At 38.4% G+C, this 211,952-nt stretch carries 175 protein-coding genes, 1 other RNA gene, 4 pseudogenes and 3 riboswitches (1 of these 183 cut by a window edge); of the genes and pseudogenes, 24 read left to right on the forward strand and 156 right to left on the reverse strand.

Translation table 11 applies throughout. The annotated features are described in order from the left end of the window. Both BW724_RS17335 and BW724_RS17340 read right to left on the reverse strand, forming a co-directional pair. Window positions 1-1,343: the 5' portion of a DUF5906 domain-containing protein gene (locus BW724_RS17335; RefSeq protein WP_088076404.1), read on the reverse strand. Its footprint begins 520 nt before the window's first position; 1,343 of the gene's 1,863 nt are visible here — the first part of the coding sequence; its start codon is at window positions 1,341-1,343; its stop codon lies beyond the left edge, outside the window. Between the two features lie 31 nt (window positions 1,344-1,374). Next, entirely contained in the window at window positions 1,375-1,665 is a 291-nt protein-coding gene (locus BW724_RS17340) for a helix-turn-helix domain-containing protein (protein WP_088076405.1), read from the reverse strand. 244 nt (window positions 1,666-1,909) lie between these two features. On the opposite strand from BW724_RS17340, the gene BW724_RS17345 reads away from it, so the two are divergent. Both BW724_RS17345 and BW724_RS17350 read left to right on the forward strand, forming a co-directional pair. Further along, complete coding sequence (locus BW724_RS17345) at window positions 1,910-2,338, forward strand: helix-turn-helix domain-containing protein (RefSeq protein WP_088076406.1); 429 nt, start codon at window positions 1,910-1,912, stop codon at window positions 2,336-2,338. A 16-nt stretch (window positions 2,339-2,354) separates the two neighbouring features. After that, window positions 2,355-3,512 (forward strand): tyrosine-type recombinase/integrase, encoded by a 1,158-nt coding sequence (locus tag BW724_RS17350; RefSeq protein WP_088076407.1) that lies wholly within the window; start codon window positions 2,355-2,357, stop codon window positions 3,510-3,512. A gap of 75 nt (window positions 3,513-3,587) precedes the next feature. Here BW724_RS17350 and sufB read toward each other — a convergent pair whose 3' ends face one another. The 19 genes from sufB to BW724_RS17435 all read right to left on the reverse strand — a co-directional run bounded on the left by sufB (window position 3,588) and on the right by BW724_RS17435 (window position 23,018). Beyond that, window positions 3,588-4,985, reverse strand: a complete 1,398-nt coding sequence (gene sufB / locus BW724_RS17355; protein WP_088076408.1) for a Fe-S cluster assembly protein SufB — start codon at window positions 4,983-4,985, stop codon at window positions 3,588-3,590. A 203-nt stretch (window positions 4,986-5,188) separates the two neighbouring features. After that, window positions 5,189-5,629 (reverse strand): Fe-S cluster assembly sulfur transfer protein SufU, encoded by a 441-nt coding sequence (gene sufU / locus BW724_RS17360; RefSeq protein WP_088076409.1) that lies wholly within the window; start codon window positions 5,627-5,629, stop codon window positions 5,189-5,191. Next, the gene (locus BW724_RS17365; RefSeq protein ID WP_088076410.1) at window positions 5,616-6,839 is read right to left on the reverse strand and encodes a cysteine desulfurase; all 1,224 of its coding nucleotides are present in this window, start codon (window positions 6,837-6,839) and stop codon (window positions 5,616-5,618) included. Before BW724_RS17365 ends, sufU begins: the two co-directional genes overlap by 14 nt. Next, window positions 6,839-8,131 carry a Fe-S cluster assembly protein SufD gene (gene sufD, locus BW724_RS17370; protein ID WP_088076411.1) on the reverse strand — a complete coding sequence of 431 codons (1,293 nt, stop codon included), beginning with the start codon at window positions 8,129-8,131 and terminating at the stop codon, window positions 6,839-6,841. The genes BW724_RS17365 and sufD overlap by 1 nt, the downstream gene beginning before the upstream one ends. A gap of 28 nt (window positions 8,132-8,159) precedes the next feature. Beyond that, window positions 8,160-8,942: a Fe-S cluster assembly ATPase SufC gene (gene sufC / locus BW724_RS17375; protein ID WP_088076412.1), complete on the reverse strand. Its 783-nt coding sequence runs from the start codon at window positions 8,940-8,942 to the stop codon at window positions 8,160-8,162. Between the two features lie 603 nt (window positions 8,943-9,545). Further along, window positions 9,546-9,686: a YuzK family famiily protein gene (locus BW724_RS23710; RefSeq protein WP_176371234.1), complete on the reverse strand. Its 141-nt coding sequence runs from the start codon at window positions 9,684-9,686 to the stop codon at window positions 9,546-9,548. A gap of 335 nt (window positions 9,687-10,021) precedes the next feature. Continuing rightward, window positions 10,022-10,390, reverse strand: coding sequence for a carboxymuconolactone decarboxylase family protein (locus BW724_RS17380; RefSeq protein ID WP_088076413.1), 369 nt, complete (start codon window positions 10,388-10,390; stop codon window positions 10,022-10,024). A gap of 259 nt (window positions 10,391-10,649) precedes the next feature. Further along, window positions 10,650-11,540 carry a MetQ/NlpA family ABC transporter substrate-binding protein gene (locus BW724_RS17385; protein WP_088076414.1) on the reverse strand — a complete coding sequence of 297 codons (891 nt, stop codon included), beginning with the start codon at window positions 11,538-11,540 and terminating at the stop codon, window positions 10,650-10,652. 24 nt (window positions 11,541-11,564) lie between these two features. Beyond that, window positions 11,565-12,251, reverse strand: coding sequence for a methionine ABC transporter permease (locus tag BW724_RS17390; RefSeq protein WP_328588723.1), 687 nt, complete (start codon window positions 12,249-12,251; stop codon window positions 11,565-11,567). Next, a complete protein-coding gene (locus tag BW724_RS17395) occupies window positions 12,244-13,269 on the reverse strand; it encodes a methionine ABC transporter ATP-binding protein (RefSeq protein ID WP_088076415.1) in 1,026 nt (341 codons plus the stop codon). The genes BW724_RS17390 and BW724_RS17395 overlap by 8 nt, the downstream gene beginning before the upstream one ends. A 255-nt stretch (window positions 13,270-13,524) precedes the next feature. Next, window positions 13,525-13,632: riboswitch (SAM riboswitch) on the reverse strand. Between the two features lie 156 nt (window positions 13,633-13,788). Then, a complete protein-coding gene (locus BW724_RS17400; protein ID WP_088076416.1) occupies window positions 13,789-14,142 on the reverse strand; it encodes a hypothetical protein in 354 nt (117 codons plus the stop codon). A gap of 43 nt (window positions 14,143-14,185) precedes the next feature. Beyond that, complete coding sequence (locus tag BW724_RS17405) at window positions 14,186-15,469, reverse strand: MFS transporter (protein WP_088076417.1); 1,284 nt, start codon at window positions 15,467-15,469, stop codon at window positions 14,186-14,188. 223 nt (window positions 15,470-15,692) lie between these two features. Beyond that, complete coding sequence (locus BW724_RS17410) at window positions 15,693-16,022, reverse strand: DUF2553 family protein (RefSeq protein ID WP_088076418.1); 330 nt, start codon at window positions 16,020-16,022, stop codon at window positions 15,693-15,695. Window positions 16,023-16,159: 137 nt separating this feature from the next. Beyond that, window positions 16,160-16,546 carry a glycine cleavage system protein GcvH gene (gcvH, locus tag BW724_RS17415; RefSeq protein WP_088076419.1) on the reverse strand — a complete coding sequence of 129 codons (387 nt, stop codon included), beginning with the start codon at window positions 16,544-16,546 and terminating at the stop codon, window positions 16,160-16,162. A gap of 157 nt (window positions 16,547-16,703) precedes the next feature. Next, window positions 16,704-17,060, reverse strand: a complete 357-nt coding sequence (locus BW724_RS17420; protein ID WP_088076420.1) for an arsenate reductase family protein — start codon at window positions 17,058-17,060, stop codon at window positions 16,704-16,706. A 98-nt stretch (window positions 17,061-17,158) separates the two neighbouring features. Beyond that, window positions 17,159-17,308, reverse strand: coding sequence for a hypothetical protein (locus BW724_RS23715; RefSeq protein WP_176371453.1), 150 nt, complete (start codon window positions 17,306-17,308; stop codon window positions 17,159-17,161). 283 nt (window positions 17,309-17,591) lie between these two features. Then, on the reverse strand, window positions 17,592-19,376 hold the full coding sequence (locus tag BW724_RS17425) for an acyl-CoA dehydrogenase family protein (RefSeq protein ID WP_417891439.1): 1,785 nt from the start codon (window positions 19,374-19,376) through the stop codon (window positions 17,592-17,594). A gap of 57 nt (window positions 19,377-19,433) precedes the next feature. Then, a complete protein-coding gene (locus tag BW724_RS17430) occupies window positions 19,434-20,612 on the reverse strand; it encodes an acetyl-CoA C-acetyltransferase (protein ID WP_088076422.1) in 1,179 nt (392 codons plus the stop codon). A 15-nt stretch (window positions 20,613-20,627) separates the two neighbouring features. Next, a complete protein-coding gene (locus BW724_RS17435; RefSeq protein ID WP_088076423.1) occupies window positions 20,628-23,018 on the reverse strand; it encodes a 3-hydroxyacyl-CoA dehydrogenase/enoyl-CoA hydratase family protein in 2,391 nt (796 codons plus the stop codon). A gap of 277 nt (window positions 23,019-23,295) precedes the next feature. Here BW724_RS17435 and BW724_RS17440 point away from each other — a divergent pair, with 277 nt between their 5' ends. From BW724_RS17440 to BW724_RS17450, 3 genes are all read left to right on the forward strand, one after another. Further along, window positions 23,296-23,622: a hypothetical protein gene (locus BW724_RS17440; protein ID WP_088076424.1), complete on the forward strand. Its 327-nt coding sequence runs from the start codon at window positions 23,296-23,298 to the stop codon at window positions 23,620-23,622. Between the two features lie 20 nt (window positions 23,623-23,642). Next, window positions 23,643-23,981, forward strand: a complete 339-nt coding sequence (locus BW724_RS17445; protein ID WP_088076425.1) for a spore coat protein — start codon at window positions 23,643-23,645, stop codon at window positions 23,979-23,981. Window positions 23,982-24,967: 986 nt separating this feature from the next. Further along, entirely contained in the window at window positions 24,968-25,567 is a 600-nt protein-coding gene (locus BW724_RS17450) for a methyltransferase family protein (RefSeq protein WP_088076426.1), read from the forward strand. A 122-nt stretch (window positions 25,568-25,689) separates the two neighbouring features. On the opposite strand, the gene BW724_RS17455 is transcribed toward BW724_RS17450, so the two are convergent. The 10 genes and pseudogenes from BW724_RS17455 to BW724_RS17500 all read right to left on the reverse strand — a co-directional run bounded on the left by BW724_RS17455 (window position 25,690) and on the right by BW724_RS17500 (window position 35,430). After that, window positions 25,690-27,036 (reverse strand): hypothetical protein, encoded by a 1,347-nt coding sequence (locus tag BW724_RS17455; protein WP_088076427.1) that lies wholly within the window; start codon window positions 27,034-27,036, stop codon window positions 25,690-25,692. Further along, window positions 27,017-27,553 carry an RNA polymerase sigma factor gene (locus BW724_RS17460; protein ID WP_088076428.1) on the reverse strand — a complete coding sequence of 179 codons (537 nt, stop codon included), beginning with the start codon at window positions 27,551-27,553 and terminating at the stop codon, window positions 27,017-27,019. The genes BW724_RS17455 and BW724_RS17460 overlap by 20 nt, the downstream gene beginning before the upstream one ends. A gap of 241 nt (window positions 27,554-27,794) precedes the next feature. Beyond that, window positions 27,795-29,096, reverse strand: a complete 1,302-nt coding sequence (gene secY, locus BW724_RS17465) for a preprotein translocase subunit SecY (protein ID WP_088076429.1) — start codon at window positions 29,094-29,096, stop codon at window positions 27,795-27,797. Between the two features lie 270 nt (window positions 29,097-29,366). Then, window positions 29,367-30,665 carry a homoserine dehydrogenase gene (locus BW724_RS17470; protein ID WP_088076430.1) on the reverse strand — a complete coding sequence of 433 codons (1,299 nt, stop codon included), beginning with the start codon at window positions 30,663-30,665 and terminating at the stop codon, window positions 29,367-29,369. Between the two features lie 137 nt (window positions 30,666-30,802). Beyond that, window positions 30,803-32,095, reverse strand: a pseudogene (locus BW724_RS17475) (O-acetylhomoserine aminocarboxypropyltransferase/cysteine synthase family protein); the annotation flags it as partial. A 38-nt stretch (window positions 32,096-32,133) separates the two neighbouring features. After that, complete coding sequence (gene metX / locus BW724_RS17480; RefSeq protein WP_088078021.1) at window positions 32,134-33,207, reverse strand: homoserine O-acetyltransferase MetX; 1,074 nt, start codon at window positions 33,205-33,207, stop codon at window positions 32,134-32,136. A gap of 76 nt (window positions 33,208-33,283) precedes the next feature. Next, window positions 33,284-33,418, reverse strand: a riboswitch (SAM riboswitch). A 195-nt stretch (window positions 33,419-33,613) separates the two neighbouring features. Then, window positions 33,614-33,731: riboswitch (SAM riboswitch) on the reverse strand. A gap of 107 nt (window positions 33,732-33,838) precedes the next feature. Then, entirely contained in the window at window positions 33,839-34,093 is a 255-nt protein-coding gene (locus BW724_RS17485; RefSeq protein ID WP_088076432.1) for an alpha/beta-type small acid-soluble spore protein, read from the reverse strand. Between the two features lie 27 nt (window positions 34,094-34,120). Next, window positions 34,121-34,381 (reverse strand): YozQ family protein, encoded by a 261-nt coding sequence (locus BW724_RS17490; RefSeq protein WP_088076433.1) that lies wholly within the window; start codon window positions 34,379-34,381, stop codon window positions 34,121-34,123. 65 nt (window positions 34,382-34,446) lie between these two features. Further along, on the reverse strand, window positions 34,447-34,713 hold the full coding sequence (locus BW724_RS17495; RefSeq protein ID WP_088076434.1) for a hypothetical protein: 267 nt from the start codon (window positions 34,711-34,713) through the stop codon (window positions 34,447-34,449). 111 nt (window positions 34,714-34,824) lie between these two features. Continuing rightward, entirely contained in the window at window positions 34,825-35,430 is a 606-nt protein-coding gene (locus BW724_RS17500) for a DUF1836 domain-containing protein (protein WP_088076435.1), read from the reverse strand. A gap of 197 nt (window positions 35,431-35,627) precedes the next feature. Between BW724_RS17500 and trhA the strand changes: the two genes are divergently transcribed. Beyond that, window positions 35,628-36,275: a PAQR family membrane homeostasis protein TrhA gene (gene trhA, locus BW724_RS17505; RefSeq protein WP_088076436.1), complete on the forward strand. Its 648-nt coding sequence runs from the start codon at window positions 35,628-35,630 to the stop codon at window positions 36,273-36,275. A 194-nt stretch (window positions 36,276-36,469) separates the two neighbouring features. Here trhA and BW724_RS17510 read toward each other — a convergent pair whose 3' ends face one another. Together BW724_RS17510 and BW724_RS17515 are read right to left on the reverse strand one after the other, a co-directional pair. Then, complete coding sequence (locus BW724_RS17510; protein WP_088076437.1) at window positions 36,470-36,883, reverse strand: hypothetical protein; 414 nt, start codon at window positions 36,881-36,883, stop codon at window positions 36,470-36,472. Window positions 36,884-37,220: 337 nt separating this feature from the next. Continuing rightward, window positions 37,221-38,501, reverse strand: a complete 1,281-nt coding sequence (locus tag BW724_RS17515) for a C40 family peptidase (protein WP_235849003.1) — start codon at window positions 38,499-38,501, stop codon at window positions 37,221-37,223. Window positions 38,502-39,100: 599 nt separating this feature from the next. Here BW724_RS17515 and BW724_RS17520 point away from each other — a divergent pair. After that, window positions 39,101-40,492 carry an MATE family efflux transporter gene (locus tag BW724_RS17520; protein WP_088076439.1) on the forward strand — a complete coding sequence of 464 codons (1,392 nt, stop codon included), beginning with the start codon at window positions 39,101-39,103 and terminating at the stop codon, window positions 40,490-40,492. A gap of 97 nt (window positions 40,493-40,589) precedes the next feature. Here the strand turns inward: BW724_RS17520 and BW724_RS17525 are convergent, their stop codons facing one another. From BW724_RS17525 to BW724_RS17535, 3 genes are all read right to left on the reverse strand, one after another. Next, the gene (locus BW724_RS17525; RefSeq protein WP_088076440.1) at window positions 40,590-41,450 is read right to left on the reverse strand and encodes a hypothetical protein; all 861 of its coding nucleotides are present in this window, start codon (window positions 41,448-41,450) and stop codon (window positions 40,590-40,592) included. Next, a complete protein-coding gene (locus tag BW724_RS17530; RefSeq protein WP_176371454.1) occupies window positions 41,437-41,982 on the reverse strand; it encodes an RNA polymerase sigma factor in 546 nt (181 codons plus the stop codon). The genes BW724_RS17525 and BW724_RS17530 overlap by 14 nt, the downstream gene beginning before the upstream one ends. A gap of 69 nt (window positions 41,983-42,051) precedes the next feature. After that, window positions 42,052-42,900, reverse strand: a complete 849-nt coding sequence (locus BW724_RS17535; RefSeq protein WP_088076442.1) for a hypothetical protein — start codon at window positions 42,898-42,900, stop codon at window positions 42,052-42,054. A 304-nt stretch (window positions 42,901-43,204) separates the two neighbouring features. On the opposite strand from BW724_RS17535, the gene BW724_RS17540 reads away from it, so the two are divergent. After that, complete coding sequence (locus BW724_RS17540; protein ID WP_088076443.1) at window positions 43,205-43,909, forward strand: class I SAM-dependent methyltransferase; 705 nt, start codon at window positions 43,205-43,207, stop codon at window positions 43,907-43,909. Window positions 43,910-44,057: 148 nt separating this feature from the next. Here the strand turns inward: BW724_RS17540 and BW724_RS17545 are convergent, their stop codons facing one another. The 4 genes from BW724_RS17545 to BW724_RS17555 form a co-directional block, all read right to left on the reverse strand. Next, the gene (locus BW724_RS17545) at window positions 44,058-44,705 is read right to left on the reverse strand and encodes an HD domain-containing protein (protein WP_088076444.1); all 648 of its coding nucleotides are present in this window, start codon (window positions 44,703-44,705) and stop codon (window positions 44,058-44,060) included. A 1,336-nt stretch (window positions 44,706-46,041) separates the two neighbouring features. Next, window positions 46,042-46,275: a hypothetical protein gene (locus tag BW724_RS23295; protein WP_140354994.1), complete on the reverse strand. Its 234-nt coding sequence runs from the start codon at window positions 46,273-46,275 to the stop codon at window positions 46,042-46,044. Between the two features lie 131 nt (window positions 46,276-46,406). Next, window positions 46,407-46,619, reverse strand: coding sequence for a hypothetical protein (locus tag BW724_RS17550; RefSeq protein WP_088076445.1), 213 nt, complete (start codon window positions 46,617-46,619; stop codon window positions 46,407-46,409). A 156-nt stretch (window positions 46,620-46,775) separates the two neighbouring features. Continuing rightward, a complete protein-coding gene (locus BW724_RS17555; RefSeq protein ID WP_088076446.1) occupies window positions 46,776-48,638 on the reverse strand; it encodes a sialate O-acetylesterase in 1,863 nt (620 codons plus the stop codon). Between the two features lie 202 nt (window positions 48,639-48,840). Between BW724_RS17555 and BW724_RS17560 the strand changes: the two genes are divergently transcribed. Then, complete coding sequence (locus BW724_RS17560; protein ID WP_088076447.1) at window positions 48,841-51,018, forward strand: glycoside hydrolase family 3 C-terminal domain-containing protein; 2,178 nt, start codon at window positions 48,841-48,843, stop codon at window positions 51,016-51,018. 75 nt (window positions 51,019-51,093) lie between these two features. Here the strand turns inward: BW724_RS17560 and BW724_RS17565 are convergent, their stop codons facing one another. From BW724_RS17565 to rpoN, 16 genes are all read right to left on the reverse strand, one after another. After that, window positions 51,094-51,867 carry a hypothetical protein gene (locus BW724_RS17565; RefSeq protein ID WP_088076448.1) on the reverse strand — a complete coding sequence of 258 codons (774 nt, stop codon included), beginning with the start codon at window positions 51,865-51,867 and terminating at the stop codon, window positions 51,094-51,096. After that, entirely contained in the window at window positions 51,854-52,381 is a 528-nt protein-coding gene (locus BW724_RS17570) for an RNA polymerase sigma factor (protein WP_235849004.1), read from the reverse strand. The genes BW724_RS17565 and BW724_RS17570 overlap by 14 nt, the downstream gene beginning before the upstream one ends. A gap of 569 nt (window positions 52,382-52,950) precedes the next feature. Continuing rightward, window positions 52,951-53,316: a transfer-messenger RNA gene (ssrA, locus tag BW724_RS17575) on the reverse strand. 193 nt (window positions 53,317-53,509) lie between these two features. After that, a complete protein-coding gene (gene smpB / locus BW724_RS17580; protein ID WP_088076449.1) occupies window positions 53,510-53,977 on the reverse strand; it encodes an SsrA-binding protein SmpB in 468 nt (155 codons plus the stop codon). Window positions 53,978-54,255: 278 nt separating this feature from the next. After that, window positions 54,256-56,643, reverse strand: a complete 2,388-nt coding sequence (rnr, locus tag BW724_RS17585) for a ribonuclease R (protein ID WP_088076450.1) — start codon at window positions 56,641-56,643, stop codon at window positions 54,256-54,258. 26 nt (window positions 56,644-56,669) lie between these two features. Then, on the reverse strand, window positions 56,670-57,416 hold the full coding sequence (locus BW724_RS17590; protein WP_088078025.1) for an alpha/beta hydrolase: 747 nt from the start codon (window positions 57,414-57,416) through the stop codon (window positions 56,670-56,672). A gap of 4 nt (window positions 57,417-57,420) precedes the next feature. After that, the gene (locus tag BW724_RS17595) at window positions 57,421-58,143 is read right to left on the reverse strand and encodes an alpha/beta hydrolase (RefSeq protein WP_088076451.1); all 723 of its coding nucleotides are present in this window, start codon (window positions 58,141-58,143) and stop codon (window positions 57,421-57,423) included. Window positions 58,144-58,502: 359 nt separating this feature from the next. After that, window positions 58,503-58,733 carry a preprotein translocase subunit SecG gene (secG, locus tag BW724_RS17600; protein ID WP_088076452.1) on the reverse strand — a complete coding sequence of 77 codons (231 nt, stop codon included), beginning with the start codon at window positions 58,731-58,733 and terminating at the stop codon, window positions 58,503-58,505. A gap of 320 nt (window positions 58,734-59,053) precedes the next feature. Beyond that, complete coding sequence (gene eno / locus BW724_RS17605; protein WP_088076453.1) at window positions 59,054-60,340, reverse strand: phosphopyruvate hydratase; 1,287 nt, start codon at window positions 60,338-60,340, stop codon at window positions 59,054-59,056. A gap of 219 nt (window positions 60,341-60,559) precedes the next feature. Next, window positions 60,560-62,098 (reverse strand): 2,3-bisphosphoglycerate-independent phosphoglycerate mutase, encoded by a 1,539-nt coding sequence (gene gpmI, locus BW724_RS17610; RefSeq protein ID WP_088076454.1) that lies wholly within the window; start codon window positions 62,096-62,098, stop codon window positions 60,560-60,562. Then, a complete protein-coding gene (gene tpiA, locus BW724_RS17615) occupies window positions 62,091-62,849 on the reverse strand; it encodes a triose-phosphate isomerase (protein ID WP_088076455.1) in 759 nt (252 codons plus the stop codon). The genes gpmI and tpiA overlap by 8 nt, the downstream gene beginning before the upstream one ends. Window positions 62,850-62,876: 27 nt before the next feature. Further along, window positions 62,877-64,061, reverse strand: coding sequence for a phosphoglycerate kinase (locus tag BW724_RS17620; RefSeq protein ID WP_088076456.1), 1,185 nt, complete (start codon window positions 64,059-64,061; stop codon window positions 62,877-62,879). A 213-nt stretch (window positions 64,062-64,274) separates the two neighbouring features. Then, window positions 64,275-65,282 carry a type I glyceraldehyde-3-phosphate dehydrogenase gene (gene gap, locus BW724_RS17625; protein ID WP_088076457.1) on the reverse strand — a complete coding sequence of 336 codons (1,008 nt, stop codon included), beginning with the start codon at window positions 65,280-65,282 and terminating at the stop codon, window positions 64,275-64,277. A gap of 150 nt (window positions 65,283-65,432) precedes the next feature. Beyond that, window positions 65,433-66,458, reverse strand: coding sequence for a sugar-binding transcriptional regulator (locus BW724_RS17630; protein WP_088076458.1), 1,026 nt, complete (start codon window positions 66,456-66,458; stop codon window positions 65,433-65,435). A 170-nt stretch (window positions 66,459-66,628) separates the two neighbouring features. Next, window positions 66,629-66,886: a glutaredoxin family protein gene (locus BW724_RS17635; protein WP_328588725.1), complete on the reverse strand. Its 258-nt coding sequence runs from the start codon at window positions 66,884-66,886 to the stop codon at window positions 66,629-66,631. 91 nt (window positions 66,887-66,977) lie between these two features. Then, the gene (gene rpoN, locus BW724_RS17640) at window positions 66,978-68,339 is read right to left on the reverse strand and encodes an RNA polymerase factor sigma-54 (protein WP_176371455.1); all 1,362 of its coding nucleotides are present in this window, start codon (window positions 68,337-68,339) and stop codon (window positions 66,978-66,980) included. A 424-nt stretch (window positions 68,340-68,763) separates the two neighbouring features. Here rpoN and clpP point away from each other — a divergent pair, with 424 nt between their 5' ends. Further along, complete coding sequence (gene clpP / locus BW724_RS17645) at window positions 68,764-69,378, forward strand: ATP-dependent Clp endopeptidase proteolytic subunit ClpP (RefSeq protein WP_088076461.1); 615 nt, start codon at window positions 68,764-68,766, stop codon at window positions 69,376-69,378. A 474-nt stretch (window positions 69,379-69,852) separates the two neighbouring features. Here clpP and BW724_RS17655 read toward each other — a convergent pair whose 3' ends face one another. From BW724_RS17655 to cspD, 40 genes are all read right to left on the reverse strand, one after another. Further along, the gene (locus tag BW724_RS17655) at window positions 69,853-70,110 is read right to left on the reverse strand and encodes an HPr family phosphocarrier protein (RefSeq protein WP_088076463.1); all 258 of its coding nucleotides are present in this window, start codon (window positions 70,108-70,110) and stop codon (window positions 69,853-69,855) included. 70 nt (window positions 70,111-70,180) lie between these two features. After that, window positions 70,181-71,122 carry a DNA-binding protein WhiA gene (gene whiA / locus BW724_RS17660; RefSeq protein WP_088076464.1) on the reverse strand — a complete coding sequence of 314 codons (942 nt, stop codon included), beginning with the start codon at window positions 71,120-71,122 and terminating at the stop codon, window positions 70,181-70,183. 57 nt (window positions 71,123-71,179) lie between these two features. Continuing rightward, a complete protein-coding gene (locus BW724_RS17665; RefSeq protein WP_088076465.1) occupies window positions 71,180-72,124 on the reverse strand; it encodes a gluconeogenesis factor YvcK family protein in 945 nt (314 codons plus the stop codon). Further along, on the reverse strand, window positions 72,121-73,020 hold the full coding sequence (gene rapZ, locus BW724_RS17670; protein ID WP_268876157.1) for an RNase adapter RapZ: 900 nt from the start codon (window positions 73,018-73,020) through the stop codon (window positions 72,121-72,123). Before rapZ ends, BW724_RS17665 begins: the two co-directional genes overlap by 4 nt. 23 nt (window positions 73,021-73,043) lie before the next feature. Beyond that, the gene (locus BW724_RS17675) at window positions 73,044-73,541 is read right to left on the reverse strand and encodes an 8-oxo-dGTP diphosphatase (protein WP_088076466.1); all 498 of its coding nucleotides are present in this window, start codon (window positions 73,539-73,541) and stop codon (window positions 73,044-73,046) included. 491 nt (window positions 73,542-74,032) lie between these two features. Further along, complete coding sequence (gene trxB, locus BW724_RS17680) at window positions 74,033-74,983, reverse strand: thioredoxin-disulfide reductase (RefSeq protein WP_088076467.1); 951 nt, start codon at window positions 74,981-74,983, stop codon at window positions 74,033-74,035. Window positions 74,984-75,347: 364 nt separating this feature from the next. After that, window positions 75,348-76,412, reverse strand: coding sequence for a tetratricopeptide repeat protein (locus BW724_RS17685; RefSeq protein ID WP_088076468.1), 1,065 nt, complete (start codon window positions 76,410-76,412; stop codon window positions 75,348-75,350). 267 nt (window positions 76,413-76,679) lie between these two features. Next, a complete protein-coding gene (gene hisIE, locus BW724_RS17690; RefSeq protein ID WP_088078029.1) occupies window positions 76,680-77,402 on the reverse strand; it encodes a bifunctional phosphoribosyl-AMP cyclohydrolase/phosphoribosyl-ATP diphosphatase HisIE in 723 nt (240 codons plus the stop codon). Window positions 77,403-77,404: 2 nt separating this feature from the next. Beyond that, the gene (gene hisF, locus BW724_RS17695) at window positions 77,405-78,163 is read right to left on the reverse strand and encodes an imidazole glycerol phosphate synthase subunit HisF (RefSeq protein WP_088076469.1); all 759 of its coding nucleotides are present in this window, start codon (window positions 78,161-78,163) and stop codon (window positions 77,405-77,407) included. After that, window positions 78,163-78,918: a 1-(5-phosphoribosyl)-5-[(5-phosphoribosylamino)methylideneamino]imidazole-4-carboxamide isomerase gene (gene hisA / locus BW724_RS17700; RefSeq protein ID WP_088076470.1), complete on the reverse strand. Its 756-nt coding sequence runs from the start codon at window positions 78,916-78,918 to the stop codon at window positions 78,163-78,165. The genes hisF and hisA overlap by 1 nt, the downstream gene beginning before the upstream one ends. Further along, the gene (gene hisH, locus BW724_RS17705) at window positions 78,875-79,531 is read right to left on the reverse strand and encodes an imidazole glycerol phosphate synthase subunit HisH (protein ID WP_088076471.1); all 657 of its coding nucleotides are present in this window, start codon (window positions 79,529-79,531) and stop codon (window positions 78,875-78,877) included. Before hisH ends, hisA begins: the two co-directional genes overlap by 44 nt. Continuing rightward, the gene (gene hisB / locus BW724_RS17710; RefSeq protein WP_088076472.1) at window positions 79,528-80,121 is read right to left on the reverse strand and encodes an imidazoleglycerol-phosphate dehydratase HisB; all 594 of its coding nucleotides are present in this window, start codon (window positions 80,119-80,121) and stop codon (window positions 79,528-79,530) included. Before hisB ends, hisH begins: the two co-directional genes overlap by 4 nt. Further along, on the reverse strand, window positions 80,114-81,403 hold the full coding sequence (gene hisD, locus BW724_RS17715) for a histidinol dehydrogenase (protein ID WP_088076473.1): 1,290 nt from the start codon (window positions 81,401-81,403) through the stop codon (window positions 80,114-80,116). The genes hisB and hisD overlap by 8 nt, the downstream gene beginning before the upstream one ends. After that, complete coding sequence (hisG, locus tag BW724_RS17720; protein WP_088078031.1) at window positions 81,403-82,020, reverse strand: ATP phosphoribosyltransferase; 618 nt, start codon at window positions 82,018-82,020, stop codon at window positions 81,403-81,405. The genes hisD and hisG overlap by 1 nt, the downstream gene beginning before the upstream one ends. 98 nt (window positions 82,021-82,118) lie before the next feature. Further along, entirely contained in the window at window positions 82,119-83,309 is a 1,191-nt protein-coding gene (locus tag BW724_RS17725) for an ATP phosphoribosyltransferase regulatory subunit (protein WP_088076474.1), read from the reverse strand. A gap of 682 nt (window positions 83,310-83,991) precedes the next feature. Then, window positions 83,992-84,531 (reverse strand): DUF1572 family protein, encoded by a 540-nt coding sequence (locus BW724_RS17730; protein ID WP_088076475.1) that lies wholly within the window; start codon window positions 84,529-84,531, stop codon window positions 83,992-83,994. A gap of 84 nt (window positions 84,532-84,615) precedes the next feature. Continuing rightward, a complete protein-coding gene (locus tag BW724_RS17735) occupies window positions 84,616-85,326 on the reverse strand; it encodes a class I SAM-dependent methyltransferase (RefSeq protein WP_088076476.1) in 711 nt (236 codons plus the stop codon). A 598-nt stretch (window positions 85,327-85,924) separates the two neighbouring features. Beyond that, window positions 85,925-86,488 carry an acyltransferase gene (locus BW724_RS17740; protein WP_088076477.1) on the reverse strand — a complete coding sequence of 188 codons (564 nt, stop codon included), beginning with the start codon at window positions 86,486-86,488 and terminating at the stop codon, window positions 85,925-85,927. A gap of 92 nt (window positions 86,489-86,580) precedes the next feature. Further along, on the reverse strand, window positions 86,581-87,264 hold the full coding sequence (ppaX, locus tag BW724_RS17745) for a pyrophosphatase PpaX (protein WP_088076478.1): 684 nt from the start codon (window positions 87,262-87,264) through the stop codon (window positions 86,581-86,583). Window positions 87,265-87,335: 71 nt separating this feature from the next. Continuing rightward, on the reverse strand, window positions 87,336-88,325 hold the full coding sequence (locus BW724_RS17750; RefSeq protein ID WP_088076479.1) for a nucleoside recognition domain-containing protein: 990 nt from the start codon (window positions 88,323-88,325) through the stop codon (window positions 87,336-87,338). A 211-nt stretch (window positions 88,326-88,536) separates the two neighbouring features. After that, window positions 88,537-89,430 carry a prolipoprotein diacylglyceryl transferase gene (gene lgt, locus BW724_RS17755; RefSeq protein ID WP_088076480.1) on the reverse strand — a complete coding sequence of 298 codons (894 nt, stop codon included), beginning with the start codon at window positions 89,428-89,430 and terminating at the stop codon, window positions 88,537-88,539. A 190-nt stretch (window positions 89,431-89,620) separates the two neighbouring features. Next, window positions 89,621-90,559, reverse strand: coding sequence for an HPr(Ser) kinase/phosphatase (gene hprK, locus BW724_RS17760; protein WP_088076481.1), 939 nt, complete (start codon window positions 90,557-90,559; stop codon window positions 89,621-89,623). 1,360 nt (window positions 90,560-91,919) lie between these two features. Then, a complete protein-coding gene (locus tag BW724_RS17765; protein ID WP_088076482.1) occupies window positions 91,920-92,276 on the reverse strand; it encodes a phage holin family protein in 357 nt (118 codons plus the stop codon). After that, the gene (locus tag BW724_RS17770) at window positions 92,276-92,470 is read right to left on the reverse strand and encodes a PspC domain-containing protein (protein ID WP_088076483.1); all 195 of its coding nucleotides are present in this window, start codon (window positions 92,468-92,470) and stop codon (window positions 92,276-92,278) included. The genes BW724_RS17765 and BW724_RS17770 overlap by 1 nt, the downstream gene beginning before the upstream one ends. A gap of 120 nt (window positions 92,471-92,590) precedes the next feature. After that, complete coding sequence (locus tag BW724_RS17775; protein WP_088076484.1) at window positions 92,591-93,706, reverse strand: DUF4097 family beta strand repeat-containing protein; 1,116 nt, start codon at window positions 93,704-93,706, stop codon at window positions 92,591-92,593. Between the two features lie 496 nt (window positions 93,707-94,202). Continuing rightward, window positions 94,203-97,082: an excinuclease ABC subunit UvrA gene (gene uvrA, locus BW724_RS17780; RefSeq protein WP_088076485.1), complete on the reverse strand. Its 2,880-nt coding sequence runs from the start codon at window positions 97,080-97,082 to the stop codon at window positions 94,203-94,205. A gap of 7 nt (window positions 97,083-97,089) precedes the next feature. Beyond that, on the reverse strand, window positions 97,090-99,108 hold the full coding sequence (gene uvrB, locus BW724_RS17785; protein WP_328588726.1) for an excinuclease ABC subunit UvrB: 2,019 nt from the start codon (window positions 99,106-99,108) through the stop codon (window positions 97,090-97,092). Between the two features lie 666 nt (window positions 99,109-99,774). After that, window positions 99,775-101,703, reverse strand: a complete 1,929-nt coding sequence (locus tag BW724_RS17790; protein ID WP_088076487.1) for a S1C family serine protease — start codon at window positions 101,701-101,703, stop codon at window positions 99,775-99,777. A 224-nt stretch (window positions 101,704-101,927) separates the two neighbouring features. Continuing rightward, on the reverse strand, window positions 101,928-103,430 hold the full coding sequence (locus tag BW724_RS17795) for a S41 family peptidase (protein ID WP_088076488.1): 1,503 nt from the start codon (window positions 103,428-103,430) through the stop codon (window positions 101,928-101,930). 463 nt (window positions 103,431-103,893) lie between these two features. Further along, a complete protein-coding gene (locus BW724_RS17800; RefSeq protein ID WP_088076489.1) occupies window positions 103,894-105,336 on the reverse strand; it encodes a murein hydrolase activator EnvC family protein in 1,443 nt (480 codons plus the stop codon). A 105-nt stretch (window positions 105,337-105,441) separates the two neighbouring features. Continuing rightward, window positions 105,442-106,335 (reverse strand): permease-like cell division protein FtsX, encoded by an 894-nt coding sequence (ftsX, locus tag BW724_RS17805; protein ID WP_088076490.1) that lies wholly within the window; start codon window positions 106,333-106,335, stop codon window positions 105,442-105,444. Further along, a complete protein-coding gene (ftsE, locus tag BW724_RS17810; protein WP_088076491.1) occupies window positions 106,325-107,011 on the reverse strand; it encodes a cell division ATP-binding protein FtsE in 687 nt (228 codons plus the stop codon). Before ftsE ends, ftsX begins: the two co-directional genes overlap by 11 nt. Before the next feature lie 574 nt (window positions 107,012-107,585). Further along, complete coding sequence (locus tag BW724_RS17815; protein WP_088076492.1) at window positions 107,586-107,942, reverse strand: hypothetical protein; 357 nt, start codon at window positions 107,940-107,942, stop codon at window positions 107,586-107,588. Next, the gene (locus BW724_RS17820) at window positions 107,942-108,169 is read right to left on the reverse strand and encodes a hypothetical protein (RefSeq protein ID WP_088076493.1); all 228 of its coding nucleotides are present in this window, start codon (window positions 108,167-108,169) and stop codon (window positions 107,942-107,944) included. Before BW724_RS17820 ends, BW724_RS17815 begins: the two co-directional genes overlap by 1 nt. 212 nt (window positions 108,170-108,381) lie before the next feature. Next, a complete protein-coding gene (locus tag BW724_RS17825; RefSeq protein WP_088076494.1) occupies window positions 108,382-108,744 on the reverse strand; it encodes a c-type cytochrome in 363 nt (120 codons plus the stop codon). Between the two features lie 77 nt (window positions 108,745-108,821). Further along, window positions 108,822-109,706, reverse strand: coding sequence for a YitT family protein (locus tag BW724_RS17830; protein WP_235849088.1), 885 nt, complete (start codon window positions 109,704-109,706; stop codon window positions 108,822-108,824). A gap of 268 nt (window positions 109,707-109,974) precedes the next feature. Beyond that, window positions 109,975-111,076 (reverse strand): peptide chain release factor 2 gene (gene prfB, locus BW724_RS17835; protein WP_140354996.1). Its coding sequence is split into 2 segments (ribosomal slippage): window positions 109,975-111,003 and window positions 111,005-111,076, totalling 1,101 coding nucleotides; the frame shifts between segments, so codons are not numbered across the junction. A 144-nt stretch (window positions 111,077-111,220) separates the two neighbouring features. Beyond that, window positions 111,221-113,737 carry a preprotein translocase subunit SecA gene (secA, locus tag BW724_RS17840; protein ID WP_088076497.1) on the reverse strand — a complete coding sequence of 839 codons (2,517 nt, stop codon included), beginning with the start codon at window positions 113,735-113,737 and terminating at the stop codon, window positions 111,221-111,223. Window positions 113,738-114,062: 325 nt separating this feature from the next. After that, complete coding sequence (gene hpf, locus BW724_RS17845) at window positions 114,063-114,611, reverse strand: ribosome hibernation-promoting factor, HPF/YfiA family (RefSeq protein WP_088076498.1); 549 nt, start codon at window positions 114,609-114,611, stop codon at window positions 114,063-114,065. Between the two features lie 436 nt (window positions 114,612-115,047). Next, window positions 115,048-115,245: a cold-shock protein CspD gene (gene cspD, locus BW724_RS17850; RefSeq protein ID WP_088076499.1), complete on the reverse strand. Its 198-nt coding sequence runs from the start codon at window positions 115,243-115,245 to the stop codon at window positions 115,048-115,050. A 974-nt stretch (window positions 115,246-116,219) separates the two neighbouring features. Between cspD and BW724_RS17855 the strand changes: the two genes are divergently transcribed. The 3 genes from BW724_RS17855 (at window position 116,220) to BW724_RS17865 (ending at window position 117,834) form a co-directional block, all read left to right on the forward strand. Continuing rightward, window positions 116,220-116,918 carry a transposase gene (locus BW724_RS17855; protein ID WP_088076500.1) on the forward strand — a complete coding sequence of 233 codons (699 nt, stop codon included), beginning with the start codon at window positions 116,220-116,222 and terminating at the stop codon, window positions 116,916-116,918. Window positions 116,919-116,940: 22 nt separating this feature from the next. Then, on the forward strand, window positions 116,941-117,525 hold the full coding sequence (locus tag BW724_RS17860; protein ID WP_088076501.1) for a single-stranded DNA-binding protein: 585 nt from the start codon (window positions 116,941-116,943) through the stop codon (window positions 117,523-117,525). 75 nt (window positions 117,526-117,600) lie between these two features. Then, window positions 117,601-117,834 carry a hypothetical protein gene (locus tag BW724_RS17865; RefSeq protein WP_088076502.1) on the forward strand — a complete coding sequence of 78 codons (234 nt, stop codon included), beginning with the start codon at window positions 117,601-117,603 and terminating at the stop codon, window positions 117,832-117,834. A 212-nt stretch (window positions 117,835-118,046) separates the two neighbouring features. Here the strand turns inward: BW724_RS17865 and BW724_RS17870 are convergent, their stop codons facing one another. The 8 genes and pseudogenes from BW724_RS17870 to BW724_RS17905 form a co-directional block, all read right to left on the reverse strand. Beyond that, window positions 118,047-119,255 carry an AGE family epimerase/isomerase gene (locus tag BW724_RS17870; RefSeq protein ID WP_088076503.1) on the reverse strand — a complete coding sequence of 403 codons (1,209 nt, stop codon included), beginning with the start codon at window positions 119,253-119,255 and terminating at the stop codon, window positions 118,047-118,049. A gap of 116 nt (window positions 119,256-119,371) precedes the next feature. Further along, window positions 119,372-119,755, reverse strand: a complete 384-nt coding sequence (locus BW724_RS17875; protein WP_088076504.1) for a DUF8042 domain-containing protein — start codon at window positions 119,753-119,755, stop codon at window positions 119,372-119,374. Window positions 119,756-120,211: 456 nt separating this feature from the next. Continuing rightward, window positions 120,212-120,613: a flagellar export chaperone FliS gene (gene fliS / locus BW724_RS17880; RefSeq protein ID WP_088076505.1), complete on the reverse strand. Its 402-nt coding sequence runs from the start codon at window positions 120,611-120,613 to the stop codon at window positions 120,212-120,214. A gap of 187 nt (window positions 120,614-120,800) precedes the next feature. Continuing rightward, window positions 120,801-121,184: a flagellar protein FlaG gene (locus BW724_RS17885; RefSeq protein ID WP_088076506.1), complete on the reverse strand. Its 384-nt coding sequence runs from the start codon at window positions 121,182-121,184 to the stop codon at window positions 120,801-120,803. Between the two features lie 219 nt (window positions 121,185-121,403). Continuing rightward, window positions 121,404-122,294, reverse strand: a pseudogene (locus BW724_RS17890) (Rpn family recombination-promoting nuclease/putative transposase). 323 nt (window positions 122,295-122,617) lie between these two features. Next, entirely contained in the window at window positions 122,618-122,974 is a 357-nt protein-coding gene (locus BW724_RS17895) for a flagellar protein FliT (protein WP_088076507.1), read from the reverse strand. A 77-nt stretch (window positions 122,975-123,051) separates the two neighbouring features. After that, window positions 123,052-125,073, reverse strand: coding sequence for a flagellar filament capping protein FliD (gene fliD, locus BW724_RS17900; RefSeq protein WP_088076508.1), 2,022 nt, complete (start codon window positions 125,071-125,073; stop codon window positions 123,052-123,054). A gap of 1,051 nt (window positions 125,074-126,124) precedes the next feature. Then, entirely contained in the window at window positions 126,125-127,720 is a 1,596-nt protein-coding gene (locus BW724_RS17905; protein WP_235849006.1) for a flagellar hook-associated protein 2, read from the reverse strand. 560 nt (window positions 127,721-128,280) lie between these two features. On the opposite strand from BW724_RS17905, the gene BW724_RS17910 reads away from it, so the two are divergent. The 3 genes from BW724_RS17910 (at window position 128,281) to BW724_RS17920 (ending at window position 131,150) form a co-directional block, all read left to right on the forward strand. Beyond that, window positions 128,281-129,273, forward strand: coding sequence for an ABC transporter substrate-binding protein (locus BW724_RS17910; RefSeq protein ID WP_088076509.1), 993 nt, complete (start codon window positions 128,281-128,283; stop codon window positions 129,271-129,273). Window positions 129,274-129,361: 88 nt separating this feature from the next. After that, window positions 129,362-130,351: an ABC transporter permease gene (locus BW724_RS17915; RefSeq protein ID WP_088076510.1), complete on the forward strand. Its 990-nt coding sequence runs from the start codon at window positions 129,362-129,364 to the stop codon at window positions 130,349-130,351. 1 nt (window position 130,352) lies between these two features. After that, the gene (locus BW724_RS17920) at window positions 130,353-131,150 is read left to right on the forward strand and encodes an ABC transporter ATP-binding protein (RefSeq protein ID WP_088076511.1); all 798 of its coding nucleotides are present in this window, start codon (window positions 130,353-130,355) and stop codon (window positions 131,148-131,150) included. An 844-nt stretch (window positions 131,151-131,994) separates the two neighbouring features. Here the strand turns inward: BW724_RS17920 and guaC are convergent. The 7 genes from guaC to BW724_RS17955 all read right to left on the reverse strand — a co-directional run bounded on the left by guaC (window position 131,995) and on the right by BW724_RS17955 (window position 139,741). Beyond that, a complete protein-coding gene (gene guaC, locus BW724_RS17925) occupies window positions 131,995-132,978 on the reverse strand; it encodes a GMP reductase (RefSeq protein WP_088076512.1) in 984 nt (327 codons plus the stop codon). Window positions 132,979-133,242: 264 nt separating this feature from the next. After that, window positions 133,243-133,611, reverse strand: coding sequence for a DUF8042 domain-containing protein (locus BW724_RS17930; RefSeq protein ID WP_088076513.1), 369 nt, complete (start codon window positions 133,609-133,611; stop codon window positions 133,243-133,245). 237 nt (window positions 133,612-133,848) lie between these two features. Further along, window positions 133,849-137,259 carry a flagellin gene (locus tag BW724_RS17935; RefSeq protein WP_088076514.1) on the reverse strand — a complete coding sequence of 1,137 codons (3,411 nt, stop codon included), beginning with the start codon at window positions 137,257-137,259 and terminating at the stop codon, window positions 133,849-133,851. Between the two features lie 256 nt (window positions 137,260-137,515). Continuing rightward, entirely contained in the window at window positions 137,516-137,728 is a 213-nt protein-coding gene (locus BW724_RS17940) for a hypothetical protein (RefSeq protein ID WP_088076515.1), read from the reverse strand. Between the two features lie 403 nt (window positions 137,729-138,131). Next, window positions 138,132-138,959, reverse strand: coding sequence for a flagellin N-terminal helical domain-containing protein (locus BW724_RS17945; protein ID WP_088076516.1), 828 nt, complete (start codon window positions 138,957-138,959; stop codon window positions 138,132-138,134). A gap of 225 nt (window positions 138,960-139,184) precedes the next feature. Then, window positions 139,185-139,403: a carbon storage regulator gene (locus tag BW724_RS17950; protein WP_088076517.1), complete on the reverse strand. Its 219-nt coding sequence runs from the start codon at window positions 139,401-139,403 to the stop codon at window positions 139,185-139,187. 161 nt (window positions 139,404-139,564) lie between these two features. Beyond that, on the reverse strand, window positions 139,565-139,741 hold the full coding sequence (locus BW724_RS17955; protein WP_088076518.1) for a carbon storage regulator: 177 nt from the start codon (window positions 139,739-139,741) through the stop codon (window positions 139,565-139,567). A 749-nt stretch (window positions 139,742-140,490) separates the two neighbouring features. On the opposite strand from BW724_RS17955, the pseudogene BW724_RS17960 reads away from it, so the two are divergent. Beyond that, a pseudogene (locus BW724_RS17960) lies at window positions 140,491-141,954 on the forward strand (IS1182 family transposase); the annotation flags it as partial. A 688-nt stretch (window positions 141,955-142,642) separates the two neighbouring features. Here BW724_RS17960 and BW724_RS17965 read toward each other — a convergent pair. The 17 genes and pseudogenes from BW724_RS17965 to BW724_RS23985 all read right to left on the reverse strand — a co-directional run. After that, a pseudogene (locus BW724_RS17965) lies at window positions 142,643-142,770 on the reverse strand (flagellin); the annotation flags it as partial. 109 nt (window positions 142,771-142,879) lie between these two features. Next, window positions 142,880-143,179: a hypothetical protein gene (locus BW724_RS17970; protein ID WP_088076520.1), complete on the reverse strand. Its 300-nt coding sequence runs from the start codon at window positions 143,177-143,179 to the stop codon at window positions 142,880-142,882. 519 nt (window positions 143,180-143,698) lie between these two features. Continuing rightward, window positions 143,699-145,159, reverse strand: a complete 1,461-nt coding sequence (locus BW724_RS17975) for a sugar-transfer associated ATP-grasp domain-containing protein (RefSeq protein ID WP_088076521.1) — start codon at window positions 145,157-145,159, stop codon at window positions 143,699-143,701. A 128-nt stretch (window positions 145,160-145,287) separates the two neighbouring features. Beyond that, window positions 145,288-146,178 (reverse strand): flagellin Hag, encoded by an 891-nt coding sequence (hag, locus tag BW724_RS17980; protein ID WP_088076522.1) that lies wholly within the window; start codon window positions 146,176-146,178, stop codon window positions 145,288-145,290. Window positions 146,179-146,428: 250 nt separating this feature from the next. Further along, on the reverse strand, window positions 146,429-147,136 hold the full coding sequence (locus tag BW724_RS17985) for a response regulator transcription factor (RefSeq protein ID WP_088076523.1): 708 nt from the start codon (window positions 147,134-147,136) through the stop codon (window positions 146,429-146,431). Window positions 147,137-147,318: 182 nt separating this feature from the next. Beyond that, window positions 147,319-147,549 (reverse strand): carbon storage regulator CsrA, encoded by a 231-nt coding sequence (csrA, locus tag BW724_RS17990; protein WP_088076524.1) that lies wholly within the window; start codon window positions 147,547-147,549, stop codon window positions 147,319-147,321. 2 nt (window positions 147,550-147,551) lie between these two features. Then, the gene (gene fliW, locus BW724_RS17995; RefSeq protein ID WP_088076525.1) at window positions 147,552-148,004 is read right to left on the reverse strand and encodes a flagellar assembly protein FliW; all 453 of its coding nucleotides are present in this window, start codon (window positions 148,002-148,004) and stop codon (window positions 147,552-147,554) included. Between the two features lie 252 nt (window positions 148,005-148,256). Then, window positions 148,257-148,838, reverse strand: coding sequence for a DUF6470 family protein (locus tag BW724_RS18000; RefSeq protein WP_088076526.1), 582 nt, complete (start codon window positions 148,836-148,838; stop codon window positions 148,257-148,259). Window positions 148,839-149,265: 427 nt separating this feature from the next. Further along, window positions 149,266-150,435, reverse strand: coding sequence for a flagellar hook-associated protein FlgL (flgL, locus tag BW724_RS18005; RefSeq protein ID WP_088076527.1), 1,170 nt, complete (start codon window positions 150,433-150,435; stop codon window positions 149,266-149,268). 1,673 nt (window positions 150,436-152,108) lie between these two features. After that, complete coding sequence (flgK, locus tag BW724_RS18010) at window positions 152,109-153,761, reverse strand: flagellar hook-associated protein FlgK (protein WP_088076528.1); 1,653 nt, start codon at window positions 153,759-153,761, stop codon at window positions 152,109-152,111. 388 nt (window positions 153,762-154,149) lie between these two features. Then, a complete protein-coding gene (locus BW724_RS18015) occupies window positions 154,150-154,656 on the reverse strand; it encodes a flagellar protein FlgN (protein WP_088076529.1) in 507 nt (168 codons plus the stop codon). A 94-nt stretch (window positions 154,657-154,750) separates the two neighbouring features. Further along, window positions 154,751-155,005 carry a flagellar biosynthesis anti-sigma factor FlgM gene (flgM, locus tag BW724_RS18020; protein ID WP_088076530.1) on the reverse strand — a complete coding sequence of 85 codons (255 nt, stop codon included), beginning with the start codon at window positions 155,003-155,005 and terminating at the stop codon, window positions 154,751-154,753. 118 nt (window positions 155,006-155,123) lie between these two features. Next, a complete protein-coding gene (locus BW724_RS18025; RefSeq protein WP_088076531.1) occupies window positions 155,124-155,561 on the reverse strand; it encodes a TIGR03826 family flagellar region protein in 438 nt (145 codons plus the stop codon). 113 nt (window positions 155,562-155,674) lie between these two features. Next, entirely contained in the window at window positions 155,675-156,553 is an 879-nt protein-coding gene (locus BW724_RS18030) for a ComF family protein (RefSeq protein WP_088076532.1), read from the reverse strand. Window positions 156,554-156,556: 3 nt separating this feature from the next. Beyond that, on the reverse strand, window positions 156,557-158,287 hold the full coding sequence (locus tag BW724_RS18035) for an ATP-dependent helicase ComFA (RefSeq protein WP_088076533.1): 1,731 nt from the start codon (window positions 158,285-158,287) through the stop codon (window positions 156,557-156,559). A gap of 166 nt (window positions 158,288-158,453) precedes the next feature. Next, window positions 158,454-159,299 carry a DegV family protein gene (locus BW724_RS18040; protein ID WP_088076534.1) on the reverse strand — a complete coding sequence of 282 codons (846 nt, stop codon included), beginning with the start codon at window positions 159,297-159,299 and terminating at the stop codon, window positions 158,454-158,456. Window positions 159,300-159,320: 21 nt separating this feature from the next. Further along, window positions 159,321-159,512: a hypothetical protein gene (locus BW724_RS23985; protein ID WP_088076535.1), complete on the reverse strand. Its 192-nt coding sequence runs from the start codon at window positions 159,510-159,512 to the stop codon at window positions 159,321-159,323. A 290-nt stretch (window positions 159,513-159,802) separates the two neighbouring features. Here BW724_RS23985 and BW724_RS18050 point away from each other — a divergent pair, with 290 nt between their 5' ends. Next, window positions 159,803-160,582 (forward strand): NEL-type E3 ubiquitin ligase domain-containing protein, encoded by a 780-nt coding sequence (locus BW724_RS18050; protein WP_088076536.1) that lies wholly within the window; start codon window positions 159,803-159,805, stop codon window positions 160,580-160,582. Window positions 160,583-161,286: 704 nt separating this feature from the next. Here BW724_RS18050 and BW724_RS18055 read toward each other — a convergent pair. The 3 genes from BW724_RS18055 to BW724_RS18060 all read right to left on the reverse strand — a co-directional run bounded on the left by BW724_RS18055 (window position 161,287) and on the right by BW724_RS18060 (window position 163,400). Then, window positions 161,287-161,988: a response regulator gene (locus tag BW724_RS18055; protein WP_088076537.1), complete on the reverse strand. Its 702-nt coding sequence runs from the start codon at window positions 161,986-161,988 to the stop codon at window positions 161,287-161,289. A gap of 159 nt (window positions 161,989-162,147) precedes the next feature. Further along, complete coding sequence (locus BW724_RS24315) at window positions 162,148-162,270, reverse strand: hypothetical protein (protein WP_268876158.1); 123 nt, start codon at window positions 162,268-162,270, stop codon at window positions 162,148-162,150. Further along, window positions 162,267-163,400: a sensor histidine kinase gene (locus BW724_RS18060; protein ID WP_088076538.1), complete on the reverse strand. Its 1,134-nt coding sequence runs from the start codon at window positions 163,398-163,400 to the stop codon at window positions 162,267-162,269. Before BW724_RS18060 ends, BW724_RS24315 begins: the two co-directional genes overlap by 4 nt. Window positions 163,401-163,790: 390 nt before the next feature. Here BW724_RS18060 and BW724_RS18065 point away from each other — a divergent pair, with 390 nt between their 5' ends. After that, a complete protein-coding gene (locus BW724_RS18065) occupies window positions 163,791-164,444 on the forward strand; it encodes a YigZ family protein (protein ID WP_088076539.1) in 654 nt (217 codons plus the stop codon). A 113-nt stretch (window positions 164,445-164,557) separates the two neighbouring features. Here BW724_RS18065 and BW724_RS18070 read toward each other — a convergent pair whose 3' ends face one another. Beyond that, window positions 164,558-165,532 (reverse strand): sensor histidine kinase, encoded by a 975-nt coding sequence (locus BW724_RS18070; RefSeq protein WP_088076540.1) that lies wholly within the window; start codon window positions 165,530-165,532, stop codon window positions 164,558-164,560. A gap of 347 nt (window positions 165,533-165,879) precedes the next feature. Between BW724_RS18070 and BW724_RS18075 the strand changes: the two genes are divergently transcribed. Continuing rightward, window positions 165,880-166,866: an LCP family glycopolymer transferase gene (locus BW724_RS18075; protein WP_088076541.1), complete on the forward strand. Its 987-nt coding sequence runs from the start codon at window positions 165,880-165,882 to the stop codon at window positions 166,864-166,866. Between the two features lie 91 nt (window positions 166,867-166,957). Here the strand turns inward: BW724_RS18075 and BW724_RS18080 are convergent, their stop codons facing one another. Then, window positions 166,958-168,781 carry an N-acetylmuramoyl-L-alanine amidase family protein gene (locus tag BW724_RS18080; protein ID WP_088076542.1) on the reverse strand — a complete coding sequence of 608 codons (1,824 nt, stop codon included), beginning with the start codon at window positions 168,779-168,781 and terminating at the stop codon, window positions 166,958-166,960. A gap of 549 nt (window positions 168,782-169,330) precedes the next feature. Between BW724_RS18080 and BW724_RS18085 the strand changes: the two genes are divergently transcribed. Continuing rightward, the gene (locus tag BW724_RS18085; RefSeq protein WP_088076543.1) at window positions 169,331-170,359 is read left to right on the forward strand and encodes an LCP family glycopolymer transferase; all 1,029 of its coding nucleotides are present in this window, start codon (window positions 169,331-169,333) and stop codon (window positions 170,357-170,359) included. 102 nt (window positions 170,360-170,461) lie between these two features. Here the strand turns inward: BW724_RS18085 and BW724_RS18090 are convergent, their stop codons facing one another. The 5 genes from BW724_RS18090 to BW724_RS18110 form a co-directional block, all read right to left on the reverse strand. Next, window positions 170,462-171,541 carry an LCP family protein gene (locus tag BW724_RS18090; protein ID WP_088076544.1) on the reverse strand — a complete coding sequence of 360 codons (1,080 nt, stop codon included), beginning with the start codon at window positions 171,539-171,541 and terminating at the stop codon, window positions 170,462-170,464. A gap of 258 nt (window positions 171,542-171,799) precedes the next feature. Further along, the gene (locus tag BW724_RS18095) at window positions 171,800-173,179 is read right to left on the reverse strand and encodes a sugar transferase (RefSeq protein ID WP_088076545.1); all 1,380 of its coding nucleotides are present in this window, start codon (window positions 173,177-173,179) and stop codon (window positions 171,800-171,802) included. A gap of 240 nt (window positions 173,180-173,419) precedes the next feature. Beyond that, complete coding sequence (locus BW724_RS18100) at window positions 173,420-175,312, reverse strand: peptidoglycan-binding protein (protein WP_088076546.1); 1,893 nt, start codon at window positions 175,310-175,312, stop codon at window positions 173,420-173,422. A 402-nt stretch (window positions 175,313-175,714) separates the two neighbouring features. Beyond that, window positions 175,715-176,998: an IS110 family RNA-guided transposase gene (locus BW724_RS18105; protein WP_088074732.1), complete on the reverse strand. Its 1,284-nt coding sequence runs from the start codon at window positions 176,996-176,998 to the stop codon at window positions 175,715-175,717. A gap of 328 nt (window positions 176,999-177,326) precedes the next feature. After that, window positions 177,327-180,149 (reverse strand): peptidoglycan-binding protein, encoded by a 2,823-nt coding sequence (locus BW724_RS18110; protein ID WP_088076547.1) that lies wholly within the window; start codon window positions 180,147-180,149, stop codon window positions 177,327-177,329. 296 nt (window positions 180,150-180,445) lie between these two features. On the opposite strand from BW724_RS18110, the gene BW724_RS18115 reads away from it, so the two are divergent. Next, entirely contained in the window at window positions 180,446-181,687 is a 1,242-nt protein-coding gene (locus BW724_RS18115; protein WP_088076548.1) for an ISL3 family transposase, read from the forward strand. Between the two features lie 283 nt (window positions 181,688-181,970). Further along, the gene (locus BW724_RS18120; RefSeq protein WP_088076549.1) at window positions 181,971-183,011 is read left to right on the forward strand and encodes a sugar-transfer associated ATP-grasp domain-containing protein; all 1,041 of its coding nucleotides are present in this window, start codon (window positions 181,971-181,973) and stop codon (window positions 183,009-183,011) included. Between the two features lie 607 nt (window positions 183,012-183,618). Here BW724_RS18120 and BW724_RS18130 read toward each other — a convergent pair. The 14 genes from BW724_RS18130 to BW724_RS18195 all read right to left on the reverse strand — a co-directional run bounded on the left by BW724_RS18130 (window position 183,619) and on the right by BW724_RS18195 (window position 203,250). Next, window positions 183,619-183,894, reverse strand: a complete 276-nt coding sequence (locus BW724_RS18130) for an acylphosphatase (RefSeq protein ID WP_088076551.1) — start codon at window positions 183,892-183,894, stop codon at window positions 183,619-183,621. A 114-nt stretch (window positions 183,895-184,008) separates the two neighbouring features. Then, window positions 184,009-185,043 (reverse strand): ATP-grasp domain-containing protein, encoded by a 1,035-nt coding sequence (locus BW724_RS18135; RefSeq protein ID WP_088076552.1) that lies wholly within the window; start codon window positions 185,041-185,043, stop codon window positions 184,009-184,011. 38 nt (window positions 185,044-185,081) lie between these two features. Then, complete coding sequence (locus tag BW724_RS18140) at window positions 185,082-186,788, reverse strand: ATP-grasp domain-containing protein (protein WP_088076553.1); 1,707 nt, start codon at window positions 186,786-186,788, stop codon at window positions 185,082-185,084. 74 nt (window positions 186,789-186,862) lie between these two features. Beyond that, on the reverse strand, window positions 186,863-188,446 hold the full coding sequence (locus BW724_RS18145) for an acylphosphatase (RefSeq protein WP_088076554.1): 1,584 nt from the start codon (window positions 188,444-188,446) through the stop codon (window positions 186,863-186,865). 75 nt (window positions 188,447-188,521) lie between these two features. Beyond that, window positions 188,522-190,111 carry an ATP-binding protein gene (locus tag BW724_RS18150; protein WP_088076555.1) on the reverse strand — a complete coding sequence of 530 codons (1,590 nt, stop codon included), beginning with the start codon at window positions 190,109-190,111 and terminating at the stop codon, window positions 188,522-188,524. 35 nt (window positions 190,112-190,146) lie between these two features. Beyond that, window positions 190,147-191,028 (reverse strand): hypothetical protein, encoded by an 882-nt coding sequence (locus BW724_RS18155; protein WP_088076556.1) that lies wholly within the window; start codon window positions 191,026-191,028, stop codon window positions 190,147-190,149. 15 nt (window positions 191,029-191,043) lie between these two features. Further along, window positions 191,044-192,462: an ATP-grasp fold amidoligase family protein gene (locus BW724_RS18160; RefSeq protein ID WP_235849089.1), complete on the reverse strand. Its 1,419-nt coding sequence runs from the start codon at window positions 192,460-192,462 to the stop codon at window positions 191,044-191,046. 27 nt (window positions 192,463-192,489) lie between these two features. Next, a complete protein-coding gene (locus tag BW724_RS18165; RefSeq protein WP_235849007.1) occupies window positions 192,490-195,156 on the reverse strand; it encodes a glycosyltransferase in 2,667 nt (888 codons plus the stop codon). After that, window positions 195,143-197,665 (reverse strand): glycosyltransferase, encoded by a 2,523-nt coding sequence (locus BW724_RS18170; protein ID WP_088076558.1) that lies wholly within the window; start codon window positions 197,663-197,665, stop codon window positions 195,143-195,145. Before BW724_RS18170 ends, BW724_RS18165 begins: the two co-directional genes overlap by 14 nt. A gap of 35 nt (window positions 197,666-197,700) precedes the next feature. Beyond that, complete coding sequence (locus BW724_RS18175) at window positions 197,701-199,254, reverse strand: ABC transporter ATP-binding protein (RefSeq protein ID WP_088076559.1); 1,554 nt, start codon at window positions 199,252-199,254, stop codon at window positions 197,701-197,703. Between the two features lie 15 nt (window positions 199,255-199,269). Further along, on the reverse strand, window positions 199,270-200,064 hold the full coding sequence (locus BW724_RS18180) for an ABC transporter permease (protein WP_088076560.1): 795 nt from the start codon (window positions 200,062-200,064) through the stop codon (window positions 199,270-199,272). 88 nt (window positions 200,065-200,152) lie between these two features. Continuing rightward, window positions 200,153-200,929, reverse strand: a complete 777-nt coding sequence (locus BW724_RS18185; protein ID WP_088076561.1) for a glycosyltransferase family 2 protein — start codon at window positions 200,927-200,929, stop codon at window positions 200,153-200,155. Between the two features lie 31 nt (window positions 200,930-200,960). Next, complete coding sequence (locus tag BW724_RS18190; RefSeq protein WP_088076562.1) at window positions 200,961-202,091, reverse strand: glycosyltransferase; 1,131 nt, start codon at window positions 202,089-202,091, stop codon at window positions 200,961-200,963. A 40-nt stretch (window positions 202,092-202,131) separates the two neighbouring features. Continuing rightward, the gene (locus BW724_RS18195; protein ID WP_088076563.1) at window positions 202,132-203,250 is read right to left on the reverse strand and encodes a glycosyltransferase; all 1,119 of its coding nucleotides are present in this window, start codon (window positions 203,248-203,250) and stop codon (window positions 202,132-202,134) included. A gap of 216 nt (window positions 203,251-203,466) precedes the next feature. On the opposite strand from BW724_RS18195, the gene BW724_RS18200 reads away from it, so the two are divergent. Further along, window positions 203,467-205,986, forward strand: coding sequence for a CotH kinase family protein (locus tag BW724_RS18200; RefSeq protein WP_088076564.1), 2,520 nt, complete (start codon window positions 203,467-203,469; stop codon window positions 205,984-205,986). A gap of 178 nt (window positions 205,987-206,164) precedes the next feature. On the opposite strand, the gene BW724_RS18205 is transcribed toward BW724_RS18200, so the two are convergent. From BW724_RS18205 to BW724_RS18220, 4 genes are all read right to left on the reverse strand, one after another. Continuing rightward, window positions 206,165-208,207 carry a peptidoglycan D,D-transpeptidase FtsI family protein gene (locus BW724_RS18205; protein WP_088076565.1) on the reverse strand — a complete coding sequence of 681 codons (2,043 nt, stop codon included), beginning with the start codon at window positions 208,205-208,207 and terminating at the stop codon, window positions 206,165-206,167. A gap of 173 nt (window positions 208,208-208,380) precedes the next feature. After that, window positions 208,381-208,674 carry a hypothetical protein gene (locus tag BW724_RS18210; protein WP_088076566.1) on the reverse strand — a complete coding sequence of 98 codons (294 nt, stop codon included), beginning with the start codon at window positions 208,672-208,674 and terminating at the stop codon, window positions 208,381-208,383. A 134-nt stretch (window positions 208,675-208,808) separates the two neighbouring features. Further along, on the reverse strand, window positions 208,809-209,675 hold the full coding sequence (locus BW724_RS18215) for an SGNH/GDSL hydrolase family protein (protein WP_088076567.1): 867 nt from the start codon (window positions 209,673-209,675) through the stop codon (window positions 208,809-208,811). Window positions 209,676-209,825: 150 nt separating this feature from the next. Continuing rightward, on the reverse strand, window positions 209,826-211,319 hold the full coding sequence (locus tag BW724_RS18220; protein ID WP_088078037.1) for an amidohydrolase family protein: 1,494 nt from the start codon (window positions 211,317-211,319) through the stop codon (window positions 209,826-209,828). Window positions 211,320-211,952 lie beyond the last annotated feature (633 nt).

The raw sequence follows: 211,952 nt of genomic DNA on the forward strand, positions 1-211,952 counted from the left end.
GTCATAACGACATCTGATGACTGTTTGAATAACTTCCTTATAGCTAAAAAATCGCAAGTGCTAATATTCTTTAATTGCTTCATTTGTTTATGATTAATTGGTGTATCATGAATATCATCTCCGAGGTTAACAAGTTTACCTTGCATAGAGTAAAAGTATTGTTCCTTTGTCATATCCTCGATAGAAAGAGATGAACAATTTTCCGTACCAACAATTTTTCTAATAATGGTCAATAATGTTCCTTTTCCGTTTCCTCCACCACCTACAAAAATAAAAAATTTTGCTAAACTGCGTTTGAAATCTGGATCTGTAATCAGAATATGAGCTAATGTTTCAAGAATATAATTTTTATAAGAATTATCCCCTTCTGTTAGAAAATCAAGGTATTCTTCTACAATAGGCACAGGTTCTGCGTCTTCATTATATTTAAGGTTAATAAAATAAGGTGTAAACTCTTGGTATTCAATTGGTATAAACCTACCTTGTCTTAGAATGCCGTTTTGCAATTTTATATCCCACCCGTTTTCAGGGTCTTTTATATTAAACAACTGATATTCCATTTGTTTAATAATTTCATCAATAAACCTAGTCGGCTTCCCTAAAACTTCACGTGTAACAATAGGAATAAAATCACCATCATTAGTCGATAGAAATTTTTGACCATCGTAAGTATATAAAATCCCTCCATACTTATGAACCTTCAATCGCTGAATTAAATATTGAGCAATTTCAAAGGGGTCATCGCTTCTTCCCATATTGACCTTATCACGAATGATATTTTGAAACTCTTTTTCATCTAAAGGAGTTGCAAAAATATGATTATTAATAAATCGCATTATACTTTGCCATTGCTCTAAATGGTGAATTTTCATTCTGTGCTGAAATAGTGCTTGATTCCGTCCTTCACCTTCATCCATTCCAATTAGGGAGTCCAATTTCCTATAATTGAAGAAGATATCAGGTAAGTCTTCACGGAATCCCTCATTTTGAATTTTTCGCATTTCCCCATCTTGTTTAATGCAAATCCCATTCGGTGTATTTTTTATATGCTTATATTCCACTTCAAAACCAAGAGGACAAACTTTTTTGCTACCTTTAAAACCATTTGGTTTTTTGAAATAGAAATGTGCCCCTCTCTTAGTCCATACAATTTGCGTTTTAATATTAAACATGCTGATAATTTTTTCAATCACACTTTTTTCAATATTGTCAACGTCAATAACTAAATCATTTTCTGTCAAAAGATAACCTGCGTCATTAAAAGCGTCAGGAGTATCAGCTATGTCAGCATTTTTTACTGCATGTTTGTCACCTTCATTAAACTCGATATACTTTGCTTGCATTCGTGAAATTCTCCTTTTCATACTATCAGGTTTAATCGATATCCACATTTCCACCTTTTTTTCTTACATCTATTGACCAACGAGTGATATATTCCTTAACCTCTTGACGATTAAATACCCACTTCTTACCCACTCGCATTGAAGGAAAATCCGGATTGTAAATAAATAATTTTTCTACCGTTGGTCTGCTTAACGAGAGCAATTTACACAATTCCTTTGTATCTATAAGGAACATATCTTCTTCAATTTCTTCAACTCGTTTACGGACTTCTTCTAAAGCCAACTTCTTTAATTCATTTTCATCTAAAGAAATATTAAGCATTTGCTTTTCCCTCCTAGTTTTACACGTTAAATTAACTTTAAACAATTGTTTATAAAAATATTTTGCAACATGTTACAATAATCATTATTTACAATTTCTACGGTTAAAATAATGTACTCTTTCGGACAAAAATGAGACAAAAATAGGACAAAAAACTGACATTTAGTGGTTCTTACATTTCATAAGCATTTGTTTATAATTAAGAGGAAATGTTGTATAATGTAAATAAAAGGGAGTGATATAAATGGATTTTAAAGATTACCTTAAGACAAAAAGAAAAGAAAAGAACTTATCAATGAACAAACTCGGGCAAATATCTGGAGTTTCAGCTATGTACATTTCACAAATTGAAAGAGGGAGACGCGTTACCCCAACGCCCAAAATAATTGCTAAACTGGCAGAAGGATTAAAGGAACCCTATGATGAGCTAATGAAGGTGGCAGGATATATGCCTGTGGAGGAGTTTATAGAAGATTTAAGTGAAACTATTCAAGGAAACAGCGTTCCAACTCACAAAGTAGTGCCACAAGAAGCCTCAGAAGATGGAGAAGAACAATTTGACCTTGATTATATACTAGACTCCCGTCATAAGATATTTTTTCAGGACAGGCTCCTTACAAAAGAAGAAATCTCAAAGGTTAAAAGCCTTATCGAAATCGTCCTAAAGGACTGAAAGGGGAAAAGTTAAGATGGCAAACATCAGGAAATTAGCTAGCGGGAAATGGCAAGCACGTGTTCACAAAGACGGAAAATTAGTAAGTATCGGTACATTCAGAACATCAAAAGAAGCAAAAATTGAAGCAGCAAAAGTTGAAGAACGTATTTATTACGGTCAAACCTTGAATGATAGAAATATGTTGTTTAAGGAGGTTCTAAACGATTGGTTGGAACATAAAAAAGCCAATGTTAAAGAGTCAACCTTTGTTCAACTTGAAGTGATTATCAGAAATCACATCTTACCCACATTTGGGGATAAAAAAATAATGACGATAAAAAGAACTGAAATTAAAAGATGGATTGCTACATTTGGAGAACTAAACGAAAACGGTAAAGAAAAATATTCATTTGGTTCGAGGTTGAAATACCTTTCAGTTATGAAAAGTATCTTACATTATGCGGTTTATGAACTTGAGGTACTTGAAAAGAATCCTGCTGATAAATTAAAGGTTCCTGTTAAAGACTCTGTTGCATTAAAAAAGGAAAAAGTGAAATATTTCACCCTTAAAGAATTAGATCAGTTACTGGATTTCATGAAAACATATAAACATCAACGCTTCCCTGATTATCAACTTTATTATACGCTCATGCTCTTTTTAAGCAGAACTGGTTTGAGGATAAGTGAAGCATTAGCCTTAAGATGGGAAGATATTAATGGAGATAAAATAACGATAGACAAACAAACTAGTCGTGATGATAATAACAATGTAAAATTGACAACATTAAAGAACTCCTCATCATATCGTACCATTAAAATTGATAACGTTTTAGTGCGAGAATTGAAGAAGTTCAAAATGAAGCAAAATGAATTGCTTTCAGGAAATCCAAGTTTCCGTAAAAATGAAGACAGCATTATCTTTCAAAATTTTAACGGGCATTATTTAACACCTTCTACTATACGAGAAACCATGCAAGATTACTGCAAAAAAGCTGGTGTTGATTATAAAGGCACCCACGGCTTTAGACATACTCATGCAGTTCTGGCACTTGAATCAGGTTCAAACCTTATATATGTATCAAATCGTTTAGGGCATAAAACCATCAAAACAACAGCGGACACTTACCTTGATATTACTGAAAAAATAGAAGAAGACGAACTTCATAAGTTCGCCTCCTACACTAAAAGGTAATTTCACTTGGCACAAACTTGGCACGCCACCAAGTTGGCACGGTGTAAAACCCCTCAACCCTTTGATATATAAAGGTTACCCAATAGAACCTTCCATCTCGAACTTGATTAGGCGGTTCATCTCTACTGCATACTCCATTGGAAGCTCCTTAGTAAATGGTTCAATGAAGCCCATTACGATCATTTCAGTTGCTTCTTGCTCAGAGATACCACGGCTCATAAGATAGAACAATTGCTCTTCAGATACTTTAGATACCGTTGCTTCATGCTCAAGTGTGATGTTATTATTTAAGATTTCATTGTATGGAATTGTATCAGAAGTAGACTGATTATCCATAATTAGTGTATCACACTCAATATTTGCTTTAGATCCTTCAGATCTGCGACCAAAGTGGCAAATACCACGATAAGTTACTTTACCACCGTGCTTGGAAATGGACTTAGAAACGATTGTTGAAGAACAATCAGGAGCTAAGTGAGTCATTTTTGCTCCAGCATCTTGGTGTTGACCTTTACCTGCGATTGCAATGGAAAGAACGTTACCGCGTGCACCACGGCCCTTCATCACTACTGCTGGATATTTCATTGTTAGTTTAGAACCGATGTTTCCATCAACCCATTCCATCGTTGCATTTTCTTCAGCAACAGCACGCTTTGTAACAAGGTTAAATACGTTAGGTGCCCAGTTTTGGATTGTTGTATAACGGCAATAAGCATCCTTTTTAACAATGATCTCAACAACAGCACTGTGAAGAGAGTTTGTTGTATAAACAGGTGCTGTACATCCTTCTACATAGTGTATAGAGCTATCTTCATCAGCAATGATTAACGTACGCTCGAATTGCCCCATATTCTCTGAGTTAATTCGGAAGTATGCCTGTAATGGCTGATCTGTCTTTACTCCCTTTGGTACATAGATGAAGGAACCACCAGACCATACAGCTGAATTCAATGCTGCGAATTTGTTATCTGTTGGAGGAATAACTTTTCCAAAGTGCTCTCTGAAAATTTCCTCGTCTTCTTTCAAAGCAGTATCAGTATCTTTAAATATGATACCTTTCGCTTCAAAGTCTTCCTGCATGTTGTGGTATACTACCTCAGATTCATACTGCGCAGATACTCCAGCCAAGTATTTTTGCTCCGCTTCAGGGATACCTAGCTTATCAAACGTATTTTTAATTTCCTCTGGAACTTCATCCCACGAACGCTCAGATTTTTCAGATGGCTTAACATAGTAAGTGATGTCATCAAAATTAAGCTCCGCTAAGTTTCCACCCCATTGAGGCATAGGCATTTTATAAAACTGTTCAAGTGATTTTAATCGAAAATCAAGCATCCATTGCGGTTCATCTTTCATACGGGAAATCTCTTCAACGATCTCCTTCGTCAAACCTTTCTTTGAACGGAAAATCGAGACGTCTTTATCAGAAAACCCATATTTATATTCACCGATTTCAGGCATTTTTTTAGCCATGGATCATACCCTCCTTTAAAGTTCTAAGCGACCAACACTGTATTTTTCAACAGTCAGCTCAGCCTTTCCTTCGTTTCTATCAATGTCTATGTCACGTCACAGCTAATCGACTACTATATCTTATATAACCATTTTACATCACATAGGTGTTGGAAACCAAGGATATCACAGTAATTTGTTCAAACTGGAAGAAGATTTTACTCTTATTCCTTCTCCTTTAGCCCCTTCTCCATTGCTTTCCAGGCTAAAGTCGCACATTTAATTCTTGCTGGGAATTTCGCAACCCCTTGAAGGGCTTCAATATCACCTAAATCAAAATCCCCTTCATCAAACTCTTTTCCTAACATCATGGAAGAAAATATTTCAGAAAGCTTTAGGGCATCATCAATCTCTAAGCCTTTCACAGCTTGAGTCATCATTGATGCAGAGGACAAGCTGATGGAGCAACCTTCCCCATTAAACTTTGCATCCGTCACTTTCCCATCTTCCACTTTCATCTGAAGTTCAATACGATCCCCACATGTTGGATTGTTCATGTTAACGGATAGTGTGTCTCCGTCCAATGTTCCGCGATTGCGGGGATTCTTATAATGATCCATGATAACTTGACGGTACAATGTATCTAACTGATTACCCAAAGACATTTCCGAAATACTCCTTTGTTTTTATTAATGCTTTAACAAACGCATCAACATCTTCTTCCGTATTATATAAATAGAAGCTTGCACGAGCTGTTGCAGTTACATCGAGCCATTTCATTAATGGCTGTGCACAATGGTGACCTGCTCTCACAGCAACTCCCTCTGCATCAAGAACAGTTGCTACGTCATGAGGGTGAACATCGTCACAGTTAAAGGTTACAAGTCCTGCACGCTTTTGAGGACCGTAAACCTCCACTCCCTCTACTTCCGATAACCGACTTAGTGCGTATTGCCCTAATTTATGTTCGTGCGCTTCGATGTTTTCCAAACCTATTTCTTGTAAAAAATCAATTGCTGCCCCTAATCCGATGGCACCAGCGATAATTGGAGTACCACCTTCAAATTTCCAAGGTAGCTCCTTCCAAGTTGATTCCTGTAAACCAACAAAGTCGATCATTTCGCCACCAAATTCGATAGGCTCCATCTTCTCCAACAATGCTTTTTTACCATAGAGGACACCTATACCTGTAGGCCCGCACATTTTATGACCAGAGAAGGCAAAGAAGTCACAATCTAGATCCTTCACATCAACCTTCATATGAGGTGTACTCTGAGCACCGTCAACAACCATAACTGCACCATGCTTATGAGCAATTTCTGTTATCTCTTTAATTGGATTAATGGCACCTAATACGTTAGAGACTTGCATGATAGAAACGATTTTTGTTTTATCAGTAACTGTATTTTCCACATCTTCTAAATTAATGGAGCCATCTTTTTGCAGTGGAAGGTATTTTAATGTTGCTCCTGTTGTCCGTGCAACCTGTTGCCAAGGGATAATGTTACTATGGTGTTCCATTGGTGTGATGACGATTTCGTCACCAGGTCCAACATTCTCCCGTCCATAACTAGAAGCAACAAGGTTAATCGCAGTAGTTGTTCCCCGTGTAAAAATGACTTCCTCCGTGCTGCTTGCGTTTATGAATGCGCGAACCTTCTCACGTGCACCTTCGTACCCATCTGTCGCCCATGTTCCTAATGTATGCACCCCACGGTGTACATTAGAATTATAACGACGATAATAATCATTAATTGCCTCGATTACTTGTACTGGCTTTTGAGAAGTTGCTGCACTATCTAAATAAACTAAAGGATGTCCATTGACTTCTTGGTCTAAAATTGGGAACATTTTACGGACTTCTTGAACATTCATTACAATACTTTCCTTTCTATTACCTCAATCAGCTGATCTTTTACAGATTCAATTGGAATTTCATTAACTACAGGAGCTAAGAATCCATGTATGATAAGGCGCTCTGCTTCTTTCTTTGAAATTCCACGGCTCATTAAGTAGAACATTTGAAGAGGATCAATCTTACCAACCGATGCAGCATGACCTGCAGTAACATCATCTTCATCAATTAGTAAAATTGGGTTAGCGTCCCCACGTGCTTTTTCACTAAGCATTAGTACACGCTCTGTTTGCTCCCCATTAGACTTCGTTGCACCATGTTCAATCTTTGATGTTCCGTTAAAAATGGAAGTTGCTTCATCTTTCATAACACCATGTTTCAAAATTTGTCCATCTGAATGCTTACCGAAGTGAACAACGTTCGTTGTGAAGTTCTGCGTTTGCTTTCCACGCCCGATAGCAACAGTTTTTGTGTCTGCATACGAGCCTTCCCCTACAAGGTAGGTTGTATTTTCAGAAACAGTATCTCCGTAATTCATTTGTCCAAGAGCCCAGTATACTTTCGCATCTTTCCCAGTCACTTGGCCTCGGCGATTGACATAAGTTGTAACTTCTTTAGCTAGGTTATCCACTGCTCCGAAATGTACTGTCGCATTGTCAGCTGCATACACTTCTGCAACGATATTCGCAATCGCACCTTCAGCAGCATCTTCTGAAATATAGTTTTCTATATAAGTAACAGAACTATTAGCTTCAGCAACAACTAACACATGATTATACAATCCGAAATTACCTGCTTGTGTATAAACAGCTTGAATTGGGATTTCCACTTCTACATTTTTTGGCACATAGATGAATGTACCACCATTTAAAAGTGCAGCATGTTCTGCTGTTAATTTATTTTCATCAGGTGTAACTGCTTCTTGCATAAAATACTTTTGTACAAGATCACTGTGCTCTTTTACAGCTGTTTGAATATCTGTAAAAATAACACCTTTTTCTTCTAATTCAGGTGATAGTTTTTGAAATAAAGTCACACCATTTTTTTGTGCCATTAACATTTGGGCTTTATCTGCTTCACCAATCAAGCCCTTCACTGCCTCTGACATATCATCTTGAACATTTGCTTCAAAGTTCTTAGTACTGAAATCCCACTTGGAGATGTTCGTTTTATCAGGTTTTGGTAATTCTAAAACTTCAGCTTTCTCTAAAGATGAAACTCGTAAGTCAGTTAGCCATTGCGGCTCTTCGCGATCTTTAGAGAAGCTTGTAATTTCATTTTGATTCACTGGAAATTTAGTTTCCGCTGTCATCTTCATTCCTCCTCTTTAAAGCCGCAAATTATTCTTGACCTACAGTTTCGTCTTCGATTCCTAGCTCTTCCTTAATCCAATCATAACCTTCTGCTTCAAGGCGCTCTGCTAATTCAGGTCCACCTGATTTTACAATGCGTCCTTGCATCATCACATGTACGAAGTCTGGCTTAATGTAGTTTAATAGACGTTGGTAGTGAGTAATGATTAAGCAACCGAAGTCATCTGAACGCATTTCGTTAATCCCTTTAGATACAACTTTTAATGCGTCAATATCTAGACCAGAGTCAATCTCATCTAAAATTGCAATTCTAGGTTGTAGCATCATTAATTGAAGAATTTCGTTACGCTTCTTTTCTCCACCAGAGAAACCTTCATTTAAATAACGGTGTTGGAAAGAATCATCCATCTCCAAAGTTCCCATTTTCTCATCCATTTTACGGATAAACTTCATTAGAGAGATTTCGTCTCCCTCTTCTCTATTAGCATTAATTGCTGAACGAATAAAATCTGCATTCGTTACACCACTAATTTCACTTGGATACTGCATAGCAAGGAATAGTCCAGCACGTGCGCGCTCATCAACTTCCATTTCAAATAAATCTTCACCATCAATGGATGCTTTCCCTTCCGTCACTTCAAATTTAGGATGCCCCATAAGTGCTGAAGCTAAAGTTGATTTACCAGTCCCGTTAGGACCCATTATCGCGTGGATTTCTCCACCCTTTACTTCAATCCCAAATCCTTTTAGTATTTCTTTCCCTTCAATTGAAACTCGAAGATCTTCTACTTTCAAGCTTGGTCTTGTCATTGCATATACCTCCATTTATTTTTTTGCATGTTTGAAAGCAAACGTGGTAAGATTGATCTTGTTGAAACTATAACTCCCTCTTCATTCTCAATCTATTCTCATTACAATCTTATACTAAATGAAAAACGAGTTCAAGAAAAAGACACATTTATATTTCATTCAATTTCCTTCCACATGTTTACCCTTCATCCGTCAAACTAAGAAAAATATGTAGATTTTCTCTTACTTTCCCTATGGTATCATACTTTTTCAGATAGAAAAAATAATATGCGTTTAATAAAAGACTTGTAAAAATTCCTTACAAATTATATTTTCTATTCTCAATAAAACATAAACATACACCTCTAATTGAGAATGAATATCGTTAAAGATTAAAAAATAGAACAATTATCAACAAGATGTGGAGTAATTTCAGCAGTTATAGTTTCCCTTAATCAAATATCTCTATACTAATTGCATACATACATAATGGGGATGCACCAATCGATAAGTAAAGATTGATGCATCCCCATTAAACTATTCTTATTAATCTTTAAATAATTCTTATGCTACAACATTTTACGCTTCTATACTAACGAATTCTACTTCTTAACCAAATTGTAATTACGTGTGCATTAATCGCTGATGTTCATTCAAAATGGCAATAGATTTTTGATGATCCTGTTCCCGCTCACGCTCAACCTTTAACCTCTTCTCAAGATCTTGGTTGTATTCCTCATATCCAATGCCGTGAGTTTGATGCATTGCTTTTTCCATCTCAGTTGTGTAATTATTCTGAATCTGATGGATAATAAATCACATTCCTTTCAGTTTTTTGCCTGTTCTTCAGGCAGTATTTTTAATACGTGATTTATCATAACATCAGTACTCTTCCATGCCAAAAGCCATTCAAAGTTATATTTTATAACATCAACTTGTTAGAAAACCTCTCACGACTTCAACATAACATCTTCTAAAATTCCTACGTATTACTGTCAGATACTCTCCCTTATAAATTTCCAGTTAAATGTAAGGGTTTTCATTTAATTCGCCTTTGGACGTAATTAATAGTACATAAATAGACGTAATTTAATAAGCCATTAGTGAGCCTGTGCATTGAACTCTTCTAGGCATTGTTCCACTAAAGTAACACCTTGACTCATTGCTGCACCGCCACCAAATGCACCTGTGACTCCAACCGCTTCAAGAATTTCTTCCTGGGTACACCCTTGATCAATACAGCCTTTCATATGATAGATAATACAATATTCATCTTGAGAGTATAAGCTAATTCCTAATGCGATTAATTGCTTTTCTTTTTGGGAAAGCTTTCCTTCTGAAAAACAAGCTCCTGTAAATTCATTGTATTTTCCGGCTATTTCAGGCATTTGTTTTGTAAATTGACCTAAACCTGCTTTATATTCCTTTAAAGCTTGCTGTATTGGTGATGATTCCATATGATTTTCCATTGGCATTTACCCCTTTTTTAGTTTCTATATCTACCATGCATTAATAGTATGAATGAAACCTGAAAAATTTATGAGGTATCTTTATCGTTGGTAAATAAATTGTAACTTGAAGTAAATATCAATGTAAGCGGAACTTGTATGAAATATAAGTATTCCACATGTTATACCAGATCGACACTTAAAAACAGCACCCCTGACCGAAAACTTCGAGCAGGGGTGCTGCTGTTATAAAACCAACCTTTTAAATTTTTCCCAAAAATTACTCAGCAGGAACTACAGCTCCACTGTATGTTTCTAAGATGAAATCACGAACAGCTTCGGATTGAAGTACTTCAATTAACTTAACGATACGCTCATCCGATTCATCACCACTGTTAACTGCAATGACGTTAACATATGGATTATCTTGGTCACCAGACTCTAAAGCAATTGCATCTTCAACAGGATTTAAGTCAGCATCTAATGCAAAGTTAGAGTTAATTAGTACCGCGTCCCCTTCACCACGTTGATATGCAGTCGGTAGTAATGCTGCTTCAACGTTAGCTCTGAAATCAAAGTCACGTGGGTTATCAATGATATCTTCTACGAATGCGCCACCTTCAGCTAAAGTAATTAACCCGTAGTCTTCCAGCATCGATAAGATACGCTTATGGTCAGCAGTAGAATCACTCATGATGATGACTGCACCTTCTGGTAAATCATCTAAACTATCATATTCTTGAGAGTAAACACCGATTGGCTCAATGTGAATTCCACCTGCGTTTACAAAATCATAACCGTGATCAGCAATTTGTGCCTCTAAATAAGGAATGTGTTGGAAGTAGTTTGCATCCAATTCCCCTTCATCTAATGCAATGTTAGGTAAAATATAATCAGTAAACTCAACGATATCTAAGTCAATTCCTTCTTCTTCAAGTAATGGTTGAGCAAATTCTAGAATTTCAGCGTGTGGTACATTGGAAGCACCTACAACTAAAGTTTCTAATTCAACAACAGCATCGTCTTCTTCAGCTGCTTCTTCATTTACCTCTACATTTTCTTCTGCTCCAGCTACGTTTTCTTCAGCAGCATCGTCTGTTCCTTCGCCACATGCAGCTAGTAAACCAAAAGATAAACCAACAATACTTAAAACCTTCACTAATTTCTTCATGTACAATTACCCCCTAAGTAATTCTTACCTTTTATCTATTTTATTTGTTAAACGATCGCCTGCAAATTGGAGAATGAAGACGATCACTAAAACCACTAGTGTTGCCATTAACGTGACATCATCCCTTCCACGCTGGAAGCCATGACTATATGCTAAATGGCCAAGTCCACCTGCACCAATTACCCCTGCCATCGCTGTATAACTTACCAATGCTATAGCTGTAACAGTTAGCCCTGAAATAAGAGCTGGTAATGATTCAGGTAATAATACTTTAAAAATAATTTGTGTGTTCGTTGCTCCCATGGATTTCGCAGCCTCAATCACACCTTTATCAATTTCCCTAAGTCCAATCTCCACCATCCTTGCATAAAATGGAGAAGCCCCTATTACTAAAGCAGGCAAAGCTGCAGATGGTCCAAGGAACGAACCTACAATAAAGGCAGTCACTGGAATTAACAGGACAATAAGAATAATGAACGGAATAGATCTAAATATATTTACATAAGCTGCAACTACAGCTTGAATCACCTTGTTTTCCCAAAGATTACCCTTATCTGTAAGGAACAACAGTAATCCTAAGATGATACCAAATATAAATGTGAGAGCCAGTGATATGGCTGTCATATATAAAGTTTCCTGTGTTGCGTTCCACAATGTAGACCAATCCACGTTTGGGAAAAACCACGTTTGAGTGAGGACAATATTACTCACCGTGGATCACCTCCACTTCCACCTGTTGGTCTCGAATATAATCTAGTACTTTTTGCACTTCTACAGCATCACCTTCTAGGCTAATAAACAAGGAACCATATGGACCATTTTGTGTCTGACTAATCTTCCCTTGCAAGATATTTACGGTAACTTCAAAGCGCCTAATAATATTTGTAATAAGTGGTTTTTCAGCATCCCCACCAACGAATGTCAGTTGAAGGACGTGACCAATATTGTTTTCTTGTAATAAATGCTGTAATGCTTCCTCAGTCTCTTCCGGCTCTGTAACCTGCTTAACAAATTCCTTTGTCATCTCTTCTTTTGGACGCTTAAACACTTCAAGTACGTCACCTTGCTCAACGATTTTCCCTTGCTCCATCACAGCCACGCGATGACATATTTTTCTTATGACATGCATTTCATGTGTGATTAAAACAATGGTTAGTCCTAGCTTTTTATTGATATCAACAAGAAGTTCTAGGATTGAATCTGTTGTTTTAGGATCGAGTGCTGATGTCGCCTCATCACAAAGTAAAACCTTAGGATTGTTAGCTAGTGCCCTTGCAATCCCTACCCTTTGTTTTTGACCGCCGCTCAGCTGTGAAGGATAAGATCCTCCTCTTCCTTCTAGACCAACTAATCTAATCAATTCATTTACTCGTTGATCCCGTTCTTCCTTGGGAACCCCTTTAATCTCCAATGGAAAAGAAATATTATCCTTTACTGTCCTTGACCAAAGTAAATTAAAATGCTGAAATATCATACCAATTTCTTGTCGCGCTTCACGCAGTTTTTTCTTTGAAAGCTGGTTCATGTTTTTCCCAGCGATAGTTACATCACCAGAAGTCGGTTCCTCAAGCATGTTCAGCAACCTGATTAATGTACTTTTCCCAGCACCACTGTAACCAATGATCCCAAATATTTCCCCTTCATTAATCTTTAAGTCTATATGATCAACAGCAGTTACTTGACCATCTCTTGTTTGGTAGGTCTTCACTAGCCTTGATAATGAAATCACGTCTATCCCCTCTTTTCCACTTACATTTCCGCCACTTGTTAAAACTTAGTATGTGACGAATGAAATAAAACTTGCTTTTCTCCTGATAAGTATTTGAGATACATAATATCTATTATTCTTATAGATTTAGTCAGTTTAATTGAAATAATGTTGACGTATCGTCTCCCCATTTTTCAGTTAGCAAATTTTATAGGTACAAAAAAACCTTTCGGCTCACTAAAGATAAGCAGAAAGGTTTCATTATAAATAGCCTCACTCTTATCTTTCAAAGTAATAGAATACTTTGTGGAATTGGCACCTTCCAATTATATTGGTGGTTGCCGGGCTTCATCGGGCCAGTCCCTCCGCCTCTCTGGATAAGAAAATCTATTAAATTTTAATTGTGTTTTAATTAACTAATTTGGATCTTATCATGAAGACTTTGAGTCTGTCAAACACTTTATCTTAAATATATATTATATTTATATAGGTAAATGATGGTACTTCCCGCACAAAATGAACAATATATATTCATAAATATTATCCTATAACAGATCCTTTGCTTAAATAGAGTAATGATTCTAGTAAGAGGAGGTCCTTTAGGCTACCCGTTACTGAAATATCTCCCCTGTTTTTCATTGCCAATAAAAAATCGTCTCCTTGAAGGAGTTCACTCAATTGTTTGCTTTCTCCTTCAATACGAATATCATAACTTTCCTCGTCATCAATTAAATTTTTCAAAATAACTTCTGACTCGCGAAAGTGTAACATCCAGGTGCCATGATCACCACTATTAATACATATATTAAAATTGGCTTTTTCCAATAATCCTTCCAAATGTCTTGCTTTTCGTAAACGGTCAACAGCATTCGCAACAATTTGATTCAAGTTCATATTATCCCGCCTTCAGAGATGAGTTACTTGATATATTCTATCACTAGCCTATAGAATCCTTTAATTGTCCTTGATCAGGTTGCTGTTTCAACGGTTTTCGGAAGACAATAAAGAAATATAAAGTCCCAATAACATATAAAGTAGCTGTGATTGAAAATACAATTGCATATCCTGAATATGCGCCATAAACCATTACAATCGTTGTCGAAACTGGTCCCATTACAGCCCATCCGAGTTGAAAGACTGCCTGACCCACTGAATTTGCTAACCCTTTTATGGAGTTATCAACACTTCGCATCATTAAAGACATTTGGATTGGATTCCCGGCATTCATTAACGCTTGGCGGAATAAGAAGCCGAAGACTGCCCAATATATATTTTGCGTATAAGCAGTGATTAATAGAAACGGTATAGATAATAGTTGTAATACAACAACGGCCCTAACCTCTCCAAGTCTAGCTACTACTAAAGGACCAATTAATAGGGCCACCGCGGTCATCGCTTGCCCTCCTGAGATAATTAATCCGACTAGACTATGTGAAACCTCGAAACGATCCACGAAATAAAGGTTTAGATAAGGTATGACTAGTCCAGATCCAAAGCCAATAATTATTTGTGCTACTGCAAATAGAAGGATAATTTTTATTCCTTGTCGATGCGTTTTAAACAATTTTTTAAAGGAACGGTCTTGTTTCGTTTCGACTGATAATTTTCTATCTTCCCTAATTTTACGTATAGGAATGAGAGCAGAAAAAAAGAATACAGCTCCAACAAGTAAGCTTATTCGGATACTCCATAATGGAGTAAGACCAACTATATAATTAAAGAAGTCACTTAATGTTCCACCTAATGTATTCCCGATAACATTAGCGACCATAATAATCGCAAAATTAAAACTAAACAAATGAACTCGCTGTTTTTCTGTTGAGTTTTCCGCAAGAAGTGGAATGGAAGACACTTGAATAAAGGCCATAAACATCCCAGTCATAAAAGCGGATCCCAATAATAGTATTTCAATGGATAAGGTTGCTCGTAATAACAAGCTAAATGCAGCAAAAACGGCTCCAACATAAATCACTTTTTTTCTACCAATACGGTCGCTCAGAATTCCTGCCGGTAAAAGGAGTAATGCTGTAGCAATGGACTGCATGGCAATCACAGAACCATTCATCTGATCATCGTAGCCTAGCTCTCGTATATAATAATTGTAAATGATCATAAAAATACCCATACCTATATGGGCGAGGATGGAGCTTAAGAGGAATAATCTAACGTTTTTGTTATAACCTTTGAATTGGGTAGACCAATCCCCAACAAACTTCCCCATACTTTCTTACCCCTTCCTGCCTTTAAAAATTAAATTTCTTCAAATTAATATTTCGTCACCCTAAGTAATAATAGCTTACTGGAAGTCTTTTGAAAAGGATTATTTTTGGTTGAGTTACATCGTTTTTTAGGAAAGGGAATAAAAAAAACCACCCATCCAAAGCGAGGATGAGTGATCTTCAATGGCAAGGGTGCATTCAAAGCCTAGCAATTCCTAACAATCATTAGCACCAGCCCATGTCGCAACCTTCAACGTAAGATTTAGGTTGTTCTGGCTGCTTCGCCTTTCCTTTTTGTCCTAAGTTCTTGTATATTTTATTATTATCAATTTCGAAGCCCTCTGCCATCTCATATTCATATTTATGGCCGTGATGTTTGAATTTTCCTATCTTCTCGTTATTATGATACAACACCGTTTCCCCGCTGTTTTCTTCCTTCTGAGCAACCTGATCAGTAATATCGATATGGGATTTAGGTTCATGCTCACTAGCAAGATTCATTGCTGCTGGATCAACAATTGATTGCTCATCGTAATACCCATTCGTTTTATCCATGCTAATCCCTCCCTTGATATATGATTATGGTTTGCATTTTTCACTTAACGAAAACAATGAAATTCACACCAACTTCACCTTTTATAACCAAAAAAAGACCTGGAATAACCAGATCTTCTTCAATCATAGTAATTAAATTAATCTTCCTTAATCATTTCTTCGTATTTTTCAGGTGACATTAACTTATCGATTTCACTTTTATCAGTCGGCTCAATCACAATCATCCAAGCTTTTTCATACGGAGATTCATTAACAAATTCAGGAGAATCCTCTAATTCTTCATTTATTTCAACCACTTTACCGCTCAATGGGGCATATAATTCTGAAACTGTTTTTACTGATTCAACACTACCAAATGGCTCATCAGCTTCAATATCATCTCCAACCTCAGGTAGCTCAACAAATACAATATCTCCAAGTTCTGACTGTGCAAAATCAGTAATACCAATCCTCACCTTGTCGCCTTCGGTTTTTACCCATTCATGTTCTTGTGAAAACTTTAAATCCTTTGGTAAGTTACTCATGATTCGATCCCTCCATCATCTTTTTTATACATAAAAACGAGCTCGACTTCAAATAAAACACAGGTTATGTAACTTTGAGCCCATCACGAAATATCTTCCATTTTCCACTATAGTACATATAATGAAATGGAATCAACTATTAGTCGTAAAATATTTACTATTTCCATACTTCCTCAAATGTATCTTCTTTAAACCCTACCGTCACTTTTTCTCCGTCCGTTACGATTGGTCGTTTAATGAGCATACCATCTGATGCCAAGATATCTAAAAGATCATCTTCCGTACTTGTCTTAACTTTATCCTTTAACCCAAGCTCACGATACTTCTTACCACTAGTGTTAAAAAACTTTTTTAAGTCTAGCCCACTGTTGTCGAATAACTCCTTAAGTTTTTCTTTACTTGGTGGTTCCTTCACTATATGAATAGCATCATAAGCAATACCATTTTCATCTAACCACTTCAATGCTTTTTTACATGTCCCACAAGCTGGATATTGGTAAACCGTTAAACTCATTTGTTTCTCTCCTCCATTTCATGTGCTCACGTTCTTACTTTAGTTGAGCAGCAAATACTATCATATATTATATTCAAATAACTAGACGAATTTCCTGCTTAGTTTTGCTGATTTTTTGCTTCTGTATCTTCTGTTGATAGAACTTCGTAAGTCTCTTTGAGTGAATTAACTACCCCATTCTCTGTTGAAAATTCCTCAATCGCAGTGATAATTGTACCTTTTATAAATTCGTTACTTGGTTTATTCATGGTGGTACACTCCTTATTATATTTTTAGTGTATTATTGATTCCCTTAAGAAAAGTTGGAAGAAAAACATGTCAAATTACACAGTACTTTTCAAATTAGTGTTTACAAAGGCCTTCTAAGAACACTTAGCAATATATAGAAACATGGTGATAGATGGCAAAAGAGCCCCACATTCGTGGGACCCTTCCGCTTCAATCAGAGAGGAGAATGCCTTCCTTTTAGAAAGGAGGAATTATTTAATTGGAGCACGATGCCCCAAAGTTGAAATCTAAATTAAAGTTTTATTACACTACATATTTTTCAGCATCGATAATTAATGCTGCTACTTCACGCTTTTTAGCTACTACATTAACTGGCGTATGGCGAGTTAGTTTTTTCAGGATAGACAGCATTGTTCTTAAGCTGTCACCATCCTCTAGTGCTACTAATGATTCTTTCGCAATTGCTTCAATTTTGTTGAATGATTCTTGCGTAAATACTTCTGTTAACAATAACTTCGTAGACGCTTTATCTAGACCGTCCTTAGCAATTGCTTTCTCAGTACGTAATACACAAGATTCAATATTGAAGATTTCAGATACAATGTCAGCCACATTTGCAAGCATCTCTTGTTCCTTCTGTAAACCTTCACCATATTTCTGAACTGCAGTACCAGCAATCATCATAAAGATCTTTTTAGCATTTTCTAACAAGTATTTCTCTTGCTCTAATGGCTCATCACCAACTTCTTGAGGCATCATCATCATGAGCTCTTCTTGAAGGGAACCTGCCTGCTCTAATAAAGGAAGCTCACCTTTCATTGCCTTTCTCATGATTGTCCCAGGTACAAGCATTCTGTTAATTTCATTTGTACCTTCAAATATGCGGTTAATTCTAGAGTTTCGGTACATGGATTCTACTTCGTACTCACTCATGAAGCCATATCCACCATGAATTTGAACTGCTTCATCAACTACAAAATCAAGTACTTCAGAAGCAAAGAATTTATTTAATGAACATTCAATTGCATATTCACCAATTGCTTTACCTACAACCTTGCCATCCTTCTGCTCTTCGTCGGTTAATGCAGAAAAAGCGTCGTCAATCAATCCAGCTGTACGGTAAATTGTACTTTCTGCTGCATAAGTTTTTGCAGCCATTTCCGCTAGCTTCTTCTGAATTAAAGTAAACTTAGAGATCGGTAATTTAAATTGCTTTCGTTGATTTGCATATTTTGTTGCAACTTCAATAGCATATTTTGAACCACCGACACAACCTACTCCAAGCTTCCAACGACCAATGTTTAAGATGTTAAAGGCAATAACGTGACCTTTTCCAATTTCACCTAATACGTTTTCAACAGGTACTAGTGTATCTTCAAGAATTAAAGTTCGCGTTGAGGAGCCTTTAATACCCATTTTCTTTTCTTCTGGTCCTGTTGAAACTCCTTCAAAGTCTTTTTCTACAATAAATGCTGTAAATTTGTCCCCATCGATTTTAGCATAAACAACAAATACATCAGCAAATCCAGCGTTAGTAATCCATTGCTTTTCACCGTTTAAAACATAGTGAGTTCCCGCTTCATTTAGCTTTGCAGTTGTTTTTGCACTAAGTGCATCAGAACCAGAACTTGGCTCCGTTAATGCATAGGCGGCTAGTTTTTCACCAGTAGCAAGCTCTGGAAGGTATTTTTGCTTTTGCTCCTCTGATCCAAAGAATACAATCGGTAATGAACCAATCCCAACGTGTGCCCCATGAGAGAGCGAGAAAGAACCTGCACGGGAAAACTTCTCTGTAATAAGAGAGGAACTGATTTTATCAAGACCAATTCCACCGTACTCTTCAGGAACATCAGCACCTAATAGACCAAGTTCACCAGCTTGCTTTAATAGTCTTACAGAAATATCAAATTGATGTTCTTCAATTTTTTCGATTTCTGGAACAACTTGCTCAACAACAAAATCCTCCGTTGTTTTTGCAATCATTTCATGCTCATCTGTTAAATCTTCTGGTGTGAAAACTCGATCTGGTGTAAGCTCCTCTAGTAAGAAGCCACCACCTTTTACTGTTTTATCAGCTGTCGCCATTATTCATTCCCCCTATATTTGGTATCCGTACATACAACAATCTATGACACTAGTAAATTACTAAATTAGCTCAAACACTCCTGCTGCGCCCATTCCGCCACCAATACACATCGTTACTACGCCAAATTGTTCTCCACGACGCTTCATTTCATGAACAAGACTTAAAGTCAGCTTTGTTCCAGTACAGCCAAGTGGATGTCCGAGTGCGATAGCACCACCATTTACGTTCACTTTATCTTGATCGAGACCGAGATGACGGATAACTTGAAGAGATTGAGATGCAAATGCTTCATTTAGTTCAAATAATCCTATATCAGCTAATTCTAGCCCAGCCATTTTCACAGCTCTTGGAATTGCTTCAACTGGACCGATACCCATTACTTCTGGAGCTACCCCAGCAACAGTAAAGGAACGGAATTTAACAAGTGGTGTTAAACCATCTGCTTCTGCCACTTCACGGTCCATTACTAGAACAGAGGCTGCACCATCACTCATTTGTGACGCGTTTCCTGCTGTTACAGAACCTTTCACATGGAATGCAGGTCTTAGTTTTGCTAACGTTTCAAGACTAGTTTCAGGACGTACTCCCTCGTCTTGCTCTAAAAGTACTTCTTTTTCAACGAGCTTATGTTTTGCATCAACGGAACGAAGTGTAACTGGAACTGGAACAATTTCGTCTTTAAATTTTCCATTAGCTAGGGCTTGTGCTGCTCTTTTATGACTTTCAACTGCAAAAGCGTCCTGGTCCTCACGGCTAATTTCATATCTTCTAGCTACTTCTTCAGCTGTGTGACCCATGCCCATGTAATACTCTGGTGCATTTTCTACAAGCGTTGGGTTCGGTGCAATCACATGTCCCCCCATTGGAATTAAACTCATAGATTCAGCTCCACCAGCTATAATCGCTTTTGAATTACCTAACATAATTCGCTCTGCAGCATAAGCAATACTTTGAAGTCCAGAAGAACAATAGCGATTGATTGTAATCGCAGGAACAGTTTCAGGAAGTCCAGCTATGGCAGATATGTTTCGCGCCATATTCATTCCTTGTTCTGCTTCTGGCATCGCACACCCAATGATGACGTCCTCAATTCTTGATGCATCAAAATCATTGGCCCGTTTTAACGTTTCCTTTATTGTTAATGCTCCTAAATCGTCAGGTCTAACATTGGCTAATGTTCCTTTTTTTGCTTTTCCTACAGGTGTTCTCGCACCTGAAACGATGACAGCTTCTCTCAAGTAATTCCCCTCCTTCTAGTTACGTAATGGTTTCCCTTTTTGAAGCATGTGAGCCATTCGTTGCTGCGTTTTCGGCTCCCCTACAAGACTTAAGAATGCTTCCCGTTCAATATCTAGTAAATATTGCTCATCAACTTCCGTACCCTTAGCAACGCGACCACCAGCAATAGTAAATGCAAGCTTCTCTGCAATTTTCATATCATGATCTGAAATATAACCACTTAATTGCATCTGTTTCGCTCCAAGTAGCATTGTTGCATAACCTGTTTCACCAACAACTGGAATTTTCTTTCTTTCCGGTGGCTGGTACCCTTGATTTGCAAGATGTAATACTGTTTGTTTTGCATCATGAAGGAGGTGATCACCATTCATGCTGATACTATCCTGCGGACGAATAAATCCATGTTGCACTGCTTCATGAGCACTTGTGCTTACTTTTGCCATAGCGATTGTTTCGAAAACTTGGTTAGCGACTGCTTGAAGGTCAATTTGAGCTCCTTCAGGTAACTTTTCAATCTGACGGAGGTAAAGCTCTTTATTACCACCACCACCTGGTATTAATCCAACACCTACTTCAACAAGACCCATATATGTTTCCATTGAAGCTTGAATTCGAGCTGCTGGTAAACTTATTTCCGTTCCTCCACCCAACGTCATGCCAAACGGCGCTGCGACAATTGGCTTGCCTGAATACCTTATTTTGGCCATCGTGTCTTGGAATTTTCGAACTACAAGGTCTAATTCTGGAAAATTAAAGTCTTGTGCCTCCATCAGAATCATCATCAAGTTAGCACCTACACAGAAGTTTTTCCCTTGGTTATTAATAACCATCCCTTTGTAGTTCTTCTCCACTTCATCTATTGCTTTTCCGATCATTTGTAAAACATCTAATCCTATAGAGTTATTTGGTGAAGTGAATTCTAATACAGCAACATCATCTCCAATGTCTACGAGTGATGCGCCAGCGTTCTTGACAATAATATTACTACTGTCGTTTTTCAACGCTTTTATATTAATTACCTTTGAATTCAGATCTGCTTTTACATACTCCCCATTATGGTAGTATTCGTTATAAGCTTTGTAGAAGGAAGTGTGTCCTTTATCAAGCATCTCCTTTATCCAAGCAGGTACCTCGACACCTTCTTCTTCCATACGTTGCACTGATTTTTCAAGGCCAATGGCATCCCAAGTTTCAAATGGTCCTAGTTCCCATCCGAATCCCCACTTCATAGCATTATCTACTGCATAAATGGAATCAGCTACCTCGTAACATTTTTCTGCTGTGTATAATAAAACAGGCTTCAATATATTCCAAACGAGTTCCCCAGCCCTGTCATCTGCATAAACAAGCGCTTTCATTTTATCTGCTCTTGATTTAGCCTGCTTACTTTTCTGAACGGAAGCAGATTTTAGCTTTTTACGCGGAACATATTCCATCGTCTCGTAATCAAGCTCTAGTATTTCGCTTCCTTTTTCACCCTTCTGCTTTAAGTAAAAGCCTTGACCACTTTTGCTTCCAAGCCAACCTTTTTCTGCCATATCTCTCATGAAGGCAGGTGGATCAAAGACCTCTTTTTCTTCCCCATCCACTTCATCGTAAACGTTTTTAGCAACATGAAGGAATGTGTCCAAGCCTACAACATCTAAAGTTCTAAATGTAGCACTTTTTGGACGACCAAGGGCCGGGCCAGTTACTGAATCAACTTCCCCAACTGAATAGCCTCGTTCAACCATTTCCTTCACCGTTACAAGTAGCCCATACGTCCCGATACGGTTTGCGATAAAGTTAGGAGTGTCTTTCGCTTCTACAACACCCTTACCTAAAACATCCTCACCAAATGTACGTATGAAATTGAATACCTCATCACTCGTGTCCTTTGTTCGAATCACTTCGAGAAGCTTTAAGTAACGTGGTGGATTAAAGAAGTGAGTGCCTAGAAAATGTTTTCTAAAGTCCTCAGATCGCCCTTCCGCCATTGCCTCTATCGATATTCCCGATGTATTTGAACTTACAATACTTCCTGGCTTACGGTGTGCATCCACCTGTTCAAAAACTTTTTTCTTAATGTCCAAGTTCTCTACTACAACTTCAATGATCCAGTCCACCTCTGAAAGACGTTCCATATCATCTGTCATATTCCCCGCTTCAATTAAAGAAGCATTTTCTTTTCTCGCAAGAGGTGCTGGCTTTTGTTTTGCTAATTTTTTTATGGACTCAGCAGCTAAACGGTTGCGAACTACTTTATCCTCTAGGCTTAATCCCTTTTTTTCTTCTGCTGGAGTCAATTCCCTTGGAACAATATCCAGTAACAATGTTGGAATACCAATATTCGCAAGATGCGCCGCGATACCAGAACCCATTACACCAGAGCCTAATACTGCAACTTTACCAATTCTTCCTACCATAAGTACCTCCTTCTCCCACTCTTTGAATGAATACTCATTCATTTTTTGAGTAAAAAATTTTGCACATTTAAGTGCATCAATTTGTTCACGAAATGTCTACATCTAATACTATATTAAATTTTATTCATTCTCGCAACAATAAAGACTGAAAATTTTATAGATTTTTGCAAATTGAGAGTTCTGTGACGTTCTATTTTAGTTCGTATAGGCTTTTTTCCTTTGAGAACAATAATGAAAGATAAGCACAATTTTTGTGTTAACAAAGGAGGAAATAATAATGCAGCAACAACAAAACGCTATGGGGCAAGGGCAGCAGCAGGGTGTTATGACCCAACCACCTAATGTAGTAACAACGAAAGATCACTTGTACATTACAGACATGCTTTCATGGAATTTGCTTTCAATGAAAAAAGCACATCATTTTGCACAACAATGTCAAGATCCACAAGTATCACAAGCACTAGAAAAAGCAGGTAATATGCACCATAAGCATTATCAAACATTACTTAACCATCTTAATCAACAACAGCAAATGCAGCAACAGCAGTATATGCAACAGCAGCAATCACAACAACAAATGCAACAGCAAAATCCGATTCAGTAAATTGGAAGGAGGATATTCATATGAATCAACAACAATCATCAAAAATCAAAAATCCAAAGACACAGGTACCTGAAACACCACAAATGAATGACCGTGATTATATCAATGATATACTAACGACGGAAAAATATATGACCAGCTCTTATTCTACAGCTTTAAATGAAGCAAGTCATGAAGCATTATATTCAGATGTTGAACAAATATTCAATGAAACTCAGCGTTGTCAGCGCGAGCTATTTAACCTGATGTTTGAAAAAGGTTGGTACAGCTTTGATGCAGTACAAGAGCAGGAGTTAAGTCAGTCTTTCCAACAGTTTACTGGATACCAGACACAAAACCCTTATGCACAAAATAATTAATATGTAAGAAAAACCGGGCGATTTGCCCGGTTTTTTATATTGAATGATACTTTAAAGATAGAAATAGAAATGAAGGATGTTTATTTTGCGCCGAATAAATTGGGATTCTGTCTTCAGTACCCCCTCTTATTGACAGATTTTCTTGTTAAAATTTGAAATCTGTCGATATCACCTCGCTTTATCGACAGTTTTGCTTTCCAAAACTTCAAATCTGTCGGTATCACCCACTCTTATCGACAGTTTTACTTACCATAACTTCAAATCTGTCGGTATCAACCACTCTTATCGACAGTTTTACTTACCATAACTTCAAATCTGTCGGTATCACCCACTCTTATCGACAGTTTTACTTACCATAACTTCAAATCTGTCGGTATCAACCACTCTTATCGACAGTTTTACATACCATAATTTCAAATCTGTCGGTATCAACCACTCTTATCGACAGATTTCCTTCCCAAAAATTCAAATCTGTCGGTATCAACCCCTCTTATCGACAGATTCCCTTCTCAAAACTTCAAATCTGTCGGTATCACCCCCTCTTATCGACAGATTTACTTCCCAAAACTTCAAATCTGTCGGTATCAACCCCTCTTATCGACAGATTTACTTACCACAATTTCAAATCTGTCGGTATCAACCACTCTTATCGACAGATTTCCTTCCCAAAAATTCAAATCTGTCGGTATCAACCCCTCTTATCGACAGATTCCCTTCTCAAAACTTCAAATCTGTCGGTATCACCCCCTCTTATCGACAGATTTTCTTCACAAAACTTCAAATCTGTCGGTATCAACCCCTCTTATCGACAGATTTACTTCCCAAAACTTCAAATCTGTCGGTATCAACTCCAACAAAACCGCATGACGTTGTACAGCAAAAGAAATCAGACTTACCCAACAATTTCAAACTACCTTATTCCAAGAACATAACAGACAGAAAGCCTCAACGGGTAGAAAATTCCCACTGAGGCCTTTTATGATTAAATGATTATTTTTCCGTATTTCGCACAACCTAGAAATATGAATGCAGGCATATTTATATTCACAATATTATTAACAGGTTGGCTTTTAGAATGGATTGTTTACCAAGACACAGGCAAAAAAACTAGAAAGGAGGTTAATAAAAAAGCCTTATTGTATAAGTTATCGCTTGCTGGAATGTTTCTATTAGCAGTTTGCGCTAGCTACTCTTTAAGCTTGCTAACAGAAAGCAGCATGGCTTATACAAAAACGTTTGGACTACTATTTTTTTCTCAAGGATTGTTTCTCAGATATTGGACGTACTATTTGATAAAACCTCATTTTACACGTACTATCGTCCCTTTAGAAAATCGACCATTATACAGTCAAGGTCCATTTCGATTTACAAGACACCCATTCCATACAGGTTTCTTTTTTATCTCCTTAGGTATTAGTTTATATATCAGTGGAAACTGGCTATCAATATTGACTACATTTTTGTTTGTTGGTAGTGCATTGCACTATCGAATGGCTTACGAAGAGAACTATTACCAGAAAAAATATGGAGACATTTACATTTACTGGTGTAAACACCGTTTCCGACTATTGCCTTTTTTATATTAGGGATCCCTGAAAAAACAACAAGTCATTGGTCTAGCTACAGTCATTTCCCTTTCCACGAACGACAACAAAGCCTCCTCAATGCATTTCTGTGCATCTGAGGAGGCTTTCCACTACTTTATCATTTATGAACTTTCTAAAATACTATCTAATAACCCTTCCATGATAATGCCGACTAAGTACCAGGTTCCCTCTTGGTCTTCAAAAATGAGTTGGAATGCATTACCTTCGTTATGATCATTCTGCATATCTTTAGGCTGAAATTCTGCATAAAGTCCCGCTGGGTATTCCTGGTGAATTGTACTGAGCTCGTCAGGGTGATTAGGGATATCCTGATAATACTTCAAGGAAACTACGTCAAGTAAGTGTTGGCTAGTTTCATCAGCTAATTCATTAGATGTTAAATTTTCCTCATCTTTTTTCATATCTAATTGCTTTCCTAATGGCGAAACAATTGATACCTCTTCCATAGAGTTAATCTCAGCTCTTGAAAAAAGCAAGCCACTCTTTTTATCTGGATTATTTAAGATCTGAATGCCTTGCTCTTGGTGTATAAATGATGCCAGTCCAGAAAAATCGTCCATCAAGAAACTAATGACTTCCTCACTCTTTTGCAACACTTCCCCTTCAACATCAGTACCTGCATATTTTTCATAACCTAATGCTGCAACTAAATCATTCCATCTACGACGTTCTACATTATTTAGTAAACTTTTATCACCTATATGATGTTTTATTTTTGAAAGCATATCACTTAACTTATTTTTTTCCTTCCCATATTGGGTAAGTGAAGAAACAATTACCTCCTCACTCCCCATATCGATTTCCGTCAATCCATTTAAAAACTCCATAGGGTCTGTTTCAAATAGATTGTATAGTAAGGCTGGATAGTTTTCATAAAAAGCAGGGTCAAGGTATTGTGCTAAATCGATAATTTCCTCCATATATTTGAGTTTAATTAATTGATCTAGATCTTCGAGAAGATTCAATATAGTATTCTTATATTCATCTCCCACATCAGCCACAGTTTCTGTTTGAATAAATTGATAGAAGTTTTCAAAATCACTTTCGGTCTGAACATCATACGCTAAGACGTCCAAATAATCCTTATCATCTATCTCCTCTGAACCCTTCATCGATTCAACAGGACTATCATCTTCATCATTAGTTAGAGGTCCTTGATCCATCATAACCATTCCGTCTGACTCTATCTCTTGATCAGATGAATGTGGACTTGGAGAATTTTCGTTAAAAAATGAATTTGGGATTATTAATAGAAGTAAAAAGGCTACAGCAGGTCCTATTACGATAGGATGTAACAGGCGCCTGCGCATCTTATCCCACCAGTTCATACGGACTGTTTTTCTCTCTATTTTAGACCAAGTCATTTGTTTTGCCTTCGTATCTCTACTAACTTTATTTAGTTGTTGTAGCTTCTTTTTCAATTCCAAATCAGCTTTGAACGGATTCATGCTGAAACCCCTCCACATTTAATTCTTTTTTGAGTGCAGCCATTGCTCTGTGAGTTGTAGACTTAACCTTCGCTTCACTACACCCTAAAACTTCAGCAGTTTCCTTGATAGAAAACTCCTTAATTTGGCGTAGGACTATAATCTCCCGATAATGAGGCTTTAATTTGCTCAAAGCTTCATACAGCAAAGCCACCCCTTCTCCTAATTCAGCAATTTCTGATGGGGTCATCTCAGTCACTTCTGGCTGATTTTGAAAGAACGAGGGCAAAAATGCTATAGGCCTTTTCTTACGATAAAAATCGTGAGTAGTATTTCGTGCAATCGTATATAGCCAAGTTTTATAGCTGGATCTCCCCTCAAACTGCCCCAGTCCCTTATATGCTCTAATAAAAACCTCTTGGGTAATATCTTCTGCATGTTGAGAATCTCCAGTATGTAAAAGTACAAATCGAAAAATAGCATCACTGTATTGTTCGTATAAGTCCTCGAGTTGGACATTTCCCCACTCTTCTCCCACAATGTTTCCCTCCACTACCCTTCAAAAAAGTAGACGCAACTACAATGAAGGTTGATCCGCTTGTAATACAAATGTAATGAAACCCTGAGTCATTGATCTATAATTTAAAGTTCCTATTAGACTAGTAAATTAAATATAGAATTAATTATACATCAATTCATAGAGTTAGGTTTTGAATAAAAGAATAAAAAAAGTCCCAGTAAGGATTCAATCCTCACTGAGACTCTTCTACACATCATTTTTAGCTAGAACGCTTCAAGAAGCCTTTGTAGCTTCTGTCGATTAATTGACTTTCGATCTGCTTCATTGTATCAAGGGCAACCCCTACAACAATTAATAAGCCTGTCCCACCAATTTGAACTGCTGGCGGAAGACCCATTGCAGATGTAAAGATAATCGGAATAATTGATACAGTTGCCAAGAATATGGAACCGACGAATACAAGTCTGTACAATGTACGAACAATAAATTTCTCCGTCGTTTTACCTGGACGGATACCAGGAATGAATCCATTTTGCTTTTTAAGATTATTCGCCATCTGTTCAGGATTAATCTGTACAAATGTATAGAAGTAACTAAACCCTATAATTAGTGCAGCGTATAGAATCATCCCTACTGGGTTCGTGTAGTCGAAGTACTTAATAACCCAGCTTGCTACAGCGTTGTCAGCTCCAACTAAATTTGCAATTGTCCCTGGAAAAATGAATAGTGACATGGCAAAAATAACTGGAATAACACCTGCAGTATTTACCTTAAGAGGTAAGTGAGACGATTGTCCACCTGTAGGACGACCCCCTGCAGCCATCTTTTTAGCATACTGAACTGGAATTTTTCTAACAGCTTGTTGTACATAAATAACTCCAACAACAATTGCAAGAATCGCTAGCAGAATGAGTGCAATAACTACGATATTCATAAATAGTTGATCACCAGCATCTGCGATGTACATTGCATACAGTTGATTGACACCAGTTGGAATTGCAGATGCAATACCAGCAAAGATCATGATGGAAATACCATTCCCTACACCTTTTGCAGTGATTTGCTCACCTAGCCACATAAGGAATGCAGTACCTGCAGTCAATACAGTTGCAATTAGTAAATATGTTCCCACTGTTGGATTAGGTACAAGACCTGGCATGATATTATTAAAACCTATAGATAAAGCCAATGCTTGGAAAAATGCAATTCCGATAGTACCATAACGAGTAACTTGTGCCAGTTTTTTACGTCCTGATTCCCCTTCTTTTGCCCACTCAGCAAATTTAGGAACAACATCCATTCTCAAAAGCTGCACAATAATCGACGCTGTAATGTACGGCATGATTCCTGTTGCAAAAACTGAGAAGTTCTCCAATGCTCCTCCACCAAATGTGTTTAAGAATCCTAAGGCAGCAAGATCTTGAAAATCAAGAACCTCAGCATTAACCCCAGGCGCTGGAATATGTGCACCGATACGGAATACAACCAGCATAAGTAATGTGAAAATAATCTTGTTGCGCAGATCTCCTACGCGAAAAATATTACGGATTGTAGCAAACATGTGCAGCACCTCTACCTTTTGTCAAATATTCGTCGCCACTTTTCATGGTGATGTTAATAGAATACCACAAAATCTAGCAAAAATATGAGAAAATTTTAGAATTGAAAAAATTCTATCATACTTTCACATGAAAAATAAAGCGTTTTCAATAGTTTCGTATGTTTGGAGACACAAAAATGTCAAAAATTACATCACTTCTTACCATATAATGAAACGTTCTATGCAAGCCTCCAGGCAGCAAGAACGTTTCAGAATACTGTTAAATATTAATTAGATTACCTTTATGCTTTTTCCATGTTTTTCTTGTAATGAGGAACTGTTTTCTAATAGTTTCTTTGACAATACAGGATAGATGTTAGCACCCTCATATTGCTTTTCTAAATCGGTTAAAGGAATACTAGAAAATACAATAGCACCGTAAGTTTTGTCCTCAACTGACGTATCTTCAAGAACGGTTACACCATCACCATTTTTCACCTCTACATTAGGTGAAACAATAAAATAGTACCATTGGATGTTGGTCTCCTCAGCCGATTTATTATTGCGCACCTCTTGTTCTACTTCTACTAAATCAGTTACTTTTCTTTGTTCATGACAGTTAGTTAATAGATTGATTACGTCTTCAATAACAGCACTTGCTGTAGGAAATTTCCCTGCACCAGGTCCTTGCAGCATAATCGATCCTACGATACTTCCTTGAATTTGAATGCCATTATTCACACCATCTACGCCGTACAATAGATGATCTTCACAAACAAGGTAAGGCTGAACAGAAGCCTCTATCCCCTTCCCTGTGTCAGATAAACTTGCTATATGCCTCATTCTCCCCTTAAGAGCTGAAGCTAATTTGATTGTTTCCCTAGTAATTGAGCCAATACCTATTGGTTTCGATGTTGTCCAAATAGGCGACTTCCCATAAACCCATTGACTAAGTATTTCAGTTTTATAGAGAGCGTCCCAACCATTAATATCTTTATCTGGGACTACCTCAGCATAGCCTTTTTCCTGCGCTTCATAAAGAGCTTCTGTAAATGAAGTACCCCCTTCACGCATTTTCGTTAATATAAAGTTGGACGTGCCATTAAGTATTCCTTCAATTCGTTCAATGTTATTCGTCTTTAGTGTATGTCTAATTGTATTTAATAGAGGAATTCCACCTGCAACGGCCGCTTCAAATAAAAGATGACAATGATTCCTTTCTGCCACTTGGTGAAGCTCTGGACCATGTTTTGCAATAAGCTCCTTATTTGCTGTTACAATGGACGTTCCTTTTTCTAGAAGCCTCTTAACATAGTCATAAGCTGTTTGAGCATCTGGAGTTGCCTCTATGACGACATCAAGGTGCTTTTCTTCTATTAAATCATTAAAATCTGTGGTTACCTTCACATCAGGTCCAATCTCTCTATTCTTTTCTTGGTTTACCACGATCATTGTTACTGCAATGGGTCTACCTAACAATCCTTTGATTTTATCCCCTTGATCAGAGATTGTTCTATACACACCTTCTCCTACAGTACCGAATCCGATTATTGCTATTCTAAAAGGCTTTTGTTGATACTCACTTAGCATCTATCGCCCCTCCTTTTACATTTAGGGTGCTAAAAAAGGGGACAGAGTAGTTTGAGGTGCTTTGGTTTCTCAGCACCAGGCTACTCCATCCCAGTTATTCTTTTTGTCCCTTATACTGTTACTTGATCAACTTTTTCACCAGTTGCTTTAAGGAGTGCGTCATTTAATGATTTCTTTAAATCTTCGACGTTTTCAATTCCGACAGACAAACGAACTAAATCCTCTGTCACTCCTGTTGCTTTTATTTCTTCTGCAGATAGCTGTTGATGTGTTGTAGTAGCTGGGTGGATAATTAAGCTTTTTGCATCTCCAACGTTCGCTAAGTGCGACCATAACTCTATTGAATCGATGAGCTTTCTACCAGCCTCACGACCACCTTTAATACCAAAGTTTAATACAGACCCATATCCACTATTAAAGACCTTTGTTGCATGTTCGTGTGATGAATGTGATTCTAAACCAGGATAAGATACCCAAGAAACTGCTGGGTGCTCCTCTAAATACTTTGCAAGTTCTAAAGCATTTTCATTATGTCTTGGAACTCTTAAGTGAAGTGTCTCAAGACCTTGTAGTAATTGGAATGCATTAAACGGGCTTAAGCATGCACCAAAATCACGTAAAAGCTGTACACGTAGTTTAATTGCAAATGCAGGGGCTCCAACATCTACAAACTTTAAACCATTGTAGCTTCGATCTGGTTCTGTAAAACCTGGGAACTTTTCTGAGTCCCAATTAAAATTACCACCATCAACTATAACGCCACCGATCGACGTTCCATGCCCACCAATCCATTTCGTAGCTGAATGAACAACAATGTCAGCCCCAAGCGTAATTGGCTTACAAGATACAGGTGTTGCAAACGTATTATCGATGATTAAAGGAACACCTGCTTCATGAGCTACATTAGCAACGCCTTCTATATCAAGCACATGCAAGCTTGGATTCCCAACCGTTTCAGCAAATACAGCTTTCGTTTTATCCGTAATCGCTTCACGGAAGTTTTCTGGATCAGTTGGGTCTACAAACTTAACATTAATTCCGTATTTAGGAAGTGTAATAGAAAACAAATTATACGTTCCACCATAAAGGTTCGTTGCAGCGACAATTTCGTCACCAGCACCTGCAATATTCAGTATTGAAAAGGAAATTGCCGCCATACCCGAGGATACCCCCACAGCCGCTACTCCTTCTTCTAACAGTGCTAAACGCTTTTCAAAGACATCTACTGTCGGATTCATGATTCGGCTATAAATGTTACCTTCCTCACTTAATGAGAACAAACCCTCAGCATGACTTGTGTCATCAAAAACATAAGACGTCGTTTGATAAATTGGAACCGCACGTGAACCTGTAGTTGGGTCGGGTGTTTGCCCCCCGTGTAATAATAAAGTCTCCAAGTTTTTAGTTTCAAAGTTATTTAGATTGCTCATTTTTCATTCCTCCATTTTTTTTATTTATATTTCTTTCATTATTCAATAGCTTCAGATACTAGTTTTCCCCACTTGTCATACTCTGTTAAAAACCCATCATGACCATAAACGGTTTCCACTTTATGAAAACTAACGTCTGTCCCAACATTCGCCCACGCTTTGCTTAATCGTTCCATTTCCTCAGGTGGATACAGGAGATCACCTTGAAATCCAATAAGCTGTACTGTCTTGTTAAATCTCGATAGAACTGACGGGAGTGGTCCACGGGAGGCTTCAAGGTCATGATGATCCATGGCCTTCAGCAAATATAAATAACTGTTAGGGTCAAAACGTTTCGTGAATTTTTCACCTTGGTACAATAAGTATGATTCAACTTGGTAGGCAACTTCTTTATGATCATTTCCCCAAGAATCTTTCTCCCCTCTGTGGAACCTTTGATTGAATAAAGTGTCTGATCGATAGGTTAGTAGACCAATCATTCTAGCTAACGAGAGTCCTTGGGAGGGAAAGTGGTCTTTTGTATAATGACCATCATTCCAATTAGGATCTTCAATGATGGCTTTCCTTGCAATCGCATTATAGGCAACTCCGTAATCACTAAGATGGTCAGTTGCTGCTAAAACAATGAGATTATCCACCAATTCTGGATACATAACTGCCCACTCAAGTGCCTGCATGCCACCAAGTGATCCTCCTATCACGGCTGTCAAATGAGAAATACCCATAACAGCTAAAGCTTCTCGTTGTGCCCTTACCATATCTCGAACAGTAATAAATGGAAATTCAGAACCATACAAAGCCTGGTTTTTTATTGAAGTAGGACCTGTCGAACCATTACAACCACCTAGAACATTGAAGGTAATCACATCTTGCTTATCTAGGTCAATATAGCCTTTATAATCGATTAGCCCTCGCCACCAGCCTGGTTCTTCTTCCGTACCTACAGTATTTTGATTCCCAGTCAATGCATGGCAGACTAAGATTGGATCACTTCGACCTTTACCAGCCCGTTCATATGCCATTTCTACATTCGTCAGTTCCTCACCTGAATCTAGTTTTAAATATGGAAGTGTAATCGTTCCTGTAGATCTTTTTATTTTGTGCGTAATCATGCTCACACCACCTTTTAAAACATAAAAATCTCTCTGCCTAAAGACAGAGAGATGTATGCTCAAAATAATTCCATCTCTCTCATCTCTCAAAGCTTAGCTTTGTTGGAATTGGCACCTTGCATAAGAAGCTGAGATCCTTTCTTGTAGGACGCTTGCTTATGCTGGTTGCCGGGTTTCATAGGGCCAGTCCCTCCACCTCTCTTGATAAGAGAACCGTATGTAGTTTTTATAAAGTCAGACAATATTTATTCATTTGATTATTTAGAATAGTAACACTTTAAACCGTTAACGTCAATCTATTTTATCAGCATTTTAATAAGGATACCGTGAAATACTAAAAAAACCCCTGCCGATTATCAGCAGAAGGTAATATGAGTTTATGATGATTGCAGATCGCAAGTTTCTATACTCATCTCCCAAAGCTTGATATCAGCTTTGCAGGATTTAGCACCTTGCTCACAAAATTATTGCAAGCTGGTTGCCGGGCTTCGCAGGGCCAGTCCCTCCACCTCTCTTGATAAGAAATATAAAGTTTTTAAAATAATATCATTATACATAAAAGCTGTCAAACTATTTCTTTAGTAGGGGATACACAATTTATGGGGACTCAATGATGAGCCCCCATAGAATTTTACTTTTTATTTAACATTTGCTGCTCTGCCATCTTCACTAATTCCCTAACCATATTCCCACCGATGCTTCCTCCAATTTTTCCAGCATCCTTCCCTTTCATGTTTCCGTTATATCCACGGTTCATGGGAATATTCTGTTCATTTGCCACTTCATACTTTGCATTATTAGGGTTATTTGCACCTATTAACTGTGCCTTTAACCTGTCTAAACCTTCCCTCGCTTCAGGAACGAGAATTCTATTTCTTCTTCCCAAAGGTCACACCCTCTTTCTAGAGTGTTATTACTCATCGAAGCCTTTTCGAGGAATTTCTTCTCCATGATGATTAGCTAATTCACCATTTTTTTTCAGCTTATCTATCTTTCCGTCAATCGTACCTTCAGTAAATGTATCACTTACTTGCTCGTGTGTAATGGCAAGCCCTTTGTCAGATTCGTTACTGCTTGTATAGTCAAAAACATGATAAGACTTCTCAGCAACTTTTTTTGCATTCTCAAGCTTTTCTTTTTGATTGGTGTGGCTTTCATGATGATTATTATCCATAGAAGTAACCCTCCTTCTCTTTTATCATTTGCATAGGCGGTAAAAAATATGTTTGTCCATGATTTTTAGAGGTTTTCTAAAATGGTATCTATTTCTTCTAAAAGGTCTTGAACTTCACTTTGGTTTAAAAGTATTGGTATCTGGTCATTAACGGTGATTGTACATGAACCTTGTTCACTTTGAGTTAAGAGATAACTGTATAATTGCTCTAACTGCTTTTCAGATAAGGTGGATTGAGTATTTAAGCTTTTCACTTGTGTTAAATAAAATGTATCGTCCTCCGTAGATAATTCCCCACTAAACACACTTCCTTGAAACTCCATTTCACTCATGATCACAACGCCCCCAACTTAAGATGAATTATATATATTATTCGTCATGATAAAGCTTGCAATTCTAGGTGAAAAAAGGAAAAACTCCAGCTACTTTCTGCCGGAGTTCCGTTATTTTTTCGGTTGTATAGGTTCATCGTCTAATGTATCAATTAGCTTTTCTGCCGCCTTACGATACAAATTACTCATATTAACAAGGGAGCCTATGAGTAATACTTTTTCTAAATCGTCATTAAATTGCTGTTCATTATCGTTAAGTTTAGAGGCTGCATCTTCTGTCTCAGTTACAATGGTATCAAAGTCCTGTTGAAACTTTTCTGCATTCTTCATTGCAAGCTCTAAATAAACAGAATAGAGTGCATCTAAGTTTAGTTCTCCAGATTCCATTTTTTGATTTACAGGTTGTAATGTTTTCTTAATATCATTAATGGATATTGCACCCTTTAGGTTATAAATCAAGCTAATGAGAATAATGTGCTCTTTCGAATATTTTTTATTTGTGATTGGAAAAAATAATTTACCCTTGGCGTAATTATTTATCATTGTTTTCGTCAGTATTTTTTCATTCTCATTTCTTTTTAAATCATTAAATTTTCTTTCAAAAAGCTGAATTACTTGATCCATATATAAGTCAATGTCAGGGATATCTTCTAAAGTAATATGCTGTTCAATCCCCAACTCCTTGATAAGCTCTTCCATTAAATTAGTCTTTTCCATCCTATAACCCCATTCACATAATTTAATAAGGTTTACCGAATTCACAGAATTGTGCGGGACCAGGTCCCGCACAATTTTCGCACAATTTTAGTATAGATTAAAATTCTTCTTTAGTAAACTGTTGACTACATGTTTAAATACGTATATCATTTAATGTAGTATTAATAACTACATAACGTTATAGGAGTGTTGATAAAATGAATCTCTACATTCGCGAACCAATAAATGGATTTACACACTTAGCAGGGGCATTGCTCGCCTTTGTTGGACTTATAGCTATGGTAATCAAAGCTACCATATCTACTGGATCAGCTTTAGCCATTGCAGCTGTCATTGTATTCGGCATTAGTATGATTCTTCTCTACTCCGCTTCGGCAACCTATCATATGGTAATAGCCAAAGATAAGATGATTGCTTTTTGGAGACGAGTAGACCATTCAATGATTTACATTTTAATCGCTGGAACATACACACCTTTCTGTCTCATCACTTTAAATGGTGTAACTGGTTGGATTTTATTTGGAATTATTAGTGGACTCGCCTTATTTGGGGTAATCTTTAAATTAGTATGGTTCCATTGTCCACGTTGGTTATCCACCACACTTTATATTGCAATGGGATGGGTTGTTGTATTCTTTTTCTCACCACTTATGGACGCACTTCATATTAATGGATTACTCTTATTGATCGGAGGAGGGGTTTTATATACCATTGGTGGAGTAATTTATGGTACAAAACCAAAATTCTTATCGTTCAAACACTTTGGTTTTCATGAAATCTTTCATATTTTTATCTTATTAGGAAGCTTAGCTCACTTTTTATCTGTCTTTCTATATGTGATTTAACGCGGACTAATAAGCACTATAATGGGGTGGTTTCTTCATTTCGAGAAAATGGAGATCCCAATCTATAAAAATTCCTAGTCCAATTAGCTATCTATTTGGACTAGGAGTTTTGGATATATTGTATTTTTCTCCTCACAAACGGAACTACTTAGCAGTAAAACCAGGTCCCATCAATTAAGTAGGTTTCTAATTTTTTATTTTCTTTTCTCAATTCCCTTTTTAATTATCCAAGCTAAACCAAGAGTAAATACAGAAGCCAACACTAAGACAAATTTCAGGTCTAGAGTTGGTTTAAAGGTCGTTTTCTCTGAAGTAATCTCATAAACACCCATGGGTGAAACAGTAAAATAACCCCCTCCACCGCCACCTTCTCCATGTGCAACACCAGCATTACCTCGTGATAAACCTCCTCCACCACCAAGCATGTACCTAAGTTTCGCTACTGGTACAACTTTTTTCCCATCACACTCAATCTCTTCCCCATAAACTAATGATACATCACTTTGCTTAGAAAACTTATTAAAGACTGGTGTAATAGGTATTGCATATTGTTCATTTTCCTGTTTTACTGAATTATTTGTCCGTTTTTCTGAAAAGTCTTTCTCCATTCAAAATCCCCTCCACATGTCCCGAAATCTTGCACTACTTCTAAATATAATTCGCCGGTGTCCACTGTATTCCTTTGCAACTATACATTTTTTTGGTCTACTCCGAACTTTTAGTCTATCGAAAATAGCAGTACTTCTATTTAACTGGCTACAGTCAATTCAAATAACTCGAATCCTGCCAAAATAAAAGGTTTATTGAAACTCTATTTCGGTTATTAATTTTAATATAGCGGCATATACTATTATTGATTTTATGAATAGATGAAACTTCTTGACTAAATATAACGTATAAATATAAGAAGAGTGCACCCATAAGGGTACACTCACGCATTTCATATTAGTTTAGTACTCGACGAACATGACCTTTAAATGCATTGCTCCAATAAGTACTGTTCATGCTAGCGATAGCAACACCAGTTGAACTTTGTGAACCGATAAATTGTCCATTACCAATGTAAATCCCTACATGTCCATCTCTCTTATAAGTGTCAAAGAATACAAGATCACCAGGTTTCATATTGCTTGCATTAACCCTTTGGCCAACGCGGGATTGTTGAACTGTACTTCTTCCAATGTTAACGCCAATTTGTGCGAATGACCACATTGTAAATGCAGAACAGTCAAATACTCCGTTTGCTGGGTCGTTTCTACCAAGACCATATACTGAATTACCAATATATCTTCTACCAACATTCATTACAGTGTTCACATCACCACTAAACGTCTGGTTAGATGCAGTTGTTTGGCTATTACTACTGTTGCTAGTTGAATTACTAGAACTGTTGCTAGATGTCGTTGCAGCTGTTTGGGAAGCTGCAGCTTGTTCAGCAGCTCTTCTCTCAGCTTCACGCTGTGCACTAATGTTTCTTCTAATTTCATCCTCTTGTGCAGCCAGGCTTCTATCTTCAGCAATCAATTGTTCCATTAATTGTCTATTTTGTTTTTCTTTCTCTTTAGCTTCTCTTCTTAATTCATCAGCATGCTCTTGCTGATCCTCTAGATGGTGTTGCATTCCTACTAATTCTGTTTTTAATTCATTTAGATCAAAGAGCTTGTCTTCTACATATGCTTGTTTTCTTTCAACTTCTGCGACATTCGCTTCAAGTGTCTCAATGAAATCATTATCCGCTCTCGCAATAGTTGTAATTGCAATGACACGTTCAATAAAGTCACCAAAGCTTTTTGCTCCAAAAATAACTTCTAGGTAATTAATATTACCTCCGCTTTTTTGGTAAGATGCAGCTCTCTCTTTTAATAATTCAAATCTCTTATCTATATCAGCTTGGAGAACCTCAATTTCTGCTTCTAGTTCTTCTATCTCTTCTTCTGCTAATGAAATATCTTCATTTGTTTCATCAATAACAGCTTGGTTTTCTTCCATAGCATCATCGATTCGTTTAATTTGAGCGTTAATTCTTTCTAGCTCTTCCATTACATCAGCAATTTCTTCTTCTACGCCTGAAAGATTTGATTGAATCTCAGATCTTTCACTTTGAATTTCTGACTGCTGTCTCTGCAAGTCTGACACTGTTTCTGCAGAAACACTAGAGAAAGAACTAAAACTACTAACACCTAATACGACTACTGTACCTAGAATAAAGATTTTTCTTCTTAGCACAAGGATTCCCCCACTTTCAATCATCACTTTTAACCGCCATAGTATGTACCTGAAAGTTAAAAACTAAAATTTATGAATTGTATATTTTTGTAATTTGTTAATCTATTAACTTACTAACACATATAGAAGTATAACATCACTAAATGACATGAATGTAATACTAATATTACATTTATATTTCGTATATTGACACTTTCTCCATATTGTTTACTATTTTTTAGGTAAAAAGATCTATTTCTTCGTAAAAACTCTTCCATATCACTCAAATTTTGTAGATAGGCTTATAAATACTGTAAAGTAATTAAGAACATACATTAATATAAAATATTTAATAGAAAATATCAAATGATACTAGATTAAAAAAGTAGACATAAGTATGGAGACTATTTTAATGTAGAGGATAGCGAATCTTAACTTAAGAGCAAAATTATTACAGGCGTTTGTGGTTTCATATCCAACATCGTCTTAGCATAGCAAATCTATATATAATTTGTAATGTAATTCTCAGGCTATTATTTGCTTGAGAAATTTTATATTTCTTTTTTGTTACAAAATAGTAGTTTTTCAAAAGTGGTTTGCAGCAGCAATGGAGGTTTTCTATGAAAAATAGTAACGACAATATTAAACAATTATCCCTATTCGCCATTACTTGGCCAATTTTTATTGAAGTATTCTTACAGACCTTCCTAAACATTGCTGACGTTTTCATGCTTAGCTTCGTGTCCGATGAAGCAGTAGCATCTATCGGAGTCGTCACCCAAATAATGATGTTTGCTTTCGTCCTTTTTAATTTTACAGCTATGGGGGCAGGGGTAGTAATTGCGCAATACATAGGTGCAAGAAGGCCAAAGGATGCAAGCTTAACAATTGGAAATGCAGTTTTTCTTAATCTTTTGTTTGGAATATTCATAAGTGCTGTAATTGTATTTTTACGCCATCCCATCCTCAGGCTCTTTAATTTGGAGGCTGATTTATACGCATATGCTGAGATTTACTTGATTATTGTAGGTGGAACTCTCTTCACACAAGCACTAATTTTAACTATTTTTTCCGTTCTTCAAGCAAAAGGGATGACGAAAGATGTGATGTACGTTTCCCTTGGAATGAACATTTTAAATATCTTTGGAAACTATGTTTTTATATTCGGGGCATTTGGAGCACCTGAATTAGGAGTAACTGGTGTTGCAATTGCAACTGCAGTTTCTAGAACAATAGCAATGATCGTTTTAATCAAGATGCTGGGCAGTAGAATTGATGTCAAAGTAAAGTTAAAAGAGTTTTTCACATTTAAAAAAGAGTATGTCAAAAAGATTATGAAGATTGGTGTTCCTTCAGCTGGTGAACATCTCTCTTATAATCTAAGTCAAATCACAATTACGGTTTTCATCACCTTACTTGGCGCAAGTGCCTTAGCAACTAGGGTGTATACGATGAATATCCTAAATTTCATGGTGATCTTCTCAATGGCTATGTCAAAAGGAATGCAGATTTACATTGGTCAGCTTGTAGGGGCAGGAAAAATGGAGTATGCCTATAAGGAAATGTTCCGTGGCTTGAAATGGGCCTTAGGTGTTACCATGGTATGTGCGATCCTAATAGCTATTACTGGTGAACAGTTGTTTAGTATTTTCACGTCTGATATGAACATTATTGCCTTAGGTACAACACTACTCATCGTCGGAATTATACTAGAACCAGGTAGAGCATCAAATCTTGTTATTATTAGTGCATTACGTGCTTCAGGAGACGCACAATTCCCTGTTCTAATGGGAATTATCGTCATGTGGGGAGTTAGTGTTCCTCTCTCTTACTTTCTTGGAATCCATCTTGGGTACGGCCTCATAGGGGTCTGGATTGCCCTTTTACTAGATGAATGGATCCGAGCAATAATCATGTATTTCCGGTGGAGAAGTAAAGTGTGGCAGAAAAAAGCACTCGTTAAGCCATCTGATGAAATCGTAGAAGATGCTCCAGTGAAAGCAGTTGAATAAGATTCGCAACTAAGTCCGCAGTAATTTTAAACACTGCGGACTTCATTTTTTTATTATTACAACTCTGTCCACTGGTACATATTCCTCACAGACATATTCAGTTAATAGATGGGGCATGTAAAATTCCCCTCACCATATCCTTCATTAGTTGCTCGACTTCCTCTTCCGTCGTTTCAAACTCTGGGTCAGGAATTACATCAACTTGATAATGTGCCCCATCAGTTTCTATATGAAATCTAAATTCTTGTGGGTGATTGTTATAGACAGGAAAACCTAATTGTTCATCTTCGAATACATACCTTACTTCTACTCCATCTACTTCGAGTAGTTTAGCATTGTCGATCTTTATTCTAGAATGATTAAAAAAAACAGGGTCCTCATTACTAACTACAACTATTATTTGATAATAGTCAAACATATTATTAGGAAATGGTGGTGACCAATAAGGACCATAGATAATAAATGGAAGGTCTCGTCTTTCGATTCTCTCTCCTTTTTCTATCATCTCTATTATTTCAGGAGATAGAACATTTCTAGGTATATACTCAATCCTTAGTTCTTCAAATGTATTATCCTTGTAATGATTAATTTGATTGACTTGAAAATCATCGAAGACTGGGATCCGATTAGTAAAGGTCGTATGCTTTTCTACTATTTCATATAATTTTTCTAAATGTGAGCGATCCGGACTCGACTCACCGATAAACTGGCTGACACTAGGTAGAAACAACACTAGAATCAAACTAGCAACACTCCCTAATACAAGATAATACTTTAATGGTGTACTGACCTTTTTCTTATATGTACTCCTTTTATCCATACTTCCTTCCAGATTATCTATACCACTATTAACCTGTTGAAGGACTTCTTTCTTTTTTCCTGGTTGAAGCTGAACCTTCTGATCCATGGAGAGAAAATATTTTTCTAATTCCCGTGTCCTGTCTTCAGACTGTTTCATCACGAACCCCCTCCTTCTCCAACTGTTTTCGGAGAAACTTCAACGCCCTTGTTAACGTCGTCTTCACCTTCGCTTCACTCCAACCGAGAACGAGGGCAGCATCTTTTGTGGAAAAATCCTTTAGTTTTCTTAGAATAATGACTTCCCTATGAGCCCGCTTCATTTTTGAAAGAACACTGTAAATTGTAGCTTCTAAATCACTAAATTCTGCCACTTGCTCTGGTGATGGATCGTTAGACTTTAATAGAGGTAGGTTATCTAGTAAATTAGTCAGTGGCTTCTTTTTTCTAACGGAATCTAGCGCGGCGTTCCTTGCAATACGGAAGAGCCAAGCTTTCTCATTATCCCCATTAAAACTATTTAAATGTGTAAATGCTTTGAGAAAGGTCTCTTGGAGCATATCCTCTGCAAGCTGTGAATCCCTTGTCATAAAAAATATAAATTTATAAATATCATCACTATATTTATGATACCAATCGTTGATTAACTTCTTCTTTTGTTGATAGTTACTATGATAGTTGCCTGCATTCATCAACCTCATCTCCCCTCTTCCCCTGGTCTATTTAATTTGTAAGAACATTTGCTAGATATTCGTTTGGACTTAATCTATCAAAAATGCAGGCACTAATTCATGAATCTTCTCTTGTACTTCCTCATCTGTTAAGAGGCGGTCCACTTCAATATATGGACGGTAGAATACGCCGTTACTTTCTAAATGAAAAATAATTGCTAGGAAATGGCCCTTGGAAGTATGAGCATCACTGAAGTAATAACTAATTTCCACTCCATTAGAAGTCATTTTCTTAGCATTCGATGGCGTTACTGGCTGAGTCAAATACTCGAATGGTCCGTCTGGTGAGATCATAACTTCTGTTCGGTAATAATAGGCCGATCCATCATAAGGTCCATAGAATGGCTCTGTATAGTAATCATCAGGAATCTCCATTTTTTCTCCACTGACAGCAGCCGATTTCATGTCAGGAGTCATCAAATCATTAGGCATATAGGAGAATGTTAACAGCCCTCCCTCATAATAGTTGGCTGTAACAACGGTATGTCCTTCGATATAAGGAATGTGGACAGGATATGGAACATTCTCTCTCACCGCTTCATACAAATGATCAGGATGTCCAGTATTTAGACGATCTGATGTTGCTTGATTTAAGAAATCACCTATCCATGGGAGAAACAATAGAAGTACCAGCGTTGCAGCAACAGCAAGGGCACCGTAATACTTATATGACGGCTTTTTAGATTGGTATTGATCTGCACCTCCATCATTTCCACCGTTTACGCTTTTGTTGTTTGCGTTACTTGCTTCGTACTCTGCATCAAGCTTTGTATTTATCTGTTGAAGAATTTCCTCTTTTTTTGTTTGTTGAAGTTGAACCTTTTTCTCCATTGAAATAAAAGATTTTTCCAGTGAGTGATTTTGTTCGGATCTCTTCATGTTATCCTCCTCCAGTTCCTAATGACTTTGAACGCTAACTGTTTTGTATATATCCAACGAATCTGTTTCGTAAAAGGTTACACTATTTTTACCGATTCATAATTTATATTTTTTTATTGCAATTTAGGTGGATCACAACCAATTGTGAAAACTTCACTTTCTATTCTACTAAAAAATAGTAGAACCTTACTTCATATATTTTCATATAATTGATAAATTAGGTTGTGGAATGTTATTAGATAACATTTTTTTCCAACGAGTATGTGGTAATATGAATATAATCTTTAAGAAGAGGTGAGTTTAGATGAGTAAAGTTGAGCAGAGGAAAAAGTTAGCTTTAGAAAGAATTGTCTTTATTGGGAGAACATATGAAGAATACTTGAATATGTTTTCACTGACACCAGAAGAACTTCAGGGGAAAAAGGTACTAGATTGTCCAGCTGGTGCTTGTTCATTTACCGCTCTTGGGACAATGGCAGGGTTAGAGATAACAGCCTGTGATATCGCTTACGATCACTCATGTGAAGACTTAAAAAATAAAGGCCTCCAGGATATTGAACACGCGATGGAACAAATGGAAAAGGTCAAAAAGAATTATAAATGGAGTTATTTCAAAGATATTAGTGATCTTAAAACCAATCGTTTGAATGCTTTAGAGAATTGTTATACACATATGAGGAATTCTAATAATCGTTATATTCCTGTCACCTTACCTTCTTTACCATTTAAAACGGAAGAATTTGATATCATTCTCTCAGCGCATTTTCTCTTTACGTATGCAGACAGATTAGATTATCAATTTCATATTGAAACACTAAATGAGTTATTAAGAGTGACGAAGAAAGAAATTCGTATTTTTCCTTTAGTAGATTTAGAGGGGAAAAAATATGAGCATTTAGACAAGCTAGTAAGTTTTTTAGTAGAGAAAGATTGTGTAGTTGAAGAGCTGATTGTCCCATATGAATTTCAATACAATGCTAACTCTATGTTAAAAATAACTAAGGGATAGCATACAACAAGTAACCTTGGTCAATAGTAAGGAGCCTGGAACATCAGTGTTTTGACATATGAACACTCTCTTCGGAAATATACTGCGCTATTGTTAATATTGTTCGTACTAGTTAAACACTTTAGTTATGTTCCAGGCTCATTCCCATTTATTTTTTCCCATCCCATTCAGCATAGAATTGCTCCAAGAAGCCTGCCATATATTCATGTCTCGCTTGAGCCATTTCCTTTCCCGTCTTCGTGTTCATTAATTCCTTCAGTTTCAATAGCTTTTCGTAAAAATGGTTGATTGCCGCTCCTGTATTGGATCGATATTCTTCCTTTGTCATCTGCTCACGAGGTGCATCATTAGGATCATACATCGGTCTCCCTTTCGCTCCACTGTATACAAAACAACGTGCGATACCAATGGCACCTATGGCATCAAGCCTGTCCGCATCTTGAACGATTTTCGCTTCTAATCGTGTAAGCGTAGGACCATGACCACCTTTAAAAGAAATCGTTGAGATAATTTCCAAAATGATCTCCATAGATGCCTCATCCACCTCTTGAGATATTAGCCATTCTCGCACCTTTTCTAGCCCTGCTTCTTCACTTTCGTTTAGTTTCTCATCAGCAATGTCGTGTAGTAATGCTGCCATTGTACAAAGAAAAAGATCTCCTTTTTCCTTATTTGCAATTCTCTTCGTCACTTCAGTTACACGGTGAATATGCCACCAGTCGTGACCACTAGGTTCCCCTTCTAGCTCATTACGTACGTAAGCCTCTGTCTTATTTATAATTAGTTCTTTATCCATATTCACTAACCCCTGTTCTTTTGATTTAACACTCTTTTTGTATTATAACTTACACTTCCCAATGCACAAATAAAGTATTGATTGTTGTTCGTCGCCTGGAGTAGTCATCTTTCTCTTTGCCGTTCCGTTTTATATAGCAGAGTAGTGATGATAGTGCCCGGAGCAGCATCAAGACAAGAGCTTCGGGCACTATTCCAGCGTGATAGTGACCGAAGCAACATCTCACGACAAGGGCTTCGGGCACTGTTTCACCGTGTTAGTGCCCGAAGCAACATCACGACAAGGGCTTCGGGCACTGTTTCACCGTGTTAGTGCCCGAAGCAGAATCGAGTCAAAGGTTTCGGGCACTATATGAGCGCGATAGTGCCCGGAGCAGCATCAAGACAAGAGCTTCGGGCACTATTTCAGATTGATAGTGCCCGGAGCTTCATCGAGACAAGAGCTTCGGGCACTATTCCAGCGTGTTAGTGCCCGAAGCTTCATCGAGACAAGGGCTTCGGGCACTGTTTCAGCGTGACAGTGCCCGAAGCTACTTTGAGACAAGGGCTTCGGGCACTGTTTCAGCGTGATAGTGCCCGGAGCTTCATCGAGACAAGAGCTTCGGGCACTGTTTCAGCGTGATAGTGCCCGGAGCTACATCGTGATATGAGCTTCGGGCACTATTCCAGCGTGTTAGTACCCGAAGCTTCATCCAGACAAGGGCTCCGGGCACTATTCCAGCGTGTTAGTGCCCGAAGCTTCATCGAGACAAGGGCTTCGGGCACTGTTTCAGCGTGACAGTGCCCGGAGCTTCATCGAGACAAGAGCTTCGGGCACTGTTTCACCGTGTTAGTGCCCGGAGCTACATCGAGATATGAGCTTCGGACACTGTTTCAGCGTGTTAGTACCCGAAGCTTCATCCAGACAAGGGCTTCGGGCACTATTCCAGCTTGATAGTGCCCGGAGCTTCATCGAGACAAGGGCTTCGGGCACTGTTTCAGCGTGTTAGTACCCGAAGCTTCATCCAGACAAGGGCTTCGGGCACTATTCCAGCTTGATAGTGCCCGGAGCTTCATCGAGACAAGGGCTTCGGGAACTATTTCACCGTGATAGTGCCCGGAGCAGCATCAAGACAAGAGTTTCGGGCACTGTTTCACCGTGACAGTGACCGAAACAACAATAAGTGGAGAGCTCCGGGAACTATTCCATTGTGACAGTGACCGAACCAACAATAAATCAAGAGCTTCGGGCACTATTTCAGCTTGATAACAAGGATAGTCATAAATTCCAACTATATTACAACCTCATATACTCTAACAAAAAGAAAGCCCCCTACAATATATCTGTAAAGGTCTCCCTATTCTCCTCCACCAAGGTCATCATTAGAATCCCCAGCTTTGTTGGCCACTAAATTATCTTTATGATCAAGTTGTACAACTTCAGTTTCTATTTTATTACCTTCCACATGGTGATTTGGATCCATAAACTTATTAAACGCATAAGGCTCCGTATAATTTTCCTTAAACCTCAGCCTGATGAACGCTAACAGCGATAAGCCAGTCAGGAAAACAAGTAATTTAACAGGAATCACCCCTTGTTTAATCTGTTTACTATTATATATTCGAAGTTTTCCTACTTATGAATGAACTACAGCAAACTTCTCTGTTTATTCGGTACTAACTAATCTAACAAATATCACATAAAAAAGCACCGATTGGCTATTCAGCTCACATCAATGCTTTTCATTGGTATATCAAGAGACTTTAATGACTCTAATAGTTTACATTTGGAAAAATTCTTCTTTGGATAAATTCGCAAGGCCATATTTCCTTTAAAACTACCGATACCACGGTAATACCCTACATAAATCCTTACCTTTTCTTTTTCCTCTATTGTTAATGAACGTTTAAAAATTATCTCCATATTTTTCTCCATACTCACCTCCTTACCAAAAAATCACACTATACTAAGTACACCAATAGTCATATTTGCCTATTTCACATTTTTTTAGTCACAAACACAAAAATAAGAAGGAGGATGACCCAAGAGGCGGCAGCTCCCCTCCTTGATTCCTCCTCCCTCTTCTATTTATTATTCCGTTGTAAATGGTGATGCTGGAAGACCTTCTAGATTATACAGGTTTGCTCCCTCAGGATTATCAGCCCAGGCATAGCGGACATGCTGTGGACGATGAACGTCCTTCCCACTAACAACGACTGAATTTTTCCCCTTAATAACCGCTTCAGCAGGAACAAATTGTCCATCTTCCCCACTAATCCTAAACCATTTCAAGTCACCGTCGTGAGCTGTCAACCCACTGCCTACATGGTCAAAACTCACGTGAATCTCATTACCCTTACGTTCCATCTTTTTAAACAATGGCCCGCTGTAAACGATATCTTCATCGTGGGCGAGCTTCATTGCACACAATGCATAACGCTGCCCTAAAGTTTTTTTATCCTGAGGATGAAGATCGTTGTATTCACCAAGATCAATGGCACTTGCCATCGCAGTATGAGGATTTTCAAGGGACTTCCTTTGCTCTTCACGGAAATCTGCCCAGGTACTTTCCTCTGGCTTTTCATCATCCGTTCTGAAGTTAGCAAGCTGTGTAAAGATAAATGGAAATTCTCCTAGATTCCAATATTTTCTCCAATCAGAAACTAAAGCATGGAACAGTTTGCTGTACCCGCTTGGATTCGCAGCATTTGATTCTCCCTGATACCAAAGAACACCATTGATTGTATAATTCCGTAGTGGCGCAATCATTCCTTTGAAGAGACCTGATGCCATATTTCTGAAAAACACTTGTGGTTGTAATGCTTCTGTTTGGACGCCAATCTTGTATTTCCATTTTCCTTGGAGGTCTAGCTCTTCTCCATCAACAAGGAGCTTATATGGCATGTCCTTAATAAACTCACCTGTAGATTGGGTCGTAATGACACGAACGGCAATCGAGTTTTTCCCTGGTCTTAATACCCCTTCTGGAATAGAGTAACGCCTAGGTGGATAACGATAACCTGTGTTTCCAACAAGTGTACCATTTACATAAGTATCATCGGCATCAACAATCGTACCCAGCTTCAATTTCGCCCCTTGATCAACACCTTCTACCATAGATTCTGGTAGATCAAATTCCGTCCTGAACCAGACAGCACCTTTAACCCTTTCCAGCTCCGTCCCCTCCCACGAGTTCGGAACATCAAAATCACTCCACCCCTCCGTATTTACGGAGTCTTCAAACCACCTATTCTGAATGCCAGCGTCTGCCGCATTCAACTTCCCATACCATTCCTCGTTACGATTTTCGTCTTCCATAATCGTTTCTTCTATATATATGTCATCTTTACATTTTTCTAACTCTTCCTCATAACCACCAAATTCCCGGAGCGTTTCCTCACTGATCCAAGCTTCAATTGGCGTTCCCCCAACTGCCGTTTCGATTAACCCAATTGGTACTCCATATTTTTCATACATTTTTTCTGCAAAAAAATAGCCTGCAGCACTAAAATGCATTTTATCATCTGAAATGGCACTCTTCCATTGCCCATTAGCTAAATATTCTTTTTCATCATGGAAACTATATTCCTGTGGTACTTTGAAATGTCGGATTTGAGGATTATGTATACTCTCCACATCCGCTTCTAATAGGTCAAGTGTACGGTTTATTGGAATTTCCATATTGGATTGCCCTGCGAGAACCCATACATCACCTACTAATATATCATTGATAACTAACTTATCGTCCCCTTCGATCGTCATTTGATAAGGACCGCCAGCCTCCATTGGATCTAGCTTAACAATCCAGTTTCCCTCTTGATCTGCAGTAGTTTCATATTGTTTTTCGCCAAAAATAAGGTGTATTTGTTGTAACGATGTTGACTCCCCTGAAATCGTTATCATTTTATCTCGCTGAATAACCATGCCGTCACTAATGATACTTGATAGCTTCATTTTTTTCACAACCATTTCTATTTATGTTATTACTTTATCATAATCTCAAATTGGGATATGAGCAATTATTTTGAAGGCTTGAATTTCTACTAAAACGCCCACCATACGCCACTATCAATTGAGTTCTCCTACTAGGAATGATATGATTTTGTAAACGCTTTACAAGTAATTATACACATACATTTTCGGGAGGGTTAACGCCATGGAAACAGATACAACAAAATATTTAGATGAGAATCTTAGTTTTGAAGAAAGAGTGAAAGACTTAGTTTCAAGAATGACCTTAAAAGAAAAAGTCTCACAAATGATACATAAATCTTGCGCTATTCCTAGACTCGGAATCCCTTCTTACAACTGGTGGAATGAAGCGCTTCATGGCGTTGCACGAGCAGGAGTGTCTACCATGTTCCCTCAAGCGATTGGAATGGCCGCAACCTTCGACGATCAACTAATTAAGAATGTTGCCGATGTTGTTGCAACAGAAGGGCGAGCAAAGCATCATGAATATGCTCGAAAGAATGACCGCGGAATCTATAAAGGATTAACGTTTTGGTCCCCGAACATCAATATTTTCCGTGACCCACGCTGGGGAAGAGGCCACGAAACATATGGAGAAGATCCATTCTTATCTGGTAAACTCGGAGTTTCCTATATTCATGGCTTACAAGGAGACCACACTAAATACTTGAAGACTGCTGCTTGTGCAAAGCACTTTGCTGTCCATAGTGGACCTGAAGCAGAACGGCATGAATTCAATGCAGAAGTTTCGAAGAAGGATTTATATGAAACGTATCTCCCAGCCTTCCGTGACTGTGTAATTGAAGGTAAAGCGGAATCTGTAATGGGAGCTTACAATGCCGTAAACGGTGAGCCTTGTTGTGGAAGTAAAACACTGCTACAGGACATACTTCGTGGAGATTGGGGCTTCGAAGGTCACGTTGTTTCCGATTGTTGGGCGATCAAAGACTTTCATGAAGGTCATCATGTGACAAAAACAGAAGTAGAATCTGCTGCATATGGACTCAATCATGGCTGTGATTTAAATTGCGGCTCCATGTATGTCCACCTTGTAAAAGCATACGAAAAAGGAATGATTACTGATGAAGTCTTAGATGAGTCAGTTGGACGGTTAATGTTGACTCGTATGAAGCTAGGTATGTTTGATAATCCTGAAAACGTCCCATTTTCCGATACACCATATGAACTAAATGACTGCCCAGAGCACAATGAGTTGGCACTTGAAGTTTCCAAGAAAAGCTTAGTTCTTTTGAAAAACGAAGGTCCGATCCTCCCGCTCAATAAAAACCAACTGAATAGCATCGCTGTTATTGGGCCGAACGCACACAGTCGAGCAGCATTAGTAGGAAACTATGAAGGAACTGCTTCTGAATATGTAACGGTTGTGGATGGGATTAGAGAAACAGTAAACAAAGATACACGTATTTATTATGCAGAAGGCTGTCACTTATTTAAAGAAAAAATGGCTGGCTTAGATGAGCCAAAATCACGTTTTGCTGAAGCACTTGCAGTTGCAGAACGAGCAGATGTAGTCGTCATATGCCTCGGTTTAGATGCTACCATTGAAGGGGAAGAAATGCACAAATCCAATGATTTCGGCAGCGGTGATAAATACAATTTAGAGCTTCCAGGACTACAGCAGGAGTTATTAGAGGCTATCCATAGGACTGGAAAGCCTGTGATTTTAGTGAACATATCTGGAAGTGCGTTGGCACTCAATTGGGCAGATGAAAATGTCCCAGCTATCGTTCAGGCTTGGTATCCAGGAGCTCAAGGTGGAAGAGCGATCGCGTCCCTCCTTTTTGGAGACTATAGCCCTTCAGGAAAACTGCCAGTTACATTCTATAGAACTACGGAAGAACTACCTGATTTTAGAGATTACGCTATGAAAAACAGAACATATCGTTATATGAAAAATGAAGCATTATATCCATTTGGCTATGGGTTATCCTATACTACATTTGAGTACGAACCGATTGAAGGTGTCACACAATCTGTCAGAGCGGGAGAAAACGTTGAATTTACAATTAAGGTGAAAAATACTGGTGAACAAGTAGCCGATGAGATTGTTCAATTATATGTAAAGGATGTAGAAGCGACAGTGGGCGTTCCAAACTGGGAACTGAAAGGCTTTAGAAATGTCACTCTTTCTCCTGATGAAGAACGAGAAGTCAGCTTTACCCTTACCCCTCGTGAACTATCTATTATTAATGAAGTGGGACAACGTATCCTTGAACCTGGTAAGTTTGAAATTTACATTGGTGGAAGTCAGCCAGATCAAAGAAGCGTTGCTTTAACTGGGACGGAAGTTCTTAAATACGAATTAGAAGTAACAGGGAACGCGTTGGATTTAGAATACTAAGTAATGTGATAAGCCCCCAATTCAAAGTGGATTTGGGGGCTTTCTGTTAATATGATGCTTTAACATTTTCGCGCTTTAATCATTTTTTTCAATTAATTTACTAATAAATGACTTGATATCCTCTTCTGTCTCTCCGTGATAAAGGTTATATTGAATCATTAAACCAAAATCATCAAAATTAATGCCCACTATTGCAACGTCAATGTCACTTTCTACAAATTGGTATTGGATTGGTTGACCATTAATTTCAATTGTTTCAGCACCTTGAATCTCGCCGTATCCACCTTTGAAAACTTCGATTGAAATCGCAACCTCATCTAAATACAAATCTCCAAAGATTATCTCTTGAGTTCCAGCTGAACCCCACTCGTCTATCAGATTCTGATCTAGCATATTATTAGTAGATACTAAATAATGTATCTCTACACTTCTAGGTTTTTCATCATTTGAGTCTCCCACGCCGTTTAGTATTGAATAATTAACAGTTACATTACCAATAGTATATTCATCATGCTCTGGAATTAAAGGAGAGACACCAAATTCTTCGTTAATTTTTTGTCTAATTAGTTCCGTGTCACTAGTAGCATTATTACTTCCATTATTTAATTCTATACTATCAAGTATGATGTGGTTATAGATTGAATATCCACCAAAGAATAATATGATTGCAACAACCGCTGTTGATAAAACTGGGCTTAGAAACTTAAAAGTACTTTTCTTTTTCGACAATTTATCTATTCCATAAGTGATATTTTCATACATTTCTTTTTCCTCATGTTCACTTATTTCAATAGAGTTGTAGGACTTGAATAATCGGTCATATTCAGAATAATGTTCATTTCCCTTCATACTCATATCCCTCCTTGACCATTTCTCGTTTTAATGCAGTTAAACCTCTAAATAATTGATTTTTCACTTTCGTTTTATTCCAATCAAGAATTTCAGCAGTCTCTTCAATAGAGAGTTCTTTAATTTTTCTTAAGAAGATAACTTCTTGATATGACCTCTTAATTCTTTTCATTGCCTTATATAATTGTTCTTCCATTTCCCCTAACTGAGTTATCTTTTCCGGGCAATTATCCCTCGAAGCTAAAGTAGTAAATGACTCTACCATAAAACGGATTGGTTTTTTCTTACGAATATAATCAATCGTCACATTTCTAGCAATCTTATATAGCCAATTTTTATCACTAGTAACCCCTTGAAAATTGTCTATATGTTCAAACGCCTTTATAAAAGTATCTTGTGTTAAGTCTTTAGCTTGTTCTTCATCTCCAATCATAATAAGGATAAAGTGAAAAATCTCTTTATGATAAAGACCATACCAATTTTGTATTTTTAATTTGTTAGGATTGGACTCCAATCTATTTCACCTCTCGCGATTATTTTTAATTGTCATAAGGACGAATAACCATGTAAAAAGTTTCACTCTATTTTATTTTTTCTATTACTTGCTAAAAAAGCAAACAAAAAACACTAACTCCTTCATGGTAAGAAGTTAGTGTCTCTGATTAAGAATATTAAAGTTGTAATACTCAGAGCACCTCGCTAGTTTTGATCACTATTTTAGTTGCATCGTTGTAATACAAGTATCGCCCTTTTCAAAAGTAGAGATTTCTGATGCTACTTCCTTATTATCAGATGATATGGTCACAATATAATCAAAGCTAACTCCTGATGCAAAAAGACGAACGACAATAGCTGACTGTTCTTACTAGTTTTTTTGTTCTTATACTCAGTAGCTTATAAGTCATTATGCTTACAAATCTCAACTATTACTTTATTAACTTAAAATAAAGAAGCACCTTATAGTATTTTGTTTAATGGAGTTTGAAGCATATATTTAGCTAATGCTTTTTAAAGTATCTCCTACCTAAAACGGCAAGTAATAGGTCAAGTCACAAAAAATAAAAAAACCACCATAATTATGTATGGTGGAGACGGTGGGAATCGAACCCACGTCCAGAGATAACGTAACTTAAGCGTCTACGAGCGTAGTCAGTTTATTAGCATTTCGCTAACACTTCAGCCAACTGACAGGCTTCCGTGTAGCTATCCCGATTAATCTCTTCCTATTGTCCTCAGGCGGTGGACGCAAGGCGTATCCCACTTAGAGTGAGTCCCTGATCCTTCACATGGGCGATGAAGGGAGGAACCGCAATCAGCTACTTATTAGGCAGCGAATGCGAAGTTGTTTTCTTCTTTGCCAACTATAGGCGATGGGCGTTTTATACGAGGACACCCAGCTCGGCCCGCGACTTAAGCACGACCTACCCCTGTCGAATCCAGAACGTCCCCATTAGATGGTACATCGACTTTATTTGATAGTCGGCTGCACACTAGGAATCGTTTCGGATAGAATAAGTCTAAGCATATCGCTTATTTAATTTTCTACCTTAACGGTAATTCTTATTATAACATATAGAAATGAGAGTTCAAATGGTAACCTACACCAATGGGGGATAGCTATTCCAGTGAGCATCCAGCTCCATTATCTACCTAATTGGTTGTCCTTAAATGCTCGTTGAATCTCTCTATTTGCATCTTTCTTCTTTAGATCTTCCCGTTTGTCGTACTTCTTCTTACCTTTTCCAAGACCCAATAACGCTTTGGCAAAACCATTTTTGATATAGATCTTAAGTGGGACTAGCGTATAACCTTTTTCCCTTGTTAAACCAATGAGCTGATTGATCTGTTTTTTATGCATCAGGAGTTTACGTGTTCTCACAGGATCATGGTTATAGCGATTCCCCTGTTCATACGGGCTAATGTGCATATTATGAAGCCAAACTTCCCCATTGCTTACTCTCGCAAAGGAGTCTTTTAAGTTGCCACGACCTCCACGAAGAGATTTTATTTCCGTACCTGTCAATACCATTCCAGCTTCATATGTTTCTTCAATATGATAATCATGCCTTGCTTTCTTATTTTGGGCGATGAGTTTTCCTTCGGTTGCCATTGTCTTTGCATCCTTTCTTTCAAAGCGCTCATTACCTAATCATACCAAAAAAAGGGTAATTGAGCAATTAACCCATCAATGATGGTTCTGGTACATAAGTGTTTCCTCCGGATTTAAACACCCCTATATACACAGGAGAATATATTTTAAAAATCATCATGGACGGCCAGGTCATCTCTAGTGGCAGTTTCAAAGTGATGGAAGCTTTCTAAACCACCAAGAAAGAAGCTGGGACATAACTCCCAGCTTCTTTTGCTGTTTTTCCTATGAAGAACCTCTTACCTCTTCTTCTTTTTCTTCCCCTTATTACGTTTCGCCGCTGGAGCGTTCTCATAAAACTTCTTCTTTTTCTTCTTACCCTTTTTACCGTTCTTATCATTTGGTGGGTTAGCACCTAGGTTTAAACCACCGCCACTACCACTGCCTTGGCCACGACGGCCTCCTCCTTCGCCACCGTTATCACCACGTTTTTTCCTAGACGGTCGTTTGCCACCTTCAATCACTCGAGGAGTTTCCAATCTTCTCTCCTTACGCGCCTTCATTCCTACAATTTCAAAATCAATCACGCGTTCTTCCACATTCACATTAATGACTCTGACTTCAATTTCATCACCGATACGGAATACATTCCCTGTACGTTCACCAATCATGGCATATTGTTGTTCATTATAGTGATAGTAGTCGTCTGTTAAGTAGCTAACGTGGACAAGACCTTCGATAGTATTCGGGAGCTCCACAAACAGTCCAAAATTTGTAACACCGCTGATGATCCCTTCAAATTCTTGTCCAATTTTATCTTCCATGAATTGAACCTTTTTCATCTCATCCGTTTCGCGACTCGCATCTTCTGCACGACGCTCCATCTCAGAGGAATGACGAGCAATATCCCCAAGCTTCTCTTGCCATTTTTCAATCGTTTCGTCATCTGTTTTTCCTTCAATTAAATAAGTACGAATTAAACGATGAACGATTAAGTCAGGGTAACGACGGATTGGTGAAGTAAAGTGTGTATAGAAATCAGCTGATAGCCCGAAGTGACCAACACTCTCTGGATCATACTTCGCTTGCTTCATGGAACGGAGCATGACAGTGCTAATTACCGCTTCCTCTGGCTCCCCTTTCACCTGTTCCAGCAACTCCTGTAGTGCACGAGGGTGAACCGTATTTGCCGCACCCTTTACAACATAACCAAAGTTCGTGATAAACTCTAAAAACTTGTTGAGCTTCTCTTCATCTGGATCCTCGTGAATACGGTACATGAACGGAACCTTCATCCAATGGAAATGCTCTGCTATTGTTTCATTCGCTGCAAGCATAAACTCCTCAATGAGGCGTTCCGCAACCGAACGTTCCCGTAACACAATATCAGTAGGCGTACCATCATCTGGATCTACCAATACCTTTGCTTCTTTAAAGTCAAAGTCGATTGCTCCACGTGCCATTCTCTTTTTGCGAAGAATCTCTGCAAGTTCACCCATGAGCTTAAAAAATGGTATAAGCTCTTCATAATCCTTCATTACCTCTTCGTCATCTTCGTGGAGGATCGCTCGAACATCGCGGTAAGTCATTCGCTCTGTTGTCTTAATGACACTTTGGAAAATATCATGATTCACAACTTCACCAGAAGGGTTAATCTCCATTTCACAGGATAGGGTTAACCTGTCTACTTTCGGATTTAAAGAACAAATACCATTAGAAAGCCTATGTGGAATCATAGGTATAACCCTGTCTACTAAGTAAGCACTTGTTGCCCTTTCTGCTGCTTCCTTATCGATGGCAGATCCTTCTTTCACATAGTAAGAAACATCGGCAATGTGAACCCCTAGTAAGTAGTTTCCATTCTCCAGTTTTTTCACCTGAACCGCATCATCTAAGTCCTTTGCATCGGCACCGTCAATTGTCACAATTGTTTCATCCCGTAGATCTCGACGATTCTCAAGCTCACTCGGATCGATTTCATTCGGCACAGAATCTGCATGATCCAATGTCTCCTGTTCAAATTCCAACGGCAAGCCATGTTTATAAATGACCGACAAGATATCAACACCAGGGTCATTTTTATGTCCGAGAACCTCCAATACTCGTCCTTCGGCACTCATTCGTCCCTCTGGATATTTGATAATCTCAACTAATACTTTATGACCATCGATTGCTTTTCCTTCCTGCCCTTTTGGGATAAAAATATCATTTGGAATTCTTTTATCGTCGGTTTGTACAAATCCATAATGCTTGTCGTCAATATACGTTCCAACCGTCGTTTTTACCCCACGTTCAAGAATTCTGATAATAGCTCCTTCAGGCCTCGCACCAGATGAAGTAGGGTGTAGACGAACGAGAACCTTGTCCTTATTCATGGCACCGTTCATTTCAGCACCAGCTACGTACACATCATTATGATCCTCTTCTGTTTTAACGAATGCAAAACCTTTAGGATGCATAATAACTTCGCCCTTCAATAGGCTCATTTTTTCCGGAATCCCGTAGCGATTGCTTCGGGTTCGGACAATTTTTCCCTCTTCCTCCAGTTCATTTAAGAGTTTCACAAACTCCTTAAACTGGCTCGAATCTTCAAGCTTCATTATTTCTTCAAGCTCTTTAATTGCTAGGGGACGCTCTGCTTCTTCCTTCATATATGTAAGAAGCTTTTCTTTTGTCATTTCACTCATATATTTCGCTCCTTTCTCTTGTAACTTTATACATTCCAATCGAGTTGTTCTAAAAACTCAAATACATCTTCATGTAATTGGTCTTTCTCTTTATCTAATGTAATAACATGTCCCGATTCTTCGTACCATTTCAATTTCTTTTTCTCCGCTTCCACAGATTCATAAATAATATTTGCACTATCTGGATTAATCATTTTATCGTGCCTTGCCTGGACTACAAAAGTAGGAGTGTAGATCATGTCTACATTGTCACGTACCTCTTGTATGAGTCCTTGCAATAACTTCAACGTAGCCATTGGTTTTTTCTGAAAAGATTTCATCTCCTCTTCAATCTGTTCTTCTGGCTTCTGTTCATGTCGTTTATACTCCCGTGCATATTCCAACACGCCTTCATACATTACTTCTTCACTGCGAATATACATTGGTGCACACATTGGTATGATTCCCTTTACTGGTAGTGTATACCCTAGTTTTAAGGAAAATACCCCTCCTAAGGAAAGTCCAGCAACTGCGATTTCTTCATACCCCATATTTTTCAAATGATTATAGCCTTCTAATACGTCCTCCCACCAATCCTCAGGACCATACTTTACTAACTCCTCAGGTGGTACAGCGTGTCCTTTGTATTGTGGTGCATGACTTGTATAACCCTTTTTTTGTAAAAATCGTGCTAGCATTCTACAATCAGAAGAATTTCCTGTAAATCCGTGTAAGAAGAGGACCGCACGATCTCCCCCTTCAAATGTAAATGGCTCTGGCTGTTTTATCTTCATCATTTTAGTTTCCTTCTCCTTCTTCTATATCTACTTTATTTTTTGTCAATAGGAAATCGTCTATTCTCTTTAGTAAATCTTCTTTATCTTCCCCAAACCAAATATAATGCTTCGCCTTCGGAAAATAATAGACGCGCTTTTCCTTCGACTGAATTTGCTCATAAATAAACTCTGCACTTTTTTTAGGAGGAACGAGTCCGTCGCTTTCTCCTTGAATAATAAGTGTGGGTATTTTTACATTTTTCAAATGTGGCCGAAGTTTTCTAACCATGATAGAAAACTCTTTCGTTGCAATTATTGGAGTCTCCTTTACCTTCTTCATATAGAACTGGTATAACTTATCATCTTCTAGTTCCCCACGAAGCCCTTCTAAAACCCACCCAGCCACATCTTGTACGAGTTGCCTAGGATTAATATAAAATGCTGCCGTACTTAATAGGACCAGCTTTTCAACAGGATACTTTGAGGCAATATAGCTTGCGATCATTCCCCCCATAGAAAAACCAATGACATATACTTTTTCACAACGTTTCAGAAGCTCTTCTGCAGCTACCTCTGCCGCGTAAATCCAATGTTTATATGTTACACCTTTCAAGCCGTCCTTACTTCCATGACCAGGTAGTGTTGGGCAATACACAAGCCAATGCCTTTTTTCAAGATGGGACGTAATGGCCTCAACTTCATCTGGTGTTCCTGAAAAACCATGTAGGACTAAGCATCCTATCACTTTACTTCACCACCAATTTATATTTAAAAAAACTATTAGTTGTTAATAAGCTATGTATTTGTTCCAAATTAGGGGACTAGTTTAGTCATATTAGATATGTATCAAAATTGTGACATCAATCTAAAGTTGGGGGTCACTTTTTCATAAAAACTCTGGTGCAAATCCTGTGGTTCCCACCCCATCATAGTTAAAAATCAACGGGGTTGTCACGTACATTGCTCAATTTGTAACGTAAAGCCATAATTCAGGATAAAGTTCGGGGAAAGTTCGGGGACCTGGTCCCCGAACTTTATGTGAACGCCACCAAAAAAAAACAGCAAGCATATGCCTGCTGTTTCGTTAATAATTACTATTTATTATTACAATAAGAAAGCAACGGTAACTGTTAGTAAGAAGAAAAGTACCCCTAGAACAACTGTGGCTCTGCTTAGTACAGCTTCCAACCCACGGGCTTTTTGCTTTCCAACTAATTGCTCAGCACCACCGGAGATAGCACCTGATAAACCTGCGCTACGACCTGATTGTAAGACAACTACTGCAATAAGTAAAATTGATACGATAACAAGTAAAATTTGAGCTACGATTAGCAAACTCTACACCTCCATGCATGCACTTAAACGTATTCTGAATATACCATGAAAAAGTGGACATCGCAACCCCATTTAATGTTCCTCGAAGATTGTAACAAATTCGTGAAACTTTAGAGACAAACCATAATTATATGATTTAAAAACATGTCAGCAATTGCTGAACACAAAAATTTGCAACATTTCAATAGTACTACAACAACGATTAAAGAGATGATGGAAGACCTCGATACGATCGTTAATGAGTTAACTACTAATAAGTGATTAAAAAAACTCCCCATCCTACTTCGAGGACGGGGAGTTTTTATTTAGAACAAATTTTATTACTTGTTGTTTAAGTTATAGAATGCAGACTTTCCTGCGTAATGACCAATTGCTTGAAGCTCATCTTCAATACGAAGTAATTGGTTATACTTCGCAACACGGTCAGTACGTGAAGGAGCACCTGTTTTAATTTGTCCAGCGTTAGTCGCAACAGCAATGTCAGCGATTGTGCTGTCTTCTGATTCACCAGAACGGTGAGAGATTACAGCAGTGTATCCTGCACGCTTCGCCATTTCAATTGCATCAAAAGTTTCAGTTAAAGTACCGATTTGGTTAACTTTGATTAAGATTGAGTTACCAATTCCTTGTTCGATACCTTGAGAAAGCTTTGTAGTGTTAGTAACGAATAAGTCGTCCCCAACTAATTGAACTTTCTTACCAAGACGCTCAGTTAGAAGTTTGAACCCTTCCCAGTCGTTTTCATCTAAACCGTCTTCAATAGAAACGATTGGGTACTTGTTGCAAAGTTCCTCATAGAAATCAACCATTTCAGCAGATGTTTTAACAACACCTTCACCTTTAAGGTTGTATTTACCATCTTCATAGATCTCAGAAGCAGCAACGTCCATAGCAAGAAGAACTTCTTCACCTGGCTTGTAACCAGCTTTTTCGATTGCTTCGATGATAGTAGAAAGAGCTTCTTCGTTAGAACCAAGGTTTGGAGCGAATCCACCTTCGTCACCAACTGCAGTGTTGTAGCCTTTTCCTTTTAATACGCTTTTTAGGTTGTGGAAGATTTCCGCACCCATTTGAAGCGCTTCTTGGAAAGTATCTGCTCCAACAGGCATAACCATGAATTCTTGAATGTCAACGTTGTTGTCAGCGTGCTCCCCACCGTTGATGATGTTCATCATTGGAGTTGGAAGAGTTTTCGCATTGAATCCTCCAAGGTATACGTATAATGGTAATCCTAGAGAATCAGCAGCAGCACGAGCTACAGCCATAGAAACACCAAGAATTGCGTTAGCACCTAATTTACCTTTATTTTCAGTACCATCTAACTCGATCATAAGTTGATCAATTCCAACTTGGTCAAGTGCGTCGAAACCTACTAATTCAGGAGCAATTGTTTCATTTACGTTATTTACAGCTTGCATAACACCTTTACCCATCCAAGCGTCTCCACCGTCACGAAGCTCAACTGCTTCATACTCACCAGTAGATGCACCACTAGGTACGATTGCGCGGCCGAAACCACCATCTTCAAGATGAACTTCAACTTCAACAGTTGGGTTACCACGAGAGTCTAATACTTGACGGCCATAAACATCAGCAATAATTGTCATAATTCATAACACTCCTTTTAATTTATATAAATATTTTCCTTTTAAAATAATTCCAAATTATTTCAGATAATTTCATTTATCTTCATTAATTTAAATGTTGATTTTTGCGTAAGGTGCGAGACTCCTGCGGGATCAAAGGCAGGGGTGAGACCCCACAGATGCGAAGCATCGAGGAGGCTCACCAGCCGCCCGCGGAAAGCGAGCAACCTGAAGCATAAATCAACGTATCAAAGACTTTCCAGTCATCTCTTTAGGTTGCTCAACATTTAGTAATTCAAGTATTGTTGGAGCTAAATCCCCTAAAATACCATCGTTACGTAATGTTACCTCTTTATCTGTTACAATCACCGGAACTGGATTCGTCGTGTGGGCAGTCATTGGTGTTCCTTCTGCTGTTTCTAGAACATCAGCATTACCATGGTCAGCAGTGATTACTGCCTTACCACCTTTTTCTAAAATCAGGTCCACGATTTTTCCAAGGCACTCGTCAACAGCTTCAATAGCCTTCACAGTTGGCTCAAGCATACCAGAGTGTCCTACCATATCCGGATTTGCAAAGTTCAATACGATTACATCATGCTTATCTTGATTGATTTCATCAAGAAGTGCTTCAGTAACTTCGTATGCACTCATTTCAGGTTTAAGGTCGTATGTTGCCACCTTAGGAGAATCAATTAACACTCTTTCTTCCCCTTCGAATTTTTCTTCACGGCCTCCGCTGAAAAAGAAAGTTACGTGAGGATACTTCTCTGTTTCTGCAATACGAAGCTGAGTTAGACCAGCCTTAGAAACAACTTCACCCATCGTGTTATCAAGGTTCGTTGGTTCAAACGCCACATAGCCATTCACCGATTCACTAAACTTCGTTAAACAAACGTAGTGTAGATTTTTCGGGAATTTATCTCCACGATCAAATCCTGCAAACTCTTCATTCGTGAAAACTTGAGACATTTGAATGGCACGATCAGGTCTAAAGTTAAAGAAGATGATTGCATCGTCATCTTGGATCGTTCCACGAGGAGTTTCTCCATCTTCCTTCGTAATAACAGATGGAAGAACGAATTCATCATGGATGCCATTTTCATAGGAATCATGCAATGCAGCAATTGGATCTGTGTATTTTAACCCATCTCCATATACCATAGAACGATATGATTTTTCCACACGCTCCCAACGCTTGTCACGATCCATTGCGTAATAGCGCCCTTGAATCGTTGCAATCTCACCTACACCAAGATCGTTTAACTTTTCTTGTGTCTGTTTAATAAATTCTTCTGCAGATTGTGGACCAACATCTCGTCCATCTAAGAAACCATGTAGGTAAACCTTTTCGATACCTTCTTGTTTCGCCAATTCAAGCAATGCAAACATATGCTGAATATGACTATGTATCCCACCATCTGATAGGAGACCATATAGATGAAGGCTAGATCCTTTTTCCTTTACATGCTTCATAGCATTAAGGAAAGTTTTATTTTTGAAAAACTCGCCTTCGCGAATTGCCAAATTTACACGAGTTAAACTTTGGTAAACGATTCTACCAGCACCAATATTTAAATGTCCTACTTCGGAATTCCCCATTTGTCCCTCTGGCAAACCAACCGCTTCTCCACTTGCTGTAAGAGTATCGTGTGGAAACTCATTCCAGTAACGATCGAAGTTAGGCGTATTAGCTTGAGCGACAGCATTTCCTTTCGTTTCTTCACGAAGGGCAAAACCATCAAGGATAATCAGCGCTTTTGGTTGTGTCTTACTCATTTCCTGCCTCCACAAGTTGTAAAAAGGATTCCGCTTCTAGACTTGCTCCACCTACAAGTGCACCATCAATGTCAGATTGTGCAAGTAACTCTTTAATGTTTGCAGGTTTTACACTTCCACCATACTGGATACGAACAGCTTCAGCAGCATCAGCCGAAACAATGTCTTTAATGACATTACGGATGACACCACAAGTTTCGTTAGCATCTTCAGAGGAAGCAGTTTTTCCAGTACCAATTGCCCAGATTGGCTCATAAGCAATGACTGTTTTCTTCACTTGGTCTTCAGTTAGGCCTTTAAGACCAGCAGTAACTTGTGTTGTTACTACATCAGTTGTTTTTCCAGCTTCACGCTCTTCTAATGTTTCACCAACACAAACAATTGGTGTTAATCTATGAGCAAATGCTGCATGCGTTTTTTGATTTACTGTCTCATCAGTTTCACCAAAAAGCTCACGGCGCTCAGAGTGACCAATGATAACGTAAGATACACCAAGGTCTTTCAGTGCAACTGGGCTGATTTCTCCTGTGAATGCACCGCTTTCCTCAAAGTACATATTTTGTGCACCTACAGCTAGATCCGTTCCTTCTGCTTCTTGAACAAGAGCATCAAGGAATAGGGCTGGTGAGCAAACTACTGATTCAACCTTATCATTGGAAGGTACGGAACCTTTCACTTCTTTTACGAAGCTTAAGGCTTCTTCCTTTGTTTTATTCATTTTCCAGTTTCCTGCAATAATTGGTTTACGCATTATACTGGTACCTCCTTTTTCTATATTTTAGCGGTCGTTAAGGGCTACAACACCTGGCAAGTCTTTACCTTCCATAAATTCTAGGGAAGCTCCTCCACCTGTTGAGATGTGATCCATGTTTTCAGCAAAGCCGAATTTCTCAACAGCTGCTGCAGAGTCTCCACCACCAATAACTGTATAAGCATCTTGGGCATCAGCAAGTGCTTTTGCAACAGAGATCGTTCCGTTTGCAAATGGCTCAAGTTCGAAAACTCCCATTGGTCCATTCCAGATTACTAGCTTAGAATCAAGGATAACATTACGATATAGATCAATTGTTTTTGGTCCAATATCTAATGCTTCCCAATCACTAGGGATGCTGTCAATGTCTACAACTTGTGTATTCGCATCAGCACCAAACTTGTCAGCGACGATACCATCAAGAGGCATGTAGAATTTAACACCTTTTTCTTTTGCTTTAGCCATAAATTGCTTTGCTAGATCAATCTTGTCTTCCTCTAATAAGGATTTTCCAATTTCATGACCTTGCGCCTTAATAAACGTGTACGCTAATCCACCACCGATAATAAGGTTATCTACTTTTTCTAATAGATTATCAATAACACCGATTTTATCTTTAACCTTTGCTCCACCAATGATTGCTGTGAAAGGTCTTTCCGGATTACTTAATGCTTTACCTAAAACTTCAAGCTCTTTTTCCATTAAGAATCCTGCTACTGCTGGAATGTGTTTTGCAATTCCTTCAGTAGAAGCATGAGCACGGTGAGCTGCACCAAATGCATCATTGACGTATACATCAGCTAAAGCTGCTAGTTCTTTTGCTAATTCTGGATCATTTTTTTCTTCTCCAGCTTCGAAACGAACGTTTTCTAAAAGAAGAACGTCACCTTCGTTAAGTTCAGCAATTGCTTTCTTTGGCTCTTCACCATATACAGTATCTACTTTAACTACTTTTTTCCCAAGGTGTTCACTAAGACGTTTTGCTACAGAGTCTAAGCGAAGCTCTTCTACTACTTCACCCTTTGGACGACCTAAGTGACTTGCTAGAATGACTTTAGCACCTTGCTCAGCTAAGTGCTTGATTGTAGGTATAGCAGCGCGGATACGTGTGTCATCCGTCACTTCTCCATCTTTCATTGGAACGTTAAAGTCTACACGACAAAAAACTCGTTGTCCCTTTACGTCAATATCACGAACAGATTTCTTATTCATAGAGGGATTCCTCCTTCACTATTATAGAATTGCTGTATTTTTTCGAAAATTATGCGTATATATGAAGAAAACTTGGCGAAAGGGCCAAGTTTGCGATAGCCTTTTCTCACTTACTATCTCTTAAGTATTTTACAAGGGAAAGAGGAGAACAAGACACGAGTGACGCGCTGCCTCCTCTTCCATATATAAAATTATTATTTAAATGGTTATTTCTTATAGTCCTTGTTTAGCGATATAAGTAACAAGGTCTACTACTCTGTTAGAGTAACCAGACTCGTTGTCATACCAAGAGATAACTTTAACCATGTTGCCTTCCATAACCATTGTAGATAGTCCGTCTACAGTAGAAGAAGATGGGTTACCATTGTAGTCACCAGAAACTAGTGGCTCGTCGCTGTATGCAAGGATACCTTTAAGTGGACCTTCAGCAGCTGCTTTTAATGCTGCGTTAACTTCTTCAGCAGTAACGTCTTTATCTAATTCAGCTACAAGGTCAACTAATGATACGTTAGGTGTTGGAACACGCATAGCACCACCGTTTAGTTTACCTTTAAGCTCAGGAAGAACTAATGCAACTGCTTTTGCAGCCCCAGTAGTTGTTGGGATAATGTTTTCAGCTGCAGCACGTGCACGACGGTAGTCTTTATGTGGTAAGTCTAAGATTTGTTGGTCGTTAGTGTATGAGTGAACTGTAGTCATCATACCGCGCTTAATTCCAAAGTTGTCATTTAACACTTTAGCAAATGGAGCTAAACAGTTAGTAGTACAAGATGCGTTAGAAATAACGTGGTGGTTAGCAGCATCGTACTTATCTTCGTTAACACCCATTACAACAGTGATATCTTCTTCAGATGCAGGAGCAGAGATGATTACTTTCTTCGCACCAGCTTCTAAGTGTTTTGCAGCGTCAGCACGCTTTGTGAAGAAACCAGTAGATTCAACTACTACTTCAACACCTTGCTCGCCCCAAGAAAGTTTTGCAGGATCTCTTTCTGCAGTTACTTTAATTTCTTTACCATCTACAACAAGGTTATCACCATTTACTTCAACTTTAACATCAAGTTTACCGTGAACAGAGTCATATTGTAATAAGTGAGCAAGCATGCTAGCGTCAGTTAAGTCGTTTACTGCTACTACATCTACCTCTGGGTTATTTAGTGCCGCACGGAACACGATACGACCAATACGTCCAAAACCATTAATACCTACTTTAGTTGCCATGAAAAATTCCTCCTTAATATTAATACAAATAATCTATTTCAAAAGGGATCATCTCCCTGATTGAAAACCTACACTCTTTAAAATAACCATTTTCGACATTCTCAAACATTTTAATATGCGATTTTTACGGATAATTTTATACATTTTATATTAATTGTCAGATAAAATAGCTTTTGCAGCCCCTTCATCTGTAACAAGTATTTGGCTTGCACCGTGTTTCATGTATGCCTGGATTGCCTTTGCCTTGGATTCCCCACCAGCAACAGCAATAATATGTGGGATTTCTGCTAAATCCTCTAGTTGAAGTCCAATTGTTAAAACTTTGTGGATAATAGATCCTGACTTATCAAAATAGTATCCAAAGGCTTCTGCAACAGCAGATTCATTTTTAAGTTTATCGAGTACTTCAGCTTTGGAGTTTCTTCTTTCTGCCATCGTAGTGGCAACCCCAATCCCGTGAAAAACAATATCAGCTGACCTAAGTAAGTCTAATATTTCTTTAATTGACGTTTCCTCAATTAAGGAATCATATGATTCTTTGCTCAATTGATCTGGAACGTGTAGTAACCGATATGTACCCATTACTTTTCTTGCCATCGTTGCGCATATTGTGTTAGCCTGATTCTCCACTTGTTCTCCAAGTCCGCCCCTTGCAGGAAGAAACAATGCTTCCTTCAAGTCAGAGTCTGGAACCATCATTTCAGCAACAGCAGCAATGGAAGTTCCACCAGTAACTGCAATCGTGTTGCCGCGAGAAGAGAGTTTCCCCTTCATGATTGAAATGCAAGCGCGCCCCATTTCTTTTTTCACCCAGGAATATTCATCACTGTCTCCAGGAACAATATATACCTCAGAGATGTTTAACTTATCCTTTAATTCCTGTTCCATGTTTCGAATGTCAGCAACTTCTTTCATCACTTCTTCCAATTTCGTCAACAGGTTATAGCCGTCGTCAGTAAGGGTCATGCCAGAAGATGCTATTTGGATCAAACCTTGGTCCTTTAGGAAAGTTACTTCGCTGCGAAGCACACGTTCAGACATTTCCAGACTATTTGCTAAAGACCTTCTGCCTATTGGCTGCATGAGGCGAAGAAAGCGTAAAATTCCAAATCGCATCTCCAACACCTCTAAAAGGTCAGGGACTAATTTCTTTTGTATATCGAGTAACATTCTCATGTAGTTAGAACTCCTTTTAACGCTCACTTTCGGGACTCTATATGTCCCTCGTAGACATATTATGTCCCACTACGTGCGAAAAAAAAGATCATTTCCTTATGTACTATTTTGGAAAAATGTCTTTGTACTTCCAACAACAATTGTACCAAGGAAATGATTGACTGGCAATATTAAGTTGTGAACAATTTGTTGATATTTGTATCAAGGGTTGAAAATGAAAGGATTCCCTCGTCTAATACGTTCCCCTTTTCATCTTCCACTACAGGAATTCTAATTTGATATTCCTCTAGCCAAGCATCATTTGTATAAATGTCCCTCTCAACAATCTCAATTGAGAAGTCCTCCTTAAACATCTTGAGGATCTCCAGTCCTTTATCGCATAGTGGACAACCTTCTTTTGTGTAAAAATAAAGTTTCACTTCCTGCACTTCCTTTTTAAAAGATAAAACTGACTTACTTGGCTTGGCTTGGTCCCCATTTCTCTAGTTGATGGCTGATCACCAAGCGCTCACTCTATCCTTATTCAACATATCTCTTTCTTTGTGTAGACGATAGTATATGCATTTCTTCACGATATTTAGCCACGGTTCTTCTAGAAACCTGGATACCATATTTAGCTTTTAAGGCTGTCATAAGTTTTTGATCTGACAGTGGTTTCTGTTTATTTTCCTTATCTACTAATCTCTTTAAATAAATTTTGACCCGTTCTGAAGAAGTATCTTCCCCATCCGAATCACCTACATTTGATTTAAAGAAATATTTTAACTCATATAGCCCTTTAGGTGTCTGTATATACTTTTTCGTTGTCGCCCTAGAAACAGTTGACTCATGGGCACCGACCATCTCCCCTATCATTTTGAGGGTCATTGGTCTTAGCTCAGTCGGCCCTTTTTCCAAGAAAGCCTTTTGGTAATCAACAATTGCTTTAGCCACTTTTAAAAGTGTCTCTTGCCTTTGCATAACACTGCGCCTAATCCACTGAAACTGCTCATATTTTTGCTTCATATATTGACTAACATCAGATTCCCCATTATTCATTAACGCCTTATAACGTGGATTCATCGTCATTTCAGGCAAATGGTCTTCATTTAGATAAACAATATATTCACCATTCACTTTTTTTACAGTCACATCTGGAACAATATACTTTGCAGGTTCGCGCTGATAGATTGCCCCTGGCTTCGGATTTAAGGTTTGTATGAAGTCAAAAACGTATTGAACTTCCTGAATATCAACATCTTCTTCCTTTGCAATTCTCTTAAGCTGCTTTTTTGCCAATAAATCTAAGTGTTTCCTAACTATCTCCTCTGCCAACAAGTCCCTAACTTCTAACTGTTTCAGTTGGAGGAGTAGACATTCTTTTAAGGAAGTAGCACCAACACCATATGGCTCTAGGCTTTGAAGAATTTTTAACGCTTCCTCTACACTCTCTTGTGGCTCCTTAATCTCTTCTGCAACTTCTTGAGACGTTGACTTTAAGTATCCATTTTCATCGACATTTAGGGCTAAGTAAGTCAAGATCCTTTTCATTAGGGGATCCAGGTGAAGAAAACGAATTTGGTTTAAAAGAACGTCTTGCAACCCTTCCTCTGAACGACTTAATTGCTCTACTAAGGAATCATTTTCATCCATGTCAAGAGGTTCAGAAGTTCCAGCACGCGTTTTCCTATATCCATAATCAAAGTCATATTTTTCTCTAGCAATCTCTTCTTTTATTATATTATCATTTAATTCCATCAATGGATTCTCTAACTGTTGCTCATGTAAGTATTGCTTTAGGTCCAAAACTGAATATTGTAATATCGTAATTGCTTGTCGGAGTTCGTTCGTCATTACAAGTTTCATTGACTGTTGTTGAAACAAGCCATATTCCATATTCATAAAGGCCTTCCTCCTCATGATCATTATACATGATAAAGTTTTCTAAAGTACGGACTCCGTCAGATTTTCTTACTCCATCATATCACATAAAAGTAAGCGCTTTCTTTAATAAACCCTTTCGAAATGTTAAAAATACATTACGGTCTCAATCCTCACCCAGTCACATAAAAATATAGAGAGAAATTCCATGATTGAGCCCTATTCTTGTTTGAAATTCATAGAAATCGGTTATGATGGAAAGTGTTGGTCGTATTATACATATACTACATAAGGATATTATCCATAACGGTTTTATAGAAATTTCTTCGAGGAATGTGGAAAATTCTATATGTAAAATGAGCCATTTGATTTGACCTTCATTGACCTTTAGAGGTATGATATCCATGTAAGATACCATAGGAAAATACACATAACACATATTTTGATGAAGAGGAAAAGGAGGAGTAACGAAATGAATTTAGTCCCAACGGTAATTGAACAAACAAATCGTGGTGAGCGCGCTTACGATATTTACTCACGTTTATTAAAAGATCGTATCATCATGCTAGGATCTGGTATCGATGATAATGTTGCTAATTCAGTCGTAGCTCAGTTATTATTTTTAGCCGCAGATGACCCGGAAAAGGATATCTCCCTATATATTAATAGCCCAGGAGGTTCTATCACAGCTGGGATGGCAATCTTTGACACAATGCAATTTATCCAACCAAAGGTACAAACAATTTGTATTGGTATGGCTGCTTCCATGGGAGCTTTCCTACTTGCTGCTGGTGAGCCTGGTAAACGTTTTGCCCTACCAAACAGTGAAGTAATGATCCATCAACCTTTAGGTGGTACACAAGGTCAAGCTTCTGATATTGAAATTCATGCTAAGCGAATCATTCAAATGCGTGAAAAGCTAAATGAAATTCTATCAGAGCGTACTGGCCAACCTATTGAAGTTATCCAGCGTGACACAGACCGTGATAACTTCATGAGTGCTGAAGAAGCACAAAAGTACGGTTTAATTGATAAAGTGATGGAAAAGAAACCTGAATAAAAATGATTTAAGAGTGCGAATGCCCCAAATTGATTTTGGGGCATTTTTTTAATTCTCGTTTGTCTTGTCGTTTTAATTTGGTTCTGTAACTATTAGTGCCTGCGTATCGCGTACTCCACTCCCTAGCATAGGGGGATTAAAATCGGTATATTTTACCAGAGTTGTGAAGTTGGCGTGAACAACACCGAATCTGGCGCGTAGAACTGCAAAACCCGCGCGTAAGCCTCCAAAATCGGCGCGTAGAACCACAAAATCCGGTTCAAAATGTGAAAATGGCGTGAACAACACCGATTCTGGCGCGTAGAACAGCGAAAACCGTGCGTAAAACCGCAAAATCCGCGCGTAAAACCGCAAAGTCCGCGCGTAGACCCCCACTCCGCCCGCAGATCGCACCCCCCCGCGCACCGACGAAACAAAAAGAAACAAAAAAATGTTCAAAGAAGGTCAATTTCCTAACCTCTTTGAACATTTTATTTACGATTCATCTTCTATAAATGCTGCTAAAGCTTCTAAAGCTGCTTCTTCATCACTACCATCAGTAGATAATGTTACTTTAGTATTAGTGCTAATTGCAAGACTCATAATCCCCATAATACTTTTTGCATTGACCTTTTTTCCGTCTTTTTCAATAAAGATGTCTGCATTAAAGCGATTTGCCTCTTGTACAAACATCGCTGCAGGTCTCGCTTGTAGACCAGCTTTTCTTTTTACAACTAATTCTTTTTCCTTCATTTTAATTCCTCCCAATCCCATTTATTTAGCTTCAAAGCGCTTCCAATTAAAAGGTAAAATTTTCAGGAGCTTATAAACTCTCTCCTGAACGTAATTTATTTGCAAACTCATCGATTTTTCTTAATCGGTGATTAATTCCTGATTTACTTACCTTGCCGCTTGGCACCATTTCCCCAAGCTCCTTCAAGGAGACGTCTTGATGCTCCATTCTTAATTCAGCTATTTCCCTAAGTTTGTCTGGTAAAACATCTAATCCTACTTGTTCTTTAATAAATCTGATATTTTCCATTTGTCTTAAGGCAGCACCGACTGTTTTATTTAAGTTAGCTGTTTCACAGTTAACTAAACGATTTACGGAATTACGCATATCTTTCATGATACGAACATCTTCAAATCGCAGTAGTGCCTGGTGTGCACCAATAACGTTCAACAATTCACTAATTTTTTCCCCTTCTTTTAAGTAGAGGATGAAACCTTTTTTTCGCTCAAGCATTTTTGCATTGAGGTTGAAATAATTCATTAGTTCACATAAGGAACGATTATGCTCTTCATAAAACGAGAATATCTCCAGATGGTATGAAGAAGTCTCAGGGTGATTGACGGAGCCTCCAGCTAAAAATGCACCACGTAAGTAAGCGCGTTTGCAGCATTCTTTTTCGATCAATTCCTCTGATATCTCTCTCGTAAACGAAAAAGTAGCATCAACAATCTTCAAGCCCTCTAACATGAAGCGGGCATCCTTCATAATGCGAACAACATAGACATTATTCTTTTTCAACCGCATTTTTTTCCTAACAAGGAGTTCCACATGTACTTGATAAAGCGTCTTAATCAACGTATATATACGTCTGGCAATTGCCGCATTTTCCGTTTGAATATCAAGTGTAATTTGCATATTCCGAATGGATATGGAACCATTCATCCGGATTAACGCAGCAAGCTCTGCTTTAGCACAGCACTCCTCAACTTCCAATTGCGTTAGCTCTTTCTTTGTCATGGAAGCAAATGACATCTGCCATACCCCCATTATTCATATTAAACCAATCAAGTATAGTAATATTAAATAGTACTATAACATGGATAAGAGTCTTTGTGATAATTTTATTGCATCATGGCGCAATAAATAATTATCAAAATATAATAAATCATCTGAGATGATGTCTAACCCTAGTTTCTGTAATCCATCATAATCCACTTCTACTTGTTTAGCACCTTGACCAGCATATCTCTGAGCATATGAAAAAGGAATGTTTTGCCCATTTACAAGAATAGAGTGAATAATGTTTTCCCCAATATGTTCGTAAATGGCCTGTACATGGTCAGACGCTTTAAATTCGTCTGTTTCCCCAGGCTGCGTCATGACATTACATATATAAACCTTAGTAGCTGTTGATTTCATAATGACATCTGCTATTCCTGGGACAAGTAAATTAGGAATGATGCTCGTATAAAGACTTCCAGGTCCAAGTACAATTAAATCTGCTTTTTCCAAAGCAATTAATGTTTCTTGTAACGGCTCTGGATTGTTAGGCTCGAGAAAGACTCGTTTTACCTTCTTGCCTGCTAGTGGAATATTAGATTCACCTTCCACAAACGTTCCATCTTCTAGCTCTGCGTGGAGGATGATCTCCTCGTTTGCTGCTGGTAGTACTTTCCCTTTTACATTTAAAACTCTGCTTATTTCTTGGACACCACGGGCGAAGTCACCAGTAATGGAAGTCATTCCCGCTAATAATAAATTCCCCAACGAATGTCCACTTAATCCATTCCCGTTTTCAAAACGATGTTGAAACAGTTCTTCCACAAGGGGCTCCACTTCAGCAAGAGCTACAAGAACGTTTCTCACATCTCCTGGAGGTGGAATGCGTAATTCCTTTCGTAGCCTTCCAGAGCTTCCACCGTCATCAGCTACTGTTACAATAGCAGTAATATCTACAGGAAAGGTTTTGAGCCCTTTCAATAGTACAGAAAGGCCCGTACCGCCACCTATTACTACAATATTTGCCTTTTTCACCCTTCTAGCTTTCCTTTCTCTACATCACGGTGCGAGACAAATGTATGATAACCCTCATCACCAAGCGTTTTTTTGAAAAACTCTGCTAACGTTACTGAACGATGTTTTCCACCTGTACAGCCGATTGCAATCACTAGCTGGCGTTTTCCTTCACGCTTGTAGTGTGGAAGCATATAAGTCAGTAAATCCTGCAACTTTTCTATAAATTGCTTTGTCTCTGACCATTTCAGTACATAATCGTATACTTCTTGATCCAACCCAGTCTTTGGCCTCATGTGATCTATATAATGTGGATTAGGTAAGAATCTCACATCAAAAACTAAATCTGCATCAATAGGAACACCATGCTTAAAACCAAAGGATAGTAACTGAACATTAAATACTTGCTTCTCCGTTAAGGAAAAACGCTGTAATATTCGTTCTCTCAATTGAGTTGGCTTTAAATCACTCGTATCAATAATCATCTGCGCTTGCCCTTTTAGCTCATCTAAGAGTTCACGCTCTGCCTTAATGCCCTCTAATAGAGTTCCGCCTGCAGACAGGGGGTGTGATCTACGGGTTTCTTTATACCGCCTGACTAAGACACTATCCCTTGAATCTAAAAAGACGATTTGGGGTGTAACTTTGGATTCTGTACCAATCGTATCTATCGCACTAAACAATTGATCGAAGAATTCGCGGCCCCTTAAGTCAATAACAAGGGCAACTCGCTGCATTTTCCCGCCAGAACCTTCCACCAAATCTATAAATTTAGGAATGAGGGCTGGTGGTAAATTATCTACGCAAAAATACCCCATATCTTCGAAGCTTTGAACGGCAACTGTTTTTCCTGCTCCTGACATACCAGTGATGATCACAAGCTCTAAATCATGTGCAAACCTTTTTTCCTCTTCCACTTGGATCCCCACCTTTAAGTTAATTATTTCTTAGTCCTATTTTCCAAAGTGATCTTGCCATTTACATCAAGACGGTAGGATAAAAGTTTAAAATCCTTCGTATAGGTAAAGTTCCCATACATCATTCCATCTCCATTTAAAACATGATCGAAAATATAATAGTCTCCAGGTGCCATTGGCAATTCCATCACCTTTAAGATTGGCTGCCATGCTAACTTTCCTTCTGGTGACTCTTCTAGTAAATCACCTTGATATTCTGATGTATGAAATGTAAACATCATCCACTCATTGATGATTTTTCCATCTTCTTCGATGATTATAGTAAAAATCCCCCTAAGGTTTGGATCTTTTATGAAGTAACCTGTCTCTTCCCAATATTCCCGTTTTACACTTTCCCTGATTGTTTCTCCAAGCTCCATTTTACCGCCTGGTGCAACCCACCAACCTCGCCTCGGTTTCTGGAGTGTTAATACTTCATTCGTTTCGTTGTTTGTCAAAATGCAATTCGTTACACGTTGCAATTTGTTCACCTCATATACAGGGTCAAATCAATTTATCATATCCAATTGTAAAGACAGATATTATAACAGTATTCTTAATAATTATACTACATCTTTTTAAGTAAGCCCAAACATAATTGGCTATTTCACATAGTAAATGATACCGTTTACTATTATTTTTTCCAAAAAAAAGGGCGCAAGCACATCTGCTTACGCAAAAACGATATATAAAAAAAGGGGGTCAATTACTAATTCTATAATAACGAATCTTTGTTTCATCTATGTTACAGAAGGGTTAAGCCACAATTACTTTTTATGAATATTTGAAGAATTTTGTAAAGAAAGGCAATTCACATAGATCCGACTCGTAAATTTCGTTCGATCTTAACTGGTACAGATTAAGACAAGTATATAGAACAGTAAAGTTTACCGTTGAAATGAGAAAAAAAATTATTATAATGAAAAACTGCAGAACCCACTTTTATAGTTCTGCAGTTCATCATATTTAACATTTATTTTTGTTCATTTAATTCTTCTAAAAGACTCTCCACATAATGTTGAGCATTTTGTCCTGCAATACTACCATCACCTGTAGCTGTTACAATTTGACGTAACGTTTTCTCACGAATATCTCCTGCTGCAAAAATACCAGGAATTTTTGTTTCCATTTCGTCATTTGTTTCAACATAACCATCAGCGTTTGTAATCCCTAAGTTTAGAAACGGCTCATTGATTGGCAGCATTCCAATATAAACGAATACACCATCCGTTTTAAATTCTTTCACAGACCCATCTTTCGTGCTTTCTAAAGTTACACTTGCTACTTTTCCATCCTTACCATTGATCTCTTTTACAACATGACTCCATATGAATTCTACTTTGTCATTCGCAAATGCACGGTCTTGGAGGATTTTTTGTGCTCGTAGCTCATCACGGCGGTGTACAATAGTTACTTTACTTGCGAATCTTGTAAGGTAAACTGCTTCTTCTACAGCAGAATCGCCTCCACCTACTACAACTAGCTCCCTCTCTTTAAAGAAGGCACCATCACATACGGCACAGTAAGATACTCCCCTACCGCTCAATTCCTCTTCACCTGGAACACCTAAATGCTTATATTTTGCACCTGTTGTAATAATCACGGAACGAGCTTTATACTCTCCATTACCAGTTACGACACGCTTATATGCTTTCCCATCGATGATTTCTTTCACATCACCATAAGCATATTCTGCTCCAAATTTTTTCGAGTGTTCAAACATTTTATTAGATAAATCCGGTCCTAAAATACTGTCATATCCCGGATAGTTTTCAACATCCTCCGTGTTCGCCATCTGACCACCAGGCATTCCACGCTCGATCATAACGGTTGTTAAATTAGCCCTTGATGTATATACAGCGGCCGTCATTCCAGCCGGTCCAGCACCAATAATGGCAACATCATAAATTTTTTCTTCACTCATTATTTCCATCTCCCCTAGCGGATTATCCTATATCTATTGTTTTCATCTTAAGTCTATCCTATGAAAAATTAGTTCCGAAGTCCAAAACTCTGCTCACAAATCACTGTTACAAATTTGTGTCTCCTCCTCCCCGCAGGTGCAAAGCATCGAGGAGGCTCACCAGCCGCCCACGGCAAAGAAGACACTGTGATCCTTAGTTATGAGCAGATGTCGCCCTTGTACATTGCGTGAAAGCGAGTAGCGTGTAGCGAATTCAATTACATTACAGCAATACTCATGGTAGCAAAATAGCAAAATAAAAGGAAAGAATTAGATAACTATTCTCTCCTTCTTTCGTACATATTATTTGCTTATCCGTTTCCCGTCATTCAACCAAAGTTGGTACAGAATAAATAAACCATCTATCTTCTGGAATAACACCATCACCTGCTGATGATAAAACCTTCAAATACTCATTGGAAATTTGTTCATTTTCCTGATCAATGGTACGAGTTTTTTCCCATAACTCTTTCGCCTTCTTCTTATTACCATTTTTCCAAGCTGCAATTGCCATTTGGTGAAAATACGGTGGCGTTTTATAAAAGTCACTTGCTTGATAGAGCTTCTTATACCATTTATATGCCCGTGAGTACTCTCCGACAAAGAAAAGGGCCTTAGCTAAATAATAACAATGCCAATCCTTCATTGGACGAAGGTTTTTTAAATTATTTCTCCAAATTTCTTTATCAGGGTTCCCTTCCATAACAAAGAGCTTTGCCATTAAGCATTGAGCAAGGAAATTTGGTTCCTCCTTAATGAGAAGGTCCTGTAATATCTTTTTCGCTTCCTCTAGCCTATTTTGATACATCAAACTTTCAGCCAAATAGGCATAAATGTCCCAATCAGTGGGGTTTTCTCCTAAATGCTCTTTTGCGTCTTCCTCCGCCAATTCAAATTTCCCACGGTTAATATGGTCGACAATGATATCTGCTGGTTTTCGATAAGGTAACATCATTCCATCAAGAAGTTTATCCCTCCCTGGATCTAGAAAAATCTCTAGGAGAGATTCCGCATCGGGAGCAAATTCTCCTTCTGGGTCTAGCTCGAGATACTTTTGTACCCTCACTTTCGCCACATCAAACTTCAATAAATGAGCATAATTATTAGCCATAAAATAATAGCATTCTGCCATTGATTCATCTAGTTCTGATACAACCTTTTCCAAGCATTCATTCGCCTCTTCATAGTATCGAAGATCGCCATAGATAATACCTAATTGACAAAGAAAGACTGGCTCATCAGGTTCTATTTCGATCGCACGTTTTATATAGTCAATTGACTGCTCTAACTCATCATTTTGGTATGCTTCCACACCTTTTTTATAGAAAAAGGAACCGTCCTGTGTAAAAGAAACAACATTCCCTCTTTTATTACTTTTAGATTCGCGCATTTAGTAACCCCCCATCTATATCTCATAAAAATTTTACAATATATGAATTCCATTCGATACGATAATCATTTAATTTGTATTTAGTTATATGGCTACTGTTAAAAAAGGGTCTTTCAACTTAGCTATATTATATAAATACTTTACAAAAATCATCCCATAACATATGAATTATACCATGTTCATTTTATTCATACAAATGCCCTACGGGACCAGGTCCCCGAAATATTATTCGGGGACCTGGTCCCGTACATATTTGTGACATATTTATTATTTTCCATGTCTTTCTTCGAGTCGTTTTAGCACATTATCCAACGGAAGCCCTTGCTCTCGTAACAGTACGAGCCAATGAAACAGAAGGTCTGCACTTTCCCAAGTTAATTCTTCTTTGGACCTGTTTTTAGCTGCTATAATTACTTCCGAAGCTTCTTCTCCCACTTTCTTCAAAATCTTATCCACACCCTCTTCAAATAAATACGTGGTATAAGATCCTTCAGGACGTTCTCCATCCCTTTCGGCAATGACTTGCTCCAACCGGTTAATAATCTTAAATCGATCAGACATTATACTCGCCTCTTCGACTCCCTCTGTAACTACTCCAACTCCAGCACTACTCTCACCGCTAGAGTCAACATTTTCAAAACAGCTATAAGCTCCAGTATGACAAGCAGGCCCAGCAGGTTCCACAAGAACAACGATGGCGTCCTTATCGCAATCTAGTCGAAGCTCTACAATCTTCTGTGTATTGCCCGAAGTGGCTCCTTTGTGCCAAAGCTCTTGACGTGAGCGGCTATAAAACCACGTTTCAGCAGTATCTACACTTTTTTTCAAAGACTCCTCATTCATATAAGCAAGAGTAAGCACTTCTTTACTCTGATAGTCTTGTACGATAGCTGGAATTAAGCCGTTCGAATCAAATTTAAGATCCGCGATATTTAAATTACCTAACGATAACTTTCCTTTTTCACCATTAACATTCTCTTCCGTATTCATACTCATCGCACCTCGAGCCCCTTTTCCTTCAAGTAAGCTTTCACTTCTGCTACAGACGTTTCCTTGTAATGAAAAATGGAAGCAGCAAGGGCAGCATCACCTTTTCCATCTACAAAAACATCGTAAAAATGCTCTTTTGAACCTGCACCACCTGAAGCAATGACTGGAACGGAAACGGCTTCACTTACTGCACGTGTCAGCGATAAGTTAAAACCTGTTTTTTCCCCGTCTTGGTCCATACTCGTTAATAAAATTTCCCCAGCACCTAGGGAAACTGCTTCCTTAGCCCAAGAAACTACGTCACGCTCCGTTGGTTTTCTACCACCATGTGTATAGACACGCCATGAATCTAGCTCGTCGTCCCACTTGGCATCAATCGCTACGACAATGCATTGAGAACCGAAAAAATCAGCCCCTTCCTGAATTAACTCAGGACGCAAAACTGCAGCTGTATTTAAGCTTACTTTATCAGCGCCTGCCCGAAGAATACGCTTCATATCCTCAAGCTTGTTAATTCCTCCACCTACTGTAAAGGGAATGGCCAACGTACCAGCCACTTTTTCTACCACGTCAACCATCGTTTCTCGGCCTTCGTGGGAAGCAGATATATCTAGAAAAACGAGTTCGTCAGCACCTTGCTCATCATAAAACGCTGCCAGCTCTACTGGGTCCCCAGCATCACGCAAATCTACGAACTGTACCCCTTTTACAACACGACCTTCTTTCACATCGAGACATGGAATAATTCGCTTTGTAAGCATTACTTCTTCGCCTCCTCCAACGCATCTCCTAAGGAAATACGCCCTGTGTATAACGCTTTTCCAATAATGGCCCCTGCAATCCCCTCACCTGAGCGACGGCATAATTCTTGAATATCCTCTATACCTTTCACTCCACCAGAAGCTATCACTTGTTTCCCTGTGATTTTTCCGAGACTCGCAATTGCCTCCGTATTTGGGCCAGAAAGCATGCCATCACGTGAAATATCTGTCATAATAAATGTTTCTGCACCATATCGGACTAATTCTACTGCCAATTCTTCCGCTTTCACTTCAGACGTTTCCAGCCACCCGTGAGTTGCAACATAACCATCACGGGCATCAATCCCAATGGCAACGCGCTCCCCACCATACAAAGCAAGCATCTCCTTCACAAACACAGGATTGGAAATAGCAGCACTGCCGAGAATGACCCGTGAAACACCACCATCTAAATACTTCACCACATCAGCAGGCGTTCGGATGCCGCCACCAACCTGAACCTTTGCACGTCCCGCCAATTCCTGTGCCGTTTGTAGAACCACTTCCCCATTCACTGGCGCGCCTTCCTTGGCACCGTCTAAATCCACCATATGAATCCAATCCGCCCCATTTTCCGCAAAACTTAATGCCATATCATAAGGAGAATCTCCATAAACCGTTTCTTTCTCATAATCACCTTGTAAAAGACGGACACACTTCCCGCCTCGAATATCAATTGCCGGATAAATTGTAAACACGACCTTCACTCCCCACATCTGACGTGAAATTCCGCAACATTTGCATTCCAAGAGTACTGCTTTTTTCCGGGTGAAATTGAGTTCCCCATACAGACCCTTTCGCCACAACAGCTGGGACCTGCACATCATATTCAGCTGATGCAATAAGTACCGACTCATCCTCTGACTGCACAACATACGAGTGAACGAAGTAAACATGTCCAGGCGCTAGACCTTTTAAGATTTCATGACCTTCTTGGTGAAAACGTAGTTTATTCCACCCCATGTGTGGTACTTTGTAACGTTCCCCGTCAGAAGTAATCCCAGAAAACCGAATCACCCTCCCTGGAAGGAGGCTTAACCCCTCTGTTTCTCCGTTCTCTTCACTTTGTTCGAACAGTAATTGCATCCCTAAACAGATACCTAATAGCGGTCGCTCGTTTGCCGCCCATTCTTGAAGGAAAGCTGTAAGCCCACGCTTCGAGAGCTCTTCCATTCCGTCTCGAAAGGAGCCTACCCCAGGTAAAATAAGACGCTCCGCTTTTTTTAATTCAGCTGGATCTTCTGATACAAAAGGGGTGTGACCAATTCTTTCAAGTGCTTTCGTGACACTATGAAGATTGCCCATACCGTAATCGACAATGCCTATCATGTTAAACTTCCTTTCGTTGAAGGAACACCTTTTACTCGTGGGTCAATTTGTGTTGCATCATCGAGTGCGCGCCCCAGTGCTTTAAAGATTGCTTCAATGATATGGTGTGTATTTGTACCATAATGAACGATAACGTGAAGATTCATTCTAGCTTCTAGGGCTAGCTTCCAAAGGAATTCATGCACTAACTCCGTGTCAAAAGTGCCTACTTTTTGCGATGGCAGTTCTCCTTTAAATTCGAGATGTGGCCGATTGGAAAGGTCCACAACTACTTGGGCTAACGCCTCATCCATAGGTACAAACGCGTTTCCGTAGCGCTTAATCCCCTTTTTATCCCCTAAAGCAGTCTTTAACGCTTCACCTAAAACAATTCCTATATCCTCTGTCGTATGATGGTCATCGATCTCCACATCGCCTTTGGCCACGATGTTTGTGTTAAACAATCCGTGCTTCGTAAACAGGTCAAGCATATGGGTCATGAATGGTACGTCTGTATCCAGCTCTGCCCTTCCTTCACCATCGATTTCAAAGGTTAGTTGGATTTGTGTCTCGTTCGTTGTTCTCTTTATGGTTGCTTCCCGTTTACTCATTGTCATTGTCCTCCAATCGTTTTTCCACTGCTCTTGCGTGCGCTTCTAATCCTTCTAGTCTGGCGAATGCTGCAATTTTATGGGCATTGTCTTCAATCGCTTGTTTGCTATATGAGATGATACTTGATTTTTTCGTGAAATCTTCTACTGTTAATGGGCTAGAAAATCTTGCTGTTCCGTTCGTAGGTAACACGTGGTTTGGACCTGCAAAATAGTCTCCCACTGGTTCTGAACTGTTCTCCCCTAGGAAGATTGCCCCTGCATGGCGAATTTGTGGTAATATAGCCCACGGGTTTTCTGTAAGGATCTCCAAATGTTCTCCTGCTAAATCATTCACAGCTTGAACAGCTTCTGCCATATCTTTTGCTAAATAGATGGCACCATAATCGTTGATGGACTGAGCCGCAATTTCCTCTTTAGGCAAATTGGTCAGCTGTTTTGTCACTTCTTCTGCAACTGCTGCGGCTACCTTTTTATCGGTCGTAACGAGGACTGCGGAAGCCATTGGATCATGCTCTGCTTGCGACAGGAGATCTGCGGCGATGTATTTTGGATTCGCGCTGCTGTCAGCAAGAATGACAATTTCGCTCGGTCCAGCAATCATATCAATGGCTACTGTGCCAAAAACTTGTTGTTTCGCTAAGGCAACATAGATATTTCCTGGTCCTACGATTTTATCCACTGGGTCAATGGTATCTGTTCCATATGCCAATGCAGCCACGGCTTGAGCCCCACCGACTTTATAGATTTCAGTAATTCCAAGCTCTGCAGCAGTAATAAGAACCGTATCATTCAAGGTTCCGTCAGGTTTCTGTGGAGGAGATACCATCACAATTCGTTCCACTCCTGCAACCTGTGCTGGAACAACATTCATGATAATCGTCGATGGATAAGCAGCACGTCCTCCAGGTACGTAAACACCGACAGCGTCCAACGGCGTAACTTTCTGACCTAGGATCGTACCATCTTGTTTCGTCGTCATCCACGATTGCTGTACTTGACGGGAGTGAAAATCTCGGATATTTGCAATGGCCTCTTTTATAACGGTTAACGTTTCTTCATCAGTATTGGCATAAGCGTTGAGCATTTCCTCTTCCGTAACTTTAAATTGGGAAGGGGACAGGTTTACCTCATCTAACACTTCTGTAAATTGTTGAAGTGCTTCATCTCCACGATTCCTCACTTCTGAAATAATGGATTTTACTGCAAGTACCTGGTCCTCCGTTCCTTGATCGATGGACCTTCTTAAACTGACCTCATCCGTTAATGGAATAATCTTCACTATGCGTTCTCCCCTTCCACCACTGCTGCAATCCGCTCTACCATGTCATCAATTTGCTCAGATTTTGTTCTATAGCTCACTGGATTCACGATGAATCTTGATGTAATTGGCATCATTGTTTCTATTTCAACAAGGCCGTTTTCCTTTAAGGTTCTCCCTGTTGATACAATATCTACAATTCTGTCAGCTAAACCAATGATAGGGGCTAATTCAATGGATCCGTTCAGCTTGATAATTTCAACTTGCTCTCCTTGCTCACGAAAATAGGAGGAGGCAAGGTTCGGATATTTCGACGCGATTTTTGGCGCAATGTCAGCATTGGGATTATAGGTTGGCAGGGCTGCAACTGCCATATAACATTCACTAATCTTCAAGTCGAGTACTTCATATACATCTCGCTTTTCTTCGATGAGCACGTCTTTCCCAGCGACTCCAACATCTGCGACTCCGTGCTCCACATATGTTGGGACATCCATTGGTTTTGCCAAGATAAAGCGCATGCCCGCTTCTGGACTGTCTATAATTAATTTACGAGATTCATCAAACTCTGGGGGCAGTGGATAATTTGCTTTTCTGAGAAGAGCCACTGCTTCGTCAAAAATACGGCCTTTTGGCATCGCCACGGTTAATAATTCATTGTTCTTGGTCTTATTGATGGTGTTATTTTGGGCATTGCTCTTGATACTGTTGTTGTCCTGACTGTTCTGTACTTCGCTCATGAAAAGCTTCCCCCATTCCCATTGGATCCAACAAAATAAATGACCTCTTTGAACTGTGCTGAATAGGCGTCCACATTGGAGATACCCGTTAAATCTTGCATCACGACCGTACGATTTTCCTGACGCAGATCTATGGCACGATTCATCGCTTCTTTTCGTCGCTCATTACTGAAAATAATACAAACATCGTTCGTGATTGACTCCTTTGTTTTTCCCAAAGCTTCGGTTAATCGATCTACCCTTAAGCAAAAACCAGTAGCAGGCTCTGGTCGATGGAATTGCTCAAGCAATCCATCATAGCGCCCTCCACTCCCAATCGGATAGCCTAACCCTTCACTGTAAGCTTCAAAAACGGCGCCTGTATAATAGCTCATATGCATGACAAGATTTAAATCAATGAGGACATTATCCTTTAAGTTGTATGCTTCAAGTACATTTATTAATTGTTCTAGTTGGCTTAGTGCTTTCTTTGCTTCGTTGCTCTCAATGATCGTTTGAGCTTTGTCGATGATCTCAGGTCCTCCTTTTAAGGTAAGAAGGTCCTTTAGTCGCTTCTGATCAATTGATGACAGTGGAAGCTGATCCACCTCTTTACGAAAACCTACGTAATTTTTCTCAAAAAGATAGCGTTTAAATGCTTCCACGCGCTGCTCGTTTCCAAGTACTTCAAATAGAAATGCATTCACAAAGCCGATATGCCCAATCGCGATCTGATAATTACTGAGTCCAGCCTTTTCAATAGAGGACATCATCAAGGCGATTACTTCCCCGTCCGCACTATTGGAGTGGTCACCAATAAGCTCCACGCCAATCTGTTCAAATTCTGCAGGCGATCCACCCTCTCGCTGCTGCGCTCTGAAAACTGGCGCATCGTAAGTCAACCTTAGTGGTCGTTCTGCTGTATTTAATGTGGAGGCAGCGATTCTAGCAATAGGAGCAGTCATATCAGGCCTTAACACCAGTGTGTTTCCTTCTTGATCTAAAAGCTTAAATAGCTGCTGATCCATGATCGCAGAGACGGAGCCAACCGTTTCATGATACTCCAAAGTTGGCGTTTCAATCGGTGCATATCCCCATTGGGCCATTTCCTTTGAGATGCTGTCCTTCACCTGTTTCTTTATCTGATATAACTCTGGTAGTGTATCCTTCATTCCGATCGGTTTTTCAAACATAAATAATTTGCTCATCTCTTGATTCACCCCATATTTGTCAGGGACCTGGTCCCCGAACTTTTTGTTGGTATTTTTACGGGACCTGGTCCCCGAACTTTTTGTGCGGGACCAGGTCCCTGAAGATTTTGTGAACTTTTAATGCTCTATCTATTCGTACAGCAAGTTATCCTTATTGTCTCATTATTTTAGTATTTTTTGAAAGTAAAGACTATTTTAAAATATCATTTACCTAGACAATTCGTTTATTACCTTGTTCTGCTACTATGTTTGTGTTTTTTGATTGTATATTTGATTCCTGTGCAGTACTTTCACTTTAGTTTGCTAATGTGATAATGCAGTAAAGATGTTATGTAGTAGTTTACAAGGGAATATGCTAATCGTCAACCAAAAAATGCTAATCCTTATATTTTATTTACCCTGCCCTATTATAGTGGAAGTCAATTTGCAGCCAACCACCTATACCCTTAAAAGAAGTAAATTAGTCTTTTTTGATCCCTCTTCACTTTCAAAATAATCTCAATAAATGAAATGTTTACTACACTCCGTCACACATCACTCTAATTACTCTTCCAAATAGTAAGCTAAGCTAGCATGACATATAAAAGAACCAACTACACGGTGCAGTCGGTTCTTTAAATTTTAATTTATAGATTTCATCTTCAACTACCGTTGATTTTCTTTAGTACAAAACCTCAAGTTATTTACCTTGGTGCTTTTCAAGCATTTCCTTTAAATAATCTTCAGATTTCCCTCTCGGAATGCTAAGACTTTCCCAATCATTATCTTTTAGTTGTTTTCCAATATATACAATTTGTCCGACATGATATGCATAATGTGCCATTTGCCTTTCAATAGCTTCTAATACCAAATGACTTTCTCCACGAATATTAATATTTTTTAATAAATCTTCATCTCTTAGATCAGTTAATGTATCGATAAGAACTTTCCAACCTACTTCCCAAACATTTAGTAATTCAGCTTTTGTATTAATATCATCAATGAATTCATCGTCACGGTTTCTATATTCTTTTTCCCCATCTGAAGTTAAAAAGTCACTCCACCTTGAAACCATATTTCCGCTTAAATGCTTAACTATTATGGCTACGCTGTTGGATTCAACTTTACAATTCCAATGTATCTCCTCTTCTGATAGTTGGTTTAACGTCTTATCTCCAAGGATTTTTACATTCTTAAATCTTTCTATTACAATCCTCAAATATTCTTTTCCAATATCCATCTAAATCCCCCTATAAACGAATAATGTAATACCTATTTAAGGAAGAGAAGAAAATCTCAATTCAATTCAATTATTAGTTTTTCATTACTTTTTTGACGTAGTTTTTATTATAAGAAAATGAGGAGTTGTCATGAGATAGTAATAAGACTCTTCTCTAATCATTCTCATCTTTTCTTGCGGTTTAGGTTCAATCAACTCACATAGATTGAAAAATTGAGTAGTTTCATTTATGATGCTTTGCATCGGTCTTCTATAAAAGCTGACATCAATAGTAATATTAGGTTTGTTCCATGTTTCTGATAATAATTGGGTTTTAAAATAATCTTCACAATCAAATCTTGTAAAGTCCATAAATGGGTGATGGACAGAAAATAAAAACGTACCGCCAGCTTTTAGAATACGGTTAAATTCTTGAAATGTACAAGTCCAATCCTTTATATAATGAAGTGTAAGTGAGCTTACAATTAAATCAAAGGAATCATCTTTAAACGGAAGAGGATCTTGAAGATCATGACAAAGGAATTTCACCTTCCCACCAAAACGTTGCTTCGCTGCTTTCACCATTTCAGGACTTACATCTACTCCAGTAACTGTTGCTCCTTGATTCACTAATTGGGAAGAATACCAGCCAGCAGAACAACCAGCGTCAAGCACCTTTATTCCTTTTACTTTTGAGGGCAAAGCCGCCATCATGGATGGGCGTTCATAATAAGCGTTATAAGGACTCCCCTCATCAACATCATACTTATATGTAGGGGCTAACTTATTATAAATATCTCGTGTAGAATTACTCATTTAAAACCCTCCTTCCAGATATTTGATAGCAACAAACATTCCTTTACATTTGTTTAGAAAAATAGTAACTAAATTTATAGTTGTAATGATTTTAGTACCTATTTTCAGAAAGACCTCTACAGCCTGTCTCTCAGTGAAGGAAGCGAATGCCTGATAGATGGTATTAGGTGATGCAAGGATGACTCTTGAAGCAGAGTCTATCTTTCCATTACTGAACCTATTTGTCATATTAAAAATGATGTGTACTTTATGAGGCTTGATGGGGTAGTCTAGAAAGTTATTAATATGTTCGATGTATATAAGTTATCATCTCATCTATATCTGAGCATGAATAATTCATTATTCTAAACTCCTTATCATTCGTCATACTTTTCAGAAATTATACCACAGAACAGGTGGCCAAATATTATAGTTTCATTTTTCTATGACTTTCGTATTTTCATTGAGCTGCGTGGATACCCAAAACTTCGCTCTTTTAAAAGAGAGCGTTACTTCGCCGTCGCTAATAGGAACTAAAAAAAAAGAGACAAAAATACTAGTCTCTTTTTTGTGTATTATTTTAGTTTTTACCCTCTATACAAAGTACAAAGACTTCTTCTCAAAGTCTTCTCTTCTCTTCCTCCAACAGAGAATCCACCTGTTGTACCAAATCCTCTCCCATACTTACCTTTTCCATCTGTTCTTTCGTTCGAATGATTCGCATTGGGTTGCCACCAACAAAGGCACCCTCTGGAACATCTTTATGGACTAACGTACCAGCGGAAACGATAGATCCGTCCCCTATGTTCACACCTGGCAATATAGTGGAGTTGGCACCGACCATCACATTGTCACCAATATTAACGTCTCCTAGGCGGTATTCCGTTATTAAGTATTCATGGGCTAGTATCGTAGTATTGTATCCGATGATAGAGTTTTTCCCAATAGATATCTTCTCTGGAAACATAATATCCATCATCACCATTAGTGCCACAGCTGTCTTGTCCCCAACCTTCATGCGAAGAAAAGTCCGATAAAGCCAATTTTTCATCGATATAAACGGTGTATATCTTGCCATTTGGATCACGATGAAGTTTTTCATTACTTTCCAGAATGGCACAGTTTTATATAGCTGCCAAAGGGAATTTGACTCCGACACGGGATAGCGTGTTGTTCTCCTCATAAACCCACCTCATTTTTCAATCAATCAATCCATCTCAAACTCGTCCAAAAAAGGATCATCCCAACAGCCCAATAGCCGCATAGCAACACAGCCTATTTGTTTCGGATACCCAAGACTTCAAGAAGATCTGGCATTGTTTCTAGCATCACATCTGGCTCAAAGGAATTAAGGAATTCTTTCCCTTTAATGCTCCAAGATACTCCAGCTGTATATGTCCCAGCGTTCTTCCCTCCAAGAATGTCGTGCTGACTGTCACCAATCATCATTGTTTTTTCAGGGACAGAGCCCAGTGCTTTCATCGCTTTTTCCAGTGGCTCTGGATGTGGTTTATAATTTTCTACTTGATCTAAGGCGACGATGATGTCAAAAAAACGGTCAATCCCCATCAACTTCATACCTTTCAACGCTGTTTCTCGAAGCTTCGTCGTCACAATTGCCATCTTGTAACCTTCCTTATGAAGAGCTTCCAATGTATCTATGACCCCTTCATATTCAGTTACAAGTTCGTCATGCTTAGCGTGATTGAAGACACGATATGTTTTTGTCATCTCTTCTACCTTTTCAGGGTCCAGCTTTTCAAACGTTTCGGACAATGGTGGTCCAATAAAGGATACGACATCTTCCCGCTTATATTTTCCAGGATAATATTGCTCCATTGTATGTAAAAAAGAGTCTACAATAAGATCAATTGTATTGATTAATGTCCCATCTAAGTCAAATAAAATCGTGTCTACCGATTGTAATTTACTTTTTCTGTTACCGCTGCTTTCTGTCATGCCTGTCCACTCCTTATATAATGATGGGACCATAGTTACCAAAAAGTTACGGGACCAGGTCCCCGAATATTTTATGAACTTTTCTCCCTTGGGTACTCCAAGTCTTTATCTCCTTGCCCCAACGAAGAAGTAGATAACTTACCATTTTTCTCAAGTCTATTCCAAATCAACGCCACAGCCATTGTCAAAATAATAGCCGTCACAAGCCTGATAAGTAATAAAGGCCATAATGGAATTCCTAACGGCGCAAATAGCAGTGTATCCTCAATAACTGCGTGACACGCAACAAGGAAAATCATGACAAGGTAAATATCCTTTTTACTGACCCCGTCCTCCTTCACTGCTTGAATCATCACCCCAGCTCCATAGGCAAGGCCAAAAACCAGTCCTGCTGCGAGTGTCGTAGACGTGTTTTCCCGTATACCAAGCACTCGTGTAAACGGCGCCGTCCATCGTGAAAATACTTCAAGCCACTTTAAGTCCTTCATCACTTGAATAAATACCATAATAGGAATCACAATGATCGCCAGCTGTAAAATACCAAAAAACGCACTCTCTACACCTTGCAGTACAATGGCTCCCCAGCCTGTCACTTGTTCTCCATCACTAGAAGGGACAAGTCCATACTTCGCAATTTCACCGCCTCCTTGCCAAACGAGGTTAATTAGCCATGCAGAAAACAAAGCTAACCCGATTCGCACTAGAAGCACGATCCATATTTTTACCCCAACCTGTTTTGCTACTGCAGATTCAACAAATAGATTGTGAGAGAAGGAAAGCATGACTGCTAGTATGAAAACCTCCTTCACTGTCAGGTCCATGGTGAGTATTGCCCCAATTGCAGCATATAAATTCAAGACATTTCCCAATACCAGTGCAATCGATGCCTCGCCACTTAAGCCGATGAAACCCATTAATGGGGCTAAGAGTGAGGTGAGCCACCCCATCACTGGTGTATATCCAAGAATTGTCACAATTAAAGTGATTGGAAAAATAATTTTTCCTAGTGTCCAAGTAGTTTGGAGTCCCACTTTTAAACCGTTTATTAGTGTTTTCTTCACTTTGGGCCCTCCTCTTTTATGTTTTAGCTAAATGAAACGAATTCATACTTCCTTAACTGCTGACGATTTTTTTACAGCATCACTATAGCCATTATTTGCGAAAAAAAAGGTGGCGTCAAGGACAGAGAATCCAAAACACCACCTACTCTAGAAGTTTGAAATATCTAATTACTCAAGCACATTGGTAAAAATCCAATCAAACTGTCAAAATTTATTTTTTCTTTTTCCCACGTGATGACTTCTTTTTCCCTTTTTTATTACTTGGCTTTGCCTGATTCACCTTTGGCTCTTCATCAAGATAGCGCTCATTCGCCAACCCTTTTTTTCGTCGATAGATAATAAGAATTATTCCGCCAATAATCGTAAGAATGGACACTACTTGTGCAGTCTTTAAAACTCCGAAAATGAGTAAATAATCTGTTCGAATCCCCTCAATGACAAAGCGTCCTACAGAATACCAAATTGCATACGTGATGAACATTTCACCACGACGCATGTTCACTCGACGTAAATAGAGCAGCAGGGCAACACCTGCGATATTCCATAACGATTCATATAAAAACGTCGGTTGATAATAAACACCGTTAATGTACATTTGGTTAATGATGAACTCAGGGAGCATGAGGTTTTCTAAAAAACTTCTAGAAACCTCTCCACCATATACCTCCTGGTTCATAAAGTTCCCCCATCGGCCTATTGCCTGACCTAGAAGAATACTCGGTGCTGCGATGTCAGCAATCTTCCAAAAAGAAAACCCTCGCACCTTCGCAAATATGACGGCCGTGAGCACAGCAGCGATCAAAGCACCGTGAATGGCCAAGCCACCTTCCCATATGTAAAAAGCACTGATTGGGTTGTGGGAGAAATGCTCCCATCTGAAAATGACGTAATATAATCTCGCCCCAATGATAGCTGCAGGGAGAGCAAACAGTAGCAAATCTGCAAAAAGCTCCTTTGGCAATCCTCGCTTTTGAGCTTCATGATTTGCTAATAAATATCCTAAAAATGCCCCTAAACCAATTAACAATCCATACCAATAAACGGTTAACGGTCCTAATTCAAAGGCCACTGGATTCAATGGTTGAATGGTCCCTAATAAAAACAATACTTCCACCCCGCTTTATTCTACTTCCTGTAGTGAAGAAAAGGAGCTTTCCCCCTTCTTCACTCTAACATACAAACTAGCATTCCACTTGTGATTTGAATTGCAACATTTTTAACAAAAGGAGAGCCTTCAATAAACATCTTCTCATACAAATATGAACATTTCATGAAGATGAGATAGCCCATAAAAATTAATACTCGTCGCGGTCTCCTTCTTCGATCACATTTGCGAGTTTTTCCGTAAACTCTTCAGCTGCATTAATCCCCATTCGCTTCAACCTGAAGTTCATTGCAGCAACTTCAATAATAACAGCGAGGTTCCTACCTGGGCGAACAGGTACTGTCATTTTAGGAATCTCCGTATCAAATATTTTTAACATATCCTCCTCTAAACCAAGACGATCATATTGTTTCTTCTGATCCCAAAGCTCAAGGTGAATCGATAAACCTATCCGCTTAAAGTTTCTGACTGAACCAGCCCCAAACAATGTCATCACGTTAATAATTCCTAGTCCTCGGATCTCAAGTAGATGCTTAATAAGGTCAGGCGCTTGTCCAACTAGGACACCATCATGCTCCTGCTTAATTTCAACCGAATCATCAGCAACGAGACGATGCCCCCTGCGCACAAGGTCAAGAGCAGTCTCACTTTTACCTACACCACTGGAGCCTGTAATAAGAACCCCAACGCCATATATATCAATTAATACCCCATGCATGGCAGTCATAGGTGCAAGCTGCGTCTCTAAGTAGTTTGTAACTTGGGAACTCAAGCGCGTCGTCGTCATATCAGATCTTAAAACTGGAACCCCAACTTCATTTGCCGCGTCAATAAGCTCTTCAGGAGCATCTAAACCACGTGACAAGATGACACTTGGCGTATCATATGTACATAACCGAACCATACGATCCTTTTTTTCTTCGTTCGTTAATTTTGAAAAAAAGGATAGCTCCGTTTTACCAAGAAGTTGAATACGCTTAGCAGGATAGTAGGTAAAATACCCCGCCATCTCCATCCCTGGCCTCGATATATCACTCGTTGTAATTGGTCTGTATGCAATTTCTTCCTCACTGTTTATCAGCTCTAAATTAAACTCTTCTATTAGATTCTCTGCAGTAACTTTTACCATTGTAAAGTTAACCTCCTTTAAAAACACACCTCTCATTTTATCATACCCGATTACTCACGTTAAAATAATTTTCCAGTTGACATTGAAATGATATGGCGATGATTGTACTATTTGCGTTGGGAAAACTCGAGTTTAGCCTCAATTTATAGGGGTTGGGAGTCGGGGGGGCGGGCTAGTTTTTTCAACTTCTCTTACCTTTACCTTTTGTCCGCTCCCACTGCATCTGCGGACATTTCACCTGCTTTTCATTTTACTTTTGTCCGCTCCCACCGCATCTGCGGACATTTCAACTTCTTTTCATTTTACTTTTGTCCGCTCCCACTGCATCTGCGGACATTTCTTACACTTTTCCTTTACCTTTTGTCCGCACACTCTGCACCTGCGGACATTTCACCTGCTTTCCATTTATCTTTTGTCCGCTCCCACCGTAGCTGCGGACATTTCAACTTCTTTTCCTTTGCCTTTTGTCCGCTCCCACTGCATCTGCGGACATTTCTTACACTTTTCCTTTACCTTTTGTCCGCACACTCTGCACCTGCGGACATTTCACCTGCTTTCCATTTATCTTTTGTCCGCTCCCACCGTAGCTGCGGACATTTCAACTTCTTTTCCTTTGCCTTTTGTCCGCTCCCACTTCATCTGCGGACATTTCACCTGCTTTCTCTTTACCTTTTGTCCGCTCCCACCGCATCTGCGGACATTTCACCTGCTTTTCATTTGCCTTTTGTCCGCTCCCACTGCATCTGCGGACATTTTAACTTCTTTTCCTTTACCTTTTGTCCGCAGGCAATGCATCTGCGGACATTTCAGCTGCTTTTCCTTTGCCTTTTGTCCGCTCACACTTCATCTGCGGACATTTCATCTACTTTTCCTTCGCCTTTTGTCCGCTCCCACTGCATCTGCGGACATTTCACCTTCTTTCTCTTTACCTTTTGTCCGCACTCACTTCAGCTGCGGACATTTCATCTACTTTTCCTTCGCCTTTTGTCCGCTCCCACTGCATCTGCGGACATTTCTTACACTTTTCCTTTGCCTTTTGTCCGCACCAATCGCATCTAACGACATAATTCCATCTACATTTTATCCACTACACCATTTTTAGATGACAATTACAATATAAATAAACCACAAATCATCAAGAAACAAAAACATGCGGCTAGACCCATAAAAATTTGAGTCCATACCGCATGCTTTTTTTATATAAAGGGGGGAATCACCTAATCTAATTAATTTTTACTTCTATTTCTCAAAGCATAATCCGCTACTCATATTCCGCAAATCAAAATCCGTAACTCATAACCCGCTACTCATCAACCAAACTCCCCAACCAAATTAAGAAAATCAAATTTCCTAAAACATATTATCGCTTCGTCACAGGGTCTACGACAAAGGAATGGATTAGGGAACTTAATGCAGCAAATATGATGGCTGCAACGATTGCCATGCCAAATCCATCGATTACAAAGCTACTTCCCATCATGATTGAGGTAAGCCAAAGTGTGATGGCGTTCACCACAAACAAGAACAATCCAAGGGTAAGTACAGTAAGTGGAAGTGTTAGTGCAATTAAAATTGGCTTTACAACCATATTTACTAACGCAAGAATAAAGCTTGCTAAGATAGCTGCTGCGATACCTGACACTTCAAAACCATTAAAGAAGTGGGAGATAACTAGGAGGACCGCAGCATTGACAAGAATTTGGATAATCCAACTCATTAAGATCTGTCCGTTTCATTCGGAATAATGATGGCTCCTATAAAGTATGCCAAAAATACGCCACCTACTGATGCTAACACTAATACTACAGTTACTAAACGGACAATCGTTGGATCAATATTAAAATATTTACCTAATCCGCCACACACACCTGCGATCATGCGATCATCTACTGCTCGATATAAGCGTCTCATGATGACCACTCCCCTTTCTGTCCTATATCTTTACTGCATGCACGAAAAATTTCGTTTACAGTATGCTAATTTTATATTTCGCCATTAGCTAGGTTATCTCTTTATTCTTTATTTGCCTCATTAGTTGCGCAAATTAATAGAGCCAGTTGTCGCTTCGGCTTCAACGTATAAACCACTTTCCCCATTCTTATTAGATAAAAACGACATTTTTTTATTACCAAACTCTTTTACTTCATCAAGAACCGTTAACTGTGGAAGATCGCAGTTAATACCACCAACTGTGGTTTTAATTTCCCCTTCCGTTTTCACATTATTAGGGACATGGACCATGACACTTCCAGTGGTTGTCTTCATATATACTCTACTCACAGCTGGCTCAAGCAGTGTATAGTTTATGGTGCCATTTAATGTTTCAATTTCAAGGTCACCTTTTGTAGCACTTAATGCAATCGTTCCATTTACGGTTTTGGCGTCACAATTGTTTGACACAAGTTTACCAACAGATATTGTTCCATTTACTGTCTCTAGTCGAACCACTTCTCCACTAAGCTCTTCAAAGTTGATTCGGCCATTCACAGTTTGCGCTTCAAACTTCTCAGTAAACGCAACATTTTCACCACTTATTTTTCCATTAAATGTGTATAGTTTAATTTTTTCTAAATCCTTCTTCGGAACATATACAACTGTGTTTACTTTCATAGACTTCTTACGTGATTCAAATCGCATTTTTTCATTGGCAGTATCAAAGTATACTTCATCTAAAAATACACGACGGGCTTCATCTGAATCGTTCACCTTATACACTTTTACATTACATTCCACACGGATATCATCTTCGTCCCAAGGTAGGAATGAGACGCTTCCATTTTCCACCGTAATTTCAACATTTTTCACCGTCGCATCACGATGCTGGAATACATGTTGAATCTCCACAGAAGATCCAAAGTTAAAGTCTAGATCAAATTCTTTTATTTTCTGCACCGCATCTTCAATAAACTCAGAGAACCGAGTTGCAAATGATGTTGCTTTTGATTCCATTTTACGATAGTTTGCTCCGCTCTCCCAATCTACATCTCGTGAAATAGAGCGTTCTGATGTATCTTGAGTCACCGATTCTTTCTGCTTACTGTCAGTGCCTTTATCTTCCTTTAAAGCATTTAACAACTGCAAGCCTTCCTCCGCAGAGATTTTACCATCTTCAATCATCTTTAATATCATTTTACGTTCTTCTTGCATGAAAATTTCCTCCTCTAATATAATTTCAGTATTTGTCCACAACATGCTGGTTATGTGTACATTCTTGTTCATTCTCGAAAAACATAGCCTACCTTCATGCGTTCAAGTGATCATACTTGAATTTTTTCCCTTACTATATACTACCGAGTTACATAAAAAAAAGTTTCATATATTCAGGTATGTTTTTCAGTTCTTGTTGTTAATTCTATTTTAGTGGAGCTGAAATTAATCTGATACGGACTGGAGGCCGTTTATAACTAAGACTAGAGGCTTATTTTCAAAAAATATATTAGCAAAAACGATCATACATTTTATTTTTGCAAAAAATCGAAGGATAGTAAACTCACATCGAGGCTCTCCCCCTCATCACCCACATCGGACAAAGCACTAGACAATACACCAGCTCAATAAATCAAAGCACATAAAAAAACCAACAGTACAAGCACCAATGGCACTTACATCTGTTGGCTCACAAACACAAAAACTAACACTCACATTAAGTCGTAGCAGTCATATCCTCCATCTGTTTCATTCGTTCTTCCATCCTTTGACGTTCACGCTCCAAAATCGGCTTGAGGAACTGGCCAGTGTAGGAGTCTTTCACCTCAGCCACCTTTTCTGGGGTACCGGAAGCGACTAATTTACCACCTTTGTCGCCACCCTCTGGACCTAGATCAATAATATGGTCGACCGTTTTAATGACATCGAGATTATGCTCGATAACGAGAACAGTATCGCCATTTTCCACTAAACGTTGAAGCACCTTCAGTAAACGCTCAATATCTGCCACATGAAGTCCTGTCGTTGGTTCATCAAGGATATACAATGTACGCCCAGTAGACCTCCTATGAAGCTGAGAAGCTAACTTTACACGCTGCGCTTCCCCACCTGATAATGTTGTAGCTGGTTGCCCGAGCTTCATATACCCTAGTCCAACATCAGCTAACGTCTCGATTTTCCTTTTAATCCGAGGTATGTTTTCAAAGAAATCTACAGCATCCTCTACTGTCATATCGAGGACATCGGCAATGGTCTTCCCTTTATACTTCACTTCCAACGTTTCACGGTTATAACGCTTACCATCGCATTCCTCACATGGAACATAGACATCAGGGAGGAAGTGCATTTCTATTTTTATAATTCCGTCACCACGGCAAGCTTCACACCGACCACCTTTAACGTTAAAACTAAAGCGGCCTTTCTTGTAACCCCGGACTTTCGCTTCATTGGTCATGGCATATACATCACGGATCTGGTCAAAAACACCAGTATAGGTTGCTGGATTAGAGCGTGGCGTTCTTCCAATTGGTGATTGGTCAATGTCTACCACTTTCTCTAGTAGCTCAATCCCCTCAATGGATTTATGCTCTCCTGGCTTTTCTTTTGCTGTTGTAAGCTTTGATACCACAGATTTATACAATATATCATTGATCAGCGTACTCTTACCTGATCCTGACACACCTGTTACAGCAACGAATATACCTAATGGGATATCAACATTTGCTCCCTTTAGATTATTTTCCTTCGCACCTTTGATAGAAAGCTTTCTCCCGTCAGATTTCCGACGTTCTACAGGTAGGGGGATGAATTTTTTCCCAGACAAGTATTGTCCAGTCAGTGAAGCATCATCCTTACATATTTCCTCAGGAGTCCCTGCTGCGATTACCTCTCCCCCATGGACACCAGCCCCTGGTCCAATATCTATAATGTGGTCAGCAGCAATCATCGTATCCTCATCATGCTCCACCACAATCAACGTATTCCCAAGATCACGCATACGCTTCAACGTCTCGATCAAACGATTGTTATCCCGCTGATGAAGCCCGATGGATGGCTCGTCCAATATATATAGGACACCCATCAGGGAAGATCCGATTTGTGTGGCTAGGCGAATTCGCTGCGCTTCCCCTCCAGAAAGGGTACCAGCAGCACGAGACATACTTAAATAATCTAACCCTACGTTGATTAAAAAACCAAGTCGCTCATCAATTTCATTAAGAATCATTCTAGCAATGGCCCGCTCTTTCGGAGTGAGTTCTAGTGTGTTAAAAAATGCTTTGGCATCTTTAATCGATAAACTCGTAATCTCTCCAATGTGCTTGTCAGCGATCTTCACAGAGAGAGCTTCCTTATGCAGACGATTCCCTTTACATGTTGGACAAGGCTTTTGTGCCATATATCCTTCCATCTGTTCGCGGATATAGTCAGAAGTGGTTTCATGATAACGTCGAGAAATGTTATGAATAACCCCTTCAAAATAAATTTCCTTATCCCTAACAGTTCCAAATTCGTTTTCATAGTAAAAATAGATTTTTTCAGAACCGCCACCATATAGAATCTTTTCCATTTGGTGTGGTGGGAGCTGATCTACTGGGGCATCCATATCGATGCCAAAATGGTCACACACGCTTTTTAACAGCTGTGGATAATATTGAGAGCTAGTAGGTTCCCAAGCTGCTATGGCCCCATCATTCAATGATTTATTCCAGTCAGGAACAACAAGCTCTTTATCAACCTCTAGCTTATTTCCAAGACCATCACAGGAAGAACAAGCACCAAATGGACTGTTGAAGGAAAACATGCGTGGCTCCAGCTCTCCAATGGAGAAGCCACAGTGAGGGCAAGCGTGACGCTGACTAAAAAGAAGTTCTTCCTCACCAATCACGTCTACCATCGCTCTGCCATCTGCTAGCTCCAATGCCGTTTCCAGAGAATCTGCTAAACGGGCTTCAATGCCTTCCTTAATGACAATCCTGTCAATAACTACTTCAATATTGTGCTTCTTATTTTTATCTAAATCGAATTCTTCTGCAACTTCTCGCATTTCTCCATCTACGCGAACACGAACAAACCCTTGTTTTTTCATATCCTCTAAAACTTTCACATGGGCCCCTTTACGTCCAGAGACAATCGGTGCAAGAATTTGCATCTTCGTTCTCTCAGGATAGTTCATCATGCGATCTACCATTTGTTGAACCGTTTGTGAGCTAATTTCAATACCATGAGTAGGGCAAATTGGACGACCTACGCGAGCATAGAGTAAACGAAGGTAGTCGTAGATTTCCGTTACGGTTCCCACTGTTGAACGTGGGTTTCTACTCGTTGTTTTTTGGTCGATTGAAATAGCAGGAGATAACCCTTCGATCGTATCCACATCAGGCTTGTCCATCTGCCCTAAAAACTGACGGGCATAAGCCGATAACGATTCAACATACCGCCTCTGTCCCTCAGCATATATCGTATCAAAGGCTAGGGAAGACTTCCCTGAACCTGATAATCCAGTAAGTACAACTAGCTTATTCCTCGGTATTTCCACATCTATATTTTTCAAATTATGAGAGCGCGCTCCCTTTACAACGATGTTTTGTAATGACATGCATCGTTCACCCTTCCGATTTCAATTCGAGAATGACGTCCCGAAGCTCAGCTGCACGCTCGAAGTTCAAATCCTTCGCCGCCGCTTTCATCTCCGCTTCCATTCTTTCAATCACTTTCACTCGCTCCTTCTTACTTAGCTTCTGCTTCGGAGCTGCAATTACTTCTTTCACATCATAAGCCTCATCCGACTCGGCTGCCAAGGTTGCCCGAATGAGCTCCGGTACCGCCTTTTGAATCGTCTGCGGCGTGATACCGTGTTTTTCATTATATTCCTTCTGGACTTGACGTCGTCGCTTCGTTTCCTCAATGGCGATTTCCATGGAACGAGTCATCTTATCGGCATACATGATAACGTGTCCATTGGCATTTCTCGCAGCACGCCCCATCGTCTGAATTAACGACCGCTCTGCCCGTAAGAAGCCTTCCTTATCTGCATCGAGGATGGCAACGAGGGAAACCTCTGGAATATCGAGCCCTTCCCGCAACAAGTTTATTCCCACGAGAACATCAAAATGCCCAAGCCGCAATTCCCTAATAATTTGAATCCGCTCCAACGTCTTAATATCTGAATGGAGATACTGAACCTTAATTCCAATCTCCTTTAAATAATCTGTTAGATCCTCCGACATTTTTTTCGTCAACGTCGTAATTAATACCCGTTCCTTCCGCTCTTTCCGAACGTGAATCTCCTCAAGTAAATCATCAATCTGCCCTTCAATAGGTCGTACATCTACCGTTGGATCCAATAAACCAGTTGGACGGATAATTTGCTCCACCATCTTCGGACACGTCTCCAGCTCATATGGACCAGGTGTTGCTGAAACGAAAATCGTCTGATGTATATGCTTTTCAAACTCCTCAAACTTTAACGGCCTGTTATCTTTGGCAGATGGAAGACGGAAGCCATGATCAACGAGTACTCCTTTTCGAGCCTGGTCACCATTGTACATACCCCTCACTTGAGGAAGCGTAACATGGGACTCATCCACGACAATCAAGAAATCCTCTGGAAAATAATCAATGAGTGTGTATGGCGTTGCCCCAGGTTCGCGAAAAGTAAGATGTCGCGAATAATTCTCAATACCTGAGCAGTAGCCCATCTCCTGCATCATTTCAATATCATATTTCGTTCGCTGTTCGAGACGCTGTGCTTCTAGAAGCTTACCTTTATCATTCATTTCCTTCAGCGTTTCCTCGAGCTCCTTTTCAATGTTCACAATGGCCCGCTTCAATTTTTCCTCACGAGTAACGAAGTGGGACGCTGGGAATATGGCCACATGATTTCGCTCACCAAGAATCTCACCAGTTAGGGCGTCCACTTCCGTTATCCGGTCAATTTCGTCCCCGAAAAACTCCACACGCAAACAGTGCTCGTCCTTAGAGGCAGGAAAAATCTCCACCACATCACCACGGACGCGGAACGTACCACGAGTGAAGTTCACATCATTTCGGTCATACTGGATATCCACGAGATCCCTTAATAACTGATTACGCTCCTTCTCCATACCCGTACGTAGCGAAACCACCAACTCACTATATTCCGTTGGCGAACCTAGACCATATATACAAGACACACTCGCAACAATAATGACATCTTTCCGCTCGAATAATGAACTTGTAGCAGAGTGCCGTAGCTTATCTATCTCATCATTAATACTGGCGTCCTTTTCAATGAAAGTATCTGACTGTGGAATGTAGGCTTCTGGTTGATAATAATCGTAGTAACTGACGAAGTATTCAACAGCATTGTTCGGAAAAAACTCCTTGAACTCACTGTATAGCTGCCCCGCTAACGTCTTATTGTGGGCGATAACAAGCGTAGGCTTGTTTACTTCTTTAATAACATTAGAAATGGTGAAAGTCTTCCCAGTACCAGTTGCACCAAGCAACGTTTGAAACTTCTTCCCTTGATGAATCCCCTCTACAAGCTCCTCGATCGCCTTTGGCTGATCACCTTGAGGCTCGTATTTCGAGACAAGCTCAAAGGCCTTAGAATTCCCAGCATCTATCTCCTTTTGAGTCACTTTCATAAACCTCCCTTGGAAAAAATAAAGTAATGTATGTCCCTATCGTGTCACAAGCTGTGGGGATCGTATCCTTCCCTGATAAAGCTGAATTTCCTTGTATCACGTACGATCCGGAGAACACTACTTAGCTTTCGTATGTGTAGTAAAAACCAAAAACCGGTTATTTCATCTATTATGAGTAAACTAAGTTTGTTTAAAATTTGTTTCAGACTATTCTTATCTGTGGGCTACCGAAAATAGGCGTGATGTATTCTTTTCATGCGCCTATGATCATGGTGCTTATTTTATATTGCATGGGGATCTACCCTACCTATCGTGAAAATAGCATAATAGTAATGAAGATGCTATATCAACTGCTACAATATATCATTGCGAAAATTACTTAGAAATGCAAACCTCACGCACCGTTTAAGAATGGTGCTTTTAACCACTCTTCTCATTCTTTACATATTTCTCACATTATAACACAAGACAATCCAAATAACAAACATATGTTCTGTTACAAAATTCAGGTAAATTCAGGGACCAGGTCCCCGAATTTTCTGTGAACGTTCACAAAATTGTGCGGGACCAGGTCCCGCACAATTTTCCTGCACATAAAAAATATCCCCGGCTCACACAGAACCAGGGACACACTTAGTTATCTAATACAGCTACCAGTTGTTACTTTCTCTTTCCACGATCTTTTTCTTCCTCTTCAAGCTTCGGACGCCATTTATTCCTTTCAGGCTGGGTTTTCCTAAACTCATCATAAAAGGCAGATAAACCCGCTGCCTGCCCGTATGGCATATTGCCATTTTCAGGTCTTCTTTCTTCTTTCTCTAAAACTACACTATTATCATGTTCGAACAAATTTTTACTTTCAACTTCTCCTCTGCCATCTTCCCCATACGACGATTCTTTTTCATTTCGCTCCGAATAAGAAGGTTCTTCTTGTAAATCTGACTCCCACGCCTCATTCGCAACCTCAACCTCTACATCTGTAGCAATCTCTTCTTGACTATCAACTACATTTTTAGTTTCAACTTCAACGTCGTATTCATCTTCATTTAACTCTGGTTCTTGCTCCACACCTTCTTCAAGCTCCCAAACATCGTTTCCTAACTCTAGTCTATTTTTTTCTTCAACAAGAACATCATGGTCGTCTTCCAAAGTAACAGCAGCCTCTTCCATTGATTCCGTTCTGATTTCGTCAACATTGACTGAACTATCAACTTGCCCGAGCTCCTGATCCTGTTGCCCCAACGCCTGACCTTGACCCTTAACCATGACCTGATCCTGCTCCTGATTCTCTTCTTGATCTTGCTGCCCTTGCCCAGCATCTCCCACATTCATCTCAGGAATTTCCAGACCATTCACACCATTACGATCATGATGAATAACGACAGATGAACGAAGACCACGGGCAGATAAATTGCTCTCTCCCCCATCATCTGGAGCGAACAGCAAACCAATTTGATAATGATCCCCTTGAAAAATAGAAGAGTGGGCAAAGCGCAATTCACCAGAGTGATCTAAAACCTCGAGCTTGCAATACGCAGAGTTTTTTTGCAACGCCTCATACAATTCGCGCTGAGAGCTTACATGCCAACCATTCACTTTCGTAATCGTCTCTCCCACTTCTATCCCCAATTTATCAGCCGTCGTATATGGAAGTACACCAAGTACCGTCAAGCCCTCTTGCTTCGGTACAAAAAGACTGTTACGACTTCTGTCCCTGGACTGATGGAAAAAGTAAATAAATTCCCTACCAATAATGATTACACCTGCAATCACTGGTAGTAAAAATGACCAATATGTGGCTGCCCCTGCAATGAAAGCAGCAATAATTCCTAATAATAACAGGCGATTCCCGATTTTTTTAACCCCATCAATTGGTATCCCAGATGTCACTAACCCATGGACGCCGAGGATAAAAGGCACAAACATAAAGCCACTTCCACCACTACCAGATGACTGAAACAGCGGCCACCAGCCATCAAAACTAATTGTACCTGCTGGTATCAAAACAAATATTGGTAAAAACCACAGTCGATTTACTTTATGTCCGCCTACAGTTTTCCCCCTACTGCTAGTAAATAGGACGGGCGTTGTTTTTTTCCACCCATTGCTTAAAACTAACAATGATTCCGCAAGAAGTAACAATACTAGTAACCACCCAAATCCAGTATGGTTCATAAGCTGAATCTCAAGGAGTGCATTATTTAGCCAAGGATAGGCTGTCCCACCTTCTGGTAAAAAAAACGTTATTAAAAATGCAATCGAACCGACTAACGTCATACTTAGCCAACGTGCGCTCATAAATGGTATAAATAAAATCCACACTGCTCCTATTAAAAGCAACATACCAATTGGGATTTCTATTCCAATCAATGCAATGATGATTGAAAGGGCAAGTGCAAAAACAAGGCTGCTTAGTAATGGAAAAGTTAAATCATGGATATAATCGTATACTCTTGTGTGAAAATCTTTTCTTTCACGTTTTACACGGCGAATCCCAAACCATAACGCCGTAATGAAAAATAAATATGTTAATGGGTGAAGCCATAACCGCCCAAATGCTCGTAGGATTTCCAAGGCAACGACATCCAAAATAATTCCCCCTCCGCCAATTCTCTCTATAAAAAATACAACGTACTTATTATGTAAAAATTATTAAATAATTCCCTTCCTTTCATTGTAATTCAATTTCACTAAAATAAAAGCACTTTTTAGTCAATTATTGCAATTTTTCTCTTTCATAATTATTCCAATAAAAAAGTTCACAAAAAAGTCGGGGACCAGGTCCCCGACTTTTCCGACTTTTTCATGACATTTTACTCAACTAACAGTTCTACTGCCTTTTTAAACTGGTAGTCATATTCCCTATCCTGAATGACGTTAACAAGCTCCGTTTGTAGTCGTTCTGCCGTATCACGGTCAATATCACCTGTCACATCAATCCCTACATCACTTTGGAATTCCCTTACTGCAGAAGCTGTTTCATCACTGAAATAGCCGTCCTCACGTCCAGGGTCAAATCCAAGTCCACTTAACATAATTTGCGCATTACGGACATGCTCACTCGTCACATCTTCCGTTAAGCTCTCCCCTTCATTAACAACGATTGGAGACACATAGAAAAACTCAGGTTGCGCAACTTCAACTGTAGGTTCAACTCCCACTTCATTTATATAATTCCCTGCAGAAGTTAACCACTTATACAGCGTTAGCTTTATTTCACTACCGTCATCCATACGCAATGTTTGCTGAACGGTTCCTTTACCAAAAGTCGTTTTCCCAACAACGTCATACCCCCCAGCCTCAATTAAAGCAGCAGCGAGTATTTCAGAAGCAGAAGCACTACCTTCATTAATTAAACCAACAATTGGATAGGATCTCGTATCTTCCAGACTGGAAATGTGTCGCATACGATCACCATTTCGATTTTCTATTTGAACAACAGGCTCTCCACCAGGAATAATCAAATCACCTATATCCTCGACACTTTGTAAAAACCCGCCTGGATTTCCACGAACATCGATAATTAATCCATCAATTCCTTGTTCTTCAAAGCTAAGTAATTCCTCTTCAAAACGTTCTGCTGTATTCTCAGAGAATGATCTTAATTCAATAACACCAATTTTCTTCCCATTCTCTTCTACAAGATCTGAATAAACAGTTTCAATCGGAATAGTATCGCGAACTACATCAAATTCTAATAAGTCATTAACCCCAGGCCTTTCGATCGTAAGGGTGACAACCGTTCCTTTTTCACCACGGATTTTTAAGACTGCCTCATATAAGGATAAGCCTTCAATATCTTCCCCATCTACCTTGATGACTTGATCATTTGGTCTAAGTCCAGCATCTTCAGCAGGCGAATCCCTGAAAGGAGCAACGATTGTTACTTTACCATTTGTCATACTTACTTCGGCACCGATACCTTCAAACGACGAATCCAACGATTCCATGAATTCCCTTGCTGTGACTTCGTCCATATAAACAGAATATGGATCGTCCAAAGTTTCGAGCATACCTGAAATGGCACCTTCCAACAGCTTTGAACTGTCAACTTCCTCTACATATCTATCTAAAATTAGGTCGAACGCAGTACTGAATTTTTCAATATTTTCATCAAGAATAGCGGGCGTTGGCGTTTCTTCCCCATAGCTCTCATCAGTACTTTCTTGTCCGTTGTCGCCATCAGTCTGTTCAATGACAGGTGTTACATCACCATTACTCCACACATTCATTCCAACATACATACCACTAGCACCTAATAGTAAGGATAGAACAATTACTGTTGGCATTAAAACCTTGTTTAGATTTGCATTCATACTTTCACCTCTTCTGCCCCTCGTTTGACTTATTAAACACATTAATGTTTTTTTATGTAAGGCTTGTTAATAACAAATTAACTTGCTCTTGCTCAACAATATTTTGAGCCTAGTCTCTTAATAAAAAGAAACATCTTCCCTATCTAAAAAAAGTTATATGACTTATCATACCAAAAATAAGCCTTTATTAAAATGATGACAACTTGAAACATTTTCAAACCCACAAATATTAATTTAAAAATGTCTCAAGTTACTCAGAAAACTTGTCTTATTATATTCAGAACGTTATAGATTATGTACTAGCTAATAAATTCATACTATTCTAATCCAAACCGTTTAAGTGGTCACTCTAGCGACTTCACACCCTCACTAATGCAAACCACCCATACAAAATACATAATCACCTTATAAATCAAATAAAAAGGACATGCCCGTTGATAACAACAGACATATCCCCTTGCAATTAATTTAAGTACGGATTAGGATTCACAGCAGAACTTCCACCTCTATAACCACCAGGGTGAACTTCAAAATGAAGGTGAACACCAGTTGAACTACCTGTCGTACCCATCACACCAATCACTTGCCCCCTACTTACACGTTGTCCAGGAGAGACATTGAATGATGCTAAGTGAGCATACAATGTAGTATATGGTTGTCCGTCAATAATATGAGAGATCAATATCGTGTTCCCAAAGCCACCCATCCAGCTTGTTTGAATGACTGTGCCTGCTTCTGCAGCATAAATATTCAGTCCACCATCACGACCGTAGTCAATGCCATTATGTGGCCTTACGTAGCCATAGATCGGGTGAAGACGATTAGGATTAAAGTTTGAAGTTACTCTACCGTCAGAAGGTCTAAATAAAGTTGCCGAACTATTACCGGAACCATTACTTACAGTAGTGTTATCTGAGCCACTGCCAGTCGATCCACCGGAAGTCCCACTTCCAGTCGAACCTCCAGAATTCCCGCCAGTACCAGAGTTACTTTTGGCCTCTTCTTCTGCTTTCGCCTGTTCCTGTTTCTTTCTTTCCTCTTCCTCTTGCTGACGCTTCAATTCTTCTTGTCTTTTCCGTTCCTCTTCCTCTTGACGCTTACGCTCTTCTTCAAGACGTCTCTGTTCTTCTTCCCAAAGCTCAAGCTCTTTCTTTGTTGCCTCTTCTTGCGCCTTTAAAAACTGTTGCTCTTCCTCATAACTCATTAATTGCTCTTCAAGGTTGATTCCTTTTCTCACTAACGCTTCAATAACGACATCTTTTTCATCTTTTTGATCTTCAAGGTCGTTACGAAGACTTTCTAACTCTTTCATTTGAGACTCTAATCCTGCAAGTTCACTTTCAAGGGCATGAGTTGCAACTTCAAGTGCATTTTTATCAGCAACATGCTGTTCAAGAATATTTCTATCCTGTTGTGCAATTGTATTTAAAGCAGTTACTCTTTCAATTAAATCTCCAAAACTTCTAGCTCCAAGTATGACTTCTATATAGTGAACAGTGCCACCGTTCTTATACATAGAACGTACGCGATCCTTCAATAGTTCATCCCTTTGAGCAATTCTCTTTTCTAAAACAACAATTTCCTGTCTTAAATCTTCAATTCTTTCCTTCGTCTCATCAATTTCCTCTTGTTTATCATCAATCTTTAAGTTCGTTGCAGCCATTTCTTCATCAAGACGTCGAAGGTCGGCTTCCATTACCTTCACTTCTGCCTCAACTTCTTGAAGCTCACCTTCTGTTTTATCCGCTTCATTTTGCAATTCACTTTGTTGTTCTTTTATTGTATCAATTTGCTCTTCCAGTTCCTGCCCAGTATTGGCTTCTGCTGTAGAGATGAATACTTTTCCTGCATATGGAACTAGCGTTAACAGGAGCACTAGACTAACCAGCAACAATCTTCGGTCCATAGATTCTCCCCCTTTTTTCGAAAAAAGACAATTATATTTCCTAGGAAATTAAAAATCCCCTATAATTCTAAATCTATCGACAGAAACTCTTAAGCTATTATCCTCTTAGACTCTTAAGAATTTACGTACACTCATCATACTTCCCCAAACACCAACAAAGGCTCCGATCCCTAATAGTAAAACAGCCATTTGCATTGCTAATGGATTTGTTGGTAGGAATTGGAAGAACTCAACTCCAGTAGCCGTCCCCATACTGCTGTAAAAACGAGAGTAGGAATATGCGAGAACAGTGATCGGTATTAACGCACCTAATACACCTAAAAGTAAACCTTCAATAAAGAATGGCCATCGGATAAATCCGTTTGTCGCACCAACTAGTTTCATAATCTGAATTTCTCTTTTTCTCGCAATAATTGTCAGTTTAATTGTATTTGCAATTAAGAACATCGCAGTGAACATTAGACCCAAAATCAGAAATAATCCAATCGTTCGTATAAGGGACGTTGCAGCAAATAATTGTTCAAAAATATCGCTCCCGTATTCCACATTCTCTACATGTGGTAACTCTTCAATGTCCGTTGCAATAAGATCTGTTTCCTCTGGATTCTCAGCTTGTACAACAAAAACATCATTTAATGGGTTTTCATCCCGTAATGTTTCAAAAATATCACCTTGGTCACCAAGACTAGCAATAAGGGAATCTAGTCCTTCTTCCTTTGGCACAAATTCTATTGCATCGACGCCATCTATGTTTTCTAGTTCAGAAAGTAACTCTCCCTGATCTGTTTCCGAAGCAGTTATATCTACAAAGACTCTAACTTCCACATCTTCCTCAAGAGAGCTTGCGAAATGATTGACATTCATAATTAATAATAGAAACGCACCAACGACTAGGAGCATGACTGTTACTGCACTGATAGATGCAAACGTCATCCAACCGTTTCTTATAAGGTTTTTACCACCTTCACTAATGTGACGAGCAAGTGATCTACCTTTCATAACCGTAATCCCCCTTCTGTTCATCTCGAGCGATCCGGCCTTCTTCAATGGCAATGACACGTTTGCGGAGTGTGTTTACGATCTCCTTATTGTGGGTAGCCATAACAATAGTAGTTCCACGATCATTGATTTCCTCGAGAATATGCATAATTTCCCATGATGTCTCAGGGTCAAGGTTTCCTGTAGGCTCGTCCGCTATTAAAACAGCTGGATTGTTAACAATTGCCCTTGCAATCGCAACACGCTGTTGTTCCCCACCAGAAATTTCATGTGGGAAAAAACGAGCTTTATTTTTCAAACGAACGATCTCTAATACGTTCATCACCTTTTTGCGAATATTGGTTTTACTTTCTTCAATAACTTCCATAGCAAACGCAACGTTTTCATAAACAGATAAGTTAGGGAGTAATTTGAAGTCCTGAAAAATAACCCCCATATTTCGACGAATATAAGGAATATGACGTTCTTTTACTTTTGCTAAATTATTTCTATTAATGATAATATCTCCACGAGTTGGTTTTTCCTCACGGTACATCATTTTTATAAAAGTGGACTTACCAGCACCACTTGGACCTACAACATAAACAAATTCACCTTTTTCAATATCAATATTAATCCCGTTTATGGCCATAACACCATTCGGGTACGTCTTCCATACATCCTTCATATGAATCATATAGCATCCCATCCCATTTTGTGATTTACTAAGTTGACCATTTATCTAAGCTGGTTGATATAAACCATTTTATAAACTAAATTGTATTATCATGTCAGTTCATGTCGAAATCTACCGTAAAAAGACTATAATTCTTGTAAATAATCGTTAAATCAACAAATCTCTCGACAGTATATATTATAACATCTATATTTGACGTGTTAAGGGTATTTTTTTTACAGTTTCATTTCAATCTTGATATATTTCTACCAATTTTGAAATGAACTGGAACTTTTCTTGGAAAAACAAGGTGGATTCTCCTATGCGTGGGGTGATTACCAAAGGCGGTTCTAAGTCATTAAAAAGGCTAGGTCTACTTAAAATGATAGGAAAAAATGTAATGATAGGGGTTTTTAGTAATTGATGTTTATTGTAGATTGAGATTGATGTTTATTGAAGATTACTGTTTATTGTAGATTGCTGTTTTTCATTAATTTATTTTTTTGGTAAATGATGTTCTTCAGTTTTTCTCACTCTGTGTGCACTTTTGGAGAATGCGGACTAGATTCTTCACTCCCGACATTTCCTGGCCGCATTATCGCAAAATGCGGACTAGGTTCTTCACTCTCGTCATTTCTTGGTGCATTATCGCAAAATGCGGACTAGTTTCCACACTCCCGGCATTTCCTGGCCGCATTTTCGCAAAATGCGGACTAGATTCTTCACTCCCGACATTTCCTGGCCGCATTATCGCAAAATGCGGACTAGATTCCACACTCCCGGCATTTCCTGGCCGCATTTTCGCAAAATGCGGACTAGATTCTTCACTCCCGACATTTCCTGGCCGCATTATCGCAAAATGCGGACTAGATTCCACACTCCCGGCATTTCCTGGCCGCATTTTCGCAAAATGCGGACTAGATTCTTCACTCCCGACATTTCCTGGCCGCATTATCGCAAAATGCGGACTAGGTTCTTCACTCTCGTCATTTCTTGGTGCATTATCGCAAAATGCGGACTAGTTTCCACACTCCCGGCATTTCCTGGCCGCATTTTCGCAAAATGCGGACTAGATTCTTCACTCCCGACATTTCCTGGCCGCATTTTCGCAAAATGCGGACTAGATTCCACACTCCCGTCATTTCCTGGCCGCATTCCAAATATTAGAAACAAAAACATGTTTTCTAATCCAATTCGCTCCTGAAGAAGCATAAAACTTAAAGCAAAAACCCGAAAAGCTTATAGCCCAAAGGCACAAAACCCAAATCTTAAATATAAAAACGTAAATAAAACTACCCATTCCCACATACAAATACCACTTAAAACTAAAAAGTCACCCCTAAATTAAACTTTAGGAGTGACAAACTAATATTATATATTAATATTTACACTTATTGATGAGATGCAACCCAAGCTGATACATCATGAAGTTCGTCTTCATCTGGAACCAGACCACCAGGCATTCTACCAGGTCCTTCAACAATTGCTGCTTTTACCTCGTCATAGGAATAACCTACGATTGCAGGGCCGGAAGTTCCACCAAGGTCACCACCGTGACAACCAATACAGTTGGCAACATATACTTCTTCACCATTATTAGCGTCGTATGTACCAACGTCCTCACCTACATCAGCTGCTGATTCTTCTGTACCTGTATCAGCGTCATTTGTGTCTGGTGCAGGCTCGTCTGCATCATCGCCGCCACAAGCGCCAAGTACTAGGACTGCCCCCAAAACAACTAGTAACTTTTTCATCTTTAACCCTCCTATTTAAATAAGAAACTTTTGTATGGAAAGTTACCCATAACCTTCCAACCTACATTATAACCTATTCAATTTTTTTTGAAACCCTCACCAAGTACCTCTGAAGCGTTACTTACTATGACAAAGGCGTTAGGATCAATGGTCCTCACAATATGTGTCAATTTTGTGACTTCGTTTCTCCCCACCACACACATGAGCACAGGTCGTTCATGATTCGTATATCCACCATATCCTACAAGCTTTGTCACACCACGATCCACCTGTGTAAGTAACCCTTGCTTGACCTCCTCTTCATAGTTTGAAATGATGATCGCCATTTTTGAATAGCCTAGTCCAGTTTGAACGAGATCAATTGTTTTCCCAGTCACAAATAAACCAATTAACGCATAAAGGGCATATTCGAATCCAAATATGAATGCTGATGAGATCACAACGAGACCATCCATTGTAAAAACACAAGCTCCTAGAGACATTCCTGTGTACTTATTGACGATTTGCGCGGCCAGGTCAGTGCCACCAGTGGAAGAGTTAGAGCGAAAGACGATACCTAAACCTAACCCAACCCCTATACCGCCAAAAAGGGCAGCTAGTAACGGATCCGTTGTTGCAGGCTCCCAATCTCTTGTTAAAAATACGACGAAAGGTAAAAATACAGTCCCAACAAATGTTTTTACACCGTACATGATACTTCCAACAAGACTTCCACCTAGAAGAAGGACCCCTGCAATAAACAGAGGGATATTCAGTCCCCATTGCGTAAATGCTGGCTCAAATCCTAATGTGTTTTGTAGCAAAATGGATATCCCCGAGACGCCACCAGAAGCAATTCGGTTTGGTAATAAAAATATGTTAAATGTAATTGCAACGATGGCGGATCCCAATAAGACATGACCAAACTCGAATATAATTTTATGAATTGGATTTAAAGGTTCTTGAACACGAGTTCTTTTCATTTGTTTCATCATAGATAGCATCACCTTTTCAAGAAAAAATATGTATAAGTCCAAAGTACAAAATACTAAGTACGAAAATCCTAAAGTAGTATACACCTGTATTGAAAATATGTAAACGCCAACTCAGTACCGCTTTAACTCAGCAAATTCCACCTTTTTTTTTCACATAAACAAAAAAAAATAGCCCAATTTAGGACACCCTCCAAACAAACACACGAAAAAAGGTGGTCCAATTCAAGACCACCTTCAAACAAACACCATATATCTTCTATTTAATTTGTGAGCGTAAATAGGCATCTACGAATGGCTCTAGATCTCCATCCATTACAGCCTGGGTATTACCAGTTTCATAATTCGTACGGTGATCCTTCACCATGTTATAAGGGTGAAATACGTAAGAACGGATCTGACTTCCCCATCCAATATCAGACTGTTCACCGCGAATTTCATCTAATTCCTGCTGTTGTTTTTCAAGCTCAAGCTGGAAAAGTTTCGCTTTCAACATTTTCATCGCCTGATCCCTGTTTTTTATCTGAGAACGCTCAGACTGGCAAGTTACAACCGTGTTTGTCGGGATATGCGTGATTCTAACGGCTGAGTCTGTCGTGTTAATATGCTGACCACCTGCACCACTTGCTCGATAAGTGTCAACCTTAATCTGGTCAGGAGATATATCAATTTCCACATTATCATCAAGCTCTGGCATAACCTCACAGGAAACGAAGGACGTATGACGGCGCCCTGAGGAATCGAATGGAGAAATTCGTACGAGACGATGAACTCCTTTTTCCGCCTTCAAGTAGCCGTATGCATTATGACCTTTAATCATTAACGTGACGCTCTTCACGCCAGCTTCATCTCCAGGGAGATAATCCATCGTTTCTACTTTAAAGCCCTTTTGTTCTGCAAAACGAGTGTACATCCTCAACAACATAGACGCCCAGTCTTGAGACTCTGTTCCACCTGCCCCTGGGTGCAACTCTAGTATCGCATTGTTCTGATCGTACGGTGAGCTTAGTAAAAGTTGAAGTTCGAAGTCGTTCACTCGTTTAGAAAGATCTTTTACTCCATCTTCTAAATCCTCAGCTAATTCCTCGTCCCCTTCCTCTTTTACAAGTTCATAGGAAACTTCTAAATCATCATAATCTGCCTGGAGATCGTTATAGCCATCCACAAGCTCTTTTAAAGCATTGTTTTCAGAAATAATTTTTTGTGCTTTATCTTGATCATCCCAAAAGGACGGTTCTGACATAATGTCTTCTAATTCTGCAATTCGGGTTTGCTTCTCTTCTAAGTCAAAGAGACCCCCTAAAGTCCGCTAATCGCTTAGCCATGTTTTCTAATTCTTGTTTTAGCTCTACTAATTCCATCTCATCACCCCGAAGTTTTATTGAAAACTAGGAGAAGACACTGTAGCAGCGTCTTCTCAGCAAATTTACTTAATTATTTATAGCAGTTTTTCCATGCATGACGAATATCCATCCCTGAAGCATTCGCATTGTTAGGCAGAAAATCTATTTCCCATGACACTGCTTATATTTTTTACCAGATCCACATGGACATGGGTCGTTGCGTCCTACTGTGTTACTTTTCTTGAATGGTGTACGACGCTTTTCTTGCTTCGCGTCATTGGAGCTGCGGTGAACTGCTTTTCCTACAGCCACTTGCTTCCTTTCAAGATTCGATTCAATTTGAGCGTTCATAATGTAGCGAGTAACGTCCTCTTCAATAGAAGCTACCATTTGCTCGAACATCTCAAAGCCTTCAAATTTGTATTCACGTAACGGATCATTTTGACCATATGCACGAAGGTGAATACCTTGGCGTAGCTGATCCATTTGGTCAATATGACTAGTCCATTTAGAGTCAACCATGCGTAAAACAATAACCTTCTCGAATTCACGCATTCTCTCAGGTGTGAAGTCTTCTTCACGACGGTCATATTCCCTTGCAGCTCGCTCTATGATAAGCTCAGACATTTCTTCTGGCTCTAAGCCGTTAATGTCTTTTAATTCAATTTCCTCGTCGTTTAAAACATTCGCGTTAATGTAATCAACGATCCCTTGCAGATTCCAATCCTCTGGAACTTCGTTTGCTGGAGTATAAGCTGACACCGTTCTTTCTATTGTAGACTCAATCATTTTTTCCACAACGTCACGAAGGTTGTCAGATTCAAGAACTTCCATACGTTGTTCGTAAATGATATCACGTTGCTCACGCATAACATCATCATACTGTAGGATTTGTTTACGAGCGTCGAAGTTATTACCTTCCACTCGTTTTTGAGCCTGCTCTACTGCACGGGAAACAAGTTTACTTTCAATTGGTTGATCCTCGTCCATCCCGAGTTTTTCCATCATATTACTCATGTTATCAGAACCGAATCGACGCATAAGCGTATCTTCTAAAGAAAGATAGAAACGAGATTCACCTGGGTCCCCTTGACGACCAGAACGTCCACGGAGCTGATTATCGATTCGTCTACTTTCATGACGCTCTGTACCTAGTACAAATAGACCTCCAAGCTCTTTAACACCTTCACCGAGCTTGATGTCCGTACCACGACCAGCCATGTTAGTAGCGATAGTGACTGCTTTACGTTGACCTGCGCCTTCAATAATTTCCGCTTCTCTTTCATGATTCTTTGCGTTTAAAACGTTGTGCGGGACACGTTTCTTTTTCAGCATGTTCGAAAGTAGCTCTGACGTATCTACGTTTACAGTACCAACGAGAACAGGTTGCCCCTTTTCATAGAGCTCACCAATTTTTTCTACAATAGAACGAAATTTCGCTTCTGTCGTTTTAAAAATTAAGTCAGGATTATCAATACGGACAATCGGCTCATTCGTAGGAACGGAATAAACATTCATATTATAAATGTTCCGGAATTCCTCTTCCTCCGTTTTTGCCGTACCAGTCATACCAGCAAGCTTCTTGTACATACGGAAATAGTTCTGGAACGTAATCGACGCAAGTGTCATACTCTCGCGCTTAATCTCCAGACCTTCCTTCGCTTCAATAGCTTGGTGGAGGCCATCACTATATCGGCGGCCCTTCATGAGACGTCCAGTGAATTGGTCAACGATAACGACTTCCCCGTCTTCCACCACATAGTCTTCGTCAAGAATCATAACTTTATAAGCTTTTAATGCCTGATTAATATGATGGTTTAACTGAACGTGCTCAGAGTTAAAAAGGTTCTCAATGTTAAATGCTTTCTCAGCTTTACTAACCCCTTCATCTGTTAACTGCACATTCTTTGTTTTTTCATCATACGTAAAGTCCTCTTCTTCCTTCAACATGCGGACAAAGGAGTTTGCCGCTGTATAAAGCTGAGTCGAACGTTCCGCAGATCCAGAAATGATAAGTGGCGTACGAGCTTCGTCAATTAAAATGGAGTCAACCTCATCGACAATGGCATAGTGTAGTGGACGTTGCACCATATCTTTTTTATAGATGACCATGTTGTCTCTTAAATAGTCAAAGCCGAATTCATTATTCGTTCCATACGTGATATCCGCACTATATGCTTCACGCTTCTCATCTTTACTCATTCCAGAAACATTTAGACCTACCGTTAGGCCCAGGAAGTTATATAGTTTACCCATTTCCTCCGCATCACGGCGTGCCAAATATTCGTTAACTGTAACAACGTGAACGCCTTTTTCCGTAATAGCGTTAAGGTAAACTGCTAGTGTCGCAACTAATGTTTTACCTTCCCCTGTTTTCATCTCTGAAATGTCACCATGATGAAGAATAATCCCACCGAGGAGCTGTACTTGATAGTGCGTTAATCCAAGAGCACGAGTTGAACCTTCACGCACAACAGCGAAAGCTTCTGGCAGCATGTCCTCCAATGACTCCCCATTGCGGTAGCGCTCTTTAAATTCTTCTGTTTTCTTACGGAGACCGTCATCACTAAGCTTTTTCATATCATCAGCTAGTGCTTCAATCTTATCTACATGCTTTTGCAATTTCTTTAAATGTCTCGCATCCGTATCTCCAATGACCTTCTTTAATAAACCTAACATCGGACATTACTCCCTTATCCTTTATTTCCTATATCTACATATTAACGCTATTTTGATGATTTTGTTGTGGATTTTTATGTAAAAAATGAAGTGTAACGTAAAGAAACCTTGGTCAATACTAACAAAGCTACCTTTCATTTTAACAGTTTGACCTTATCCTTACAAGGACAAGAATATTTCAGGGACCTGGTCCCCGAACTTAAATTCGGGGACCAGGTCCCTGACAATTTTGTGACAGGTAATACATCAAGGAGTACCTCCAACATAAAAGGAGCCTCCCACTTTATAGGAAGACTCCTTATTTTTATCGTTAGATTTTATGATTTTATTCGGGCTCAATTAAGCCGTAGCGTCCATCTTTACGTTTGTAAACTACATTCGTTGATCCACTTACTGCATCAGAGAATACGAAGAAGTTATGCCCTAGCATATCCATTTGTAGAATAGCCTCTTCTGCGTCCATTGGCTTTAAGTCAAATTTCTTCGTACGGACAACTTCGATTTCATCACTTTCTGGCGTTTCTTCCGCTAATGGTTCTAGGTCGTTTTTAAACATATATTTTAAACTATCATCTTGTCTAAATTTACGGTTCACTTTCGTTTTATGTTTACGAATTTGTCTTTCAAGCTTTTCAATTACTAAGTCAATCGCTGCATACATGTCAGTATGTTTTTCCTCAGCTCTTAGTAGAAGCTTCGGTAGAGGGATTGTAATTTCAACTTTTTGATCGTTGTTTATCACACTCATTTTAACATTTACATCTGGTGTTGGTTCAAAGTCAAAGTACCTCTCCAATTTCCCTACTTTTTTCTCCACATAATCTCTTAATGCTGGTGTAATTTCAAGGTTTTCGCCACGAATATTAAAATTCATAAGCAAACTCCTCCTTTCGGTTATGTATCTAATATTCTCCATACCCTCCCAATATTCCTTCTAAAACATTAATAAAAATTTAAGAAGATTCCTAAGGAAGTAATAGCCTATAACATCACTATTATGATGATTAGACCTTTATATAATACACTTCTTACACTATATATATTAACTAAAATTAGAAAATTTATCCCTATGTTCACAAAGACGTCAAGGACCAGGTCCCTGAATTTAAATTCCGGGACCTGGTCCTTGACTTTCTTGATATTTTCTTGACATTCATGAAAATACTTATATTAATGCAGAAAAATCCCGCCTCCAATTGGAAGACGGGATTTAGTTTTTTCGCTCATAACAATTCCTTGGATGAAGCTATCTTACCATAACACCATAGATGTATGTTAAATAACTATTCTTTCAGGAAATCAATTGCGAATTAAAGCTTAACTACGTTAGAAGCTTGTGGTCCACGTGCACCTTCAACAATTTCGAATTCCACATCTTGACCTTCTTCTAATGATTTGAAACCTTCTTCTTCGATCGCTGAGAAGTGTACAAATACATCGTCTCCGCCATCTCTCTCAATAAATCCGAATCCTTTTTCTGCATTGAACCACTTTACTTTTCCTTGCATGTTTCTAACCACGTTCCCTTCATTTCAATATCATGGTATTAACTACCACAATTCCACTATAGCAATGGCTAATTATATAGTCAAACCATTTTAAACTGATTATTTCGACATTTTTCAACAGGTTCGACATCCTTCTAGTGTCGAGTGTTGGGGCTAATTTCAATTAATATTGCTGCAGGTTGATAATTGTATAGCTATATAATTTTATCAAGAAAAATGACATGATATATTTTATAGGAAAACTGGCGTGTTCACAAATTTGTGCGGGACCTGGTCCCTTACAATTTTCAAAATATGTCAAATTTATGTATTAGGAAAATATGGTATTGCAATTTCCCAACACTTCAAATAAAATGAAAATTAGCTTCAATAATTCTTCAAAAACACTATTTTTATGACTGTATTCGACAAAATAAAAATTTTGATTTTTTACAAAAAAAGTTTCACCTTTTATGTCTAGCTACAATTTTCAAATCAATTTGTAGAATGGATATGAACCACTCCCATAACCTAACTTCTAGCGTCATACCACTCTCATTCCTTTCCTTTTTAATTTATTATTCCATAACCAGTTACAGTTTTACGTAAGCTTAATTTACAACCACATACATAACCCTCTTTACCGAACCATTAAAGAATGTCTATTGTCATATCTTGATGAGGAGGTAGCTCGTTGACCTCTGGCTCCAAGGAGGATAAGGAACCAACAGCTGTACATAAGATAAAGGTTTCAATTACAGCGGGCAGCATGGGTGTGAAAAGAGTGACGTTTAATAATTGAACTCATTTGTTATTTAATAATTTGCTCACTCTTTCACATATTTTTTTTAGAGAACCAACATTACGAAAGGAGGCCATTGTTATGATGACTACACCGAAAATCTATAGAATAAGTGCATGAGAAAGAGTAAATACAACAAAGAACCAAGAGTCATAGACTTTACTTTTTAACACAAAGGAGTGAAAAACTGAATATGCCAGTACCTAAACGCCAAAATTATCCCGGGGCCGTCTATCATGTGATTAGTCGCGGTGTCCGACGTTCACCTATTTTTCTTAGCACAAATGACTACTTACAGTTTTTTCGTATATTAAATAATACGATGGAATATGCTCCTTTCAAACTACACGCCTACTGCCTGATGACAAATCATTACCACCTTTTAATTAGTACACAAATGGATCCATTAAATAAGGTGATGCATTGTATTAATGGAAGCTATGCAACTTGGTTTAATAAAAAATATAAGCTCTCAGGACATGTTTTTGAAAACCGCTATGCCAGTCACCCTGTACCTTCAGATTATAAAATAATGACCGTGAGCGCATATATTCACAACAATCCATTGGCCGCTAACATCACAGATGATCCAATAAAATACCCTTGGAGTAGTTATTACCATTATGCAACCCCTGAAATTATTTCTAAGCCAGTCATCAGGGGAGGTACGAGCGTCCAGGAAACCTTGCCAAAAAATCTCCTCTTCGCAAGCCGCCCTAACCCCTCGGAATGGAAAAATTCCTCCATTACTTATCCACCACAGCCACCACCTAAATGTTTTACCCGTGATAAAATTCGTCAATTATTCCCCATACCGCTTCACATACACTATCAAAACTATGTGAAACGAGAATGGAAGCTTTCTTGTATTCAAGATTCTACTATAAATTAAATAAAAACTAGGAGTGAAGTTCATGTTAAATCAAGTGATGCTTATTGGAAGAATTGCAAAAGATCCTGTAATCCAAACAACAAAGGAAGGGACAGCGCTTACGAGAATATCTCTTGCCGTTCGCCGACCTTTTAAAAACAACGAGGGCAACTATGATACTGATTTTATTTCCTTAACTGCTTGGAAAAAACTCGCTGAAACGACAGCTGATTATTGCTCGAAAGGTTCTCTCGTATGTGTGACAGGAAGAGTTCACATGAGAACCTATGATATAGACGAAAACAAGAGAATTACCACAACTGAAATCGTTGCAGAAAATATCACTTTTCTACATTTAAAAAGGAATACAAAAACAGAGATGGAAGTTCCAATCCCTGGGAAGCATCCAGTGGCTGCAGGCGAAAGTGTAAATGGACATGCTGTTACTGTCAGCTCTTCCCCACCGCCGCAGGCACAGCAAGTAGAAGTAAGTGCAGGCGTTAGCGCAGATCCAACTAATAGTGAAAGGTCAGTAGCCTCCACCGTGGCCGTGGCTTCACCACCAACACCACCTCCATCTGGTACTGGAACTGATTCCTCCACAAACGGAGCTGAGTTGCCATTTTAGAGCTTCAACTTTTGAAAAAAGATGTACCATCGTTTTGCAAATGAATCTATTTTTTCAATAAAAGGAGATGACCTAATGAACGAAATGGACCTACTAAAAACTATTTTGCATAAACTTGCCCAAATTGAACGACAAATGATTAAAAAGGAAGATTTCGAAGAACTATCAGAGCAGCTAATCATCCAAGAAGAGCAAATTGAAGTAGTTCATGAACTTCTCGAAGATCTCCAAGTCAATGTAGATGTGAAGCATAGGGAAAATATCAATAGTGATGAAATACTTCTGAGGTATATTAGGGAGCCTGTATAAAGTAAATTGTCAATAAATTGTCGGGGACCTGGTCCCTGACAATTTTGTGAAATGTACAATATACAATGAAAGACCAATATTCCGTAAAGTGAGAGTCCCAAACGAACTAGCCCCTTTCCACGTTGGGGCTCTTATTTTGTCACAAAAAGTTCGGGGACCTGGTCCCCGAACAAAAATTGCGGGACCAGGTCCCCAAATTTTCCCGCAATTTTTTATGTCACTATCTTCGAGATCCGCTCCATTGACTCCATTAATCCTCTTGTATTGTGATCCGGTCCTTTCCATGTCTCTACAATCGGCTTCGATGTATCAATCTCATTTTCCGAAGTCAGCTGCCAATACCATTCACCGTGCTTCTGATCAATATAGTAATCACGTATATATTCCCATAAATTATTGAAATGAGTTAAGTATTTATTCTCACCAGACAACTCATAAGCATTGAGAAGCGCCACCAATCCTTCTGACTGTACCCACCAAACTCGATCTCCGTCCGTTACCTCTTCACCAATGCTTTCATGAATGAAGCTACCATCTTCCTCCACGCCTCCTTCTAGACAAGCATTGACAATATCAACAGCAGTGGTCTTTATCATGTCCATGCGCCGTTCACATCGAAGGACTTTGGCCGCTTCCGTTAGAATCCAACTACCTTCCAAGTCCCTTCCATAAGAAACCAGCGAAGAATCAGGTTCCCACCTGTTATTAAAGTACACATGAAAATGATTGTCTCCGTTTAAGACCTTTTCAACGATAATATCAAATAACCTTTCAAGACTGGCCTTTAATCCTTCATCATCCCAAACTCTGTATAAATTTGTATAGGCTTCAAGCAACTGCAGATGTGTTTTGATCGATTTAGATACATGCAATTCGTGAACTTTATGACTGAGCTCACTATCTTGCTGCCACTCCCTCGAAAACGCTTCGAAGTATCCTCCGTTTTCAGCATCCACACCATTTTTTTCTAACAAATGATAGAGTTGTTTCCCTTGTTCTAGAGCTTCTTCAACCCCTGATGCTTGGAAAAATTCAGTCAGGCCATAAATAGCATATGCTTGATTGTACATATGCTTATTTGTATCCTTCCCAAGTCCATTCTTCTCGTCCACGGACCAGTAAAAGCCACCATGCTCCTTATCTAAAAAATGTTCCATCATATAGTCAAAAGATCGCTGTGCCACCTTCAGGTCATCTTCTTGCTTAAATTTCCTGTAAGCAGCAGAGAAACTCCAGAGGATCTTAGAATAAAGAAGGCAGATATGGTCACATTCCTTATCGATGGAGAGATCAAAGAACAAGTATCCATGAAAGCCATCTCCATATTCATCTACAGCATGCGTCTTCCAGAATGGCAAAATGTGATCCACCAATTCCTTCTCAATCTCCTGCCTCACGTTACTGAGATGACTTAATTCCACATCAATTCATCCTTTCCAATTCAAATCGTATCCTATAGTTTCCGCAATACACGTTCTAAACATTCACAGAAAATTCGGGGACCAGGTCCCCGAATTTTATGTGAACACACCCGCCATTACTCCAGCTCCTTCAACTTCCCTTCCACTCTCTTCATCCACTTCTTATGTGTAGGAAGGAACACATCACGCATATATGCACCTGGGCTCCACTCATCTCCCAGCTCTTCCTCCATATTACTCGCAACGTAAATAACATTCTGATAAGCTGCAAGCACCTCCATATCAGCTTCAGCCTGTCCAAAAATAGATACCATCGTCATATTTTGCTCATCATATGGCGCAATACCTTCTAGCACCTTGCGTAGAAGCCGCTCACCAATATCCCCATCCCCCTGTTCATAGCACTCTATAACAAACGTCAAGCTTGGCTCCACTTCTTCCAAAAGGCCAATATATTGTTGTAGAAAACGCTCTTTAGCCGCTGTCAGCTTTTTAGTCATATAACATCACCGCTCCTCCTCGCCTCATTCCACATCTTCCCTCTCCGTAAGCCCGCATTTTCACAATACACTCCCCCTGCAAAAATCTTCTATCCCAATTATTCACTGTGCTCACTCCCTATGACCAATCCTCTAAAATACACTAGCCCATTCCCCATAACACTCGGTTCCCATTTTATTACCACACGCCGCCCCATATCAACACAAAGCAAAACAAAAATAAAACCAAAAACAAAAAAGAATGTAGCAGACACTCCCGCCACATTCCCAAAGATCCATTCAATATCCAATCCTATTTCAAACTAAATCAACAATTTTATGACTAGGCAGTAGCCCCCAAGTTGAGTTCCATTCCATGGCACCTCTGTTCAAACGTCAGCTCCAATGCCAACACCAGACTCCCATGTCCCAGCAAAGCTACCTCGCAAAGCTACCTACCTCACTCTATTACTTACTTTACTTATTCCCACCCGCTCCATGACGACGCTGGCGATCAATTTGAATAACCTGCTTCCAAGTGTCACGGAAATCAACGACAAACGTTTCCGCCTCCTGCAACGCCTTCTTGTCATTGTTCATATTCGCATCTACGAGACGGCTCAAAATGAAGTCATACATTTGCATCATATTTTTGGCCACCTCAGAATCCGTCTTCAACGTCACCATTAACTCACGAATGATATTCTGAGACTTGATCAAATTCGTATTACGGTCCTCCACTTTCCCCTCATCAATCGCTTTTTCCGCACGCTTGATGAACTTAATGCACCCTTCATAAAGCATCAAAGTCAACTCACCAGGTGACTTTGTCTCCACTGTATTCTGTTTATATTTCGCATATGGATTATTAATTGCCATAACTGAATCCCCCTTTAATTGTAACGCGGTCAAGCATCTATATGTAACAACACCACAATTCCGATAAAACTATCGCGAATGATAACATTAATTCACCTTCATATGTAATATCGGACTACGAATAGAAATGTTTAGGAAAAAAATAAACTTGGTAAAATTACCAAGTCCACTTTTTCAAAGAAAATCATTAAATTTTTTCATCAATAATAATGCCTGCGAACTCTAACATAGAAGATATCATATCCAAAAACTCCTTAGGTGGAATCTCCTTTATAACCTCTTCCGTTTCCTGATCAATAACCCGAATCATCATGCGCTCAAGCTTATCATGCTTCTCAAACTGAAACGACTTAAACTGTGGCGCCTGAGATTGAACTAAATGATTTAACGCATCCAATTTTTCCGACAAAAGCTCCTCATTCCACTCATGAGACTCCGAACGAGAAACCGCTTCAGCCTGACGCGACGAAGTATCGACACTTCCTTGTGTCTTTTGCGTTTGCGAACGCTCCTGCTGAACCTGCGTAAAAAGCTCATTTACCGTTATGGCACCCGTTGATTTCACTTCCATGTGCAAATCCCCCTACTATTCGGTTTTCTACCCTTTATATCGGATTGGAGGAAATAATGTTAAGGATAAAATTACATATTTTTTGATAATTAATTTCTATATAACTTTTAGATAAAGTGACTCCGCAGTATTCCAAAACAAAAAGAGTTGACTAAAATAATTTAGCCAACCCACATTTACTTCTCTATGTTCAGTTGCAATGTAAAATTCTTGTTACCTCTAGTTTCTTAAGCCTTTAATAAGTTTTTCATCTAATCCCGTTATTTCATTAATTTCTTCTATTTCAAAGCCTTTTTCAAGCAATCTACTAGCTACTTCGATGGCCTTTTTCCGCTCCCCTTCTGAAAACCCTTTTTGCCGCCCTCTTTGAATTCCCTTTTCAATACCTTTCCGCTCCCAAGAACTTATCATTTCCATAATTTCATGGCCCTCCTTTTTAGGTAATTCTTCTAGTTCACCTTCCAAAAGTAATTCCTCATCTGGGGACAAATTTAAATAAGACTCAAAAAATCCAGTAATTAAACTCATCTTTGCAGGATTCAACTGCATTTTTACCATTAATCTTAAAAATTATTTTTTCACCTGCACCCTCTCCGTTTTATCATATCCCATCTTACATAAGAGGGCAGTTGCAACCGGATTCGGATAACTAAGAAAATCCCTCCAATTTAAATTTCTCAATTGAAGAGTAAAAAAGTGAAAATTCAGAATATCTAAAAAAGGAGTTTTCATCTTGAATCTATCCGACTCAACCTTTTCTTTATCATAGCTAAAAATTGCGATAGGGACAATAGTACAGCGGTATTTTTCATACAATCTGCTGAAGTAAATAAACATTCTATCGGAGAATTCCGGTTCATAGTACGATTGTGGTTCAACATGAATAATGATAATTGCATCCTCATCTTTCAATCTCGTTTCAATTAAAAGGTCTACACGACGCTTTTCACCTTTTATAATATCAGTGTAGACTTCTTCAGATAGAAACCTCGAATTGCTAAAATCAATATGTTCATATACTTTAGGAAAAAACGCTAAAATAAATTCTTCAAAAAATGTAGTAATAAGCTCCTTAAACCATCGATCATGATCTTGACTATGAGCCTTCATCAACGCCCCCCCTAGCAAACATTGTGATCTCATTCACATATACCGCGACAACAAACGAACAAACGTTCTTTTATTTATAGTATACCCTTTAAATGGATAACTGTAAAGATAATACACAATAAAAGAGGATTGAAGAGCCATTACGCCCTATCAACCCCCTTTTTGGAAAACTATAGTTTCATTTCTGTGAATAGATGACGACTACGTCTAACTGAATACCTTGATCAATCTCCAGCAGAGAAGTTTAAATTCAACTCCTTGCATACAGTCCGCATATAAACCTGAGACCCCGTAACTAACAATACATCAAAAATTAATATTACCTATTTTTTAGAATCAAAAAACACGCCGTCAGCAGTTGGTCCCTCATAAGGAGACTCATACTTCTTACCAGTTTCCTTGCGCTGCTGGAGCTTCGTAATATCCATTCGGATCAGCCCCTGCGCAGCCGCAATCTTCTGATTAACCACCTTGTTCATCGCTACTATATCCTGCCCCAGCTTTTCCTCATCTTCATTTTGAGGCCGACTCACATGAGGGATAAGCTGCTCCCGTTTTTCCAGCATATCATTCATAGTCTCGATGTATGCATCCCTGTCATCTTCATCCTTAGGCATAGGCTTCTGTAAATGATCATATAAACCTTTCGTTAAGGTATGAACAGCTTTCAAAATCTTCATGGTTAGCCTCCTTCCTTCGCGCTAGTTTCCCAGGTTGAAAATAAGCTACAAGCCTATTTTACACCTAGAAATTTCAATTAAAACCCGCCACCGTACAGCTGTGCCCACAGCGCTTCCCCTTGGGAGTTTGCTTGTGCAACTGCTTTTTCCATAGCCGTAAATTGTGCCCAATAACGCTGCTCCACTCGTTCCATTTTCCGTTCGAAATTTGAGATACGAGAGTCTAGCTGATTTAGTTCACGCCCCAGAGTGAATTGGTGATTCATGTTTCTTCCACGTAATCCCCCTGCCCTTTGTGAAACTTGCTGAATTAGAGATTCAGCACTATCACGAATCCGTCGGGCCACTCCTTTTTCACCATGTGTTGTACCGTCACCTGCAAATATACGATAAACCGCTTCAGGATCATTTTCAATGGCTGCACGAAGTTTATCTTCATCGATCTGGAGCTTCCCGCCATCACGGTGGTTACTTGTAGTTGTAATACCAATAGCAGATAATTGAGTATAATCTGAATCAAAGCCAATATTTACTGGAGAGTACATATCCATTCTAAACCTATCAAATCCATTTCGAAGTGTACGATCGTTTCTCAACATACCACTCATGGATTTTTCTTCCCAACGTTCAATCTCTCGATCAGACATCGCATCTCGTTGCTCCTCTGTTAAGGGGCGAAAATCACGGTGGAAATCTTCTCTTAGCTTTCCATTCACAAGATCTACCAATTCATTGTATTCGTCAACGAAACCTTTGATAGTATCCATTATAGAATCTACATTTTTAGATGCACCAATAGTGATCGTATTTGTACCTGCTTCAAATGTATCACGAAGAGTCATTGTAATCCCATTCATGGTAAATGTGTTTGACTGTCTTTGAGTTTCAAGACCATTTATTGTAAAAGCTGCGTTTGTTGCCTCACGTTCATTGTCACTATCTAGTTTTAACCCTTTAGTGAAGAAGTCTCCTTCAAAAAGAATCTCTTCACCTGATGTATTATATATACCTGTTTCAGAACGAATAACAGATATTTTATCAGCAAATTCATCATAAAATACATTGATTCCTGTATTCGAAGCATTCATTTGACGAACCACTTCATTCATCGTCTGGTCACCAGTAAATACAAAATTATCCGTTACAGGTTGACCACTAGCATTAAAAGAGGTGATACTAGATGAAGTAAAGTTCTGTTTATATGTTACATTTACTTCACCTTCTGTCCCTTCGGCAAACCTCATCTCTCCAGTCTGTAAGTTCACAAAGACCTTTCCAGGTTCAAGGTCTTCCAGGTCTGTAACGACAGTTAATGATGTAGTAGTGGTATCTCCATTGGTAATTTCAACTCTCAATGAATCAACTTCCGACTCATCAAAATAGATTCCTCTATGGTCTAATCTTACATTTAGTCTATTCTCATTAATAGAAAAGTTTTTTTGTGCCTCATCTGTAAAAAAAGTAACCTCTACCTTATCTCTTGCACGTAGGTTTCTACCGAATTCTAATGCCCCATCTTCTGTTATTAAAACCTGATTTTCTTCAGGTTCACCTTCTGTAATAACATCGAAAGACACCCCATTTACTCTCACAATCGCTTCTCCAGGATCTTGAATCCCACCATCAATTGAAACATTTCTTGTTTGTGTAGAAACTGTTACTTCCTTTTTGTTTACAATACCTTGTTTCCAAAAGCCATCATCTGAAAAACTCTGGGTCTGCATTGACTTTGTTAGTTCTAATTTATTTTCACCTGAAATACTGTCTTGACTCGAGTTAGAGGCAGCAGTTGCCAATTTCTTTACTTCCGTTATTCTAAAGCTACCTGGGTTAGCTGATGCTGTTGCGGTTGCTGTCACAAATCTATCATTAGAACTCGTTGCTTTATTAGCAAGCATTCTCGACTGCCTTAATACATTGTCAAAAATATTCGTTCTAAACTGATCTAGCTTCCTATTAATATTTCGATATTCTTCCATCCGCCATTCAATAATCTGCTGATCCTGCTTCATACGGTCCATCGGCATCCGTTCCGCACGCATCAAATCCTGCACCATCTGATTAATATCCATACCTGTGGCAAAGCCCGATAATCTCACCTTCCACCACTCCTATCCCATATTCTGTTGTCTATCCAGTTTTTAGATTTATTTTTCTTTTGTTTGTGAAAAAAATAGTTGTAATAGTTTTACCAGGGAAGTCGCTATTCCCCACAATGCTAAACTTCATCTATTTCCTATATCGGTACTTTGGGAGCTAAAGTTTATATATTTTCTAAAAATGGGTAGAAGGTAGGTATTTAGTATGTAAGTTTAATATATTCCTAGCCTTGTTTGCTTTCTGATTTTTCAGCTAGTCATGTTAGGGACAGATTTATCAGGACTAAACTCTTTTTGTCGTTAGTTCCTTCTTCTAACGACATATCTGCAACTCCATCACTTCCTTTTGTCGTTAGTTCCTTCCTCTAACGACATATCTTCCACTCCACTATTTCCTTTTGTCGTTAGTTGCCTCCTCTACCGACATATTTACATTTCCTGAACTTCCTTTTGTCGTTAGTTCCTTCTTCTAACGACATATCTGCCACTCCACAACTCCTTTTTGTCGTTAGTTGCCTCCTCTAACGACATATCTTCCATTCCACCACTTCCTTTTGTCGTTAGTTGCTTCTTCTAACGACATTTCTTCCACTCCACTACTTCCTTTTGTCGTTAGTTGCCCCCTCTAACGACATAATTACATTTCCACTACTTCCTTTTGTCGTTAGTCACTGCTTCTAACGACATATCTGCAACTCCATCACTTCCTTTTGTCGTTAGTTGCTTCCTCTAACGACATATTTGCAATTACTGAACTCCCTTTTGTCGTTAGTCTCATCTTCTAACGACATTTCTTCCATTCCAAATCTTCCTTTTGTCGCTAGTCACTGCTTCTAACGACATTACTACCAGTTCTAAACTTCCTTTTGTCGTTAGTTGCTTCTTCTAACGACATATTTACATTTCCAAAACAATTTTTGTCCCCAATATCTTCTCAGTAAAAAGATACAAGAACAAATTTCATAAAATCCGCCCACCACCAGACTCAAAACAAAAAAGGTAAGCATATCATCAAACACCCATGACATACTCACCTTTGTTCACTATCACCTTACATTTGTCCCATTCCACCTAGCTGTGAAAACAGCGTCTCCGCTTGAGAATTCGCTTGAGCCATCGCCTGCTCCATTGCCGTAAACTGACGCCAGTACCGTTGCTCAACTTGCTCCATTCTTCGCTCAAAATTGGAAATTCGCTCTGCCGCCTGGTCAATCTCACGCCCAATCGTAAACTGCTGATTAGATGCCATTTCAGATCGGCCAGCCCTTTCAGAAAGCATTTCAATTTGACCAGAAAGCGTATCACGCAATCGCCTCGCAATACCCCTTTCTTCAAATTCATCTCCATCAGCAGCAAACATCTGAAATACCGACTCTGCGTCCTCTTCGATTGCAGCTCGTAGCGCAGTTTCGTCTACTTCCAACCGACCACGATCCTGGTAATTACTCGTCGTCGTAATCCCAATTTCCGTTATCAATGAAAACGCCTGATTTTCCGCTCCAGTTTCCACATGGCCATAGAAATCCTGACGCATCCGGTCCAACGCCCCAGTTAACATACGATCATTTCGAACAAGCCCGCTATGCGCCCGTTCCTCCCACAATTCAATCTCCCGCTCCGACATATCCCGCATCTGCTCTTCCGTCAAAGGGGCGTAGTCGCGGTAATATTCTTGTGAAACCTTTCCATCTACAAGCTCAATTAATTCATTATAATCATCGACAAACCCCATGACTGTGTCAAAAATATCGTCCGTATTATTCGAAACAGACAGTGTAACAGGAGCGTCAAATTGATTTTTCAACGAGATATTTAAGCCATTTATATTGAAATCATTAGTCTGTCGCTCCGTCTCTAGCCCGTTCAATGTAAACTTGGCGTTCTCTGCACCCTCTTCATTCCCTTCGGAAAAACCTAGAACACTAGTAAATAGATTAAAATGATCTTCTTCAACTACTTCAAGTTCTCCATCTTCTCCTTCTACATAGGCTTGAAAAAGCATTTCGTCCCCTTCACCAGGATTGTGAATTCCCGTGTCAGTTCTTGACATGGAAACCCTTTGACTGTGTGGATCAAAAAATGCTTGTACACCGAGTTCAGAGTTATTAATCTCTTCCAAAATATCATTTAAACTACCATCTTGGTCAAAAGTAAATGTTACAGATACTTTATCACCATTTTCGTCAAAAGTGGTTAAACCTGTTTTAAATTCACTATTAGGAACGTCAACGAATAATTTACTATTCTGTGCAAATAAGCTTTCATTTGGATCAAGCTCTCCTTCACTTACAAAAGAGCCATTTTCTCCATCCCCAGCACTAAAATTATAAGCTGCTGTTGCAAGCTGCTCCACTTTAGAAATGGTATACGTCCCATTTGCAGTGCCCGAGGCTGCCGTTCCACTCACTAGCCCTTCGTTAGAACTCGACACCTGCTTAGAAACCATGTTCGAACTACGCATGACCGAATCAAACGTGTCATCGCGGAACTTCATAAAGGCACGATTGACTTCACGATACTCCCCCATTTTTAAAATCAATTCTTGCTGATCCTGCTGCATCTTAGTCATCGGCTGTCGCTCCGCCTCCATAAGATCAGATACCATTTGATTGATATCCATTCCCGATGCAAAACCTGTTAATCTCATATGTATCACCTTTTCCTTTCCTATTTAAAAGGTTTCCGGATTTATTGCTAGCGATCCTACGTGCCGTCCACCCACTCGCTTTTTTCAGGACTCCATATACACATGCTTTTTTCATAGATAATCCCTATAAACTTACCTACCTAACTACTCCCTAAAAAACAAAAAACAGAAAAAGCGCATAAGAAATGATTCTTCTCGCTTTTTCTGTTTTGATAACGAAACTATTATTCTACCCTTACTATCGGACGCCAAGAGAAAATGTTTAGGGTTAATTTTCAATTTCCCAAACAAACAGTAAAAACTCCCGCGTACGAGCATCTGTAAACCCTTACATATAAATATTTATTAGAATTTATAGAATTGTCAAACATTTTTCTTGTAAAATATCGAACGTAACCTTATACTTTATTACATAAACGCATATATGTAATAAAGCGAACCTAGTAAAGCATAAGTTCCTTGGTGCAATTTGCGAGACACTATTCTTTATTCGCAAAACGCACACAAAAAAGCGCACCAGCGCAAAAAAAAACAAATGAATAGTTAATGGGGGAAGAGAAATGAAAAAGTTACTTATCGTTTTAATCGTCAGCATGTTTATGTTTATGGCAGCATGCTCTGATGACACAACTTCAGGAGATGGAGATGCAGATTATGTAGTTGGGATCATGCAATATGTGGAACACCCATCACTAGATGCAGCGACAGAAGGTTTTAAGGCTGCCTTAACAGAAGCTGGACTCAACGTGAAATTTGACGAAGAAAATGCACAAGGGGACGCAACGAACAACAAAACAATTGCAGAAAAATTTGTTGGGGACAATGTCGACTTAATTTTTGCCAACGCAACGCCTAGTGCCCAAAGTGCAGTGAATGAAACAACAGAAATCCCGATCATCTTCACATCTGTCACAGATCCAGTTGGTGCAGAATTAGTTGCTTCGATGGAAAGCCCAGGTGGTAACGCGACCGGAACTTCCGACTCCAATCCAGACGCCATTCCAAGTACGATGGCACTTATCAAAGAAATGGGATATGAAAATGTAGGAACAATCTATAATACAGGTGAACAAAACTCCGTTACTCAAGTGGACAGCATGAAAGAAGCTGCTGAGGAATTAGGGCTCAATGTAAGAGAGGCGTCCGTTGCCACATCTGCAGAAGTTCGCCAAGCGGCAGAATCTTTACTTGGTAGTGTAGATGTATTTTACATCATTACAGATAACACCGTCGTTAGCTCCCTTGAATCAGTTATTATGGTGAGCGAAGAGGAAGATATTCCACTATTCGTTGGGGAGTTAGATTCTGTAAAACGTGGTGGGTTCGCAGCATACGGATTCAGCTATTACGATATTGGTTATGAGGCTGGGGAAAAAGCAGTTGAGATTCTGCAAGATGGCAAATCTGCCGGAGATATCCCTGCAACATTCCCGCAAAACCTCGTCCTTGAAATTAATAAAGAAGCTGCAGAAAAAATGGGCGTAGAAATTACAGCAGAGTTAGAAGAGAAAGCAACGCTTGTTGAAACAGTTGAAGAAGACGACGCAGAATAAATAGAAGAAGACGAAAATAGCAGAAGTAGACCAATAACAAAAAGTAGACACATCACAAGACGAAGATGATTATAAAGGGTGAATAATTATGGTTAGTGCACTTTATGGGGCTTTCGAGTCTGGCTTAATTTACGCAATTATGGCACTAGGAGTCTATCTATCTTTCAGAGTATTGGATTTCCCAGACTTGACGGTTGATGGGAGTTTTGTAACCGGTGGTGCAGTAACCGCTATAATGATTATTAACGGTGGAGATCCATTTCTGGCAACAATTACGGGGGCAATCGTTGGTTTCCTAGCAGGCTGTGTCACTGGTCTCCTTCATACGATGGGAAATATAAACCCACTACTATCAGGGATTCTAATGATGACCGCCTTATACTCAGTGAATCTACGAATAATGGGGCAGCCAAACATCCCCCTATTGAATCAATCAACGATTTTTACAGAAGTACGCGCTTGGTGGCAAAATCTTCGCATGGACGAATGGCTCATGAAGCCATTCTCCGCACTAGGAATTGAGGGCTTTGCCCCTCGAACGTTCCTAGTCATTATCTCTATGATTCTGATCGTTGTGATGATTAAGCTCATCACCGATTGGCTGTTGAAAACTGAGGCAGGTCTGGCTTTAAGGGCGACAGGCGACAACCCACGTATGGTAAAAAGCTTGTCTGCGAATACAAAAATGTATATCGTTTTCGGACTCGGGATTTCAAACGGACTCGTAGCCCTAAGCGGAGCTCTCATTGCTCAGTTCAACGGTTTTAGCGATGTAAACTTAGGTATCGGAATGATCATCGTAGGTTTAGCATCTGTCATCATTGGTGAAAGTCTATTTGGCAAAAAGAGTATTGCAAGAGCAACCTTGGCTGTTATTCTAGGAGCTATCGTTTACCGTATGATTATCGCCCTTGCATTACGATTAGATTTCGTGGACGCGAGTGACATGAAACTAATCACGGCGATTATTGTGATTTTAGCCCTTGTTTCACCAGCATGGATCAACAAGTTTAAGGAAAACAGGAAGCGATATTCAAATCGCAGGAAGCTCATGCAACACGAGAAAGGGGCAAACTAACATGCTTGAGTTAAAACAAATAAGCAAGGTCTTTTATGAGGGAACCCCTGACGAACGAAAAGCATTAAACGGAGTGGACCTTACTTTGAAGGATGGTGACTTCGTAACGGTAATCGGAAGCAATGGTGCCGGGAAGTCTACGCTACTTAATATCATCGCTGGCGTATTATTCCCAGACTTCGGCTCTGTTTCCGTGAACAACAAAGAAGTAACTTTTGTGCCAGAATATAAACGCTCGAAATTAATTGGCCGTGTTTTTCAGGATCCAATGGCAGGAACTGCACCAAACATGACGATTGAGGAAAACTTGGCTCTCGCTCTTGGCAGATCAAACAAACGATCCTTGTTCCGTGGTGTTAATGCCAAACGACGAGAAGAGTTTCAAGAACTCTTGGCGTCCATTGACATCGGTTTAGAAGATCGCCTCAATACAAAAGTAGGGTTGCTATCAGGGGGAGAACGACAAGCGCTCTCCTTGTTGATGGCCACCTTTACAAAACCAAGTATTCTATTACTAGATGAGCACACAGCTGCTCTCGATCCAGCCCGGGCGGAATTAATCACAAACATCACGAAGGATTTAGTGAAAAAACATCAATTGACGACATTAATGGTAACCCACCAAATGGATCAAGCTATTAATCTCGGAAATCGTCTGTTTATGATGGATTCAGGTCAAATCATTTTCGAAGCCCAGGATAAGGAAAAAGAAAAGCTAACAGTAGATGGCTTAATTGAAGAGTTCCAAAAAATTAGGGGTAAACAATTTGCAAGTGACCGAACGGTTCTTACTAGTTAATTGGAGAGTAGACCAGTTTCTTAGCTCGCGGATAGCAACTAGGAAAAAGTAGTTCTGGTTAGAGGTAGAAAACTTAAATTTTTTATACTAAAAACGAGGCCTTTTCACATAGTGAATCTGTCTCTATTTTTTACTCAAAACACCAAAAATTTAATAGCATATTTGCTAAGTTCCTATTATGCTTATTTCGGGAAGAAGGTTAAATTAAAAATATGGTGATAATAGCACACTTTAACTATCAAGATGCCGCATCCGAAAGCATCTCTCTAATTGATTGCTACTGATCAAAGGTACTAAAAATTAGAGGAGTTTTTCCCTTTAAGCTGAAAAATACAGCTTGATTACGGTAAATAAGGGTACTTTTTCCCTTTAAGTATACTTTGACATCAAAATATCATGGTTTTCAAGTAATTAGCGGGAATTTCTCCGTCTATTTTCACGATTTTTGGTGCCATTTCTTAATTAAGGGTAATTTCTCCCTTTAATATCTCTACTCATGTTGCGGATTCAGGTACGAAAATGAGAAACATCCAAATATCATACCCGACCGACCTCTGATCAGGTACGAAAATGTGAAATTGCATAATCTCATACCTGATCGAACCCCTCGTCGGTCCAAGTATGTCCACTCATCTAAAAAAGCCCGCCCCTCTGTGCCTTTAGGAAGCACTTTAGGATCAGGCTCTTATTTTGATTGAATTTCACCAACACATACTTCTGCCAGCAGCGTGGTATCTACTACACTAACCAAACACGCAAGGAATGCGCCCTCCCTGGCAACAACTAACACTCAAGCCCGCCACGCTCTCCCTCCAAGCACCACTGCCTCTATCTTGCCAATCCTTTAATATACCTTATCTCCATTAAAAATCGAGTTCTTCACCACTACATAATCAACATAGCGGATCGCCTCTAACTTATTACCACCTGCGTATGAAATGGACGATTGCAGATCTTGTTCCATTTCCGTTAACGTGTCTTGTAAAGGCCCTTTATACTCAACAAACATCTTTTTACCTTCGACGTTTCTTTTCTCACCCTTTTGGAATTCAGAAGCAGAACCAAAGTACTCCTTAAAGCATTGCCCGTCTTGTTCATACGTGTCCCCTGGCGACTCTTCATGGCCTGCAAATAACGAACCGATCATGACCATAGAAGCACCGAAACGAATGGACTTGGCAATATCTCCGTGCGTACGAATTCCACCATCGGCAATAATTGGCTTACTCGCCGCCTTTGCACACCAGCGAAGCGCTGCTAATTGCCAACCACCTGTTCCAAAACCAGTTTTAATTTTTGTAATACACACTTTACCTGGTCCGATCCCAACTTTTGTTGCATCAGCACCAGCATTTTCAAGCTCCCTCACTGCTTCAGGTGTACCAACATTACCTGCAATGACAAAACTTTTTGGGATATGCTTCTTAATGTGAGTAATCATATCGATTACTGCATTGGAATGTCCGTGAGCTATATCAATGGTAATGAACTCAGGAATTAACCCTTCTGCAGCCAATTCTTCAATAAAATCATATTCCGGATCTTTTACCCCAACACTGATAGAAGCAACTAACCCTCTTGATTGCATATCTTTGATAAAACCAATTCGCTTCTCTGGTTGGAAGCGATGCATAATATAGAAATATCCATTTTCAGCTAGATATATAGCGATCTTTTCATCAATAATGGTTTGCATATTTGCTGGAACAACAGGTAACTTGAACGTATGTCCACCAAAGTTTATCGTCGTGTCACATTCAGATCTACTCTTCACAATACTTTTCGCGGGAATTAATTGTATATCTTCATAATCAAATACGTTATCCATCTACTACACCTCTAAACACGAATATTTTATAAAAAATAATAAATAATTGTTCGTACTTTAGTTAATTTACATCATATCCATTAACTTGTCAAACAATATTTCACCTAAAAGATAAAAACCGCCTTTTACAAGACGGCTACAATATAATATATAACTAATACTAATGCAGGGAACAATGAATCAAGTAAACTTACATCTAACCCCCTACCGATTTGGAGAAAAATTAGATTAACTTTTTAAACCTTATTCTATCCCAACATCGTTTTAAGAAACTATATAAGGTTTAAAGGCACTTTCAAATACAGCTTTCCAATTAATCACCTGTGGAGTGAGTGTAAACTGAATCACTTCCTGTACCTTCCCGTAGTCCTTAGCTTCGTAACTATCAACCACTAATTCTAGTACATGCGCAAGATTTTTCGTCACTGATTGAAGTTCTTCATTCTTAATCTCAGCTTGAATCGGCTCTAGTGATTTCTCAATTGTCGTATATGCTAATACGACATTTTCAAATAGGTAGACGGTTTGCGCTTCATGTCCCTCAGACAATAACCTCTGAATATGCTCCAATCCCTCCACCATTGTATCTACTAACTCCTGTGATTTCTTCATAACTTCAACATACTTCTCCATTTGTGTAAAACTCCTTTAGTCTGTTCATATAGTAGTTTAAAAAGTAAGCTTATATACTATATCGGATTAAATTGAAAACTATTGAGTGTGATGAGCTAAGAGACTTCAGTAAGAGGTGTATAAACGAATTTGAATAATATTAAAAAGAACTCCAGCATCAACCAGAGTTCTTTTCTTAAATTTAGCTTTTTTTAAAAGGTCCGCTCCCAGTTCTTCAAAAAGAAGGGACACCCCCTACTAGTTAAATAATGCCAAGACGTCACTGCTTCTTTGATGTACGTGGACATTCATCGACTGCTGTGCCTGCATTAACACATTATTTTTCAACATATCCATTACTTCCCGTGCCATATCAACGTCTTCTATTCTACTAACAGAAGCAGTGGTGTTTTCTTGAACAGCACCTAAAGTAGATTCGATAGATGATAGTCTATTCTGAATTGCTCCCATATTGCTCCTTTCCCTTATAGCAAAGGAAAGGGCATCGTCAATAATTCCAATACTGTTAACTGCAGACTCACGAGAACGGACATCTATCTTATCCGTATCATACAACATATTATCGAAAGATCTTATTTGAACATCGTATGTTTGTCCAGCATTTGCACCAACTTGGAAGGTAAACTCGTTGGGCTTATACTCCGTAATATGTTTTACACCATATTCTACGTTAATGTAATTTGTTGTATTTAGTGATAAATCTACTTCCCTGTCATTCAATGAAATAACTTGGTCAGTCAGAGTAAACTGACTAGTATTTAATCTCTCACCATTTAGAGTAACCTGTAATTCAGGTTCATCAATTACTGAAGCAAGGATTCTATTGCCCCTTTGTGCTAGTTCATTGATAACTTGGCTATCTGTAGGTTCAGTGTCCAAGAATACATCGGTAGATTCGCGATAATACACTGTCAACCCCACGTTCTCTAGCGTTCTTGTTGCATCTGGTTTGCCATCACCAATAACCCTGACAATGGATTCTTCTTCATCGTGATAGTAATTATCTCCTATATCCACGCCATTCACTTCGACCTTATGTATATAGGTAGATTCAGGAATTCCCATCTCCAAAAAAGGTTCACGTACGTAGAATATCTCATAATCACCTTCACCATCTGAGTTTTTCGGACGATAGGAGCCGTGGAGCGAAAGAATATTGGTTTCTGGATTATAGGTGAAACCATTTTCCGAGTTATAAGGAACATCTTCATCATTATAGTAAACACGAATTCCCTTTGGCCCATCTTCTTGGTTAAGTCCGTAATATAAAGTATCGTTGTCCAGTTGAAAATCATATGTTTCTCCACCCGAAAGTTGTTGGCTTTCAAACACATAATACACTTGAACGTCAGGTTGTCTAGAAGTTGCAACATCTGGCCTTGCATCTCCATACAGTTCAATACGGTTTGTTACACTATTATAATAGAAGCCATTTTCTTTTTCAGAATCATACTGAACTTCTTCTCCATCAACGATCACTAGAAATGTACCTGGATTTCCAGATTCATCAACACTATAGGTTTGAGGGGTTCTTGATAATTCAATTTCAACTAACCCATCTTGGGCAAAGGCTGTCGTATGTGGGACGATCATATTAATTGTATAGCTGTCATTAATATCTGGTCTCGCTGTCCCATGTAATAGAATAGTATTGGTTTCTATATTATATGTAAAACCATTTTCGTCTGAAAAAACGATTTCCTCTGATCCGTTTCTAATCACTTGAATCGAACTAGGGGAGTCCTCTTCTCCTAAGTTATAAATTTCAGGTCGGAATGAATTAAGTGGGATGCCGAAAACCTCATTGGTTGTAGTGTTAGTAGATTCGTCCTTAATATATTCAACCCTAATCTGTTCTACATTATGAATATTCGGCCTTGCATCTCCATGTAAACTTATTTTTCCATTTTCTTCATTGTAAGTAAAGCCATTGTTTTCATCGTGATGTAGTTCTGTGTCTCCAACATAAACACGAAGAGAGCGGTTATTACTCAAATCATCTGTTTCCAGATTATATGTATCAATATACTCCACTAACCCAAAGGAATAGGCGCCATCATCAAAACTACTATTATTTAAATACTCGAAGGAAACTTGTTCATCATAAGCTGGTCTCCATTTTCCATAAAGCTCCACATTCCCTTGTTCTTCATCAACGAATACACCATCAATAACCGATCCTGCCTCTGGGCGTTCTGATAGTAAATACTCTTTTTCCACAACGGTATCCCCCACAGAAATGATTAAACTCTGTGGCTCTCCTTGGCCGTTCATATTGTAGACTTTTGCTCCAGTAGGTATGGAAACAGTAGAAAAGTTACTTTCGGCACTATTTAGAGAAGTAAATGATATTTGATAAGAGCTCTCGTAACTATCCCCATCTTCTGCTCCTATAACGGCATCTCCATGGAAAGTAAATGTATCTCCAGAAACAGTATAATATCCATCAGAAGGAGAGTCCCCTTCCCCATTCCAATATTCTAATGTTCTCCTTATACCATCACTACTTACTTTTTCTACCTTTATAGAAGGTCGATCTGGGTCGTCCATTCTATACAAATCAAGCGTTTTGTCTAGAGTAACTACTTCATTGTTGTTAGAAATTAGTGATGTTATATTCACCACCTCTTGATCAAGTATATCAACCTTTTGGAGATTTCCCACATTATCAGTATAAACAAAAAAGGTCTGACCATCATCGTCTACTACTGGTGAAAAGCTAAATCCATTAGTTCCATCAGGCTTATAATACTTAAATGATTCTATTTCTGTCCAATCAGTAGACTCTATGCCATCTCTCTTTTCTAAGATTAGCATTGAGTCATCGTCAGATAGTCTTAATCTCATTAGACCATCATCTGTTTCTGTCTTTTGAGGATAAGACTCTTCTGATGTGACCCTTGTTGGTGTTGTATCACCACTTATAGATACAACATATGACTCCCCATCACGTTGAAATAGGATAGCAGATCCATCTTGGGTCCACTGTGGCTCATGATTAACTACTGTTCCTTTTGTTATACTTTCTAAATCTGTAATGTAGCCTGAATGTATTACAGCTGGATTAATAGACCTCTCCACCGTGTGCACCATATTTGGTTTGCTCTGTTGTCTAAGCTCTTTTGAACCGACATTACTAGCATTTGTAAGAACAGGATTTTCTAATTCTTTTACTTGTAGTTCCGTATTTCGAGATGCTATTCGATTCTCATAAACGTATTCTGCTGGTTCTTTATTACTTAATAATTTTTTTCCATTAAACTCCGTACTACTTACGAGTTCCTGAAGTCCCTTTTTTAATTCCTCAATCTCGTCTTGAATTAACAGTTTATCAGGGGTGGTCATTGTATCATTAGCTGCTTGGACAGATAACTCCCGCATTCTTTGAAGAACATGCGAAATCTCTTCCACTCCCCCTTCAGCAACTTGCATAAGGGAAGAGGCATCTTGGACATTTCTAGACGCTTGTTCTGATCCTCGTATAAGGGCGCGCATTCTCTGACTAATTGCTAGACCTGCCGCATCATCGGAAGCACTATTAATACGCTTCCCTGAGCTTAAACTTTTCATATTTTTTTGAAGACTATTTTGAGTCTTTTTCATATTATTATTCAATAAAGACGGGAGACTGCCACTAATAATTCTCAAATTTATCACCCTATTATGTATTTACTAGCCTATCTATAGAAAAAATCATTCATCTATTTTCTCAATATAATTTCTCTCTCCTATCTTTTTCGACATAAAGTACTAGATTGTTAACAGTATATTGGAATTTTTTGTGTGTTTTTATAGTAATTTTATCGCTGAACTTTAAAAAGCTAGGTTCAATAACTAGTAATAAGCAATAAAAAATGAAGGTATGATTATACCCTCAAAGCTTTAGCTGACTATGTTATTTATACTAACTAAATAAACCACCTTTTAAAAATTTCATAATCTTACTTAAGTCTAATCCTGTTTCATTTGCTACTTCTATCGCATTTGTATTTGGATTATTTCTTATAAATTCTTTTACCATGTTGTAATTAGAATATTCCTTACCACACTCATCACAATACTCTTGAGCACTATCTTCCTTTTTACTACCACAATTAGAACAAAGCTTCTGCAACAAATGAACCCTCTCCCCATACATAAGTACTGGTAACATATTCCTACTTTATAATATTATTTTGGGAAAATAAAGTAAATATAGTAAATTCATATACTTTTTGAAATGAGTGCTATATTTATTCGGAAATAATAATAGGTATATATTATTTGAAAATATGGATCACGAAGTTTAAGTGGGGTGATCAAATATTTCTCTTGGCATTAATCATCAAAGATCAGATAGGAACATTCTTTATTCTGTGAGGAATTATGGTATTTCTTTTCTACAAGGAAAATACAAGAATATATGATTAACAGTAATCACATTATCTTAGTATTATAAGAAAAGAGACCCTAGCCTAAGCTAGAACCTCTTCCGTTTTTTTTGTTCTGTAATTTTCCTAACCAACTAAACCACTTATATATTATCCAAGTAATTGTAATACAGACTGTGGTCTTTGGTTCGCTTGCGCTAACATAGACTGAGAAGCTTGAGAAAGGATGTTTGCACGAGTCATTTCCATCATTTCTTTCGCCATATCTACGTCACGGATACGAGATTCCGCTGCAGATAAATTCTCAGAAGATGTATTAAGATTATTGATTGTATGTTCAAGGCGATTTTGATTTGCACCTAACATAGATCTTTCCGCTGAAACTTCTTTAATTGCATCGTCTAGTGTTTTTATTGCTGGGTCAGCAGTGGCTTGTGTGTTAATTTTTAGGTCAGTAAGTCCGAGAACAGCCCCTGTAGCTTTCATGTCTCTGATGGTAATATCCATATTCTGAGTAGTATTTGCTCCAATATGAAAAGTAAATTTCCCAGTATCCCCACCTGTTGCATCTAATAGAGTCTCAGTATTAAACTCTGTTTGAGTTGCTATTCTATCAATCTCTTCGATTAACTGATCAACTTCTTTTTGAAGTTCAGCACGATCATCATCCGTGTTAGTATCATTTGCAGATTGTACGGCTAACTCACGCATACGCTGTAATATGGAGTGGGTCTCATTTAAAGCTCCTTCTGCAGTTTGTATTAATGAAATACCATCTTGTGCGTTACGGCTAGCTTGATCTAAACCGTTGATTTGAGCACGCATTTTTTCAGAGATTGCTAGACCTGCTGCATCGTCACCTGCGCGGTTAATACGCATACCAGAAGATAACTTTTCCATAGAATTCTGCATTGCATTTTGGTTGATCCCCATTTGACGATGAGTGTTTAAAGCTGGAATATTGTTGTTAATAATCATTTTACATGACCTCCGTGTAATTTAGTTTTTGAGTGTACATCCGTGTTCACTCTTTTTTCACGCGACTATTCCGACAATCGACTTGTAAAACTGTAAAGCAGTTTCTGCACGTCACCTCCTACAAAAACTAAAAAAAGGACGAGCAGAGGAATAGATCAAACCAATCCTAATATGGTTCAATCCACTTCTCTGCTCGTCCTTGAGCTACAATATATATATATTTAATTATGAAACAGTGATTTCATTTTTCAATGCTATAGCATTCCCAGCGAGGGCTGCCGCTGTTTTTTGATTAGCTTCATACACTTCGCCTCGTGTAATATCCATATGCTTTGGTGCTTCTATGGCTAAGCGCAATTGTCCTGCAGCACCTCGAACAACTTTTACAACAATTTGATCATCTATTACTACATATTCTCCAGGTTTTCTTCCTAAAACTAACATGGCAATACCCTCCTTGGCATTATGAAAACAAAAAACGAGCAAATAAGAAATAGATACTTGCGTCCTGCAAGGTCCATTCACCCATTTGCTCGTCCTGAGCTTCGTTTTTTATCTTCAATTTAATTTATTATTTAAATCAACACGACTATACCAACAACAACCTAATTGACAGCAACCAGCTGACTTAACGGCTTATCGGTTTCTTGGCGCTGAATCGCAATTTCTCTTGGCGCATCAATGGCCAGACGCAACTGCCCCTTCTTGCCTTGAACCACTCGCACGGTAACGTTCTCACCGATTGCAATGCAGTCTCCTACTTTACATTGCAAAACGAGCACGGACAGCTCCCCCTTCCCTGGAATATAACAGCATAGATAATACTTTTGTTAAAAAATGACAATTGCGGTTCGAAAAATGACGAGATACGAAAGAATATTCATTGCGTCCTGCAATAAAAACAATCGAACTCGTCCTGAGTTTCCGTCATTTTATTAAGTTTTGCTGTTCTAATTTATATATCGGAGGGAATATAGAAATGTTTAATAGTTTATAAAAATTATTTATTATTTTTTTGGATTTAGAACTCTACTATAAGATCCTCACTCAAATACCATAAATACAAAGAGCTGCATACCTTTTTACACTAATTCTTTGAATAGTGATTTTCTTAAAATCAATAAGCACTTTATTATACAACCGCACTGGGATAGCAGACTTCATCAATACTTTTTCTGATTACCAAGGAAGACCGCCTCTTCAATCTATTAAACCAAGTAGTTGAAAAACAGATTGATTATTTTTACTTCAATATATTACAGAATTGGCTAATAAGGTCCGTCCCCATTTTCACAAGTAATTTTGATACAGACTGTGGTGATCCTATTTTTACATATTCGGCCAATAAGAACCGTCCGGAATCAGTGAAAAAGTCTAGTAATAATGGAGAAATAAGAAGTTTTTGACCTAAATATATACAAAACGAAAAATTCTTACTAAAACGATATAAATAATAGGAATTATGAACAATAAAAACCCCCTAAATGGTATAATAAGTGTGACCAAACACAAACCAAAGGGGGTTTTTACTATGCTTCGACATGAGCCAAAACAATTAAGCTTTCACTCTGAATTATACAATAAAATACCTGAAAATCATATGTTAAAAAAGGCATCAAAAGTAGTCGATTTTAGTTTTATCAATGATTTACTAGCTGATTCGTATTGTAAGAACTTTGGCCGTCCCGCTAAAGAACCAGAAATGATGTGTAAAATCCTTTTTCTACAACATCTTTATAACCTTTCTGATGAAAGAATGGAGACAGAGGGGAATCTTAATCTAGTATTTTTATATTTTCTAGGATTAAATCCAGAAGATAAATTACCAGATAAAAGTCTGTATTCAAAGTTTCGGACTCGTCGTGTTGGCGAAGAAACTTTGGACGAAATATTAGAAGAGACTGTTAGACAGTGTGTAGAACACGGTCTAATTGAAAGTGATGGAGTAAGTGTAGATGTAACTCATATTGAGGCAAACACGATTAAGAAAACACCTGAACGGATTATGAAACATTTAGCAAGAAAAATTATGAAAAATTACGAGGAAGAAGCAGGAGAAGTGTTAGAAGGGGCACCTGAGGTGCCAGATTATAAAGAAATAGAAGACCACAATGAAGCAAAAATGGTGATGAAAGACTACTTATTATCAGTGATAGACAAGGTTGAGGACTCAGCACAAACTCAAATTAGTAAAACATCAGACTCAATAAAAAAAGCAAAGGAGATTTTAGATGATCCAAAGTTTTTAAACCAAAAAGGTCTTCGTTCCCTAATTGATGAAGATGCGAGAGTTGGTCGTAAAAGTAGAACACAGAGTTTTTATGGGTATAAAACAGAGTTTACAATGACAACTAAAGAAAGAATCATCACTTCCGTTCGAACAGAAAGTGGTTCTTATATGGATGGTAATCATTTAAGCAGTATGCTAAAAGCAACAAAGAAGTCAGGTATTAACATAAAAGAAGTATTCGCAGATAAAGCTTATTTTAGAAAACCTCTCTTAGATGAACTGGAAGAACTAAAAATAACACCATACATACCTGTCAGCCCTCTTATTTACAGAATTGATGAAAGCAAGTATACCTATAATAAAGATGCAGATGAGTGGCAATGTTCTTATGGAAATGCAACTGAAAAAAAGAAATATTTCAAGACTAGCAATAAGAATGGGACATTTGAAGGATACAAATATTATTTTGAAATCAATCAATGCAAGACTTGTCCTTTACATGATGAGTGTGCTGGGAAAGCAGCAAGAAAAATTCTGAAACTCGGTAAAAATACAGCTGAGTTTTACGATATTTCTCAGTATCAAAAGACGGAAGAATTCATAGAGAAATATAAAGAGAGAGCTTCAATTGAAGGGAAGATTGGAGAAGTAAAGAGATTCAATGGCCTATACCGAGCTAGAGGATATGGGCGATTAAGTGTGTCCAAACAATCAAAATTAACTGCAATAGCAGCTAATATAAAGCGAATAGCAGCACTAGTATCCGAATAAAAGAGAGGAATACTAGTGCAGATACCCTCTGTTCTGCTATATATATGGTAAATGAAGAGGAATTCTCTTTCTGGCTCTATAAAAAGTTAAAAAAGCTTAAATTGGTGAAAAATATAGTGACTTTATCACTGGTTCCGAACCGTCCCCATTAGCCCTGGTGTGAACTTCCTTCTTCTCTGATATCAGATTCGATATATATTATTTTATTTTGACAACAAGGGCAGGGTCTTTTCACTTGAATCACCTTTTCTTTATAGTATTAAGAAAGATACCCCAGCCTATGCTAGAGCCTCTCTTATGTTGAATAAAAAATAATCCAAGTAATTGTAGTACTGATTGTGGTTGTTGGTTGGCTTGTTCTGCCTCAATGTCTTTCGATCATTGGTTAGACTATATCTTCCCCCTATTTAAGAATAGGGGCTGGGCACTTCGAATAGTTTTCACTACCCTACGGATTTCATCACCATTGCATTGGCTTTAGATGGTCTATCCTAGTCGTTGAACCTTCTCCATTCTTTCGAGACAGGAGCTTGGCTGCTGATTATCCATCTATCTTTGTCATTTTTTAAACCATTACGTTTGTCGTTTCCAACTCCGCTGTGGTTGGCAAAGCTTTAGGAAGTTCCAGCAATTCACCCAGTGGTCCTCTTACCCATTACCAAGTAAGACGCCCTGCAAATCATTATCCTAGTAGTTGTAATACTGACTGAGGAATCTGATTTGCTTGAGCTACCATAGACTGAGAAGCTTGAGAAAGGATGTTTGCACGAGTCATTTCCATCATCTCAGTTACATATCAACGTCACGGATAAGGAAAATCGCATTTGAGAGTGTGAATACTTTACGTTATCTAATATCAAATTAGGTTAAGTAAGTGGGTGATTGCAAGATCAACAGGTTATATCGAAAATATTACTTTTTAGATAAGATCTCTATTTAATTCTTCTATTAATTGAAATGCTTCTTTTGATTCACTTTCATTAATTTCCCCATTCTCTCTTTGTAAATTTACTTGATCGTTAAGTACACAAATAATACCTTTTGGGGAGTACCTGAGATGAATATTATCAAATCTAGTTGGATAACCAGTTAAAATTTTTGATATTTGTTTTAATTTTTTACTTTGGTAAGGTTTTATCGCACATTTACCTGGTTCATATTGACTCTCAGAAGAGAAACTTCCTAAATGTGTAATTTTATAATTTTTAATTTGAAACATCCCCTTTCTACTTAATTGTCCCCCAAAATATTTATACCTCGATAAAAAGAAGACCCCACCCTAAGCTAGAGCCTCTCTTGTATTGAATAATGAAATTATCCAATAATTGTAGTACTGATTGTGGTTGCTGGTTAGCTTGCAATGCCTCAATGTCTTTCGATCATTGGTTAGACTATATCTTCACCCTATAATCAATAGGGGCTGGGCACTTCGATTAGGTTTCACTACCCTACTGATTTCATCACCATAGCAATGCTTTAAATGGTTTATCCTAGTCGTTGAACCTTCTCCATTCTTTCTAAACAGGAGCTTGGCTGCTGATTATCCATACATCTTTGTCATTTCCAAACCTTCACGTTTGTCGTTTCCAACTCCGTTGTGGTTGACTAAGCTTTAGGATGTTCCAGTTATTCTCCCAATAGTCCTCATATCCGTTACCATTTTAGACACCCTGCAAATCATTATCCTAGTTGTTGTAAAACTGACTGAGGCATCTGATTTGCTTTTATATAGTTTTATTCAATTTTTAATATTTTCCGTTTCACTTTGAAGCTTTACTTTTTCATCTTCCTGTTTTTCTTTTCGTTTACGTTCATCAGCAAGTGTTTTTAAAATATCTTCCGTGAATTCACCAAAAATAGGTTGCTCACAGATTAGTTGAACTCTCCATACTGTACCACGAAAGTTCATCTCGATAAAAATCGGTTCTCCGTCTTTACCGATTGCGATATCCCAAGAGACATAGTTTCGGTGAAGGATACGATTGTGAAGATTTTTTACAAAATCTATTACTTTATCAAAATTCGGCAAATAACCAAGGTCAGCAAACTTATATCCAGTAGTTGGGTGTGTGTAGTAAATCTTTGCATCGCCATCAGAACCATATGGTTTAAATTCCCCATCAGGTGAGATGGCAACTGCTATTCCGCCGCCTGACGTACTATCATTATCAATAACTGCATTCCCACTGCCAAACTTACCGTAACCACATAAATAATGAATTTCATTATTCCAACGTAATGTAATAAGCCTGAATGTATTTACAGAACTAGGGTGAGGCTTAGCCATAATTGGATGTTGACTAATTACTTCTTGCATAAGAAAGTGTTTCCCGAAAACTTTCTCAATCTTCTCAAAAGTCATCTCAGAGCCATTTATCATATATTTATAATTTTTATATTTTATTTTTTTTACAGCCTTCCCATCATCTGCTAAACTCTGTTTAATAATAATATCTTTTTTATAATGACTAAATAATCGATAGGCTTTGGTTTTTGAAATTGTAAAATTATCCCCATCGAAATACTGACCGTTTACCCGCTTTAGAATAACTTTTGGCGAATAATCTTTGGTGATTAAAAGATCATATATATTTTTATCCGAATAAAATGTACCTTCTTGACCAAAATTAAAATAAGGTACTACGGACTCATTTAATACACGTTGAGTAATAACCCTTGGATCCAACCTTCCAGTTTTCCTTTTGAAAGCTATATGTACAATAGGGTCTACCTTTTTGCCATAATAATTTTCCCAATAATTTTGCACAGTATTAATATCTTTCTCCGCAATATCTTCTAAATATCCATTTGACAACAAGCTATTATATTGCTTAATTTGAATATTAATTCCGTACTTCTTGTGTAAATGTAGAGTATTAACTAGTAGATACAATTCCTCATAAGACTTTTTTATATTTTCTTCTATATAATCATTCAGTCCTTCAAATTTGTTATTTTCAACTTTTTTAATAACTATTTTATGTAGACTTTCCAATTCCGTTAGTCTCTCATAAAAAATACTATGCCTGTAACTATTATCACTATATAAATTCTGCAAAGTTTCAAAAGCTTTTAGAAGAGTATTGTACATATTAATTGATTGATTATAATCATGTTGTAGTAAACTTTCTAAAGTATAATCAATGATTACTAAGGATTTTTCTATCAGTTTCTTTTCTTTTTCTTGCATTTCTTCCATATTATTTATAACCTTTCATTCATTAGTTTTTGATAATTTACTAAATTATAATCACGATATTCTTTATTATATCAATTAAGAAAGAGACCCAGCTTTTGCTAGAGCCCCTCTTAAGTTAAATGTTATAATTATCCAAGTAATTGTAGTACTGACTGAGGTTGCTGATTTGCTTGCGCCAACATTGACTGAGAAGCTTGAGAAAGGATGTTTGCACGAGTCATTTCCATCATCTCAGCAGCCATATCAACGTCACGGATACGAGATTCCGCAGCTGATAGGTTTTCAGAAGCGTTGTCCAAGTTAGAGATAGTGTGCTCTAAACGGTTTTGAGTTGCCCCTAAGTTAGAACGTTCCGCAGAAACAGCTTCAATAGCGTTGTTAATTGTAGTAATTGCTCCATCAGCACCAGTCTGTGTTAGGAGCGCACCATTTTCACCATCACCATCCGAACGCAAGTCATTAATTGAGTCTGCATCTCCATCTCCACCATCCCCAATATGTTCAGAAGACATAGAAGCTATTGAAAGCTCGATATTTTGCCCCTCATTGGCACCGATATGGAAAGTGAATGTGTTAGCATCTCCACTAAAATCTCCATCGTCATTATCACCAAGTAAATTTTGAGTGTTAAATTCAGTAGTTTCAGCAATACGATCAATCTCATCGATAAGCTGATCCATTTCTTTTTGAATCTCACCTCGGTCAACAGCTACATTCGTATCGTTTGATGCTTGGACAGCTAATTCACGCATACGTTGAAGAATGCTGTGAGTCTCATCAAGTGCACCTTCAGCTGTTTGAATTAAAGAGATACCATCTTGTGCGTTACGGCTAGCTTGATCTAAACCATTGATTTGGGCACGCATTTTTTCAGAGATTGCTATACCTGCTGCATCGTCACCTGCACGGTTGATACGAAGACCAGAAGATAGCTTCTCCATTGAGTTTTGCATTGCATTTTGGTTAACACCCATTTGACGGTGAGTGTTTAACGCTGGAATGTTGTTGTTAATAATCATAGTTAAATAATCCTCCTTGATTTGTTTTTTACTTCCTGTCACATCCTTGTGAGTGGAAGTTAAATTTATTATGATCCCTAAGAAAAAAGTCGGCCGCCTTCTTCCCTATTGATCATTACATAAGTTATATCGGACGAACTTTTAAAATGTTTAATAGTTTTAATAATTTTTTGCAGAAAAAAAGAAGGAAAATAATTCCCCTCTTATTTGATCCTCGTAAATTTCTCAATCTATCGAATGATATAGTATTCTATCTATGTGCTTCCACCCAACCATTTCTAATTGCAGTCACCATAGCAGCAGTTCTATCGTTCGCCTGCATTTTTCGCAGTAAATGACTTATGATTGTACTAATAGTAGAAGGTGCTAAAAATAACAATTCTGCAATTTCACGGTTGTTATGGCCATCTAGTATAAATTGAAGGACGTCCTGTTCGTTTTTTGTTAACACTGACATTACCGCTTCTCGCTTTAGGACGAGTTTCTTGATGGGCTTATCACGCATCCTCTTCTTTTCAATCTGAAGAACGAGATCTCGGTGATGAGACGCCTCTAAAAATACTCCCTTTTCTTTCATACTTTGTAGGACGAGACTGAAGTTTCTTCTTAAGTAAGAAAGACTAACAATTCCTCCAACTTCATGGGAAAGGTATTGGAACAAGTCACCAGCTAAGCCACTTCTATGTACGAGAATGATAGAAGTATTTTTCTTATTTATAGATTCTTGTATTTCAGTTAATTCCTGGACTGTTTTCCGATTATAGCTTTCTACAAAAAAGAAGATATCGTCCATTTCAGAGACAGTATTAATGTCCACTCTATTATTCCGAGTAATCGTAATCCCCTTCTCCTGAAAAGAAATCGCTTCCAATACTTCATTTGGAATATTTTCATTATGGTCTATGAAGAGGACGTTACGATAATTAGTCTGTACTCTTTCTTTTGTAATCGTCAGCATAAATGGGTCTCCCCTTCCAAAAATATCATTAGTTTTGTTCACTATTTTGAACAACAAAAGTATAAAAATTATTGTGCACGGTCCCTCTACAGGAACGTTTATAACAACAACGTTTCCATTTAAAGGGACAGCACCATGCAACCTACGTTTACTAAAACTCTTCCGGGCATACGTCACAAAGACTATTTTTTCACACTATCACTAAGCTGTTTCAATAAGTCTAAAGAGCCTTTCGCTGCTGCTTCTGTATTTTCTTCTTGAATGGCAAGATAGATTTCTTTTCTGTGAATATCCACGTTCCTCGGTGCGTTAATCCCAAGTTTCACTTGGTCCCCATCCACAGCGATAACTGTTAATTCAATATCGTCACCAATCTTGATCGATTCATTGAGCTTTCTTGTCAGTACGAGCATGATTACTCCTCCTTCTGACCTGCTGCCACTGGGGCAACTAGTGCATGTTTCGTGTGGTATGCTGTATCGTTTAGGACGACTTGCTTTCCTTTTTGGGCGGCACTATTCACAACGATTGGCCCCTTCAGGTTCACTGTGGATTCCTGTAACGTTTCCCTTAAGGTGATGATGACGAACAATGCCACATCCTCTTGTTTTTCGATAGCGAGCTGTTCGATCACGCTGTCAGAGAGCTTCGCTTCATAGTCTGGGAAAAATGTAAATGGTGTCATCACCATAAAGGCTAATCCTGAAGTTTTGACGGACTGTAAAATATAGAACGGACTTTGTTCTTCACTGTACGGTAATAAAATGAATTCCTTTTCCTCTTCAAAGCTAGGGATCCCCTGTTCAAACTGAATAATATTATTTGGGTTAATTTCCACTTCTCCAGCATATTTCGTTTCAATTTTCACTTTGCTCACTCCGGTTTTCATTTTGTCAAAAAATATGAGTAATTGTGATTTAATATCAAAAATTGTCGTAAACCTTATTAAACCCTATTGTACCACGATTTTTGTCGGAACATAGTACGTAAAACGAAATTTTTTTTAAATTTTACCTAGTTTTTTTGATTTATTACAACTAAATAGACATAGTTTAATGGTTTTAAATGGAAAAATCCCCACATGATTATTCATGCAGGGATAACACATATCGACATTCTCTTATAATTGCTGATTCACATTTGCACCGACCACCGTAAAATTAATCCATTCCTTTTGCTTGAGGTAGGCACTTGTCTCCCACCTTGGAATGTGAATCTCTGGTTCAAAGGTTTGAAACTGAATGTTTGGATCGGGCCATTCCACATTTACACTTACTTCCGAAGGGGTATAATCAAACTTCACTTTAAAGGCATTACCTGGAATTGTACCTTGGCCCACTTCTGGAAGCTGGCGTTCTCCATTTTGCCGAGCGATTTGAGCTAGGGCGTTGCCACCATTTTCAATCCGCTTCAACTGCTCCCCTTCTCTTGCAGTTTTCGCAACATACTGACTAATATTTTGCATACCTTTAGCCGCATTTTCTTTTACGCGTCGTAACGGACTTTTTAAATCAGCATCTGCAAAGGCTTCCGCTTGATCAATGAATAGCTTGGAGGCGGTTGTGCTGATGTGAAGTCGTCCTGCCAAGTCTTGGTCCACAGACATCACTGCGTTTCGCTGCGAAATACTCATCTGCGGCTTAGAATATTGCCTCCCAATTTCCGCTCTACCAGTTTCGATTAAAACTTGAGGAAGATTCATTATATTTGTCCCCTCTACTTTTAAAATGACTCACACTTTTCAGAGTGTAAATAATTAACTAAACGTTCCTAGACTTTTGGTTTAGTTAATTTTATGAAAAAAAATTTATTCATTTATAAAAGATAAAAACATTCAACTTATTATGCCATAAACAACAATCCTCGAGACTCCTGCGGAATAACGGGCCAGACGAGACCCCGCAGGGCGATTTTCCCGAGGAGGCTTGGCGGTTCGTCCGCGGCACAGAAGACACTGCGAAGAATGAGCAGATGTCGCACTTGTACCTTGCGTGAAAGCGAGTGGATTGTTGTGAAATGGCAGGAAATACACTATTCGTTGAAGGTATGAAATAATTTTAAAAAGCTGTGAAGGAAGGAGCGCTCCCTCGCATCACAGCACTATTCTGTCAATCTCTTAAACAAACTAATTATCTTAAGAAGTCCATTAACGTTGGTTGAAGAATACGTGATGTAGATGAAAGGGCAGCACGGTGAATGTTTTCAGCTGAAAGTAGTTCAGTGATTACCTTTTCTATATCTGCATCTTCGTTATTGGACATGGTACGTCGGGCAATCACTTCCTGCTGTTGCACCCGTTGGTCAATCATTTCCACTCGGTTATAACGAGCACCTAATTCTGCGCGCTCATTCACTATTTTTTCCATTTGCCTGTCCATGTTTCCAATCATCTTTGTTAATTCTTCAGCAGATGTATTCGGATCCTCCAAGGCTCTTTCTAGTTGAATGAGGTCACCAAAGAAATCAGTGGAGAAAACATTTTCCGGACGAATATTAACTGGAATAGTAACTCCTTTTAAGAGTTCGATATTCACGGTTTGACCATTAGTGGATACGGCATTGTTCATAGATACAATGACTTGGCGATCTTGAAGCTCTTCGGTTTCCCCGTTGGCATTCAATAAAATTTCTTGATTATCCTCGCCGGGGGCCGTTATGGTAATGGTTTTATTCGGATCCAGTTCACCTGTATTAGGATCAACCCTCTGGTACGTAAACTGATCACCTTGTTTTTCCGCCAAAACAAATCGTTCGCTGTTATGCGTAAGCACATGAGCCGTAGCTCCACGCTCAATCGCACCATCTGGAAGTCCGTTCAGCTCTCCTGCCACTCCAGCAAATCCAACGTTAAAATTCGCTGAGGTTACTGGTGCCTGGGTTGTATTGGTCCCGTTAAAGATATATTTGTTATTGGATTTCGTATTCGCCAATGATTCAAGGTGCTCTCGAAGCTGCCTCACCTCTTTAGCAATATTAGCACGTTGTGTCTCTTCATACGTATCGTTCGCTGCCTGAACGGCCAACTCACGCACTCGTTGAACTGCCTGTGTCGCTTCGTCTAATGTTGCATCGGCATTATCCATCCAGTTATAAACTTCCGACAGGTTACGGTTAAACTGCTGCACTTCTGTCACCTGTGTCCGGTAGCGCATTCCATTCATGGCCACAACTGGATCTTGTGAGGCGCGGCTTATTTTTTTCCCCGTTGCTAGCTGGTCTTGCAGCGTCTGCAATGTTTTAAAGCTCTGGCTTAAGTATCCTAGTGAATTTTGTGTCAGCATGGATTGTGTGACTCGCATTCCTATCACCTACTTCTATCAATATATTGATCTTTTTGTCTAGTTTATTTGATTACCGTTTTTATTTTTTTGCATGTGGTGTTTTGGGTAATTGTGTTTCAATTATATCGGGTATCTTACATGAATTTGCTATTTTTGGTTGGTTTCGCGTTCGATTAAGGGTTTATCTCACGCGAGTTTGTTGCTTTTCTCGAGTTTCGCGTGTGATTAAGCGGCTATCTCACGTGAGTTTCTTGTTTATTACGATTTTGGCGTTCGATTACAGGCCTATCTCACGCGAGTTTCCCACTTTTCTCGGTTTTCGCGTGCGATTAAGCGTCTATCTCACGTGAGTTTCTTGTTTTTCGCGGTTTACGCGTTCGATTATCGATCTATCTCACGTGAGTTTCTTGCTTTTCGCGATTTTCACGTGCGATTAAGCTCCTATCTCACGTGAGTTTCTTGCTTTTCTCGATTTTCACGTGCGATTACGCTCCTATCTCACGTGAGTTTCCTACTTTTCTCGATTTTCGCGTTCGATTACGCGCCTATCTCACGTGAGTTTTTCACTTTTCACGGTTTTCGCGTGCGATTAAGCGCCTATCTCACGCGAGTTTTCCACTTTTCGCGATTTTCACGTGCGATTTAGCTCCTATCTCACGTGAGTTTCCTACTTTTCTCGATTTTCGCGTTCGATTACGCGCCTATCTCACGTGAGTTTTTCACTTTTCACGGTTTTCGCGTGCGATTAAGCGCCTATCTCACGCGAGTTTTCCACTTTTCGCGATTTTCACGTGCGATTTAGCTCCTATCTCACGTGAGTTTCCTACTTTTCTCGATTTTCGCGTTCGATTACGCGCCTATCTCACGTGAGTTTTTCACTTTTCACGGTTTTCGCGTGCGATTAAGCGCCTATCTCACGCGAGTTTTCCACTTTTCGCGATTTTCACGTGCGATTTAGCTCCTATCTCACGTGAGTTTCCTACTTTTCTCGATTTTCGCGTTCGATTACGCGCCTATCTCACGTGAGTTTTTCACTTTTCACGGTTTTCGCGTGCGATTAAGCGCCTATCTCACGCGAGTTTTCCACTTTTCGCGATTTTCACGTGCGATTTAGCTCCTATCTCACGTGTGTTTCTTGCTTTTCTCGATTTTCACGTGCGATTAAGCTCCTATCTCACGTGAGTTTCCTACTTTTCTCGATTTTCGCGTTCGATTAAGCTCCTATCTCACGTGAGTTTTTCACTTTTATCGGTTTTCGCGTTCGATTAAGCGTCTATCTCACGTGAGTTTTTCACTTTTCACGGTTTTCGCGTGCGATTAAGCGTCTATCTCACGCGAGTTTTCCACTTTTCGCGATTTTCACGTGCGATTTAGCTCCTATCTCACGTGAGTTTCCTACTTTTCTCGATTTTGGCGTTCGATTACAGGCCTATCTCACGTGAGTTTTCCACTTTTCTTGGAATTCGCGTACGATTAAGGTCCTATCTCACGCGAGTTTCTCACTTTTCTCGGTTTTCTCGTGCGATTAAGGGCCTATCTCACGTGAGTTTCCCACTTCCCACTAGTTTCGCGTGAGATCAAGCACCTAACTCACGCGAATCCCTCGCACTTAACGGTTTTCACGTTAGATTCCAATCCCAGAGCCCAACCAAACTACAAACCTACTAATCTAACACCTATTTACCTTTTATCTATCGACCTACTACACCCATTCGGTTAATAATCACATCTAGCATTTCGTCGACGGCAGTGATACTTCTCGCCGCTGCGTTATAAGCATGCTGGAATTGAATCAAGTTCGTAAGCTCTTCGTCCAATGACACTCCGCTGACTGACATGCGGCGCTCATCAACAGAATCCCTCAGGGTCGCTGAATTTCGTGTCATACGCTCTGCTTCATTTGCATTAACGGCCATGTCACCTATAATCCCTTGGTAAAATGCCTGTACATTTGTTGTTGCACTGCCTCCAAAACTTATGGAAGCGTCCTTCACATTGGCTAAAGCTAAAGCATTTGAGCCATCTCCACTGAAACCAATCTCAGCTGGAGTATCTCCATCAGCCGCTCCAGACGCAGCTATATTATCAAGATTACGAATGATATCGTCATGTACTTTGAGACGCTGTGCCGCCCCCTTGATAGAATCCTCCGTAATTTCCGTTGTTCCCCGTGCATAGGTGAAAAAATCGAATCCTAAACCATCATGAGCTTTTTCCCCATCAGTGATTTCTGATAGACTCCAACCTTCACTGTGAACCTTATTAAATGCTTCCACGAAGGTGAATACCATTTGATCTAGCTGTGCCATCATCTCAGGGTATAGGCCCTTTTCGTTCCCTTGACTGTCAAGATAGCCGTGGGATTCTATTAATGCAGAGAAGGATCCTGGTGATCGGAATGCTTCTAAACTATCAAAAGTCATTACGCCACCTTTTCCTTCTAATTCTGCAACACTTTCGATACCTTCCAGCGCCCTTGGTTTTGCAATAAACATTTTATCTACTAAACCAGAATCTTCATCATAGGATATATGCAATTCGTTTGCCTCAAGGCGCGTCCCATCTACCAGCGTCACACCCATGTCTCGGCCATTTCCATCTAATAGTTTAATGGTGTATCGGCCAGCTGCCATATCCTTAGCTAGACCGCCACTCCCTACCTGTTCAACAGAAACATTAATAAACTGGGAAAGCTCGTCCACTAGAATGTCCCGTTGGTCGTAGAGGTCATTGGATAAATGTCCATGTGGTTCAATAGCTGCAATCTGTTTATTAATATTATTAACTTGTCGTAATAACGAGTTAATTTGATCCTGCTCTACTTGTAGCTGGTTCTTCTGATCATTTTGAACAGCCTGAAGGGAGTTATACGTATAGTTAAACGTCTCCGAAAGGGCAATACCACGCTGACGCACAACCGATCTCGCACCTGCGTCCTCAGGATGTACAGATAAATCTTGTAGAGACTGCCAGAAACGATCCATCATGTTAGCAAGGCCATCTTCCGTCGGCTCATTCATAATATCTTCCATTTTCACAAGAGACTCATGTAAACTATTCCAGTAGCCATGCTTATTGTTTTCCCCACGAAACTGGTCGTCTAAGTAAACTTCACGAATTCTCGTGATCTCTCCTGCCGTTACACCCGACCCTAATTGCCCCGTAATTGATGGCTGGGAAAAACCAGGTGTTGGGAATCCTCCTGTTGGCTGCAGATTTACACGTTGTCTTGAATAACCAGGTGTATTTGCATTTGCTATATTATGTCCTGTCGTTTGAATCGCCGTTTGCTGTGCTGACAGGGCTCGGCGTGCAGTTTCTAATCCGTGAAACGTGGATTTCATCTCTATCTCTCCAATCTAGATCGTGCTGAACTAGTTTCAAATTTTATCTATTTCCGATATTTGTAGTTGGAACAACCTACGATTTACTCGCTTTCCACGTGTGGTTGATGAGACCTGCGCAAACTCGCTTTCCGTGGAGAAGCCGGCAAGCCGCTTCGAGCTTCGCTCTGCAGGGTCTTGCCCTGCCTTCCTTTTCCACAGGAACGAGCGCTACTTCGGCGCTAATGCTTCGAGTTGTCTCGACGGATCCGCTCCGGAGTATATACTTGTAGAGGAAGAGACAGTTACCTCGTTTGCTCCGGTCTCATCAACATCCCTTATTGAAGGGTTGTTAAATAGTTGTGCATTATAAAACAATTATTATTATTCATAGTACACCATGTTTTTTCTACGCCTTCGAATCGAAAATGGACCTTGTCCCAGGATCTCGATACTCGTCTTGTTTTTCATCTGGGCGCTGATAGTTTCCAAATTGCTGTTGCGGGTGCACCGCTTCAAGGGAAATGTTGACAAAACGTAAAGACTCTTCAATCAACTGATTATTCAATTCGTTCTGTTGCTGCAGCTTTGTGATTTCTGTGACCAAATGGTGCTGCCAAACTCCAAGCTCCTTCTGATCCTCTTCAGAAAAAAACGACATGATTCTTTCCATCGTTACGTCTTCTTTCACAATTCCCTTTTCCTCAAGCATCTTCGTTACAAAATGATGCCTCGTTGATTCCAGCTTGCGAAGCTGCTGAATCAGGACAGACTCCTCCTTCATCAGCTTCTCCAATCCTGGCATATCCCCTTTTTTCACTATCTCCTGCTTTTCAAGGGCCTTATCATTGAATTTTTTATGCAATGCTGTCATCGTCTGTAGAATTGTTTTTAATTCCTGTGCTGTTTTCTCCATTTAATAAGCCCCCTCTAGCTTTTTTCCCTCACAAACCATTTGTCCAACCAGAACCAAAAACCATACCGCGATCAAAGACCGCCGCCCTCAGTTATCAATCCCAAAACTCGTAGAATTTCTTTGCTACCTCTTTGGCATCAACCTTATAAGTTCCTTGGTCGATTTCAGCTTTTATACGCTCCACTTTTTCCTGACGCTCAGTCGTGATTCTCGACATCTCCTGCATTTGCTTTGCCGCAGACGAGATTTGTAACTGATCGTGCTTTTTATTAACATCAGCCTTTTTCTTTGCTCCAACATTTTGCTGTTTTTGATAGGCGTTTAGTGAGTGCATTGGATTGACTTTCATCCGAAAACCTCCTTTTTACGAAAACTGGATTCCATAGCCCAGTTAATATAGTCCATTTTTTTCAACAAATTCATCTTCCATATATATCGGCAAAAACAAATAAATGTTTAGCCTCCACTTACTTTCTATTCAAACGTTGATTTAAAGAATGGTATGTTGTCACTTTTGATCTCTCCGTTTGCTTTTTCCTATCCTCAAAACTCTTTTCTCGATCTATCTGGTCCAACCCAGAACGAATCTCTGAACGACACTCCTTACAAATTCTTCCCTCTCGAATGAAGCTACCACATTTTTCACATGGGTAACCCAGGTTAGGGAACTGGGCCAGATGAATCCTACCCTCACGAATAAAATGCACAATCAAATCCTTCTCAACCTCCGTGCCCTCATGAACCTCCTCGAGCGAAGCCATTCTGTTCTCCCTCTTTTTAATAAAAGTGTAAACAGTATTAAACTTTTTCTCCACTTCACGGTGGCACTCATTACATACAGGTCGCAGCGCCTTCACGAAGACCTTCCCACAACTTGGACAATTATCTATATTATTTAAGCTCATTGGCTCAACGCCTCCTACAAATCCTCTTTTTTATTATATCGACAGGATGACACAAACCATTAGCCTTATTGCAAAAAAAAATTGTTTCAATCACCCTCTAATTTGCCCTCCACTCACGTTTTCAAAGATTCCGCAGCCTTTTTCCCAATCCCCCTCGCAACCGTAACTGCGCACACTTCAGCCGCCCCACCACCATACAATTCCGCCGCCGCACTTCGAATCGTCGCCCCCGTGGTGTAAATGTCATCAACTATAAGCACCCGCTTCCCCTTCAACTCCACTCCCCCGTCCTTCACCCGAAATGCCCCCTTCAACGACTCGATCCGCTCCACACGCCCCCTTTTACTCTGCTTCCCATCAGACATACTCACCCGCTCCAGCAACTCCTTCACCTGCCCAAATCCCCCCGCCAGAGCCTCCGCCTGATTGAAGCCACGCTCCCAATGCCGCGACCCCTTTAATGGTATCGGAACAACATAATCAAAGTGACCGAACGACTTCCGCCCCAACTTCCGGAGATCGTCAGTGAACAACTTCGCCAACTGCACATCCCCCCGGTACTTCAAACGCGCCATCACCTCCTGCAGAAACTCATTGTACACATACAACGCACGATGCTGGAACGACAACGAATTCCATGGCTCTATCTCCTTCCAGCGTTGACAGTCCGAGCAAACCCCCAACTTCTTTTTTTCGGGAAAACTTGAAGTAGTCTCCTTCGAACCACTCCCTATATCCGCGTTCTTCTTTCCCCCCACATTATTTTTCCCCACCTCAATCCCCTTCTCTACACTCAGCTCCCCCACCCTTGGCCGACCGCACTCCTTGCATGTAAGTTCTTGAATCCGCTGCAACTGGCCACTGCAAATACCGCAGAGGTGGGTTGTCTGCGCAATCCCAAGAACCCACCCCCAGCCCATATTCCCTTCAAATGTAGCATCACACCACAAACAACGCTCTGTCCCCTGCACCATTTCCAACCATCTCGCCATTTGTCACTCCCCCTTCCTTTCTTCACGCAACTCCGCCTCTCCAAGCTTGTTCATTTCTTTGATGTGCCGCACCGCTTTCACCATTTCCTCCGTCTTCCCATAGTGAAAAAACACCACATCTCCCCTCGGGCAATCAGGACTCCTTCCAGCCCTTCCCGAGATTTGAACAAGAGCCGACTCCGTAAAAATCCGATCCTCTGCCCCTACCACTCCCACTTGCACATCCTTTACCGTCACTCCACGCTCCAAAATCGTTGTGGTAACGAGCACCCTTGTAACGCCCTTTCGAAACTGCATTACCTTTTCTCTCCGATCCGGATCGGAAGAGTGGACAGATTCTATTTCTGTTCTGAGCTCTTTTTCCAAAGCGTTCATTACTTTTTCAATTATCGCCACGCTCGGGATAAAAAGAAAAATTTGCTTTCTACTGGCGAGGTGGCCTTCCAACCACTTTCGAAGGGGAACTGGCAGTGACTTCCGCTCCAACTGTTTTTTCCATTGTCCAACCCACTGGAATCTTGGCTCGGGTAATGGGTGCTTATGGTATCTCCTTGCCACCTTCACGGATAGAATTTCTCCCTTTTCAGCAGCCCGCTTCATTTTTTCATCAGGCGTAGCAGATACGAAAACAGTGAGACTCCTGTTGTGCTTCGCCTTATCGACGCCGTACCGCAACTTCCGGTCTGCCGTATATGGAAATGCGTCCACCTCATCAATGATCACAATGTCAAACGCTTTGTGAAATCGTAACACTTGGTGGGTCGTGCTGATGATGAGCTCCCCTTGCGCAAAACGATTTTCCGCACCTCCATAAAGTGCCTGCACGTTTGTTTTTGGGAATGCTTCCTTAAAACGAGGCTCTAGCTCCAGCACCACGTCCGTTCTTGGTGTGGCAATGAGGACGTTCAAGCCTGCATTCAGTGCCAGTTGAATCCCGTAAAACAACATTTCCGTCTTCCCTGCGCCACAAACTGCCCAGGATAAAAACGTGTCCTTCTCGTTTGTACCTTGCAGAAATGCTTCAATCGTTTGGCACAACTTATCCGACGCCTTCTGTTGAAAAAAGGATAACGTTCCACTCCACGCCATCTCGTGAACGTGTGGTCGGTTCTCCCGTTCACCACCTACCTCGTGAACAGGAGAACCGTCCCGCTGTTCACAAAGCGGGGTGCACGTGGACACTTTGCCCATCATCAAACAACTACGACAATAAGTGCATTTTTCTTTGCAACGATAACAATCGTGAGTTCCAAATAAAAATGGATCACGATTACCGCACCGCTTGCATTGTAACTGACCTCCTTCCCCCGATCCTTTTTCCTTACCTTTCATCACTCCAGGTGAATAACTCACAAATCCATGACAAGCATGAACATGAATTTCTTCCATGGAAAAGGGGATTTCATCAAATAGAAGCTGTCGTTTTTTAATGATGGAGACGAGTTCTGAGTTGTTCTGGAAGTTATGATTAGGGGGTGGAAAATAGAAGTTAATTCCCTCTGAAGCTAGTTTAAAAATAGTTTTGGAGTTCTTTTTTTGAATGGTAGGTTCTGAGTACAGAGGGTGGAGTGCAAGTTCACTGTGTGACGGAAATTCTGGTAACAGCCAAACTTCATTGTCCTGGAAATTGATAGTTGTGTAGGGTAGAAGATGGTTAGTGGAGGTTAAATCTCGATGGGTGTGTTTGTTTTTGAGATACTCTATTTCAGATAGGTTTAGAGTGTAGAAGCGCATAGGGGGTGCTCCTTTCAGTTTGGGGGTTTGTAAACACGGGGACGGTTCTTGCGTTCACAAGGGAAACGAAACCGTGAACGCAAGAACCGTCCCCGTGTTCAAAAGAGGTAGGAGGACAGTGAGAAAATTTACACGTTCCGCTCATTGCCTCCACAGTATTAAAAATCTATAGTTTTACCCAGCCGATTCCCATACTTCCTTCTCCAAGGTGGGTTCCGATCACTGGGCCAAAATAGCTCACGTCAATTTGGCTGTCAGGGTACTGATCTCGTAAGTCAGTTGCAAGTAAGTCCGCTTTGTCTTGGCGATTTGCATGGATAACAGTAATTTTTAACGGGTGTTTCTTCGCGTCTTCATCTAGCATGCTCAAGATTTTACCCATCGCTTTCTTCTCCGTACGAACTTTCTCGTAAGGTACAATCACCTTGTTTTCAAAATGCAAAACCGGTTTTATTTGCAATAGGCTTCCAACGATCAACTGTGCACCGTTCAGTCTCCCACCACGGTGTAAGTGGCTCAAGTCATCAGCCATAAAGTATGCTCGCGTATTGGCTTTCATTTCATCAAGCTTCTTCAGAATAGATTCACTTGTCTCACCAGCTGCCGCCAATTCTGCTGCCTTTAAGACAAAAAATCCTTGCACCATACAGCTAATTTCTGAGTCAAAAACGTGGACCTTTATGTCATCAACCATATTTCCAGCAGCTACAGCAGTTTGGAACGTCCCACTAATCCCGCTAGAAAGAGTAATGACAATCGCTTCGTCATATCCTTCCTTCGCTAATTCCTGATACTTTTCTTCGAATAGACCTATGGCAGGTTGGGAAGTCGTCGGCAGATCTTCTTTTGCCTTCATTTCTTCGTAAAACTGTTCTGCTGTTATTTCTTGCTCTTCTTTATACGCTTCTTCACCAAAAACAACGTTGAGTGGCACCATCGAGATGTTTTTGGCTTCTCTCGTTTCTTTCGGTATGTAAGCTGTACTATCAGTTATGATTGCAATTTTACTCATAAATTTTCACACTTCTTCCGTTTAAATTTCAATTAACAATGTTTGTGGTGTTGCCTCTTTTTCTTTTCTAATGATGTTATTTGATTGTATGTAAATAAAAGATAATAATCCACTTTCTTGCATTGAATATTTTTTCCATTTTCGTTTCATGGGTGAAGAAAGAAATGATAGTGCAGTGGTAATTTCAGTTTCTAGTAATTGTGGACGTTTCATTTGTCGTCAAATTCTTTTTGACATGTGGTAAAAACTAATATCTCTACTATTAAATTTCTTTGGTCACTTATAATTCATAGTATCAAGTTTGCTAGCGGTTTGTCTATTGTTTCCATTTAAATCACATAATTTTACTAGAATTGGGTTTGGTGAGGAGTGAGTTCGGGGCTTTAATAGAATAGGGTCGGATTGTAATTAGCCAATACTAAATAAACGCCTTTATTTTGTTGCTCTGGATCTGGGGCTGGGGCTGAGGCTTTGTCGTATTCTTTGTATTGCGATATAGATTCGTGGCACTTGAAAACTTTACCGTATTCCATCTAATTACGAAAATGAAGACTCAAATTGCTTCACTAATATTCAGTCCCCATTCTGCGAAAATGCGGACTCAAGTCGCTTCACTCCCTCATTTCAGTCCGCATTTCTGGAAAATGCGGACTCAAATCGCTCCACTCACTCATTTCAGTCCGCATTTCTGGAAAATGCGGACTCAAATCGCTCCACTCACTCATTTCAGTCCGCATTTCTGGAAAATGCGGACTCAAATTGCTTCACTTCCTCTTTTCAGTCCGCATTTCTGGAAAATGCAGACTCAAGTCGCTTCACTTCCTCTTTTCAGTCCTCATTTCTGGAAAATGCGGACTCAAGTCGCTCCACTCCCTCATTTCAGTCCGCATTTCTGGAAAATGCGGACTCAAGTCGCTCCACTCCCTCATTTCAGTCCACAATTCTGGAAAATGTTGACTCAAATCGCTTCACTTCCTCTTTTCAGTCCACATTTCTTGAAAATGCGGACTCAAATCGCTTCACTTCCTCTTTTCAGTCCACATTTCTTGAAAATGCGGACTCAAATTGCTTCACTTCCTCTTTTGAGTCCACATTTCTGGAAAATGCGGACTCAAATCGCCCCACTCCCTCATTTCAGTCCTCATTTCTGGAAAATGTGGACTCAAGTCGCTCCACTTCTATTACCGACAGATTGGATCCTCCAAATCGTAAATCTGTCGATAAGAGCTAGGACTACCGACAGATTGGATCCTCCAAAACGCAAATCTGTCGATAAGAGCTAGGACTACCGACAGATTGATCCTATAAAATCGCAAATCTGTCGATAAGAGCTGGGATTAACGACAGATTTGATACTCAAAAACGCAAATCTGTCGATAAGAGCTAGGACTACCGACAGATTGATCCTATAAAATCGCAAATCTGTCGATAAGAGCTAGGATTACCGACAGATTGATCCTATAAAATCGCAAATCTGTCGATAAGAGCTGGGATTACCGTCAGTTTTGATCCTCCAAATCGCAAATCTGTCGATAAGAGCTGGGATTACCGACAGTTTTGACCCTCCAATACGAAAATCTGTCGATAAGAGCTAGAATTACCGACAGATTTGCTCCTCGAAAACGCAAATCTGTCGATAAGAACAAGGATTACCGACAGTTTTGATCCTCGAAAACGAAAATCTGTCGATAAGAACAAGGATTAACGACAGATTTGATACTCGAAAACGAAAATCTGTCGATTAGAGCTTGGATTACCGACAGATTCGATCCTCGACTACGAAAATCTGTCGATATGAGCTAGGACAGAGGACTCAAATTGCTCCACTCCCTCATTTCAGTCCGCATTCTGATTTCGAATAGGAAGCCATTTATAAACACCTAAAAAAACTGACGACTTATATAAATTTCCACCTAAAAAAGCCACCGACATTATAATAATGCCAGCAGCTTGCTTCCCAGTTTAGTCCATCATAACCAAACAGTCTTTAATTCACCTTCACCCAACCATTTTTGATTGCTTCCACAACAGCTTGGGTACGGTCGTTCATGTTCATTTTTTGTAAGATGTTACTTACATGGTTTTTAACTGTCTTTTCACTAATATATAGTGCGTCACCAATGGCACGATTACTCTTCCCATCTGTCATCAGTTGGAGAACTTCGCATTCTCTTTTTGTTAGTAAATGAAGAGGTCTGCGATATTCCACTTCACGGAAGCCAATCTCCGTTTCAGGCTTATCATCATTGGCTAAACGGCGATATTCGCTGATGAGGTTGTAAGTTACTTTTGGGTGTATGTATGCGCCGCCCTCACCCACTACTTTTACAGCCTCGATCAGTGCGTCAGTATCCATTTCCTTAAGCAAGTAACCAGAAGCCCCTGTTTTTAAAACATGTGTTACGTAAGACTCATCATCATGAATAGAAAGAATTAGCACTTTTACTTTAGGGAAAGTTTCCACTAATTTTTTCGTCGCCTCCACACCATTCACGTTAGGCATGTTAATATCCATTAACACAACATCTGGCTGATAGTTTCGTACGATATCTATCACAACTTCTCCATCGCTTCCTTCTGCAACGACTTCAAAGCTTGGTTCCATCGCCAAAATCCTTTTGACCCCTTCCCTAAAAAGTTGGTGGTCATCAATTAATACGATCCTAATTGGATTTTCTACTTCACTCATTGTTTTCTCCTCCTCCAGGATTTGCTCCCTTGACCTGAATATTCTCTTTTTATTTACAGCATTTTTCGTAAAATTATTGCTTCCTTTTTATTATGGCAAGTCCCATCATTAGATCATCTACATCTATTTTTAAAGTACCCATTATTATTATAAAGCATTTTAGAAAAATACTTTTGTTTTCCAATAAATTAAGTAATTTTTTCCTGTACCTCTATCATCATTAAGAATCGTGTTCATGTAAATACGACGATACTCTTCAATTATACCATTCTTTCTACTCATTTTTTCCCACTAATAGGGATTTGGACCATGAGTAAAGTCCCACGCCCTGGCTTTGAATCGATGGTCAATTGACCGTCTAACATATTCACTCTTTCACGCATTCCCATTAACCCGAAGGATCCTTCCTTTTTCACTTCTGGGTCAAAACCTCGCCCATCATCCTTAATAATGGCAATAGCTTTCGTTGGCTTTAGCTCCATCTTCACAACCACCTCAGACGGCGATGCATGCTTATATGCATTTTGAACAGCCTCTTGTACGAATCTAAATAACGCAATTTCCATTTCTGATGGGAGGCGGATTTCCTTACCTAAGTTTTTAAAACTCACGTTCATTCCTGTTCGTTCTTCAATGTTCCTTAAGTACTTTGCCAATGTCGGCACCAACCCTAAATCATCTAACGCCATCGGTCGCAAGTCATATATAATGCGGCGCACTTCCGATAATGATTCCTTCACCATTTCACGAAGATCCTGGATTTCCTTTAAGGCTTCCTGGACACCGTGTTCGTTATATACTCGCTCTACCAACTCTGACCTTAGCATGACATTCGCCATCATTTGTGCAGGACCATCATGAATTTCGCGGGAAAGTCGCTTTCTCTCTTCTTCTTGGGCCTCAATAATCTTCAAGCCAAATTTCTGCATTTCGACAGCGTCTGCCACCATCTCCGTCACTTGTTTTAAGTCACCAGTTAAATAATTTATGACGACATTAATTTGACTGACGAGGGCCTCCGCTCTGTCGATTGTATCCTTCAGCTTCATCAGGCGTCTTTCAATGTTATCTCGCCGTTCTCGTAGCTGTTTTTCCTCTTGCCTCAAAACTGCAAGCTGAACTTGATAATCATTTGCTTGTTCGTAAGCAGATCTCACTTCCTCATCCGTATAATTCGCAAAGTGCTTGCTTACTTCAGCAAGTCTATTTCTAGCAAATCTTGAATGGACTTCCATGCGTTCCGTTTTCTCAATAATATTAATGACACTATTTTGAACGAGAGTTAAATCTGCCTTAAGCTGACTGTACTCAGACCTTGATTCTTCCCCTATTTCAAAAATCTTTTCTTTGCTGTCCCCAACGGTTTCCATCATTTTTTGTAATATGTCTTGAATGGAGTTACCAGAAGCCATATGTAGTCTCCCCACTTTCATTCTATTTCCTATTATCTACGTAATGGATGACCGTGTTGTTTGTAAAAAGCAAGCGAGGTCTCTACACCATTCGTTTTATCTCCCCAGTTTATGGGGGAATATTTGATAATTGGAGAAAAACATTTCAAATAAACAGACCTTTCAAACTATAGACGTATTTTACAATAATCTTGGTTCGTTGTCGTATTATTTATATTAATATTTCATTAATTCTCTTTCTTGAGGAGAAATCCCTCCTATATTATGGAATTAACTTGAAATAATCGTTCGCTAAATGAGTTCGTTACCAGGTAACCGACCGATATATCGGTCGGTTACCTGGTAACATGGTATAATAACCACAAATCATTTTTTCAAGGAGAATTTGTCATGCTCTCATCATATTATACAGTGAAAGAAAATAAAAACGGAGATCACGGTATTCACGAGATCGTTATACAGAAGTCTCGTTTTATTGCTCACATTAAACGAGTTACTTCAGAGGAAGATGCCCAAGCATTTATAGAAAAGATAAAAAAGGAGCATTGGAACGCAAACCACAATTGCTCCGCCTATATGATTGGGGAAAACGATCAAATTCAAAAAGCTAACGATGATGGAGAACCATCAGGAACAGCAGGTGTTCCCATATTAGAAGTACTAAAAAAGCGCCATTTAAAAGATACTGTAGTTGTAATTACAAGGTACTTTGGTGGGATCAAGCTAGGAGCAGGTGGTTTAATCCGTGCATATGGCAGTGCTACATCTGAAGGGATTACTGCAAATGGAGTCGTTGAACGGAGGCTTGCACAGCGGTACAAGCTTACGATTGACTATCACTTTCTAGGAAAAGTGGAGAATGAGCTCCATTCTTCGCCATACATCATTGATAAGATGGATTACGTGGATCAAGTGCAGATCGAAGTCCTTGTGTATGTTGGGGAGGAAGCTAGCTTTGAGGAGTGGTTTACTAACTTAACTAGTGGCCAAGGTAAGTTGGAAAAAATAAGCGTTCAATATTTAGAAAAGGATATTGGGCAATAAAACAAACTAAAATAATACAAGGACTTGCTTGAGCTTGATGATGACGCAAAAAGTAACCTAATTCCCATCACCTAAGTTTAACCAATGGCAAAAAGAAAACTTAGTTCGTTCTTTCAACGAACTAAGTTTTGCTCATCTTCAAAATAATATTCGATAGTAAGTCCATCTTCGATAAATAGTTCACCGCCAGATTTCCTTAATAACTTTTTAGTTAAATGGAGATAGTAATCAAATTCATCATCGATTTCAAATGGAATCCCATCTTCGTCTACCATATTCATACTAATGATGAATTTTTCTGGATCTAGTGAATTAAAAATGATTTGTATAGTAGAAGGACATTTTGCAAAGTCTATCCACTTTTTCACAAGAAGCTGAATGATTAGGCGTAATTGCATGACATCGACTTGGACCTTGGATCGACGCTTCCCAACAAACTCCCATGATAAATGGGGCGTAAATTCGGGTGCCTGCTCTTCAATTTTAACTTTGATACATTCCTGCAGCTCTCCTGCTCGTATGTACGTTTTACGTGGCGCCATTGGATAATTGATATTTAAAAAATCATTTACATAATTCTTCCCTTTCTCAATTTCCCTCTGTGCTAGCTCTAAAAATGTTGTATGCTCGCTTGTTGCTGTGTCTTTTTTCATCATTTGAAGAATGCCATAAACCGGTGTAAGTGCATTTAAAATCTCATGAGCATATCTTAGACTGAGTTGTTGAACGAGCCTCTCTGTTTGACTGTCCCAATAATTTTTTTCCGGAAAAACAACGTCGGGGTTCTCCTCAACTAAACTACCTACTAACAGTTCTTCCTCTTTCTTATTGTAAGAATAGTCCAACGTAACTTGCTCAAGGTTGATGCTCACTGGCGTCTTGGTAGAGTTTAAGTTATAAAAATATGGGGCTAAAGGCGTATCATAAATATTATCCCCTTGCCGGACTTTTACCTTTTTATTGAGAAGTCTACTACCTTCTTCATTTAAATACCTTATAATACCTGATGGATCAATAATAACTAATCCAGGTTGACTTTTATTGTCTTCGTTCACTATATTGAACAATAACGCCGATTCTGATGCCAAATGAACACCCCCTACTAAGTTGGGACTTTTATACTGTAATTCTTTCGTCACACGAAAATATCAATAACCAAAACATCTATTCGTATCCTTATTTTACAACTTTTTTTCTGAAAATGTAACTGATTAAAACAAATTTCTTATAGTACTTTTATCCTATTTATACGATGGAAATACATGATAATCACATATTCTACATTAAACGATTTTTTTCTACATTTTTCTCAGGAGTGACGTGTACTTAGATTTGATTAGTTGGATAAATTAACTGTTAAAAGTCACAAATAACTTACAAAGAATCGCCCATAATAAGAAGACAAATTAATTTAGTTTTAAAGGAGAGTCGGCTATTGACGTACTCAAGAAGCAACGCAAGACGCAAAAGAAAGACGCCTTTAAAACGTTTTATATTGTATAGTGCCCTAGTCGTCCTATGCATTTTCCTAATCGGTGGTGGCAGCTTAGCATACATGGGCTATCAAATGGCAGATGCAACATCTAAATCTCATGTAGAACTAGATCGCGGTGACCGTTCCATGATGCGTCAAGAAAACGTTGACCCTAAACAGGACCCTGTTTCCATTCTTTTTCTCGGAATCGATAGTCGGGAAGAAGATTTAAGGGGAAGAACAGACGCCATGGTCCTTGCAACTTTTAACCCTGAAGAGGAATCGATCAACATGTTGACCATCCCTAGGGATGCACGCGTCAAAATCGTTGGTAGAAACAGCATCGATAAAATTAATCATGCCCATTCCTTTGGCGGCATTGATATGACAGTAGATACAGTCGAGCGTTTGCTTGAAATTCCTGTCGATTATTTTGTTACACTTAACTTTATTTCCTTTGTGGAAATAATTAATGAGCTTGGCGGTGTTGATGTAAATGTCCCCTTCACGTTTTCTGAAAGTGACAGCACGGACCGCAGAGGTGCCATTACCATTTATGAAGGAGAACAAACATTGAATGGTGAGGAAGCTCTCGCCTATGTGCGTATGAGGAAACATGATCCTGCAGGTGATATGGGGCGTGGAGAACGTCAAAAGGAAGTATTGGAATCACTAATCAAAAAAGCAGTAAGCTTTCAATCGATCACCAGATTTGGTGCTGTCATGGAAAGTGTTGAAGAGCATATGAATACGAATTTGACCTTCAATAACATCGTTAGCTTCCATAACTACGCAAGAAATCTTGATGAAATTGAGTCCCTAACTTTAGATGGGGCAGGTGTTTTAATTAACAATATTTATTATTTCGAATTAGATAATACTTCCTTGAATGAAGTCCAATCAATATTGAAGGAACACCTTGAGATTGAAAACGAAGAGCAAATATAATAAAACGTTGTGTTCAAAATAGTGAACACAACGTTTTTATAAATAAGGTGTTTATCGAACCTGCACCTTAAATTAGCCTAAATCTATACATTTATTTGAAATACTGATCGATGGCCTCCAATAATGCATCTGCAATCTTATCCTGTTCATTTGTCATCTTGTTCATATCACTTTGATTAGACATAAAGCCTACCTCAACAAGCACTGCAGGCATCTGTGAGAAGCGGATCACTTCAAGGTTTCTTTCCTTTACTCCTCGATCACGGAACTGGAGCTGTGAAACGAGTTGCTGCTGAATCGCATTAGCCAGCTTTTGACTGTTTGCTCCTTGATTCGTTCGATCGAAGAAAACTTCTGTTCCACTTGCACTAGCTAAACTAAAATAATTCAAATGCAAGCTGATAAAAATATCAGATCCAGAACTATTCCCTTGTCTCCATCGGTTTCCTAAAGACACAAATGTGTCAGACGTCCGTGACATGACTACTTTCGCTCCAGCGTTTTCAAGTCTCGTTTTTAGTTTGTTGGAGATGTCAAAAACAAGGTGACTCTCATAAACGCCGTTTACTACTGCACCAGGATCGCGACCACCATGACCAGGGTCCAAAAATATTGTTTTCCCAGACAAGTTAATATTGCTGTTGCTATTCCCCGATCCAGGGTTGCTAGCATCGGCATTCGTAACCTTTATATAATCCCCATGGACAAAGCCCCAACGATTATTATGCCTGATTTTGTACCATGCACCGCTCTTTTCATATAAATCTACTTTGGCTCCACGGCGAAGGCTACCAATGATACTGGAAGATGTAGAAGCACTTGAACGAACATTTAAATTGCTCGCAGTAATTTCCCCATTGCCAATGATTGAATCCCCTTGATTAGAGCTACCTCCTGAGTCAGAAGGAGCTGCATTGGTTACTCTCAAGTAGTCGCCATGAACAAAGCCCCATGAATTATTGATACGTATTTTATACCATTGGCCAGTTTTTTCATATAGATCAACTTTACTGCCACGCTCTAAGCTGCCAATCACATTGCCATTGGTGCTAGCCTGATTTCGCACATTCAGACGGGTAGCAGTAACTTCCCCACTACCAATGACTTCATTCGTTTGAGAACCTGAGCCACTGTTTGAGCCTGATGACCCTGAACCACTATTGCCACTCCCTGATATCTTTAAATAGTCGCCATGGACAAAACCCCAGGAATTGTTGATACGTATTTTGTACCATTGACCTGATTTTTCATACAGGTCTACTTTACGACCACGCTCTAGACTTCCAATCACACTTCCGCTTGTACTAGCCTGGTTCCTTACATTCAAACGCGAGGCTGTAACCTCACCATTACCAATGACTTCTCCAACTGCAGGTGAATTTGAACCAGAACCACTATTTCCAGAGTTTGATGACGTTACTTTCAAATAATCCCCATGTATGTAGCCCCAGGAATTATTTATCCTGATCTTGTACCACTTGCCACTCTGTTCATATAAGTCTACTTTACGCCCTCGTTCTAAGCTTCCAATGACACTGCCGCTCGTACTTGCCCGGCTCCTCACATTCAATCGAGTGGCAGTAACTTCTCCACTACCTATAATGCTTGAGCCAGAACTAGCTTGTTGAACGATTCTCACATAGGAACCGTGAATATAACCCCAACGGTTATTCACACGAATTTTATACCACTGGCCTGTTTTTTCGTGTAGTTCAACAATTGTCCCTCTAGAAAAACTAGAGATAACTCTTGACGACGTATTTGGCTGTTCACGGACATTTAGTGAACTCGCAGTAATCTCCCCTACTGCATTGGAGCTTGCGAACGAGTGTGAAGCAGTGTAGTCAAAATTAGCAAACAATGAAATTACTAAAGTAATGACCACTAATGCACTAACTCCAATCGTTTTTTTCATTAATTAGGTTCACCCCCACTCATTAATATTAGTTTCATAATTTTTATCCATAACTTAAAAAATACTTCCATATGGTATCAAGCAACATCGCTAATCCATATAGAAAAATACCAATACACGCCAAAGTGATTGGCGAATTCCATTTGACATCTTTCATCCATATTCCTCCAAAAAATCTACTTTTCTATAAATTATCACAAATTCACTAAAAACAAAATGCGACTTTCTTGCATAAATTTATATTTTTGTAGATATAATTAAAGAAAAATGTAGTTTTTATGTAGGTAGCGCAAATCCGTTTAACAAATTAACAAAGCTTCAGTAATCGTTTATAAAATTAAGACTACTACAATATGCGACCGATAAAGCCTCCTCATAAAATCTATGTATCTTTTTTCCATGGATAGAATATATCATTTACTGAATGATGTTTATGGTGTAAAATACTTTAATGGATTCATATTATTTACAAAAAAACTGAATCCTTTCTTTGCAAAATACGTCAAATATAATAGATTCTATAAATATATGAATGAGAGGTGTCTTATATTGGCACAATTAAGAACTGAATATAAAAAAACAACGAAAAAGAAATCGTCCTGGAAAAAGGTCATCCTTTATACATTTCTAGCCTTTTTCATTTTAGGTGGAGGCGCTGTAGCATACTTTGCAAGTAGTATCGCAAGTGTTTTCTCACAAAACCAAATAATTTTGGACCGTGGAGACAGGTCAGACTTAAGAGATGCAGCTGTTAACCCAAGTAGTGATCCCGTATCAGTCCTTTTCTTAGGACTCGACACTCGTGATGGTGATTTAAGAGGGCGTACAGATGCCATGGTATTAGCTACGTTTAACCCAGAAGAAGGTACAATCAAAATGTTAAATATCCCTCGTGACTCTAGAGTAGATGTTATTGGAGCGAATCGTGTGGATAAAATCAATCACGCACATGCTTTTGGTGGGGTTGACATGACTTTAGATACTGTGGAAAATTTATTAGGCATTCCTGTAGATTATTTCGTTTCCCTTAACTTCGACGCTTTCATGGAAATCATCGATGAGTTAGGTGGAATCACAGTTAACTCACCAATGACATTTACAGAAAAAGATAATGCAACATATGGAACAATTACCATTCACGAAGGTGAGCAACGATTAAACGGTGAAGAAGCCCTTGCTTATGTTAGAATGCGTAAAAGCGATCCTAGAGGAGATTTAGGACGTGGTGAACGTCAAAAAGAAGTAATTGAGGCCATTATTAAAGAAGCAGCAAGCTTTTCTTCGATTACAAATTTCAACTCGTTAATGGATAGTGTAGAAAGAAACTTAAACACAAATATTACCTTTGGAAACATTGTTTCGATGCACTCCTATGCAAGTGGTTTAAGTGATATTGAATCTTTAAGCTTTGAAGGGGATGACTATCGAGAAGGTGGCATCTACTACTATAAAATTAGAGATGAATCCCTACAAGAAATTCAAGAAATCCTTCAAGTACACTTAGGTTTAAAAGAACCAGAAGTAATGGAAGTGGATCAAGATATTGAAGGTGAAGAGGCAGACGAAGTAGTTCAGTAAACTGTATATGTATATGTTAAACCGGGCTGAGGTCCGGTTTTTTATATAAAAAGATTTATGAATAACAAAAAGGCTTCCTTGATAGGAAAGCCTTCATATAAATTAGTAATCTTCTAATGCTTTTTCCACGCTTTTTGATTCTTCATCAGAATTTACTAAAACAGTTTCATATTCAATCTGCATTCTCTCCTGTAGTGCCTCCACAACTTCAGAGTGATCCTCATCAGAAACATCTACATAATACACTCCGTTCAACACCATTCCTTCTCCGACTAATCGAAGCGTTTCTACATTATCACCTGTTAGGGAATTTAAGTTTCTCACCATACTAAACATGGTACCCGTATCCATACTAGTTCGTACATTATTACCTAATATATCAAGGATATCCGGGATTCTAGTAACCGACCTCAAACTGGTACTCTGATTTAACACTTCTTTAACCACTTGCTGTTGACGTCGATTTCGCCCAAAGTCCCCTTCGTTATCTGCACGAAATCTGACATACTCCAATGCATTGCTGCCATTTACAGTTTGAATCCCAGGATATAAATAGACTCGTTCTGGATGAAGGTTATGATATATTGTCCTTTCTACATCTAATTCTATTCCACCCAGAAAATCAATAAATTGTTCAAAACCTGTAAAGTTCACAGCAATATAATGATCAATTGGAATATCTAGAAAGTTCTCTAATGTTTTCACAGCCGTATCAACACCGTTTGCATACGCATGATTGATCTTATCATACTCCCCAGTGCCAGCTATTTCTACATAAGTATCACGAGGAATTGACAAAAGCGTTGATTCCTGTGTTTCTAGATCAATTACTGCCACCATTAAAACGTCTGACCTACCTGATATACGCCCGTGCTCATTATCCACTCCAGCAATCATGATTGAGATGGTATCCCCGTTACGTACCATTTGTTCCATTTCTACTTTAGCTTCCTCAATACTGTGCTCGTTGCTATCATAATTTGATATAAAATTATCTACTTCATCTAATTCTTTTTCGTTATTAAAATCATCGTCTTGAATGTCATTTAATGTTTGATATACTTTAGCCCCTACATATCCCCCATATACTAATGCAAACATAGCAATAGTAAGTCCTGCATAGAGAAAAACTCTGTGAATTTTTCTTTTTTTAGGTTTATCTACACTTAGTTTTTGTGCCATAATTTCCCCTCAAACCTTTAAAAATTACTTGTTTCGTTTGTAAGTTTATAGAATTTGGCGTTTTGTGTCAATGATATGAACAAAAAATACCTAAGACGATTTTTATTAATCATCTTAGGTATTTATATGCCACTTAGCGATATCTGGTTATGCTTTCCATACTCTTAGTAGCTAGATTGGGCATAATCGTGATTATTCTTGATAATTTAAATACACAAAAGTCGATTAATAAATAAAACTGGATAGGATTTTTTTTTATTATAATTCGTTATGCCTTATTTTCTTTGAAGTCTCTTTCTTTTTATCTTTTTCCTCTGTACCTTCAGCTTTTGTTTTATCTAATAAAACGATAAATGTTTTTAAGAGAATGACTATGTCTAACCAAAAACTGTAATTACGGATGTAGTACAAATCAAACCTAAGTTTATCCTCTACCTCTGTACTATACTTCCCCATTATCTGTGCATACCCCGTTATTCCTGGTTGTACAGTACTACGGTAACTATAATGGTAGTATTCTTTAGACAACTGCTTTATGAAAAAACCTCTTTCTGGTCTAGGTCCAACTAGAGACATATCACCTTTTAATACATTAAATAGTTGGGGAAGTTCATCGAGTCTAGTTGCACGCATAAACCTACCAACCTTAGTTATTCTGTCATCATTCTCTGTTGCTAATACAGGACCAGTTTTACTCTCGGCACCCTCTATCATTGATCGGAATTTATAGATTATAAATGGCTTATTATTTTTACCATATCGCTCTTGTTTATAGATGATACTTCCTTTTGAGTCCTCTAGTTTAATGATTAAAGCTACTATCAATAAAACAGGAGATATTAAAACTAAAATTAAAGCTGAACTTACAAAGTCAAATATTCGCTTAATTAATACTTGGTCAAATGTCAAACCAAATGGTTTTACTGTCATCACAAGAGTATCATCAAGTGGAGAAACACTTGCTCTTTGTAAGAGTAGTTCATATAGAGATGGAATGACATACACCATTTTATTGTATTCCATAGCATGGTATATAATTTCAGACTTTGTCTCCTTACTTATTGAAGGACATAATACTACATAGTCAATTTGGCGGAGATGTTGTTTTATCTTATCTATGGAGGTATTAGGCTGAATATGCTTCACCCTTGTCCCTTTTAGCATCGGATGCTTTATCTTTGCGATTAACTTTTGTGTATTATTGTCATCCCCTATTAGCAACACTCTACCGACTAAGTTCCCCCGTGTTAGCTTTAAATAGATCATTTTAAAACCAAGCAACAAAATAATCATAAAAATTGTTGCAATAAGAATAACTGAACGTGGCATAGCAAATTCCCTAAACAAATAGGAAGCTGCCATTGTTAGAAACGCCATGAATGTAACAGCGATGACCACTTTAACAAGAATATCCCAGAAAGTATTTTTTCGATCTAAAGCGTATAGTTCATATACTGCTATGAAAAATAGACCTATTAACAATATCCATGGTAACAGGGAAATAAATGAATCCCAGTTACGCTGTGGAAAGTCAAGATATCTAATGTAGAATGCTGAGATATAGGCAGCAAGAATTAACAATAAGTCCATGACAATTATAAATGTCTTATGACTTTTCAATTCGCTTAAATCAGGCATTGTAACCTCTCTCCCTTTTGGTCTTCAAAAAAAAACTTCTTATAATTAAATCAATTGATATTTTTATTAATTTTATCAATCATTACTACTATACTAAAAAATTTTGTAGTTGGAAACAAAATATTTTATTAGGAAATAATTACATTATTTCTATGTATTAAGTTCGAAAATAAAAGATACCTAAAAGTCCACAAATACAGGGAACTTAATTAGGTATCTTTACGTTATGTTTTTTCAATTTTATTTGAAGTATTCATTAACACCTTCTAAAATACCTTGCGCTGCTCTTTGACGGTAAGTGCTTTGTTTTAATTTTCCTGCATCAGCAGAATGATCTAAAAATCCAACTTCTAGTAGGATACTTGGTATTTTCGTTTCCCTAATAACATGAAATGATGCTTGGTCAACTCTACGGGAATTAGTTCCTATGTTTGATACTACTGCATTTTGTACAGCGTGTGCTAATCGCCTACTGTCGCTCCCCTTATGGTTATTATTCCAAAAAGTTTCTGTACCATTGGCAGTACCATTAAAGATATTAGCATGAACGCTAATGAATATATCAGCATTTGATGTATTACCTATTTTAGCTCTTTCTTCTAAAGTAAGATATTCATCTGTAGATCTTGTCATTATGACTACATAACCAGCAGCTTGCAGCAAATCTCTAGCTCTTAATGATATATCCAATACTACACTCTTTTCCACTAACCCATTTGCTCTCCCCCCAGGGTCCTTAGCACCATGACCTGGATCTAAAACAATAATACGAGCCCTTGAAAATATTTCTTCTACTTTAGCTAGCGTTACCTCATCTGCTATACCATTAACTACTAGTCCGTAATATGCTTGGAATTCACTTACAACCTTTGTTGTCACATTGCCATACGCACCTGATGGATTACTTGGAAAATTTCCAAAGCCTATTTGAGTTAGCTTTTCTTTCAGTTCAACTACGTGCACTCCACTTTTTCCTGTTTGGTATGGTGAGGAGATTATTTTATTTATTTTATTTAATGTAACTTCATCAGCAATCCCATTTACAACAAGACCATAGTAAGCTTGAAATTCACTCACAACTCTTGCTGTCACATTACCATACGCACCTGATGGATTACTTGGGAAGTTACCAAATCCTAATTTAGTTAATTTTTCCTTTAACTCAACTATGTGTGCTCCACTTTGACCAGAACTATATATAGATGAAAGAACTTCATTAATTTTTGATAAGGTCTGTTTTCCTGCAACCCCATCTTCAGTTAGTCCGTAATATGCTTGAAACTCACGTACCACTCTAGATGTCACACTACCATATAGACTTGAAGGATTACTAGGAAAATTTCCAAAACCTAGCCTAGTCAAATCCTGTTTTAATTTTACAATATGTTGTCCACTATCACCAATTCTATAGGGAGGAGATAGCAATTCTTCAATACTATTTAGTGTTACCTCATCAGCAATTCCATTTACAGCAAGTCCATAGTAACTTTGAAACTCAGACACTACTCTCTCTGTAACACTTCCGTATACACCTGATGGGTTACTTGGAAAATTTCCAAAACCTAAAGTTGTTAATTTTACTTTTAACTCTACTACATGTGCTCCACTTTGCCCTGAACGATAATTTGATGAGAGAATTTCATTAATTTTATTTAAAGATTCCTTGTTAGCCTTACCGTCTACTCTCAAACCATAATATTGTTGGAACTCTCTTACTACCCTCTCTGTCACAGATCCATATACATTCGACGGACTTGATGGGAACCTTCCAAAACCTAAAGTTGTTAAATCTTGTTTTAATTTTACAACTGAATCTCCATCTTCTTGATCATTTGTGTTACTCATAGTTGAAAAAGATTTAATCTCAATGTCACTTGTCTCTTCAGGTTCCTTAGTATTGGTATTTAACACTTTTTCAGAAACTCCACCATTAATTATGGAGTTTTCGATAACTTCCTGATAATTGCTTTCTTCATTATTCTGTCCTTCTTCAATAGTAATTTCACTAAGTTCACCATTGCTAGCGCCAATGTCTATAGCATCTTTATCACTAGAAGCAAATATAGTTTTAGATGAAAGAATAATAGATATAAAACATAGTATAAGGACTAAAGTAACTTTCTTATTATGCATTAAATATAAATTCCCTCCCTCTATAAAGTAAAAATATCTCTTAAATGCTCCTGATATCTCAGGATTTTAAAACCAACCAATAGTAAAGACAAAAGAATCGTTGGATGAGAGTGGTAGAGCTTAATAATATTTACAGATAATAGGCCATCCTAACGTCCAAACTGGATGAGTTTGGAAAAAATAGTATGACCGTGCTCCTAATCTCCACGACACTCGCGGCCGCTCACCCTCCCATGTCTCTCCGGATGGTTCTCCATACATTCCTTCGTCCTGCGTATCCACGAGGTGGAGGTCGGATAAGCTCCTATGCTGGGTCTATGCCCGTATGGAATAAATATGCTCCGACTCTGCACTATTGGTATTTGTCATTAACTATAGTTCTTGCTTTGCTTTTAAATTAGATTATGCTACCTCAAGTCTTTCAGATTTAGACAATCCTTGTGTTAATTTCGTTGGATCAAAAGGACATTGTTTCTGTCCAATCACAAATAAGACGCGTAGTAATTTACAACACAATGCAATCAATGACTGCTGTTTCTTCAGTGGGCGTTCAGGGCGATGAGTATAATGATGATGCAGGGTTTTGAATGTTGGATTGTGGGCAACGAGCGGTCGAATCGCTAAATATAATGCTTTGCGTAGTCGTTTTCGGCCTCTCTTGCAAATCCTCGACTGCCCTTTATACTTACCTGAACTGTGCTCCTTCAAAGACAAGCCCGCTAAGTTCACGAGTTGTTGGGGGTGGTTGTAATTTTTAATATCCCCGACTTCAGCGAAGAACGTTGCGACTGTCACGGGTCCTAACCCTGGTATAGCGATCATTTCTTCGGCACCAGGAATCGTCATAACCAACAATTCTAACTCCTCATCCAACTCGTTGAGTTGGGTTTTAAAGAGTTCGTGTTGGTCAAGAAGACTTTGAATTTCACGCTTGGCAAAGGTTAAACCGACCGTGATGCCAATGCTCTTTTGTGCGGTTTCCACGAGTTTAGTTGCTCGTTTAATGCCAACCCCTCTTTGGACAAAGGGCTTCCAACTTTGTAAGACTTCTTCTGGTGTCATCTGAGAGATGTCTTCCGGAAATGGAAACAGCTTCAACGTACATTGAGCCGCTTTTCCTTCCCAATCACCAAATACGTTAAAGAATTCAGGGAAGTACCGCTGAATATGATTTTGGATCCGACCTTCAATCGTGATGAGTTGTTTGATGAGCTGATCTCTTAATTTGACGCCTTCTCTTAGTTCAGCATAAATGCCTTCTAGGAGATTCGGTACCGAGTATCGGCCATCCTTAATTAACTGCGCGATCACGCGCGCGTCCTTTGTATCATTTTTGGTCGGAGAATTATCATCAAGCTCTTTACTCTTCTTGACATGCATTGGATTGACTAGGACAATATCAATGCTTTGCGCCTTTAAGAAATAGGCTAGATTTAGCCAGAAGTGGCCAGTTGGCTCAACACCATAAATCACGTCACTTTTATCATGGCTTTTCATATGTCTCTCTGCCCAACTTAGTAGAGTCACGAAACCGTGAAAACTATTATCAAAGATAAGGCGTTTACCAAATTCAAATCCTCGATCATCTTGAGCACGTGCAACGTGTTTGTCCTTTGCCACATCAATGCCGATGATAAGAGTTTTAGGTGTAATTTGAGAGATTTTCTGATTTTGTGTATAATTCATTTTGAGTCCTCCTTGGGTATCTAATTCAGGGTCCTTGCGCTGCAGCTTCGGACACCTCGTATCATACCAAGGGGCTCTTTTTGTTTCAAACCTCAAATTTCTTTATTACAGGAATGCTCCCTTAAAAATATTAATTATACTAAATACGAATTATAATTATTAGTTAGTTTTTTACTAACTTATTAGATTTTAAGTATTTAGCATACAGTTATATTATCCCTGTTAAAACTATTAATTTCAACATAATCTTGTCAATATTTGTTGGTTTATGTTGGAGTATCGAGTATTAGAACAAAAAACCCACTATATAGTGGGTTTTGTTTAAATATTATTTATAGACTGGAATATCAAAATGTAATACAGGATTTTCTAATTGATCATACAAGTTCTTAATTCTTGATATTTGTTTTGTTGCCCATTCCATATCAGTTGCATATTGAGGATATCCAGGATTTGCTGGGTTCCAACGCATTTTATACAAGGTGTTTTGTTGATATTGGTTATGAATATACCTTCTCCCAATGAATTCTGCTCCTCCAATAATCGCTTCCTCAATACTAAACCAACCCTGTTTATAAGCTTCTTCTGCACCACATGAGATAGGACAAGTATCTGCAGCTCCAATCCCATACATATTATAGGTAGTTTTAATATCTGTTAAACTATTTCGATTACTACTCGTAACTCTTCTAGGTTGACCATTACTATTTAGTCCAACTTCTACCCCTCGGGCTAAAGTAGATGATCCATTTCCTGTTTCATGCAAGGCATGAGCAATCAAATAGACTTCATTAACAGAGTGCTTCTTTCCACCATCAATAAAATACTTGCCAGTATTATTTAAAGTCCCTCTCCCAGATAGGATAGCATTTAATTGACTTGCAGAAACACCCGCACTGCTTGATAAGACTAAATGTTGAAAGATATCATTTTGATTAGGATCAAAAAACGGTATTACATCAGATCGCTTTGCATTTCTCCAAGTTCTGAAATTAATTTGATACCACTTATTACTTCCATTTATTCTAGTACCAGTTAGTTCCCTAACTATGACAAATTCTTTTAACTCATCCCCTGGAGTAACTCTACCAAAATTATGACTACTAGTATTGGCACTTTCATATACATTTCCATTACTAGTAATAATCGCTATATCACTGATATTTATAACAGAGTCATGTACGTATAGTTCCCTATTATTATGCTCAATTTTGAACCACTTATTGTTACCGTTAACAGAATTTCCAGTGACTTCCTCAATCACATTAACTGTAATTTGACTCGTAGTAGTAGTCTGAATATTACTAGAAGTAGTTGAATCTGGGCTCGTTCTAATATTTACACCTGACGATATAACACCTTTATGATCTATACTTACCAATGAACTATGGATAAACGCAGGTAGGTTTCTATAAGCATCAGTTTGAGGTGGGATACTCATGGCCAATTGTGTATTAAGTGCACCATTAAAAGTGACAGCGTATTCAGTAAAGGTCACTATATATTGTAGTTCCAACATTTCATCAATTTTTGATAGTGTCACTTCATCTGCTATCCCATTTACCACTAGACCGTAGTGTGCTTGAAACTCACTCACTACCCTTGCAGTTACACTTCCATAGGCTCCTGATGGATTACTAGGAAAGTTTCCAAACCCAAGTGTAGTTAAGCTCTCTTTAAGTTCTACTATATGAACTCCACTTTGACCAGTTCTATATGGTGAACTTAAAATCTCATCAACTTTTGCTAGAGTCGCTTCATCAGCAGTTCCATTTACTTCTAAACTATAATATTCTTGAAACTCACTTACTACTCTGGATGTTACACTTCCATAGGCCCCTGATGGGTTACTTGGAAAGTTTCCAAAACCTAAGGTTGATAGATTATTCTTTAGATTAACAATATGCTCACCATTATGTCCACTTTTATATGGTGGCTTTTGTTCATCAATTAATATATCTATTTTATTTAAAGTTACTATGTCACCTATACCATTTACTATTAGTCCATAGTGTGCTTGAAACTCACTCACTACCCTAGCTGTCACACTTCCATAGGCCCCGGATGGATCACTTGGAAAGTTTCCAAAACCAAGTAAAGTTAAGTTGTTTTTTAACTCCACTATTTCATCCCCACTGTTTCCACTACGAAACATGGAAGATAATGTTTCTTCAAGCATGCTTATAGTTTCTTCGTCAGCCTCTCCTGTTACATTTAAACTATAATATTTTTGAAATTCACTAACTACTCTTGCAGTTACACTTCCATATACTCCAGAAGGATTACTTGGAAAATTTCCAAATCCCAATGTTGTCAAGTCTTGTTTTAACTCTACAATATGCTGTCCAATATGCCCATTTTTAAATGGTGGAGATAAAAACTGCTGAATTTTGTTTAGAGTAACTTCATCTCCGATTCCATTAACAACAAGCCCATGTGACTCTTGAAATTCGCTTACTACCCTAGCAGTTACACTCCCAAAAGCGCCAGAAGGATTACTTGGGAAATTACCAAAACCTAATCTAGTAAGCTTCTCTTTAAGTCTTGTTATATGCTCTCCACTTTGTCCATCTCGGTAGGGAGAAGATAGAATTTCAGTAATCTTAGATAAAGTTTCATTACCAGCTTTACCATCAACCGTCAATCCATAGTATTCTTGAAACTCCCTAACTACTCTTTCAGTAACAGATCCATATACAGATGACGGATTAGATGGAAAGTTTCCAAATCCTATTTTAGTTAGATCTTGTTTTAATTTTACAACATCATCACCAGTTAACACTTCAGAAGTTGTATTTGCGCTAAATAATGTAACTGTTTCAGGAATTTCAGTAGAGTCTTCCACCTCTTTAGAGTCTGAATCAAGGTTACCTTCTGTTGACAAATCAGTATTGGTAGTATGGATTTCTTCTTGTCCTCCATGAACCTCATTCTCTTTGTCTGGGCTATCTTCAACTGTACTAGTATTAGTTTTGTCTTCAATAGTACTATTGTCAATTTGAGACTCTAGATCTTCACTATCTTCTTTATCATTTTTGTCTACCTCTGCATGACCTTCCCCTATACCTTCCTCTATCGCAAAAATAGAGTTTGCAGGAATTGTAGTAAAGATTAAAGTGAAAATAAGAGCGTAAACTATAGATTTTTTCATTACACAATACTCCCCTCCTTCATTTTACTTTTAAGTTTCATGTACTTTTTTGGAGTTAATGAAAGGGATCTTCTCTTAACTTAAATACTATTTTAAGAGAGTTAGAGTCCCACAAGGTCTCCGACAAAATAGTACATTACTTTATATTATCCTTTGTATTTAGACAAATTTCAAGAGTATAATAGTAGTAAATAATGCTTCCTCGCTATTTAATATGAAATAAAAGACTAGATTTAAGATTCATTGACCATACTGGATATAAAGACTATGAATCTATAACCAGAGGTGAATGAATAATGAACAAAGATTTTGAACAAGAATATAGTGTGTTTCAAGCTGCTCTTAAAATTGAAGATCCATGGTATGTCACAGGGTATGAACTGGACCAAGAAGAAGAAAAGCTCCATATTTATCTAGATTATAAACGTAATGCTCAGTTTATTTGTCCCCATTGTGGCTCCTCTGATACGTCGATCTATGATCGATTACCAGAAGAGAGAACTTGGAGACATATGAACTTTTGGCAATATGAAACTCATCTTCATGCAGAGATGCCACGGGTAAAGTGTGGTCTATGCAGTAAAATACGTACCGTTGTGGTTGATTGGTCCCGTCCTCGTTCAAGCTTTACATGGTTCTTCGAAGCTGAAGTCATGCAACTCATGAAAGAAATGCCGGTAGCTGCTGTTTCTCGTAAGGTAAAAGAACATGACACTCGACTTTGGCGTGTCTTTCATTATTATGTCAATAGACATATGGATGAAATTGATCTTACAAACGTTAAGCGAATAGCTATTGATGAAACCTCTAGTAAACGAGGCCACAACTACGTGACACTATTTGTGGATGTCGATACAAAACGTGTTATCTTTGCCACTGAAGGAAAGGATGCTTCAGTAATAAAAACATTCAAGGAACTTCTAGAAAGCAAAGGTGCACAAGCAGAATCCATTAAAGAGTGCTGTTGTGATATGTCTCCAGCTTTTATTAAAGGCATTGAAGAGACATTTCCAAATGCTGAAATTACCTTTGATAAATTCCATGTCATGAAGATGGTTAATGAAGCCGTGGATCAAGTTCGCAGACAAGAACAGCGTGAGGAACCACTCCTCAAAAAGACACGATACCTTTGGCTGAAAAACGAAAAGAATCTAAATGATACGCAAAAAGATAACCTACTGAAACTGAAGGACGGCCATTTAAAAACGGCTAAAGCTTATCGACTAAAAACAACACTACAAACAATGTGGACTGCTTCCCCTGCTTTTGCGGGTTGGTATTTTGATGAATGGTACCAATGGGCAATCAGGTCTCGTTTGGAACCGATGGTTCGTATAGCTAAATCACTAAAAAAACATGAAGGTGGCATCCTACGTTATTTTGTTTCTAAAATAACCAATGGTCTACTTGAAGGTATCAATAGTCTTGTTCAAGCATCGAAACGAAAAGCAAGAGGGTACAGATCCGTATCAAACTTTATCGCCATGATTTATGCGACAGCAAATAAGTTTGAGTTAGAGGTTCAGCCTCATGGCTAATATTTGTCCTTGTGTCAGCTAACCACTAATGTTCAAACCTGAAATTGGCTGTCAAGTGCTTTCCTTGACTGGCAATTTCAGGTTTGAAATACTAGCTAAGCTGATACAAATGATAATCTTGTAATCTTTCAGAATATCTAGTGTTCCATACAAAATAGCGAGGAGCCAAATTAATATTAAAAAGACTAATAAAATACCTAAAGAAGGGTTTAAAATTTTAAAGACAAAAGAACCTAAGATCAAACAAACTAAGAGTAGTATTTTTAAATCAATAATTAGTAGATTGACTAGGATTGCCCCTGTTATTACACAGGAAATGCGAATATCTAATGAAAATAAATCAAAATTAGATAATGGAAATATTTATAATCAACAATCAAAGTTAGATACATTAGGGATTGATTCAACAAAAAAAGTTTATAGTGCACTAAAAGATAAGATTGACGTGACTTTAATTGATGAGGAATACATAAATGATGTCCAAAGATATTGGGAGAAAAGAATGGGAATTAAGATTGATCCTGTTTTTCATATATACATGCAGCAAAATTTTAATATAAAAAACAAATTCTTCCTACCTGAAGTACAATATAGATTAATACAGAAATCATTTAACGAAAGTAAAAAGACAGGGGCATATACTGATAAAAATTTATATGACCAAATTGTTAAGACCAATAGGCAACCTAAGATATATTTGAAATGTGTTAACCAAAGGTATTTTATAAATGTTAATATACCAATAAAAAAGACTCAAATTACTACTCACTTTAATAACATAAAGGACCAAAGTGAATTTATTATTAAGCCTAGTCGTTCTGCAAATGGCAGAAAAGTTAGTAAATTGATATTTGATAACAATAATTTCACGTTGAATAATAGAGTGGTTTCAATTAGTGAGTTAGAAGATCTTTATGGAAAAAACTTTGTAATTCAAGAATTAATTACTCAACATAGCCTGTTAAAATCAATGCACCCTTCCTCTGTAAATACAATAAGAATGTTAACTTTTAGGTGGAATAATGATATAACTCATTTAATGTCTTTTCTACGGATTGGTATAGACGGTGCTATAAATGATAATGCTGGAACAGGTGGCATCTGTATCGGAGTACAAGATGACGGTAAACTAAACTCTTTAGCAGTAGATGAATCTGGTAATAAGTGGTTAAATCACCCCACTACCAATTTTAGTTTTCAACAAGAGACATTCATTCCTAACTTTCAAAAATTTAAGGAATTTGTCATTGATCTTCATCATGATATTTTACACCATGATTTAGTTTCATGGGATATTGCTGTTGGCGACGACGGTGAACCCTGAGTATTGCGGACAGTTTGAGCCAGCTGTGCGGAGTTTTGAGCCACTGTATGCGGAAGTTTGAGCCAGTAATTGCGGAATGGTGAGCCACTACAAATATTTCGCTATAAATAGTGCAAATACCGTTGTCCGCCACCATTGACTTAACTTTTGACCGTGTTGAGGAACAATCGCAGGCTGCCATAAATAATGCCAATAGGCACACCTGCTCAAATATGGTAACACGGTCAATCCGATTCTAAGCATTCGCTGGTGGGGCCCCGCCCCCTTCCAGCAAATGCAAAGAATCGGGCGTTTCAGTCAATGGCAAGCAGCTCCGCTGTGGCTCTGACTCTATTCTTTAAAGAGCTGCTTACTATCAGTGGCTCTCGATCTCGCAAATGATGGCTCTATACTCCGCAATCGATGGCTCAAAACTACGCAGAAGTGGCTCAATTTAAATGCAATAATCAAACCCATCTTTATTGAACATAATTTCGCAGGGGCTATGTATATATATCAGATGGCAAGTATGAATCCTATATTTGGAAATAAAACAGATGAAGTACTATCTTACATTAAAGGTTTAAATAAAGCATAATAAAAAAGAACCTACAAAGGTTCTTTTTTATTATGCACTTTGCTTATATAAATTAAATAAAAAAGCCAACCATAGTTTCTTATATTCTTCTTCAATTATCTCTACAATTTCTTGGTCGTTTCTTTGCTTATATAAATATTCTTTAAATACAGCATTTGCTGATTCAGTACCAGCCACAACAACTGACAATTTGTTATTATCCAGATCTTCCACAAATCCACTCATCTTATTTTTTATAGCAAATTTCTTTAATTTACTTTTAAAAGAAACTTTATTAACTTTTTCACCTATAATAGTATAAGCCATAAATAAATTATTTTTGTTAGGTATGCTTGGAACTTTTAGTTCCTCAATTGAACCGTTTTCAACTTGCTGTCTTATAAGGTCATAATTGAAATAAAACTTTTCATTTCTTTTATTTTATTTTGAATTTGGAAAATACAAGTCAATAATTTTCCCTGGTATATCCCTAGCAATTCCATGAACTGGAAAAAGGTGTGCACCTATATGAGCCCTTGTATTTATTTCAATAATTTTCCCCTGATTATTTTCATCGATAATCATATCTAATCCACAATGAGCCATACCTACAGCCTTAGCCCCATCTATTGCTATATTTTTATTCTCTTCGGATAATGAATCAGTAAAATCAACGGAATCACCACCGTTAGGAAGGTTTCCTATCTCTCTTAGTATAACCTCTTCACCTTTTTTAGGAATACTTTCTATTGTTTTGCCTTTATCACTTAAAAATTTTATCATTTTATCATCAATAGCAATTAACCTTTTATATAAATGTGGATTTTCTTTTCTTTCTATGTTCTTAATTTCTATTAATTTCTTAATTGTTCTCATACCATCTCCAATTACATTTGCCGCTTTCCTTTTATAAACACCTACTACTTCATTTCCTATAACATAAACTCTATATTCGTTACCTTTTATATATTGTTGTAAAATAACTTCCTTGTAACCTGATTTTTCTCTCACATAAAACAAAGCTTCTTTCAAGTCATCTACATTCTTAATATTTAATACTACTCCTCTTCCTAGACTTTCATTTGCAGGTTTAAGTACTAACGGGAAACCAATGCTTAATGAGTAATCAAGTATCTCATTTTCCGTTGCTGAAACATTAAAATGTCTTCCCTGAGGTATTGGAACACCTGCTTCTAATAAATATTTGTTAGTTAGGCTTTTGCTTTTGCAAATATCACCTTGTTCCTTTGTAATAAAGTCCCCTTTAGAATTTGTAAAATGATGTTCCTTTATACCATCGTTTAATGAATACCTAATTTTGTATCGACCAGCTTTAATATAGACACCATAAAACTTTAATGTTAAACCTCTTCTCCAACCCTCAAGTGCAATTGAATACGTACTTAAGTCATTTCCTTTTGCTTTTTCTGGCAATGAGTTTTCTAATTGAGACAACCAGTTTTCTCTTTTGTTCATTCTATTACTCCCTCATTATAAACTGTTTAACTTATTTATTATCTTTTAATGTCTATAAACTTTAAGACGCTGCGAATTGGCTTGGTATACCTCCATGACCGGCTTCTTCTTAAACTATGGTATTTTGATTGAATAATATTTTTTTCTTCAATTATTTTTTTATTTTGATTTCGAACTTCTACTAGAAGAGATTTGTATTCCAATAATTTAATTTTAGCTTTCTCTTTTTCTTTCTTTTCATCTTTAAGCTTTTGTTCATAATTCTTCTTTTTCCTAATCTCACTGTTTAGTTTCTCTTCTAGACGATTAATAATTTTTGTTTTAGGCAAACTCTTGATTTGAAATCCTACTTTTATATTCCCTGAATATTCATTTTCTATCACTTCATTTACGATTGTATTGTCCGGGTTCTGATGAAAATTTGTTTTGAGATTATCTATATCATTTTGGCTATTCCCTGCAACAACTAAGATTATTTTATCTCCCTTAGAATCTTTAATAAAACCATGACACCCATTTTGAAGCACTTGACGCTTAATCCAATTTTTATACTTTGAGTTTTTTACTTCTCCGGATATAATAAATTCTTTAGCATATAACTTCCCAGCAGATATTGGCCGAACGATTACTTCTTTTGCAAGTCTTTTCTTCAAAGGTGATATAACTTGGTTAAAATCAAAGTAAAGAGTTGATCTTTCAACATTTCTAGTTTCAGGAAAATAATAATCTACAATTGGAGAGATCACATCCCTTGCATATCCATCAACTGGGAAAACATGAGGTCCTAAAGCAGGTTTTGTGTTTATTTCTATTACCGTTCCTGTATTCCCTGATGGACTTATAATCATATCTAACCCACAAAATGCCAAGTTTGGGATAGCATTGAAGGCTTTTATAGCTATTTCCTTAATCTCTGGGGTAAGTTTTTCTGTTACATCAATTGGATCGCCACCCATAGAAATGTTACTTTTATTTCGAAGGAATAATCTCTTACCCTTATCAAGAATACTATTTAGTTCATACCCTTCATCTTCTATTAACTTCAAAACTTCTTTATCTATATCTATCAAGTTTTTACTTAGATTAGGGTTTTTCTTTTTACTATCATTTTTTTGGGTTATTAATTCCTCAACCGAACTAACACCATCACCAATGATATTAGCTGGGACTCTATTTACAGCTCCTAAAATCTCACCTTTAATCATAAGGATTCTATATTCTTCACCTTTAATATGTTTTTCAACAATTACATCTTTGTAATTTAATTCATTTCGAACGTGCAAAAGTATTTCTTTAAATGATCTTTCGTTTGATATATTTGCAAAGACTCCTTTACCCGTTTTTTCAGACCTAGGTTTTATAACAACTGGATATCCTAAAGTGGCTGCGTAATTAATAATTTCAACATTTTCAGTAGTAGGGGCAAATCTTTTCCCTTCAGGAACTGGCACTTTTGCCGTACTTAGGTACTCCTTTGTAACGTCTTTATTTTCACTAATAAAATTTGCTTCTTCTGATGTCAAGTCCCCGTTAGAAGAGTCAAAAATATGCTCACTATTATTATTTTTGAGTGAATAACGTATTAACAGCTTGTTTTGAATATTATCTAACGCAAAGAATGTTACTCCTATCCCTCTCCTCCAAGCTTCTAGAGCTATCAAATAAGTACTTAGTCTATTCCCATAACCAGCTGTTGGAACAGCGCCTTTTAAATGAGGAAGCCAGCTTACATTTTGATTATCCATGTTTCATCTCCTATACATAAATTACCCTTAGTGACATAAAATTTAATAACCTTTAGAAACTATTCTTGTCATTTTTAGTCATTTTTAATCTTCTTTAAATTATCAAGAAGTAATCTTACAGGGGATGTATATCTCCAGATCCTACTATTTACGATATTTGTATATTTTTTATTCAATTTTGCTTTTTCGGTCTCAAGTCTGTCTAGTTCTTTCTCTAATTCTATAAGTTCTTCTGGCTTAGATTTTTTTATTTCAAATCCTATTTTTACTGGTTTATTCCATTCTTCTTCTTTGTATCCTGATATTTCAGCCTTTTCATTTCCACCAATAATAATTTTAGAAACATTCTTTACTTCACCTTTATTTGGTCCTGTTATAACTACTTCTAAGTCACCATTATCTAGGCATTCCGTGTAACCATGCAAATTATTATTCAGCACTTGCTTCCTAATCCATTTTCTATATCCCATGTTTTGAACTTTTCCAGATATAATAATTTTTCTTCCATACAATTTCCCCAGTGGTGCGGGAGATATTAGCAATTCTTTAACGGAACGACTTTTTAGAGGATCTAATATAGTATCAAAATCAAAGTATAGACCAGTTTTCTCAACTTCTTTTGTTTCTGGAAAGTAATAATCAATTATTTCTTTAGGTAAGTCTCTAGGTTCCCCAATCATTGGGAACAAATGCCCTCCAAATCCAGGTCTGGTATTAGCCTCAATGACTACTCCATCTGTTTTATCTTCATTAACAATAATATCTAGCCCACTAACTCCAAGTCCTGGTATTGCTTTAGTAGCATTAATAGCGATCTCTTTTAATTTGGGAGAGAGTTCATCAGTTATATCAACTGAGTCACCGCCAGTTGACAAATTACTAGTCAATCTTAAAAACACTCTCTCCCCCGTCTTGGGAACAGACTGTAAATTATATCCTGAAAGTTCAAGAACATGTTCTAGTTCTTTATCTATTTTAATTGGCCTACTTTTTAAGTGCGGATTATTTTTTCGGTATTTATTCTTTATATCAATTAACTGTTTAATTGTATTTTCACCATCACCAACAACATTGGCAGGTATTCTATTGAGTGCGCCGATAACTCTTTCTTCTAATACAATTATTCTATATTCATCACCAGGCTTAAATTCCTCTACTATTACATCTAAATAATTTAATTCATGCCTAACATGATCCAAAGCCTCCTTAAATTCAGATATATCTTTAATATTTGCAAATACTCCCTTCCCCCCATTAGCATCAATAGGTTTTAAAACTAAAGGGAATCCAAGGCTCTCAGCGTAATTTATAACTTCTTGATCCTCAACATTCTCTTCAAACCTTCTTCCTCTCGGTACTGGTACACCTGCTTTAGATAAATACTCTTTTGTTAAGTGCTTGTTATCACAAATTAAAAAAGCTTCTTCTGAAACTTTGTCACCTTTAGACGATTCAAATTTATGTTCTCTAACGTTGTTACTGAGTGAATATCTATATTTTAAGTTATTCTCATCACCTGTAATGGTAAAAAACTTAAGCGAAAGACCTCGTCTCCAACCCTCTAAAGCAATTGTATAAGCGCTCAATTTTTTTCCATACCCTTCAGTTGGAACAGCTCCTTCTAAGTGAGGTAACCATTTAACTTCATTCGATTGCATTGTAATCTCTCCCCATATACTATTTATTATTATTGTTAATTGGACACTACAGCCTTGATTATTAAAATAACTATTTTATTTTTTGAACTTAGTAATAGCATAGCTAAGCAGAGTTAACGGTTTAAAAATACTACTACTTTTAATATTTCTTATTCGTCTTTCGGTATAGTGGTTTTGCTTAATCATTAATTGTAAAGTCTTATACTTATTTTCTATATCTTTCTCCAACTCATAAGTGGTAATATCATCTTCATTTGATTTAATAATAAACCCCATATTAATTGGCTTCTCCCAAATAGTTTCTCTTATATCGTCATTACTAATACTTAATTCTTTCATAACTTTGTCTAAAAACACTCTAACATTTTTATAATCAGTACAGGCTAAAATAATTTCAAAAGAACTAGTAGATATTGTATTTATGAAGCCGTGAAATCCTTTTTCATCGGCTACTTTTTTAATAAAAGATTTATTTTTTTTATCAATAATTACATTATTAAAACAAAGGCGTTTTGCTACTTTAAATCCGTTAGGAGCTGGTACCACTTCATATTCAGTTGCTTGTCCATCATACAAGACCTTTATGACCTCTTTAAAATTATAGTAAAACTGTAATCCTATAGTTTTTACCCCTGCGGTCTCAGGAAAATAATAATCTATAATTGCACTAGGGACGTCTCTTGGTATACCTACTAATGGAAATAAGTGAGATCCTATACCAGGTTTTGTGTTTAGTTCGAGTATAACCCCAGTATTCTTGCTATTATCTATAATTATATCAACACCACATTGAACTAAGCCAGGTATAGATTTTGTGGCCTTGATGGCTAAATCTTTAATTGAATCCGATAAGTCATCAGTAACATCTATGGGATCTCCTCCTAATGAAACATTACTAACTGACCTAATAAAAATTTTTTCACCTTCTTTAAGAATACTATCCAAAGTATAACCTCGGGACTTAAGTAAAAAAGTCACTTCATCGTCAATAATAATTGGTCTATTATATAAGTGCGGAATCCTTTTTCTGTCTCTGTTTTTATCTTGTATCAATTGATATATGGACTTTTTTCCATCCCCAATTACATGAGCTGGAACTCTATTAATTGCTCCAACAATTTTATTTCCAATAACATAGACCCTTACTTCTTTGCCAGAATAAAATTTTTCCAGAATTATATCTTTACTACCTTTTTTAAATGATGAGAGTGCATTTTTCAGCATATGTTCGCTTTTAATATCAGAAACTACACCTTTCCCACCACTACCAGTTGTTGGTTTTAAAACCACTGGGTACCCTAATTTATTTGCATAGTTAACAATCTCATCAAATGAATCATTTATTTTAAAACATTTTCCTTTTGGAATTGGAATCCCCGCATTAAATAAAGTTCTTTTAGTAAGTTCCTTATTAGCACATATCTTAACAGCTTCTTCAGAAACTTTGTCTCCCATTGAAACATCAAAAGTGTGTTGAGATTTATCAGAGCTTAATGTAAATTTAAAATCAACCTTACCATTCTTAATCACTCTATGAAACCTTAACACTAATCCTCTTCTCCACCCCTCCAAGGCTATAGTATATAAGCTAACCTTCTCATCTGAAGATCTTAGTACAGGAACGATTTTATCAAGGTGTGGAAACCAATGATTATTTATATTCATTATAATTCTCCATCCTCTTTTCTTAAAGTAATTAATTATTTGGAGTTCAGAAACAATCTCCTCAGATAATTAATTCCCTTCCGTATGAAAAGGTTAAGTTTCCAAAGAATACTGTTTTCTAATTTAAACAATATATCTTTGTTATCTTTTAGTTTCTCATTTAGCAATATAATCTTCTTATTGAGGTAATCACCTTCATTAATTAATTTACATTTTTCCACATTAAAACAGCCGATATTCAAGTAATCATCATGATTGGTTTCGTACATTTTTAATTGTTTATTAGTCCTAAATTGTTTAAGTACAATTTGTTTAAGTCTATTTATATCATTCATATTTTCAGTTGCAATTATCATTTCAATATAATCATCTTCAACTCTTATATCATAAGTAAATAAATTTAATTTATTTACTTCCTTTTTAAGAGCGATCAAATGTCCAAGGTCATGTTCAACACCTAGTATTACTACCTTTGTAATTTCTAGTTCATTCTTAGGTATAGTTTTTACAGTAACTGAATTTGCAATTTTATTGTGAATGGGAATAAGTATAGGGGTTAAATCAAAGTATAGGTTTAAATTTTTTCTAATGAATGAACTCGGGAAAAAACTATCTATGACTTTTTCGCTCAATTGACATACTTTTCTATAGTTACTCACTTTCCTCTTTTGCGTCAATCCAAGAAAATACAATTCCTTATTTAGTGAAGTTAGTGAAAACATAACTCCACAATGTTTGTTATCATACTTACTTATATCATATTCATCATATAAATAGTCAGGTATAGTATGAAAATTTAAAGTCAATCCCCTTCTCCAGCCTTCTAATGCTACTTTATATGGATCCAGTTCCTGACTATCACAATTGAGGATTTTAGCAGTGATATCAGGAAGCCAATATATTGTTATATTTTCCATGATATTCGCTCCAATTTAAATAGTAGTTTTATATGATTTAAATTGTTTACCTTTGAATAGGTCAAAATTCAATCGAGAATCAGCGTCCAAATAGAGCAACCCTAGAAATTTATCTGTTTTATCATCAAACTCATCATAATTTCCAGGTTTAGGTGTGAACTCTCCAAAATAGAGTCCATCTTCTGTTTTGAGAAAGTCTATTCTAATGAACGGAGCTGGTACTTTCGAACTCAATGATTCAGCCAATTCTAAGTCGGACTCTCGAAACCCTTTTCCAGTGAATAGTTCATTGTCATATTTACCTGTTTTAATCATTTCTCCAGATGGAGTCCACCAGCAATATCTAAGCTTAGGGTGTCTTTCTATTTCAAGGACTAATCCAACTTTCCCATAGAAGCAATAAAACTTAAGGTCTCTTGCAGGAACTTGAGAATTCTTATTTTCGAGTAATAGTTCCTCGATCATCCATTCATCGTCCTGTACCCATCCTGCCTCTATGTCTTCTTTCATATTAGCTGTTAACTCTTCCCAACTGTTTAGTATTTTGCTTCTTTTTATGTCATATATTTTACTTTCATTAAATACGAGATAAACTCCCCTGGAACCAGCACCATTCAATGGCTTGATAACGATATTCTTCTGTTTTTCAATGGTGTTATATTGAAATATATCTTCAGAAAACCATGGTCTTTTAATACCTAAAGTATCAATAAATTTGTAAGCAAGAACTTTATCATCTAGTATCCATTCAGGTAAGTTCCCTCCTAGATATTTTTGTATTGCTCTTGTTGTTAGAGATGCACTGAATGAAGCAGCTTCAGCAATCTCTATTTCTGGTGAATGTTCTACCTCCCTAACAATAAACTCAGGAATTTCTTCCAAATTTAAAGTTTTTAATACTTTTTTATAAGCCAAAACCTTATAATCCTCTCGATCATGTTTGAAGAGTTTGGCTGCATATTTTAAGGAGGCGTTGTATTGTTTATCATTCATTTGTTTTGCTTGAATGAGCCAATCCAATTTCTCAAAGAAAGTTCCGTCTTTTTTGGTCTGTTTAAGATCTTTAGACAAATCAGTTTCTCTATCCAGAATTTTTTTGAGTCTAGTCACTTCTTGATAATGTTTGGTTTGAATTGTCGCCAATTCTTGTTTTAACCCTATCACTTCAGCACGAAGGGAAACATTCTCAGTACTCAACTCTGTGTACTTTTTAGAACTTAACCTAGATAAGAATGACTGCTGTCTAACTAGCCATTTTCGGAGTGGTCTTGAATATTTCCACTTTCGACTTGTAGCTAGCTTTTTAATCTCTTTTTTAGTTTTCAAATTTTCTCTTTGGAGTTCTTTAAGCTCTACTTCTTTTTTCATGATATCACTAACCAAAATCTCAACATTTCCATCAGAACTCGTATTACTATCGTGGAACCTATTCACCAAATGACCACTCCCCTCATAATAAACTTAGTCATGCTCTTGTAACCTTTTTTGATGTTTACTATAGCCAAAATTCTTTTCCACATAGTCATAAGCTCGCTTCACTTGATCAATATAATAAGCATCGTCTGCCATAATCTCATGTATCCTTTGCCGTACTTCCTTTGGTTTAGCGTATATTGCTGCATTACCAAATAACTCTTCATAGCTAGGGTCTATAATAACAGGGACACCTACTGCCATCGCTTCAAAGATTACTCTACCAAAGGCTTCAACCCAGTCTGGATGTGTATAGTAGACAAACACATCTATTTCCGATAAAAAGTCCTTTGGGTGAAGTTCACCAAACTCATGTACTTTCCAGTTTGTCGGTAGTCGTCCAATAATTTCTTTCGGTACATCAGCTCCCCCTAAAACGTGTATTTCGTAATCATTTGATTCAGGGTAGATTTCTAATAGTTCTTCTGGATCTGATGGCCATTTCACATATTGCGAACGTGAATGACGGCCTATTTTTATAACAGATGATTGTGAAGGAAAATGCTCTTTTCTTTTCCATTCACTTAGATCAATAATATTTACCCAGTAATTTTCGGACAAATTAATCGATTTTAATTGCTTAGAATGTTGATTTAATAAAGTTTCTCGAATCTTTGGCCCAATAGGATACCATACTCCCGTTTGACCAAAGTAATGCTCTAGATTCTGAACACATTGATTAATATTGTATAGAGTCCTTCCTTCCTCACTATATTCCCTTTTTGGCGGCTGATTTATAATCACTTTTACTTTGCCAGCTTCAACATTAGGAACATACTTCTGCAATTCTTGTAAAACTGGAGGGTGTCTCACAATTAGAACGTCACAACTTATATTTTCACCATAAACAACAAACTCTACTTCATTTCCATCAACAAGTTCACGAACTTTAGGGTTAATATCTTCCTCAGAATGAAAATCATAACGATTTAGTTGTATTAATCCTGTCTTCATTCCAAACTTCTTCTGTGCTTTTATTTCTTCTATATTGGACATGTTTGTCCCACCCAATAGTCTGAACTCAGATGCAATTACAACATCAAAATGGCGATTCTCTCCAACCTTAACCTTCCGTTTAGGTAACATAGGTTCTGGTACAGGGAACGGTCTTTTTGAGGGAGATAACTCATAGTTTAAGTTATTTGTATTATCGTGAAAATTCTTATAGCTATCTAAATACTCTTTTCGTGCTCCCATAAAAAAACCGTGATATCCAAAGACGCTATTACCAGTTAAGGAGCCTTTTGTCTGTCTCTGAAATGACAAAGGACCTGTCTCTAAATCCACTACTTTTTCATCTCCGAAGTATAGCTTAAGTCTACGTTTAAATTCACCATCTGCACCAAACCTAACTTCATCCCAGAAACCAATTGCTTCTAAAACTTTTTCACGTCGAAACATTAGGGAGGACATATTGGCAAACATGTATCCTGGTTTATTTCTACGGTAGAACACTAAATCCTCAGTGGCCCTCGCCTGTTGAGATGTATTTGCAATGACAGATTTATTTTTTATAAGGTGTGTAACTTGTACCTTTATTTTATCGGGATGAGACCAATCATCGGCATCGTTGACCGTAACAAAGTCTCCAGTCGCATTATTCAATGCAATGTTTCGTGCGACATATGCACCACCATTTTTCTTTGTTCTAAAGAGCTTCACTCTAGAATCTTTTTTTACATAATCCTCTATTATTGTAACTGTATTATCAGTACTACAGTCATCCACTATAAGAACTTCTATATTGCTCCAGCTTTGCTTTAAAATAGATTGAATGGAAGTATGAATGACATCCTCGGCGTTAAATACAGGTACAATAATAGAAACTTTCGGTTCAACCAAGTTGTCTTTTGTTTTAGCGACTATTTCATATCCTTCTATTTTCAATCTATCATATAAAGATTTTTCACCATCTATAACAGCACTGATGTTTGCTAAATTATATAAATTTAAAAGCTTATTGATCCACTTAAGACGCTCTTCAGGAGATTCTTCTAAACTCGCTCCTGCCAAAAATAGATCAGGGTGTTCTTCCATACGAAGTGCTCGTTGAATTACTTTTTTCCCCTTATCTGTTTCTTTAAGTATTTTGTAACAATCCGCTTTCATAATGGCTTCTTTCCTCAAGGAGACTTTGCTCTTGTCTCCTCTCATAGCTAACTTTAGGTAACGTAGGCATTTGTTTGCACCTTCTTCATTGCCTTGATTAGCATACCAGAGGGCTAGTTCCCAATAGGCCATTCTTTCTAAATAAAAGTTGTTTGTTGTTGATGCAAGTTCTTCTAAATCTCGCAGTGATCGATCAACAAATCCCAACTCGTATAAGGAATACTTCAGACGTTTTATTCTCTTTTTAGCAGTTTTTTCATTACCAGATTTAAATAGTACATACCAACTTTGTTTTCCCGTTAAGCAGAGTAATACTTTTCTTAGGAAGCTTACTCCCCTTTTAAGTCTTCTTAGAACTTTCCAGATTACACTTTGTTTTACTAGTTCAAATTCACGGTTCATTTGATAGAGTTCTTTTTTAAGTTCCTCATGACGTTTTTCTTCCATTGCAATATCATTTTCTAACTTATTCAATTCTTGTTCTAATTCTGCTTTCTTCAACTGTTTGGGGGTGAGTCCTTTTTTATCATTACTAATTCCTATCACTTAAGAACTCCTCCAGTCTAGATGCATGTTTTGAGTATCCAAAATGTTCTTCTACATAACGATATGCTTTTTCTACCTGTGACATATAGAGTGTTTCATTACTCATCAGCTTGCGTATCTCATTTTCAACGTCATCTATTTCAGCATAAATTGCCGCTTCTCCAAATAATCCCTTGTATTTAGGGTGAATAATAACTGGGACTCCAACAGCCATTGCCTCAAAGATAACTCGGCCGAAAGCTTCTACCCAGTCAGAATGCGTATAATAAACAAATACATCTAGTTCTGCTAAAAAATCTTTAGGATGTATTGCTCCAAATTCAGTCACTCTCCAATTAGAAGGCAAATCTTTCAGCACTTTCTTAGGAGAATTCGCTCCACCTAAAACGTGAACTTCATATTCCTTAGTTTCAGGATATATTTTAAGTAATGATTCTCTATCCTCCGGCCACTTTACATACTGGTCCCTAGAATGGCGTCCAATTTTTATTACTTGATTGTTAGGTAATGAATCCCGTTTCCATTCATCCACATTAATAATATTCATCCAATCGTTATCGGCCAATGTAACATAGTCAAGCTCCTCAGTATGATGATTTAATAATGATTCCCTAACAAGTGGCCCAATAGGATACCATGTACCCTTACTCCCAAAATACTGTTCTAAATGGCTAGCACAGTTTTTTAACTCATATAATGTTGTCCCACTTTCACTATAATCCCTCTTTGGTGGTTGATTCACAATGACACTTATATGCTTTGCTTCAACATGAGGAATATATTGCTGCCAGTCCTGGAGTATAGGTGGGTGGCGGACGATTAATAAATCACAGCTCACTTTTTCACCGTATACCACCATTTGGACAGAGTCTCCATCTAAAAGCTCTCTAACTTTAGGATTCATAGAATCTACGGAATTTAAGTCATATCTAGACATTTGTATTAATCCAGTACGTAAACTCCTCTCTTTTTGCGCTTTAATCTCTTCTATATTTGACATATTTGTGCCACCGAGTAGTCTAAATTCAGAAGCTATAATGACATCAAAATGTCTTATACCATTATTTTTGCTTTCACGGTTTGGCCACATGGGCTCGGGTACTGGGAACAATCTTTTCTCCACTGGAAATGGATAAAATAAATTACTGGAGTTTTTTTCATGATAAAACTCATGGGCTTCTGCATATTCTTTACGCACGCCAAAGAAGTATCCTGGAAATCCAAATGCAGAATGCCCTGTTAAGGACGACTCTGATTGGCGTTGAAAAGATAAAGGTGCAGTCTGGAGTTCAACTACAGATTTTTCTCCAAACACTTTTTTAACTCTTTTCACAAACTCAGAATCACCTGCAAACCTGACAGAATCCCAATAACCCAGTTTATCTAGTACAGGTTTACTTCGAAACATAAAGGAAGACATGTTACTAAAGACATATTCTCCTGGTTTTCCCCGTCTATAAAACTTTAGATCCTCAGTTACTCTTGCCTGCTGAGAGAAATTAGCCATAATATGTTTATTCTTAATCAGGTGATTTACCTGTGTTGCAATTTTCTCTGGATGAGACCAATCGTCAGCATCGTTAATAGTAATAAAGTCTCCTGTCGCTATCTTTAGTGCATGGTTTCGAGCTACATACGCACCTCCGTTTGAAACGGTTTGTATTAACTTGACACGTGAATCGTTTTTTTCATACTTCTCAACAACTGATACAGTATTATCAGAACTACAGTCATCAGCTACAATTATTTCGATATTTCCCCACGTTTGGTTTAACATAGATTCTATAGATGTCCTTATCATATCCCCAGCGTTATATGCAGGTATGATAACTGTAACTTTCACTTCACTATCAACTTTTTCAAGTGAACTATTTACTTGTATAGCATCGTAAGGACTTATGTCGTATCCAGATTTTAAGTTTACATTTTCGCATTCAAACAAAGATAATGCACGATTTATCCAAGGAAGACGTTCTTCTACCGTAGTTTCAAGGTTAGCTCTTGCAAAAAATAAATCTACATGAGCTTTTCTATTCAGTGCTTCCATGACACAGTCCTTACCACGCTCAAGCTCCCCCATAATGTCATAACATTCAGCCATTAAAACGGTAATTTTTCTAAAAAAATCACTGTCTTTTTCATTTAGGGCCAACTTTTCAAGTAGCGACACGCACTTAATAGCATGATCCTTGTCATATTGATTTGCATGCCAAAGTGCTAGCTCCCAAGAAGCTAGCTTTTTTAAATATACATCATCACTATTTGCTATTATTTCTTCCAAATCAGCTAATGCTCGATCTTTTATACCTAATGTATACAACCGGTACTTAATTCTTTCAATTTTTCTCAACTGCGTCCTTTTTTTTCCTGGTTTTATAATGCTCTTTAACTTTTCCTTTTGTTGCTGAGTCAATAAATTAGACAGATATTCTTTATGCTTTGTTTTAAGAGCCCTGTATAGTACCCAGTCTATCCCTTCAGCAATTATCTTTTTGATTACTCTTATCATCTCAACACCGCCAAAGCAATAATTTTAACTAGTGGTTATTTCTTTTTCCTTAATACTTCTTCCCTGTACATTTCAACCACTTCTTCAGAAGGGCCATCAGCTCGAATTTTTCCTTTTTCAATCCAAATTGCTCGTGTACATACTTTTTCAACAAATTTCATACTGTGAGAAACGATGATGACTGCTTTTGCTTGTTCCATCATATCTTGTATTTTTTCACTAGCCTTCTGTTTAAAAGCTGCATCCCCTGTAGATAATGCTTCATCTATAATGAAGATATCTGGCTGTAGTGTTGCAGCTATAGAGAACCCTAATCTAGCTTTCATTCCACTTGAGTAAGATTTTACTGGCTTATCTATTGCTTTTTCTAATTCAGCGAAATTAACTATTTTCGGATAGTCTCGAATTACTCTTTCCTTTGGTATACCTAACAGCATTCCATTCAAATAAACATTATCCGTCCCTGTCAGTTGAGGGTTGAATCCTGTTCCATAATTTAATAGAGCAGTGGTTTCTCCATTTAATTTAATCTTTCCTTCGTCAGGTGTAAGAATATTGGTTAAGACTTTACATAAAGTACTTTTCCCAGCACCATTATGACCAATAATACCAACTACCTCACCTTCATTAATTTCAAAACTTAAACCATTTAGTGCCCAAAATTTTTCTTTCTTAAATCTATTTGAAACATGATAAGACACACTAATATTATCAGCCTTTACTACAGGAATGTTTTTTACAGTAGTACTTGTTTTCTTCAGCTCTAGTCTCTCACGTTTTTTATTCTTCCTTACTGGTATAGTAGCTTTATATTGTTTAATTATTTCTTTCGGCTCTCCTACAGCTTTTATTTCACCTTTATCTAGCCAAATGAGCCTATCGCAGTTTTTCCTTGCATATCGAAGACTGTGAGTAACTAAAATCACCATCTTTGCTTTTTTCACTAACTCTTTCATTTTTGCTGCCGCTTTATTTCCAAAAAGAGCATCGCCTGTATTGAGAGCTTCATCAAGGATAAGAATTTCCGGTTCTAGATAAGCTTGAACACTAAAACCAAGTCTTGCCTTCATACCACTTGAATAGCGTTTCATAGGCTGTTCAAAGAATTCACCTAAACCGGAGAATTCCTTAATATCATCCAAGAATTCATTTATTTTTCGTTTTTCTATACCTAGCATCATCCCATTTAATAGAACATTGTCTCTACCAGATAATTCTTTATTAAAGCCCATTCCCATTGAAAACAATGCCGATACTCGTCCATCCACTTTAATTGAGCCCTCATCTGGGTGTAGAATACCAGATATTAATTTGCATAAAGTCGTTTTACCAGCACCGTTTGATCCTATAATCCCTAATATTTCACCTTTATAACCAACAAAGTTCATATTCCTTATAGGCCAAACCACTTTTTCTTTCTTATCTGTATTATCCTTAGATTTTCTTTTATTAAGAAAATCTATTACATAGGATTTATAATCATCACTTCGAACACCAGAAAGAAAGGAAACTCCAAGATTTTGAGCCTTTAATACAACTTCTCTTTGATCTAGTGCAAGCGCATTATTTTTATTTTCGGTATTATCCATAATATAAAACCTCTTTTATAGCATTTTAATAATTTTATGCTCATTTTTATTAAAGTGAGAAAGTAGAAAGACAATCGCAACTAATGACATAATAAAAATAATAATTAAACCAGTAAATGAAGGTACCGAATGGTACATGATAATATCACGATACCCACCTACAATATGTGAAAATGGATTTAGAATAATTAACCATTCTAGCCATGGGTACGTATCAAGCGCTCCTCTCAAACGTCCACCTTCCCAAATAACTGGTGAGGAGTAGAACCAAATTCTCGTTAAGTGAGTCAACAGATTATCAATATCTCTAATAAAAACACATATATAAGAAACAAATAAGCTTATAGCCAATAAGAAAACTAATTGTATAAATATAATTAGAGGTAAGAAAACAATATGCCAACCTGGAACCACGCCTGAAAAGACAAGGAATATAGCAATTATGATCAAACCAAATGTAAAGTTAATCAATTGAGTAAAAGTAACGGTCAATGGAAATATTGCTTTAGGCAAATTCACTTGACTGATAATAGAACTTTGTTTAACTATAGCCTTGGCAGATGTATTTACTGTCGTATTTGTCCAACGCCAAGCCACTAAACCTATTACTAAGAATAAGGCGAAATTCTCTCCCCCGCGTCCTAATAAGATTACCATTAAAAAGTAATAAACTAGCACCCCTAACAATGGATCTAACAGCCACCAAAAGTAACCTAAATAACTGTTACGATGTTCGGCTTTCAACCCGGACTTCACTAAATATATAATTAAGTCTTTCCGCTTTACCATTTCATTAATATAGTCACGCATGATACGACATACACCGCCTATTAAATACAAGATATTATTTCATTTCTCCAGTAGTGTTCATCATAAGCTTAGGTTATAAACGAACTAACTAACTAGTGTATTTCCTAACTTTATAATAAACATAATGTAAAAAATACCAACTACTTTTTAAAAATCCTAACTTTTCAATCTCCCTATATAACTTCCAATTCTGCTTTGCCATCTTAAGCTTATTACTTGAAAGTGAGTTCCCCACTTCCCTATATTTTGCTAAAACTTCTTGCAAACCATAAGCTTGGAACCCTTTTTTGCATAGCGATAACCATAAAGCATAATCTTGGCGAGAGCGAATGTTCACCATTTCAACATTCCCCACCTTTGTTTTATCTAACATGACTGTTAAGCAGCCTATCATATTTTGTTTCAATAAATGAGAGTATGAAACAACCTCTGGTGCCTCTATAATTGTACCACTTTCGACACCATTTTCATCTACATTTCTATATTTAGTAAATGAAAAAGCAATTCCCTTCTCTTCCATGAATTGCAACTGTTTTTCAAGCTTTTTTGGCAGCCACTGATCATCACTATCGAGAAACGCTATATATCGTCCTCGTGAATTCCTTATCGCAGTATTCCTAGCAACGGCAGGACCACTGTTTTCCATTAACTGAATCAACTTAATTCTCTTGTCTTGTGTGGCATACTCTTGAATTATTTTTACCGTCTCATCAGTAGAACAATCATCAACAATAATCATTTCCCAGTGAGGATAGGTTTGATTTTGTACTGATTGAATTGTTTCTTCAATGAACCTCGCTGAATTGAATGCGGGAGTTATGACAGAAACAAGTTTATTGTATTTTTCCTCAACTACTACTCCCATTTAATCCACCGCCTGTACAATTAGGTCACCCTTATCCATCTCTCTTTGATAGTTCTCGATACCAATCCACCAGTTTCTCTTCTTCGACTTTCCAGTTCAATTTATCTATGACAGCCCTTTTCCCATTCTGCCCCATTTCTTGCGCAGCACTAACATTTTCACGTAAAAAAGAAATAGCTTGTCTAATTTCTTCTTCATTTGAAGGATCAACTGCAATCCCGCACTCGTACTTTTCCATAAATTCCTTCCATGCTGGAAAATCAGAGCAAATGATTGGTATACCTGCACTCATATATTCAAAGAATTTGGTTAACTCTTTCTTTTTATAGTGATCTGTTGGGGGAAACAAGGCAATTCCTGCAAGCCAATTAGTATTAATATAATGTTGATCAATAACTTGTTTGTCTATAAATTGATCGATTCCTTCTATATATAGACGTTCTTTATTTTCACCTGCGATTTCATACATTTTTTCCGCAAAGCTTTTAGGACACTTTCCAACAAAGTGGACAGATATTTGCTCATCTATAAGTGGTAACTTAGCATGTATAAATGCTCCACGCTCCACTGACACATTCCCTGTATACAACAGCTTTTCTTCAGCTGGTTTAGTTTCTAGTGGTTTGTTTATTAGTGTTTCATTCAAGACTGGATAATTTAGTATGCATTTCCCTCTAGGGTATTTCTCTATATAATACTTTTCAGCAAGACATAGTTCTAACTTCCTTGTAAAGAAACTTTCTACTGTTTTAAACATTTTCGCCGCAAGCATTCTTAATGGCTTTGGCAAGTATTCCTTTTGCATCATACTTGTCTCATAATCTTCATGAATGTCATAAATGACTATATTGTTAGACCTTTTAAGCATCCAAGCAAACGGAAGCAGTTCCGGATCGTGAATGTGATAAAAATCAGCCTTCAAATTTTTAGCTAGTTTATACGCCTTATATGTTGAGACGATCATTCTTAAGAATCGGTTTCTGTATTTTGTTAAAGATATTAAATTTATTTTTCTCTCCGGTATAATTTTTTCAGCATCTGTTGCAATCAGTGTCACATCGAACCCTGCCTTTTGAAGGGAAAGACATTGTTTATAATAAATCCTAGGATCCAATGGATGATGTACTGTTGTCAGGTGAACTACTTTTTTGGTGTTGGACAATTCAACACCTCCTTTATAATTAAAAACCATTTTCGTACTATTACTTATTTAACGTTTGTAAAAAGACTTCTTCATATCGCTTCACAATTTTTTTCGCATCAAAATGCTTCGCTCTTTCATACCCTAATTCTATTCGTTCTTTCGTTTCACTTTTGTCCATCGAAAGGACCTGAAGCATTTTTTCTGCAAGTTCTTGATCGTTCCCTACTTTACAAAGGTCACCATATTCTCCGTTATTTAATACCTCTGAAGGACCTGACTTACAGTTTGTTGAAACGACTGGCGTTCCAGTTGCTAGCGCTTCAGCGATAACATGACTGAACCCTTCATGAATAGAAGTAAGGGTAAAAAGGTCTGCCTGTTTAAAGTAAATATAAGGGTTTCTTTGAAAACCTAGAAAATGGACACGATCAAAGATATTTAATTCCTTTGCCTGTTCTTTCAACTGGTCTTCTAAAGGCCCTTCTCCTAGAATGACAAGCTGACTGTCTAACTGTTTATTAACCTTTGCAAATGCATTTAGTAAAGTTCGTTGATCTTTTTGCTTCACAAGTCTGCCAGCTGTAATCACAATTTTATCTGAAGTGTCAAAAATATGTTTGTGGCCTTCGACTAATTGGTCATCTGCCATTTTCTCGTTTATTTGTTCAAGATCTATAGGATTATAGATCACTTTTATATCTTCGGCTTTAATCTTATAACGTTTTATCAGATTACTCTTAACCCCTTCGGATAATGAGATGATCTGACTAGACAATTTATAGATTAAACCAAATCCAATTAATTGAAGGTTCGTTTTCCATGTACCACCTAAATTATCCGCTTCCCTAATGACGCTTTTTGCTTTTGAAAACGACAATTTATTTGCTAGAATCGCAATTGTATTAACCCTTGGAATGGTACTAAAGACCACATCTATTTGATTTTCTCTGATGATTTTGGCAAGACGAAAAATGGACCTACTTAACCGTTGTGTTTCTAGCTTGATGAATATCACATCGTCTTTTAATTCCTGCTCATAGGAACCATCAAAGTTTAATGTAACTAGGTGAGGTTCAAATTTGTTTCTGTCCAAATTGTTAATAATATTTAGCAGCGTCCTAGCCGCTCCCCCAGCACCCATTTGATATATAAAAAATAATACTTTGACTTTTTTCATAACTAACAGCCTTTCTTAAAAAACGTTTTAGTATGAGGCTCAATTTTCAATTATACCATAATACTTCCTTCTTTTTGAATAACATGTTGACCCTTTTCTGTATAAGTCGAAAAGTCAATTTAATTGTAGATTACTGAATAATTTCATTTACAAAAAATGATATAATTTCCATATAGGCTTCTACTTCATAGATTGAAAAAGGGGGAAACACTCTTTATGAATAAACAACAAAAAATAACGTTACTACTATTACTCCCCACCCTTATTTCCATGTGGTTTGTTACGTTCTATTTAGTTGATTCTACTCCTGTTTCCACAGAAGATCTAGTGGAATCTGATACAGTGGATGACACCTTATCCCTAGATGATGAAAAAGACAATTTTATAGTAGAGTTTCAGGATCCCACCTTTGAAGATGCTCTAAGGAAAGAACTTAATCATATAGGCGATTTTACTGCTAATCAATTACAACAAATTGAATCATTAACACTTCGTGCTGAAAAATTAGTAGATATCAGTGACATAAAGCACTTTACCAATCTTCGTTCCCTAGACTTAAGAGATAATCAGATTGTTAACATCTCTTCATTAGCTAGTCTTCCCAATTTAATAGATTTAAACCTCCGTGGGAATAAAATAGAGGATATTTCAGCATTAAGAAACACAACACATATACAAGAACTTAACCTAAGAGAAAACTTAATTCAGGATATAAGTGCCCTTGAAGGACTAGAATCTTTAAGAGATTTGAATCTACGCTATAATCTAGTATCTTCGATTCAGCCCCTTGGAGGGCTTGATAATCTTACTGATAGACTCTATTTAAATGGGAACCCAATTCATGATTATACACCTTTACATTCATTGCATCCTCACATAAATGAAACTGATTTTGATATAGCACCACTCTTTTCACAACCAGGCGGATTCTATCAAGAGGAATTTCATTTGGAACTATCCACACCAAATGAAAACGCAACAATGTATTATACATTGGACGGTTCAGAGCCAGATCCAGTATTTAATCCGAATAGTACATATACATACATTGATCCTATTTTAATTTCTGATAGAAGTGGAGACCCTAATGACCTTTCTATGATTAGAACAGCTATAGATGGCCCTTATACTTACTGGGAACCTCCTACAGATGTAGTTTTCAAAGGAACAGTAGTTAAAGCAAGAGTTTTCAATGAAAATGGCGAAAATACAGAGACAGTCACCAATACATATTTCATAGACGAACAAGAACACAACAGATATTTCCTTCCTGTCATATCTATAAGTACAAATTCAGACTCCTTTTTCGGTGATGCAACTGGTCTCTTTGTTAATGAAAATTGGGAAAACAGGGGAATAGAGTGGGAACGGGAAGCTAACATTGAGTACTTCGCATCAGATGGGACACTTGGTTTTTCACAGCCAGTAGGCATTCGTGTCCATGGTGGTTGGAGTAGAGAAGCACCATTGAAATCCCTAAGAATCTATGCAAGATCGGATTACGGAACTAACCTTATATTTCACGATCTCTTTGATAACCATAATAACCTTACTCATAAAAGGTTGATATTAAGGAATTCGGGTAATGATTTTCACCGTACCATGTTTAGGGATGGATTATTACAAAGCTTAGTGTCGCACATGCATTTTGACACACAATCCTTTCAACCTTCCATTGTTTTTATCAATGGAGAATATTGGGGAATACAAAACATTCGTGAGCGTTATGATGACTGGTATTTGGCTAACCAATATGGGGTTAATCAAGACAATGTAACGATTTTAGAGAATAATGCTGAATTAGATGATGGTTTGCATGAAGGCATTGAACACTATGAGTCCATGATTACCTTTGTACAAGAACACGATTTACGCAATGATGATAATTATGAATTGCTCCAGACAATGATGGATATTGATAATTTTATAGATTACTATGTAGCCCAAATCTATTTCGCAAATATAGATTGGCCAGAAAACAATGTTCGCATGTGGCGCTATAATACTGATACTCAGCCTGTTTCAAATGAAGAATTATCTCCAGAAGATGGGCGCTGGCGATGGTTGTTATTCGATACTGACTTTGGATTTGGTGTTCAACCTGGAATAGGGTATTCAAGAGGAAGTGATGTTGATACAAACGCGCTAGAACGCTTAATTGGTGAAGAATGGTACCAATTTCTGTTCACTTCCCTTATGGAGAACGATCATTTCAAACAAAGTTTTATTTCTCGTTTTTCCGATATGCTTAATACTGCTTTCACTCCAGACAGGGTGGTTGAAGAACTTGATCGTCTTTATGACATATACAAGCAAGAGATCAATGAGCATATTGCACGTTGGAATATACCTGAGACTTATGATATCTGGGAAAAAGAAGTCAATATCATGCGACGTTTTGCACAGGAACGCCCCATGTACCAATGGCAGCATCTTCAGAATTTCTTTCGTTTAGGAGATCGCTCAAAGGTTACCGTTGAAATGGATAGTACAAAAGGAACTGTACAAATAAACTCCATTATCATCGATGATACTACTCCTGGAATTAGCAATCATGAGCATTGGGAAGGTCAATATTTTAAAGGTGTACCAGTTACTATTACCGCGATTCCTGAAGTTGGATACGAATTTGTGGGATGGGATAGCTCTATAAATGAGTTAAATGACACAGAAACAGTTGAATTAGAGTTAACCGAAGATCTATATATTTCACCAATTTTTGAAGAGATATCATAAACCTCTTTTCAAACAACCAAGGTAAGAAGGCTCTATTAAACTATGATGTTGTTTTTTAAGATTTTACATTTTTTATCCCCCCCGCCATAAAAAAGAGATGTCTCTATTTTTAAGAGAGCATCTCTTTTCACTTCGTTCTTTTCAATATAGTTTTCCAGCCTTAAGTTAACTTAACTCTTCAATCTCCCCATCTTACCAAAAACTCATTCACTTTATCCACGGCATAGCCGCTGTTTTCCCCTTCAATCATCATCGTGATTAGGAGGTCTTCCCTTTCATAATCGAAGGCTACGTACCACCCTAAGCGGTCTCCATCGACCACGTCACGACTCTCCTTCAATTCTGCTGTCCCTGTTTTTCCAGCAATAGAACGATTGTGGCCTGGGTTTGATCGGTTTGCCGTTCCGTTTGAGTCTTCCACAACGGAGATAAGAGTATCTCGGACAGTCTCTACAGTCTCTGGAGATACGATGCCATCTAACCAGACACTTGGTTCTTCATTATCAAGTAACAATGGCTGCATCACATCTCCATCATTGAGGAACATCGTATATAGTGCCGTCAGATGTACAGGGTTAACTTGAACCTCACCTTGCCCATAACCAGTATCAGCCAACAATATATCAGATCTCAGCCCATCGTTCGCAATGGAGGATTCCGTAATTGGATAGCTAAATGGTACAGAATCCCCAAACCCTAGTTTTTCAGCCCAAGTCTCGAAGTTTTCTTGCCCAATTTCCAGCGCCTGCATGGCAAAATAAATATTATCAGAGTATTTCATGGCAGTTTCCAGATCCACTTGGGAAACATCTTCATTCACACGGGCAACTTCATAATCTCCCCAGCTTCCGTCTGCCTGCCAATACTTTCCGTCAATTGTAAACACTTCTGACGGATCCAACGTTCCTTCTTCAAGGCCGATTGCTGCTGTAAATGGCTTAAAGACAGATCCTGGCGCGTAAAAATTTCGATAGCGTTGATTGAATAAGACGTTTGTATCTTCCAATTCATCTGCCCTAGGGTCACGTAACCCTAGATATCGAAGGTTAGAATCAAAGGCAGGTAGACTCGCCATTGCCAATACTTCCCCTGTTTTAGGGTTCATCACAATTCCAGTACCAGCATCGTCACCAATCGTTTCTGCCAGTTGTTTCTGAAGCTCCGCATCTATCGTTAATGTAATGTCCTCTCCATGTTCTGTTGGAATGGATTTCACAACATCTCTTGTTTCTCCATCTGAATCTTTTACAACGATCGACAAACCGCGCTGACCACGAAGTGTCTCTTCATATGCAAGTTCCACACCACGTTTTCCTATAGAAGAATCCACTTTATAGCCCCTATCCGGGTGATTTTCCAGATCCTCTGCCAAAACATCTCCTGTATGCCCTATGATGTGCGCCAATGCTTCCCCATACGGATACACCCTTCCATCAACTTGGCTAAGGAGTATACCTTTTATTCTCAAAACCTCATCTTTTCTTGGATCATCAAGTGACATTAATGTAATTGGTGCGCGCCAATCTGGACGGTCTGGGTGTGCATCTGCAAGCTCCCTCACTCGCTCCACATCCATATCTAATAAATCTGCTAATCTAGCAGTCGCATCATCGAAGTCTTCCATCGCTTCTGGAACAAAACTAACATCGTATACCGTTCCGTTTTCAGCAAGGGCCCTTCCATTTCTATCATAGATTTCCCCGCGAGTTGGATATTCCCCATTCTCTATGGAAACAGTATCTTCGAGTGAGTATAACCCTAAGAAAATATGAGATGGGTGCAGGCTGATGAGCCAGTTTTCATGTTCGTCCCCATCAATCTCCTCAACCTCTTTCTTTAAGGTAACATCTGTGACGTAAGAGAGCTCTCCTGCGATCGTATCCATTTGCACATCAACGGAGTATTTGAGATCCTCTATTTCGTCCAAATCTATTTCCTCTTCTTCAAAATCACGGGACGTGTAGCTGACCGTAATGTTTTCTACACCAGCAGTTTCATGTATCTCTTCCATTCTTTCAGGCAGGTCCCATTCTAGCCCCTCTATTTCAGCAATAGAGTCTGAATTTAGTACGTCGACCATCTGAGCGTAATTCTGACTCTCCCAAGCCTCAATATAGCTAACTAATACATCTTCCGGATTCACCTTGTCATCGTCAGAACAACCAATGATAAGAACACTAACTATCGCTGTGAAAAAAAATGTGCCAACCCACTTCCTCATGTGATTTCCCCCTTTTTATTCTATTAATCTCAAGTAAAAACTATAAGCTTGATCCATGGCATGTAAAAGAATATATGTTTTTTTGTAATTGAATAAGCAGAGCCCAACGAGTATATTCAATTACTATAAAAGGAGCACCTTTTTGTTTCCTACACATACGATGCCCCCAAAGTTTAATCTATTTTTTTAAGCTCATTATCGATTTCCTTCAGGATAGCCTCAACCTCAGCTAGTTCAGGATTATTACGTTCCTCAAACTGCGCCAATTCCTGTTTGTATTGATCCAACTGATTCCTCAGCTGCTCTGCAATATACAGTTTATCCCCTTCATTAATCTTGGAAGCTATTTCGTAACGGACTTTGTACTTCTCGATTTTTTCTTCTATCGTATTTCTACGCTTATTAATTTCTAGCTTTTTTGTCTCCAATTCTCGTTTCCAGCTTTGTAGATTTTCAGCTTTATCCATCGATTTAACCTCCATTTTCCGTTGTTTCTTTTCTTTTGTTATATCACGTTTAAATTACATTTTCAAAGGATGCCAAATGAGTTTTTGCACAAAAAACACAAGTGGTTGCAACACTTGCGTTCATGCGTTCTATATTATTCTTCTAACTCTTCCTCAATGGCAGCATGATTGATGAAAAGCCTCTCAATACTCTTGCTCCAAAGCTCGTGCCCTGCCTGTGTTGGCATATTGTGTTCTGAATGAACGTATTGGAGTATATCCTCACTGTCTACTGAAGGCCAATCTTGCCAAAAATCTATGTACTGATATCCATTAGTCGTCGCAAACTCCTTCAACTGCTCTTCCTGTTGTGGGTAAAAATACGTATCATAAACAGGCTGAGATGGTTGCACATAAAGAAGTATATCTGGATTGTCACGATAGAAAGCTGAAATAATAATTTCCATACTATCTAACGTATGTGTGATATCCACCCCTGAATTACTGTTCCATAAAAAAGGTTCAAAAATAACAATATTCGTGTCTGCGTTTACTACATCTTGATATAATCCGTTTTGCAAAACCTCAATACTGGAATTGTCCCCAAGAGCTACAGTTTCCACATTGAACATTGTTTTTCCGTATCCTTCATTTAGTTCACGCTCTAACAATACAGGCCATGGATCAATTCCCTCGTTTTGCGAATCTACCAGAGCTTTAGAACCAAACGCTAAAATGTTTATAGCGTCCTCCTCAGCTAATTCACCAAAATAAAGGTCCTCAATTCGTTGTGAAATCGATGGCTCAACACCGCTAGTCAGCGCTTGAAAATGCTGCTGCTCTTCTTCCATTCTAGCTAGTTCCATTTCTTCTTGCACTTGCTTCTGTTCAGCAATGGTTTGCTCACGCTCTGCCTGAGCTGAAGCTGCTGTACTTGATAACTTCTCTTGATAACTGTAACGCCCCCAGAGAACAACCCCTATACAAATAAATATTACTAATAAGACACTCAATCTCTTCATCATCATTACCTCAACAATCATTATCAGTTCTTTTAATATCCTTAAATGGAAATATTATCTTTTATTATACAGGGATATTCGACAAACTTCATTATAATTTTTCGACAACGCTTTATTGTGTGGAATGACCAAAATTCAACTTACACCCGGTCAAAGCTCCCCCAACTCCATTTTTGCCAATAAAGGGGTTGATGCTGGTAGTTTAGGGTCTGCTGCGACCTTCTCACTTATAGCCGTTGCCGCTTGCTGCACCTCCCTAATCACTTGCTTTTCATCTACCGTTACCATTTGTCGGTCCTTCATGATAAACTTCCCGTCCACCATCACCGATTCCACTTCATTCCCTCTTGCGGAGTAGACAAGGTTCGGAACGATGTTTCGCACCGGCTTCGTAATCACCGGAGACATGCTTGGTTCCTCTAGATTGATGAACAGCAAATCTGCTTTTTTCCCAACACGAATCGATCCTACTTCATGCTCAAGTCCCACAGCCTTCGCCGCATCAATGGTTGCAAGGCGTAATGCTTGATCTGCTGGAAAAACAGAAGGGTCCTTTCGCTTTACTTTGTTTAATATGGCAACGAATTTCATTTCATTGAACATGTTATTGCAGTTGTTGCCCGGCGCCTGGTCTGATCCTAACGCTGCCGTTCCTCCCGCTTCTATAAATTCCAAGATCGGCGGAACAATCCCATCGATGATCCCAATGCTCCCAGAACAATTAATCATGGCCGCTCCACTCCTTGCCACTTGCTCCGTTTCCTCCTTGGTTGCTTCAGTAAGGTGCACTGCAAGAAGTCTCTCATTCAAGTATCCAATTTCATCAAGGAATGCTATCGACCGCTTCCCATACCTTTTGAAAACTTGATCAATTTCCCTATCACCTTGGGCAACGTGCATATGTAATCTCGTATCATATTTAGTCGCAAGCTCTTTTATTTCCTGAAGAAGCTCAAGGCTCATCATATCGGGTCCATGTGGTCCAAGCATACTTGTAATCCGTCCATTCTCTGCACCATTCCACTTTTTTAGGAGCTCAAGATTATTTTGCAGCTTTCTATTTCCTATTTCAGGGTGAAAAGGATAAAGTTCTCCCACAGGCAGGTCGCCAATATCATCTGGAATTTCATTAATTAGTTCTGCTACCCTAGCCCTCGCCCCAACAGCGACATAGTTTTGCACGAGTTGATTCATGTTACTGTCATAGTCACAGAACGTCGTTGTCCCAGCTTTAATCCCTTCAATAATATTCATCATTGAGCCCTTTTTGCTATCTTCTGGCGTGACATGCTTCATAAACGGCCATAAACCATCCTGCATCCAATTATGCATATCCTGGGCTACACCCCTAAGAATGCCAAGCCCCGTGTGAATATGAGAATCTATTAATCCTGGCATGATGAGTTTATTCGTCGCGTCGATCACTTCATCAGCTTTCGATGAATAGTCAGCTAGAATTTGTTTTGTTGGGCCCACTGCTTCAATCTTGTTCCCTTTAATGGCAACGGCCCCATCTTCAATCATTCCCACGCCTTTCCCTTCCATCGTTAAGACGTACGCGTTGATGATAATTAAGTTGGGGTTTTGATTTGGGTTTGGGTTTGGATTTGGATTTGAGTTTGGATTTTGGTTGTCGTTGGTCATCATGAGCACTCTCCCTTTTGTTAGATAAGTTGGAATCTTATGTTAATGATAACTTATTAAGGGTGGATTTTGTACGTAGAGAGCTGATTTTTGTGAGATGGAATAATGAAATTTGTGTTGATTGAGAAAAATAATGTGTTTTTTCTGAAATAGGAATTAATATTAGTGTTGATTTAGAAAAACAAGTTGTCGGTCTCGTGAAAGGGTAATTGTTTTCGTTTTTTCACATCGAAGTCTGATTGACCCGAGCATAGAGGGAAGCAAAACTACCTGTTAGTGCCCGAACCTCGTCCAGCGCGTCTGCTTCGGGCACTATTGCTTGCTCTTAGTGCCCCAAGCAACTCTGACATGAGGCCTTCGGGCACTATTGCTTTGTCTTAGTGCCCGGAGCAGCTCTGACATGAGGGCTTCGGGCACTATTGCTTGCTCTTAGTGCCCGGAGCTACTCTGACATGAGGGCTTCGGGCACTATTGCTTTGTCTTAGTGCCCGGAGCAGCTCTGTGATGAGAGCTTCGGGCACTATTGCTTGCTCTTAGTGCCCGGAGCAGCTCTGTGATGAGGCCTTCGGGCACTATTGCTTTGTCTTAGTGCCCGGAGCAGCTCTGACATGAGGCCTTCGGGCACTATTGCTT

It is taken from the genome of Litchfieldia alkalitelluris (genome assembly GCF_002153425.1).
GTDB lineage: Bacteria > Bacillota > Bacilli > Bacillales > Salisediminibacteriaceae > Evansella > Evansella alkalicola.

Coding starts and splice junctions, on each gene's coding strand:
- BW724_RS17725 (WP_088076474.1), bottom strand. CDS start 83,309: ATGAGCAAATTATTTATGTTTGAAAAACCGATCGGAATGAAGGATACA.
- rnr (WP_088076450.1), bottom strand. CDS start 56,643: ATGAGTGAAATGACAAAAGAAAAGCTTCTTACATATATGAAGGAAGAA.
- BW724_RS17800 (WP_088076489.1), bottom strand. CDS start 105,336: ATGGACCGAAGATTGTTGCTGGTTAGTCTAGTGCTCCTGTTAACGCTA.
- BW724_RS18100 (WP_088076546.1), bottom strand. CDS start 175,312: ATGCATAATAAGAAAGTTACTTTAGTCCTTATACTATGTTTTATATCT.
- BW724_RS18105 (WP_088074732.1), bottom strand. CDS start 176,998: ATGAATTATACACAAAATCAGAAAATCTCTCAAATTACACCTAAAACT.
- sufC (WP_088076412.1), bottom strand. CDS start 8,942: ATGACAAGACCAAGCTTGAAAGTAGAAGATCTTCGAGTTTCAATTGAA.
- rpoN (WP_176371455.1), bottom strand. CDS start 68,339: ATGAATATGGAATATGGCTTGTTTCAACAACAGTCAATGAAACTTGTA.
- BW724_RS17490 (WP_088076433.1), bottom strand. CDS start 34,381: ATGGATAATAATCATCATGAAAGCCACACCAATCAAAAAGAAAAGCTT.
- flgM (WP_088076530.1), bottom strand. CDS start 155,005: ATGAAAGTCAATCCAATGCACTCACTAAACGCCTATCAAAAACAGCAA.
- flgL (WP_088076527.1), bottom strand. CDS start 150,435: ATGCGAGTCACACAATCCATGCTGACACAAAATTCACTAGGATACTTA.
- BW724_RS17655 (WP_088076463.1), bottom strand. CDS start 70,110: ATGAAGGAAAAAGAATTAGTTGTAAAAAGAAAAGCTGGTCTACAAGCG.
- hag (WP_088076522.1), bottom strand. CDS start 146,178: ATGATTATTAACAACAACATTCCAGCGTTAAACACTCACCGTCAAATG.
- BW724_RS18215 (WP_088076567.1), bottom strand. CDS start 209,675: ATGAAGAGATTGAGTGTCTTATTAGTAATATTTATTTGTATAGGGGTT.
- BW724_RS17560 (WP_088076447.1), top strand. CDS start 48,841: ATGGAAACAGATACAACAAAATATTTAGATGAGAATCTTAGTTTTGAA.
- trxB (WP_088076467.1), bottom strand. CDS start 74,983: ATGAGTGAAGAAAAAATTTATGATGTTGCCATTATTGGTGCTGGACCG.
- BW724_RS18155 (WP_088076556.1), bottom strand. CDS start 191,028: ATGGAAAATATAACAATATATTGGCTTCCTGATATCACTGCTAAAATC.
- BW724_RS18055 (WP_088076537.1), bottom strand. CDS start 161,988: ATGAGTGAAGTAGAAAATCCAATTAGGATCGTATTAATTGATGACCAC.
- BW724_RS17545 (WP_088076444.1), bottom strand. CDS start 44,705: ATGGATAAAGAACTAATTATAAATAAGACAGAGGCTTACGTACGTAAT.
- BW724_RS17765 (WP_088076482.1), bottom strand. CDS start 92,276: ATGAGTTGGATTATCCAAATTCTTGTCAATGCTGCGGTCCTCCTAGTT.
- BW724_RS17405 (WP_088076417.1), bottom strand. CDS start 15,469: ATGGGGAAGTTTGTTGGGGATTGGTCTACCCAATTCAAAGGTTATAAC.
- BW724_RS18170 (WP_088076558.1), bottom strand. CDS start 197,665: ATGATAAGAGTAATCAAAAAGATAATTGCTGAAGGGATAGACTGGGTA.
- BW724_RS17340 (WP_088076405.1), bottom strand. CDS start 1,665: ATGCTTAATATTTCTTTAGATGAAAATGAATTAAAGAAGTTGGCTTTA.
- BW724_RS17915 (WP_088076510.1), top strand. CDS start 129,362: ATGGTTAGTGCACTTTATGGGGCTTTCGAGTCTGGCTTAATTTACGCA.
- BW724_RS18110 (WP_088076547.1), bottom strand. CDS start 180,149: ATGAAAAAATCTATAGTTTACGCTCTTATTTTCACTTTAATCTTTACT.
- BW724_RS17830 (WP_235849088.1), bottom strand. CDS start 109,706: ATGAAAAGAACTCGTGTTCAAGAACCTTTAAATCCAATTCATAAAATT.
- ftsE (WP_088076491.1), bottom strand. CDS start 107,011: ATGATTCATATGAAGGATGTATGGAAGACGTACCCGAATGGTGTTATG.
- BW724_RS17910 (WP_088076509.1), top strand. CDS start 128,281: ATGAAAAAGTTACTTATCGTTTTAATCGTCAGCATGTTTATGTTTATG.
- BW724_RS17620 (WP_088076456.1), bottom strand. CDS start 64,061: ATGAATAAGAAATCTGTTCGTGATATTGACGTAAAGGGACAACGAGTT.
- BW724_RS17895 (WP_088076507.1), bottom strand. CDS start 122,974: ATGAAGATTTTGAAAGCTGTTCATACCTTAACGAAAGGTTTATATGAT.
- BW724_RS17740 (WP_088076477.1), bottom strand. CDS start 86,488: ATGAGGAGAACAACACGCTATCCCGTGTCGGAGTCAAATTCCCTTTGG.
- BW724_RS24315 (WP_268876158.1), bottom strand. CDS start 162,270: ATGAGTAGAAAGAATGGTATAATTGAAGAGTATCGTCGTATTTACATG.
- BW724_RS17815 (WP_088076492.1), bottom strand. CDS start 107,942: ATGCGGCCAGGAAATGTCGGGAGTGAAGAATCTAGTCCGCATTTTGCG.
- BW724_RS17795 (WP_088076488.1), bottom strand. CDS start 103,430: ATGAATGCAAATCTAAACAAGGTTTTAATGCCAACAGTAATTGTTCTA.
- BW724_RS17455 (WP_088076427.1), bottom strand. CDS start 27,036: ATGAATCCGTTCAAAGCTGATTTGGAATTGAAAAAGAAGCTACAACAA.
- sufU (WP_088076409.1), bottom strand. CDS start 5,629: ATGTCTTTGGGTAATCAGTTAGATACATTGTACCGTCAAGTTATCATG.
- hisA (WP_088076470.1), bottom strand. CDS start 78,918: ATGTGGGGAGTGAAGGTCGTGTTTACAATTTATCCGGCAATTGATATT.
- BW724_RS17590 (WP_088078025.1), bottom strand. CDS start 57,416: ATGAAGATAAAACAGCCAGAGCCATTTACATTTGAAGGGGGAGATCGT.
- BW724_RS17950 (WP_088076517.1), bottom strand. CDS start 139,403: ATGTTAGTTTTAGGAAGAAAACCTGGAGAATATGTAGTAATAGATGAT.
- BW724_RS18040 (WP_088076534.1), bottom strand. CDS start 159,299: ATGAGTAAAATTGCAATCATAACTGATAGTACAGCTTACATACCGAAA.
- BW724_RS17860 (WP_088076501.1), top strand. CDS start 116,941: ATGTTAAATCAAGTGATGCTTATTGGAAGAATTGCAAAAGATCCTGTA.
- BW724_RS17775 (WP_088076484.1), bottom strand. CDS start 93,706: ATGCAAGAAGAACGTAAAATGATATTAAAGATGATTGAAGATGGTAAA.
- BW724_RS17920 (WP_088076511.1), top strand. CDS start 130,353: ATGCTTGAGTTAAAACAAATAAGCAAGGTCTTTTATGAGGGAACCCCT.
- BW724_RS17735 (WP_088076476.1), bottom strand. CDS start 85,326: ATGAGTAATTCTACACGAGATATTTATAATAAGTTAGCCCCTACATAT.
- BW724_RS17350 (WP_088076407.1), top strand. CDS start 2,355: ATGGCAAACATCAGGAAATTAGCTAGCGGGAAATGGCAAGCACGTGTT.
- uvrA (WP_088076485.1), bottom strand. CDS start 97,082: ATGTCATTACAAAACATCGTTGTAAAGGGAGCGCGCTCTCATAATTTG.
- BW724_RS17500 (WP_088076435.1), bottom strand. CDS start 35,430: ATGGAAAAGACTAATTTAATGGAAGAGCTTATCAAGGAGTTGGGGATT.
- BW724_RS18210 (WP_088076566.1), bottom strand. CDS start 208,674: ATGGATAAAGCTGAAAATCTACAAAGCTGGAAACGAGAATTGGAGACA.
- BW724_RS17905 (WP_235849006.1), bottom strand. CDS start 127,720: ATGAGATTAACAGGTTTTGCATCGGGAATGGATATCAATCAAATGGTA.
- BW724_RS17630 (WP_088076458.1), bottom strand. CDS start 66,458: ATGAGAATGTTACTCGATATACAAAAGAAATTAGTCCCTGACCTTTTA.
- hisIE (WP_088078029.1), bottom strand. CDS start 77,402: ATGAATACGGAAGAGAATGTTAATGGTGAAAAAGGAAAGTTATCGTTA.
- BW724_RS18130 (WP_088076551.1), bottom strand. CDS start 183,894: ATGGCTTATACTATTATAGGTGAAAAAGTTAATAAAGTTTCTTTTAAA.
- BW724_RS18195 (WP_088076563.1), bottom strand. CDS start 203,250: ATGAAAAAAGTCAAAGTATTATTTTTTATATATCAAATGGGTGCTGGG.
- gpmI (WP_088076454.1), bottom strand. CDS start 62,098: ATGAGTAAGACACAACCAAAAGCGCTGATTATCCTTGATGGTTTTGCC.
- BW724_RS23985 (WP_088076535.1), bottom strand. CDS start 159,512: ATGAAACGTCCACAATTACTAGAAACTGAAATTACCACTGCACTATCA.
- fliS (WP_088076505.1), bottom strand. CDS start 120,613: ATGGCAATTAATAATCCATATGCGAAATATAAACAGAATACAGTGGAG.
- BW724_RS17930 (WP_088076513.1), bottom strand. CDS start 133,611: ATGGAGAAGTATGTTGAAGTTATGAAGAAATCACAGGAGTTAGTAGAT.
- BW724_RS17550 (WP_088076445.1), bottom strand. CDS start 46,619: ATGGAGAAAAATATGGAGATAATTTTTAAACGTTCATTAACAATAGAG.
- BW724_RS17525 (WP_088076440.1), bottom strand. CDS start 41,450: ATGAAACAGTCTGAAGACAGGACACGGGAATTAGAAAAATATTTTCTC.
- BW724_RS17685 (WP_088076468.1), bottom strand. CDS start 76,412: ATGCGCGAATCTAAAAGTAATAAAAGAGGGAATGTTGTTTCTTTTACA.
- BW724_RS18015 (WP_088076529.1), bottom strand. CDS start 154,656: ATGGAGAAAACAGCACAGGAATTAAAAACAATTCTACAGACGATGACA.
- BW724_RS18145 (WP_088076554.1), bottom strand. CDS start 188,446: ATGCAATCGAATGAAGTTAAATGGTTACCTCACTTAGAAGGAGCTGTT.
- BW724_RS17450 (WP_088076426.1), top strand. CDS start 24,968: ATGATTATTTTTCCGTATTTCGCACAACCTAGAAATATGAATGCAGGC.
- BW724_RS18025 (WP_088076531.1), bottom strand. CDS start 155,561: ATGAGCTTAAATAATATAGATAATTGTCCAAGTTGTGGGAAGGTCTTC.
- secY (WP_088076429.1), bottom strand. CDS start 29,096: ATGTTTGCTACAATCCGTAATATTTTTCGCGTAGGAGATCTGCGCAAC.
- hisH (WP_088076471.1), bottom strand. CDS start 79,531: ATGATAGGCATTGTCGATTACGGTATGGGCAATCTTCATAGTGTCACG.
- BW724_RS17945 (WP_088076516.1), bottom strand. CDS start 138,959: ATGATTATTAACAACAATATTCCAGCTTTAAACACTCATCGTCAAATG.
- BW724_RS17555 (WP_088076446.1), bottom strand. CDS start 48,638: ATGAAGCTATCAAGTATCATTAGTGACGGCATGGTTATTCAGCGAGAT.
- BW724_RS18065 (WP_088076539.1), top strand. CDS start 163,791: ATGCTCTCATCATATTATACAGTGAAAGAAAATAAAAACGGAGATCAC.
- BW724_RS18200 (WP_088076564.1), top strand. CDS start 203,467: ATGAATAAACAACAAAAAATAACGTTACTACTATTACTCCCCACCCTT.
- BW724_RS18060 (WP_088076538.1), bottom strand. CDS start 163,400: ATGGCTTCTGGTAACTCCATTCAAGACATATTACAAAAAATGATGGAA.
- BW724_RS18175 (WP_088076559.1), bottom strand. CDS start 199,254: ATGGATAATACCGAAAATAAAAATAATGCGCTTGCACTAGATCAAAGA.
- ftsX (WP_088076490.1), bottom strand. CDS start 106,335: ATGAAAGGTAGATCACTTGCTCGTCACATTAGTGAAGGTGGTAAAAAC.
- BW724_RS17855 (WP_088076500.1), top strand. CDS start 116,220: ATGCCAGTACCTAAACGCCAAAATTATCCCGGGGCCGTCTATCATGTG.
- BW724_RS17875 (WP_088076504.1), bottom strand. CDS start 119,755: ATGACTAAAAAGCTGACAGCGGCTAAAGAGCGTTTTCTACAACAATAT.
- BW724_RS18115 (WP_088076548.1), top strand. CDS start 180,446: ATGAACAAAGATTTTGAACAAGAATATAGTGTGTTTCAAGCTGCTCTT.
- BW724_RS18220 (WP_088078037.1), bottom strand. CDS start 211,319: ATGACCAACGACAACCAAAATCCAAACTCAAATCCAAATCCAAACCCA.
- BW724_RS17975 (WP_088076521.1), bottom strand. CDS start 145,159: ATGGAAGAAATGCAAGAAAAAGAAAAGAAACTGATAGAAAAATCCTTA.
- BW724_RS17970 (WP_088076520.1), bottom strand. CDS start 143,179: ATGTTTCAAATTAAAAATTATAAAATTACACATTTAGGAAGTTTCTCT.
- BW724_RS17435 (WP_088076423.1), bottom strand. CDS start 23,018: ATGGTAGGAAGAATTGGTAAAGTTGCAGTATTAGGCTCTGGTGTAATG.
- hisF (WP_088076469.1), bottom strand. CDS start 78,163: ATGCTTACAAAGCGAATTATTCCATGTCTCGATGTGAAAGAAGGTCGT.
- BW724_RS17510 (WP_088076437.1), bottom strand. CDS start 36,883: ATGGAGAAAGACTTTTCAGAAAAACGGACAAATAATTCAGTAAAACAG.
- BW724_RS17770 (WP_088076483.1), bottom strand. CDS start 92,470: ATGAGACGCTTATATCGAGCAGTAGATGATCGCATGATCGCAGGTGTG.
- BW724_RS17445 (WP_088076425.1), top strand. CDS start 23,643: ATGAATCAACAACAATCATCAAAAATCAAAAATCCAAAGACACAGGTA.
- trhA (WP_088076436.1), top strand. CDS start 35,628: ATGAATCTCTACATTCGCGAACCAATAAATGGATTTACACACTTAGCA.
- sufD (WP_088076411.1), bottom strand. CDS start 8,131: ATGACAGCGGAAACTAAATTTCCAGTGAATCAAAATGAAATTACAAGC.
- BW724_RS17540 (WP_088076443.1), top strand. CDS start 43,205: ATGAGTAAAGTTGAGCAGAGGAAAAAGTTAGCTTTAGAAAGAATTGTC.
- BW724_RS17535 (WP_088076442.1), bottom strand. CDS start 42,900: ATGAAGAGATCCGAACAAAATCACTCACTGGAAAAATCTTTTATTTCA.
- BW724_RS23710 (WP_176371234.1), bottom strand. CDS start 9,686: ATGCATCAAACTCACGGCATTGGATATGAGGAATACAACCAAGATCTT.
- clpP (WP_088076461.1), top strand. CDS start 68,764: ATGAAGAGGAAAAGGAGGAGTAACGAAATGAATTTAGTCCCAACGGTA.
- BW724_RS17820 (WP_088076493.1), bottom strand. CDS start 108,169: ATGTTTTTGTTTCTAATATTTGGAATGCGGCCAGGAAATGACGGGAGT.
- ppaX (WP_088076478.1), bottom strand. CDS start 87,264: ATGACAGAAAGCAGCGGTAACAGAAAAAGTAAATTACAATCGGTAGAC.
- BW724_RS18030 (WP_088076532.1), bottom strand. CDS start 156,553: ATGGCGAGATGGTTGGAAATGGTGCAGGGGACAGAGCGTTGTTTGTGG.
- hisB (WP_088076472.1), bottom strand. CDS start 80,121: ATGAGTAAACGGGAAGCAACCATAAAGAGAACAACGAACGAGACACAA.
- BW724_RS17495 (WP_088076434.1), bottom strand. CDS start 34,713: ATGAGTGAAATGGAGTTTCAAGGAAGTGTGTTTAGTGGGGAATTATCT.
- BW724_RS17470 (WP_088076430.1), bottom strand. CDS start 30,665: ATGCTAAGTGAGTATCAACAAAAGCCTTTTAGAATAGCAATAATCGGA.
- tpiA (WP_088076455.1), bottom strand. CDS start 62,849: ATGCGTAAACCAATTATTGCAGGAAACTGGAAAATGAATAAAACAAAG.
- BW724_RS17865 (WP_088076502.1), top strand. CDS start 117,601: ATGAACGAAATGGACCTACTAAAAACTATTTTGCATAAACTTGCCCAA.
- BW724_RS17440 (WP_088076424.1), top strand. CDS start 23,296: ATGCAGCAACAACAAAACGCTATGGGGCAAGGGCAGCAGCAGGGTGTT.
- BW724_RS17985 (WP_088076523.1), bottom strand. CDS start 147,136: ATGCTGACGATTACAAAAGAAAGAGTACAGACTAATTATCGTAACGTC.
- BW724_RS18150 (WP_088076555.1), bottom strand. CDS start 190,111: ATGAATATAAATAATCATTGGTTTCCACACCTTGATAAAATCGTTCCT.
- gcvH (WP_088076419.1), bottom strand. CDS start 16,546: ATGAGTAACTTACCAAAGGATTTAAAGTTTTCACAAGAACATGAATGG.
- eno (WP_088076453.1), bottom strand. CDS start 60,340: ATGACAATTATTGCTGATGTTTATGGCCGTCAAGTATTAGACTCTCGT.
- BW724_RS17400 (WP_088076416.1), bottom strand. CDS start 14,142: ATGAACTTGAATCAAATTGTTGCGAATGCTGTTGACCGTTTACGAAAA.
- BW724_RS17385 (WP_088076414.1), bottom strand. CDS start 11,540: ATGAAGAAATTAGTGAAGGTTTTAAGTATTGTTGGTTTATCTTTTGGT.
- hprK (WP_088076481.1), bottom strand. CDS start 90,559: ATGGTAAAAGTTACTGCAGAGAATCTAATAGAAGAGTTTAATTTAGAG.
- BW724_RS18135 (WP_088076552.1), bottom strand. CDS start 185,043: ATGAACAAAAGAGAAAACTGGTTGTCTCAATTAGAAAACTCATTGCCA.
- flgK (WP_088076528.1), bottom strand. CDS start 153,761: ATGAAATCCACGTTTCACGGATTAGAAACTGCACGCCGAGCCCTGTCA.
- BW724_RS17565 (WP_088076448.1), bottom strand. CDS start 51,867: ATGAAGGGAAATGAACATTATTCTGAATATGACCGATTATTCAAGTCC.
- BW724_RS18095 (WP_088076545.1), bottom strand. CDS start 173,179: ATGCCTGATTTAAGCGAATTGAAAAGTCATAAGACATTTATAATTGTC.
- BW724_RS18080 (WP_088076542.1), bottom strand. CDS start 168,781: ATGAAAAAAACGATTGGAGTTAGTGCATTAGTGGTCATTACTTTAGTA.
- hpf (WP_088076498.1), bottom strand. CDS start 114,611: ATGAATTTTAATATTCGTGGCGAAAACCTTGAAATTACACCAGCATTA.
- BW724_RS17380 (WP_088076413.1), bottom strand. CDS start 10,390: ATGGAAAATCATATGGAATCATCACCAATACAGCAAGCTTTAAAGGAA.
- BW724_RS17365 (WP_088076410.1), bottom strand. CDS start 6,839: ATGAATGTTCAAGAAGTCCGTAAAATGTTCCCAATTTTAGACCAAGAA.
- BW724_RS23715 (WP_176371453.1), bottom strand. CDS start 17,308: ATGAATAAACCAAGTAACGAATTTATAAAAGGTACAATTATCACTGCG.
- smpB (WP_088076449.1), bottom strand. CDS start 53,977: ATGGCAACCGAAGGAAAACTCATCGCCCAAAATAAGAAAGCAAGGCAT.
- gap (WP_088076457.1), bottom strand. CDS start 65,282: ATGGCAACTAAAGTAGGTATTAATGGTTTTGGACGTATTGGTCGTATC.
- csrA (WP_088076524.1), bottom strand. CDS start 147,549: ATGCTCGTACTGACAAGAAAGCTCAATGAATCGATCAAGATTGGTGAC.
- hisG (WP_088078031.1), bottom strand. CDS start 82,020: ATGCCAAAAGGCCGTATTTTTGACGAAGCAGTGGCTCTTCTCAGAAAA.
- BW724_RS18035 (WP_088076533.1), bottom strand. CDS start 158,287: ATGCGCTTCTACACTCTAAACCTATCTGAAATAGAGTATCTCAAAAAC.
- BW724_RS18000 (WP_088076526.1), bottom strand. CDS start 148,838: ATGAATCTTCCTCAAGTTTTAATCGAAACTGGTAGAGCGGAAATTGGG.
- metX (WP_088078021.1), bottom strand. CDS start 33,207: ATGATTACGCACAAAATAAAAAGATCTACAGGAACGATTACACTTCCA.
- BW724_RS18140 (WP_088076553.1), bottom strand. CDS start 186,788: ATGGATAATCAAAATGTAAGCTGGCTTCCTCATTTAAAAGGCGCTGTT.
- cspD (WP_088076499.1), bottom strand. CDS start 115,245: ATGCAAGGAAAAGTAAAGTGGTTCAATGCAGAAAAAGGATTCGGATTT.
- BW724_RS17410 (WP_088076418.1), bottom strand. CDS start 16,022: ATGGATAAAACGAATGGGTATTACGATGAGCAATCAATTGTTGATCCA.
- BW724_RS17420 (WP_088076420.1), bottom strand. CDS start 17,060: ATGAGTTTAACGGTTTACCAATATCCAGCTTGTGGGACATGTAAAAAA.
- BW724_RS17730 (WP_088076475.1), bottom strand. CDS start 84,531: ATGGATATTGGAAAAGAATATTTGAGGATTGTAATAGAAAGATTTAAG.
- BW724_RS17345 (WP_088076406.1), top strand. CDS start 1,910: ATGGATTTTAAAGATTACCTTAAGACAAAAAGAAAAGAAAAGAACTTA.
- BW724_RS18090 (WP_088076544.1), bottom strand. CDS start 171,541: ATGGCACAAAAACTAAGTGTAGATAAACCTAAAAAAAGAAAAATTCAC.
- guaC (WP_088076512.1), bottom strand. CDS start 132,978: ATGGATAACGTATTTGATTATGAAGATATACAATTAATTCCCGCGAAA.
- BW724_RS17530 (WP_176371454.1), bottom strand. CDS start 41,982: ATGAATGCAGGCAACTATCATAGTAACTATCAACAAAAGAAGAAGTTA.
- secA (WP_088076497.1), bottom strand. CDS start 113,737: ATGTTAGGTTTATTAAAGAAGGTCATTGGAGATACGGATGCGAGACAT.
- whiA (WP_088076464.1), bottom strand. CDS start 71,122: ATGTCATTTGCTTCCATGACAAAGAAAGAGCTAACGCAATTGGAAGTT.
- BW724_RS17885 (WP_088076506.1), bottom strand. CDS start 121,184: ATGGAAGTGAAATCAACGGGTGCCATAACGGTAAATGAGCTTTTTACG.
- BW724_RS18180 (WP_088076560.1), bottom strand. CDS start 200,064: ATGCGTGACTATATTAATGAAATGGTAAAGCGGAAAGACTTAATTATA.
- BW724_RS18185 (WP_088076561.1), bottom strand. CDS start 200,929: ATGGGAGTAGTAGTTGAGGAAAAATACAATAAACTTGTTTCTGTCATA.
- BW724_RS17520 (WP_088076439.1), top strand. CDS start 39,101: ATGAAAAATAGTAACGACAATATTAAACAATTATCCCTATTCGCCATT.
- sufB (WP_088076408.1), bottom strand. CDS start 4,985: ATGGCTAAAAAAATGCCTGAAATCGGTGAATATAAATATGGGTTTTCT.
- BW724_RS18205 (WP_088076565.1), bottom strand. CDS start 208,207: ATGAGGAAGTGGGTTGGCACATTTTTTTTCACAGCGATAGTTAGTGTT.
- BW724_RS17825 (WP_088076494.1), bottom strand. CDS start 108,744: ATGAAAAAGTTACTAGTTGTTTTGGGGGCAGTCCTAGTACTTGGCGCT.